Annotated in this window: 213 protein-coding genes, 1 tRNA gene, 1 pseudogene and 1 riboswitch (2 of these 216 cut by a window edge); of the genes and pseudogenes, 108 read left to right on the plus strand and 107 right to left on the minus strand. The window is 64.8% G+C overall.

The window, feature by feature from the left end:
• The 7 genes from ACE10W_RS01535 to ACE10W_RS01565 all read left to right on the plus strand — a co-directional run.
• A protein-coding gene (locus ACE10W_RS01535) for an acyl-CoA dehydrogenase family protein (RefSeq protein ID WP_304550291.1) crosses the window boundary here: on the plus strand, positions 1-110 show its end. The gene continues 1,057 nt to the left of window position 1, outside the view; only the last 110 of its 1,167 coding nucleotides appear in the window; its start codon lies off the left edge, out of view; the stop codon is at positions 108-110.
• Positions 107-763, plus strand: coding sequence for a glutathione S-transferase family protein (locus ACE10W_RS01540; RefSeq protein WP_011083803.1), 657 nt, complete (start codon positions 107-109; stop codon positions 761-763). Before ACE10W_RS01535 ends, ACE10W_RS01540 begins: the two co-directional genes overlap by 4 nt.
• A 298-nt stretch (positions 764-1,061) precedes the next feature.
• Positions 1,062-1,862 (plus strand): AraC family transcriptional regulator, encoded by an 801-nt coding sequence (locus tag ACE10W_RS01545; RefSeq protein WP_028172655.1) that lies wholly within the window; start codon positions 1,062-1,064, stop codon positions 1,860-1,862.
• 219 nt (positions 1,863-2,081) lie between these two features.
• Positions 2,082-2,948: a 3-keto-5-aminohexanoate cleavage protein gene (locus tag ACE10W_RS01550; RefSeq protein ID WP_161532951.1), complete on the plus strand. Its 867-nt coding sequence runs from the start codon at positions 2,082-2,084 to the stop codon at positions 2,946-2,948.
• A gap of 120 nt (positions 2,949-3,068) precedes the next feature.
• Positions 3,069-4,685, plus strand: coding sequence for an acyl-CoA carboxylase subunit beta (locus tag ACE10W_RS01555; RefSeq protein ID WP_028172657.1), 1,617 nt, complete (start codon positions 3,069-3,071; stop codon positions 4,683-4,685).
• Positions 4,682-6,658 (plus strand): acetyl-CoA carboxylase biotin carboxylase subunit, encoded by a 1,977-nt coding sequence (locus tag ACE10W_RS01560; protein ID WP_304550294.1) that lies wholly within the window; start codon positions 4,682-4,684, stop codon positions 6,656-6,658. The genes ACE10W_RS01555 and ACE10W_RS01560 overlap by 4 nt, the downstream gene beginning before the upstream one ends.
• A 262-nt stretch (positions 6,659-6,920) precedes the next feature.
• Positions 6,921-7,733, plus strand: coding sequence for a hypothetical protein (locus ACE10W_RS01565; protein ID WP_304550296.1), 813 nt, complete (start codon positions 6,921-6,923; stop codon positions 7,731-7,733).
• Here the strand turns inward: ACE10W_RS01565 and ACE10W_RS01570 are convergent.
• The 7 genes from ACE10W_RS01570 to ACE10W_RS01600 form a co-directional block, all read right to left on the minus strand.
• Positions 7,705-8,691, minus strand: a complete 987-nt coding sequence (locus ACE10W_RS01570; RefSeq protein WP_304550298.1) for an ABC transporter ATP-binding protein — start codon at positions 8,689-8,691, stop codon at positions 7,705-7,707. The two genes, ACE10W_RS01565 and ACE10W_RS01570, sit on opposite strands and share 29 nt — an antisense overlap.
• Positions 8,688-9,692 (minus strand): ABC transporter ATP-binding protein, encoded by a 1,005-nt coding sequence (locus ACE10W_RS01575; protein ID WP_304550301.1) that lies wholly within the window; start codon positions 9,690-9,692, stop codon positions 8,688-8,690. The genes ACE10W_RS01570 and ACE10W_RS01575 overlap by 4 nt, the downstream gene beginning before the upstream one ends.
• The gene (locus ACE10W_RS01580) at positions 9,692-10,585 is read right to left on the minus strand and encodes an ABC transporter permease (RefSeq protein WP_028172662.1); all 894 of its coding nucleotides are present in this window, start codon (positions 10,583-10,585) and stop codon (positions 9,692-9,694) included. The genes ACE10W_RS01575 and ACE10W_RS01580 overlap by 1 nt, the downstream gene beginning before the upstream one ends.
• A 197-nt stretch (positions 10,586-10,782) precedes the next feature.
• Complete coding sequence (locus ACE10W_RS01585) at positions 10,783-11,730, minus strand: ABC transporter permease (protein ID WP_011083812.1); 948 nt, start codon at positions 11,728-11,730, stop codon at positions 10,783-10,785.
• A gap of 30 nt (positions 11,731-11,760) precedes the next feature.
• A complete protein-coding gene (locus tag ACE10W_RS01590) occupies positions 11,761-13,359 on the minus strand; it encodes an ABC transporter substrate-binding protein (protein ID WP_028172663.1) in 1,599 nt (532 codons plus the stop codon).
• 318 nt (positions 13,360-13,677) lie between these two features.
• On the minus strand, positions 13,678-15,228 hold the full coding sequence (locus ACE10W_RS01595) for an AMP-binding protein (RefSeq protein WP_028172664.1): 1,551 nt from the start codon (positions 15,226-15,228) through the stop codon (positions 13,678-13,680).
• Between the two features lie 18 nt (positions 15,229-15,246).
• Complete coding sequence (locus ACE10W_RS01600) at positions 15,247-16,401, minus strand: iron-containing alcohol dehydrogenase (protein WP_304550306.1); 1,155 nt, start codon at positions 16,399-16,401, stop codon at positions 15,247-15,249.
• Positions 16,402-16,804: 403 nt separating this feature from the next.
• Here ACE10W_RS01600 and ACE10W_RS01605 point away from each other — a divergent pair, with 403 nt between their 5' ends.
• The 3 genes from ACE10W_RS01605 (at position 16,805) to ACE10W_RS01615 (ending at position 22,651) form a co-directional block, all read left to right on the plus strand.
• A complete protein-coding gene (locus ACE10W_RS01605; RefSeq protein WP_161532959.1) occupies positions 16,805-18,022 on the plus strand; it encodes an efflux RND transporter periplasmic adaptor subunit in 1,218 nt (405 codons plus the stop codon).
• A complete protein-coding gene (locus ACE10W_RS01610) occupies positions 18,019-21,183 on the plus strand; it encodes an efflux RND transporter permease subunit (RefSeq protein ID WP_304550310.1) in 3,165 nt (1,054 codons plus the stop codon). The genes ACE10W_RS01605 and ACE10W_RS01610 overlap by 4 nt, the downstream gene beginning before the upstream one ends.
• Positions 21,184-21,457: 274 nt before the next feature.
• The gene (locus tag ACE10W_RS01615) at positions 21,458-22,651 is read left to right on the plus strand and encodes an ABC transporter substrate-binding protein (protein ID WP_304550312.1); all 1,194 of its coding nucleotides are present in this window, start codon (positions 21,458-21,460) and stop codon (positions 22,649-22,651) included.
• Positions 22,652-22,757: 106 nt separating this feature from the next.
• Here ACE10W_RS01615 and ACE10W_RS01620 read toward each other — a convergent pair whose 3' ends face one another.
• From ACE10W_RS01620 to ACE10W_RS01635, 4 genes are read right to left on the minus strand one after another with little or no spacing between them, the layout of a single operon-like run.
• The gene (locus tag ACE10W_RS01620; protein ID WP_304550314.1) at positions 22,758-23,144 is read right to left on the minus strand and encodes an MAPEG family protein; all 387 of its coding nucleotides are present in this window, start codon (positions 23,142-23,144) and stop codon (positions 22,758-22,760) included.
• A gap of 27 nt (positions 23,145-23,171) precedes the next feature.
• Positions 23,172-24,254: a lipocalin-like domain-containing protein gene (locus ACE10W_RS01625; RefSeq protein ID WP_304550315.1), complete on the minus strand. Its 1,083-nt coding sequence runs from the start codon at positions 24,252-24,254 to the stop codon at positions 23,172-23,174.
• Positions 24,244-26,706 carry an FtsX-like permease family protein gene (locus ACE10W_RS01630; RefSeq protein WP_304550316.1) on the minus strand — a complete coding sequence of 821 codons (2,463 nt, stop codon included), beginning with the start codon at positions 26,704-26,706 and terminating at the stop codon, positions 24,244-24,246. Before ACE10W_RS01630 ends, ACE10W_RS01625 begins: the two co-directional genes overlap by 11 nt.
• Positions 26,703-27,356, minus strand: a complete 654-nt coding sequence (locus ACE10W_RS01635) for an ABC transporter ATP-binding protein (protein ID WP_011083822.1) — start codon at positions 27,354-27,356, stop codon at positions 26,703-26,705. The genes ACE10W_RS01630 and ACE10W_RS01635 overlap by 4 nt, the downstream gene beginning before the upstream one ends.
• Positions 27,357-27,501: 145 nt before the next feature.
• On the opposite strand from ACE10W_RS01635, the gene ACE10W_RS01640 reads away from it, so the two are divergent.
• A complete protein-coding gene (locus ACE10W_RS01640) occupies positions 27,502-28,836 on the plus strand; it encodes an MFS transporter (RefSeq protein ID WP_011083823.1) in 1,335 nt (444 codons plus the stop codon).
• A 206-nt stretch (positions 28,837-29,042) separates the two neighbouring features.
• Here ACE10W_RS01640 and ACE10W_RS01645 read toward each other — a convergent pair whose 3' ends face one another.
• The 11 genes from ACE10W_RS01645 to soxX form a co-directional block, all read right to left on the minus strand.
• Complete coding sequence (locus ACE10W_RS01645) at positions 29,043-30,761, minus strand: amidohydrolase family protein (protein WP_304550319.1); 1,719 nt, start codon at positions 30,759-30,761, stop codon at positions 29,043-29,045.
• A 195-nt stretch (positions 30,762-30,956) separates the two neighbouring features.
• Positions 30,957-32,165: an MFS transporter gene (locus ACE10W_RS01650; protein ID WP_304550320.1), complete on the minus strand. Its 1,209-nt coding sequence runs from the start codon at positions 32,163-32,165 to the stop codon at positions 30,957-30,959.
• A gap of 317 nt (positions 32,166-32,482) precedes the next feature.
• Positions 32,483-32,665, minus strand: a complete 183-nt coding sequence (locus ACE10W_RS01655) for a hypothetical protein (RefSeq protein WP_038965223.1) — start codon at positions 32,663-32,665, stop codon at positions 32,483-32,485.
• Between the two features lie 89 nt (positions 32,666-32,754).
• Positions 32,755-33,792 (minus strand): MBL fold metallo-hydrolase, encoded by a 1,038-nt coding sequence (locus ACE10W_RS01660; protein WP_011083827.1) that lies wholly within the window; start codon positions 33,790-33,792, stop codon positions 32,755-32,757.
• Positions 33,793-34,078: 286 nt separating this feature from the next.
• Positions 34,079-34,537 (minus strand): hypothetical protein, encoded by a 459-nt coding sequence (locus ACE10W_RS01665; protein ID WP_304550323.1) that lies wholly within the window; start codon positions 34,535-34,537, stop codon positions 34,079-34,081.
• Complete coding sequence (gene soxB / locus ACE10W_RS01670) at positions 34,534-36,285, minus strand: thiosulfohydrolase SoxB (protein WP_028172675.1); 1,752 nt, start codon at positions 36,283-36,285, stop codon at positions 34,534-34,536. Before soxB ends, ACE10W_RS01665 begins: the two co-directional genes overlap by 4 nt.
• A 44-nt stretch (positions 36,286-36,329) precedes the next feature.
• Positions 36,330-36,635 carry a hypothetical protein gene (locus ACE10W_RS01675; protein WP_011083830.1) on the minus strand — a complete coding sequence of 102 codons (306 nt, stop codon included), beginning with the start codon at positions 36,633-36,635 and terminating at the stop codon, positions 36,330-36,332.
• Positions 36,632-37,495, minus strand: coding sequence for a sulfur oxidation c-type cytochrome SoxA (gene soxA / locus ACE10W_RS01680; protein ID WP_028172676.1), 864 nt, complete (start codon positions 37,493-37,495; stop codon positions 36,632-36,634). Before soxA ends, ACE10W_RS01675 begins: the two co-directional genes overlap by 4 nt.
• Positions 37,495-37,806, minus strand: coding sequence for a thiosulfate oxidation carrier complex protein SoxZ (soxZ, locus tag ACE10W_RS01685; protein ID WP_011083832.1), 312 nt, complete (start codon positions 37,804-37,806; stop codon positions 37,495-37,497). The genes soxA and soxZ overlap by 1 nt, the downstream gene beginning before the upstream one ends.
• A gap of 10 nt (positions 37,807-37,816) precedes the next feature.
• A complete protein-coding gene (soxY, locus tag ACE10W_RS01690; protein ID WP_011083833.1) occupies positions 37,817-38,308 on the minus strand; it encodes a thiosulfate oxidation carrier protein SoxY in 492 nt (163 codons plus the stop codon).
• Between the two features lie 25 nt (positions 38,309-38,333).
• Positions 38,334-38,687, minus strand: a complete 354-nt coding sequence (soxX, locus tag ACE10W_RS01695; protein WP_028172677.1) for a sulfur oxidation c-type cytochrome SoxX — start codon at positions 38,685-38,687, stop codon at positions 38,334-38,336.
• A 261-nt stretch (positions 38,688-38,948) separates the two neighbouring features.
• Here soxX and ACE10W_RS01700 point away from each other — a divergent pair, with 261 nt between their 5' ends.
• Positions 38,949-39,620 carry a DUF938 domain-containing protein gene (locus ACE10W_RS01700; RefSeq protein WP_304550327.1) on the plus strand — a complete coding sequence of 224 codons (672 nt, stop codon included), beginning with the start codon at positions 38,949-38,951 and terminating at the stop codon, positions 39,618-39,620.
• 252 nt (positions 39,621-39,872) lie between these two features.
• On the opposite strand, the gene ACE10W_RS01705 is transcribed toward ACE10W_RS01700, so the two are convergent.
• Positions 39,873-41,942 (minus strand): prolyl oligopeptidase family protein, encoded by a 2,070-nt coding sequence (locus ACE10W_RS01705; RefSeq protein WP_304550329.1) that lies wholly within the window; start codon positions 41,940-41,942, stop codon positions 39,873-39,875.
• A gap of 197 nt (positions 41,943-42,139) precedes the next feature.
• Between ACE10W_RS01705 and ACE10W_RS01710 the strand changes: the two genes are divergently transcribed.
• Together ACE10W_RS01710 and ACE10W_RS01715 are read left to right on the plus strand one after the other, a co-directional pair.
• Positions 42,140-43,387 (plus strand): MFS transporter, encoded by a 1,248-nt coding sequence (locus tag ACE10W_RS01710; protein ID WP_271557089.1) that lies wholly within the window; start codon positions 42,140-42,142, stop codon positions 43,385-43,387.
• Between the two features lie 220 nt (positions 43,388-43,607).
• Positions 43,608-44,852, plus strand: coding sequence for an MFS transporter (locus ACE10W_RS01715; protein ID WP_304550330.1), 1,245 nt, complete (start codon positions 43,608-43,610; stop codon positions 44,850-44,852).
• 74 nt (positions 44,853-44,926) lie between these two features.
• Here the strand turns inward: ACE10W_RS01715 and ACE10W_RS01720 are convergent, their stop codons facing one another.
• Together ACE10W_RS01720 and ACE10W_RS01725 are read right to left on the minus strand one after the other, a co-directional pair.
• A complete protein-coding gene (locus ACE10W_RS01720) occupies positions 44,927-45,421 on the minus strand; it encodes a VOC family protein (RefSeq protein WP_304550331.1) in 495 nt (164 codons plus the stop codon).
• Positions 45,422-45,511: 90 nt separating this feature from the next.
• Positions 45,512-46,057 carry a carboxymuconolactone decarboxylase family protein gene (locus ACE10W_RS01725; protein WP_038965232.1) on the minus strand — a complete coding sequence of 182 codons (546 nt, stop codon included), beginning with the start codon at positions 46,055-46,057 and terminating at the stop codon, positions 45,512-45,514.
• Between the two features lie 137 nt (positions 46,058-46,194).
• On the opposite strand from ACE10W_RS01725, the gene ACE10W_RS01730 reads away from it, so the two are divergent.
• Both ACE10W_RS01730 and ACE10W_RS01735 read left to right on the plus strand, forming a co-directional pair.
• The gene (locus ACE10W_RS01730; RefSeq protein ID WP_304550334.1) at positions 46,195-47,409 is read left to right on the plus strand and encodes an acyl-CoA dehydrogenase family protein; all 1,215 of its coding nucleotides are present in this window, start codon (positions 46,195-46,197) and stop codon (positions 47,407-47,409) included.
• A 119-nt stretch (positions 47,410-47,528) separates the two neighbouring features.
• On the plus strand, positions 47,529-48,668 hold the full coding sequence (locus ACE10W_RS01735) for an acyl-CoA dehydrogenase family protein (RefSeq protein WP_060909439.1): 1,140 nt from the start codon (positions 47,529-47,531) through the stop codon (positions 48,666-48,668).
• A gap of 276 nt (positions 48,669-48,944) precedes the next feature.
• Here ACE10W_RS01735 and ACE10W_RS01740 read toward each other — a convergent pair whose 3' ends face one another.
• From ACE10W_RS01740 to ACE10W_RS01785, 10 genes are all read right to left on the minus strand, one after another.
• Entirely contained in the window at positions 48,945-49,982 is a 1,038-nt protein-coding gene (locus ACE10W_RS01740; protein WP_304550337.1) for an amino acid ABC transporter substrate-binding protein, read from the minus strand.
• 57 nt (positions 49,983-50,039) lie between these two features.
• The gene (locus ACE10W_RS01745) at positions 50,040-50,633 is read right to left on the minus strand and encodes a L,D-transpeptidase (protein WP_011083844.1); all 594 of its coding nucleotides are present in this window, start codon (positions 50,631-50,633) and stop codon (positions 50,040-50,042) included.
• Positions 50,634-50,999: 366 nt separating this feature from the next.
• Positions 51,000-51,974 carry a hypothetical protein gene (locus ACE10W_RS01750; RefSeq protein ID WP_038965233.1) on the minus strand — a complete coding sequence of 325 codons (975 nt, stop codon included), beginning with the start codon at positions 51,972-51,974 and terminating at the stop codon, positions 51,000-51,002.
• A gap of 103 nt (positions 51,975-52,077) precedes the next feature.
• Entirely contained in the window at positions 52,078-52,641 is a 564-nt protein-coding gene (locus tag ACE10W_RS01755; RefSeq protein WP_161532976.1) for a thioredoxin family protein, read from the minus strand.
• A 30-nt stretch (positions 52,642-52,671) separates the two neighbouring features.
• Positions 52,672-53,370, minus strand: coding sequence for a cytochrome c biogenesis CcdA family protein (locus ACE10W_RS01760; RefSeq protein ID WP_011083847.1), 699 nt, complete (start codon positions 53,368-53,370; stop codon positions 52,672-52,674).
• A 484-nt stretch (positions 53,371-53,854) separates the two neighbouring features.
• Positions 53,855-54,466: a sigma-70 family RNA polymerase sigma factor gene (locus ACE10W_RS01765; RefSeq protein WP_011083848.1), complete on the minus strand. Its 612-nt coding sequence runs from the start codon at positions 54,464-54,466 to the stop codon at positions 53,855-53,857.
• A gap of 447 nt (positions 54,467-54,913) precedes the next feature.
• Positions 54,914-55,651, minus strand: a complete 738-nt coding sequence (locus ACE10W_RS01770) for a response regulator (RefSeq protein ID WP_011083849.1) — start codon at positions 55,649-55,651, stop codon at positions 54,914-54,916.
• 10 nt (positions 55,652-55,661) lie between these two features.
• Entirely contained in the window at positions 55,662-57,407 is a 1,746-nt protein-coding gene (locus tag ACE10W_RS01775; RefSeq protein ID WP_011083850.1) for a DUF3369 domain-containing protein, read from the minus strand.
• Positions 57,377-59,455, minus strand: a complete 2,079-nt coding sequence (locus ACE10W_RS01780; RefSeq protein ID WP_271557074.1) for a HAMP domain-containing sensor histidine kinase — start codon at positions 59,453-59,455, stop codon at positions 57,377-57,379. The genes ACE10W_RS01775 and ACE10W_RS01780 overlap by 31 nt, the downstream gene beginning before the upstream one ends.
• Before the next feature lie 6 nt (positions 59,456-59,461).
• On the minus strand, positions 59,462-60,457 hold the full coding sequence (locus ACE10W_RS01785) for a TRAP transporter substrate-binding protein (RefSeq protein ID WP_161532980.1): 996 nt from the start codon (positions 60,455-60,457) through the stop codon (positions 59,462-59,464).
• Between the two features lie 187 nt (positions 60,458-60,644).
• Here ACE10W_RS01785 and ugpB point away from each other — a divergent pair, with 187 nt between their 5' ends.
• The 12 genes from ugpB to ACE10W_RS01845 all read left to right on the plus strand — a co-directional run bounded on the left by ugpB (position 60,645) and on the right by ACE10W_RS01845 (position 73,406).
• Complete coding sequence (gene ugpB, locus ACE10W_RS01790; RefSeq protein ID WP_028172691.1) at positions 60,645-61,985, plus strand: sn-glycerol-3-phosphate ABC transporter substrate-binding protein UgpB; 1,341 nt, start codon at positions 60,645-60,647, stop codon at positions 61,983-61,985.
• A gap of 205 nt (positions 61,986-62,190) precedes the next feature.
• Entirely contained in the window at positions 62,191-63,222 is a 1,032-nt protein-coding gene (locus tag ACE10W_RS01795; protein ID WP_304550343.1) for a M4 family metallopeptidase, read from the plus strand.
• A 35-nt stretch (positions 63,223-63,257) separates the two neighbouring features.
• Positions 63,258-63,524, plus strand: coding sequence for a protealysin inhibitor emfourin (locus ACE10W_RS01800; RefSeq protein ID WP_028172692.1), 267 nt, complete (start codon positions 63,258-63,260; stop codon positions 63,522-63,524).
• A 66-nt stretch (positions 63,525-63,590) separates the two neighbouring features.
• Positions 63,591-64,526 carry a phosphotransferase gene (locus ACE10W_RS01805; protein WP_161532982.1) on the plus strand — a complete coding sequence of 312 codons (936 nt, stop codon included), beginning with the start codon at positions 63,591-63,593 and terminating at the stop codon, positions 64,524-64,526.
• Positions 64,527-64,933: 407 nt separating this feature from the next.
• Complete coding sequence (locus tag ACE10W_RS01810; RefSeq protein WP_304550346.1) at positions 64,934-66,556, plus strand: ABC transporter substrate-binding protein; 1,623 nt, start codon at positions 64,934-64,936, stop codon at positions 66,554-66,556.
• Between the two features lie 269 nt (positions 66,557-66,825).
• On the plus strand, positions 66,826-67,839 hold the full coding sequence (locus ACE10W_RS01815; RefSeq protein ID WP_011083857.1) for an ABC transporter permease: 1,014 nt from the start codon (positions 66,826-66,828) through the stop codon (positions 67,837-67,839).
• Between the two features lie 3 nt (positions 67,840-67,842).
• On the plus strand, positions 67,843-68,742 hold the full coding sequence (locus tag ACE10W_RS01820) for an ABC transporter permease (protein ID WP_161532984.1): 900 nt from the start codon (positions 67,843-67,845) through the stop codon (positions 68,740-68,742).
• 110 nt (positions 68,743-68,852) lie between these two features.
• Positions 68,853-70,688, plus strand: a complete 1,836-nt coding sequence (locus ACE10W_RS01825; protein ID WP_304550351.1) for an ABC transporter ATP-binding protein — start codon at positions 68,853-68,855, stop codon at positions 70,686-70,688.
• 15 nt (positions 70,689-70,703) lie between these two features.
• Positions 70,704-70,883: a DUF4089 domain-containing protein gene (locus ACE10W_RS01830; protein ID WP_028172697.1), complete on the plus strand. Its 180-nt coding sequence runs from the start codon at positions 70,704-70,706 to the stop codon at positions 70,881-70,883.
• Positions 70,884-70,890: 7 nt separating this feature from the next.
• Positions 70,891-72,285, plus strand: coding sequence for an AtzE family amidohydrolase (locus ACE10W_RS01835; protein ID WP_304550353.1), 1,395 nt, complete (start codon positions 70,891-70,893; stop codon positions 72,283-72,285).
• Position 72,286: 1 nt separating this feature from the next.
• A complete protein-coding gene (hpxZ, locus tag ACE10W_RS01840) occupies positions 72,287-72,679 on the plus strand; it encodes an oxalurate catabolism protein HpxZ (RefSeq protein ID WP_011083862.1) in 393 nt (130 codons plus the stop codon).
• A gap of 4 nt (positions 72,680-72,683) precedes the next feature.
• The gene (locus ACE10W_RS01845) at positions 72,684-73,406 is read left to right on the plus strand and encodes a GntR family transcriptional regulator (protein ID WP_028172700.1); all 723 of its coding nucleotides are present in this window, start codon (positions 72,684-72,686) and stop codon (positions 73,404-73,406) included.
• 112 nt (positions 73,407-73,518) lie between these two features.
• Here the strand turns inward: ACE10W_RS01845 and atzF are convergent, their stop codons facing one another.
• Positions 73,519-75,327, minus strand: a complete 1,809-nt coding sequence (gene atzF, locus ACE10W_RS01850; protein ID WP_304550354.1) for an allophanate hydrolase — start codon at positions 75,325-75,327, stop codon at positions 73,519-73,521.
• Positions 75,328-75,544: 217 nt separating this feature from the next.
• On the minus strand, positions 75,545-76,060 hold the full coding sequence (locus ACE10W_RS01855; protein WP_011083865.1) for a MarR family winged helix-turn-helix transcriptional regulator: 516 nt from the start codon (positions 76,058-76,060) through the stop codon (positions 75,545-75,547).
• A 147-nt stretch (positions 76,061-76,207) separates the two neighbouring features.
• Between ACE10W_RS01855 and ACE10W_RS01860 the strand changes: the two are divergent.
• Positions 76,208-78,063: pseudogene (locus ACE10W_RS01860) on the plus strand (feruloyl-CoA synthase).
• A 409-nt stretch (positions 78,064-78,472) separates the two neighbouring features.
• Here the strand turns inward: ACE10W_RS01860 and ACE10W_RS01865 are convergent.
• Positions 78,473-78,979 (minus strand): MarR family winged helix-turn-helix transcriptional regulator, encoded by a 507-nt coding sequence (locus tag ACE10W_RS01865; RefSeq protein ID WP_304550355.1) that lies wholly within the window; start codon positions 78,977-78,979, stop codon positions 78,473-78,475.
• A gap of 83 nt (positions 78,980-79,062) precedes the next feature.
• Here ACE10W_RS01865 and ACE10W_RS01870 point away from each other — a divergent pair, with 83 nt between their 5' ends.
• The 3 genes from ACE10W_RS01870 to ACE10W_RS01880 are packed head-to-tail and all read left to right on the plus strand — an operon-like array spanning position 79,063 to position 81,871.
• Positions 79,063-80,271: a cytochrome P450 gene (locus tag ACE10W_RS01870; protein WP_304550357.1), complete on the plus strand. Its 1,209-nt coding sequence runs from the start codon at positions 79,063-79,065 to the stop codon at positions 80,269-80,271.
• Positions 80,272-80,283: 12 nt separating this feature from the next.
• Entirely contained in the window at positions 80,284-80,607 is a 324-nt protein-coding gene (locus tag ACE10W_RS01875; protein WP_011083869.1) for a 2Fe-2S iron-sulfur cluster-binding protein, read from the plus strand.
• Positions 80,608-80,659: 52 nt separating this feature from the next.
• Positions 80,660-81,871: an ABC transporter substrate-binding protein gene (locus tag ACE10W_RS01880; RefSeq protein ID WP_028172707.1), complete on the plus strand. Its 1,212-nt coding sequence runs from the start codon at positions 80,660-80,662 to the stop codon at positions 81,869-81,871.
• 291 nt (positions 81,872-82,162) lie between these two features.
• Here the strand turns inward: ACE10W_RS01880 and ACE10W_RS01885 are convergent, their stop codons facing one another.
• Positions 82,163-83,428: an NAD(P)/FAD-dependent oxidoreductase gene (locus ACE10W_RS01885; protein WP_028172708.1), complete on the minus strand. Its 1,266-nt coding sequence runs from the start codon at positions 83,426-83,428 to the stop codon at positions 82,163-82,165.
• A gap of 299 nt (positions 83,429-83,727) precedes the next feature.
• On the opposite strand from ACE10W_RS01885, the gene ACE10W_RS01890 reads away from it, so the two are divergent.
• Positions 83,728-84,900, plus strand: coding sequence for an ABC transporter substrate-binding protein (locus tag ACE10W_RS01890; RefSeq protein WP_028172709.1), 1,173 nt, complete (start codon positions 83,728-83,730; stop codon positions 84,898-84,900).
• Between the two features lie 301 nt (positions 84,901-85,201).
• Here the strand turns inward: ACE10W_RS01890 and ACE10W_RS01895 are convergent, their stop codons facing one another.
• The 9 genes from ACE10W_RS01895 to ACE10W_RS01935 form a co-directional block, all read right to left on the minus strand.
• Positions 85,202-87,073, minus strand: coding sequence for a bifunctional sugar phosphate isomerase/epimerase/4-hydroxyphenylpyruvate dioxygenase family protein (locus ACE10W_RS01895; protein WP_304550359.1), 1,872 nt, complete (start codon positions 87,071-87,073; stop codon positions 85,202-85,204).
• Positions 87,070-87,807, minus strand: coding sequence for an ABC transporter ATP-binding protein (locus tag ACE10W_RS01900; protein ID WP_304550361.1), 738 nt, complete (start codon positions 87,805-87,807; stop codon positions 87,070-87,072). The genes ACE10W_RS01895 and ACE10W_RS01900 overlap by 4 nt, the downstream gene beginning before the upstream one ends.
• Before the next feature lie 11 nt (positions 87,808-87,818).
• On the minus strand, positions 87,819-88,562 hold the full coding sequence (locus tag ACE10W_RS01905; RefSeq protein ID WP_304550363.1) for an ABC transporter ATP-binding protein: 744 nt from the start codon (positions 88,560-88,562) through the stop codon (positions 87,819-87,821).
• A complete protein-coding gene (locus ACE10W_RS01910; RefSeq protein ID WP_304550364.1) occupies positions 88,559-89,557 on the minus strand; it encodes a branched-chain amino acid ABC transporter permease in 999 nt (332 codons plus the stop codon). The genes ACE10W_RS01905 and ACE10W_RS01910 overlap by 4 nt, the downstream gene beginning before the upstream one ends.
• Entirely contained in the window at positions 89,554-90,429 is an 876-nt protein-coding gene (locus ACE10W_RS01915) for a branched-chain amino acid ABC transporter permease (protein ID WP_161532997.1), read from the minus strand. The genes ACE10W_RS01910 and ACE10W_RS01915 overlap by 4 nt, the downstream gene beginning before the upstream one ends.
• 160 nt (positions 90,430-90,589) lie before the next feature.
• Positions 90,590-91,720, minus strand: coding sequence for an ABC transporter substrate-binding protein (locus ACE10W_RS01920; protein WP_011083878.1), 1,131 nt, complete (start codon positions 91,718-91,720; stop codon positions 90,590-90,592).
• Positions 91,721-91,780: 60 nt separating this feature from the next.
• Positions 91,781-92,659 carry a shikimate dehydrogenase gene (locus ACE10W_RS01925; RefSeq protein WP_011083879.1) on the minus strand — a complete coding sequence of 293 codons (879 nt, stop codon included), beginning with the start codon at positions 92,657-92,659 and terminating at the stop codon, positions 91,781-91,783.
• A 144-nt stretch (positions 92,660-92,803) separates the two neighbouring features.
• On the minus strand, positions 92,804-93,742 hold the full coding sequence (locus tag ACE10W_RS01930) for a LysR family transcriptional regulator (protein WP_304550368.1): 939 nt from the start codon (positions 93,740-93,742) through the stop codon (positions 92,804-92,806).
• A 249-nt stretch (positions 93,743-93,991) separates the two neighbouring features.
• On the minus strand, positions 93,992-94,168 hold the full coding sequence (locus tag ACE10W_RS01935; protein WP_053815098.1) for a hypothetical protein: 177 nt from the start codon (positions 94,166-94,168) through the stop codon (positions 93,992-93,994).
• 166 nt (positions 94,169-94,334) lie between these two features.
• Here ACE10W_RS01935 and ACE10W_RS01940 point away from each other — a divergent pair, with 166 nt between their 5' ends.
• The 7 genes from ACE10W_RS01940 to ACE10W_RS01970 all read left to right on the plus strand — a co-directional run bounded on the left by ACE10W_RS01940 (position 94,335) and on the right by ACE10W_RS01970 (position 99,663).
• On the plus strand, positions 94,335-95,063 hold the full coding sequence (locus ACE10W_RS01940; protein ID WP_028172714.1) for a LuxR family transcriptional regulator: 729 nt from the start codon (positions 94,335-94,337) through the stop codon (positions 95,061-95,063).
• Positions 95,064-95,146: 83 nt separating this feature from the next.
• A complete protein-coding gene (locus tag ACE10W_RS01945; RefSeq protein ID WP_271557041.1) occupies positions 95,147-95,806 on the plus strand; it encodes an acyl-homoserine-lactone synthase in 660 nt (219 codons plus the stop codon).
• Position 95,807: 1 nt separating this feature from the next.
• Positions 95,808-96,026: a hypothetical protein gene (locus tag ACE10W_RS01950; RefSeq protein ID WP_060909418.1), complete on the plus strand. Its 219-nt coding sequence runs from the start codon at positions 95,808-95,810 to the stop codon at positions 96,024-96,026.
• Between the two features lie 312 nt (positions 96,027-96,338).
• Positions 96,339-97,256 carry a branched-chain amino acid ABC transporter permease gene (locus ACE10W_RS01955; protein ID WP_161533000.1) on the plus strand — a complete coding sequence of 306 codons (918 nt, stop codon included), beginning with the start codon at positions 96,339-96,341 and terminating at the stop codon, positions 97,254-97,256.
• On the plus strand, positions 97,253-98,197 hold the full coding sequence (locus ACE10W_RS01960) for a branched-chain amino acid ABC transporter permease (RefSeq protein WP_011083885.1): 945 nt from the start codon (positions 97,253-97,255) through the stop codon (positions 98,195-98,197). The genes ACE10W_RS01955 and ACE10W_RS01960 overlap by 4 nt, the downstream gene beginning before the upstream one ends.
• Positions 98,190-98,957 carry an ABC transporter ATP-binding protein gene (locus tag ACE10W_RS01965; protein ID WP_161533001.1) on the plus strand — a complete coding sequence of 256 codons (768 nt, stop codon included), beginning with the start codon at positions 98,190-98,192 and terminating at the stop codon, positions 98,955-98,957. Before ACE10W_RS01960 ends, ACE10W_RS01965 begins: the two co-directional genes overlap by 8 nt.
• The gene (locus ACE10W_RS01970) at positions 98,950-99,663 is read left to right on the plus strand and encodes an ABC transporter ATP-binding protein (RefSeq protein ID WP_161533002.1); all 714 of its coding nucleotides are present in this window, start codon (positions 98,950-98,952) and stop codon (positions 99,661-99,663) included. Before ACE10W_RS01965 ends, ACE10W_RS01970 begins: the two co-directional genes overlap by 8 nt.
• A 195-nt stretch (positions 99,664-99,858) precedes the next feature.
• On the opposite strand, the gene ACE10W_RS01975 is transcribed toward ACE10W_RS01970, so the two are convergent.
• The 3 genes from ACE10W_RS01975 to ACE10W_RS01985 all read right to left on the minus strand — a co-directional run bounded on the left by ACE10W_RS01975 (position 99,859) and on the right by ACE10W_RS01985 (position 103,536).
• The gene (locus tag ACE10W_RS01975) at positions 99,859-100,272 is read right to left on the minus strand and encodes a hypothetical protein (RefSeq protein ID WP_304550373.1); all 414 of its coding nucleotides are present in this window, start codon (positions 100,270-100,272) and stop codon (positions 99,859-99,861) included.
• Between the two features lie 332 nt (positions 100,273-100,604).
• Positions 100,605-102,041: a glutamine synthetase family protein gene (locus tag ACE10W_RS01980; RefSeq protein ID WP_211433539.1), complete on the minus strand. Its 1,437-nt coding sequence runs from the start codon at positions 102,039-102,041 to the stop codon at positions 100,605-100,607.
• A 136-nt stretch (positions 102,042-102,177) separates the two neighbouring features.
• The gene (locus ACE10W_RS01985) at positions 102,178-103,536 is read right to left on the minus strand and encodes an aromatic ring-hydroxylating dioxygenase subunit alpha (RefSeq protein ID WP_304550377.1); all 1,359 of its coding nucleotides are present in this window, start codon (positions 103,534-103,536) and stop codon (positions 102,178-102,180) included.
• A gap of 115 nt (positions 103,537-103,651) precedes the next feature.
• Between ACE10W_RS01985 and ACE10W_RS01990 the strand changes: the two genes are divergently transcribed.
• The 3 genes from ACE10W_RS01990 to ACE10W_RS02000 all read left to right on the plus strand — a co-directional run bounded on the left by ACE10W_RS01990 (position 103,652) and on the right by ACE10W_RS02000 (position 105,275).
• On the plus strand, positions 103,652-104,437 hold the full coding sequence (locus tag ACE10W_RS01990) for an IclR family transcriptional regulator C-terminal domain-containing protein (RefSeq protein WP_304550378.1): 786 nt from the start codon (positions 103,652-103,654) through the stop codon (positions 104,435-104,437).
• Positions 104,438-104,445: 8 nt separating this feature from the next.
• Positions 104,446-104,775: a hypothetical protein gene (locus ACE10W_RS01995; RefSeq protein ID WP_304550379.1), complete on the plus strand. Its 330-nt coding sequence runs from the start codon at positions 104,446-104,448 to the stop codon at positions 104,773-104,775.
• 167 nt (positions 104,776-104,942) lie between these two features.
• A complete protein-coding gene (locus ACE10W_RS02000) occupies positions 104,943-105,275 on the plus strand; it encodes a PRC-barrel domain-containing protein (RefSeq protein ID WP_304550381.1) in 333 nt (110 codons plus the stop codon).
• A gap of 90 nt (positions 105,276-105,365) precedes the next feature.
• On the opposite strand, the gene ACE10W_RS02005 is transcribed toward ACE10W_RS02000, so the two are convergent.
• The 4 genes from ACE10W_RS02005 to ACE10W_RS02020 all read right to left on the minus strand — a co-directional run bounded on the left by ACE10W_RS02005 (position 105,366) and on the right by ACE10W_RS02020 (position 108,359).
• A complete protein-coding gene (locus ACE10W_RS02005) occupies positions 105,366-105,800 on the minus strand; it encodes a VOC family protein (protein ID WP_304550382.1) in 435 nt (144 codons plus the stop codon).
• Between the two features lie 89 nt (positions 105,801-105,889).
• Positions 105,890-106,735 carry an AraC family transcriptional regulator gene (locus ACE10W_RS02010; protein ID WP_304550384.1) on the minus strand — a complete coding sequence of 282 codons (846 nt, stop codon included), beginning with the start codon at positions 106,733-106,735 and terminating at the stop codon, positions 105,890-105,892.
• Between the two features lie 58 nt (positions 106,736-106,793).
• Entirely contained in the window at positions 106,794-107,186 is a 393-nt protein-coding gene (locus ACE10W_RS02015; protein ID WP_038965250.1) for a group II truncated hemoglobin, read from the minus strand.
• A gap of 264 nt (positions 107,187-107,450) precedes the next feature.
• A complete protein-coding gene (locus tag ACE10W_RS02020; protein ID WP_304550385.1) occupies positions 107,451-108,359 on the minus strand; it encodes a helix-turn-helix transcriptional regulator in 909 nt (302 codons plus the stop codon).
• Positions 108,360-108,480: 121 nt separating this feature from the next.
• Between ACE10W_RS02020 and ACE10W_RS02025 the strand changes: the two genes are divergently transcribed.
• The 5 genes from ACE10W_RS02025 (at position 108,481) to boxB (ending at position 114,776) form a co-directional block, all read left to right on the plus strand.
• Positions 108,481-110,022, plus strand: coding sequence for a benzoate-CoA ligase family protein (locus tag ACE10W_RS02025; protein WP_011083897.1), 1,542 nt, complete (start codon positions 108,481-108,483; stop codon positions 110,020-110,022).
• Between the two features lie 129 nt (positions 110,023-110,151).
• Positions 110,152-110,970, plus strand: coding sequence for an alpha/beta fold hydrolase (locus tag ACE10W_RS02030; protein ID WP_304550387.1), 819 nt, complete (start codon positions 110,152-110,154; stop codon positions 110,968-110,970).
• Positions 110,971-110,991: 21 nt separating this feature from the next.
• Complete coding sequence (locus tag ACE10W_RS02035) at positions 110,992-111,510, plus strand: DUF309 domain-containing protein (RefSeq protein WP_304550389.1); 519 nt, start codon at positions 110,992-110,994, stop codon at positions 111,508-111,510.
• A 111-nt stretch (positions 111,511-111,621) separates the two neighbouring features.
• Positions 111,622-113,310 (plus strand): 2,3-epoxybenzoyl-CoA dihydrolase, encoded by a 1,689-nt coding sequence (gene boxC, locus ACE10W_RS02040; RefSeq protein WP_304550391.1) that lies wholly within the window; start codon positions 111,622-111,624, stop codon positions 113,308-113,310.
• Positions 113,311-113,324: 14 nt separating this feature from the next.
• Positions 113,325-114,776, plus strand: a complete 1,452-nt coding sequence (gene boxB, locus ACE10W_RS02045) for a benzoyl-CoA 2,3-epoxidase subunit BoxB (protein ID WP_011083901.1) — start codon at positions 113,325-113,327, stop codon at positions 114,774-114,776.
• Positions 114,777-114,889: 113 nt separating this feature from the next.
• Here boxB and ACE10W_RS02050 read toward each other — a convergent pair whose 3' ends face one another.
• Together ACE10W_RS02050 and ACE10W_RS02055 are read right to left on the minus strand one after the other, a co-directional pair.
• Positions 114,890-115,690: an SDR family NAD(P)-dependent oxidoreductase gene (locus ACE10W_RS02050; RefSeq protein WP_304550393.1), complete on the minus strand. Its 801-nt coding sequence runs from the start codon at positions 115,688-115,690 to the stop codon at positions 114,890-114,892.
• Between the two features lie 122 nt (positions 115,691-115,812).
• Positions 115,813-116,871, minus strand: coding sequence for a polysaccharide deacetylase family protein (locus ACE10W_RS02055; protein WP_161533010.1), 1,059 nt, complete (start codon positions 116,869-116,871; stop codon positions 115,813-115,815).
• 165 nt (positions 116,872-117,036) lie between these two features.
• On the opposite strand from ACE10W_RS02055, the gene ACE10W_RS02060 reads away from it, so the two are divergent.
• The 14 genes from ACE10W_RS02060 to phoB all read left to right on the plus strand — a co-directional run bounded on the left by ACE10W_RS02060 (position 117,037) and on the right by phoB (position 129,392).
• Positions 117,037-118,431, plus strand: a complete 1,395-nt coding sequence (locus tag ACE10W_RS02060) for an OmpA family protein (RefSeq protein WP_304550396.1) — start codon at positions 117,037-117,039, stop codon at positions 118,429-118,431.
• A 2-nt stretch (positions 118,432-118,433) separates the two neighbouring features.
• Positions 118,434-118,730 (plus strand): hypothetical protein, encoded by a 297-nt coding sequence (locus tag ACE10W_RS02065; protein ID WP_028172731.1) that lies wholly within the window; start codon positions 118,434-118,436, stop codon positions 118,728-118,730.
• 202 nt (positions 118,731-118,932) lie between these two features.
• The gene (locus tag ACE10W_RS02070) at positions 118,933-119,523 is read left to right on the plus strand and encodes a TetR/AcrR family transcriptional regulator (protein WP_028172732.1); all 591 of its coding nucleotides are present in this window, start codon (positions 118,933-118,935) and stop codon (positions 119,521-119,523) included.
• Complete coding sequence (locus ACE10W_RS02075; protein WP_304550400.1) at positions 119,520-120,452, plus strand: haloalkane dehalogenase; 933 nt, start codon at positions 119,520-119,522, stop codon at positions 120,450-120,452. Before ACE10W_RS02070 ends, ACE10W_RS02075 begins: the two co-directional genes overlap by 4 nt.
• A gap of 10 nt (positions 120,453-120,462) precedes the next feature.
• Positions 120,463-120,690, plus strand: a complete 228-nt coding sequence (locus ACE10W_RS02080) for a SelT/SelW/SelH family protein (RefSeq protein ID WP_304550402.1) — start codon at positions 120,463-120,465, stop codon at positions 120,688-120,690.
• A 17-nt stretch (positions 120,691-120,707) separates the two neighbouring features.
• Positions 120,708-121,139, plus strand: a complete 432-nt coding sequence (locus tag ACE10W_RS02085) for a GNAT family N-acetyltransferase (RefSeq protein ID WP_304550404.1) — start codon at positions 120,708-120,710, stop codon at positions 121,137-121,139.
• 422 nt (positions 121,140-121,561) lie between these two features.
• On the plus strand, positions 121,562-122,617 hold the full coding sequence (locus tag ACE10W_RS02090; RefSeq protein ID WP_011083909.1) for a lysylphosphatidylglycerol synthase domain-containing protein: 1,056 nt from the start codon (positions 121,562-121,564) through the stop codon (positions 122,615-122,617).
• Between the two features lie 73 nt (positions 122,618-122,690).
• The gene (locus ACE10W_RS02095; protein WP_011083910.1) at positions 122,691-123,989 is read left to right on the plus strand and encodes an ATP-binding protein; all 1,299 of its coding nucleotides are present in this window, start codon (positions 122,691-122,693) and stop codon (positions 123,987-123,989) included.
• A 144-nt stretch (positions 123,990-124,133) separates the two neighbouring features.
• Entirely contained in the window at positions 124,134-125,147 is a 1,014-nt protein-coding gene (pstS, locus tag ACE10W_RS02100) for a phosphate ABC transporter substrate-binding protein PstS (RefSeq protein WP_028172737.1), read from the plus strand.
• Positions 125,148-125,276: 129 nt separating this feature from the next.
• Positions 125,277-126,266, plus strand: a complete 990-nt coding sequence (pstC, locus tag ACE10W_RS02105) for a phosphate ABC transporter permease subunit PstC (RefSeq protein WP_028172738.1) — start codon at positions 125,277-125,279, stop codon at positions 126,264-126,266.
• A gap of 4 nt (positions 126,267-126,270) precedes the next feature.
• Positions 126,271-127,116: a phosphate ABC transporter permease PstA gene (gene pstA / locus ACE10W_RS02110; protein ID WP_011083913.1), complete on the plus strand. Its 846-nt coding sequence runs from the start codon at positions 126,271-126,273 to the stop codon at positions 127,114-127,116.
• Positions 127,113-127,934 (plus strand): phosphate ABC transporter ATP-binding protein PstB, encoded by an 822-nt coding sequence (gene pstB, locus ACE10W_RS02115; RefSeq protein ID WP_011083914.1) that lies wholly within the window; start codon positions 127,113-127,115, stop codon positions 127,932-127,934. Before pstA ends, pstB begins: the two co-directional genes overlap by 4 nt.
• An 11-nt stretch (positions 127,935-127,945) precedes the next feature.
• The gene (gene phoU, locus ACE10W_RS02120) at positions 127,946-128,662 is read left to right on the plus strand and encodes a phosphate signaling complex protein PhoU (protein WP_011083915.1); all 717 of its coding nucleotides are present in this window, start codon (positions 127,946-127,948) and stop codon (positions 128,660-128,662) included.
• A 22-nt stretch (positions 128,663-128,684) separates the two neighbouring features.
• Positions 128,685-129,392, plus strand: a complete 708-nt coding sequence (gene phoB, locus ACE10W_RS02125) for a phosphate regulon transcriptional regulator PhoB (RefSeq protein ID WP_008143479.1) — start codon at positions 128,685-128,687, stop codon at positions 129,390-129,392.
• 256 nt (positions 129,393-129,648) lie between these two features.
• Here phoB and ACE10W_RS02130 read toward each other — a convergent pair whose 3' ends face one another.
• Positions 129,649-130,158: a GcrA family cell cycle regulator gene (locus ACE10W_RS02130; RefSeq protein ID WP_011083916.1), complete on the minus strand. Its 510-nt coding sequence runs from the start codon at positions 130,156-130,158 to the stop codon at positions 129,649-129,651.
• A 454-nt stretch (positions 130,159-130,612) separates the two neighbouring features.
• On the opposite strand from ACE10W_RS02130, the gene ACE10W_RS02135 reads away from it, so the two are divergent.
• From ACE10W_RS02135 to ACE10W_RS02145, 3 genes are all read left to right on the plus strand, one after another.
• A complete protein-coding gene (locus tag ACE10W_RS02135) occupies positions 130,613-131,821 on the plus strand; it encodes an aspartate aminotransferase family protein (protein ID WP_304550422.1) in 1,209 nt (402 codons plus the stop codon).
• A complete protein-coding gene (gene argF / locus ACE10W_RS02140) occupies positions 131,821-132,744 on the plus strand; it encodes an ornithine carbamoyltransferase (RefSeq protein ID WP_011083918.1) in 924 nt (307 codons plus the stop codon). Before ACE10W_RS02135 ends, argF begins: the two co-directional genes overlap by 1 nt.
• 158 nt (positions 132,745-132,902) lie before the next feature.
• Positions 132,903-133,910 (plus strand): Hsp33 family molecular chaperone, encoded by a 1,008-nt coding sequence (locus ACE10W_RS02145; RefSeq protein WP_370205395.1) that lies wholly within the window; start codon positions 132,903-132,905, stop codon positions 133,908-133,910.
• Positions 133,911-134,128: 218 nt separating this feature from the next.
• On the opposite strand, the gene apaG is transcribed toward ACE10W_RS02145, so the two are convergent.
• Positions 134,129-134,521, minus strand: coding sequence for a Co2+/Mg2+ efflux protein ApaG (apaG, locus tag ACE10W_RS02150; protein ID WP_028172741.1), 393 nt, complete (start codon positions 134,519-134,521; stop codon positions 134,129-134,131).
• Positions 134,522-134,717: 196 nt separating this feature from the next.
• On the opposite strand from apaG, the gene ACE10W_RS02155 reads away from it, so the two are divergent.
• Genes ACE10W_RS02155 through ACE10W_RS02165 form a run of 3 tightly spaced genes read left to right on the plus strand, consistent with a single transcriptional unit; the run spans position 134,718 to position 137,749 of the window.
• On the plus strand, positions 134,718-135,965 hold the full coding sequence (locus ACE10W_RS02155) for an OpgC domain-containing protein (RefSeq protein WP_304550427.1): 1,248 nt from the start codon (positions 134,718-134,720) through the stop codon (positions 135,963-135,965).
• On the plus strand, positions 135,965-136,744 hold the full coding sequence (locus tag ACE10W_RS02160; RefSeq protein ID WP_028172742.1) for a lipolytic enzyme: 780 nt from the start codon (positions 135,965-135,967) through the stop codon (positions 136,742-136,744). The genes ACE10W_RS02155 and ACE10W_RS02160 overlap by 1 nt, the downstream gene beginning before the upstream one ends.
• 12 nt (positions 136,745-136,756) lie before the next feature.
• Complete coding sequence (locus ACE10W_RS02165; RefSeq protein ID WP_304550429.1) at positions 136,757-137,749, plus strand: SGNH/GDSL hydrolase family protein; 993 nt, start codon at positions 136,757-136,759, stop codon at positions 137,747-137,749.
• Positions 137,750-137,875: 126 nt separating this feature from the next.
• On the opposite strand, the gene ACE10W_RS02170 is transcribed toward ACE10W_RS02165, so the two are convergent.
• Entirely contained in the window at positions 137,876-139,063 is a 1,188-nt protein-coding gene (locus tag ACE10W_RS02170; RefSeq protein WP_028172744.1) for an O-succinylhomoserine sulfhydrylase, read from the minus strand.
• 74 nt (positions 139,064-139,137) lie between these two features.
• A riboswitch (SAM riboswitch) is annotated at positions 139,138-139,217 on the minus strand.
• Between the two features lie 80 nt (positions 139,218-139,297).
• Between ACE10W_RS02170 and ACE10W_RS02175 the strand changes: the two genes are divergently transcribed.
• The 3 genes from ACE10W_RS02175 to ACE10W_RS02185 all read left to right on the plus strand — a co-directional run bounded on the left by ACE10W_RS02175 (position 139,298) and on the right by ACE10W_RS02185 (position 143,292).
• A complete protein-coding gene (locus ACE10W_RS02175; protein ID WP_370205398.1) occupies positions 139,298-140,434 on the plus strand; it encodes a 2'-deoxycytidine 5'-triphosphate deaminase in 1,137 nt (378 codons plus the stop codon).
• Positions 140,435-140,626: 192 nt separating this feature from the next.
• The gene (locus tag ACE10W_RS02180) at positions 140,627-141,679 is read left to right on the plus strand and encodes a hypothetical protein (protein ID WP_304550432.1); all 1,053 of its coding nucleotides are present in this window, start codon (positions 140,627-140,629) and stop codon (positions 141,677-141,679) included.
• 167 nt (positions 141,680-141,846) lie between these two features.
• Complete coding sequence (locus ACE10W_RS02185) at positions 141,847-143,292, plus strand: MATE family efflux transporter (RefSeq protein WP_304550433.1); 1,446 nt, start codon at positions 141,847-141,849, stop codon at positions 143,290-143,292.
• On the opposite strand, the gene ACE10W_RS02190 is transcribed toward ACE10W_RS02185, so the two are convergent.
• The 6 genes from ACE10W_RS02190 to ACE10W_RS02215 form a co-directional block, all read right to left on the minus strand.
• On the minus strand, positions 143,289-143,780 hold the full coding sequence (locus ACE10W_RS02190; RefSeq protein ID WP_304550435.1) for a hypothetical protein: 492 nt from the start codon (positions 143,778-143,780) through the stop codon (positions 143,289-143,291). The genes ACE10W_RS02185 and ACE10W_RS02190 overlap by 4 nt on opposite strands.
• A 113-nt stretch (positions 143,781-143,893) precedes the next feature.
• On the minus strand, positions 143,894-144,295 hold the full coding sequence (locus tag ACE10W_RS02195; RefSeq protein WP_304550437.1) for an SRPBCC family protein: 402 nt from the start codon (positions 144,293-144,295) through the stop codon (positions 143,894-143,896).
• A 146-nt stretch (positions 144,296-144,441) separates the two neighbouring features.
• A complete protein-coding gene (locus tag ACE10W_RS02200) occupies positions 144,442-144,801 on the minus strand; it encodes a VOC family protein (protein ID WP_028172750.1) in 360 nt (119 codons plus the stop codon).
• Positions 144,802-144,904: 103 nt separating this feature from the next.
• The gene (locus tag ACE10W_RS02205) at positions 144,905-145,264 is read right to left on the minus strand and encodes a hypothetical protein (RefSeq protein ID WP_304550438.1); all 360 of its coding nucleotides are present in this window, start codon (positions 145,262-145,264) and stop codon (positions 144,905-144,907) included.
• Positions 145,265-145,394: 130 nt separating this feature from the next.
• The gene (locus ACE10W_RS02210; RefSeq protein WP_304550440.1) at positions 145,395-146,234 is read right to left on the minus strand and encodes a helix-turn-helix transcriptional regulator; all 840 of its coding nucleotides are present in this window, start codon (positions 146,232-146,234) and stop codon (positions 145,395-145,397) included.
• 10 nt (positions 146,235-146,244) lie between these two features.
• Positions 146,245-146,823: a methylated-DNA--[protein]-cysteine S-methyltransferase gene (locus tag ACE10W_RS02215; protein ID WP_028172752.1), complete on the minus strand. Its 579-nt coding sequence runs from the start codon at positions 146,821-146,823 to the stop codon at positions 146,245-146,247.
• Positions 146,824-147,169: 346 nt separating this feature from the next.
• Here ACE10W_RS02215 and ACE10W_RS02220 point away from each other — a divergent pair, with 346 nt between their 5' ends.
• Positions 147,170-148,585, plus strand: coding sequence for an integrase arm-type DNA-binding domain-containing protein (locus ACE10W_RS02220; protein ID WP_171463735.1), 1,416 nt, complete (start codon positions 147,170-147,172; stop codon positions 148,583-148,585).
• 15 nt (positions 148,586-148,600) lie between these two features.
• Here ACE10W_RS02220 and ACE10W_RS02225 read toward each other — a convergent pair whose 3' ends face one another.
• From ACE10W_RS02225 to ACE10W_RS02305, 17 genes are all read right to left on the minus strand, one after another.
• Complete coding sequence (locus ACE10W_RS02225) at positions 148,601-150,124, minus strand: phage/plasmid primase, P4 family (RefSeq protein ID WP_110115874.1); 1,524 nt, start codon at positions 150,122-150,124, stop codon at positions 148,601-148,603.
• Positions 150,121-150,354 carry a hypothetical protein gene (locus ACE10W_RS02230; protein WP_110115875.1) on the minus strand — a complete coding sequence of 78 codons (234 nt, stop codon included), beginning with the start codon at positions 150,352-150,354 and terminating at the stop codon, positions 150,121-150,123. Before ACE10W_RS02230 ends, ACE10W_RS02225 begins: the two co-directional genes overlap by 4 nt.
• Complete coding sequence (locus ACE10W_RS02235) at positions 150,351-150,830, minus strand: hypothetical protein (RefSeq protein WP_110115876.1); 480 nt, start codon at positions 150,828-150,830, stop codon at positions 150,351-150,353. The genes ACE10W_RS02230 and ACE10W_RS02235 overlap by 4 nt, the downstream gene beginning before the upstream one ends.
• Positions 150,831-151,426: 596 nt before the next feature.
• The gene (locus tag ACE10W_RS02240; RefSeq protein ID WP_110115877.1) at positions 151,427-151,894 is read right to left on the minus strand and encodes a hypothetical protein; all 468 of its coding nucleotides are present in this window, start codon (positions 151,892-151,894) and stop codon (positions 151,427-151,429) included.
• 4 nt (positions 151,895-151,898) lie between these two features.
• Entirely contained in the window at positions 151,899-152,795 is an 897-nt protein-coding gene (locus ACE10W_RS02245; protein WP_110115878.1) for a hypothetical protein, read from the minus strand.
• A complete protein-coding gene (locus ACE10W_RS02250) occupies positions 152,792-153,289 on the minus strand; it encodes a hypothetical protein (RefSeq protein ID WP_110115879.1) in 498 nt (165 codons plus the stop codon). Before ACE10W_RS02250 ends, ACE10W_RS02245 begins: the two co-directional genes overlap by 4 nt.
• A 115-nt stretch (positions 153,290-153,404) precedes the next feature.
• Positions 153,405-153,677, minus strand: coding sequence for a hypothetical protein (locus ACE10W_RS02255; protein WP_110115880.1), 273 nt, complete (start codon positions 153,675-153,677; stop codon positions 153,405-153,407).
• A 105-nt stretch (positions 153,678-153,782) separates the two neighbouring features.
• A complete protein-coding gene (locus ACE10W_RS02260) occupies positions 153,783-154,037 on the minus strand; it encodes a hypothetical protein (RefSeq protein ID WP_110115881.1) in 255 nt (84 codons plus the stop codon).
• A 13-nt stretch (positions 154,038-154,050) separates the two neighbouring features.
• Complete coding sequence (locus ACE10W_RS02265) at positions 154,051-154,239, minus strand: hypothetical protein (protein WP_110115882.1); 189 nt, start codon at positions 154,237-154,239, stop codon at positions 154,051-154,053.
• A gap of 230 nt (positions 154,240-154,469) precedes the next feature.
• Positions 154,470-154,742, minus strand: coding sequence for a cold-shock protein (locus tag ACE10W_RS02270; RefSeq protein WP_110115883.1), 273 nt, complete (start codon positions 154,740-154,742; stop codon positions 154,470-154,472).
• Positions 154,736-155,050 carry a hypothetical protein gene (locus ACE10W_RS02275; protein ID WP_162603474.1) on the minus strand — a complete coding sequence of 105 codons (315 nt, stop codon included), beginning with the start codon at positions 155,048-155,050 and terminating at the stop codon, positions 154,736-154,738. The genes ACE10W_RS02270 and ACE10W_RS02275 overlap by 7 nt, the downstream gene beginning before the upstream one ends.
• An 11-nt stretch (positions 155,051-155,061) precedes the next feature.
• A complete protein-coding gene (locus ACE10W_RS02280; protein ID WP_110115885.1) occupies positions 155,062-155,655 on the minus strand; it encodes a hypothetical protein in 594 nt (197 codons plus the stop codon).
• Positions 155,645-155,875, minus strand: coding sequence for a helix-turn-helix domain-containing protein (locus ACE10W_RS02285; protein ID WP_369525358.1), 231 nt, complete (start codon positions 155,873-155,875; stop codon positions 155,645-155,647). Before ACE10W_RS02285 ends, ACE10W_RS02280 begins: the two co-directional genes overlap by 11 nt.
• A 429-nt stretch (positions 155,876-156,304) precedes the next feature.
• The gene (locus tag ACE10W_RS02290) at positions 156,305-156,829 is read right to left on the minus strand and encodes a hypothetical protein (protein WP_342714258.1); all 525 of its coding nucleotides are present in this window, start codon (positions 156,827-156,829) and stop codon (positions 156,305-156,307) included.
• A 510-nt stretch (positions 156,830-157,339) separates the two neighbouring features.
• Positions 157,340-158,317 carry an ABC transporter substrate-binding protein gene (locus ACE10W_RS02295; RefSeq protein WP_110115888.1) on the minus strand — a complete coding sequence of 326 codons (978 nt, stop codon included), beginning with the start codon at positions 158,315-158,317 and terminating at the stop codon, positions 157,340-157,342.
• A gap of 233 nt (positions 158,318-158,550) precedes the next feature.
• Complete coding sequence (locus ACE10W_RS02300; protein WP_110115889.1) at positions 158,551-159,114, minus strand: hypothetical protein; 564 nt, start codon at positions 159,112-159,114, stop codon at positions 158,551-158,553.
• A 1,065-nt stretch (positions 159,115-160,179) separates the two neighbouring features.
• Positions 160,180-160,962 (minus strand): hypothetical protein, encoded by a 783-nt coding sequence (locus tag ACE10W_RS02305; RefSeq protein ID WP_110115890.1) that lies wholly within the window; start codon positions 160,960-160,962, stop codon positions 160,180-160,182.
• A 55-nt stretch (positions 160,963-161,017) separates the two neighbouring features.
• Here ACE10W_RS02305 and ACE10W_RS02310 point away from each other — a divergent pair, with 55 nt between their 5' ends.
• Together ACE10W_RS02310 and ACE10W_RS02315 are read left to right on the plus strand one after the other, a co-directional pair.
• Positions 161,018-161,872: a hypothetical protein gene (locus ACE10W_RS02310; protein ID WP_162603475.1), complete on the plus strand. Its 855-nt coding sequence runs from the start codon at positions 161,018-161,020 to the stop codon at positions 161,870-161,872.
• Entirely contained in the window at positions 161,869-162,672 is an 804-nt protein-coding gene (locus ACE10W_RS02315; protein WP_110115892.1) for a hypothetical protein, read from the plus strand. The genes ACE10W_RS02310 and ACE10W_RS02315 overlap by 4 nt, the downstream gene beginning before the upstream one ends.
• A gap of 2 nt (positions 162,673-162,674) precedes the next feature.
• Here ACE10W_RS02315 and ACE10W_RS02320 read toward each other — a convergent pair whose 3' ends face one another.
• The 3 genes from ACE10W_RS02320 to ACE10W_RS02330 form a co-directional block, all read right to left on the minus strand.
• Positions 162,675-163,433: a hypothetical protein gene (locus ACE10W_RS02320; protein ID WP_110115893.1), complete on the minus strand. Its 759-nt coding sequence runs from the start codon at positions 163,431-163,433 to the stop codon at positions 162,675-162,677.
• Positions 163,434-163,478: 45 nt separating this feature from the next.
• The gene (locus ACE10W_RS02325; protein ID WP_110115894.1) at positions 163,479-163,703 is read right to left on the minus strand and encodes a hypothetical protein; all 225 of its coding nucleotides are present in this window, start codon (positions 163,701-163,703) and stop codon (positions 163,479-163,481) included.
• Positions 163,704-163,799: 96 nt separating this feature from the next.
• Complete coding sequence (locus ACE10W_RS02330) at positions 163,800-164,804, minus strand: hypothetical protein (protein ID WP_110115895.1); 1,005 nt, start codon at positions 164,802-164,804, stop codon at positions 163,800-163,802.
• Positions 164,805-165,292: 488 nt separating this feature from the next.
• Here ACE10W_RS02330 and ACE10W_RS02335 point away from each other — a divergent pair.
• Positions 165,293-165,366: transfer RNA gene (locus ACE10W_RS02335), tRNA-Gly, on the plus strand.
• Between the two features lie 89 nt (positions 165,367-165,455).
• On the opposite strand, the gene ACE10W_RS02340 is transcribed toward ACE10W_RS02335, so the two are convergent.
• Positions 165,456-166,448: an alpha/beta fold hydrolase gene (locus ACE10W_RS02340; protein ID WP_161533057.1), complete on the minus strand. Its 993-nt coding sequence runs from the start codon at positions 166,446-166,448 to the stop codon at positions 165,456-165,458.
• Between the two features lie 175 nt (positions 166,449-166,623).
• Between ACE10W_RS02340 and ACE10W_RS02345 the strand changes: the two genes are divergently transcribed.
• From ACE10W_RS02345 to ACE10W_RS02395, 11 genes are all read left to right on the plus strand, one after another.
• Positions 166,624-167,205: a helix-turn-helix domain-containing protein gene (locus ACE10W_RS02345; protein ID WP_063921603.1), complete on the plus strand. Its 582-nt coding sequence runs from the start codon at positions 166,624-166,626 to the stop codon at positions 167,203-167,205.
• Positions 167,205-167,717, plus strand: coding sequence for a GNAT family N-acetyltransferase (locus ACE10W_RS02350; RefSeq protein ID WP_304550611.1), 513 nt, complete (start codon positions 167,205-167,207; stop codon positions 167,715-167,717). The genes ACE10W_RS02345 and ACE10W_RS02350 overlap by 1 nt, the downstream gene beginning before the upstream one ends.
• A gap of 2 nt (positions 167,718-167,719) precedes the next feature.
• Complete coding sequence (locus ACE10W_RS02355; RefSeq protein WP_028172791.1) at positions 167,720-168,184, plus strand: GNAT family N-acetyltransferase; 465 nt, start codon at positions 167,720-167,722, stop codon at positions 168,182-168,184.
• Between the two features lie 101 nt (positions 168,185-168,285).
• Complete coding sequence (locus ACE10W_RS02360) at positions 168,286-169,329, plus strand: LacI family DNA-binding transcriptional regulator (RefSeq protein WP_304550613.1); 1,044 nt, start codon at positions 168,286-168,288, stop codon at positions 169,327-169,329.
• A gap of 77 nt (positions 169,330-169,406) precedes the next feature.
• Entirely contained in the window at positions 169,407-170,861 is a 1,455-nt protein-coding gene (xylB, locus tag ACE10W_RS02365) for a xylulokinase (RefSeq protein WP_028172793.1), read from the plus strand.
• Positions 170,862-172,184: a xylose isomerase gene (gene xylA / locus ACE10W_RS02370; protein WP_028172794.1), complete on the plus strand. Its 1,323-nt coding sequence runs from the start codon at positions 170,862-170,864 to the stop codon at positions 172,182-172,184.
• A 12-nt stretch (positions 172,185-172,196) separates the two neighbouring features.
• Complete coding sequence (locus ACE10W_RS02375) at positions 172,197-172,955, plus strand: ATP-binding cassette domain-containing protein (protein WP_011083940.1); 759 nt, start codon at positions 172,197-172,199, stop codon at positions 172,953-172,955.
• Positions 172,955-174,037, plus strand: a complete 1,083-nt coding sequence (locus tag ACE10W_RS02380) for an ABC transporter permease (protein WP_304550617.1) — start codon at positions 172,955-172,957, stop codon at positions 174,035-174,037. Before ACE10W_RS02375 ends, ACE10W_RS02380 begins: the two co-directional genes overlap by 1 nt.
• Before the next feature lie 94 nt (positions 174,038-174,131).
• On the plus strand, positions 174,132-175,064 hold the full coding sequence (locus ACE10W_RS02385; protein ID WP_028172796.1) for a sugar-binding protein: 933 nt from the start codon (positions 174,132-174,134) through the stop codon (positions 175,062-175,064).
• Between the two features lie 99 nt (positions 175,065-175,163).
• Positions 175,164-176,141 (plus strand): aldo/keto reductase, encoded by a 978-nt coding sequence (locus tag ACE10W_RS02390; protein WP_304550620.1) that lies wholly within the window; start codon positions 175,164-175,166, stop codon positions 176,139-176,141.
• 3 nt (positions 176,142-176,144) lie between these two features.
• The gene (locus tag ACE10W_RS02395) at positions 176,145-176,993 is read left to right on the plus strand and encodes an amidohydrolase (RefSeq protein WP_304550622.1); all 849 of its coding nucleotides are present in this window, start codon (positions 176,145-176,147) and stop codon (positions 176,991-176,993) included.
• Between the two features lie 76 nt (positions 176,994-177,069).
• Here the strand turns inward: ACE10W_RS02395 and ACE10W_RS02400 are convergent, their stop codons facing one another.
• The 4 genes from ACE10W_RS02400 to ACE10W_RS02415 all read right to left on the minus strand — a co-directional run bounded on the left by ACE10W_RS02400 (position 177,070) and on the right by ACE10W_RS02415 (position 180,655).
• A complete protein-coding gene (locus ACE10W_RS02400; RefSeq protein WP_304550624.1) occupies positions 177,070-177,435 on the minus strand; it encodes a nuclear transport factor 2 family protein in 366 nt (121 codons plus the stop codon).
• 157 nt (positions 177,436-177,592) lie between these two features.
• On the minus strand, positions 177,593-177,943 hold the full coding sequence (locus tag ACE10W_RS02405; protein ID WP_011083946.1) for a RidA family protein: 351 nt from the start codon (positions 177,941-177,943) through the stop codon (positions 177,593-177,595).
• Positions 177,944-178,075: 132 nt separating this feature from the next.
• Positions 178,076-178,993 (minus strand): PHB depolymerase family esterase, encoded by a 918-nt coding sequence (locus ACE10W_RS02410; RefSeq protein WP_304550627.1) that lies wholly within the window; start codon positions 178,991-178,993, stop codon positions 178,076-178,078.
• A gap of 3 nt (positions 178,994-178,996) precedes the next feature.
• On the minus strand, positions 178,997-180,655 hold the full coding sequence (locus ACE10W_RS02415; RefSeq protein WP_304550630.1) for an FAD-binding dehydrogenase: 1,659 nt from the start codon (positions 180,653-180,655) through the stop codon (positions 178,997-178,999).
• Positions 180,656-180,920: 265 nt separating this feature from the next.
• Between ACE10W_RS02415 and ACE10W_RS02420 the strand changes: the two genes are divergently transcribed.
• The 5 genes from ACE10W_RS02420 (at position 180,921) to ACE10W_RS02440 (ending at position 185,392) form a co-directional block, all read left to right on the plus strand.
• A complete protein-coding gene (locus ACE10W_RS02420) occupies positions 180,921-181,442 on the plus strand; it encodes a hypothetical protein (protein ID WP_028172800.1) in 522 nt (173 codons plus the stop codon).
• A 110-nt stretch (positions 181,443-181,552) separates the two neighbouring features.
• Positions 181,553-181,747 (plus strand): hypothetical protein, encoded by a 195-nt coding sequence (locus tag ACE10W_RS02425; RefSeq protein WP_304550632.1) that lies wholly within the window; start codon positions 181,553-181,555, stop codon positions 181,745-181,747.
• 24 nt (positions 181,748-181,771) lie between these two features.
• On the plus strand, positions 181,772-182,362 hold the full coding sequence (locus tag ACE10W_RS02430) for an SCO family protein (RefSeq protein WP_011083950.1): 591 nt from the start codon (positions 181,772-181,774) through the stop codon (positions 182,360-182,362).
• A 301-nt stretch (positions 182,363-182,663) separates the two neighbouring features.
• A complete protein-coding gene (locus ACE10W_RS02435) occupies positions 182,664-183,599 on the plus strand; it encodes a transporter substrate-binding domain-containing protein (protein ID WP_011083951.1) in 936 nt (311 codons plus the stop codon).
• A gap of 149 nt (positions 183,600-183,748) precedes the next feature.
• Positions 183,749-185,392 (plus strand): lysine--tRNA ligase, encoded by a 1,644-nt coding sequence (locus ACE10W_RS02440; protein ID WP_304550635.1) that lies wholly within the window; start codon positions 183,749-183,751, stop codon positions 185,390-185,392.
• Between the two features lie 21 nt (positions 185,393-185,413).
• Here the strand turns inward: ACE10W_RS02440 and ACE10W_RS02445 are convergent, their stop codons facing one another.
• Positions 185,414-185,899: a cupin domain-containing protein gene (locus ACE10W_RS02445; protein ID WP_304550638.1), complete on the minus strand. Its 486-nt coding sequence runs from the start codon at positions 185,897-185,899 to the stop codon at positions 185,414-185,416.
• A 109-nt stretch (positions 185,900-186,008) separates the two neighbouring features.
• On the minus strand, positions 186,009-186,839 hold the full coding sequence (locus ACE10W_RS02450) for an AraC family transcriptional regulator (protein ID WP_304550640.1): 831 nt from the start codon (positions 186,837-186,839) through the stop codon (positions 186,009-186,011).
• 155 nt (positions 186,840-186,994) lie between these two features.
• Between ACE10W_RS02450 and ACE10W_RS02455 the strand changes: the two genes are divergently transcribed.
• On the plus strand, positions 186,995-187,351 hold the full coding sequence (locus ACE10W_RS02455; protein WP_304550641.1) for an antibiotic biosynthesis monooxygenase: 357 nt from the start codon (positions 186,995-186,997) through the stop codon (positions 187,349-187,351).
• Here ACE10W_RS02455 and ACE10W_RS02460 read toward each other — a convergent pair.
• Together ACE10W_RS02460 and ACE10W_RS02465 are read right to left on the minus strand one after the other, a co-directional pair.
• Positions 187,330-188,082: a carbonic anhydrase gene (locus ACE10W_RS02460; protein WP_271556956.1), complete on the minus strand. Its 753-nt coding sequence runs from the start codon at positions 188,080-188,082 to the stop codon at positions 187,330-187,332. The genes ACE10W_RS02455 and ACE10W_RS02460 overlap by 22 nt on opposite strands.
• 89 nt (positions 188,083-188,171) lie before the next feature.
• The gene (locus ACE10W_RS02465) at positions 188,172-188,825 is read right to left on the minus strand and encodes a helix-turn-helix transcriptional regulator (protein WP_011083957.1); all 654 of its coding nucleotides are present in this window, start codon (positions 188,823-188,825) and stop codon (positions 188,172-188,174) included.
• A 303-nt stretch (positions 188,826-189,128) separates the two neighbouring features.
• Here ACE10W_RS02465 and ACE10W_RS02470 point away from each other — a divergent pair, with 303 nt between their 5' ends.
• Complete coding sequence (locus tag ACE10W_RS02470) at positions 189,129-189,476, plus strand: DUF952 domain-containing protein (RefSeq protein WP_011083958.1); 348 nt, start codon at positions 189,129-189,131, stop codon at positions 189,474-189,476.
• Positions 189,473-190,570 carry a quinone-dependent dihydroorotate dehydrogenase gene (locus ACE10W_RS02475; RefSeq protein ID WP_304550645.1) on the plus strand — a complete coding sequence of 366 codons (1,098 nt, stop codon included), beginning with the start codon at positions 189,473-189,475 and terminating at the stop codon, positions 190,568-190,570. The genes ACE10W_RS02470 and ACE10W_RS02475 overlap by 4 nt, the downstream gene beginning before the upstream one ends.
• Positions 190,571-190,645: 75 nt before the next feature.
• Here the strand turns inward: ACE10W_RS02475 and ACE10W_RS02480 are convergent, their stop codons facing one another.
• The 5 genes from ACE10W_RS02480 to ACE10W_RS02500 all read right to left on the minus strand — a co-directional run bounded on the left by ACE10W_RS02480 (position 190,646) and on the right by ACE10W_RS02500 (position 196,284).
• Positions 190,646-191,971, minus strand: coding sequence for an MATE family efflux transporter (locus tag ACE10W_RS02480; RefSeq protein ID WP_060909374.1), 1,326 nt, complete (start codon positions 191,969-191,971; stop codon positions 190,646-190,648).
• Between the two features lies 1 nt (position 191,972).
• On the minus strand, positions 191,973-192,707 hold the full coding sequence (locus ACE10W_RS02485; RefSeq protein ID WP_304550647.1) for an MBL fold metallo-hydrolase: 735 nt from the start codon (positions 192,705-192,707) through the stop codon (positions 191,973-191,975).
• Between the two features lie 31 nt (positions 192,708-192,738).
• Positions 192,739-193,041: a DUF6460 domain-containing protein gene (locus ACE10W_RS02490; protein WP_028172810.1), complete on the minus strand. Its 303-nt coding sequence runs from the start codon at positions 193,039-193,041 to the stop codon at positions 192,739-192,741.
• Between the two features lie 331 nt (positions 193,042-193,372).
• Positions 193,373-195,250 carry an ATP-dependent DNA ligase gene (locus ACE10W_RS02495; RefSeq protein WP_304550649.1) on the minus strand — a complete coding sequence of 626 codons (1,878 nt, stop codon included), beginning with the start codon at positions 195,248-195,250 and terminating at the stop codon, positions 193,373-193,375.
• Positions 195,247-196,284 (minus strand): ligase-associated DNA damage response exonuclease, encoded by a 1,038-nt coding sequence (locus tag ACE10W_RS02500; RefSeq protein ID WP_370205448.1) that lies wholly within the window; start codon positions 196,282-196,284, stop codon positions 195,247-195,249. Before ACE10W_RS02500 ends, ACE10W_RS02495 begins: the two co-directional genes overlap by 4 nt.
• 64 nt (positions 196,285-196,348) lie before the next feature.
• On the opposite strand from ACE10W_RS02500, the gene ACE10W_RS02505 reads away from it, so the two are divergent.
• The 4 genes from ACE10W_RS02505 (at position 196,349) to pdeM (ending at position 202,086) form a co-directional block, all read left to right on the plus strand.
• Positions 196,349-197,275, plus strand: a complete 927-nt coding sequence (locus ACE10W_RS02505; protein WP_304550652.1) for a class I SAM-dependent methyltransferase — start codon at positions 196,349-196,351, stop codon at positions 197,273-197,275.
• Positions 197,276-197,391: 116 nt separating this feature from the next.
• Complete coding sequence (locus ACE10W_RS02510; RefSeq protein WP_028172814.1) at positions 197,392-198,621, plus strand: ABC transporter substrate-binding protein; 1,230 nt, start codon at positions 197,392-197,394, stop codon at positions 198,619-198,621.
• A gap of 163 nt (positions 198,622-198,784) precedes the next feature.
• Complete coding sequence (locus tag ACE10W_RS02515; protein ID WP_304550654.1) at positions 198,785-201,361, plus strand: ligase-associated DNA damage response DEXH box helicase; 2,577 nt, start codon at positions 198,785-198,787, stop codon at positions 201,359-201,361.
• A gap of 53 nt (positions 201,362-201,414) precedes the next feature.
• On the plus strand, positions 201,415-202,086 hold the full coding sequence (gene pdeM, locus ACE10W_RS02520) for a ligase-associated DNA damage response endonuclease PdeM (RefSeq protein WP_304550656.1): 672 nt from the start codon (positions 201,415-201,417) through the stop codon (positions 202,084-202,086).
• A 284-nt stretch (positions 202,087-202,370) separates the two neighbouring features.
• On the opposite strand, the gene ACE10W_RS02525 is transcribed toward pdeM, so the two are convergent.
• Positions 202,371-203,234 carry a LysR family transcriptional regulator gene (locus ACE10W_RS02525; protein WP_028172817.1) on the minus strand — a complete coding sequence of 288 codons (864 nt, stop codon included), beginning with the start codon at positions 203,232-203,234 and terminating at the stop codon, positions 202,371-202,373.
• A gap of 109 nt (positions 203,235-203,343) precedes the next feature.
• Here ACE10W_RS02525 and ACE10W_RS02530 point away from each other — a divergent pair, with 109 nt between their 5' ends.
• Positions 203,344-204,285, plus strand: coding sequence for a DMT family transporter (locus tag ACE10W_RS02530; protein ID WP_028172818.1), 942 nt, complete (start codon positions 203,344-203,346; stop codon positions 204,283-204,285).
• Between the two features lie 12 nt (positions 204,286-204,297).
• Positions 204,298-205,071, plus strand: a complete 774-nt coding sequence (locus ACE10W_RS02535) for an MBL fold metallo-hydrolase (protein ID WP_304550658.1) — start codon at positions 204,298-204,300, stop codon at positions 205,069-205,071.
• Between the two features lie 114 nt (positions 205,072-205,185).
• Here the strand turns inward: ACE10W_RS02535 and ACE10W_RS02540 are convergent, their stop codons facing one another.
• From ACE10W_RS02540 to ACE10W_RS02555, 4 genes are all read right to left on the minus strand, one after another.
• Positions 205,186-205,956: a TIGR02186 family protein gene (locus tag ACE10W_RS02540; protein ID WP_161533076.1), complete on the minus strand. Its 771-nt coding sequence runs from the start codon at positions 205,954-205,956 to the stop codon at positions 205,186-205,188.
• Positions 205,953-206,870 (minus strand): sulfite exporter TauE/SafE family protein, encoded by a 918-nt coding sequence (locus tag ACE10W_RS02545; protein ID WP_028172821.1) that lies wholly within the window; start codon positions 206,868-206,870, stop codon positions 205,953-205,955. The genes ACE10W_RS02540 and ACE10W_RS02545 overlap by 4 nt, the downstream gene beginning before the upstream one ends.
• Before the next feature lie 315 nt (positions 206,871-207,185).
• The gene (locus ACE10W_RS02550; protein ID WP_304550661.1) at positions 207,186-210,614 is read right to left on the minus strand and encodes a tetratricopeptide repeat protein; all 3,429 of its coding nucleotides are present in this window, start codon (positions 210,612-210,614) and stop codon (positions 207,186-207,188) included.
• A 372-nt stretch (positions 210,615-210,986) separates the two neighbouring features.
• A complete protein-coding gene (locus tag ACE10W_RS02555) occupies positions 210,987-211,577 on the minus strand; it encodes a PadR family transcriptional regulator (RefSeq protein WP_304550663.1) in 591 nt (196 codons plus the stop codon).
• Between the two features lie 200 nt (positions 211,578-211,777).
• On the opposite strand from ACE10W_RS02555, the gene ACE10W_RS02560 reads away from it, so the two are divergent.
• From ACE10W_RS02560 to ltrA, 5 genes are all read left to right on the plus strand, one after another.
• Entirely contained in the window at positions 211,778-212,161 is a 384-nt protein-coding gene (locus ACE10W_RS02560) for a nuclear transport factor 2 family protein (RefSeq protein ID WP_304550665.1), read from the plus strand.
• A gap of 118 nt (positions 212,162-212,279) precedes the next feature.
• Positions 212,280-214,070, plus strand: a complete 1,791-nt coding sequence (locus ACE10W_RS02565) for an acyl-CoA dehydrogenase C-terminal domain-containing protein (RefSeq protein WP_271556931.1) — start codon at positions 212,280-212,282, stop codon at positions 214,068-214,070.
• A gap of 70 nt (positions 214,071-214,140) precedes the next feature.
• A complete protein-coding gene (locus ACE10W_RS02570; protein ID WP_011083978.1) occupies positions 214,141-215,349 on the plus strand; it encodes an acetyl-CoA C-acetyltransferase in 1,209 nt (402 codons plus the stop codon).
• 20 nt (positions 215,350-215,369) lie between these two features.
• Complete coding sequence (locus tag ACE10W_RS02575) at positions 215,370-217,583, plus strand: FAD-dependent oxidoreductase (protein WP_304550670.1); 2,214 nt, start codon at positions 215,370-215,372, stop codon at positions 217,581-217,583.
• Between the two features lie 608 nt (positions 217,584-218,191).
• Positions 218,192-219,433 carry a group II intron reverse transcriptase/maturase gene (gene ltrA, locus ACE10W_RS02580; RefSeq protein WP_232208763.1) on the plus strand — a complete coding sequence of 414 codons (1,242 nt, stop codon included), beginning with the start codon at positions 218,192-218,194 and terminating at the stop codon, positions 219,431-219,433.
• 474 nt (positions 219,434-219,907) lie between these two features.
• Here the strand turns inward: ltrA and ACE10W_RS02585 are convergent, their stop codons facing one another.
• Complete coding sequence (locus tag ACE10W_RS02585) at positions 219,908-220,216, minus strand: hypothetical protein (protein WP_038965291.1); 309 nt, start codon at positions 220,214-220,216, stop codon at positions 219,908-219,910.
• Positions 220,217-220,444: 228 nt separating this feature from the next.
• Positions 220,445-221,059, minus strand: coding sequence for a glutathione transferase GstA (gstA, locus tag ACE10W_RS02590; RefSeq protein WP_011083981.1), 615 nt, complete (start codon positions 221,057-221,059; stop codon positions 220,445-220,447).
• 126 nt (positions 221,060-221,185) lie between these two features.
• On the opposite strand from gstA, the gene ACE10W_RS02595 reads away from it, so the two are divergent.
• The 3 genes from ACE10W_RS02595 to ACE10W_RS02605 form a co-directional block, all read left to right on the plus strand.
• Positions 221,186-221,683 carry a MarR family winged helix-turn-helix transcriptional regulator gene (locus ACE10W_RS02595; RefSeq protein WP_011083982.1) on the plus strand — a complete coding sequence of 166 codons (498 nt, stop codon included), beginning with the start codon at positions 221,186-221,188 and terminating at the stop codon, positions 221,681-221,683.
• Positions 221,684-221,779: 96 nt separating this feature from the next.
• On the plus strand, positions 221,780-223,150 hold the full coding sequence (locus ACE10W_RS02600) for a glutamate--cysteine ligase (RefSeq protein ID WP_304550672.1): 1,371 nt from the start codon (positions 221,780-221,782) through the stop codon (positions 223,148-223,150).
• Positions 223,151-223,263: 113 nt separating this feature from the next.
• Positions 223,264-223,480, plus strand: partial view of a PAN domain-containing protein gene (locus ACE10W_RS02605; RefSeq protein ID WP_304550673.1) — the beginning only. The gene runs 356 nt beyond the window's last position; 217 of the gene's 573 nt are visible here — the first part of the coding sequence; the start codon lies at positions 223,264-223,266; the stop codon falls past the right edge of the window.

Genomic DNA, 223,480 nt, shown 5'->3' on the forward strand with positions numbered 1-223,480 from the left:
ATCGCGACAGCCGTCTGACCTCGATCGGCGGCGGCGCCGACGAGGTCATGCTGATGGTCCTGTGCAAGATGATGGGCACGCTGCCCGGCAGCAAAGGGAATGCATCATGATCACGCTCTATCACTGCGACGCCGCACGCTCGTTCCGTCCGCTCTGGATGCTGGAGGAGATGGGGCTGCCGTACGAGTTGAAGATGCTGCCGTTCCCGCCGCGGGTGTTCGCCAAGGAGTATCTCGCGCTCAACCCGCTCGGCACGATTCCCTTCATGATCGACGGTGAGACGAAGATGACGGAGTCCTCGGGCATCTGCCACTACCTCGGCACCAGATACGCCCCGACGCCGCTGATGGTGGACGTCGAGGATCCCGCCTATGGCGCGTTCCTGAACTGGATGTATTTCAGCGATGCCACGTTAACCTTCCCGCAGACGCTGGTGCTCCGCTACACCCAGCTCGAGCCGGAGGAGCGCCGCAATCCGCAGGTCGCCGGCGACTATGCCAAATGGTTCCTGGGCCGGCTGCGCGCCGTTGAGGCAGCGACCGCGAATGCCGAAACCTTGTGCGCCGGCCGCTTCACCGCCGCCGACATTGTGATCGGCTACGCGCTTCGCCTCGCCGACAACATCGGGCTCGCCAAGGATTTCGGGCCAAACGTCGCAGCCTATTGGGCGCGATTGCAGCAGCGCGAGGGCTTCAAGCGCGCCGTTGCTGCGGAGCAGAAGGCTGGAGTCGAGCAGAATGTCGCGCCGCGGGTAAGGGCGTAGTTGTCGTCCTGGCGAAAGCCAGGACCCATTACCCCGGTAATCGTTTGGAGTGGGAGGTGTAACCGTCGACCTTCGCCAAATTCCTTACTGTGGGAATGGGTCCTGGATCCGCGCTCCGCTTCGCTGCGCTTGTCCAGGACGACGATGCTGGAGAGAGTTCCGGGTTCGCCCAACGGCCTACCGGAACCGCTGCCCTTTTGCGCGCCCTGACAGCGCTATCCCTTCGTGACAGCGCTCAAATTTGCGCTAAGGTGATCTTCGTCCGCAGCGGCCAGAGAGCCGCGCGAGGAGGACCCCAATGGAAGATAACGGTCGCGAATCCGACCATCTGATGCTGATCACGCCGGAACGGGTGTTTTATGCCGGCCTGCTCGGCCGCCCACGCAAGCGGACCCCCGGCTGCTGCCATGTCTATGTGGCGGTCAAGGGCAACCTGCACCTGACGATCGACGATGTCCTCGCCACCGGCGAGCTGTTCGTCACCCTGCCGAACCAGCGGCATTCCATTGCCGGCGACTACCGCACTGCAATCAGCGTGACGCTCGAGCCCGAAAGCATGCCGGATGGCGTGATCGAGGCTTTGGCCGAGCGGCTGACCGGACCGGACCGGGCTGTCTATGCCCGCAAGATCCTCGCCGCCTACGCGCTGCTGCGCCAGCGCCGCTACGGCGACATCACCACCGCCGAATTCGACGAGATGTGCTTTGGTGAGGCGCTGCCGCGCCGCGTGCTCGATCCGCGGGTGATGCGCGCGGTCGCGCGCATCGGGCGCTTCTCCGGCGAGCCGGTGACGGCGGATACTTGCGCGGCCGAAGCAGGTCTTTCCGCCTCGCGCTTCCTGCATCTGTTCAAGGAGGAGACCGGCATCTCGTTCCGCTCCTTCCGCGCCTGGAAGCGCGCGCGGCACTTGCTGCATTTCGCCAACCAGGACCTCAACCTCGCCCATCTCGCGCAGGACATCGGCTATCCCGATAGCACGCATTTCAGCCACTCGATCCGCCGCTTCTACGGCTTGAAGCCGCGCGCGATCTTCGTCGGCTCGCGCGATCTTGCGATCTATCGCAGCACCGAGACGGTGAGGCTCGCGGAAGCGAGCTAGGCTCGCTCTCGTAGGGTGGGCAAAGCGAAAGCGTGCCCACCATTTTCACCGAATACCAAGACGTGGTGGGCACGGCGCAAGAGCGCCTCTGCCCACCCTACGCACCTACAACTCGCTATTTTCCAGCTTCTCCGCGCAAGAAGCCGCATGCCGCGCGTCACATGATCGCAAGCGTTGAATTCTCAACGTGCGAGACATCCAAGTCATGAGCGTCAAGGCATGAGCGACAAGGCCGTCATCACCTGCGCGCTGAACGGCGTGCTCACCGACCCCAAGCAGCACAACGTGCCGGTGACGCCGGAGCAGATGGCGCGCGAGGCCAAGGCTGCGTTCGATGCCGGCGCCAGCATCATGCACATCCATCTGCGTCAGCAGGCGCCGAACAAGGGGCACCTGCCGTCCTGGGAGGTCAGTGTCAGCAAGGAGATCCAGCAGGCGATCCGCGAAGCCTGCCCGGGCGTGATCATCAACCACACCTCGGGCGTGTCGGGGCCGAACTACTCAGGCGCGCTCGACTGCATCCGCGAGACCAGGCCGGAGATCGCCGCCTGCAACGCCGGCTCGCTGAACTATTTGAAAGTGAAGGCCGACAACACCTGGGCCTGGCCGCCGATGATGTTCGACAACGCCGTCGAGAAGGTGAAGGACTATCTCGACGTCATGAACGCGGTCGGCACCATCCCCGAGTTCGAATGCTTCGATGTCGGCATCGTCCGCTGCGTCGGCATGTACACCCAGGTTGGCATGTACAAGGGCCCGCTCGAATATAACTTCGTGATGGGCGTCGCCTCCGGCATGCCGTCGGATCCCGACCTGTTGCCGATCCTGATCAAGCTGAAGCGTCCGGAGGCGCATTGGCAGGTCACGGCGATCGGCCGCGAGGAGATCTGGCCGCTGCACCAGCGCTGCGCCGAGCTCGGCGGTCACCTGCGCACCGGCCTCGAAGACACCTTCTATCTCGCCGACGGCACGAAGGTGACGTCGAACGGCCAGCTCATCGAAGCCGTCGCCGCCTGTGCCCGCCGCGCCGGCCGCGAGATCGCAAGCCCCGCCGAGGCGCGGAAGATCTTTGGGACGAATCGGTAAGCCACACTCCGTCATTCCGGGATGGCCCGAAGGGCCAGGCCTGGAATCCATAACCACGATCGGGAATATGGATTCCGGGCTCGCGCTACGCGCGCCCCGGAATGACGGGAAGGAGCATTAATGTCCATTCTCGAAAATACCATTTCCCCCGGCAGCGCGGCCTACCACGCCAACCGCGACGGCATGCTGGGTCTGATCGACCGCATGCGCGCGCTGGAAGAGCGCACGCGTGCCGCATCGGCCGCAGCAAAGGACCGCTTTCACAAGCGCGGTCAGCTGCTGCCGCGCGAGCGCGTCGCGCTGGTGCTCGATCCCGGCGCGCCCTTCATCGAGCTGTCGACGCTCGCCGGCTACATGTTCGACGTGCCCGATCCGAACAAGAGCGTGCCGGGCGGCGGCGTCATCGCCGGCATCGGCTTCGTCTCGGGCATCCGCTGCATGGTCAGCGCCAGCGATTCCGGCATCGACGCCGGCGCGCTGCAGCCGTTCGGCCTCGACAAGACGCTGCGGGTGCAGGAGCTCGCGCTGGAGAACAAGCTGCCCTACGTGCAGCTGGTCGAAAGCGCCGGCGCCAATCTCTTGCGCTACCGCGTCGAGGATTTTGTTCGCGGCGGCAACATCTTTCGCAACCTGGCGCGGCTCTCGGCGGCGGGCCTGCCGGTCGTGACCGTAACGCACGGCTCATCGACCGCGGGCGGCGCTTATCAAACGGGCCTGTCCGACTACATCGTCATGGTGCGCGGCCGCACCCGCGCCTTCCTCGCAGGTCCGCCACTGCTGAAAGCCGCAACCGGCGAGATCGCGACCGAGGAAGAGCTTGGCGGCGCCGAGATGCACACCCAGGTCTCCGGCCTCGGCGACTATCTCGCTGAGGACGATCGCGACGCGCTGCGCATCGCGCGCGAGATCATGGCGGCGCTGGAATGGGAGCGGCCAGACGGAGCTGCTCCGCAATTCAAGCCGCCGCGCTACGACCAGGACGAGCTGCTCGGTATCATGCCGATGGACCACAAGCGCCCCGTGGACATGAAGCAAGTGATTGCCCGCATCATCGATGATTCCGACTTCACCGAGATGGCGCCGAATTACGGCCCGGCCACCGTCTGCGGCCATGCCCGCATCGAGGGCCAGGCCATCGGCATCATCACCAACAACGGCCCGCTCGATCCTGCCGGCGCCAACAAGGCAACGCATTTCATCCAGGCTTGCTGTCAGACCCGCACGCCGCTGCTCTATCTCAACAACACCACCGGCTACATGGTCGGCAAGGCCTATGAGGAAGCCGGCATGATCAAGCACGGCTCCAAGATGATCCAGGCGGTGACGTCGGCGACGGTGCCGCAGATCACCATCTATTGCGGCGCCTCGTTCGGCGCCGGCAATTACGGCATGTGCGGGCGCGGCTTCCATCCGCGCTTCTGCTTCTCCTGGCCGAACGCCAAGACGGCGGTGATGGGCGGCGAGCAGGCCGCCGAGACCATGGCCATCGTGACGGAAGCCGCCGCCGCGCGGCGCGGCAAGCCGATCGAGAAGGACAAGCTCGATGCGATGAAGGCGCAGATCGTCGGCGTGTTCGATGGTCAGATGGACGTGTTCTCGACCAGCGCGCGCGTGCTCGACGACGGCGTGATCGATCCGCGCGACACCCGGGCGGTCCTCTCCGAAGTGCTCGCGATCTGCCGCGAAGGCGACGCACGCAGGCCCCAGCGCATGCAGTTTTCGGTGGCCCGGCCATGAGGAACGGATCAGTGCAGCACCGGCCGTTCTTCAAGGTCCTGATCGCCAACCGCGGCGAGATCGCGTTGCGGGTGATGCGCAGCGCGCGCAAGCTTGGCCTCGGCGTCGTCGCGGTCTATTCCGACGCGGATCGCGATGCGCTCCATGTGCGGCAGGCCGATCAGGCCGTGCGCATCGGCGAGGCGCTGCCGGCGCAATCCTATCTCAACATCCCCGCGATCATTGCCGCGGCGAAAGCCAGCGGCGCGGATGCCGTCCATCCCGGCTACGGTTTCCTCGCCGAGAACGAGGACTTTGCGCAGGCCTGCAAGGACGCCGGTCTCGTCTTCATCGGCCCGTCGCCCCAGGCGATCGAGGCGATGGGCAACAAGGCCGGTGCCAAGGAGATCATGCGGAAGGCCGGTGTGCCCTGCGTGCCCGGCTATCAGGGCCTTGAGCAAGGCGACGAGGTCATGCTCGCGGAGGCCAAGAAGATCGGCTTTCCCGTGATGATCAAGGCGGTGGCCGGCGGTGGTGGCCGCGGCATGCGGCTCGTGACCGATGCTGCATCCTTCCCCGACGCGCTGCGCAGCGCGCGGTCGGAGGCGAAGGCTGCGTTCGGTGATGCCACGGTCATCCTCGAACGCGCGATCCAGAATCCACGCCATATCGAAATCCAGGTGTTCGGCGACAACCACGGCAACGCCATTCATCTCGGCGAGCGTGACTGCTCCGTGCAGCGGCGGCACCAGAAGCTGATCGAGGAAGCGCCGTCGCCGGCCGTCACGCCGGAGCTGCGTGCGAGAATGGGCGAGGTCGCCGTCGCCGCGGTGAAGGCGCTGCGTTACGAGGGCGCCGGCACGCTGGAATTCCTGCTCGATGCGAGCGGGGAGTTCTACTTCATGGAGATGAACACCCGTCTCCAGGTCGAGCATCCCGTGACCGAGGCGATCACGGGGCTAGATCTCGTCGAGCTGCAGCTGCGCGTCGCGCGCGGCGAGCAATTGCCGGTGAGGCAGCAGGACATCCGCTTCGCAGGTCACGCCATCGAGGTGCGGCTCTGCTCGGAAGATGCCGCGCAGGATTTCATGCCGCAGTCCGGCAGCATGGCGCGCTGGCAGGTGCCGGATGGCATCCGCGTCGAGCACGCGCTGCAATCAGGCTCGGAGATCCCGCCGTTCTACGATTCCATGATCGCCAAGGTGATTAGCCACGGCGCGACACGCGAGGAGGCGAGGGGGCGGCTGATCGTCGGCCTGGAGCAGCTCACCGCCTTCGGCGTGACCACCAACCAGGCCTTCCTGATGTCCTGCCTGCGTCATCCCGGCTTTGCCAGGGGCGAGGCGACGACGGCGTTCATCGGCGCGCATCGCGACGAGCTGCTGGCTCCCCCGGCGGACGCGGCGTTCGGCACGGCGCTGGCAGGCCTGCTGCTCTACGTCACAAATCCGCGCGCGCCGTCATGGCGGGGCGGCCGGAGCCTGTCGGCAACGTTTCCGCTTCCTGCGAATATCGAGATCGCCGGCCAGGCGCGCGAACTCGAAGTTACGCGAGAGCGGGATGGTGGGTACACCGTCGCCACCGACGGCCGGCAGGACAAGTTCGAAATTGATCAGCTCGATCCTGACGGGATCCGCTTCCGTCACGACGGTATGATGGACAGCGCCAAATTCCTGCGCGATGGCGATCGGCTCTATCTCCAGCATCGCGGCTTTCCGCTCGCGGTGACCGACTTCACTCTCGCTGCGCCAAAGGCGGCGGCAACCAACGGCGGCGACGGAAAAGTCCGCGCCGCCATGAACGGCCGCGTCGTCGCCGTCCTGGTCAAGCCGGGCGACCGCGTCGCCGCCGGCCAGCCGGTGCTGACGCTGGAAGCGATGAAAATGGAGCACGTCCACAAGGCCGGCATCGACGGCGTGGTCGCCGCGATCGACGTCACCGAGGGTGAGCAGGTGACCACGGGCAGGATCGTCGCGGAGATCGGAGCGGGGTAGCGCGGCAAATTCGATTGCGAGCGCAGCGAAGCAATCCAGAATCTTTCCGCGGCGGCAGTCTGGATTGCTTCGCTGCGCTCGCAATGACGACGGAGATGCTGCCCCGAACTCAACTCGCTGCGGGTTGCGGGCCTCCGTCTCGTATGGAATCGTAAATAATTTCAAATAGATGTTAGAAATTTGCATCGATAGCGCGATTCATATTGAACAATGTTCACTAGTGGATTACCAATACTGAACATTGTTCAAATACGGAGCTCCCATGTTGTGCGCACATGACCACGCTCAAAAGCCCAATGTCACGTTCCCCTCAACGCCCCGTCGGTTCGCCGAACCTACAGTTTGCGAAAAATGCCTGATCGGCGCGCTCTTCGTTCTGGCACTGGCGGCGCTGCTGGCGCCGACACTGCCCGCCGCCGCGTGGCACATCCCGCATTTCGTCGACGCCCGCTCCTGGCTCGGCGTGCCCAATGCCGGCGACGTACTGAGCAATCTCGCCTTCCTCGCGATGGGCGTCTGGGGCTCGGAGCGGCTGCGCGCCCGTCATGATGCACCCGTGGGAGCAAGCTGGTTTTTTGTGGGACTGATCCTCACTTGCTTAGGCTCGGGCTTCTATCATCTGGACCCCGACATGCCGCAACGGCTCGTGGCTGATCGTCTCGGCATGGCGGTGGCGTTCGCAGGATTCCTGGGCATCGCGGCCAGCGAGCGCATCAGCGTGCGCGCGGGCGAGGCGGTGCTGGTGCTGATGATGGTTGCGGGCCTGCTCGCGGCCTGGGTGGCACGCGAGAACCTCACGCCATGGGTGGTCGTGCAGTTCGGCGGCATGGCGTTGGCCGTGGGACTGGCCCTGACACGGCCCCGGCCTGGTGCGCTTGGCGTGCCGCTCGGCGGCGTGATTTTCTTTTATGTGCTGGCCAAGCTTTTCGAGCTCGGCGACGAGGCCGTTTTCGAAGCGACAGGGCATATCGTCTCGGGCCACACACTCAAGCACCTGGCTGCTGCGCTGGCGGCTTGGCCGGTGATCCGGGCGTTGGCGCCTGCTGCTATTGGCCCCGCCCAGTCCCGTCATTGAGCAAACACGCCACCTGGTGCCCGTCGCCCGCATCTAACAGCGCCGGCCGCTCCGTCCTGCACCGGTCCATCGCGAACCGGCAGCGCGTGTGAAACGCGCAGCCGGATGGCGGATTGACCGGGCTCGGCACGTCGCCGTCGACCAGCGGCGCGAGCTTCTTCGCGAGCGGGTTGGCGATCGGCACCGAGGCGAGCAGGGCCTGCGTGTAGGGATGGCGCGGGTTCCTGAACAGCTCGTCCTTGGCGGCGATCTCGACGATGCGGCCGAGATACATCACCGCGACGCGGTGGCTGATATGGGCGACCACGGCGAGGTCGTGCGCGATGAAGAGATAGGAGAAGCCGTGCTGGCGTTGCAGGTCGATCAGCAGATTGATCACCTGCGCCTGGATCGAGACGTCGAGCGCGGAGACCGGCTCGTCGCAGACGATCAGGCGCGGCCCCAGCGCGAGCGCCCGTGCGATGCAGATGCGCTGGCGCTGGCCGCCGGAGAATTGATGCGGAAAGTTGCGCATCTGGTCGGGCCGCAGGCCGACCTGCTCGAACAGCTTTGCAGTCCGCGCTTCCAGCTCCTTGCCGCTCGCGAGCCCGTGCACGGCCAGCGGCTCTCCGACAATGTCGCCCGCGGTCATGCGCGGATTGAGCGAGGCAAAGGGGTCCTGGAACACGATCTGCATCGAGCGACGGTGCGGGCGCAGCGCCGCCTTGGAAAGATGCGTGATGTCCTCGCCCTCGAGACGGATCTGGCCCGAGGTCGGTTCGACCAGCCGCAGCACGCTGCGCGCCACCGTCGACTTGCCGCAGCCGGACTCGCCGACCAGCCCCAATGTTTCGCCGACACCAACCGTGAACGAGACGCCGTCCACCGCGTGCACGGTGCCGACCTGCCGGCGCAACACGCCGGCGCGCACCGGGTAGTGCTTCCTAAGGTCGGTGACCTCGAGCAGCGCTTCGGTCATGCGACCTCCGCGACGTCAGCCGCGCGCCAGCAGGCGGCGAGATGGCCGCCGCCCCAATCCTGCAATGGCGGGTACTCCTCGCAGCGCTTGATCGCGAGCTTGCAGCGCGGCGCGAAGGCGCAGCCCTGTGGCAGCCGCACCAGCGACGGCACGGTGCCGGGAATTTCGTTGAGCCGCGCCTGCGTCGCGGCGCCGGACGCCGGCACCGACGGAATCGAGGCCATCAGCCCGCGCGTATAGGGGTGTCTGGGATCGGCGAACAACGCCTCGACGCTGGCTTCCTCGACCTTCCTGCCCGCATACATCACGATCACGCGCTGCGCGGTCTGCGCGACGACGCCGAGATCATGCGTGATGAGCACGAGCCCGGTGCCGAGCTCCTTCTGGAGGTCGAGGATCAGCGCCAGGATCTGCGCCTGGATGGTGACATCCAGCGCGGTGGTCGGCTCGTCCGCGATCAGCAGCGCCGGCCGGCAGGCCAGCGCCATCGCGATCATCGCGCGCTGACGCATGCCGCCCGACAACTGGTGCGGATATTCGCGCGCGCGCCGTGCCGGCTCTGGAATCCGTACCAGCCGCAGCATCTCGACTGCGATGTTCCGGGCTTCTTTGGCCGACATCACCCGGTGCAGCCGCACGGCCTCGACGATCTGGTCGCCGATCCGCATGACGGGATTGAGCGACGTCATCGGCTCCTGGAAGATCATGGAGATGCGGTTGCCCCTGACGGCGCGCATCTCCGCTTCGTCCAGCGTCAACAAATCGGTGCCTTCGAGCGAGACCGACCCGCCGACGATGCGGCCGGGCGGATCGGGCACCAGCCGCATCAGCGACAGCGCGGTGACGCTCTTGCCGCAGCCGGACTCGCCGACGATCGCCAGCGTCTCGCCGCGCCTGACGGTGAAGGAAACATCATCGACGGCCTTGAAGAGACCGGAGTTCGTGAAGAACACCGTCTTCAGGTTCTTCACTTCGAGCACGAGATCGGATTTATCAGCCATCAGCCGCGCTGCCGGGGATCGAGGATGTCACGCAGGGCGTCGCCGAACAGGTTGGCGCCGAACACGGCGAGGCTGATCGCGATCCCCGGGAAGATCACCAGCCACGGCGCGGTGCGGGCATATTCGGCAGCGGATTCCGACAGCATGCGGCCCCAGGACGGATAAGGCTCGGGAATGCCGAGGCCGAGGAAGGAGAGCGAGGCTTCGGTCAGGATCGTCGAGCCGAGCTGGGCGGTCGCCAGCACGATCAGCGGCGCCAGCGTGTTCGGCAGCACGTGGCGGAGCGCGATGCGCACCTCGCTCATGCCGATCGACTTGGCAGCTTCGATAAAGGGTAGCTCACGCAGCGCCAGCGTGTTGGCGCGGACAACACGCGACACGGTCGGGATCAGCGGAATGGCAATGGCGATGATGACGTTCGGCAAGGACGGACCGAGTGCGGCGGTCATGATCAACGCCAGGACCAGCAATGGAAGCGCCTGGAGGACGTCGGAGACACGCTGGAACACCAGATCGACCCAGCCGGAGAGATAACCGGACGTCAGCCCGACGATCACGCCGATCGTGCCGCCGAGCGCGGTCGAGCCGATGCCGACGGCAAGCGAGATGCGCGAGCCATGAATGATGCGGCTGAAGACGTCGCGGCCGAAGGAATCCGTCCCCATCCAGTGCGCCAGGCTTGGGCGGGCCAGCGCACGGGCGGCGTCGATCGTCAGGGGGTCATAGCGTGCAATGAAATCGGCAAAGATTGCGGTCAGCACGAACGCCGTCATGATGACGAGCCCCGCAGCGCCGAGCACATGCCGCTGCGCCAGAAACAGCACACGCCGCCAGCCCCCGGTCGCATGCATGCCGGCGCGCCTGAGTTCGAGATCATAGTCGATCGTAGCCATGTGAGCTCTATCTTCCCCCTCTCCCCGCTTGCGGGGGGAGGGTCGGGGTGAGGGGGGCTCTCCAAGGGGGAGGTGAGAATTGGACCCGCGGAGACTCCCCCTCACCCGAATTTGCGCTTTGCGCAAATTCGACCTCTCCCCGCAAGCGGGGAGAGGTGAAGGGGAGCGCGCTCGCGGCGTGAGCAATAGTCATCAGATCAATCCGTGTACCGGATACGCGGGTCGAACACCGCATACAGCATGTCGACGATGAAATTCGCGCTGACCACCACCACGGCGATCAGCATCACGAGGTTCTGCACGATCGGATAATCGCGCCAGCGGATCGCCTCGACCAGGAAGCGTGCGACACCGGGGATGTTGAACACGGTCTCGGTGACGATCAGGCCGCCGATCAGGAACGCGGCCTCGATCCCGATCACGGTGATGACGGGCAGGATCGCGTTCTTCAGCGCATGCTGGTAGTTCACCGCGGCGTCGGACGCGCCCTTGGCGCGCGCGGTGCGGATGTAATCCTGCCGCAGCACCTCCAGCATCGAGGAGCGGGTGATGCGCATGGTCAGTGCCGAACTGCGGAATCCGACCACCATCGCCGGGATGCAATAGGTTGCAACCGCCTCCCCAAAACTCTGGGGGTTGGGATTGAACAGCGGCATCTGGCCGAACATCGCCACCGACGCCGTGAGGACCAGCAGCCCCAGCCAGAATGACGGCAGCGACAGGCCGGAAAGACTGACGACGCGCAGCGCGTAGTCGAGCCGCGTTCCCTGCTTCACCGCGCTGATGACGCCCAAGGGAATCCCGATCGACGCCGAAAACAGCAGTGCCAGGCCGGCAAGCCGCGCCGTGATCGGGATCCGCGGCAGGATCTCCTGAAGCGCCGGCTTCTCCGAGACATAGGAGTAGCCGAAATCGCCGCGCAGGAAGCCGCTGATCCAGTGCCAATATTGCACCACCAGCGGCTGGTCGATGCCGAGCTCCTTCTCCAGATTGGCCTTGTCGGCGGGATCGACATAGCCGGCCGCGGCGAACAGGATGTCGACGATGTTGCCGGGCACGATGCGCAGCAGGAAGAAGATGACGACCGAGATCCCGAACAGGGTCACGAGCATCAGGAACAGGCGCCGCACCAGATAGGCAAACATCCCGCGCCCTCCCGTCGAACCGTTAGCGCGCTACTTGTCCATCCAAACGTCTTCGTACCGGTATCCATTATAGGAGCTGTTCGACATGACGGTCACGCCCTTGACATAGGGCTGCCAGCAGCTGCCGGTGCGCGCGTGGAAGATGATCGGGCGCGCGACGTCCTCCTGCAACTTCTTGTCGATGTCCCACACGAGCTTCTTGCGTTTGGCGATATCGGTCTCCTGCGACTGCACGTCGAACAGCTTTTCGATCTCCTTGTTGCAGTAGTTGGTGTAGTTGCGTTCGGAACCGCAGGAATAGTTCTCGTAGAACGACTGGTCGGGATCGTCGACTGCGTTGCCGGTCAGGTTGAGCCCGAGCATGTAGTCCTTGCGCGCGATCTTCGGAAACCAGTTCGCGGTCTCGACCACGTCGAGCTCGCCGTCGATATAGATGCTCTTGAGCTGGTCGATCAGGATCACCGCGGGATCGCGGTAGACCGGAATGTTGCGGGTGGAGATCTTGACGGCGAGGTGCTTGTCCGGGCCGTAGCCGGCCTTCTGCATCAGCTTCTTGGCTTCCTCGCGGTTGGCGTTCACATCGGGGCCATAGCCCGGAATGGTCTCGAGCATCTCCTTCGGCATGCCCCACAGCCCGTTCGGCTGCGGCAGCATGGTGCCGCCGACATCGCCCTGGCCCTCGAACATGATCGAGATGAAGGCCTTGCGGTCGAGCGCCAGCGCCATGGCGCGGCGGATGTCGATGTTGTCGAACGGCGGCGAGGAGGAGTTGACGATGATGTTTGTCGCGACATTGTTGGGCTCGACCACGCAGACCGCGTTCGGCGCCTGGGATTTCACGTCCTTGAGCAGCGGAATGCTCACCTCCGTCGGGAAGGTCATGTCGAACTTGCCGGCGACGAAGGCGAGGATGGCGGTCGAGCGGTTCGGAATGATGGTGAGCTCGATGCCGTCGAGATAGGGCCGGCCCTCGCGCCAATAGTCGGGATTGCGGGTCAGCTTGATCGATTCATTGGCCTTGAACTCGACGAACTTGAACGGCCCGGTGCCGATCGGGTGCGTACGCATGTCGCCGGGCGAGACATGGCAGGGATAGACCGGCGTATAGCCCGAGGCGAGCAGCGCCAGCAGCGAAGGCTGCGGCCGCTTCAGGTTGAAGGAGACCTCGAGATCGCCGTTGGTCGAGATGTCGTTGACCTGGTCGTACCAGGTCTTGCGCGGGTTCTGCCGGAACTTCTGCTGCGATTTGCCCATCAGCATGTCGAAGGTGCATTTGACGTCCGCAGAGGTGAACGGCTTGCCGTCGTGCCATTTGACGCCCGGGCGCAGCTTGAAGGTCAGTGTCTTGTTGTCGTTCACCCAGGCCCAGCTCTCCGCGAGCTCGGGGACGATGGTGTCCATGCTGTTCTGCGCCACGTCCTGCTTGTAGATGACGAGGTTGTTGAACACAGGCATGAAGGGAACGTTGAGCGAGTAGGTCGCGCCTTCATGGATCGAGGCATTGCCGGGGCTGTCGCGGTGATACATCCGCAGGATTCCGCCCTGCTTGGGCCCGCCGGCCAATGCGATGGTCGAAAACGCCAGCAAAGATAGCGCCGCCGTCGCGGCAAGCGCCCGCACGCTCCGCATCCTCGTCCTCCCTGGACAACAGCCTTTTGCGGCCTGTTGAAGCGACGATAGCGACGCGCGCGCAGCGAGGCAACCGGCAAGGGTGGCGGCGCTCTCGACAATTCGGATGACGGAAGGCCGCAGGTCTCACTCTTTCACAATGAAAGAGTTCCCCCGGCGTCGTCCTGGCGAAAGCCAGGACCCATTACCCCAGGGAGGTGTTTGGCGAAGATCGTCGTCCGGTATTGCGACCTACAACAATCGCGAGATCACGCGGTATGGGTCCTGGCCTTCGCCAGGACGACACTGAATGTGTGGCGCAGGATTGCCCAAAACCGCTCACACAATCCGCGACGACTTGTTCCCCCAGTAACGGTCGCGCAGCAGCCGCTTGTACAGCTTCCCCGTCGGCAGCCGCGGCAATTCCTTCTCGAAATCGACCGAGCGCGGCACCTTCTGCCGCGACAGCGATTGGCCGCAGAAGGCGATCAGCTCCTCGGCAAGCGCCTCGCCCGGCACCACGCCCGGCATCGGCTGCACCACCGCCTTCACCTCTTCGCCGAGATCGGGATTGGGCACGCCGAACACGGCGGCGTCCGCAACCTTCGGGTGCGTGATCAGCAGATTTTCGCATTCCTGCGGATAGATGTTCACGCCGCCCGAGATGATCATGAAGGTCGCGCGGTCGGTGAGGTAGAGGAAGCGGTCGGCATCGACATAGCCGACGTCGCCGACCGTGCTCATGCTGCCGTCGGCCGAGCGCGCCTCTTTCGTCTTCTCCGGATCGTTGAAATATTCGAACGGCGATGCGGTCTTGAACCACACCTGGCCCGGCGTGCCGGTCGGGCATTCCCGCATGTTCTCATCGAGAATGTGGAGGTCGCCCAGCAGCACCTTGCCGACGGTGCCGCGATGGCTAAGCCACTCCTCGCTGTTGCAGGCGGTGAAGCCGAGGCCTTCGGTCGCGCCGTAATATTCGTGGATGATCGGCCCCCACCATTTGATGATGTCGTCCTTGACGAGGGCCGGGCAGGGCGCCGCAGCATGGATCGCGATCTCGAGCGAAGACAGGTCGTAGCGCTTTCGCACCTCTTCCGGCAGCTTCAGCATGCGCGAGAACATCGTCGGCACCAGCTGGGTGTGTGTGATGCCCCATCGCTCGACGAGCTGGAGATAGCGTTCCGGATCGAAGCTCTCCATGATGATAACGGTGCCGCCCATGCGGATCGTGAGGTTCACGGCGGCTTGCGGCGCGGAGTGATAGAGCGGCGCCGGCGACAGATAGACCATGCCCTCGCGGTAGTGCCAGAGCTTCGTCAGGAAATCGAACAGCGGCAGATTGTGTTTCGGCGGCTCCTCCGGCAGCGGCCGCAGGATGCCCTTCGGCCGCCCTGTCGTGCCGGATGAATAGAGCATCGCGGTGCCGAGCCACTCATCCGCAATCGGGGTCTTCGGCAGACCGGCGGTCACTTCGGCAAGTCCGACGATGCGGTCACTCTCGCCGGGACCGTCGGCGACGACACAGAGCCTGATGTCGGGGCAGGCCTGGATCGCCTCGCGCGCGATGTCGAGCTTCGCCACGGAGGTGATCAGGATTTTGGACTGGCTGTTGACCAGGAGATAGGCGAGCTCGCCGGGCGTGAGGAAGGAGTTGATGCAGGTGTAGTACAGCCCGGACCGCTCACCGGCGCCGCAGGCCTCGAGATAGCGCGAATTGTTCTCCATGAAGATCGAATAGTGATCGAGCCGCTTCAAACCGTGCTTGCGGAACAGGTGCGCCAGGCGGTTGCTGCGCGCCTCGAGCTCACGATAGGTGACGGTCTCGCCGGTCGCCGCCATGATGAAGGCGGGCTGGAGCGGGCGCAGGCGGGCATGGAGACCAGTGTACATCGATCCTCCGGCTTGAGATTATGCGGCGAGAAGCAGGATTTCGCGCAACTGCGCGGGGCCGTCGATCCTGCGCGGGTTGCGCGGTACCCAGGGCGTGCGCATCGCCTGCTCGGCGATGGCGTCGAAATGCTCGGGCGACACGTGCACCTCCGCGAGGCTGCGCGGCATGCCGAGCGAGCGGATGAAGGCGTCCAGCACGTCGGCGGCGTTGTGGCCGGGAAAGCCCATGGCGGCGGCCACGATCATCTGGCGCTCGGCATTGTCGCGCGCATTCCAGCGCATTACCGCCGGCAGCATGATGCAGGAGGTGTAGCCATGCGGCACGTCGAAGGCCGCACCCAGCACGTAGCCGATGCCATGGCTCGCGCCCATCGGCACGCCGGCCGCAAGCGCGCCCATCGACAGCCAGGTGCCGATCTGCGCATCCATCCGCGCGTCGAGGTCGGCAGGATCGGCCTTCACCCGCGGCAGCGCGTCGGCGAGCATGGCGAGGCCCTTGACCGATTGCGCGTCGGCATAAGGGTGCGTCTCGCGCGAGCAGATCGCCTCGACGCAATGGTCCACGGCGCGGATGCCGGTGGACAGGAACAGCCATTCCGGCGTGTGCACGGTGATGGCGGGATCGAGGATGGTCGCGCGCGGCACCGTGAGCGGATGCCGCAGCATCTGTTTCACATGCGTGCTGCGGTCGGTCACGCCCGCGATCGCGCTGAACTCGCCGCCGGCAATGGTCGTCGGCACGCTGATCTGTCGTACGGTCGGTGCGTTCATCTCCGGCGCGACGCCCTTGTGCACGCGGATGCGCTCGATGCCGTCGACATCGTCGATGCCGTTGGCAAGGCAGAGCTGCACCGCCTTGGCGCCGTCGGTGATCGAGCCGCCGCCGACCGTGACGATCAGGTCGGCGCCCACCTCGCGGGCCGCATTGGCGGCGGCGATCACCGCCTCGCGCGGCGTGTGCGCCGGCATGGCGTCGAACACGCCCGCACAGCGTGCGCCGAGCGCCTGTCTGATCTTCTCGATTTCGTCGGTCTGCCGGTTCAGCGTGCCGGAGACCATCAGGAAGGCACGGCGCGTCCCCAGCCGGTCCATCTGCGCGACGATGGCGCCTGCCGCAGGATGGCCGAAGACGACCTCCTCGATCGCGCCGTAAACGACACGTCCCTGGTGCACGTCTGTCCTCCCGGACAATTCGTCTTGTTCTTGTAGAGGTAATCTAGCCGAGCCTGCCCCGCCCGTCATGCGCGAAGACGCTGGCTACTCTTCTCCCTCTCCCCGCCTGCGGGGAGAGGGTTGGGGTGAGGGGGGCTCTCCGCAAGGGAGGTGACAGTTGGACTCGCGGAGACTCCCCCTCACCCGGATCGCAACTTGCGATGCGATTCGGCCTCTCCCCGCAAGCTGGGAGAGGCGAAGGAGCGCCATCTCCCTCCCTGTCAACCCATCATCAGGCTAGGTCCTCTCGCCGAGCGTTGCGCGAGCCATCGTCTTGAAGATTTCATTATGGCAGCCCATCTTGTGTCCCCCGCGGGTAGGCGAGTACCCTGCGTTTTCTGCGGCTTTTATGCGAGGACCTTGGATGAGCGGACCGGATGGAAGCGAGCAACTTGTCAAAACGCACGATTTCGTTCGGCCGCGGCCTTACGCCATCGCCGGCCTTCTCGCCGCAGCGTTTGCGCTCACCGGTTGCGGACAGCCGACCTCGCAGGCCGCGGCCCCGCCACCTCCGCCGGTGACGGTCGCCCAGCCGGTCAAGCGCACCGTCACCGATTGGGACGAATTCACCGGCCGCTTTGAGGCCGTGGAGGAGGTGCAGGTGCGCCCCCGTGTCGGCGGCTTCGTCAATTCCGTCGAGTTCCAGGACGGCGCCATCGTGCACCAGGGCGATCTGCTCTACGTCATCGACCCGCGCCCGTTCGAGGCGGTGGCGGAGCAGGCGGACGGTCAGCTCTCCGATGCGCGCGCCAAGGTGGAGCTTGCCAAGCGCGAGCTCGATCGCGGCCTCAACCTGGTGCAGACCAGCGCCGTCTCCGAGCAGGTCGTCGATCAGCGCCGCCAGGCCTTGCAGGCCGCGCACGCGGCGGAAGTGCAGGCCGAAGGCGCGCTCAAGGCCGCCAAGCTCAACATCGAATTCACCCATGTGACCGCGCCCCTCACGGGCCGCGTCAGCCGCCATCTCGTCAGCCCCGGCAATCTCGTGCAGGGCAGCGATACCGGCACTTCGACGCTGCTCACCTCGATCGTCGCGCTGGATCCGATCTACGTCTATTTCGACATGGATGAGACGACGTTCATCAAATACAGCAAGCTCTGGTTCGAAGGTAAGCGCCCGAGCTCGCGCGATACGGCGAACCCGGTGCAGGTGACGCTGGCCGGCGAGACCAAGCCCTCGCATGAGGGCACCATCAACTTCCTCGACAACCGCCTCGATGTCTCCACCGGGACCCTGCGCAGCCGCGCCGTGATCAAGAACACCAATCTGTCGATCCTGCCCGGCCAGTTCGGCCGCGTCCGCCTGATCGGCAGCGCGCCCTACGAGGCGCTGCTGATCCCGGATGTCGCCGTTGCGACCGACCAGTCCCGCAAGATCGTGTTCGTGGTCAAGCCTGATGACACCGTCGAAGCGCGTCCCGTGGTGCTTGGGCCGATCGACGAAGGCCTGCGCGTGATCCGCGAAGGGTTGAAGGCTGACGACCGCGTCATCGTCAACGGGATCCAGCGCGCCCGCGTCGGCGCCAAGGTCGCTCCGTCTCCCGCGCCCGCGCCGGCCGGCGGCAAGCCCGGTGACAAGTCATGAACCTTGGCCGCCTCTCCATCAACCAGCCCATCCTGGCGATGGTGCTGTCGATCGTGCTGCTGATCGTCGGCGCGCTCGCCTATACGACGCTGCCGGTCTCCGAATATCCGCAGGTGGTGCCGCCGACCGTCGTCGTCACCACGCAATATCCCGGCGCCTCCGCGCAGACCGTGTCCGACACGGTCGCCGCTCCGATCGAGCAGCAGATCAACGGCGTCGAGGACATGCTGTATCTCTACAGCCAGGCGACCTCGAACGGGCAATTGACGATCACCGTCACCTTCAAGCTCGGCACCGACCTCGACAAGGCACAGGTGCTGGTGCAGAACCGCGTCGCGATCGCGCAGCCGCAACTGCCGGACGAGGTGCAGCGCAACGGCGTCGTCACCCGCAAGAACTCGCCCGACATCCTGATGGTCGTGTTCATGCTGTCGCCCGACGACAGCTTCGACCAGCTCTACATCTCCAACTACGCGCTGCTGCAGGTCCGCGACCAGCTGCTTCGCATCGACGGCGTCGGCGACATCCAGATCTTCGGCGCGCGCGATTATTCGATGCGGCTGTGGCTCGATCCCGACCGGATCGCCAATCTCGGCCTGACCTCGACCGAGGTGCTGGCGGCGATCCGTGCCCAGAACGTGCAGATCGCGGGCGGACAGATCGCCGAGCCGCCGATCGCCGATCGCGCCTTCCAGCCGAACCTCACCTTCACCGGACGCCTGAAGGACCAGAAGCAGTTCGAGGACATCCTGATCAAGGCCGGCTCCGACGGCCGCACGGTGCGGCTGCGCGACGTCGCCCGGATCGAGCTCGGGGCGCTGGCGTATTCCACCAACAGCTTCCTGTTGCGCAAGTCGGCGGTCGCGATGCTGGTGACGCAGCGACCGGGATCGAACGCGCTCGCGACGGCCAAACACATCTCCGACACCATGACGAAGCTCAAGGAGAGTTTTCCGAAAGGCCTCGACTACAATATCGGCTACAACCCGACCGAGTTCATCGCGCAGTCGGTCCACGAGCTGATCAAGACCATTTACGAGGCGATGCTGCTCGTGGTCATCGTGGTGCTGGTGTTCCTCCAGGGATGGCGGCCCGCGATCATTCCGATCATCGCGATCCCGGTGTCGCTGGTCGGTACCTTCGCAGTGATGGCGGCGCTCGGCTTTTCCATCAACAATCTCACTCTGTTTGGCCTCGTGCTCGCGGTCGGCATCGTCGTCGACGATGCCATCGTGGTGGTCGAGAATGTCGAACGCCATCTCGAGCACGGGCTGAGCCGGCGCGATGCCGCGCTCAAGACCATGGAGGAGGTCGGCGGTGCGCTGGTCTCGATCGCACTGGTACTGTGCGCCGTGTTCGTGCCGACTGCGTTCCTTGGCGGCATCTCCGGGCAGTTCTTCCAGCAGTTCGCCGTCACCATTGCGGTTGCGACCGCGATCTCCTGCTTCTGTTCGCTGACGCTGTCGCCGGCGCTGGCCTCGCAGATCCTGACGCCGCACGAGGAGAAGCGACCGCCGGCGAGCTGGAACGTCGTCGCGCGCGGCTGGAATGCCTTCACCGGCGTCTTCAACCGCACGTTCGACCGTCTCGCGCATGGCTATGCCGGCCTTGCCAATTTCGTGATCCGGCACTCGGTGGTGATGCTGCTAATCTATGTCGTGCTAATCGGCAGCGCAGGCTGGCTGATCGGGACGACGTCGCAGGGCTTCATCCCGGCGCAGGACCGCGGCTACGTCATTATCTCAGTGCAGTTGCCGGGTGCGGCATCGCTGGCGCGGACCACCGAGATTGTCCGAGAGATCGAGCGGATCTCGCTGGACACGCCAGGCATTATCCGCGTGGCCGCCTTCGCCGGCTTCTCGGGCGCGACACGAACGCAGGCCGGCAATGCGGCGGCGCTCTTCCCTGTGTTCGATGAGCCCGAGGTGCGGCTGAAGAAGGGCCTGACCGCGAATGCCATCACGGCCGAGCTGCGCAAGCGCCTCGCCGCGATCCCGGGCGCCTTCATCATCGTGATTCCGCCACCCGCCGTGCCCGGCATCGGCACGGGCGGCGGCTTCACCATCCGCATCCAGGACCGCCAGGGCCGAGGGCCCGAGCTGCTGGCATCCGCGACCGACGAGCTCGTCGCCGCCGCCCGCAAATCGCCCTCGCTGCTCGCTCCGACGGTGTTCTCGCCGTTCTCAGCCAACACGCCGCAGCTCTTCGTCGACATCGACCGCACCAAGGCGCAGAAGCTCGGTGTACCCATCGCCAACATCAACGACACGATCCAGACCTATTTCGGATCGACCTATGTCAACGACTTCAACCTGTTCGGCCGCACCTACCACGTCACCGCGCAGGCCGATTTCCCGTTCCGCAAAGAGCCGAGCGATCTCGCGCGGCTGCGCACGCGCAACGCCTCCGGCGACATGGTGATGCTCGGCAGCGTGGTCGACTTCAAGGATGTCTCGGGGCCCGACCGCGTCGCGCGCTACAATCTTTACGCGGCGTCCGAGCTCCAGGGCGAGCCGGCGCCTGGGACGAGCTCGACCACCGCGCTCAACGCCATCAAGAAGCTCGCCGACGACACCCTGCCGAGCGGCTTCACCTTCGAGTGGACGGATCTCTCTTACCAGCAGGTCACCGGCGGCAACGCGGGCCTGCTGGTATTCCCGATCTGCGTGCTGTTCGTCTATCTCGTGCTCGCCGCGCAATATGGCAGCTGGACCCTGCCGTTCGCGGTGATCCTGATCGTGCCGATGTGCCTGCTAGCGGCCACCATCGGCGTCCGCATCATGGGGCAGGACGTCAACATCCTCACCCAGATCGGCTTCGTCGTGCTGGTGGGACTGGCGGCGAAGAACGCGATCCTGATCGTCGAGTTCGCGCGCGACATCGAGAACGAAGGCAAGCCGCGGTTGGAGGCCGTGATCGACGCCTGCCGCCTGCGTCTGCGGCCGATCCTGATGACCTCCTTCGCCTTCATTCTCGGCGTGCTGCCGCTGGTGGTCTCGACGGGCTCCGGTTCGGAAATGCGCCAGGCCGTCGGTGTCGCCGTCTTCTTCGGCATGCTCGGCGTCACCCTGTTCGGGCTTCTGTTCACGCCGATCTTCTATGTGGTGGTGCGCAACCTGGCTGAGGGGAAGAACGACGGGAAGCCGAAGGTCGCGATGTGATGTTTCTCCAGCGTCGTCCCGGCGAAAGCCAGGACCCATTACCCCAGGGAGAAGTTGCGGCGCGAGCAGGTTGCGACCACCGGTCTTCGCCAAATTGCTCCCTGGGGTATTGGGTCCTGGATCTACGCTCCGCTTCGCTGCGCTTGTCCAGGACGACGGTTTTTTGTGGTGCCGCCCTTCATACTAACGACCAACACGCAATGGATGGGCATTCCCGGGGTTCTTCACTAGTATCCGCGCGATTTCAAAACAGAACACTGCTGGGAGCCAACACATGAAATCAGCCCTTTTGGCCGCCGTCGCAACCTCGGCCCTGCTGCTGGCAGCACCGGCCTCCGCGCAAGGCGTCAAGATCGGCATCCTCAACGACCAGTCCGGCGTCTATGCAGACTACGGCGGCAAATGGTCGGTCGAAGCGGCCAGGATGGCGATCGAAGATTTTGGCGGCGAGGTGCTCGGCCAGAAGATCGAGCTCGTCACCGCCGACCATCAGAACAAGCCGGATCTGGCGAGCTCGATCGCGCGGCGCTGGTACGACGTCGAGAACGTCGACATGATCACGGAGCTGACGACCTCTTCGGTCGCGCTCGCGATCCATGAGCTCTCCAAGGAAAAGAAGAAGATCGACATCGTCGTGGGCGCCGCAACCTCGCGCCTCACCGGGGATGCCTGCCAGCCGTACGGCTTCCATTGGGCCTATGACACCCGCGCGCTCGGCGTCGGCACCGGTGGTGCGCTGACCAAGGCCGGCGGCGACACCTGGTTCTTCCTCACCGCGGACTACGCCTTCGGCTACGCGCTGGAGAAGGACACCAGCGAGATCGTCACCGCCAACGGCGGCAAGGTGGTCGGCTCGGTGCGCGTGCCGCTCAATTCGTCGGACTTCTCCTCCTTCCTGCTCCAGGCGCAAAGCTCGAAGGCGAAGATCGTCGGGCTTGCCAATGCCGGCCTCGACACCACCAATTCGATCAAGCAGGCGTCCGAGTTCGGCATCGTCGCCAGTGGTCAGAAGCTCGCGGGCCTCCTGATGACGCTGGCCGAAGTGAACGGCCTCGGCTTGCAGGCCGCGCAAGGCCTGGTGCTGACAGAAGGCTATTACTGGGATCTCAACGACCGCACCCGCAATCTCGGCGAACGTTTCCTCAAGCGCACCGGGCGGATGCCGAGCATGATCCATGCCGGCACCTATTCGGCGACGCTGAGCTATCTCAAGGCGGTCAAGGCCGCCGGCACCAAGGATCCGGAAGCCGTCGCCAAGAAGCTGAAGGAGCTGCCGGTCGACGACGACTTCGCGCAAGGCGGCAAGGTTCTCGAGAACGGCCGCATGGTCCACGACATGTATCTGTTCGAGGTCAAGAAGCCCTCGGAGTCGAAGAAGCCCTGGGACTACTACAAGCTGCTCGCCACCGTCCCCGGCGACAAGGCATTCTTCACCGCCAAGGACAGCGGCTGCCCGCTGACGAAGTGAGGCGTAGCGTCATTCCGGGGCGATGCGAAGCATCGAACCCGGAATCTCGAGATTCCGGGTTCGATGCTGGCGCGCCGCCCCGGAATGACGGCTTGCAATTCATCCCTCATACCAGCCGCGACACCACCGCCCCGATCGCCCCTACCCATAGCGCAATGGCTGCGATGGCCTGGATCGCAAAGCCCGGGCCGCGCTTTGCGGCGGCCTGCGAATAACCGATGAAATAGACGATGCGGCCGACGATCCAGAGCGCGCCGATCCCGGCTGCGACGGCGTCGCTGATGTAGATCGCGAACAGCCAGAGCGACGGCAGGAAGATAGGCATCCATTCCAGCGTGTTGACCTGGATGCGGAAGGCGCGCTCGAAGTCCGGGTGTCCTGAGGTCGCCGGCACCTTGATGCCCGTCCTCGCTCGCGCGCGCGAGACGTTGATGGTGGCGAAGAAATAAAACGCAATCGCCAGCAGCGTGACGAGGGCGGTGAGGTGATACATCGCTCGCTTCCTTGAAGAGGTCGCGCTTCAATACCCGGTCAGCTCGAGATAGCCAACACCGTCATGCGTGCCGGCAAAGCTGATCGGCCCTTCCCAATAGGAGAAGCCGGTCCCCATCCAGGCCTTTGGATTGAGCGGCTTGCATTGGATTGAGAACGAGCGCGAGGGGATGGCGATTTGCCACTCCACCGGCAGCTTGCGCCCCGCGACCTCGGCGGTCGCCTTCGGCGTCATCTGGATGTCGCTGCCCGAGATCATCTGCGTGCTGCCGGTGGCGGTGATCCAGTTGCCGAACGGATAGTCCTTGCCGTCCTTCTGCCGCAGCCGGTACAGCATCAGCTTGTCGCCGGATGCAAGATGCAGCGACAGCCAGTCCCAGCCGGTCTGGTCGGCGTCGAGCGGCTGGCTGCTCCACTCGCGGTCCATCCAGGCCTGCCCCGACACATCGACCGGCTTGTCATCGATGGTGAGCGTGCCGCGCGCGCGGTAGAACGGCTGGCTGTAATAGTAGGAGGCCTGGCCGCGCTCCGACTTGCGGCTGAAGCCGCCGTCACCCTGCAACACCACCGCACGATCGGCCTCCAACGTGAGCGCATAGCTGAAGTCCGTGCCGGAGGCCTTCAGCGTCAGGGGCGCCAAAGCGCGATCGTCGGTGCGCTCAAGACTCTTCATCTCCCAATCGTCGATCCACGCCGTGAAGGGCTTCGCTTCGACGTCGGCCTGCCCGATCCCGCCGCGCGAAAACAGCTCGCTGAAGCGATGGGTGTCGGCACGCGTCACCGCGGCATGCGCCATCCAGATTTGCTGATTGGCCCAGCCTTCGCCTTGCGGTCCCGGCTGCGCCGCCTGACGGAACAGCGTCCATTGCAGGCCGCAAGCCGCGCCGCTGCTGTCGACGAGGTTCGCGGTGAGATACCACCACTCGATGCGAAATTCCGGATGCGGCCCGTGATCGGCGGGGAAGGCGAACGCCTTTCCCGGCGTCACCTTCGCAAAACCGTCGGCCGTCTCGCCGAGTCCGGCATAGCCTTGCGCGCCGGCGTGGCGCGCAAGGGCGAGCGTGGCAATGCCGCCGGCAAACGCGCGCCGCGAGATTTTGTCAGCGCTCATTGGCAAACACCTTGACGAGGTTCGCCGGCTGCATCCGCGCCAGCCGTGCGACCGGCAGCAGCGCGGCGAGCAGCGAGGCGACCAGCGCGACCGCGACCAGCTCGACGAGTTGCAGCGGAAACACATGGAACGGCAGCCGCCAGCCGAACGCTTTCACGTTGACGATCGCAATCAGGCACCACGCCACCAGCAGCCCGAGCGGCACGGCCAGCAGCGAGGTGAACAGCGCCACCGACAGCGTCTTGGTCAATTCGATCGCGGCGAGGCGCGGCCGCGTGATGCCGATCGCCCACAGCGGTGCGAGCTGCGGCAGGCGGGAGTTGGCCAGCGTCAAAAGGCTGGTCAGCAGCGCGATGCCGGCGACACCGAGCGTGAAAGCGTTCAGCGCCGATGTCACCGCAAAGGTGCGGTTGAAGATGCGGATCGATTCCGCCTTCACCGTCGCCTGGTCGGCGACGCTGCGGTCGTCGAGTGCAAACCGCTTCTGCAAGGCCGCGATCAAGTCCGGAATCTTGTCCCGCGCGACGATGAGGCCGATCCGCGTCTGTGGCGTCTGCGGAAAGTGACGGATCAGCGCCGCGACATTCACGGCCAGCTGTCCCTTGGGATTGCCGTAATCGGCATAGATGCCGACGATGTCGAGCTCCCAGGTCCCGCCCGGCGCCGGCACCTCGACGACGTCGCCGACGCGGACGTTCAGGCGGCGGCTCAATTGCTCGCTGATGAAGGCGGCATTGCCCGGCACCAGCTGGGTCCAGGCGCGTGGCGCAGTCTCCAGCAGCGGCCAGCGCTCGCGATAGAGTGCGTGATCGGGCAGGCCGAACAGCTCCACCGGCTGGCCCTGGACTTGCGTCTCGACGCGGCCGCCCGACAGGATCGCCTGGACTTCGCTGCGCTCCTTCAGCCAGTTCCGGATCGCGACGCCTTGCGCATTGTCGGAAGCGCTGATGTAGACGTCGGCCGCGAGCCGCCCGTTGAGCCAGCCGACGAAAGTGCGGCTGAAGGTTTCCACCATGGTGGAGACGCCGACATTGACGGCGAGCGCGAGCAGCAGCGCCATCAGTGCCAGCGACAGCCCGGAGAGCTGCTGCCGGCTGTCCGCCCAGAACCACAGCGCGAGCGGTCCTCGCGCTGCGCGCTGGCCTATGAGCAGAATGATGTCGAGGAAGGCCGGCAGGATCAGTGCCGCGCCCAGCATCAGCGCCGCCAGCACGCCGAAGCCTGCGATCAGCGATTCGCCATAGTGAAGCAGCAGCAGCGCGACCGCGAACACCATGCACGCCGCAATGCTTTGCAGGATCAGCCAGCGGCGCTGCCTCTGCTGCCAGGCGTACGGCTGCGCGGTCGCCAGCACCGGCATCCTGATCGCCTTGATCAGGCTGGTCGCCGCCGCAACGAGCGCGCCGGCAACGCTGATGCCGATGCCGGTGAGCCACCATTCGGGCTGCAAGCTGAGTTGCCCCGGGATCTGCGCGCCATAGAGCCCGCGCAGCGACGCCGCGACGTCGGGCAACAGCGCTGCCGCGATGAAATAGCCGCAGACGAGCCCGATCAGTCCGGCGACCAGCGCCAGCGCCACCAGCTCGACCACCAGCACCGTGTTGACGAGGCGTGCCGAGGCGCCGCAGGCCCGCAACGTGCGCAGCATCGGCAGGCGCTGCTCGAAGGCAAGACCCACGGCCGAATTGACGATGAACAGGCCGACGAAGAACGACAACAGGCCGAAGGCGGTGAGGTTGAGATGGAAACTGTCGGTGAGACGCTCCAGCTCCGTCTCCGCATTCGGCTCGACCCGTTGCAGCCGGTCGCCGACGACGCTCGCCAGCGGCGCCGGCCTGCCCTTCGGCTTGCCGATCAGCAATCGCGAGACTTGGTCCGGCTTGTTCAGGAGCTTCTGCGCCACGCCGATATCGACCACCAGCACGTCGGGCACGAGCTGCGGCTGCACGTGCAGCGGCGGCAGTGTTGCGCCGCTGCTGATCGGCGGCGCCGCGCCCTCCTGCTCCTGCAAGTCGTTCAGCGTCTCTTTCGCCACCAGCGTCCGGCCGGGCGGCGCGACGAAGCTCGTCAGGTCCGCGGCACCAAGGCGTGGCGCGTTGCCGACATCCACCGGCAGCGTCACCGGCTCGATGCCGAGCAGCCGCACCGAGCGCCCGTTGATCTGGACGCGGCCCTCCAGCACCGGCGAGACCGGCCAGCCTGCGCGGCGGAGCCTGACGAACAGGTCTTGCGGAAAGGTCGCCGCATTGGGTGTGACCAGCATCGGCGTCCGCACGCCGCCGAACGTCGCCGCGGCGCGGTCATAGGCATTGCGGGCCTGCTGGTTGATCGCCTGCACGCCGCTCCACAGCGCAGTCGCGGCGATCAGCCCGATCAGAAGTGTCGCGAACTGCATCCTGTGCCGCCGCCAATGGCTCAGGAGCACCGCGAGGACCCACAGCGCGCGCCTCATGCGATTCGCCCCGCATGCAAAGTGAGGTGGCGGTCGAGCGTGCCGGCCAGATGCAGGCTGTGCGTCACCATCAGGAATCCGCAGCCGGTGCGCGTGACGAGGTCGCGCGTCAGCGCCAGCACGTCCTCGGCGGTCGCTTCATCCAGATTTCCGGTCGGCTCGTCCGCGAGCAGCAGCGAGGGTCTTGTCGCCAGCGCCCGGCCGATCGCGACCCGCTGCTGCTGGCCGCCGGACAATTGCTCGGGATAGCGCTTCAGGAGGGCGCCGAGCCCGAGCCGTTCGACCAGTTCACTGGACCAGGCCGCGTCGTGCCGGCCGGCGATCCGCGCCTGGAAGGCCAGATTGTCGGCAACCGACAGGCTCGGGATCAGGTTGTACTGCTGGAACACGAGGCCGATCCGGTCGCGCCGCAGGCTGGCGCGCCCCGCGTCGGACAGCTTGGTGACCTCGGTGTCTTCCAACCGGATCGAGCCGCCATCGGCGGCATCGAGCCCCGCGATCAGGTGCAGCAGCGTGCTCTTGCCGCTGCCGGATTCGCCGGTGAGCGCGACGCGTTCACCGGCCTTGAGGTCAAGGTCGACGCCGCGCAGCACGTGGACCGGTTCGGCGGCCGAGGAGAACGTCTTGGAGAGATTTCGGATGCTCAGCACGATGAATGGCGCCGGACGGAATTAACGGAAATGCTGCGTAGCACACCTGCCGCGGAAATGCCGGGGTTGCGTTGCCGTCGAAGCCGTTGTTAGCTCCAACAACGGCCAAATCAAAAAACTGCCAAAAAGACAGACGGGGAGAACGATGAGCGCTCAGGGAACGCCCATGGTGGCGGGCAAGACGACGACATCCAGGGAAACACCGAAGGGCGCCTGGACGGTCACCTTTCTGCTGTTTCTATTTATGCTGGTTAACTTCGCCGACAAGATCGTCGTCGGCCTCGCCGGCGTGCCGATCATGGCGGACCTGAAGCTCTCCCCGGAGCAGTTCGGCCTGCTCGGGTCTTCGTTCTTCTTCCTGTTCTCGATCTCGGCCATCGTGGTCGGCTTCATCGTCAACAAGGTGCCGACGCGCTGGGTGCTCCTGACGCTGGCGGTGGTCTGGGCGCTGGCGCAGTTTCCGATGGTCGGCACCGTCTCCTTCACCACGCTGCTGATCTGCCGCATCGTGCTGGGCGCCGGCGAAGGCCCGGCCTTCTCGGTCGCCGCGCACGCCATCTACAAATGGTTCCCCGACGAGAAGCGCACGCTGCCGACTGCGATCCTGTCGCAAGGCTCGGCTTTCGGCGTCATCCTGGCCGTGCCGGCGCTGAACTGGGTCATCGTCAATCACTCCTGGCACTACGCCTTCGGCGCGCTCGGCGTCGTCGGCCTGATCTGGGTCTGTGCCTGGCTCGCGCTCGGCAAGGAAGGCCCGCTGGAGGACACGCACACCCTTGCCGCCACCGAGACGAAAATTCCCTATCTCCAGCTTCTCACCTCGCGCACCTTCGTCGGCTGCGTCGCGGCAACCTTCGGGGCTTATTGGGCGCTGTCGCTGGGCCTGACCTGGTTCACGCCGTTCATCATCAAGGGCCTCGGTTTCTCGCAGAGCCAGGCCGGCTGGATTTCGACCCTGCCCTGGGTGTTCGGCGCGACCATCGTGATCCTGACGGGTTGGATCTCGCAACTGATGATGGCCCGCGGCTCGACCACGCGCGTCGCCCGCGGCGTGCTCGGCTCGGTCCCGTTGATGGTCGGCGGCCTGATCCTGGCTGCGATGCCGTATGTTCAGGGCGCCGGCCTTCAGCTCGCCTTGCTCGTGGTCGGAACGGGCCTGTGCGGCGCGATCTACGTCGTCTGTCCGCCCATGCTCGGCGAATTCACGCCGTCGTCGCAGCGCGGCGCGATCCTGGCGATCTACGGCGCGCTCTACACGCTCTCGGGCATCATCGCGCCCGCCGTGATGGGCACCGTGATCCAGCGCGCCGGCAGCATGCTCGACGGCTACATGACCGGCTTCACCATCAACGCCGTGATCATGGTCGGCTCCGGCCTGCTCGGCCTGGCCCTGCTCTGGCCGAACAGCGAAAAGGCTCGGCTGACGCGCGCTGCCGCCCCGCAGGCAGCGGCGCTGAAAGGCGCGGTGTCGCCGACGTAAGGGGTGGCAGGCGTTCAAGGCCCGCCACAAACACCGCTGTCGTCCCGGCGAAGGCCGGGACCCATAACCACAGGGAGTGGATTGAGGCGAAGCTGATAACTCCAAGTCTTCGCAAAACAATTGCCGGGGCGTATGGGTCCCGGCCTTCGCCGGGACGACACCGAATGTGAGGCGCGGCCTTCGCGTCTCACATGCATCCTACCGCGCTAGTTCACCACCCCCTGCGCGCCACGAATCAACTTCCCCGGCCGGCGCCCCGTGGCCGCGCCATGCCGCCGCGTCACCACGCCCGACACGATGGTCGCTTCATAGCCGTCGACGTCCTGCAACAGCCGCCGCCCGCCGACCGGCAGATCGTAATGCACCTTCGGCGGATGCAGATGCAGGCGGTCATAGTCGATCACGTTGATGTCGGCCTTGTAGCCGGGCGCAATCAGCCCGCGATCGGTGAGGCCGACCGAGAGCGCGGTCTTGCGTGACTGTGCCGCGACCACGAACGGGATCGACAGCTTCTCGCCGCGCGTGCGGTCGCGTGTCCAGTGCGTCAGCAGATAGGTCGGGAAGCTCGCATCGCAGATGATGCCGCAATGCGCGCCGCCATCGGACAGGCCCGGCACCGATTGCGGATCGATCAGCATCTCGCGCGTCGCATCGAGATTGCCGTCGGCATAGTTGAGGAACGGCACGTAGAGCATGCCGCGGCCTTCGTCCGACAGCATCGCGTCATAGGCGAGCTCCTCGGGCTTCCGGCCCTGCTTGCGCGCCTGCGGCCCCAGCGCGTTCTCCGGCGGCTGCTCGTAATCGGGAGGATCGCCGAGCAGGAACATCTTGTCGTAGTTGGGCCGGAAGAACAGCGGATCGTCGGTCGCGGTCGCCGTCTCGCTGAGGATCGCCTGGCGGACCTCCGGTTGATGCAGCCGCGCCAGCCGCTCCTTCAGCGGCAGATGCGCGATCGCCCTGTAGCTCGGATGGGTCTGGAACGGGTTGCGCGACAGCTCGAGCCCGAGCAGCAGGCCGACCGGGCGCGCCGCGATCTGCGCGGTGATGGAGAGGCCGCGCTGTGCGGCGGCATTGATCTCGTCCAGCGTCTGGCGCCAGCGCTGCGGCGCCTTGTCGTTCTGCGTGATCGAGAACGAGATCGGGCATTTCGTCGTGTCGGCGACCCGCAGCATCATCGGCAGGTCTTCGTCGATGGTGGAGAGATCGAGCACGAATTGCAGCACGCTGCGGCCCTCGCGATGCATCGCACCCGCGATCGCGGTGAGCTCGTCCTCGCCGGCCTTCAAGGTCGGCGTGAAGTCGCCGGTCGAGGTGCGGTGGTTGAGCGTGCGCGAGGTCGAGAAGCCGAGCGCGCCGGAGCGGACCGCTTCGCCCGCGAGCTTTGCCATCGCCGCATTGTCTTCCGCCGTGGACGGATCGCGGCGCGCGCCGCGCTCGCCCATGACATAGACCCGCAACGCCGCATGCGGCAGTTGCGCGCCGACGTCGATGTCGAAATCGCGCTTCGACAGCCAGCCCATGTAGTCCGGAAAGCTCTCCCAGGCCCAGGGAATGCCGGCGCTCAGCACCGGCTCGGGAATGTCCTCGACGCCTTCCATCAGCTGGATCAGGCGGGTGTGGTCGGCGGGCTTGCACGGCGCAAAGCCGACGCCGCAATTGCCCATGATCGCGGTGGTGACGCCGTTCTGCGAGGACGGCGTGATGTCCTGGCTCCAGGTGACCTGCCCGTCATAGTGGGTGTGGACGTCGACGAAGCCCGGCGTCACCAGTTTTCCGCGCGCGTCGATTTCTTCTTTGCCCTTGCCGGAGATCTTCCCGACCTCGCTGATTCTGCCGCCGGTGATGGCGACGTCGGCCTCGAACAGCTCGCCGCCGTTTCCATCCGCGACCGTGCCGCCGCGGATCACGAGATCAGGATTGGTCATGGTGTTTCTTCCCGCTTTGTTTTTGTTACACGCAGTTCTCTCTACTCGTCTTCCCGGACAAGCGTCAGCGCAGATCCGGGACCCATATCCACAGGGAGTAGTTTGGCGAAGACTCGGAGTGACCAGCTTCGCGCGACAACAACTCCCTGGCGTAATGGGTCCTGGCTTTCGCCAGGACGACAGTTGAACTTGTCGCTACGCCGCAGCCTGCCGCTTCCGCTCGGTGAACGGCGACAGCACCACGGTCGCCAGCATGAAGATCACGGAGGCGCCGAACACCCAGTGCGGCGCGCTCTGGTCCATGATCCAGCCGAACAAAAGCGGGCTGACGATGCCGCCGAGATTGAAGCCGGTGGAGACGATGCCGAAGGCGCGCCCCGCAGCGCCGGCGGGAGCGGCATTGCGCACCAGCATGTCGCGCGAGGGCGCGATCACGCCGGAGAGGAAGCCCGCCGCCGTCATCGTCGCGGTCAAAGCCCAGCCGGGCAATGTCACCAGTGCGATCAGGAGCACGATCGCCGCATTCGCGGCAAAGCAGGCGGCGGCGACATAGCCGTGACGCTCGGTGTGATCGGCGAGGAAGCCGCCTGCGAGCACGCCCGCGGCGCTGGCGCCGAGGAATGCGGTCAGGGCGATGTTGGCGATCGAATAAGAGGCGCCGTAGCCGCTCATCAGCGCAACCACGCCGAAATTGTTGATGCCGGCGACCGACAGGCTGAGCAGCATGAACAGCGCGGTCAGCGTGATCAGCGCCGGCGTGACGACGGCCTGCTTCGGCGCGCTCTCGTGACCGGGCTTTTTCTTGTGCGCGCCGGCCTCGGGGATGCCCATGGCCACCAGCAGCAACGCCACCAGAATGGCGATCGCGCCGGAGGCGATCAATGCGCCGACGCCACCCGATACGGTGACCAGCGCGGCGACGATCGCCGGCGTCACGGCGCCGCCGAGATAGCCGGCAAAGGTGTGGATCGAAAAGGCGCGGCCCATCCGCGCCTCGTCCATGTGCTCCGCCAGGATGGCGTAGTCGGCGGGATGATAGACGCTGTTGGCGAGCCCGAGCAGCACGGCGCAGGCGATCAGCGAGGCGTAGCTGAGGTGCAGGCCGAGCAGGATCAGCGCGCAGCCGCCGAGTGTCAGCCCGATCAGCAGGATCTTCCGCGCGCCGAAATGGTCGACGAGATAGCCGGTCGGCGCCTGCGTCAGGCCCGATACGACGGCAAGGGTCGTGAGCGCGAAGCCGAGCTCGACATAGCCGACGCCGAGCCTGTCCTTCAGGAACGGAAACAGCATCGGCAGAACCAGCAGATGGAAATGGCTGACCCAATGCGCGATCGAGATTCCCGTCAGCGTGCGCAGCGCGCTGTCCGCCTTGCCTTGCTGCGGTGCGGCGAGAACATCGACCATTGCAGTTCCGATTCACTCCCTGAAGGGAGCGCAAACTATCGGGGACAGCGGTTATTTGTCCATGAACGCAGGCGCATGGCAGGTAGCGCGGGTGGCGCCGCTGTCTCAATCATTACCCGACGATGCGATCGGGCACACTGCGCTCCCTCCCCCCTTGCGGGGGAGGGCTGGGGAGAGTGGTAGCCCAGCAAAAGGTCTATCCGTGGTCGATGCAAAGATCGTCGCGCTCTCGAAAGAGTGTGCCGTGTGGCACCCCTCTCCCTAACCCTCCCCCGCAAGGGGGGAGGGAACGCACCATTCGTGGGGCAGGCTTCAATTCACAACGGCTCGTCATCGGGACCGTACCGGTCGCGCTTCGGCGTTGCGATGTCGCCGTCTTCGTAATCGTCGTCGTCGGTGTCGCGCGGCAGCGGCTTCTTCGCCTTGTCGTCCGCCAGCTTCTCGCTGGCGGTTTTGGGCGGCGCGCTCGGCTTGGCGGTCTTGTTGACGGTCTTGGCCATGGCTGTTCCCGGATGGTGATGCTGCATCCGATCCTAGTCCCAATATGTGGGCGGTTCCTGACTTATCTCAAGAACGGCGCGTCGGGGCGTCAGTGCACCACCGGTCCGCCCGCCTTCTTCCAGGCATCGATACCGCCGGCGATATGGGCGGTATTGGCGAGGCCCGCCTCCTTCGCCGCCGCGACGGCCATCGCCGAGCGTTCGCCGAAGGCGCAGAAGAACACGATGCGGCGGCCGGTGGCGGCCGCGACCTCGCGCAGCATGCCGCCGGGCTTCAGGCTCTCCTCGACGGACGGATAGGGCGTGTGCAGGGCGCCCTCGAGCATGCCGTGTTTCATTCGCTCGTTGGTCTCGCGCAGATCGACCAGCAGGATGTCAGGCCGGCCCAGGACGCGGATCGCCTCGCTGGCGGTCAGCGCGCGGCCCTCCTTTTCCAGCTCCTCCTGATGCAGGCCGACGCGCATGTTGGCGGGCACCGCCACGTCCATCATCTTCGGATTGGGCAGCTTCAGGTTCGCCATCAGCTCGATATATTCGTCGACCGAGCGCACCTGGAGCCGCGGATTGTAGCGCTTCTCCTCGCCGATGGTGGAGACGGTGTCGCCCTTGTAGTCATGCGCCGGGAACACCATCGTCTCGTCCGGCAGCTTGAGCAGGCGATTGAAGATCGAATCGTACTGCGCGCGCGAGGAGCCGTTCTGGAAATCGGTGCGGCCGGTACCGCGGATCAGCAGCGTGTCGCCGGTGAAGACGCGGTCGCCCATCAGGTAGGAATAGGAATCGTCGGTGTGGCCGGGCGTGTACATCACGTCGAGCGACAGCCCCTCGATCGTCACCTTGTCGCCGTCGGCGACACGCATCGCCACCACGTCGGCCTTGGTCTGGTCGCCCATCACGGTCATGCAATGGGTGCGGTCGCGCAGCTCGCCGAGGCCGGTGACGTGGTCGGCATGAAGGTGGGTATCGACCGCCTTGACCAGCTTGAGGTCGAGCTCGCGCAGCAATTGGCAATAGCGGTCGACCTTCTCCAGCACGGGATCGAGGATCAGCGCCTCGCCGCCGTGGCGGCTGGCAAGGACGTAGCTGTAGGTGCCCGAAACACTGTCGAAGAGCTGGCGGAAGATCATGGCAAGACCCGGCGTGGAACTGATTGGAAATTCTACTACGGTTCTGGTCGAAAAGAGAAGCAATCCACTGTGAAGATGGGAAAATTTAGAAGATCTTTATTGTGAGGTAATGGGCCCGCGCGCTCCTCGTCACATACTCACTGTCATCGCCCGCCTTGTGCGCAATTGCGCACTGGGGCGGGCGATCCAGTATTCCAGAGACAGCGAGAGGTACGGAGAAGCCGCGGCGTACTGGATTCCCCGCCTGCGCGGGGAATGACAGCGCCGGGTGAGGCGTCGGCGCCCCCTACGGCCGCACCACCGTGTACCCATTCTCCGCCAGGAACAGGATCTGCCCGACCCCGACCTGCACCGGCGTCGCGGCGGGGATGAACTCCGGCCGCTTGCCTGTCTCCCGCTCGACCGTGTCGACGGTGTTGAGGCAGATGTCGAAGCGCACGCCTTGCGCGATCAGGCGCTCGACCTGCTTGCGGCGCTCGCTGTTCGACAGCAGCAGGTCGATGCCGGGTCCGAATGCCACCACCTCGATCGCGACCTTGTCGGGGGCGTAGGCCTTCAGGAGATTGTTGGCGACGCTGAGCACCAGCGCCTGCTTCCTGGCGTCGCCGTCGGAGAGCTGCAGCACGATCTTGTGCTCGGCGAACGGCTTGTCCTGAAGCGGCACCTGCTGCGCAAAAGCCGGCGGCATCGCGGCCAAGGCGAGCAGCGCCAGCATCATCGCGCGAAACATTTGCGAGCGCGTCATCCCTGTCCCGCAATGCCCGGATTGTTCTCGACGCCCTTCAGCGTGACGCCGGAGCCGAGCCGCTCCGAAAGCATCCGGCCCGAGCGCAGATATTTGGCCACCACGTCCCACACCGGTGCGCCCTGCTGGCCGTTGACCGAGGCCCAGCCCGCGACCTTGTAGCGGTGGTTGGCGCTGATCGCCTTGCCGTTGTTGAGCTTCAGCTCAGAGATGCGGCCGCCGATCGCACCCGCCGGCGTGCAGGTGTAGCTGAGGCCGCCGGCGCGCACCATGTCGCCGCCCTGCTGGTAATAGGGATCGGCGTTGAAGAGATTGTCGCAGATGTCCTCCAGCACGTCCTTGATCTGGGCGCCGGTCATTTCCTGCACATAGGTCTCGGGATAGCTGATCGCGGTTTCCGCGAGCACGTCCTCCATGGTCAGCGCCTGGCCGGACAGCGCGGTGACGCCCCAGCGGAAGCCCGGCGACAGCGCGATCTCGGCGTCGAGCTCGCTGCGCAACGCGGTGCAGATCAGCTCGTCGACCGGGCCGGAGAAATTGCCGCGGCGATAGAGCAGGCGGTCGAGCGTTGCGATCTTCTCCGACCAGTCGGCCACGTGCGGCGCGCGAACCCGGCCGATCAGCTCGGCCATCGCCGGATCAGGCTTCAGCAGCTCGGAATAGACCGGCAGCAGGTGATATTTGACGCCACTGACCTTGCCCTTGTCGAGCGCGAGATCGAGCACGCCCAGAAATTTCCCGTTGGAGCCGGCATTGGTGACGAGTGTCGTGCCGCCGGCGTTCGTCACGGGAATCGGCTGCGGCACGGCGTCGTGGGTGTGGCCGCCGAGGATGACGTCGATGCCGGTGACGCGGCTCGCGAGCTTGAGGTCGACGTCCATGCCGTTGTGCGACAGCAGGATGACGGCATCGACCTTCTCGGCGGTGCGCAAGGCATCGACATGCTTCTGGAGCTCTTCCTCGCGGATGCCGAAGGTCCAGTCCGGCGTGAACCGCTTTGGATGCGCGATCGGCACGTAAGGGAAGGCTTGGCCGACGATCGCGATGCGATGACCGCCGAGCTCCTTGATCACGGAGGGCTTGAAGACGCGCCCCGTCGCCTTGTCGAAGGCGCGGGCGTCGTTGAACGCGGCTTCCTCGGTCAGGAACACGTTCTGCGCCAGGAACTCGCCCTTGAAGCGCTCGAGATTGTCGCGCAGCGCCTGCTCGCCATAGGTGAATTCCCAATGCCCGGTCATCGCCTCGATGCCGAGCAGATTGGCGACCTCGACCATGTCGCGGCCCTGCATGACGTTGGCAAGCCCCGTGCCCTGCCAGAGATCGCCGCCGTCGACGAGCAGCGAATCTCTTTCGCCGACATCGCCGCGCAAGCGATCGACCAGCGTCTTCAGATGGGCAAAGCCACCGAGCTTGCCGAAGCGCGCCGCAGACTTCTCGAACTCGAAGCAGGTGAAGGCATAGGCATCGGCGCTGTCGGGCCGGATTCCGAACCGCTCGAGAAAGGCGCGGCCGACCAGATGCGGCGGCCGTCCCGCCATCTCCCCGATTCCGATATTGACGCTGGGCTCGCGGAAATAGACCGGGTTGAGCTGCGCATGCGTGTCGGTGATGTGCAGGATCCGGGCATGGCCGAAACGTTCGAGGTCGTAAATGCTCGCCGCTTCAGTGCCGCGCGCAAGCCGCGGCAGGCCGAGCGATGCTGCGGCAACGCCTGCACTCTTCAGGAAATCACGGCGGCGGATCGCCATCCAGAATCCTCCGCGCCTCATCGGCAGTTCAACTGAGGTCCAGTCTAGCGGATTTCCATCGCCTTCCAGGCCTCTTTTTCGGACGTGGCCTGGAAGATCGACGCCTTCGCCAGCGCCTCGGCCTCCTTGGCTGCGGCCAGGGCGCGGTCGAAATCGCCGCCATCGGCTGCCTTCTTCGCCGCCGCCAGCGTCGAGACGGTCACGGTCCACTGATTGCGCATGCCGGCTGCCTCCTTGGAGGCGGCTTCGGCGGCGGCATAGGCCGCCTTGTAATCCGCCTCATTCGCCGCGCGCGCCGTTGGCGCGAGGCTAAGGGCGAGCAGCATGGCGAGAGGAAGTGACCGCTTCATGGCCGCGCTCCCGGTCCTGATATCGGCAGTCCGTTGGCGACGTAGGACAGGAAATATTCGACGTCGCGATATTCATCCGCCTGCGGCTCCAGCGGAACCGCCCGGGTCTGGCTGTTGCAGGTGACGAAGCGGCGGCTGGTCGTGCCCATGCCGCTCCATTCGGAGCGGTAGATCGGCATCGCGTTCAAAATGCCGAGCGCCGGCGCCAGGATCTCGGCGCGGATGCGCTCGCCCGGGCTCTGCACATGGCAGCTCGCGCAGGAGAAATTCATCTGGCCGCGCCGCGTGTAGAAATAGCGCTTGCCGTTCTCGAACGCGGCGAGCGCGCGGGGATCGTCGGGAATCTTGATGTCCATCAGCTTGCCGCGCGAGGTGAAGGCCATATAGGCGGTCAGCGAGGCCATCTCGTCCTTGACGTAGGAATAGGGCGCCTCGCCGTTGGCCTCGCGGCAGCGGTTGAGCGCGAGCTCCAGCGTGACGACCTTGCCCTCCTTCTCATCGAAGTAGGGATAGTTCTGGCGGATGCCGATGCCGCCATTCGGGAAGCAGTCGGCATAGGTCTTGCCGTTCTTGAACGGGGTGGCGAACATCTCCTTGCCGGCGTCGAGCGCGAACTCGTAGGGCGGGAATTCCTCCTTCTCCTGCCACTGCCGCTTCATGTCCTCGTTCATGGAATAAGGGCCGTTGACGAAATCCTCGTGCTTCACGGTCGGAAACTTCTGGAAGAAGAAGTTCTGGAACGCTTTTGCGTCGGCAACTGGATCGACCTTGTCGGCCGCGATCACGCGCGGCGAGGTGAGGGCGACCGCGACGAGCGCGGCGCTGAGCGAACCAAGCAGGAGGGCGGAGCGGGCCTTCATCACGCGATCTTCGCGGTGGTCGTATCCGACCCGCCCTTGTTGTCGGTCCAAGAGATCTTGATGTCGTCGCCCTTCTTGGCGCCCTTGAAGCTGAACTTCACATAGGGGTCCTTGGAGATGGCGGTGCCCCAATCGGCGACGAAGACGTCCTTGCCGTTACATTCGAACTTCAGTTGCTGGATGAAATGCGCGGGGATCACCTCGCCCTTGGCGTCCTTGACCAGGCCGGTGTCCATGGGGTGCTGGATCAGCGCCTGCACTTCGGTGATGTCGCCGTTTGCGGTCGCGCGCACGCGAATGCTGGATGCCATGTCGATCTCCTTAGCCGCCGCAGCCGCCGACGGTGACTTTGACTTCCTTGGTCGCGCTGTAGAGCTTGCCGTCGGCTTCCACGATCGCGGTCACGTTGGTGGTCTTCGCCATCTTCAGCCGGTTGGCGACAGCCGGGATCGTGCCGTCGGGAATCTTGTAGGACGCGGCGAGCGCGTTCGGGTTCTCGGCCACGAAGAACGAGATCGAGGTCACCTTCTCCAGCGTCGTCGTCACCGAGATCGGAACCACGCCGCCATTCTCGGCGATCTCCGGCGCATCCAGCTTGACCTTGTCGGAGGGCTCGGCGGTCTTGCCGTAGAGCGCCTTGATCGCGTCCGCTTCGTTCTTCAGCTTGAACGCTTCTTCCGGATATTTGTCGTTGGCCGCGGCGTACGCGGGCGCCACGCCGAACGGCAGATTGCCGAGGCCGAGCAGCGCGACGGAGGCTGCGCCCTGAAGGATCAGGCGCCGCGTCGCAAGGGGGCCGGTGGTCGTGGTCATCTGAGCTCTCCTGGCGTGCCTGAAGTCACAGGGTTTGCAGGAAATCAACGATTGCGCTGATCTCCTGGTCGGTCAAAATCCGGTTCCGGCCGAACGGCGGCATCATGGTCTGCGGATTGCGTTTGGTCTCGTCGAAGATGATCGCGGCCAGCTCGTTGCGATCAGGGTATTTCGCCTTGAGGTCCTTCAGCTCCGGGCCGATCGTTCCCGGCAGGTCGCCGCCCTTGATGACGTGACAGGTCAGGCAATTGCCCTTGCCACGGTCGAAGGCGAGCTTCTGGCCCTCGGCCACGGCGGATTGCGCCCGCGCCGGGCTGGCGAGGCCGGCGGCGAAGGCCAGCAAAAGGAGCAGGGCAGGCATCCGGGAAAAGGCGGTCAAGGCGTCATTCCGAGGCGTTATGGCGATGCACTCGATCGCGGAAATAGCAGCGTTCCAAAGCACAAAGGGCATCACCTGACAATCAGGACTATGCACGCGGCAAAATGGAGTTAATATCTTCCGCATTGCAACTAAAGAGATTATTTGTTCGGCCGATTTGGCCGCGAGAGTAAGGTCCGTGAGCGCGGGCCGGCTGTTTCGAGGGCGTTTGGGCGCTCCTGCTGTTTTCATCGTGTTCTCGTTTTTTCAAGGGGACGTCACTTGGCTGAATATGTCGTCGAATTTGGCAGGGACGGCGGACGGGTCGAGCCCGATGGGCGGCTCGATGCACCGGCATTCCATCGCAATCACGAGCCGCTCCGGGCGGCTCTGGAAAAGCACCTTGCCGGCTGTTCCGGAAACGTTGTCGAGGTCGGCAGCGGAACCGGCCAGCACGTGGTCCATTTCGCCCGCCATACGCCCGACCTGGTCTGGTGGCCGAGCGACCTCAACCAGCGGCACGTGAAGAGCATCGAGGCCTGGCGCGTCCATTCGGGCCTGCCAAACATCCGCTCGCCGTTGCGGATCGATCTCTCCGATCCCGGCTGGTGTCCGGAAATGCGAAGCGGGCGGGGGCCGACGAACCTCGCCGCCGTGTTCTGCGCCAACGTCATCCATATCGCGCCATGGACCGTGGCCGAAGGCCTGTTCGCCGGCGCCGGTCGCTATTTGAGGGCCGACGGCAAGCTGTTCCTCTACGGCCCGTTCAAGCGCGACGGCAAGCATACCGCGCTCAGCAACGCCGTGTTCGACACCTCATTGCGCGAAGGCAATCCCGACTGGGGCGTGCGCGACATCGGCGATGTCGAGACGCTCGCGCGAGGCGCCGGCCTTGGTCTCGTCGATACGATCGAGATGCCGGCGAACAATCTGACGCTGGTGTTTGCGCGCTAGGTTGGCGCTTCTGACTTGGGTCCGGGTGCACGCCACAGCGGCGGTGCGCTCCCTCCCCCCTTGTGGGGGAGGGCGGGGGAGAGGGGTGGCCCGGGAAAAGGTCTATCCGTCTGCGACTGTACGGCGCGCGCAAATCGAGAGAGTCCCCGTGTGATATCCCTCTCCCTGCCCCTCCCCCGCAAGGGGGGAGGGAATGAGAGAGCGGTGCCCGCCTCACGTCGTGAAGCTACACACGCGCAGAGGACGTATTGACTACGCCTCGCCGTCCCGCCAACCGATCTTGTCCCTGAGGAATCGAAAGCCCAGCACCTCAAAACCGGCGCGCTCCTTGTTGTCCTTGCCGTAGCCGTGACCGCCGGCTGCCGGCTCGTAGAGCCAGGCCTCATAGCCCATCGCCTGGAGTTTTGCCGCCATCTTGCGGGCATGGCCGGGATGGACGCGGTCGTCGCGCCGCGTGGTGGCGATCAGGATCGGCGGATAGGCCTGGCCGGGCTTTGCGTTGTGATAGGCGGAGTAGGTCTTCAGCCACTCCCATTCGTCGGGCTTGTCGGGGTCGCCATATTCCGCGATCCAACTCGCGCCTGCGAGCAGCTTGGTGTAGCGGCGCATGTCGATCAGCGGGATGGTGCAGAACAGCGCGCCGAAGCGTTCGGGGTAGCGCACCAGCATGTTGGTGATGAGGATGCCGCCGTTCGATCCGCCCTGCGCTGCGATGCGCTTCGCGCTCGTCACGCCGCGGCGGACGAGATCGGCGGCAACGGCCGCGAAATCGTCATGCGACAGCTTCTTGCCGGCGAGCCGGCCGGCATCGTGCCAGCGCGTGCCGAATTCGCCGCCGCCGCGCAGATTCGCCTGCACCGTTGTGCCGCCGCGCTCCAGCCACAGCTTGCCGAGCGATGGATTGTAATACGGCTTCACCGCGACGGCGAAGCCGCCATAGGCGCTCATATAGACCGGCGCATCGCCGGTCTCCTTGGCAGGACCGGTCTGCACATAGGGAATGCGCTCGCCGTCGATCGAGATCGCCTCGTGTTGCGTCACCACGAGGCCGTCGGCGGTGAACGTCTTCGGCGCCTGCTTCAGCACGGTCGGGCTTGCGACGCCGCGCTCCAACAGCAGCAGCGAGGGCGGCGTGAGCGGATCCTGCACGTTGGCGAGCAGGTCGCCATTGCTCTCGGAGGGATGACGGTCGAGCGGCCAGATATCGACGACGCCGATCTGCGGGAGGCCGGGAAGCGTGGCGCGGCTCCAGCCCGCGGCGGACGGCGTGCAGATCTCGAATTGCGGCTTGAGCTCGTCGAGGATCGACAGCACCAGCTTGCTGCCCGCCCAGAACAGGCCCTGCAATGCGCGCCGCGGGCCGGGCTCGAACAGGACCGCGAAATCGCGGCTGCCGGCGAGGAACGCCGAGAGCGAGATGCCGAGCACGGTGTCGGTGGCAAAGGTTCGGCCTCCGGCCGACCAGTCCTTGCGCAGCTTCATCGCGAACCAGTCGCCATGCGCCTGCATCCAGACGCCGGTCGGCAGGTCGAGCTTCGTCGTCGCACCGGTCGCATCGCGCAGCCAGATCGCGTGATTGAAGAAGTCGATCTGATCGACGATCCAGACCCGCGGCGCCGATCCGGTGTCGTCGGCCATGCCGGAGACCGCCATGTGATCGGCGGTGGTCTCGATGATCACCTGCGCCTGATCGGCAGGCTGGCCACGCCGCCACAGGCGAACGGTCCGCGCATATCCGGAGCTCGTCGCCATGCCCTCGCCATGCGCGCTCGACAGCAGCAGCGTGTCCTGATCGAGCCAGTCAACGCCGCCCTTGGCTTCCGGCAGCGTAAAGCCGTCCGCCACGAAGCTCTTCGTGTCCAGGTCGAATTCCCGCAAGGTGACGGCGTCGCTGCCGCCGCGCGACAGGCTCAGAATCGCCCGCGAGCTTGCCGGCATGGTGACGATCGAGCTCAGCAGCCAATCCTCGCCCTCCTTTGCCGCGAGCTGGTCGATGTCCAGCATGATCTCCCACGCCGGGCTCGCTTTGCGAAACTCCGCCAGATTGGTTCGCCGCCACAGGCCGCGCGGGTTGGTGGCGTCCTTCCAGAGGTTGTGCAGATCGCTGCCGCGCCGGCTGACATAGGGGATGTTGTCGGGACGATCGTAGATCGCCGCGAGGATATCGCGGTCGCGCGCGAAGGCCGCTCCGCCGAATGCGTCGAGCGTCAGGCTGTTCTGCCGCTCCACGAAATCGAGCGCGTGCTTGCCTTCGATCTCCTCCAGCCAGAGCCAGGGATCGTCGTCGGGAGCGCTGAGCGTAGGCCTGTCGTCGACCGTCATGAACGAAACTCCCAAAAGTCGCGGCGGATAGGATTTGATCGAGCGCAAGCCGTCAAGAGCGCAGCCCGCTATCATCTGGCCGATTGCGTCAGAGGCATGGCCTGCGCCCGTTTGCGCCGGTTGCCCGCCCTCCCGCGCCGCTCCATAGTGCCGGGAATCAACAAAGCCCTTGTGAGCCCGTTGGGGCGGAAATGCCGATGCTTGACGTGACTTCAGCCAATCAGATCGCCGCCGACGCCCGCGTGCGTGCCAATGTGGTGCGCCTTGCTGCCGCGCAGGCGCTGACCGGCGCCAACTCGGCTGTGATCTTCGCCACCGGCGCGATCGTCGGCGCTACGCTCGCGCCCGACATGTCGTTCGCGACCGTGCCGATCTCGATGTATGTGGTGGGCCTTGCCGCCGGCACGCTGCCGACCGGCGCGATCTCGCGCCGCTTCGGCCGCCGCGCCGCCTTCGTCATCGGTACCGGTCTGGGCGCGCTCACCGGCCTGCTCGGCTCGTTCGCCATCCTGCACGGCTCGTTCGCGCTGTTCTGCATCGCGACCTTTCTCGGTGGCCTCTATGGCTCGGTGGCGCAGTCCTATCGCTTCGCCGCCGCCGATGGCGCCAGCGCGGTCTACCGGCCCAAGGCGGTATCCTGGGTGATGGCGGGCGGCGTGTTCGCCGGCGTGCTCGGTCCGCAGCTCGTGCAGTGGACCATGGATGTCTGGCAGCCCTATCTGTTCGCCTTCAGCTTCCTGGTGCAGGCTGCGGTGGCGCTGGTCGCCATGGGCATCGTCGCCGGCGTCGACATGCCGAAGCCGGCGCCGGCCGATCTGCATGGCGGCCGGCCGCTGCTCACGATCGTGACCCAGCCGCGCTTCATCGCGGCGGCGCTATGCGGCGTCATCTCCTATCCCATGATGAATCTGGTGATGACCTCGGCGCCGCTCGCCATGAAGCTGTGCGGCCTCAGCGTTTCCGATTCCAATTTCGGCATTCAATGGCACATCGTCGCCATGTACGGGCCGAGCTTCTTCACCGGCGCGCTGATCGCGCGCTTCGGCGCACCGAAGATCGTCGCCGCCGGCCTGCTGCTCGAGGCCGGCGCCGCCACCATCGGTCTCTCCGGCCTCACGGCGATGCATTTCTGGGCCACGCTGATCGTGCTCGGCGTGGGGTGGAATTTCTCCTTCATCGGCGCCTCCGCCCTGGTCTTGGAGACGCACCGGCCGCAGGAGCGCAACAAGGTGCAGGCCTTCAACGATTTCCTGGTGTTCGGCATGATGGCGATCGGCTCGTTCTCGTCAGGGCAATTGCTCGCCAATTACGGCTGGTCCGCGGTGAACATGGTGGTGTTCCCGCCGGTCGTGCTGGGGCTTGCCGTGCTCTCGCTCGTCTCCTGGGCGCGCCGCCGCAAGGCGCGGCTGGACGCCGCCATGGGCGAGTTCCCGGACGCGGTCTGATGGCGGGAGGCTGTCAGCAACGTTGATACTTCGATCCAGGTCGAAGTGATTTTTGGGAGCCGCGTTGTTACATGATGCTCGTCATGAACAGGCTCGTCAGGCCAGCAACGTCCTTCATTTTCTGCCGTCATTCCGGGGCACCCGAAGGGTGAACCCGGAATCTCGAGATTCCGGGTTCGATGCTTTGCATCGCCCCGGAAAGACGGCGAGGAGCAAAGAAATGCTCGACAATCCCCGCCACGCAGCTCCGATCGACGAATCCTCCCTCCGCTATGAAGGCTGGCGCATCGTCGCGGTTTGCTTCCTGCTCGCGACCTTCGGCTGGGGGCTCGGCTTTTATGGCCAGAGCGTCTATGTCGCCGAGCTCCAGCGCGCGCGGGGCTGGCCGGCCTCGCTGATCTCCGCGGGGACGACGTTCTTCTATCTGTTCGGTGCGCTGCTCGTCGTCTTCGTCGGCGAGGCCGTCCGAAAATACGGCCCGCGCCTCTGCCTGATCGCGGGCACGCTGGCGATGGCCGCCGCGGCGGTCGCGATCGGCGCGGTGCGCGAGCCCTGGCAGCTTTATCTCGCCGACGCCGTGCTCGCCTTCGGCTGGGCCGGCACCAGTCTCGCCATGATCACCAACACGATCAGCCTATGGTTCGACCACAAGCGCGGCATGGCGATCAGCCTCGCGCTGAACGGCGCCAGCTTCGGCGGCATTGTCGGCGTGCCGCTGCTGGTGACCATGATCAGCCATGTTGGATTCGCGACGGCGATGTACGCCACCGCAGGCGCCATGCTGGTGCTGCTCGTGCCGGTGATCCTGCTCGCCGTCGGCCGGCCGCCCGAGCACCATGGCTGGCATGCGGCAGCGAAGGCAAAGCCGCAATCGTCGGCGCAAATCCGCGCGCACGCGCTGCGCGACGTCGACTTCCTCACGGTGACGATTGCCTTCGCGCTGGTGCTTTTCGCGCAAGTCGGCTTCATCGTGCACCTGATCTCGTTCCTCGACCCGGTGATCGGCCGCGAGCGCGCCGCCGTGGCGGTTGCGGTGCTGACGGCGATGGCGGTGGTCGGCCGCGTGCTGTTCTCGATGGTGATCGACCGGCTCAACCAGCGCCTCGCCTCGGCGCTGTCGTTCCTCAGCCAGGCCGCGGCGCTCCTCGTCGTCATCAACCTGCACAACGACTACGTGCTGATCGCGGCCTGTGCCGTGTTCGGCTTCTCGGTCGGCAACCTCATCACGCTGCCCTCGCTGATCGTGCAGCAGGAGTTCGATTCCGCCTCGTTCGGCGTGCTGATCAGCCTGAACACCGCGATCAACCAGGTGACCTACGCGTTCGGCCCCGGCGTGGTCGGCTTCCTGCGCGATTTCTCCGGCGGCTATGCGCTGCCGTTCTATCTGTGCATCGCGCTGGAGGTGGCGGCGGCGGCGCTGATCATGGTGCGGGGGAAGCCTCATAGGGTGGGCAAAGGCGCATAGCGCCGTGCCCACCATCTTCTCAACGAGTGCCGCGAGAATTGGTGGGCACGCTTCGCTTTGCCCACCCTACGACATCACGCCTCCCGCTGGCGCAGCAACGCCTCGACATCCAGCCGCTTCGTAATCATCGCAAGCTTGCCATCCGGCCCGAACGGCCATTGCTCCCTCGGCCGATCCCAGTACAGCTCGACGCCGTTCTGGTCGGGATCGCGCAGGTAAAGCGCCTCGCTGACGCCGTGGTCGCTCGCGCCGTCGAGCGCAATGCCGGCCGAAAGCAGCCGGTGCAGCGCATCCGCCAGCGCGGGGCGCGTCGGGTAGAGGATCGCGGTGTGAAAGAGCCCGGTCGTGCCCGGCGGCGGCGGCGAGCCGCCCTTGCTCTCCCAGGTGTTGAGCCCGATGTGGTGATGATAGCCGCCGGCCGAGATGAAGGCCGCGCCAGAGCCCATGCGCTGCATCAGCTCGAAGCCGAGCACGCCGCAATAGAAGTCGAGCGCGCGATCGAGATCGGCGACCTTGAGATGAACGTGGCCGATCCGGGTGCCGGCATGGACGGCTGGGTTCTGCGACATGACAATGCTCCGTTGATCAACCCCACATAGGCCGCGCCCCGGGACAGTGCCACTGGCCTATCCCGAAACCCAGCGTTTCCGGATGGGAAACTAAGAGAGCTCCGGCTCCTCGCCCTCGGGCAGCCCGAACTCGAACGTGTTCAGCGTCATCGACACCATTGTGTAGTAGCCGCACAGCCCGATCACCTCGACCACGCCGCGTTCGCCGAGCAACTTCACCGCCTCATCATAGAGGCCCTTCTCGACGCCGCGGCCCTCGTGCAGCGACTTCGCGACGTCGTAGATCATCCTGGCCTTGGGGTCGTCGAACTCAGGCGTGCGGCGGTCGCGGATCGCGTCGATGATTTTTGGATCCATGCCGCCTGCAAGCGCGAGGCGCTTGTGCGCGTACCATTCGTAATGCGCGGTCCAGTGCCGCGCCGTCACCAGGATCGCGATCTCCGAGAGCTTGGCAGGGAATATCGTGTCGAAGCGCAGGACTTCGCCGAGCCGCGTCGCGTGACGGGCCATCTCCGGGCTGTTGAGCCAGGCCATCATCGGTGCCGGCGGCTTGCCGCGCTTGCCGGCAATCGACTCGTCATAGGTCTGCCGCTGGCTCTCGTTCATTTCGCCAGGCGAAAGAAGTGTCAGGCGCATTCTCGTTTCCTCTTTGTTTTCAAGCACCGTCGTGGTCGCGACTATAGCCGAATGCGCCTGCGGAAGTGGTTGAATTCCACGGTGCGATGGCCCAGAGTCGCGCCCAACAAGTCGATTTTGATTGATGGAAACGACCAATGACTGACTCTAAAACCAGCGATTCTGAAACGGCCGATCTCGAAACATTCCGCAACGAGACGCGCGCCTGGCTTGAAGCCAACTGCCCGCCGGAAATGCGCAGGCCCGCAACGTCGGACGCCGACGTGTTCTGGGGCGGGCGCAATGCAAAATTCTCGTCCGAGCCGCAGCGCATCTGGTTCGAGCGCATGCGCGACAAGGGCTGGACCGTGCCGGATTGGCCGAAGGAATATGGCGGCGGCGGATTGAGCGCTGCCGAGCACAAGGTGCTGCGCGCGGAGATGGCCAAGATGGGCGCGCGGCCGCCGCTGTCGAGCTTCGGCATCTGGATGCTCGGGCCTGCGCTGCTGAAATACGGCAACGAGGCGCAAAAGAAGGAGCATCTGCCAAACATAGCGGCGGGCCTGATCCGCTGGTGCCAGGGCTATTCCGAGCCGAACGCCGGCTCCGATCTCGCTTCGCTCCAGACCCGCGCCGAGAGCGACGGCGATGATTTCGTCATCACCGGCTCGAAGATCTGGACCTCCTACGCCAACTATGCCGACTGGATCTTCTGCCTCATCCGCACCGATCCGGCCGCTAAGAAGCACGACGGCATCAGCTTCATCCTGTTCGACATGACCTCGAAGGGCGTGACGACCAAGCCGATCCTCCTGATCTCCGGCTACTCGCCGTTCTGCGAGACCTTCTTCGACGGCGTCCGCGTGCCGAAATCGCATGTGGTCGGCACCGTCAACCGCGGCTGGGACGTCGCGAAATATCTGCTCCAGCACGAGCGCGCGATGATCTCGGGCATGGGCGAGCGCGGCGTCGGTCGTCCGCTCGGCCAGATCGCAGCCGATTCCGTCGGCAGCGATGCGCAAGGTCGCCTCGACGATGCGATGCTGCGCGGCAAGATCGCGAGCTTCGATGTCGATGAAGCCGCGCTAGCCGCCTGCGCCGAGCGTGCCGTCGATCTCGCCAAGGCGGGGCAGGCGCATCCGGCGTTCTCCTCCGCGATGAAATATTACGGCACCGAGCTCAACAAGCGCCGCTACGAGATCCTGATGTCGGCCGGCGGCGTCGATGCGCTGGAATGGGAGAGCGAGCGCTCGAAGCAAGGCGCCCGTCCGCGCGCCTGGCTGCGCACCAAGGCCAACTCGATCGAAGGCGGCACGTCCGAAGTGATGCTCGGCATCGTCGCCAAGCGCATCCTCGATCTGCCGGGGGCCTAACCGTCGTTCCGGGGCGGTCCGCAGGACCGAACCCGGAACCTCGAGATTCCGGGTTCGCGTCTTCGACGCGCCCCGGAATGACACCAACAGATTTACAAAGACGCTAGAGACTGAAAACCATGGCCCTCGTCCTCACCGAAGAACAATCGATGCTCCGCGACTCTGCGCGCGGGCTGATCAGCGACAAGGCGCCGGTGTCGCACCTGCGCCACTTGCGCGACTCCAGGGATCCGACCGGCTTCTCCAAGGAGTTCTGGCATTCCTTCGCCGAGATGGGCTTTGCCGGCTTGCTGGTGCCGGAAGAGTTCGGCGGCTCCGGTCTCGGCTTCGTCGAGGCCGGCGTCGTGATGGAGGAGATCGGCCGCACCTTGATGCCGTCGCCCTTCCTCGCCACCAGCGTGGTCGCAGCCTCGGCGTTGAACCGCGGCGGCAATGCCGCGCAGAAGTCGGAATATTTGCCGAAGATTTCCAACGGCTCGCTGCTGGCGACGCTCGCGATCGACGAGGGCGCCAAGCATCGCCCGCTCCGGACCAGCCTCCAGGCCGTGCGTGCCGGCAACGGATTCAAGCTCTCCGGTGCCAAGGCCCTGGTCGTCGACGGTCACGTCGCCGATCTCCTCATCGTCGCCGCACGCACCGCGGGCTCCGCCGGTGAGCGCGACGGCCTGACGCTGTTCCTGGTCAACCCCAAAGCCAAGGGCGTCGCGATCGAGCGCACCATCATGGTCGATGCGCACAACGCGGCGCGGATCGAGCTTGCCAATGTCGAGGTCAATGCCGACAGCGTGCTCGGCGAGGTCGATCAGGCTGCCGGTCTGCTCGACGGCGTGCTCGATATCGGCCGCGGCGCGGTGGCCGCCGAAATGGTGGGCCTTAGCGACGAGGTGTTCAATCGCACCGTCGAGTACCTGAAGAGTCGCAAGCAGTTCGGCAAGCTGATCGGCGAATTCCAGGCGCTGCAGCATCGCGCCGCCGAGCTCTATGTCGACATCGAGATCACCCGCGCCGCGGTGATGAAGGCGCTCCAGGCGCTGGATGCTGACGTCGCCAAAGCCACGTCAGCCGTCGCGGTCGCAAAAGCCCGCGCCGGCACCACCGCCACGCGCGCGGTCCAGGAAGGCGTGCAGATGCATGGCGGCATGGGCATGACCGACCAGTTCGACATCGGCTTCTTCATGAAGCGCGCACGGGTGTGCGAGGAGCTATTCGGGGATGCGAATTACCACACCGAGCAGTTGGCAAGGGCGCGGGGATATTGAGGCGGGTGGACGTGAGGCGCAGGACGCCGCCTCACAATCAGTGTCGTCGCCCGGCTTGACCGGGCGACCCAGTACGCCGCGGCGTCTCGATCAACAACAACTGGCTCTGGAATACTGGATCGCCCGCCTTCGCGGGCGATGACGGTTGAGAGTGTGGAAAGCTCGTGCCTCATCTCGTCATTGCGAGCGCAGCGAAGCAATCCAGACTGTCACCGCAGAGGGATTCTGGATTGCTTCGTCGCTGCGCTCCTCGCAATGACGGCGGAGGAACCGCCGTTACCGCATCGGCGGCGCGTACTGCACGCCACCGGCGTTCCACAGCTGGTTCATGCCGCGCGGGATCTTCAGCTTCGACTTCTCGCCGATATTGCGCTCGTACATCTCGCCGTAATTGCCGACATTGCGGATGATGCGGACGACCCAGTCCTTGGTGAGGCCGAGCTGCTCGCCGTAATTGCCTTCCGTGCCGACGAGGCGCATCACTTCCGGCTTTTTCGACTTCAGCGCCTCGTCGATGTTCTCGGAGGAGACGCCGAGCTCTTCGGCGTTGATCATCGCGTAGAGCGTCCACTTCACGATCATCATCCAGTCGTCGTCGCGCTGGCGCACCACGGGGGCGAGCGGCTCCTTGGAGATCATGTCCGGCAGGATCATGTGATCGCCGGGCTTCGACAGGTTCAGCCGCAGCGCGTAGAGCTGCGAGACGTCGGCGGAGAGCGTATCGCACTTGCCGGTGTCGTAGGCCTTCACCACGTCGTCCAGCTTGTCGAACTTCACCTCTTCGTACTTCATGTTGTTGGCACGGAAGTAGTCGGAGACGTTGAGCGCCGTCGTGGTCCCGGTCTGCACGCAGACCTTGCTGCCGGTCAGGTCCAGCGACGTTTCCTTGTTGCGCGAACGCGGCAGCATGAAGCCTGCGCCGTCGTAATAGGCGACGGCGGGGAAATAGAGGTCGTAGTCGAGCTCACGCGCCATGCTCCAGGTCGAGTTGCGCGAGAGGATGTCCACCTTCCGGCTCTGCAATTCCTTGAAGCGCTCGCTGGCGTCGAGCGCGACGAACTTCGCCTTGGCCGGATCGTTGAAGATCGCCGCCGCCACCGCGCGGCAGAAATCGACGTCGAAGCCGGTCCAGTTGCCCTTGTCGTCGGGGATCGAGAAGCCCGGCAGGCCCTTGTTGATGCCGCACAGCACTTCGCCGCGGCGAACCGTACGCTTCAGGGTGCGGGTGTCGTAGAACTCGTAGATGACGGCGAGCACGCCGACCAGCACGGCGACCGCGAGCCCGATGAGCAGGCCGCCTCGAAAAGTGCGCATGATGTCTCTCTCTCGAAATAATCGGGAAGAAAAGGAAGTGTTGCGAAGGCGGGGAACTTAGAGTTCGGGCTTCTGCCGGATGACCACCTTGGTGCCGACAGGGACGCGATCGTAGAGATCGGCGACGTCGTTGTTGACGAGACGGAAGCAGCCCGAGGACACCTTGGTGCCGATCGTATCGGGACGGTTGGTGCCGTGAATGCGGTACACGGTGGTGCCGAGATACATGGCGCGGGCGCCGAGCGGATTGCCGGGGCCGCCGGCCATGAAGCGCGGCAGATAGGGCTGGCGCTGGATCATCTCGGGCGGCGGCGTCCAGTCCGGCCATTCCTTCTTGTTGGTGATGTTCACCAGCCCCTGCCACTGGAAGCCGTCGCGGCCGACGCCGATGCCGTAGCGGATCGCGCGCCCGCCCGGCTGCACCAGATAGAGGTGGCGCTCTGCGGTGGAGATGATGATGGTGCCCGGCGTCTCGGTGGTGCGAAAGTAGACCACCTGCTTCTGCCATTCCGGCTCGAGCTGGTAGGCGTCGTCAGCGACCAGACCCGGCTCGTCGCCGCGGTCGGGCTGCTGCGCGATGGCCTGTGGTGCGGACAGGATCAGGCCGATCGTGGCCACGAACATCCCGGTCAGGCGACGAAAATCCGTCATTTCAAGCTCTCCCCGCTGCCACAGCGCAAATCATTTAAAGCCATCAAATCTCAGGGGCATGTTCATGGCAAGTTGATGGCGCGCCCGGCTGGTATGTCACGAGAATGCTTTGCTTTTTTGACGGGCCCACGGCAATGCCACAAACAGGGGATGGCGCGAAAAGCCTAGATGGCGGCCGCCAGGCCGGTGCGCTCCCTCCCCCGCTTGCGGGGGAGGGTCGGGGAGAGGGTGCTTCTACAATCAAGGACCCCCAAGAGGCGAGAGCCCTCACCCGCCGCGCTCGGGACGATGCTTCGCATCGCCCGGGGCGCGTCGGCCTCTCCCGCAAGCGGGAGAGGCAAAGGGACCTCGCCAGGCGGCGACCCGTCAGATCTTGTTATTCTCCGCCGCGATCCCGAGCCGCCGCACGATTTCGGCTCCCACGGCGCGGGCCTCGAGCCGCGAGCCGATGCGGGGGCTGCGAAAGCGTCGGCCCGAGCGCAACCGGATCGTGACGATGCAGTGCTCGTCCTCGGACCGGCCGCGGCGGTCGACGGTGATCGTCTTCACCTCGTGCCCCTCGATATGGTCGGTGCGCGGCTGGCCGTCGCCCCACAGGCGTTCGACGCGGATGTCGCCCTCGCGGATGATCCAGAACGCGCCGGTCACGAGGTTGGCGTAGCGATACACGGCGAACGCCGCGATCGCGCCGAGCGGCAGCAGCAGGATATCGACATGGCTCGGCGGCCATCCGCGCCAGAGCTTGTAGGCGTAGGGCACGGCGGACAAGGCGACGGCGATCAGTGCGACGATCCTTATGTCCCGTGCGGAAAACGCCTCGAGCGGCTCGCCGAGATGCATCTCGGAATTGCTGGCATCGAGCGGATTGACCGGCTCCTCGACGTGGGGAACGTCGAATTGCGTGGCGATCCGTGCCACGGTGTCGCGCACATGCGTGACATCCGAGATCGGCGGCGACGTCAGGCGCTCGCCCGAGACAAGCGTGAAGACCAGCTGAAAGCGGGCCTTCACCCGCTTGCTGCCGGGAACTTGCAACCCCGTGATGTCGTCCTTCGGAACGATCCGCGTCTGGAGTTTTCCGAAGGGACGCTGATGCCCGATCAGGATCTCGTCGGGTGTGATGATCCACACCACCGCCGGCGCCATCATGATGCCGACGACAAATCCCGCTCCCACCAGCAGCGCGACCACCGAGATGATGATTTCCAGCGTGTCGTGCGTGAACAGGCCGGGCGTGAAGCAGAGCGCAACGGCCGCCGCAGAGCCGGCCACGACCAGCCGCTGCGCGATCGATGAGCCTTCACGAAGGCGGATGTCGTTGCTGGTGGTCGCGTCGTCCATTGCGGGCGGCTGATTTCGAGGCTCGCGAAACTCCACGGACCGGTCCGTGGAGTCAAGCAACAAGGCCGTCAGGCGAAACCAGCCGCGCGATGTCCGGGCCGCATCAGCTGCTGGCGTTCAGCAGCCTTGCCACCGTGCGGTCGATCTCGTCGTAGCGGCCTTCGCCGGCGTGCTGGAACACGATCTTGCCGGTCTGGTCGATGACGTACTGCGCCGGCCAATACTGGTTGCTGTAGGCGTTCCAGGTCTTCGAATCGTTATCCTGCGCCACCGGATAGGTGATGCCGTGACGCTTCAGGGCGGCCTGCACATTGGAGGCCGAGCGCTCGAACGGGAATTCCGGCGTGTGCACGCCGACCACGACCAGGCCCTTGTCCTTGTATTTTGCATAGAGGTCGGTGACGTGCGGCAGCGTGTTGACGCAGTTGACGCAGCCATAGGTCCAGAAATCGACCAGCACGACCTTGCCGCGGAGATCGGCGATGCTCAGCGGCTTCGAGTTGAACCAGGTGTTGATGCCGGTGAAGTCGGGCGCGGTCTGCTGGCTTGCGGCCGCGCTGACGACAGGCGCAGCGCGTGCGGCCTCGTCGCAGATGCCGGGGATCACGGCGCCGGTCACGGCCATGCCGATCAGGGCTGCGGATACGGCGAGCAGTTTCAAGGTCATGGAAGCGTCCTCCGTTGAGATGCGAAGCAATTACAGGCCGATCTGGCCGGTGGGATAGAAGCCGGTGAGCCACGCCACGATCAGCGTGTCGTATTGGAAGTAGGCGGCGACCGCGAAGCCGATCACGACGACGCCAAAGCCCTGCTGCAGGCGTGGCGAAATGCGCGCGAGGCTGCGCACGCGCGTCGTCGCGGCCTGTCCGCCATAGGCGATCGCGAGCATCGGGATCGCCGCGCCGATGGCGTAGGCGACCAGCAGCGTGCCGGCCCAGGTCGCATTCTTCGTCGTCGCCACCAGCGTCAGGATCGAGCCGAGCACGGGCCCTGCGCAGGGCGTCCAGACCAGGCCCAGCGTGGTGCCGAGGATGAGCCCGCCAAGCGCGCCCTCGCGCTGCGCGGCGCTCGCAGCACCAAGATCGAGCCAGCCATTGAGTCGGATCGACAGCCATTCGAACGGCGCCGGCCACAGCATCAACAGGCCGAAGCCGAGCAGCAGGATGGACGCCGCTTCGCGCAGCACGTTCGGATCGAAGTCGAACAGCCGGGTGATCGCGCCGAGCAGCAGCGCTGTCGCCGAGAACGAGATGACGAATCCGAGCGCGATCATCGCCGGCCGCAGATGCCCCGCGCGTCCGATCGAAGCGCCAAGCAGGATCGGCAGCATCGGCAGCGTGCACGGCGCAGCGATGGTGAGGACGCCGGCAAGGACGGCGAAGATCAGGTCGAGCATGGGCCACTCGCGAGGGAGGTCACGAGGGCAGTTCGGGATGGGAGGGGCAGTCGTTACGTGGCGTCACGGCTTCGTGACGGGGTGCCCATCAGGGTGACGGTGCGCTCCCTCCCCGCTCGCGGGGGAGGGTTGGGGAGAGGGTGTCTCCGCAACGGGATACTCCCCGAGAGGAGAGAGCCCTCACCCGCCGCGCGCGGGACGATGCTTCGCATCGCCCGGGCACGTCGGCCTCTCCCGCAAGCGGGAGAGGCGGGGCTCGCGGTGGCGACCTCAGGCCCAAACACAAAACGACCCGGAGGGGGGCATCCCGTCCGGGTCGTTGGAAGTCTTGGGAGGTTTAAGCAAAACCGTATGTGAGGTTTATAGGAGGGAAGTTTTTCCGCCTGATGTTGTGGTTTGTTTCAATTGTTTCGTCCGCGGTAACACTTCCGTGTCCGGGAATAGGGCCGCTGGTCCGATCCTATCCCTTTGAAATCATGAGCTTTCAGGCAGCGAAGCGGTCGACGCCGCAGCCCTTAAGCAAATCCGCCAATTGCTTGCGGGCATAGAACATCCGCGTCTTCACCGTGCTCTGGGGGATGCCGATGATCCGACCGACCTCCTCCACGGACTTCTCGTGGTAGTAGACGAGGGTGATGATCTCGCGATGCGCGGGCGACAGTTTCTGCACGCAGGCGCGCAGGATGGCGCTGGTGTCGCTGCGGTCGAGCGAGGTCTCGGGCGTGTCGGTGTCGTCAGGGATCTGGCGCACGTCTTCCTGGTCGATGTCCTCGAAGCGGCGCTGGCGCATCGCGGTCAGCGCCTTGAAGCGGGCGATCGACAGCAGCCAGGTCGAGACCTGCGAGCGGCCCTGGAACTGGCCGGCGGTCCGCCACACGTCGAGGAACACCTGGCTGACAAGGTCTTCCGCGGTGGTGGCATCACGCACGATACGCAGGATGAAGCGGTAAACCCGCACATTGTGCCGGCAATACAGGATGTGCATCGACGTCCGGTTGCCGTCGGCAATGCTTTCCAGAAGCATATCGTCCGAAGTCGCCTGAGCGGCGATGATGCTCTGGCTGGCCTGGGCGTTGATGGCGATGACGTTCGGCATAGACTTGGCTCCCCGTAGCGCCGCAACCGAGCGGCGTTTCCTTGGACCAAAGTGTTAATCAGCCACCGTTTCGGGACGTCTGCGCGAAAAGCGGAAAATGGTTTCGTGCGCCGCCAAATTGTTTCGTCGGACAGGGCGCGACGAAACATTCGGGGCAAAAAAGCGTGGAATTTCAATGTACGGAAAATACGGGGGTGGGGATTTGGCAGCGAGCGGAGGCGCCGGGAACGAATTTTCGGGGTTTGCGTTCAGTCGCGCCCCGCACTCCGCCGTCGTCCCGGACAAGCGCGCCAAAAGCGCGCGCCGATCCGGGACCCATAATCACAGGGAGGCGTTGTGGCGCGAAGCTGGTAACTCCGAGTCTTCGCCAAACCCAATTTCGTGGCTATGGGTCCCGGATCTGCGCTGGCGCTTGTCCGGGACGACAGCTGTATTTGCAGCGCGCCCCTACGTCTTCTCGCCAGCCGGCGAGAACAGATAGCCGCCGCCGCGGATGGTGCGGATCACGGCGGGTTTTGCCGGGTCGGGCTCGATCTTGCGGCGGATGCGCATGATGCGCAGGTCCACGGCGCGGTCGAACGCCTCGGCGTCGCGCGCATTGGCCAGTTCGAGCAGGCGCTCGCGCGACAGCACGCGCTTCGGATTGGCCGCGAACACCTTGAGCAGCCCGAACTCCGATGCGGTCAGCGGATGCTCGTTGCCCTCGTCGTCGCGCAGCGCCTGGGCTTCGAGATCGAGCCATTTGGTGCCGAAGCGGACCAGCTGATCCTTGTCCGATTTCGCCGCCGCAGCCTCCGGCGCCGCGGCCTTGGCCGGCCCGCTTCTGCGCAGCACCGAGCGGATGCGCGCCATCAGCTCGCGCAGCTCGCAGGGCTTTGCCACGTAGTCGTCGGCGCCGAGCTCGAGCCCGACGACGCGGTCGATCGGGCTCGCGGTCGCCGTGAGCATGATGACAGGCACGTTGATGCGGCTCTTGAGGTCGCGGATGATCGACAGCCCGTCTTCCTCGGGCATGTTGAGGTCGAGCACGACGAGATCGGGCATGCCGCCGTCGATCGCGGCGCGCAACGACTTGCCGCCGTCGCACAGCGTCACGGTGAAGCCGTGCATCTTGAGGTAATCGCCGACCATCTCCCGGGCCGGGGCCTCGTCGTCGACGATCATGATGTGCTGGCTTTGGGTCATGGTCTTGAGATCACGGCAGTTCGGTCGCGGGGAGGGTGATGGTGAAGGTCGAGCCCCTGCCGGGGCCGTCGCTGTCGGCGGTCACCTCGCCGCCATGCATGTCGATAATACGCTTGACGATGGAAAGCCCAAGCCCCGTCGAGCTCTCGCCGGCGGTCGGTTTTGCCGACAGCCGCTGGAACCGGCCGAACAGGCGGCCGAGATCCTCCGGCGACAGGCCGGCGCCCTCGTCGCTGACGCGGACGATGGTCTCGCTGCCCTCATGGGCGACGGCCACGCTGATCTTGCCGCCGATCGGTGAGTACTTGATGGCGTTGCTGATGAGGTTGTCGATCGCCTCCCGGATGCGGTCGGTGTCGCACATGGTGACGATGTTGGACGGCGCGGCGACGCTGATCGCCTGCTGCTTGTTGACGGCGAGCGGCTGGTTGGCGTCGGCGACCTCCTTGACCAGGGCGGCGACGTCGACCGGCTCGCGGCGGATGGTGATGTCGAAGGCATCGGCCATCGCGTCCGAGATCAGGTGATCGACCATCGTGGTCAGGCGCTTGGTGGCGTCGCGGATGTGATCGACCTGGGCGACCACGCCGCTGGACGAGGCGCCGGTCGAGATCAGCTCCTTCAGCATCTCGGTGCGGCCGAGGATGACGCCGAGCGGATTCTTCAGATCGTGCGCGACGGTACCCAGGATCTCGTTCTTGAAGCCGTTGGCGCGCTGCAGCCGCAGCCACTGCGCCGAGAGGCGGCGGTTGGCCTGCATCAGGGCGCGGGTGCGCTGGGCGACGCGGTCTTCCAGCTGCGTGTTGGCGTCCTGGAGCTGCTGATAGAGGATGACGTTGTCGAAGGCGATCGAGAGCCGGCTGGAGAAGATCTCGACCAGCGAGCGGTCGGTCTCGGACAGCTCGCGCTCGGCCTGCAGCAGCACGACCACCTCGCGGCCGCTTCCGGTGCGCAAGTAAATCACGCTGCGGTGGTCGGCGAATTCGTTCTTGCGGCGCTGGAAGGCGGCCTCGACCATCTCGCGCAGGTCGGGGTCGAGCGCCTTCGACGTCGTGGTGCCGATGAAGCGGCTGTAGCAGCCGCTGCCGGCGAGCACCGAGAGCTCGGGGTCGACGCCGCCATTGTCGCGCAGGACCAGTATTCCGGCGCAATCGACATTGAGCAGCGAGGCGAGCTGGGTCAGCACGCCCTCGGCGAGCCGCTGCATCGACTTGAAGTCGTACAGCGTCGAGGCCGCGTCGATGATGATCTCGAGGCCGCGCCGCGTCTGCACCATGCGCTCGAGCTGCTGATAGGAGCGCAGCGCCGCGGTCAGCGAGGTGAACAGCTTGTCGGCGGTGAGCTCGGTCTTGGCCTTGTAGTCGTTGATGTCGTACTGCACGATCACGCGCCGCTCGGGCGCTTGGCCGGGCTGGCCGGTGCGCAGGATGATGCGCACGGTCTCGTTGCGGATCTCGTTGCGGATGAACTCGACCAGCTCGAGGCCGGCGACGTCGGTCTCCATGATGACGTCGAGCAGCACCGCGGCGATGTCGTTGTGCGCGGCCATCAGCTTGCGGCCTTCGGCCGCGGAATAGGCGGAGAGGATCTCCAGGCCCTGGCCGTTGAGGCTGTAATCGGACAGCGCGAAACGGGTGCCGTCATGCACGGCCGGATCGTCGTCGATGACGGCGATCTTCCATTTCCGGGCGTCCGTATCCTCCGACGCGGTGCCAGTGTCGTCGATCAGGTGGAGGACATCGTCCTGTTCGGCCATTGAGAAGTCCCGTCAGTCTCTGTGCTTTGCGCGCCGCCCTTGGCGACCCGGGGCATGATAATGCGAAAAGTAGTGCCTTGTCCCAGCTTGGATTCCAGCATCATCCGCCCGCCGAGCTGCTGGGTGACGAGGTTATAGACGATATGGAGGCCAAGTCCCGTACCACCTTCATTGCGCCGGGTGGTAAAGAATGGGTCAAAGGCCTGGCGCTGCACGTCCGGGGTCATGCCGGCCCCGTCATCGGTGAAGATGATCTCGATGTCGTCGGCCCCGCGTGGCCGCGCCGAGATCGTGATCGTGCCGGCGCGCCCGTCGGCGAAGGCGTGGTTGGCGGCGTTGAGGAAGAGGTTGGTCAGGATCTGGCCGTAGGAGCCGGGGTAGCCGTCGAGCAGCAGGCCCTCGGGTACGTCGACCTGGAGCGTGATCGGCGAGCGCTTCAGCACCGGGCGCAGGCTGGCGATGATCTGGTCGGTGGCTTCGCTCAAGCTGAACTGCCGCCGCTCGGCATGGGAGCGGTCGACCGCGACCTGCTTGAACGACTGGATCAGCTCGCCGGCGCGCTGGAGGTTGGCGACCAGCTGCTGCGAGGCATCGCGCGAGGCCTGCACGAACTCCTCGAGCTGCGAGCGGCGCAGGCCGCCCTCGCCCTTGAGCTGCGCCTCGAAGATATCGCTGCGCCGGGCAAAGCTCGACGCAACGGTGAGGCTGATGCCGATCGGGTTGTTGACCTCGTGCGCGACGCCGGCGACGAGGCCGCCGAGGGCCGCGAGCCGCTCGGCGTCGATCAGGTTCTGCTGCGCGGTGTTGAGCTCGAGCAGCGCGCTCTCGGCCTTCTCCTTGGACGCGCGCAGCTCGTCCTCGGTCTCACGCTTGGCGATCGCGTTCTCGCGGAACACCTCCACCGCGCGGGCCATGGCGCCGACCTCGTCGCGTGCCTTGGTGCCCTGCACCTCGCGGTCGAGGTCGCCGAGCGTGATCGCGCGCATCGCCGCCATGATCTGCTGCAGCGGCAGGCGGATCGACAGCGCGATCAGCACGCCGGCGGTAAGGATGATGCCGAGGAAGATCACCGCGATCGACAGCACGCGCCGCGAAATATCCGCCAGCGTGCGGTCGAACGTCTCCTGCGCCTTCTGCTCGCGCTGGCGCATCTTAGTGGAGAGGTCGTCGATGGCGCCGATCGCCTCGGCCTGGCTGGCGTCGATGGTGTTGCGCAGCAGCTCGGTGCGGCTCATCAGCTGCTCGGAGAGTTTTGCAAAGCCCTCGCGCAGCGCCACGGTGCGGGTCGCGAGCCGTTGCAGCGCCATGCGCTGGAGGTCGTTGTCGGCGAGGTCGATCATCACGGGGATGGTCTTCTCGATCGTCTCGGTGTTGTGGCGCGCGTCGTCGGCCGCGCCTGATGACTGCGACAGATAGTAGGAGTTGGCCGCGACCAGCATCGCGGTGAAGGCCTCGCGCGACTTGCCGAGCGAGGGCCAGATGAGCGCGTCGCGATGGCCGGTGGCGCCTTCGATGATGGAATACAGGCCCGCCATGTCCCTGGCCGGGCCCTGCACCTGGTCCTCATAGGTCTTGGCGATGGTGGCCTGGACGCTGCGCAGCTCGCCGAAGCCGTTGAGGAAGCGGTCGGTGGTGCGCTCCAGCTCCTCGACCGAGCCCGACAGCATCGGGTCCTTGGCGGCGCGGTTGGCGAGGGTCCCCAGCACCGCCTCGCGCAGCAGCAGGATCTCGGCGAACAGGTCCGGGCTCGGCTGGTTGATGTAGCGGTGGATCAGATTGTGCAGCCGCCCGGTCTCGCTTTCGAGCAGCGCCAGGATCCGGTCGGACTCGCGCACCTGGCGCACGTCGTCCCAGGCCGAGCCCAGCACTTGCGAGCCGTTCCAGATCAGCGCCACCAGCACCACCACCACGGCGGAGTTCAGCGCCGCGATCGACAGGATGCGCCAGCGGATCGGCACCGCCCGAAGCGCGCCGACGAGGCGCGCGCGCAGCCGCCCGAGCGGCCCGGGCTGCCTGTCTGCGTGCTCGCTGTGTCCAGCTGCGGGCAACGAGGCTCACTCCACCTTGCGAATGCGTTCGATCAGTGCGGCCGCGGCGGGATCGCGCCCGGCCTTGGCGTAGATCGCCGCCATCGCGTCCTCGAACGGCTTGCGATCGATATCCCTGACGATGGTGACGCCGGCTTCCTCCGCCTTGCGCTGCGACTGCTCCTCGAGGTCGCGCCACTTCTCGCGCATGAAGCGGCTGGAGCGCTGCGCGGCCTCCCGGAAGATGGTCTGGTCGTCCGCCGACAGGCTGCTCCAGGCCTTGAGCGAGATCACCAGCACTTCGGGGCTCATCGTGTGCTCGGTGAGCGCGAGGTAGCCGGCATGTTTGTAATGGTCCGTCGTCACGAAAGATGGCCAGTTGTTCTCGGCGCCGTCGATCAGATGATTGGCAAGCCCGGCGAGCACCTGCCCATAGGGCATCTCGACCGGCTCGGCGCCGAGCGAGCGCATCATCTCGCTCATCAACTCCGATTGCTGCACCCGGATCCGCAGGCCCCGGAGGTCTGCGATGCTTCTGACGGGGCGGGCGCCGTTGTAGATCGAGCGCGCCCCGGAATCGTAGAAGGCGAGCCCGACGAAACCGTAGGGCTCGAAGCTGCCAAGGATCTCGCTGCCGATCGGCCCGTCCAGCACCTTCTGCATGTGCTCGATGGACCGGAACAGGAACGGCATGGCGAGCACGTTCATCGCCGGGACGAAATTGCCGATCAGCGCCACATTGGTCCGGTTGAGGTCGATCGCGCCGGCCCGGGTCTGCTCGATGGTCTCCTTCTCCTCGCCGAGCTGGCGGGAATGAAAAACCTTGATCTCGTGGCGGCCGCCGGTGCGCTCGGCGATCAGCGCGCCCATGTAGCGCAGCGCCTGGACGGTCGGGTAATCCTCGGTCTGGGTGTCGGCGGCGCGAAATTCACGCGCAACGGCGCTCGTCGCGCAAATGGCGAACAAAAGCGCGACGAAAACCACCCCGGTCCGTGAGAGTTCGGCACGGTTCAACACTGGCACACTCAACCCCTCAGTGGTGGAGTCTATGGCGAGACCAAAAGGTTCAATGCAATCTAGCAGATGGTTAAGGGAAGGCCATCCCGCCGCGGCCCGCGGGGTGATTGTGCGGCGCGGCCGGCCCTCATTCCCGGTTGAAACTGGAAATGCCGCGCCGTAAGCAGGACGGGGTCGCCTTTTGCCGCGCGACATGGAAAGAGCCATCGTGATTTCAGCATTGCGCTGTTTGCAGGTCGTTGCCACCGCCGCGGCCTTCACGTTCACCGCGCAGGCCAACGCCGCCACCGACATCGCGTGGTGGCACGCCATGTCGGGCGAGCTCGGCCGGCAACTGGAAAAGCTCGCCGCCGACTTCAACGCCTCGCAGTCCGATTACCGGATCGTGCCTGCTTACAAGGGCAACTATACCGAGACGGTGACGGCGGCGATCTTCGCCTTCCGCTCGCGCAGCCAGCCCGCGATCGTCCAGGTCAACGAGGTCGCCACCGCCACCATGACCGCGGCCAAGGGCGCGATCTATCCGGTGTTCAGCCTGATGCGGGACCAGGGCGAGCCGTTCTCGCTCAACGACTACCTTCCCGCCGTCTCCGGCTACTACACCGATGCGGCCGGCAATCTGTTGTCGTTCCCGTTCAATTCGTCGACGCCGATCCTCTACTACAACAAGACCATGTTCCGTGACGCCGGCCTCGATCCGGAGGCGCCGCCGAAGACATGGCCCGAGCTTGGCGCGATCGCAAAGCGTCTGCGCGACCGCGGCGCTCCTTGCGGCTTCACCACGTCCTGGCCGTCCTGGATCCACATCGAGAATCTCTCCGCCTTCCACAACCTGCCGCTCGCGACCCGCACCAACGGTTTTGCCGGGCTCGATGCCGAGCTGACCATCAACAATCCGGTCGTCGTCAAGCACGTCGCCCAGCTGGCTGAGTGGCAGAAGACCAGGCTGTTCGACTATGGCGGCCGCGGCCAGTCGGCCGAGCCGCGCTTCCAGAACGGCGAATGCGGCATCTTCATCGGCTCCTCGGCGACGCGCGCCGACATCAACGCGAACTCGAAATTCGAGATCGGCTACGGCATGATGCCGTACTGGCCCGAGGTGAAGGACGCGCCGCAGAACTCGATCATCGGCGGCGCCACGCTGTGGGTGCTGCGTGATCGGCCGCGCGCGGAATACAAGGGCGTTGCGCGGTTCTTCGCCTATCTGTCGCAGCCCGGCGTGCAGGCGGCCTGGCACCAGAACACCGGATATCTGCCGATCACCCGCGCCGCCTACGAGCTGACGCGCGCGCAAGGCTTCTACGAGCGCAATCCGGGCTCGGCGATCTCGTTCGAGGAGATCACGCTGCATCCGCCGACGTCGAACTCGAAGGGCATCCGGCTCGGCTCCTTCGTGCTGATCCGCGGCGCGATCGAGGACGAGCTGGAGCAGGCCTTTGCCGGCCAGAAGAGCGCGCAGGGAGCTCTGGATTCCGCCGTCGAGCGCGGCAACAAGCTGCTGCGCCAGTTCGAGCGCGCCAGCCCGGAGCGATAGGCGCTGCTCGGCCCGCTGCGCGCGCACGCGACTCCACATCACGAAATTTGAAGCGATGCACGGATCCGCGGGCGGGCCGCAAATCCACGCTCTCGAAACAATGACGCCCGTGTGAGCCACATCACTTGTGCCGCGGGCGCGCAGCGATAATCTTGAGGTTGTTTCAACTATCATTTTTCCGGAAAAGTTGTGATGGAGATCGCTTATGCCTTGCTCATGTTGCATCATCCCGAACGACGTTCTGACCAGACTTTCCCAGGACAAGAAGCTGTCCGCCGTGCTTCGCAAGCAGATGGTCGACACCGTCCAGGTCAGTCACGAACTGCGCGAATTGCGGACGCAGACGGCGAAATTGACCAGCGTCGTGGCGGCGCGCGCCGCAGGTCTGGTCACGCTGGCCGCGGCGCCGACGGTCACGGTCTACGACTGCAAGCACACGCAGACGCTGCCCGGCACGCCCGTGCCGAAGCCGAAGACGTCCTCGGACGGCTCCGTCAAGCGCACCTTCAACCAGACCACCAAGGTGGCCAGGTTCTACCAGCAGGTCTTCAACCGGAATTCGATCGACGATCACGGCATGACCATGATGTCGTCGGTTCATTTCGGTGAGAAGTACAACAACGCGATGTGGAACGGCTCGCAGATGGTCTATGGCGACGGCGACGGCAGCATCTTCGTCGACTTCACCCGCGGCAACGACGTCATCGGCCACGAACTGACCCATGGCGTGACCCAGCATAGCCTCCAGCTCGCCTATAGCGGCGATGCCGGCGGCCTGAACGAGAGCATCTCCGACTGCTTCGGCTCGATGTTCCGGCAGTGGGAGGCCAAGCACGACGTCAAGAAGGCTGACTGGCTGATCGGGCGCGACATCATGGGGCCGGCGGCCAAGAAGAAGGGGTTCGCCTGCCTGCGCGACATGGCCGATCCCGCCGCCAAGCACTGCCTGGCGCCGCAGCCGACCAAATATTCGCAAGTGACGCCCGGCATGGACCCGCATTACGCGAGCGGGCCGCCGAACCTCGCCTTCTACACCGCCTGCACGACGCTTGGCGGATACAGTTGGGCCAGGATCGGGCAGGTGTGGTATCATTCGCTCACTGGTTTCGGGCCGGCGCCGAACATGACGATGAAGGCATTCGCGGCGCGGACCCGGCAGGGTGCCCACACGTTGTATCCTGGCGATGCCGCAGTCCTCGCCGCCGTCGATACCGGATGGAAGAAGGTCGGGCTCTAAAGCGTGCGATACGGAAGGAAGGAAGCGTGGATCGCTTGAAGATCGAGCGCGTCGGAGGGTTCGCCGGCTTCGGCGGCCCTCACCTCAAGAGCCGCGGTGAAGTGGCATTGTCGGATCTGTCCGCCGCCGATCAGAAGACGGTGGAGCAGCTGTTTGCCGATCCGAAGAAGGTCGCGCCCGCGCATCCAGGTCAGGCCGACGCGTTCAGTTACCGGATCACGCGCGGTGCGCAGACCATCGAAGTCCCCGAGCATGCGGTCCCCTCGACCATCAAGAACAGCGTCAAGGATGTCCTGGAATAACACCGGACGGAGCCGGGCGCTGTGATGGAGGAGTCGCTGCCGCCGGATTCAGTCGGTGCTTGGGGCATGTCCGCGTCGACGAGCCTCGAGGCCTACCGTGCCTTGCGCGCCGACCAGTCCCGATGGCTGCCGATCGCGCTCGACATCGCGCGCAGCCACGGCCTCGACGTCGGCGCGCCGCAGGTGTTTGTAACAGGTACCAATCTCGTGGTCGGCCTCGGTGAGCGCCTGATCCTGAAGATCTTCCCGCCGCTGCTCCACGCGCAATTCGTCTCCGAGCGCGGTTCGCTGACGCAGCTTGCGGGACGTCTTTCCTTGCCAATTCCGCAGGTCGTCGCGGAAGGGATGCGCGACGGCTGGCCCTATCTCGTCATCACGCGTCTTGCCGGCACGCTCGGCTCGGAGGTCTGGCCGTCTCTGCCGGAACAGCAGAAGGAGCGCCTGCTGCGCCAGATCGGCGAGACCATCGCGGCCGTGCAGCGCGCGCCGCTTGGCCCTCTCGCAGCAATAGAGCCGCGCTGGGACGAGTTCATGCGCGCCCAGATGCAGGGGTGCCGCGCCAGGCACCAGCGTCTCGGCCTTGCGCCCAAATTCCTTGGAGGCCTCGACGATCTCCTGCGCGATGCGGCCCGCCTCGTTCCGATGGACGCGCCGCCGGTGCTCCTGACCGGCGAATACATTCCGGAGAACTTTCTGCTCGCCTGCCATGACGGGCAATGGTCGCTCGCCGGCCTGTTCGACTTCGGCGACGTGCGGGCGGGATGGCGCGACTACGACCTGCTCGGCCCCGGCGCCTTCATGGCGGCGGGCCGGCCGGGGAGGGTGCGCAGCCTGCTCGAAGGGTTTGGCTATGCGAAGCTGGACTATGCGCTCAAGCGGCGCCTGATGGCCCTGATGCTGCTGCACCACGCCAGCGATCTCAACAGCCACATCTGCATCGAGGGCTGGCAGGACAAGGCGAAGGATCTCGTCGAGCTGCAGGACCTGATCTGGGCGGAGTGAGTGCTCCGGCCCCACCGCTCTCCGTCATTCCGGGGCGCCGCGAAGCGGCGAGCCCGGAATCCATTTTCCCACGCATTCTGTGGCCCGATGGATTCCGGGCTCGATGCTGCGCATCGCCCCGGAATGACGGCCGGGCCTGGTGGCTTCAGCACGGGCGCCGCGCTATCTGCGCGATGAGTCCTGCCGTCGCCTCCCGAATGGGCTCTCACGCTTTATCGATGAAATTTTGAGCAATTCTCCGTCTTTGTATGCAAGCAGGAAGTGCGCCGCTCTCCGGAAAATCAGGCAAAAATCAAAAAAAATCAAGTGATATCAGTTGATTAGCGCGAGACTAACGTCTCGTTAAGCTCTGGCACGAACCTTGCGAATCCAGTTCCAACCAGAAACTTTTGCGTTGGAGCGATTTCATGAAGCGCCGCGATTTTCTCAAGTCCGTTTCCGGATTGGCCGCAGGCACGGCGCTTCCGGCCATGCCGTCGGTGATCTCCTCGGCCAAGGCCGACGCTCGCTCGGAGACGCTGCTGATCGTCTCGGAGGGCGGCCCCAACAATCTCGACATCCACGGCGTCGGCACCAACGTGCCCGGCTATGAGGTGTCCTGGAATTGCTATGACCGGCTGATCAGCCACGAGATGAAAAGCGGCCCCGGCGGCGTGCCCTATTACGACCGCGACAAGTTCAAGGGCGAGCTCGCCGAGGACATGAAGATCGACGACATGTCGGTCACCTTCAAGCTGAAGAAGAACGCCAAATTCCACGATGGCGCGCCGGTCACCGCCAAGGACGTGAAGTGGTCGCTCGACCGCGCCGTCAGCGTCGGCGGCTTCCCGACCTTCCAGATGAGCGCGGGCTCGCTGACGAAGCCCGAGCAGTTCGTCGTGATCGACGACTACACCGTGCGCGTCGATTTCCTCAAAAAGGACAAGCTGACGATTCCCGATCTCGCGGTGATCGTGCCCTGCATCGTCAACTCCGAGCTGGTGAAGAAGAACGCCAGCGAGAAGGATCCCTGGGGTCTCGAATTCACCAAGCAGCAGACCGCGGGCTCCGGCGCCTACAAGGTGACGAAGTGGACCGCCGGCACCGAAGTGATCATGGAGCGCAACGAGGATTGGGTCGGCGGGCCCTTGCCGAAGATCAAGCGCGTGATCTGGCGCATGGTGCCGCAGGCGGGCAATCGCCGTGCGCTGCTGGAGCGCGGCGACGCCGACATCTCCTACGAGCTGCCGTTCAAGGATTTCCAGGAGATGAAGGCGAGCGGCAAGCTCAACGTGGTGTCGCTGCCGTTCTCCAACGGCATCCAGTATATCGGCATGAACGTCACCAAGCCGCCGTTCGACAACGTCAAGGTGCGGCAGGCGATCGCCTATGCGCTGCCCTACCAGAAGATCATGGACGCGGTGCTGTTCGGGCTCGGCAATCCCATGTTCGGCGCCGCCAAGGACAAGGCCACCGAGGTCGCCTGGCCGCAGCAGCACAAATACAACACCGACATGGAGAAGGCGAAGGCGCTGCTGACGGAGGCCGGCTACGCCAACGGTTTCGAGACTACGATCTCGTTCGACCTCAATTTCGCCGGCGTCAACGAGCCGCTCTGCGTGCTGGTGCAGGAATCGCTCGCCCAGCTCGGCATCAAGACCACCATCAACAAGGTGCCCGGCGCCAACTGGCGCACCGAATTGAACAAGAAGGAGATGCCGCTCTTCACCAACGTGTTCTCGGGTTGGCTCGATTACCCCGAGTACTTCTTCTACTGGTGCTATCACGGCAACAATTCCGTCTTCAACACCATGAGCTACAAGTCGGCGGAGATGGACAAGCTGATCGACGGCGCGCGCGTCGCGGCCGCAAGCGGCGACACCGCGACCTACGACACCGACGTGAAGGGTTTCGTCGATCTCGCCTACAGCGACATCCCACGCATCCCGCTGTACCAGCCCTTCGTCAACGTCGCGATGCAGAAGAACATCAGCGGCTATCAATACTGGTTCCACCGCCGCCTGGACTACCGCGCGATGGCAAAGGGGTGAGGTGTCATGCTGATGGTCGGCGACGCATCGGCATGTGTTGGTCTCTTCCACTGGAGTGAGGTGGGCACTGTCATCTCATTCCCTCCCCCCTTGTGGGGTCCGAGGCGAGCGAAGCTCGCTCCCGAGGGCAGGGAGGGGGGTAGCCACGAACTCCGACCCCTCCCGGAGCCACCCCCCTCCCTAGCCCTCCCCCACAAGGGGGGAGGGAACGCAGCTGAGCAGGTCGTTCGAATTTGCTTCCAATGGCTAGGCAGAAGGAGAGCACTCCCATGCTGACCATGATCGGCAAGCGCCTGATGTTCGCGATACCCTCGCTGATCGGCGTCGTCATCGTCACCTTCCTGCTGACGCGCGCGCTGCCTGGTGATCCCGCCGCGTATTTCGCCGGTCCCGCCGCGACGAAAGAGGCCGTCGAGCAGATCCGGAAGAAGCTCGGCCTCGACCGGCCGCTGATCGAGCAGTTCTTCCGCTACACCAACGATCTCGCCCATGGCGATTTCGGCAACTCGCTCACCACAGGCCAGCCGGTCGCGGCCGAGATCCGCAACCGCCTGCCGGCCTCCGCTGAACTTACGTTGCTCGGCCTCATCGTCTCGATCGTCATCGCCATTCCGCTGGGCGTGCTGGCGGCGACGCGGCCGGGGTCATGGGTCGATCACCTCTGCCGGGTCACGACGACGGCGGGCGTCTCGCTGCCGGTGTTCTTCACCGGCCTCGTGCTGGTCTACGTTTTCTATTTCCGGCTCGGCTGGTCGCCCGCGCCGCTCGGTCGTCTCGATGTGTTCTACAGCGCACCGCCGACGGTGACCGGCTTCTATCTGATCGACACCCTGATCGCGCGCGACCTCGAGGCGTTCCGCTCGGCGCTGAGCCAGCTCATTTTGCCGGCGACGACGCTTGCGATCTTCTCGCTGGCGCCGATCGCGCGCATGACGCGCGCCTCGATGCTCGCCGTGCTCGCCTCAGAGTTCGTCCGCACGGCGCGCGCCAGCGGCCTGTCGCCGGCGACCGTCATCGTCACCTACGCCTTCCGCAACGCAATGCTGCCCGTGATCACGACGCTGAGCATGGTGTTCTCGTTCCTGCTCGGTGCGAACGTGCTGGTGGAAAAAGTGTTCGCCTGGCCCGGCATCGGATCCTATGCGGTGGAAGCGCTGATCTCGTCGGACTTCGCGCCGGTGCAGGGTTTCGTGCTGACCATGGCGGTCATGTACGTGCTGCTCAATCTGGTGATCGACATTCTCTATGGCGTGATCGATCCGCGCGTCAGGTTGGAGGGCTAAACCATGAGCTCCGTTGCGCCTGCTGTCGAACCCGTCGGTCCCGCCCGTACCTCGGGACTGGTCGCGATCCTCGAACAGACCCGCTACGTTCTCGGCGAAAACAAGGTCACGGGTTTTGCTTTCGCGCTGCTGATCGTGATCCTGATCGCGGCGATCTTCGGTCCCTATGTGGTGCCGTATGATCCGCTCGCCTCCGACACCGCCGCGGCGTTGAAAGCGCCATCGGCCGCGCACTGGTTCGGGACCGATCAGCTCGGCCGCGACATCTTCAGCCGCGTCGTCGTGGCGACGCGGCTCGATACGTTCATCGCGGTCGCCTCCGTCGTGCTGGTGTTCCTGATGGGCGGCCTCGCCGGTATCGCAGCGGGCTACTTTGGCGGCTGGACCGACCGCATCGTCGGCCGCATCGCCGACACCATCATGGCGTTTCCGCTATTCGTGCTGGCGATGGGCATCGTCGCGGCGCTCGGCAACACGGTGCAGAACATCATTCTTGCGACCGCGATCGTGAACTTCCCGCTCTATGCCCGCGTCGCGCGTGCCGAGGCCAATGTCCGCCGCAATGCCGGCTTCGTGCAGGCCGCGCGCCTGTCCGGCAACGGTGAATTCCGCATCCTGCTGGTGCACATCCTGCCCAACATCATGCCGATCATGATCGTGCAGATGTCGCTGACCATGGGCTACGCCATCCTCAATGCCGCCGGCCTGTCCTTCATCGGCCTCGGTGTCCGCCCGCCGACTGCCGAATGGGGCATCATGGTCGCGGAAGGCGCGGGCTTCATGGTCTCTGGCGAATGGTGGATCGCACTGTTCCCCGGCCTTGCTTTGATGATCGCCGTGTTCTGCTTCAACCTCCTCGGCGACGGCCTCCGCGACATCGTCGATCCGCAGCGGAGGACGTAGGTGATGGTTCCTTCACCTCCAAATTCCCCGTCGAAATTGTCCAATGAATCCAACGCCCTTCTACTGTGCATGGGGTTGTTTTCGACCTTTTTGAGTGACGGGAGCCATCCATGACCGCCCAGCCGCTCCTCGACGTCCAGGACCTCACGGTCGAATTCACCACCCGCCGCGGCATCGTGAAGGCGGTGCAGCACGTCAACATCTCCGTCGCCAAGGGCGAGACGCTGGCCATCGTCGGCGAGTCCGGCTCCGGCAAGTCGGTGACGTCCTATGCGGTGATGCGCATCCTCGACCGGGCGGGGCGGATCGCCGACGGCTCGGTGATGTTCTCCGGCATCGACGTGAAGGCTGCGACCGAAGACCAGATGCGCGACCTGCGCGGCCGCGAAGTCTCGATGATCTTCCAGAACCCGCGCGCTGCACTGAACCCGATCCGCAAGGTCGGCGACCAGATCGAGGACGTGCTGCGCACCCATGTGCAGCAGGCCCAGGTCGCCGATCACGGTGAGAAGGCGATCGAGGCGCTGGAGCAGGTCAAGATCGCCCGCCCGCGCGAGCGCTACCACGCCTATCCGTTCGAACTGTCCGGCGGCATGTGCCAGCGCGTCGTCATCGCGCTGGCGCTGGCCTGCAACCCGCAGCTCCTCATCGCGGACGAGCCGACCACGGGCCTCGACGTCACCACCCAGAAGGCGGTGATGGATTTGATCGTCGAGCTGACCAGGCGCCGCGCGATGTCGACCATCCTGATCACGCATGATCTGGGTTTGGCCGCCGCCTATTGCGACCGCGTCGTGGTGATGGAGAAGGGCCGCGTGGTCGAGACCGCCGCGGCCGCCGATATCTTCGCCAATCCGCAGCACCCCTACACCAAGAAGCTGATGCGCGCGACGCCGCGGCTCGGCGTGAGCTTGCGGGATCTGTTGCCGGAGGAGGAGGGGGCTTCCTTCGCCTCTCCCCGCGTGCGGGGAGAGGCCGACGCGCAAGGCGCGGCGGGTGAGGGGGACTCTCCGCGAGTCTCGCTCGCTGAAACAGCCCCTCACCCCAACCCTCTCAGCGCGAGCGAAGCTCGTCGCGACCCCGCAAGCGGGGAGAGGGGGAAGAGCGAACAGCCTCTCCTTCTCATCGAAAAGCTCGTGAAAGAGTATCCCCGTCAGGGCGCCACCGCCACGCTCGGCAGACTGTTCGGCCGCAAACCGCCCGTCGAGCCGGACGTGTTCCGCGCCGTCGACGGCATCAGCTTCTCGATCGGCCATGGCGAGAGCGTCGGCCTGGTCGGCGAATCCGGCTGCGGCAAATCGACCACCTCGATGATGGTGATGCGGCTCCTGGACCAGACCTCCGGCCTGATCCAGTTCGACGGCGAGGACATCGGCGGCATCGCGCCGGCCTCGTTTGCCCGGCTGCCTCAGCGCAGCCGCATCCAGATGGTGTTCCAGGACCCGACCGACAGCCTCAATCCGCGCTTCACCGCCGCGCGCGCCATCGCCGACCCGATCATGCAGCTCGGCGACGTCAGGGGCCGCGATGCGCTGCGCGCCCGCTGCGAGGAGCTGGCCACCATGGTCGGCCTGCCGCACAATCTGCTGGACCGCTTCCCGCACCAATTGTCCGGGGGCCAGAAGGCCCGTGTCGGCATCGCCCGGGCGATTGCCCTGCACCCGAAACTCGTCATCCTGGACGAGCCGACGGCGGCGCTCGACGTCTCGGTCCAGGCCGTGGTCCTCAATCTGCTCCAGGACCTCAAGGCGCGGCTAGGTATGAGCTATCTGTTCGTCTCGCATGATTTGAACGTAGTGCGCTTGCTGTGCGATCGTGTCATTGTGATGCGGACGGGTCGAATCGTCGAGGAAGGCTCTTCCGAGAGGGTTTTGAGCGATCCGCAGGACGACTACACCAAGGAGCTGCTGACGGCGATCCCGCATCCGCCGTTGCCGGTACACTGATTGTTTGGGAGCGTGATGGCCGAGCCGCTGGACGATTATATCGACGCCGTATCGAAAGCGCTGGCATTGCCGATCGAGGAGGCCTGGAGGCCGGCGGTTCGCGCCAATCTCGAAGTGTCGCTGCGGCTCGCCCGCCTCGTCGACGAATTCGCGCTGCCGGACGAGACCGAGCCGGCGCCGATCTTCTCCGTCTGACGCCGCCATGACCACCAAGCCAGAGATGAGTGCTGCCGACATCGCGAAAGCGGTGGCAGGCGGCAAGATGTCCGCCCTCGCTGCCACCGAAGCCGCGCTCGCGCGCATCAAGCAGCACGACACCATCCTCAATTCCTTCACCGACGTCACCGCCGAGCGCGCCCTTGCGAAAGCGCGTGCGATCGACGCCGACATTGCCGCCGGCAAGGAGGTCGGCCCGCTCGCCGGCGTGCCCTTCGCGGTGAAGAACCTGTTCGATGTCGCGGGCCTCTCGACCCGTGCCGGCTCGAAGATCAACCGCGACCTCGCACCCGCCAAGCGCGACGCCACCTTGATCGAGCGGCTGGAAGCGGCCGGCGCGGTTCTGGTCGGCGCGCTCAACATGGGCGAGTACGCCTACGACTTCACCGGCGAGAACATTCACGACGGTCCATCGCGCAATCCGCACGATACGACGCGCATGAGCGGCGGCTCCTCCGGCGGCTCCGGCAGCGCCGTCGGCGGCGCGCTGGTGCCGATCGCGCTGGGCTCGGACACCAACGGCTCGATTCGCGTGCCGTCCTCGTTCTGCGGCATTTTTGGCCTGAAGCCGACCTATGGCCGGCTGTCGCGGGCGCGGTCGTTTCCGTTCGTCGCGAGCTTCGATCATCTCGGCCCGTTCGCGCGCTCCGTCACCGATCTCGCGCTTGCCTACGATGCGATGCAGGGGCCGGATGCGGGCGATGCCGCCTGCACCACACGCGGTCTGGAGCCGACGGTGCCGCTGCTCGCCAATCCGGTCTCGGACCTGCGCATCGCGATCGCCGGCGGTTACTTCCAGAAGAACGTGTTTCCCGAGGCGGTCGAAGCCGTCAGCCGCGTCGCCAAGGCGCTCGGCGCGACGCAAATCGTGGATGTGCCCGAAGCCGCGCGTGCCCGCGCGGCGGCTTACGTCATCTCCACCACCGAAGGCGCTTCGCTGCATCTCGATCGCCTGCGCAAGCGTCCGAACGATTTCGATCCCGCCGTGCGCGACCGCCTGATCGCGGGCGCCATGGTGCCCGCGCCGCTGGTGGATCGCGCGCAAAAATTCCGCCGCTGGTATCGCGCGCAGTTTTCCGAAATCTTCAAATCGGTCGACGTGCTGCTGGCGCCGGCGACGCCGTGCACTGCGCCAAAGCTCGGGCAGGTGAATTTCAATCTCGACGGCGTCGAACTGCCGGTGCGCGCCAATATCGGCATCCACACCCAGCCGATCTCCTTCATCGGCCTGCCCGTGGTCGCGGTGCCGGTGCCGCTCGAGCCGCTGCCGATCGGCGTGCAGATCATCGCCGCGCCCTGGCGCGAGGATATCGCGTTGCGCGTCGCGCATACGTTGGAACGGATGGGCGTTGTTGCAGCGCCAGCCCCGAGAGGATTCTGAGATGGAGATCGATCTCCCAGAGGTGATCGCGGAAGTCAAAGCCGCATTCGATCGTTATGAGCAGGCCCTGGTCACCAACGACGTAACCGTGCTCGGCGAGCTGTTCCGCAACGATCCCCGCACGCTGCGCTACGGCATCGGCGAGAACCTCTATGGCTATGAGGCGATCTCCGGCTTCCGCGCCGGCCGCTCGCCGGTCGGCCTCAACCGTCGCACCGCGAAAACCGTCATCAGCAGCTATGGCCGCGACACGGCCGTCGCCTCCACCCTGTTCTATCGCGACACGGCGCCCGGCAAGGTCGGCCGGCAGATGCAGACCTGGATTCGCTTCCCGGAGGGCTGGCGCGTCGTCGCCGCCCATGTCAGCATCATCGACGAGTCGAAAGAGACCTGATCGAATGACGCTTGACGACCTTCCGCAGGGAACTCTGCCGGCCGAGCCGGTGGTGCCCCGCGTCGACCGGGCCCTGCCGTCGGTGCAGAAGGTCACGCGCGCCGAGGAGCTGCGCCTTCAGCTCGCCGACGAGATCGTGCGCGGAGCCCTGGCTCCCGGCTCGCCGCTGGACGAGACCGACATCGCGCGGCGTTTCAACGTCTCGCGCACGCCGGTGCGCGAGGCCCTGCGCCAGCTGGTGGCGAGCGGCCTCGTCGAGGCCCGGCCGCATCGCGGCGCGGTGGTGGCGCAGCCGTCGATCGAACGGCTGAAGAGCATGTTCGAGGCGATGGCGGAGCTGGAGGCGCTGTGCGCCGGCCTTGCAGCCGAGCGCATGTCCGCCGCCGAACGCCACGGTCTGGAGGCCATCCACGAAGAGCTGCGTGTCCTCAGCTACACCGGCAATCCCGATCGCTTCCACGAGGTCAACGAGCGCTTCCACAACGCGATCTATGCCGGCTCGCAGAACGGTTACATCGCCGAGATCACGCTGGCGACCCGCGTCCGCGTGCAGCCGTTCCGCCGTGCCCAGTTCCGCAACCTCGGCCGTCTCGCCAAATCGCAAGCCGAGCACGACCGCGTCGTCGTCGCCATCATGCGCGGCGACAAGCAGGGCGCCGCCGCCGCCATGCGCGCCCACATCGAGTTGGTGCGCGGGGAGTATGAAATCTACGCGGTGTCGGTGTAGGCGACGCGCACTCCGTGCCGTAGGGTGGGCAAAGGCGCAAAGCGCCGTGCCCACCACCCATCCTGGCTGGTGGTAATGGTGGGCACGCTTCGCTTTGCCCACCCTACGAGAGCTACGCCGTAGCCGCCTCCGCCATGTACGCGCGCCAACCGCCGTAGCTTGTGATGTCTCGCGCTTCGCCGAGCACTTCCGGCTCGACGAGAAAGCCCTTCACGCTGCGGCCGTCGGCGAGCCTGATGGTGCCGATCGCCATCGGCGCCGGAATCGCGTTGACGAACTTGCCGAACGCAGCCGCAGAAAGCGACCAGATCTCCAGCTCGATGGCCGCGCCTTTGCCGGCTGCGACGCGCAGCATGCCCGGCTTCGGTGGCGTCGTCGGAAGCGCATAGAGCTTGTAGTCCGGTGCGGTTTTGGTCGCCTCGATCAGCTTTCCGTTCAGCGCCTTCAACTCGCCGTTCAGCGCCATGCCGGACAGATGCGCGCCGACGACGGCGATCGGAATCTCGTCGATGCCGCCTGCGGCAAGCGGCGAGAGCGCGGGTTGCGCGACGCCCTTCGCGCCGACGCTCAGCCTGGTATCCGCATGGAACACGCGGCCGATGCTCGCAAGCAGCGCATCGCGGCCGGCCGGCGCCAGCAGCGTGATCCCGAACGGGATGCCGTCGGCGCGCATCGATGCCGGCACGGCGAGGCCGCAGAGGTCGAGCAGGTTGACGAAATTGGTGTAGGTGCCGAGCCGGCTGTTGAGCTCGATCGGGTTGGCCAGCACCTGCGCGGTCGTATACGCGGTCGGCGCCGTCGGCAGCACCAGCGCGTCGATATTGGCAAAGGTGCGCTCGGCGATCTTGCGCAGACCCTGCAGGCGATAGAGCGCGGAGAAGGTGTCCGCCGCCGTCAGCCGCGCACCGGCCGCGGTGATCTCGCGCGTCACCGGATGGATCATTTCGGGCGCGGACGCCAGCAGGTTCTTGATCACGAGATAGCGCTCGGCGACCCAGGGCCCTTCGTAGAGCAGTCGCGCCGTCTCGTAGAACGGCTCGAGGTCGAATTCGACCAGCGTCGCGCCGAGCGCAGTCCAGCGCTTCAGCGCATCGCCGTAAGCCGCTTCCGCCTTCTTGTCGCCGAAGAAGATCAGCTGCCCGTTGCGCGGCACGCCGAGGCGCAGGTTTGCGGGAAACGGCGTCAGCGCGCCGAGCGGCCGGTCGCGCGAGAATGGATCGGCCTGGTCAGGTCCCGCCATCACGGAGAGTGCGAGTGCAGCATCGTCCACCGTCAAGGCGAATACCGAGATGCAGTCGAGCGTGCGGCAGGCAGGCACGAGTCCCGCGGTCGAGATCATGCCGAGGCTTGGCTTCAGCCCGACGATGTTGTTGAGCATGGCCGGCACGCGGCCGCTGCCGGCGGTGTCGGTGCCGAGCGTCAGCGGCACCAGCCCGGCGCCGAGGGCGGTCGCCGAGCCCGAGCTGGAGCCACCGGGAATCAGATCCTCGCGAATCGAATTTTTGGGAATGCCGTAGGGCGAGCGTACGCCGACGAGGCCGGTTGCGAACTGGTCGAGATTGGTCTTGCCGATGATGATGGCGCCGGCTGCGCGCAGGCGCTCCACCGCGGTCGAGTCATGGGTCGGTGTGTAGGAGAAGGCGGGGCAGGCCGCCGTGGTCGGAAAGCCCAGCGCGTCGATGTTGTCCTTCACCGCGACCGGGACGCCATAGAGCGGCATGCTGGCGGCATCCGCGCGCGCGGCAAGCTTTTCAGCTTCCGCGATCGCGTCCTTCTCGTCGCGCAGGCTGATGAAGACGGCGGGATCGTTGTGGTCGCGGATGCGTTGATAGGTGCGCGCGATGGTCTGTGCCGGCGTGAGCGTGCCCGCGCGATGCGCGGCCACAATCGCGGCGATCGTTTCAGGCTGTTCAGCCCCCATTTTCAGCCCTCATGGCGACAAAACTCCGGCAACATGTCCTCACCCGGATTGAAGCAAGCGATGTGCCATTGTGTACAGAATCGTACAGAATCCGGGCAGCGCGGCTGCTCCGGATATTATCGGGAGATCAGTAGGTTGGGGGATATTTCGGCGGCCAGGCGGGGCATCGCGCCAACGCCTTGTTCCGGGCATTTGCGCAAATTTTGGGCAGTCTGGATCAGGTGAAGCCAGCGAGGATCTGGAGCAGCCGCTCCCGGTTCTCCTTGCCGATCTTCGCCTCGACATGGCGCTCGTGCTCGTCGGCGAGCCGCTTGAACTTCGCCAGCGCCGTCTCGCCCTGGGCGGTGAGGTGCAGGGCGTGGGAGCGCCGGTCCGCCTTCGACTTGACCCGTTTCACCAGCTTGCGGTGTTCGAGGCTGTCGAGCAGATGCACAAGCCGGGCGCGCTCGATGCCGAGGCGCTTGGCCACCGCCATCTGCGACAGGCCCGGATTGGCGCCGATTACCGTCAGCACCGAATATTGCGTCGGCCGGATGTCGACCCCGCCCAGCGTCTTGATGAAGTCCTGAAAGATCCAGATCTGGAAACGCCGCACCGCGTAGCCGGCGTGTCCGACCAGCGCGTCGAGCCCGATCTCGTCCGCGTCGTTCCGCCGCGCCGCGCCGTTGCCGGCGCGTTTGCGTGGGGAAGTTTGGGCTACGGTGGCTGTCACGTCGCGTCTCCTGCCATGCATCCCTTGTAGCGCCTCGGACGGCCGTACGGAAGATTGTTGTTGACGACAACAATTGGCGTGCCCAACATTATGGCCAAGGCAGAATGGCCAAGGCAGCCCGGAACGAGGCTGCGGCCGATCCGGACAGCCGGGCGGAGGAGGAAACACATGACAGCCGCCTTACGCGGTGACGCGTCGAGTCTGTTCGCAGCACCCAAGACGATCGCCGAGCATCGCACCGACGGCAGCATCGTGCTGCGCTCGCCGGAGCCGTTGCGCGACAGCGCGCGCTGCATCGGGGACTGGCTGGAGCAATGGGCGCGGCAGACGCCCGATGCGATCTTCCTCGCCGAGCGCGGCAATGCCGAAGCGCCATGGACCACCGTCACCTACGCGCACGCCTTGCGCCAGGTGCGTGGTGCGGCGTCGTGGATCCTGGCGCAAGGCCTCAGCGCCGAACGCCCGCTCGTGATCCTCTCCGATAACAGCATCGACCATGCGCTGCTTGCGCTTGCCGCGCAGCATGTCGGCGTGCCCTCCGCCGCGATCTCACCGGCCTATTCGCTGATGTCCAGGGATTTCGACAAGCTCAAGAGCATGATCGCGCTGCTCGAGCCGGGCGCGATCTACGTCTCCGCGACGAAGCCGTTTGCGGCGGCGCTGGCCGCGATCGGGCCGCTGCACAAGGCGCAGATCATCAGCGGCAACGGCGCTGACGCCGACGCACTCGCCTTCAGCGCCGTTGCGGCAACGCCCGAAATTGCCGACGTCGCAAAAGCCTTTGCCGCGGTGACGCCGGACACGATCGCAAAATTCCTGTTCACGTCAGGCTCGACCGGCACGCCGAAAGCCGTCATCAACACCCAGCGCATGCTGACCTCGAGCCAGCAGGCCAAGGCGCAGACCTGGACCTTCCTCGAACAGGCTGGCAGCGATCTCGTCATTCTCGACTGGCTGCCCTGGAGCCACACCTTCGGCGCCAACCACAATTTCAACCTGGTGCTGCGCAACGGCGGCTCGCTCTATATCGACGGCGGCAAGCCTGCGCCCGGTCTCTTTGCGACGTCGCTCGCGAACCTGAAAAGCGTGATGCCGACGGTCTATTTCAACGTGCCGCGCGGCTTCGACATGCTGATCGCGGCATTGCGCGGTGACGAAGCGTTGCGCCGCCGCTTCTTCAGCGAGGTGAAGTTCGCCTTCTACGCGGGCGCAGCGCTGCCGCAGAACCTGTGGGACGCGCTCGAACAATTGTCCGTCGAAACCGTCGGCCGCCCGCTGCCGATGGTCTCGGCCTGGGGCTCGACGGAAACCTCGCCGCTGGCGACCGACTGCCATTTCCTCGCCGAGCGATCCGGCAATATCGGCGTGCCGATACCCGGCACCGAGCTCAAGCTCGTCACCTCCGGCGACAAGCTGGAGGTGCGCGTGCGCGGCCCCAACGTCACGCCGGGTTACTGGAAGGCGCCCGAGCTGACCAGGCAGGCGTTTGACGACGAGGGCTTTTATCTCATCGGGGATGCGGTGAAGCTTGCTGATAGCGCGCGGCCGGAGCGCGGCCTGTTCTTCGACGGGCGTGTCGCGGAGGACTTCAAGCTCAATTCCGGCACCTGGGTCAGCGTCGGCACGCTGCGGCTCGCCGGCATCGCCGCGCTGGCGCCGCTCGCGCAGGACATCGTCGTCGCCGGTCATGGCGGCGACGAGGTGCGCTTCCTGGTGTTCCCGAACATCCCGGCGTGCCGTGGGCATCCGGTTTGCCGGAGACGGCCGATGTGAATGATGTGCTGGCACATGACAAGGTCAGGGGTGCGATCGCTCAGGGGCTTGCGAAGCTGAAGCAGCAGGGCGCCAATTCCTCCGGCCACGCCACGCGCGCGCTGCTGCTCGCCGAACCGCCATCGGTCGACGGCGGCGAGATCACCGACAAGGGCTACATCAACCAGCGCGCGGTGCTGACGCGACGCGCGGAGGCGGTGGCGCGGCTGAATGACGATGCGGCGGGGGAATGGATTGGGTGCGTCGGGTGAATTGACCCCGGAGGCGGCGCCTCATCGAGACGATGACGCAACCGCGTAATAGCGCAGTCCAGGTCGTCTCGCTGTCATTCCGGGGCGCGCCTCTTGGCGCGAACCCGGAATCCATCTCACCGCAGGGGCTGTTGCACGATGGATTCCAGGTTCGCGCTACGCGCGCCCCGGAATGACGAGCTGAGTGTGAGACAGACTGCCCATAGGCCAGCCAACCTGCCGCAATATCCTGCCAGATTCTTTTGTTGCCTAAGCAACTAATTTGTGCGAACCGTTCCGGACAAGGATGACGGTGGACGAACCGCCGCGCCTGATCTCGGAGGAAACGATGCTCGGCAGGAATGGTGCCGCGGGCAAATGCCGGCGCATGCCTGAAAGCGGCGATGCGGCGCGCTTCACGCGCGGTGCGTCAGGCGGTGCTGCTGCCCGTCACCGCGCCGAGATTCTCGTGCAGCCGGCGGAGCAGATCGATCAGCACCTCGCGCTCGTCCTTGCTCAGGCAGGACAGCAGGCGCCGTTCGCGCTCGAACGCTGCGACGATCACCTTGTCATGGGTGGCGCGTCCTCTCGCCGTCAGCGCGATCGAATGGGTGCGACCGTCATTCGGGTCGGTGCGGATCGACACCAGCCCGCGCTTCTCGAGGCCGGCAAGCGTCCGGCTCACCGGCCCCTTGTCGAAGCCGATGACGTGGCAGATGCGCGAGGCGGGAATGCCGGGCTCGATCGCCAGCAGCGACATGATCCGCCATTCCGTGACGTTGACGCCGAACTCGCGCTGGTAGAACGCGGTCGCGCTGTTCGAGAGCTTGTTGGCGATGAAGGTGATGAAGGCCGGGACGTAACGATCGAGATCAAGCGTCGGGCCGGTCTCGGCGGGCGCGGGCTTTTGGCGGGCTCTGGTCGAAGACGGCGGCATATCGGGCTTCTGACTCGCGTGGTGCCCGAAGACCTAAGGGCAAGCGCGGCCCTTTCACAAGATCAAAATGAGGGAGGACTTCCATGAGCGTACCCGGCTCCGCCGCATCAGGCGTCCCGCATCTCGACGTCGATCCCTTCGACATGAATTTTTTTGCCGACCCCTATCCCACGCACGAGCTGCTGCGGGAGGCGGGGCCGGTGGTCTATCTCGACAAGTGGAACGTCTATGGCGTGGCGCGCTATGCCGAGGTCCACGCCGTGCTGAACGATCCCGCGACGTTCTGCTCCAGCCGCGGCGTCGGCCTCTCCGATTTCAAGAAGGAGACGCCGTGGCGGCCGCCGAGCCTGATCCTCGAGGCCGATCCGCCCGCGCACACCCGGACCCGCGCCGTGCTGTCAAAGGTGCTGTCGCCGACGGTGATGAAGCAGGTGCGCGACCGCTTTGCCGCGGCGGCCGAGGGGCGGGTGGACGCGTTGATCGAAAAGCGCAGCTTCGATGCGATCGCCGACCTCGCCGAGGCCTATCCGCTCTCGATCTTCCCGGATGCGCTCGGGCTGAAATCCGAGGGGCGCGAGCATCTGATTCCCTACGCGAGCGTCGTGTTCAACGCGTTCGGGCCGCCCAACCAGTTGCGCCAGGAGGCGATCGCGCGCTCGACGCCTCATCAGGCCTATGTCGCCGAGCAATGCCAGCGCGAGAACCTCGCGCCCGGCGGCTTCGGCGCCTGCATTCATGCCCAGGTCGATGAGGGCGCCATCACGGCCAGCGAAGCGCCGCTGCTGGTGCGCTCGCTGCTCTCGGCCGGCCTCGACACCACCGTCAACGGCATCGGAGCGGCCGTCTATTGCCTCGCGCGCTTTCCGGAGCAATGGCAGCGCCTGCGCGGCGATCTCTCGCTCGCGCGCAGCGCCTTCGAGGAAGCGGTTCGTTTCGAAAGCCCGGTGCAGACCTTCTTCCGCACCACCACACGTGAGGTCGAACTGTCGGGCGCGACGATCGGCGAAGGTGAGAAGGTGCTGATGTTTCTCGCCGCCGCCAATCGCGATCCGCGCCGCTGGGACAAGCCCGACAGCTATGACGTCACCCGCCGCTCGTCCGGCCATGTCGGATTCGGCTCCGGCATCCACATGTGCGTCGGCCAGCTCGTCGCGCGCCTCGAAGGCGAAGTGATGCTGACGGCGCTGGCGCGGCGCATCGCGAAGATCGAGATCACGGGCGAGCCGAAACGCCGCTTCAACAACACGCTACGCGGGCTCGACAGCCTGCCTGTGACCATCACCCCGGCCTGACGAGGAGCCTCGATGCCCGCGATTACTTTCATCCATGCCGACGGCAAGTCCGACCGTGTCGAGACCTCGGGCGGCGAGAGCGCCATGCAGGCCGCGACCCGCCATGGCCTCGACGGTATCCTGGCCGAGTGCGGCGGCAATGCCATGTGCGCGACCTGCCACGTCTATGTCGATGAAGCCTGGCTCGCGCGCCTGCCCGCGATGGCAGATGACGAAGACGCGCTGCTCGACGGCACCGCCACCGAGCGACTGCCGAACAGCCGGCTGTCCTGCCAGATCATGATCACGCCCGCGCTCGACGGGCTCGTGCTGAGACTGCCGGAACGACAGGTCTGAATTCCAAACGTGCCGGCGACGACCGGCGCGACACACATAAGGGGAGGGAACGATGAAACACCTGAAATGGACGCTCGCGCTGGCCGCAAGCCTCGTGAGCGGCGCAGCAAGCGGCGAAATCTCCGACAACGTCGTGCGCATCGGCGTGCTCAACGACATCTCCGGCATCTTCCAGGACACCAACGGCATGGGCTCGGTCGAAGCCGCGCGCATGGCGGCCGAGGATTTCAACGGCGGGGGTAAGAACATCAAGGTCGAGATCGTCTATGCCGACCACCAGAACAAGGCCGATGTCGGCAATGCGATTGCGCGCAAATGGCTCGATGTCGAGGGCGTCGATGCCATCGTCGACGTGCCGAATTCTGCGGTCGGCCTCTCCATCAACACGCTGCTGCGCGACAGCCGCATGACTTTCCTGGCGTCGTCCACGGCGAGCTCGGATCTCACCGGCAAGGCCTGCTCGCCCAACACCATCCAGTGGGTCAACGACACCTGGGCGACCGGCAACACCACGGCGGCCGCGATGGTGTCGCGCGGCGGCAAGGACTGGTACTTCCTCACGGTCGATTTCGCGCTCGGCAAGGGTATCGAGGCCGAAGCGCAGAAATATATCGAGGCGCATGGCGGCAAAGTGATCGGCTCCTCCAAGCACCCGCTCGGCACGTCTGACTTTGCCTCCTTCCTGTTGCAGGCGCAGAGCTCGAAGGCGCAGGTGATTGGCCTTGCCAATGCCGGCGGCGACACCATCAATGTGGTGAAGCAGGCCGCCGAGTTCGGCATTCAGCAAAGCGGGCAGAAGCTCGTCGCCTTCCTGCTCTTCATCAACGACGTCCACGGCATGGGCATCAAGGTCGCGCAGGGGCTCCAGCTCATGGAAGCCTTCTACTGGGACATGAACGACGACACCCGCGCGTTTGCCAAGCGCTTCGGTGCGCGGCCGGGGATGAACGGCAAGATGCCGAGCGGCAACCAGGCCGGCGTCTATGCCTCCACGCTCGCTTATCTCAACGCGGTTGCCGCCACCGGCAGCGACAATGCGAAGGACGCCGTGCCCGAGATGAAGAAGTTCAGGGGCAAGGACAAACTATTCGGCGACACCGCCATCCGTCAGGACGGCCGCGTCGTGCATCCCATGTATCTGTTCGAGGTGAAGAGGCCGGAGGAGTCAAAATACCCTTACGACTATTACAAGCTGGTCTCGACGATTCCGGCGGAGCAGGCGTTCCGCCCGCTGGCGGAGGGCGGGTGCGAGCTGGTGAAGTAATTGCTCTTTGCCTCTCCCCCGCTTGCGGGGAGAGGCCGGATTGCATCGAAGATGCAAGCCGGGTGAGGGGGTGCTTCCGCGAGTCAGATGTCCGCGGGAGCGACGATCTTTCAACGCGTCATTGCGAGCGCAGCGAAGCAACCCAGAATTCCTCCGCGGGAAGACCCTGGATTGCTTCGCGGCGCTCGCAATGACGGTGGGGGAGCATCGAAGGATTCGACTCCTACTGTCCCCGCGGAGACTCCCCCTCACCCCGACCCTCTCCCCGCAAGCGGGGAGAGGGAGAAGCCGTCACCCCACCACCTTGCTCGATCCCTGCGTAATCAGCCTCGCCGCGCGCTGATCTCGCGCGTAGATCCAGAGCCAGCTCAGGGCGACGCTGAGGCGGTGGCGGAGGCCGATCAGGAAGTAGATGTGGGCGATGCCCCAGATCCACCACGCGATGGTGCCGCGCAGCTTGATGCGGCCGAAATCGATCACCGCGAGGCGCTTGCCGATCTGCGCAAGGCTGCCAGAGTGCTTGTAGCGGAACGCTCCCTTCGTCTCTCCGCGCAGGCGCGCCTTGACGGTCTCGGCGACGTGCCGCCCCTGCTGTTTGGCGGCGGGCGCGATTCCGGGCACCGGCTTGCCCTCCCAGGCACTGATCGTCACGGTGTCGCCGATGGCAAAGATCTCGGGATGGCCGGGGATCGTCAGGTCGGCCTCGACCTGCACACGGCCGGCGCGATCGGCCGGCACGCCCAGCCATTCGGCGGCGGGCGAGGCGCGCACGCCCGCGGCCCAGATCTTGGTCTTCGCGTCCAGGCGCGTGCCGCCATAGACCACGCCGTCGCGGTCGATCTCGGTGACGGGCTGGCCGAGCACGACCTCGACGCCGATCTTCTCCAGCGACGCCTGTGCATAGGCCGAGAGCTCGTCGGCGAAGCCTGCGAGCACGCGCGGCCCCGCCTCGATCAGCACCACGCGCGCCTTGGTCGTATCGATGTTGCGGAAATCTTCCGGCAGGGTGTGATGCGCCATTTCGGCGATGGTGCCGGCGAGCTCGACGCCGGTGGGGCCGGCGCCGACGATGACGAAGGTCAGCCGCGCCGCGCGCTTGGCCGGATCGGTCTCGCGCTCGGCGCGCTCGAACGCCACCAGGATATGCCGGCGCAGCGTGGTCGCGTCCTCCAGCGTCTTCAGGCCGGGCGCGAACTGCTCCCATTCGTCATGGCCGAAATAGGCGTGACGCGCACCGGTGGCGAGCACCAGCGTGTCGTAGGGCACCTCGCTGCCGTCGTCGATCAGCACGCAGCGCCTGTTAGCATCGACGCCGCTGACCGTCGCGAACAGCGTCGTCACCTCGCGCCGGTCGCGCATGAGATGGCGGACCGGCCAGGCGATCTCGCTGGTCGCAAGCGATGCGGTCGCGACCTGGTAGAGCAGCGGCTGGAACAGATGATGGTTGCGGCGGTCGATCAGCGTGATGTCGACCGGGGCGCCCGCCAGCCGGTAGGTCGCCTCCAGCCCGCCGAAGCCGGCGCCGACGATGACGACACGATGGGGTGTGGTGGTCATGATGCGCCCTCGACTCTTGCTGCTTCTCCGCTTCATTTAAGTGCGGAAAGTGACCCGCGGTCCAATAGCCGTCATCAATCGCGGAATAGGCTGGGCGCATCGTCATGCCGCGAAAAAGCGCCGCAGCCTCCACCGAAGTGAGTAGAATTATATTTCTTGCCATCGCCGATGGGGGCGAAATATGGTGCAGGGACGGGCGCTGAACCATTGGCGGCTCGACAGATTTTGCGTTCAATAGAGACAGGCCCGGGGCGGCGATCACCCCGTTTCCGGGATCAATAATAAGGAGGGGAGTGGTTATGAGGACGGCATTCTGGCTGGCGGGCGCAGCGGCGCTGGTGCTGGCAAATCCGGCATTCGCCGGCGACACCATCAAGATCGGTTTCGTCTCGACCTTCAGCGGCCCGACCGCCGTGATCGGCAACGACATGCGCAACTCGTTCGAGCTGGCGCTGGATCATCTCGGCCGCAAGATGGACGGCAAGCCGGTCGAGGTGATCTACGAGGACGACGGCCAGAAGCCCGACGTCGGCAAGCAGAAAACCGAGAAGCTGGTGCAGTCCGACAAGGTCGATTTCATCGTCGGCTATATCTGGTCGAACGTGCTGCTGGCGTCCTTGAAGACCGCGGTGGACTCGCAGACTTTCCTGATCTCGGCCAATGCCGGCCCGTCGCAGCTCGCCGGCGAGCTCTGCTCACCTTACGTGTTCTCGACCTCCTGGCAGAACGACCAGACGCCGCAGGCCATGGGCCTCTACATGAACCAGAAGGGCGTCAAGAGCGTCTTCCTGATCGGGCCGAACTACGCGGCCGGCAAGGACATGCTCGCGGGCCTCAAGAACACCTTCAAGGGTGAGATCAAGGGCGAGGAATACACGGTCTGGCCGAGCCAGCTCGACTTCTCCGCCGAGCTCTCCAAGGCCCGCGCTTCCGGCGCCGAGTCGATCTTCGTGTTCTACCCCGGTGCCGCCGGCGTGCAGTTCCTCAATCAATATACCCAGGCCGGCCTGAAGAGCACGATGCCGCTCTACACCGCCTTTACCGTCGACGAGCTGTCGTTGCCGCTCCAGAAGGAGAACGCGCTCGGGGTTCCCGGCGCGCAGCAGTGGGTGAACGACCTGCCCAACGAGCAGAACAAGCGCTTCGTTGCCGACTACCGCAAGAAGTACCCCAATCTGCGTCCGACCTATTACGGCGCCCAGACCTACGACGCCGCCCAGCTCATCAATAGCGCGGTGGTCGCGGTGAAGGGCGACACCAGCAAGAAGGACGCGATGAAGGCCGAGATGGAGAAGGCCAACTTCAAGTCGCTGCGCGGTGCGTTCAAGTACGGCAACAACCACATCCCGGTGCAGAGCTTCTATCTCCAGGACGTGGTCAAGGACGCCGATGGCCAGCTCGCGCTGAAGACGGTCGCCACCATCGTCGAGAACGACCAGGATCGCTTCCATCAGAAGTGCGCGATGAAGTGAGCTGGTTGGGCGAGCTCTCTCCTCTCCCTCTCCCCGTTCTTACGGGGAGAGGGGCGGAGTGAGGGGCTGTCTCCGCGAGGACGGAGCGAGTCGAATTCCTCGAAATTCCCCACATCGTCATTGCGAGCGCAGCCAGAGCCTTTCCGCGGAGGGATTCTGGATTGCTTCGCTGCGCTGGCAACGACGTATTGAGAGAGTGGTGCTCCCGATTGTCATGTCTCTCGCGGAGACTCCCCCTCACCCGGAATCCGCGCTACGCGCGAATTCCGGCCTCTCCCCGCGAGCGGGGAGAGGTGAAGAGCTACACCCGCGGCATGCTCGCGGGCCGCACTTCGCGTGATTGCGCCGCGAGCCTGATCCCGGCATTGGCCGCGCCGAAGCCCTGATAATTCCTTCGTTCGACGATCTCAAAGAAGAAGCGCTCGTCGAAGATGTGGGTGTAGACCTGGAAGAACTCGCCGTCGCCCTCGCGGTCATAGAGGATGTGGTTGGCGCGCAGCTGCGCCATCAGGTCGGGCGCGAGGTCGTATTTGGCTTCGATGTCGTCGTAGTAGTTGTCGGGAATATCCAGAAAGCCCGCGCCGCGGGCGCGCATCGCTGCGACCGCTGCAAAGATGTCTCGGCACGCAAACGCGACGTGCTGCACGCCTGAGCCGAAGAACTCCGAGATGAAGCGGGCCGGCAGGGTGCGGTTGGCGGAGGAGCCGTTGAGAACGAAACGCAGGCTCTGGTCGCCGTTGATGACGGCCTGGCTCTGCACGAGGCCCCTGGGATCGGCGATCTCCATCTGCGGCAGGCGCTTGAGGTCGAGGATGCCGGTGTAGAACAGCAGCCAGGACAGCATCTCGTCATAGGGCATCGACTGCGCGATATGGTCGACGGCGAGCAGCGCGTCCGCGCTCGCCTCGCTCGCAACCGGTTCGAAATCGGTGTCCCAGTTCTTGCCGGCCTGGTCGAGGAAATAAAGCAGGCTGCCGCCGACGCCGTGGATCGCGGGAATCTCCAGCTCGCCCGGCCCGACCGGCTGATAGAAGGTGCGCGCCTTCAATGCTTCGGCGCGCTGCATGGCAAGGCCCGCATTGTCGACGTCGAGCGCGATGGCGCAGACGCCGGGGCCGTGCGTGACGTAGTGCGAATGCGCAAAGCCGTCGGTCTCGCAATTGATGACGAGCTCGACCTTGCCCTGCGACCAGCGCTCCACCGCCTTGCTGCGATGCTCGCCGGTCTTGCGGAATCCGAGCTGCGACAACAGGCGGGCGAGTTCGCCGGCCTTGGTCTCGTTGACGGCAAACTCGATGAAGCCGGTGCCGTGACTTTTGGCCTTCGGCGCCAGTGGTTCGCTGACGAGCTTCGGCCAATCCGGTGCAAGCTGGTCCTCCAGCAGAATCAGCGAGCGCAGGCCGTCGATGGCGGTCTGGGCCGCCGAGCCGGCGCGGAACTGGTCGTTGAAAATCTCCAGCGACAGCGGTCCGGCATAGCCGGTCGCCGCGACCGCCGCCATGAATTCGCCGACCGGCAGATCGCCCTGGCCGGGGAACGAGCGGAAGTGCCGGCTCCAGGACAAGATGTCGAGCTCGAGCTTTGGTGCGTCGGCGAGCTGCACCAGAAAGATCTTGTCGCCGGGGATCGAGGCCATCGCGCGGACCGGAAAGCCCGGGGCGAGTGCATGAAAACTGTCGAGGATGACGCCGATCGCGGGATGATCGGCGCGCCGCACGATCTCCCAGGCATCGCGGTAGTCGTTGACGTGCCGTCCCCAGGCCAACGCCTCGTAGCCGACGCGCAAGCCCCGCTTGGCCGCGCGATCGCCGAGCTCGCGAAAATCGTCCGCGGCGCGGTCGATGCCGCCGAGCGAGCTGGGGGAGACGTTGGAGCAGATCAGCAGCAGGTCGGTGCCGAGCTCCTGCATCAAGTCGAACTTGCGCTCGGCGCGGGCAAAGTTGCGCGCGCGCTGCGGCTCCGGCATGCCCTCGAAATCGCGGAACGGCTGGAACGCGCAGATCTTGAGGTTGAGATCGCGGCAGAGCTTCGCGATGTCGCGCGGGCCTGCGCCGAACGACAGCAGGTCGTTCTCGAAGATCTCGACCTCGTCGAAGCCGGCGGCTGCGATGGCGCGCAGCTTTTCATCCAGCGCCCCTGAGAGAGAGACGGTCGCGATCGAGCGCTTGTTCATGCTGCTGTCTCCTCCATGGCTCCCCCGAGGAAGAGCTGGCCGATGCGGGGATCGTTCAGGATGCGCTTCGCGCCGTCGACCATGCGGGTCTGGCCGAGCTCGAGCACGATGCCGATATCGGAGATCTCCAGCGCCGAGCGCGCGTTCTGCTCGATCATCAGGATAGTGACGCCGCGGTCGCGCAGGCTCTTGAGGATGTCGAAGGTCTGCTGCACCATCAGCGGCGACAGGCCGATCGAGGGCTCGTCGATCAGCACGAGCTTCGGCTCGAGTAGCAGCGAGCGGGCGATCTCGAGCTGCTTCTGCTCGCCGCCCGAGAGCGTCGATGCCTGCTGTGCCGACTTGCGACGGAGCGCCGGAAACAGGTCAAGTGCCGCCTCGATCCGCTTGGGCAGGTCGAGACCCTTTCCGGCGGCGACGCCGCCGAGCTCGACATTGTGGCGCACCGACAGCTCGGGGAAGATGTTGCGGCCCTGCGGAACGTAGCAGATACCGGCATTGAGCAGCGCGCGCTGGCTTAAGTTCGTGACGTCGCGACCGGCAAAACTGACCTTGCCCTCGCGCAGCTTGAGCAGGCCGAAGATCGCCTTGAACACGGTCGACTTACCGGCGCCGTTGGGGCCGATGATGGTGGTGATGGTGGCCTGCGGAACGGAAAACGTCGTGCCGTTCAGGATCGTCATCTTGCCGTAGCCGCCGACGAGATTGTGAACCGAGAGGATCGGGTCGCTCATGGCTCGTGCCCTCAATGTCCCAGATAAGCTTCGATCACGGCCGGGTTCTTGCGGACCTCGTCCGGCCGTCCCATCGCCAGCACCTTGCCTTCCGCCATCACCATCACGCGTGAGCACAGCGACATCACGAACTCCATGTTGTGCTCGATCACGACGAAGGTCGCGTTCTTCTCGCGGTTGATCGCGACCAGCCGGTCCTTCAGGTCCGCCAGCATCGACGGGTTGACGCCGCCGGCGGGCTCGTCGAGCAGCACGAGGCGCGGTCCGCCCATGAAAGCCATGGCGGCATCGAGCAGCTTCTGCTGGCCGTAGGAGAGGCCGCCGGCAGGTTCAGCCGCGAGGTGATCGAGCTTGAAGAAGCCGATCATCTGGTTGGCGGCCTCCGTCAGCCCGGCATCGGAGCGGCCGACCAGGCGCGAGGCCATGTTGCCCTGGTGCTCCTGTCCCGCGAGGATCAAATTCTCGCGCACCGACAGTTTTGGAAACACCTGCAAGAGCTGGAAGGTGCGGCTGACACCGAGCTTGTTGAGCTCGGAGGGGCGCATCCCCGTGACCACCTTGCCGTCGAGCTTCACTTCGCCGCCGGTCGGCGTGAGCTGGCCGAGAATGCAGTTGAATAGCGTGGACTTGCCGCAGCCGTTCGGTCCGATCAGACCGAGGATCTCGCCCTCGCGCACGTCGAAGCTGACGTCGGCGACGGCGCTGATGCCGCCAAAATTCTTCTTGATGTTGGTGACTTCGAGGACCGCACTCATTGCACCGTCTCCAGCCGGGATTTTGCCACGGCGCGCAGCGCGGAGGCCGCCTTGGTGCGGCGCTCGGCGAGATAGCGGTCGAGGATTCCCAAAATGCCGGTCGGCGACCAGATCAGCAGCAGCATCACCGCGATCGCATAGAGCATCAGGTAATACCCTTCCGTGAAGCGCAGCCATTCCGGCAGCAGCACCGCGATCATCGCGCCCAGGAAGGGACCGAAATAGAAGCCGGCGCCGCCGACGATCACCATCATCAGGAGATCGAGCGAGAGCGACAGGTTGAACGGCACCGGATCGATATATTGCGTCAGCGGCGCGTAGAGCGCGCCGGCAACGCCGCCAAGCGCCGAGCCGATCGCAAACGCCATCAGCGTGTAGCGCCTTGTGTCGATGCCGAGCGATTGCGCGCGCAGCGGGTTTTCGCGCAGCGCCATGAAGGCGCGGCCCCAGGGCGAGCGGATCAGCCACCACACCGCGAGCGAGACGATCGCGAGCGAGCCGAGGCAGACATAGTAGAAGGGCAGCGGCTTGTTGGTCGCGATTCCGAAGAAATGCGGGCGCGGAATGTTGGAGATGCCGTAGATGCCGCCCGTCAGCCAGCTCTCGTTGCGGAACACGAGGAAGGCCAATGTCGAGAAGGCGAGCGTGACGAAAGCGAGGTAGTGGTGCTGCACGCGCAGCGCGGGATAGCCGAGCACCCAGCCGACGCCGAAGCTCAAGACGATCGCAACCAGGATCGCGGCTGGCAGCGGCCAGCCATGGGTGGTCATGATCGCCGCCGCATAGGCGCCGATGCCGACGAAGGCGCCCTGGGCGAGCGAGACCTGGCCGGCATAGCCGAGCGTGAGGTTGAGGCCCATCGCGGCGATGGTCATCACCGCCCACTGGCTCAGGATGAACAGGCCGTAGCGGTTGAAGTTCATGGGGACGATGATCAGGCCGGCGATGACGATGAGGCCGAGCGCGATCTTCAGGGGTTTGCCAAAGCTGCTCATACCGTGCGCTCCTCGGCGCGGCCGAGCAGTCCTTGCGGCCGGAACAGGATGACGACGATCAGGAAGATCAGCGGCACGGCCGCGCGGTATTGCGTCGAGACGTAGCTTGCCGCGAGATTGTCGAGCACGCCGATCAACAGGCCGCCCGCGATCGCGCCGCGCACCTGGTTGAAGCCGCCGACGATCGCGGCGATGAAGGCGGCCTGGCCCAGCACCTCGCCGGACGAGAATTTTGCCAGATAGATTGGCGTGATCAGCAGCGAGGCCAGCGCGACCAGGAAGGCGTTGATCAGGAAGGTCAACAGGATCATGCGCTCCACGGGCACGCCGATGATGCGCGCCACCGTCGGGTTCTGGGCGGCCGCCTGCATCTGGTGGCCGAGCGAGGTGCGGTTGAGGAGCGAGGTCAGGCCGAAGACTGCAAGAATGGCGACGACGAGGACGCCGATGCTTTGCAGCGAGACGGCGTGGCCGAGGATCGAGATATCGCCGGTCGGCACGATCGACGGGAATGGCGAGGCCTCCGCGCTGAAGAACTGCTTCACCGATTCCTTGATGCCGATCGCCAGCGCCATGGTCGCGATCGCCAGCGGCAGCACGCCATGGCGCATCATCGGATCGACCAGCAGCATCTTGAAGGCGAGGCCGAGCAGGATCATCGAGAGCAGGATGCCGAGGATGATCGCGAGCCAGAACGGCGCGCCGGCATGCATCGTCGCGAGCATCAGGAACGCCGGCAGCATCACGAACTCGCCCTGCGCGAAATTGATGGTCTGCGAGGTTTGCCACAGCAGCGTGAAGCCGACCGCGACCAGCGCGTAGATGGCGCCGGTGGCAAGTCCTGCGACCAGAAGATCGAACAGATTGGACATTTTCCCCTCTCTCCTCTCCCTCTCCCCGCTTGCGGGGAGAGGGTCGGGGTGAGGGGGAGTCTCCGCGAAGTCAGTGACAGTTGGACTCGCGGAAGCTCCCCCTCACCCGCCGCGCTTCGCGCGTCGGCCTCTCCCCGCGTGCGGGGAGAGGCAAAGAGCCTCACTTCACCTTCGGCAGCACCTGCTTCACCACCTGCTTGCCTTCGACCACTTCGACCAGAAAACTCTGGCGGTCGATGTCGCCGGTCTCGCTGAAGGTGACGTCCATCAGGATGCCCGGCTCGTCGGCGGCCTTGATGGTCAGGCCGTGCAGCGTGTCGGCGAACGCCTTGGAATCGACCTTGCCCATCTTTTCGGTGGTGGCCTTCACCATGTAGACGGCGAGGTAGCCCTTCAGGCCGTTGTGGTCCGGCACGTAATTGTACTTCTTGGAAAACTTCTCGCGGAACGCCTTGATCAGGTCGACCGGTGCGTCCGTGGTGAGGCCGACATGGCCGCGCGCGCCGTTGGCGGCATCGCCGGCAAGCTCGATCACCTTCTGGCCGATCAGCGTGGTCTCGCCCATCAGCGGCGCGGTGACGCCCTGGCGCTTCAGCTCCTTCAGGATGCGCGCGCTCTCTTCCTCGTTGAGATAGACGAAGACGGCGTCGGGATTGGCAGACTTGATTTTGCCGACGTCGGCGGCGAAGTCGGCCTGGCCTGCTTCGGTGGAGAGATCGGCGACGACCTTGGAGCCGAGCCGGTCGAGCTCCTTCACGACGACGTCGCGTCCGCCGCGGCCGAAGTCGTTGTTGACCCAGACCACCGCGACCGACTTCGCCTTCATCTCGTCGTGTATGTATTTCGCGACCTTCGGCATCGAGGATTGCTGGCCGAACGAGGTGCGGAACAGGAACTTGTTGCCGGCTTGCGTCAGCTCGGCGGCTTCGCCGCCCATGATCTGCGCGATGCCGGCTTCGGCCGCGAGCGGTGCGGTGACCTTCACCGAGCCGGAATAGCCGGGTCCGAGCAGCACATAGGGCTCGGCATCGAGTGCCTTCTGCACTTGCGCGCGGGCAACGCCCGGATTGGATTGCGAGTCGGCATGGGTGACCTCGAGCTTGCGGCCGAGCACGCCGCCCTTGGCGTTGATCTCCTCGATCGCGAGGTCGATGCCGTTCTTCCAGTTGGTGCCGACGGTGGCGCCGCCGCCCGACAGCTCGGCGACGTCGGCGAGCTTGATCGCCTGTGCGTGGACGCTGGTTGCAGTCGCGAAGGCAAGCAGGGCGCCTGCCAGAATAGTCGATTTCATCGTCTCTCCTCCCGTTCCCTCTGATGTTGTTGTCCGCGGCCTTGTGTCCGGCCGCTTCGGTTACGCTGCGTGATAGGCTGAGCTTCGTGCCGCCATCACCTCGTCAAAAGCCTCTCCCATGACTTCGGTCGATGGGGCAAGGCCGGTGAACAGTTCGAAAGCGTCGGCGGCCTGGTAGATCGCAAGCTCCCGCCCGGTCATGATCTTCGCGCCGCGCTCCTGCGCCGCGGCCAGCAGCGGCGTGATCAGCGGCGAATAGACGGCGTCGGCCACCCAGAGCTTCTCGTGCAGCAGCGCAGCCGGAACAGGCATGCCGCGGTTCGGCAGCATGCCGACCGGCGTGCCGTTGACGAGGCCGGTCGCGCCGTCGAGCGCGTCCTCGACGCTTTTCGCGACCCTGGCGCCGCCATGCTTGGCAAGCAGTGCGGCAAGTTTTTCGGCCCGCGCCGGTTCGGAGTCGAAGATGCGGAGGTCGGCGACCTCAAGGCTCGCCAGTGCGAAGGCGATCGCCTTGCCGACGCCGCCCGTGCCGATCACGGCAACCGCATTTCCAGACGGCGCCAGCAGCGGCGCCACCGCGCGCGCAAAGCCGGTGGTGTCGGTGTTGTGGCCGGTCAGGCGGCCGTCCCTGACAACGACGGTGTTGACCGCGCCCATCGCGGCGGCGCCCGGCGCCAGTGCGTCGAGCAGTGGGACCACCGCTTCCTTGTAAGGATAAGTCACGTTGACGCCGGCAAAGCCGAGCCGCCGCACGCCTTCGAGCATCAGCCTCAGTCCGGCCGCGTCGGCGCCTGCGACCTCGATCAGCTGGTAGTGACCGCGCAGGCCGAGCGCCTCGGCGGCGCGCTCATGCATGGCGGGGGAAGCGGAATGCGCGATCGGCGCGCCGATCAGGCCGGTGAGGAGTTTCTTGCTGGCGGCGTATCCGCGCTTCGACATGGTTCGCTATCGTCTCGTTGGGAGCGTTCGGTCCCGGCCATTAGCGGGGAAACCTGCGCAATTCCAAGGGGGCTTCCGCGTGCGACGATAGCCTTTCCCTCGCCTAACACAATTACCCTTATGCCCCGCAAACCTAACATCATGTTATTTCTTCCGTCCGCGTGCAGGCGCAGCCCTGCCGTTGCCGCGGGACGGCTCGACCGCGCGCATCTCGGCGCGCAGGGATTCGATGAAATACTCGACGTGAAGCGACAGCGGTGCGCCGCGCTTCACCGCGATATAGGTGTCGAACCGCGTCGGCTCGGTGATCTTGAGCAGCTCGATGCCGGGATAGCCGCCATGGGCCACCGTGAACTGGTCGATGACGGCGATGCCGAGCCCCGCTTTCACCAGCGCGCAGACCGTGGTGCCGAAGCGCGCGCGGATGGTGATGTTGTAATCGAGCCGGTTGCGCGCAAAGATCCCGGCCATGATCCGGCCGTAGGGGTCGTTCGGATCGATGCCGATCAGCGGGTAGCGGGTGATCTCGGCCGCCGACACCTGCTTGCGGCCGGCGAGCTCGTGGCCGGGCGGCACGATGCAATAGAGCTCGCCCGAGGCGAGCGGCAGGAAGTCGAGCCCGGAATGCTCGAGCCGGTAGCTCATCGCCACGCACTCGCCGCGGCCGAGCAGGAGATAGTCGATGGCCTCCTCGAGCTTGAGGATGTTGATGTCGATGCCGAGATCGGGATAGCGGCGCCGGACGCGCTCGATCGCGCGCGGCACCATCACCTGCGAGATGCTCGGCACCGAGCCGATGCGCAATTCCGACAGGCCGCCGCGGCCGATCTTGGAGATGATCTCGGAGAGGTCGTCGACCTTCTTGTAGACGCCGTTGATCTGCTCGAAGATGTTCTCGGCTTCCGGCGTCGGGAAGTAGCGGCCGTTCTGGCGCTGGAAGAAGCGGATGCCGAGCGAGCGCTCGGTGTATTTGACGAGGCGGCTGATCCCCGGCGCCGAGACGTTGAGCAGCTTCGCCGCACCGCCAATGGTGCCCGTCACCATAACGGCACGGATCACTTCAACCTGGCGCAGCGTCATCATGTCCCGGGCTTCCGAAGGAGGATCGTGCGGCGATCATCTCACGAGAGAAGCGAGGTCAGCCAGCGGCAAATGGCGAACCATGGCAGCGCAGCGAGCGATTCCCCTGCCCTCCAGGGGACGGTAAGGGCGCCGCTCATTCGCAGACGATGATGGCGGAGTAATTTCGCGGTTGGCGTGTTTCGACTAAAATCTGCGCGTTCAAATGGAAGGGCGGCGGCGTGGCGCGATCTGTTGCATCGGCGTCGTCTGCTAGCTCGCCGGCCCTTCGGGCGATACGCTGTTCGCGAACTCGGCGCGCTCGCTTTGTAGCACCTCGCGCGCGAACTCGATGATCTTCTGCTTGTTTGCCGTTTCACGGACGGCGAAAAACACGCGGTTCAATTCCAGGCCGAGCACGCTGTTGAGGGCGATGTTCTCGTCGTCCATCGTGGTTTTCCCGCTTTGTACGCCACAGGTGTAACTTGACGTCCCTTCTTCCACAAGTAGATTAAAGCTTCGGAGCAGGCGGATACCGGAGAACTACGGAAGCAGCGAATTGAGGCAGCCCCCAAATACGTGCTATAGCGGACGGCGAGGGTCAGGAAACGCACCGATGTCCGCCGTCGATTATGGCCGGGAAGCGCTCGACTTCATCGAAGGCCTGGGTGTCTATCGCAAGGTACCGGACGCCATGAGCGCGCTTGAAGCGGCCTTCGGCCGTTTCGGCTTCGAAACTATCATTGTGACGGGATTGCCGAATCCCGATCAGCGGTTTGCGCAGATGGTGCTCGCCAAGCGCTGGCCGGCGGGATGGTTCAATCTCTACACTCAGAACAACTATGACCGCTTCGATCCCGTGGTGCGGCTGTGCCGGCAATCGGTCAATCCGTTCGAGTGGTCGGAGGCACCCTATGATGCCGAGCTCGAGCCGAGCGCGGCCGAGGTAATGAACCGCGCCGGCGATTTTCGTATGTCGCGCGGCTTCATCGTGCCGATCCACGGGCTCACCGGCTATGAAGCCGCGGTGTCGCTCGGCGGCGTCCATCTCGACCTCAATCCCCGCAGCAAGCCGGCGCTGCACCTGATGGCGATGTATGGCTTCGACCACATTCGCCGTCTGCTCGAGCCGACGCCGTATCCGTCGACGCGTCTCACCCCGCGCGAGCGCGAGGTGATCTCCTGGGCCTCGCAGGGCAAGTCGGCCTGGGAGATCGGCGAGATCCTGCACATCACGCAGCGCACCGCCGAAGAGCATCTTGCAACTGCTGCGCGCAAGCTCGGTGCGGTCAACCGTACGCATGCGGTTGCGCTGGCGATTCGCCACAAGATCATCAATCCCTAAGCGACGTACTGGGAAATTTCCCAATATCGAACCTGCCTCTTTTCGCAGAGGCTGCCCCCCATTGAGGCTGAATGGGGGTTTCCATGATTCACGCAATTTCCGCGGTCAATCGCCACTTATACGAGGACGTAATCGAGCAGCATTTCCGGCTGCGTCATGACATCTTTGTCGAGGAGCGGCACTGGGAGACGCTGCGCAGGCCGGATGGCCGCGAGGTCGATTCCTATGACGACGAGGATACCGTCTATCTGCTTGCGCTGGAGGGACGACGCGTCGTCGGCGGCCACCGGCTCTACCCCACGACCAAGCCCTCGATGATGAGCGAGGTCTTCCCGCATCTGGCGGCGGTTCGCGGCTGCCCCTCGGATCCGCTGATCTGGGAATGGTCGCGCTACTTCGTCGTCCGCGATCGCCGCGACGGCGCGCTCAACCTGCAACTGATGGCGGCGGTGCAGGAGTTCTGCCTCGACCAGGGAATCGCGCAGGTCAGCGCGATCATGGAAACCTGGTGGTTGCCGCGCTTCCACGAGGCCGGTTTCGTCGTGACGCCGCTCGGCCTGCCGGCTCTGGTCGAGAACGCCTGGACCATGGCGGCTACCATCGACATTCGTCGCCAGACGCTCGATGTCCTGCATGATCGCATCGGCATGCCTTCCATCGTGCAACAGGACGGCCCGCGTCTGGACGCCGTCGCCCGTGCCAACCTTTGCGGCCTCGCTGCCGCGCAACGAAAGAGCGCCTGAAATGTCGAATATGATGCGGGACAGCCAGATCATGGCGCAAATCAAGGACGAGAATCTCGGCTACATGTCCGACATGGCGCTCGAGCTGGCGCAGATGGCGGACGACTCCGGACTGACGACGCTTGCCTATCTGTTCCGGATGGCCGCACTGGAGGCCTCGACGGCAAACAGCGTGCTCGCCGAGCCGGACGATCTTCCCCGGCAGATGACGTCGCACTAGACGCAACCTTCTTCACTTCTTTCATTCCGACGACGTCCTCACCCTCTCCCCGGCCTACCCGGGGGGAGGGTGATCGTTTGGGTGCGGCAGGTTGCCCCATGCTGCGCGGCAGCCTTCTTGCACCGCAGGACAGGTTTCGGCCGTGTGCGCCGGGATGCAACAAAGTGCATGTTTGGTGTCAAATCGCTCTTGCCTCTGAACGATACTGCCATTACCCATTTTTCGGCCTTGAAGAGGCAGGGGGAGCTCTTTCACTGATGGCGACCGTGTTCGAACATCGGCGCGACGCTGCGTGCGCCTGAAAGAGTCTTGATGCTGCTCGTCGTCGAACAGTTTCTGAACGGATTGCAGTTCGGCCTGCTGCTGTTCCTGCTCGCCGCCGGCCTGACGCTGGTGTTCGGGATCATGGATCTCGTCAACCTCGCGCACGGCTCGCTCTACATGATGGGCGCCTATTTCGCCGCGACCTTCGCGGCCTGGACCGGCAGCTTCCTGCTCGGTGCGCTGATGGCGCTCGGCGCAACGCTCGTGCTCGGCATCGTGCTCGAGATGACGGCGCTGCGGCATCTCTACGGCCGCGACCATCTCGACCACGTGCTCGCGACCTTCGGCCTGATCCTGTTCTTCAATGAAGCCGTGCGGCTGATCTGGGGCCCGGCAGGCCTGGCGCTGCCGCTGCCGGCCTGGCTCACCGTGCCGGTGCCGATCCTGCCCGGCATTCACTATCCCGCCTATCGCCTCGCCATCATCGTGGTGGCGCTGATGGTCGCGCTGCTGCTCTATCTCGGCGTGATGCGCACCCGCATCGGCATGCTGATCCGGGCCGGCGCCTCCAACCGCGAGATGATCGGCGCGCTCGGCATCAACATCAAGCTGCTCTACACGCTGGTGTTCGGTCTCGGTGCCGCGCTCGCCGGCCTTGCCGGCCTGATGCAGGCGCCGATCCTCACCGTGCAGATCGGCATGGGCGAGAACATCCTGATCCTGGCCTTCGTCATCATCGTGATCGGCGGCATCGGCTCGATCCGCGGCGCGTTCCTGGCCGCGATCTTCGTCGGCATGATCGACACGCTCGGCCGCGCCTTCCTGCCGAATCTGCTGCGGCAGGTGCTCAGCGGCGCCGCTGCCTCCACCGCCGCGCCCGCGCTGTCGTCCATGCTGATCTATCTTGTGATGGCGATCGTGCTGGTGGTGCGGCCGGAGGGGCTGTTTCCGGCCAACCGTCGATGAAGGCTTTCACGGTGAGCAAGGCCGTCACGGCCCTGATGCTGGCGGGCCTCGTGCTGCTGCCGCTGTATTCGCAAGCATCCGGCAACGTCTTCATCCTGACGCTGTTCACCCGCATCGTCATCCTGGCGCTGGCTGCCGCGAGCCTCAACCTCATCATGGGTTTTGGCGGCATGATGAGCTTTGGCCACGCCGCCTATCTCGGCATCGGCGGCTACGCCGTCGGCATGCTCGCGCAGGAAGGCGTAGGTTCCGGCTTCATCCAGTTTCCGGTCGCGCTGGCGGCCTCCGCGATCTACGCACTGGTGATCGGCGCGCTCTCTCTGCGCACCCGCGGTGTCTATTTCATCATGATCACGCTGGCCTTTGCGCAGATGGCCTATTACGTCGCCTCGGGGCTGGCGCGTTACGGCGGCGACGACGGCCTCACCGTCTACAAGCGCAGCGACTTCTCCGGGCTGATCAATCTCGGCAATCGCGTGCAGTTCTATTATCTCTGCCTCGCCTGTCTTCTCGGCGTCCTGTTCCTGATCTGGCGCATCGTCAATTCGCGCTTCGGTCTCGTCGTGCAGGGCCTGCGCTCCAACGAGCAGCGCATGCAGGCGATCGGCTTTCCCGCCAAGCGCTATCAGTTGGTCTGCTTCGTCATCTCCGGCATGATGTGCGGACTTGCCGGCGCGCTGCTCGCCAACAACACCGACTTCATCAGCCCGGCCGTGATGTACTGGACGCGTTCCGGCGACCTCATGGTGATGGTGATCCTCGGCGGCATGGGTACGCTGTTCGGCCCGGTGATGGGCGCGGTGGTGTTCCTGCTGCTGGAGGAGTTCCTGTCGCAGATCACCGAATATTGGGCGCTGATCATGGGGCCGCTACTGCTGCTGATCGTGCTGTTCGGGCGCGGCGGCATCATGGGCATGCTCGGGAGGGCTGGCCGTGGCTGAACCCTTGCTCCGCGTCGAGAAGCTGGTGCGCCGCTTCGGCGGCATCGTTGCAACGGACAACGTCTCGCTCGACGTCGCGGCCGGCGAGCTGCACGCCATCATTGGCCCGAACGGCGCCGGCAAGACCACGCTGATCAGCCAGCTCACCGGGCATCTCGAACCGCATTCCGGCAGCGTCTCGCTCGGCGGGCGCGACATCACCTACCTGCCGGCCTATCGCCGCTGCGCGCTGGGGCTGGCGCGGTCGTTCCAGATCACCTCGCTGCTGCTCGACTTCACCGCCGCCGACAACGTCGCGCTGGCGGCGCAGGCCCATGCCGGCACCTCGTTCCGCTTCTTCGCCAGCGCGCGCAAGGAAAAGGGCCTGCGCGACGCCGCCCATTCCGCGCTCGATCGCGTCGGCCTGTTGCATCGCGCCGACGTCGTGGTGTCGAGGCTCAGCCATGGCGAGCGCCGCGAGCTGGAGCTTGCGGTCGCGCTGGCCAGCAAGCCGAAATTACTCCTGCTCGACGAGCCCATGGCCGGCCTCGGCGTCACCGAATCCCAGCGCATGGTCAAGTTGCTCCAGGAGCTGCGCAGGGAGGTCTCGATCGTGCTGGTCGAGCACGACATGCCGGCGGTGTTCGCGCTGGCCGACCGCATCTCGGTGCTGGTCTATGGCCGCGTCATCGCCTCGGGCGATCCGGCGGCGATCCGCGCCAACGAGGACGTCAGGCGCGCCTATCTCGGCGACCAGCATGTGGTGACGCACCATGGCTGACCTGCTGCTCGACGTTGACGGCATCGAGACCTGCTACGGCCTCTCCCAGGTGTTGTTCGGCCTGTCGCTGTCGATCAAGCCGGGCGAGATGGTCTCGCTGATGGGCCGCAACGGTATGGGCAAGACTACGACCATCCGCTCCATCATGGGCCTGACACCGGCGCGCGCCGGGAGCATCCGTTTTGCGGGCTCCGAGGTGCGAACGCAGCCGTCCTACAGGATCGCAAAACTCGGCGTCGGCCTGGTGCCCGAGGGACGCCAGATCTTCCCGAACCTCACCGTGCGCGAAAACCTGGTCGCGGCGGCGGCCGACCGCTTCGGCAGCAGCAATCCCTGGACGCTCGCGGCCATCTACGTGATGTTCCCGCGCCTCGCCGAACGCGCGTCGAACATGGGCAACCAGCTCTCCGGCGGCGAGCAGCAGATGCTGGCGATCGGCCGCGCGCTGATGACCAATCCGAAGCTCCTCATTCTGGACGAAGCGACCGAGGGCCTTGCGCCATTGATCCGCGAAGAAATCTGGAACTGCCTGTCGCTGCTCAAGAGCCGGGGCCAGTCGATCCTGGTCGTCGACAAGAACGTCGATCACCTCGCCCGCATCTGCGATCGCCACTTCATCATCGAGCGCGGCAAGACGGTGTGGAGCGGCACGTCGGATCAGCTGATGGCCGAGCCGGATCTGCAGCACAAATATCTGGGGATCTAGCGAGCTCGGCGAGGTGAGGGGCAGAGCGCTCCCGCCCATCTCTCGGTGTCGTCCTGGCGAAGGCCAGGACCCATACCGCGAGGTCTATTCATGCGGTATCAGTTCCGAACCGGCAGTCTTCGCCAAACCCCTCCCTGGGGTAATGGGTCCTGGCTTTCGCCAGGACGATGCCGGGGAGAAAGCGTCGCACCTCGATCACCAATAAATCCCATGCCGGTGCAGCTCGCGGATCACCCGGGCCTCGGTGGACGGCTGGCGGCGCTTTGGCTTCGCCGTTTCGGTCGTGCTGGCCACCGGTGCGGCAGTGGACTGAGTGGGGGGCGTGGCAACCGGGGCGGTCGCGACCGGTGCGGCTGCTGTCGGCGGCGTCGTAGCAGTGGTTGCGGCTGGCGGTGTTGAGGTCGGGGCGGTCGTCGCCGTCTGCAGATTCGGCGCCTGCGTTGCCGCCGGAGCCTGCGTCGTCTGCGCCGGCACGGTTGCCGTCGCGGCCGGCGGCTCGGTGGCCTGCTGGTTCGAATTGGTTGCCGCAAGGCTTAGGCTCCGCGGACCACCGGCATAGGCCTCGGTTGCGACCAGCGACATCACGGCGATCAGGATCAGCTTGCGCATGAGAACCCCCGTTATCTGGCCAATATGTCTTACCCAATTCGCACGCGCCGGCGCCTAACGCGACAGGTGGTGCGTGCCGATTTCGATCAGGGTGGCCCGGCAGGACAAGCGATAGATCAGACTGAACAATCGACCCAACATGACCGAACTCCGTTGTTGATCATCGGCAGGAAGTCTAGACCCCGTGTCTTTCCGGCGGTTTTCGAGGGGGGAGGAAAATGGCTTCGTCGGATGGTGGGGAGATGTCGTCGGAACAGGCGGGACGAAGTCGCCTCACAGCGGCGTGAGCCGTGCGCTATGGTGCTCCCCAGGGCCGCCCGTCGAGAGGGGTGTCAGAACATCTCGAAATATTCGCGGTGCTCCCAGTCGGTGACCTCGGCGAGGAAGCGGTCGATCTCGGCGTTCTTGATGTGGGTGTAGTAGTCCACGAATTCCGCACCGAACTTCTCGCGGAAGAACGGATCGTCCTTCAGCGCCGCAACCGCATCGCGCAGTGACTTCGGCAGCAGCGGCGCCTTGGTCTCGTAGGGGGTGTCGGCCGACGGGCCGGGATCGAGCTTGCGATCGACGCCGTCGAGGCCGGAGAGGATTTGCGAGGCCATGTAGAGATAGGGATTGGCAGCCGGCTCGCCGATGCGGTTCTCAAGGCGCGTGGCGGCATCGCCGGCAGCCCCGAGCACGCGGATCATCACGCCGCGATTGTCGCGGCCCCAGATCGCGCGGTCGGGCGCCAGCGAATAGGAGCGGTAGCGCTTGTAGCCGTTGATGGTCGGGGTGGTGAACACGGCGGACGCGCGGGCGTGGTCGAGCAGGCCGGCAAGGTAGGCGCGGCCGAACGCGCTGAGCGGCTCGCCGCCTGCCTGCGCCATGAACTGGTTTTCGCCGCTGGTGCGCGAGACGATCGACTGGTGCAGATGCCAGCCGCTCGCGAACAGGTTCGGCAGTTTGGGGCGGCACATGAAAGTGGCGTGATAGCCGTGGCGCCGCGCGATCTGCTTCACGGCCGAGCGGAACAGCACCATGTTGTCGGCGGGCTCGAGGCCCTTCCTCGGCGCGAAGGTGAACTCGCACTGGCTTGGCCCGAACTCGACCTCGACCGAGCGCAAGGGCAGGCCGAGTGCGACGACGTCGCGGCGCAGGATCTCCAGCACCGGCTCCATCTGATCGAAGCGCTGCTCGGTGAGGTACTGGTAGCCGTGGCTGAGCAGGCTCACCGAGGGCGGCGTCCCGGGCTGGCCGGCGTCCTCCGCACGCATATGCGGATCGTCGAGCTTGAAGATGTGGAACTCGACCTCGAGCCCGGCGACGAAATCGTGGCCGCGGCCAGCAAGCTCATCGAGCACCTTGCGATAAAGCCCGCGCGTTGCGAACGGCACGGGGCGGCCGTCATTGAAATGGAGATCGCACAGCACCCAGCCCGTGGTCGGCGCCCATGGCAGCACGCGGAAGGTGGTGGGATCGGCAACCATCAGCACGTCGGCTGCGCCCTCCATCTCCTTCATGCCGAACCCGCCGCCCGATGTGAACACCGGGAACACCGTGCGGTGCGAGGTGTCCTTGGCGAGCATGGTGGTGGTGATGGAGCAGCCGCTCTCCAGCGAGGCGATCGCCTCCGCGGCGATGATGGTCTTGCCGCGCAGGATGCCGTGCTGGTCGGGGAAGGCGAGGCGGATGACCTCGAGGTTCTTCTCCTCGACGATGCGGCGCATGCGTTGCGCCGCGTCCTTCTGTTCATCCGACCACAGCGCATGACGCGCGACGAAAGTCACTGCTATTGCTCCCCGATAGCTGTCGTTCCGGGATGGTCCGAAGGACCAGACCCGGAACCTCGAGATTCTCAGGTGCGCAAGTGCGCACCATAGTTCGATGCTATCGCATCGCCCCGGAATGACGATGCCCCAAAAATCACTCCGCCGCCGTCAGCCGATGCACCTTGCCTTCGATCTCCTTCGGCACCGGCGCGGTCCACGGCGCGCCGCGGCGGCGCTTGACGTCGACTTCCATCCAGTAGGTCTCCCAGCCCCGCGTCGGCCCGATGCCGTCCATGGTCGCCGGTCCCTGGATGCTGCGCGCGTTGGCCTCGTCGAGGAACAGCATCGGCTTCTCGCCGCCGCCGACCTTCTCGATCTCCTGCCGCAGCAGGCGGCGGTATTGCACGATTGCCTTGTCGCTCTGGCCGAGGTGCTCCTTGGTGCGGTCCTGGATCGCGCCCATCGACTCCACCGCCCACTGGTCGTGGACGTTGATGTCGTTGCCCATGCCGGTATAGGTCGCGGTCTGCTGCTCGTGCGGATCGAAACCGTAATCGTTGCCGCTGTTCTTGCGCGATTTGTAGTCGGGCAGCTCATAGAGCTCGAGCCGCTGGTCGCGCATCTTCTTTTTGTCGACGGGGTTCGTGTAGCTGGTGAAGATCGCGTACCAGTAGCAGTTCTCGTCGTCGACCGGCACGTGCCACTGCGTGATCGTCATCTCCGTGCTCATGGGGATGACGAAGCCGTGCGGGAACAGCTGGTTGGTGACGCGCACATGGGTGCGCTCCTCGTCGATCTCGCGCAGCGCGATCAGCCGGAGGCCGTATTCGGTGTGCTCGACATTGATGATCGGACGGTCGTATTCGCGCAGGATCTTCGTCATCGGCAGGTCGCTGCCCGCGGAGGCGCCGCGGAACTGCTTGCCGTAGGCGGTGGAGGTATCCTCGTCCTCGAAGAAGCGGTGCAGATAGGAGGCGTGCGCGGGATCGATGCCGACCTCGAGCGCCTGGAGCCAGTTGCAGGCCATGTGGCCCTTGAACGCGAACGTGTGAGTATCAGGCGCGACAAAGCAGTCGATCTCGGGAAATGCAGGCGGCTCACCCTCGCCGAGATAAGTCCAGAGGATGCCGCTCTTCTCCACGACAGGATAGGAGCGCTGGCGGATGTTCTGGCAGAGCTTTGAATCCTTCGGCTCTGCCGGCGTCTCGATGCACTGGCCGGTGGCGTCGAACAGCCAGCCGTGGAAGGCGCAGCGCAGGCCGCCATGCTCGAGCCGCCCGAAGGCGAGGTCGGCGCCGCGATGCGCGCAGTGGCGATCGATCAGGCCGTAGCGCCCTCGCTCGTCGCGGAACAGCACGAGGTTTTCGCCGAGCAGTCGCACGGGGCGGATCGGCCGCGCGCCTTCCAGCTCGTCGACCAGCGCCGCCGGCTGCCAGTAGCTCCGCATCAGCTTTCCGCAGGGGTCCTTGGGCCCGGTGCGGGTGATCAGGTCGTTCTGCTCCTGGCTCATCATGGCGAGTGCATCCCATATCTCGGAGTGGCGTTTGTTCGCCTATTGAACGAATGGGCGAATTATGACATGCCTAGGATCGGCAGCAAGCACTATTTTGCAGGAAAGTCCCGACGCCATGCCCAAGCTGAAGCGAAGCGAGACCGATGAGCGTGCGACGGATTTCGTCGAAAGCCTCGATCGCGGCCTGCGCCTGCTTCAATGCTTCGGCACGACGGTCGGCCCGATGACCCTGAGCGACCTCGCCCGCGCCGCCGATCTTCCGCGCGCCACTGCCCGGCGGATGCTGTTCACGCTCCAGCGTGGCGGCTTCGTCGGTGGTGACGGCAAGCTGTTCACGTTGACGCCGCACGTGCTGACCCTTGCGGCCTCGTATCTGCGCTCCAACCAGCTCGTCGCGGTTCTGCAACCGGTGCTCGATCGCGTTGCGACCGCGGCAAATGAAATTTCATCGCTCGCGGTGCTCGATGGCGACGACGTCGTGTTCGTCGCGCGCAGCAGTCCGGCGCGGATGTTTTCAGGCGGGCTCGAGATCGGCTACCGCTTGCCGGCGTTCTGCACGTCGGTCGGCCGCGCCATGCTCGGCCAGCTCGATGATGCCGAGCTCGCCCCGCGCCTGAAGACAATGACGCGCGAAGCGCTGACGCCGCAGACGGTGACCGATCCCAAGGCGCTGCTCGCGCGCATTACGGCCGACCGTGCGCAGGGCTATTCGCTGGTCGATCGCGAGGCCGAGCCGCATTTCCGCTCGATCTCGGTTCCCGTGCGGCGCTACGATGGTGTGATCGTCGCCGCCGTCAACATGGGCGCCCATGTCGACCGCGTGCCGGCGCAGGAGCTGCTCGACCGCTTCCTGCCGCTGCTGCGCGAGGGCGCGGCGAATGTGAAGGACAGGTTGCTGTGACGTATGGAGTGACAAGCACACCGCTTCTGACGCTGACCCATATGGATACGGGTGTGACGTTCTATCATCTGAGCGATGAGAGAGCGTTCTTTGAATGGTTGACGCGAATTCCCTGCGTGCAGAATTGCGAAGGTGATGGCAACCGGGGTCTGGTTGTTCGATTGAAGCGGTGGCCAGGAAAGGATGATCTCCGGCAGCTTCTCGCACTCTGCCATCGCTACGGCGTCGACATGAAGCAGTTGGCAAAATTCGAGACGGCCAAAAATCGTGTCTGGTTCCGTGATCCACGGAAATACTGGTACCGCGCCGTGTTTGGAAAACCATCCGCGCGGCAGTAAGCGTAGGGTGGGTTAGCCATGCGGCTGCGCGAAGCGTAGTCGCTCGGCGTAACCCACCACTTCTCGCACCGCGGGACCCAAAGAGGTGGGTTACGCTGACGTTAACCCACCCTACATTCCCGCCGCCCGTGCTATAATGCGCTCCACCCAAGACGAGGGAGGATGCCATGCAACACACCATGGTTCCCAGTGATCGCGTGGAGCACGTCGCCGTCTACGGGCGCGACGGCACGAAGCTCGGCACGATCGAACGGCTGATGCTCGACAAGGTCAGCGGAATGGTCGCCTATGCCGTGATCAAGACCGGCGGGCTGCTCGGTGCTCATCACCATTATCCGGTGCAGTGGACCGCGCTGAAATACGATCGCGGCCGTCAGGCGTTCCAGGTCGAGATGACGATGGACGAGTTCAGCAGCGGCCCGTGCGAGTTCGATGGCGACGAGTTCGATTGGGGCGACCGCTCGCGGTCCTACCCGCATCCGAATTACTGGTCGGTCTGAAGAGCCGGACGGGTTCGCAGCCGCATCGCCCTTGCGGGCGCGATTGAGCTTGCCGCGCCCGCCGAGCGGCATTTGAAGCGACCGTCTGGCCTATCCCGCCAGCGGCTCTTCGCCGACCTTGGGCCAATAGGTTCCAAAGCTCCAGAGGCCGCCCTCGGGATCGCGCGCCGCGAAATCGCGGCTGCCATAATCGGTGTTGTACGGCTCCATTTCGATCGCCGCACCGGATGCCTTCACCTTCTCATAGAGTGCGTCGGGATCATCGACAGCCAGATAAATGGCATCCGTCCGGTGGCCGCCGATGTCGCCGATCCGCTTTGCGTACGCATCATCGCAATGCGCACCGAGCATGAGGATCGATGATCCAAATGCCAATTCGGCGTGAACGACCGTGCCCTCCTTGCGATAGACCACGCGTTCGGCGAAGCCGAGAACGTTTTTCAGCCAAGCGATCATCGCCTCCGGATCCTTGCAGCGCATGGTGTGGTACAGGCGCGGCGCTTCATAGCCGTTCTGCTGGTTCATGAAATTCTCCGGGAAATTATCCAGGTCTTTTGCAGCACCGACCCTAGTTCGGATCGCGCCAGCCGGGCTTGAACAAATGGGACCGGACGCTATCCGCCGCCGTCCCGCATCAGGCGTGGATCCGCAAGATCGAGCCGCGCGGCCCATCCGGTCGGCGTCTCGCCGCTGAGTAACCGGAAGTCGCGGGCAAGATGCGCCTGGTCGGCATAGCCGGCGTCTGCCGCGACGGCTGCCCAGCCGCCTGTCCCGTCCGTGCGGGCCAGTGAGCAGGCCCGATGAAAGCGCAGCATCTGGGCCATTGTCTTCGGCGGCACGCCGATCTCGTTGTGGAAGCGGCGCGTGAGATGCTTGCGGCTCCAGCCTATGTCGGTGGCAAGCTCGGTGATCCGGACCGCGCCTGCCCGTCGCCAGAGCGTATCGAGGGCGAAGGCGATCGCCGGCGAGGGCTCATGCACGGCGCGACGATGCACGAAGTCTTCCACGATCTCAAATCGTCGCTGCCATCCGACCGCCTCGGCAACCCTGGCGCGGAGGTTCTCGCCATTCCGTCCCAGAATGTCGTCCAGACCGACCATGCGCGCGGTCAGATCCGGCACTGCTCCTCCGAAGAAGCGATACGCTCCAAGCGGGGTGAAATCGACCTGAACGCATTCGGCGCGGCCATCGGATTCGATGAGGACCGGTCCGGGAAAGAGACCAGCCGCGAAACTCGGCTGAGCGTCGGCAACATCCGGCTCGCGCCCAAGCGCAATGCGGAAGGGTGTCCCCAAATTCACGAGAAGAGGCAGCGCAAGCGGCGCCGCGTGCCGGAAGCCGGCCAACCCGACGCCGCGCTCGCGATAGAACGAGATGCTGGAGACCAGCCGCGCAAGGCGTGGCGAGGCGGGCCGACGGATGACATCGGGGTTTGCGGCAGCGTCCATCGCGCGCAGCATAGCGCCGCAGCGGTGCCCCTCCAAGTGAACGGCGCGTCCCGCCTTGCCCGCGTGGTGGCTAGCGGTTGCGCATCCAGTCGGCGAGGCCGGACAGCGCCTTGTCGAGGTCTTGCCGCGCGGCAGCGTCCGCGACCGTCTCCTCCAGCGCGCCGCGCATGCAGGTGAGCCACGCATCGCGTTCGGCATCACCGATGGCAAAGCCGATGTGACGCTGGCGCAGCCGTGGGTGTCCCTTTTCGACGGAATAGAGTCTTGGGCCGCCGGTCCATTCGGTGAGGTAGCGCTTCAGCACGTCCCTGATCAGGCCGAGATCGGCTGCATGCATGGCGCGGATGACTTTCGCCTCCGGCAGCGTGTCCATCCGTTCGTAGAAGCGATCGACCAGAAGGTCGATCGTGGCACTGCCGCCGATCCGCTCGAACATGGAGATTGCGACGTCGCTATCGGTCATCATTTGTCTCGAGGCTTGCTTGCTGATCGTTGATACAGTGTTGCTGGAGGTCGCGCAAAATCCTTGCTGTCGTCCCGGACAAGCGCAGCGAAGCGGAGCGCTGATCCGGGACCCAGCCAAAGGGGGTAGTTTTGCGATGACTCGTGGTTACCAGCTCGCGCAACAACTTCTCCCTGGGGGTATGGGTCCCGGATCGGCGCGCGCTTGTGGCGCGCTTGTCCGGGACGACAGTGGAGTGTGTAGCTGTAGCGAGCTCGAAACGACCTACAGCGCCACGCTGCGCAGACCAAAGCTGCGCGCTTCGTTCTGGAGCACCGGGCGCACCGCGTCGATCAGGCGCGCGGCGGCGGCATCGACGGAGAGGCCCGCCGTATCCACCACCGCCGTCGCACGCGAGTACAGCGGCTCGCGGCTCAAGAGGATGTTGCGCAGCTCGGCCATCGCGGAGCGGTCGTCCGCCATCGGGCGCAGGTCGCCCTGGCGGCGGACGCGGGCCATGTGCTCCTCGGGCTCGGCCTTCAGCCAGATCGTGTAGAACGACGACAGGATCTGGTCGAAGGTCAAAGGCTCGGAGACGATGCCGCCGCCGGTCGCCAGCACCATCAGCTCGTTGCGCGCGAGCAGCTGTTGCAGCGCCGCCTGCTCCATGCGGCGAAAGCCTTCCTGGCCGTACAGCGCGATGATCTCGGCGACCGAGAGGCCGTTCTGCTGCTCGACCTCCTTGTTGAGCTCGACGAAGCTCCAGCCGACCTTCTTCGCCAGGATCTTGCCGAGCGTGGACTTGCCGGCGCCGCGCAGGCCGATCAGCGCGATGCCGCAGAACGGCGCGCGCCGCGGCGCCGATGCGCTGCCGCCGGCGAGCAAATCCTTGGCCTGCGCGATCTGAGACGGCGTCGCCTTGCGCAGGAGATCGCGAAACATCTGCCAGTCCGGCGTCGGATCGGCGCTGGGCAGCAGATCTTCGAGATGCGCGCCCATCGCGTCGGAGACGCGGCGGAGCAGCACGATCGAGACATTGCCCTTGCCGCTTTCGAGCTGCGCGATGTAGCGCTCCGAGATTCCTGATACCTTGGCGAGCACTTTGCGCGACATGCCGCGCAGTGCGCGCGTGGTGCGCACACGCTGGCCGAGCTGTTCGAGGAAGCGGGATTCGGCGTCGGGACTGTCGATCATGAGCCTTCTTTACAGATGTCCTGCGGCGCGTTTTAATGAAACATAATGCCTGCTGGCATTGACAGCAAGCCGCCGCGGTGTCTTTCTATGAATTATAATTCTAAATTCAGGGGAGAAGTCCGTGAGCGAGGGATCCTATAACGCGGTGACCTGGCTGCTCGACCGTAACGTCGAGGAGGGGCGCGGCAACAAGCTCGCCTTCGACGACACCGTCTCGCGGCTGACCTATGGCGAGCTCCAGCGCGAGAGCCGCCGCGCCGCCAACATGCTGCGCCGTCTCGGCGTCCGCCGCGAGGAGCGCGTGGCGATGATCATGCTCGATACGGTCGATTTCCCGATCGTGTTCCTGGGCGCGATCCGCGCCGGCATCGTGCCGGTGCCGCTCAACACGCTGCTGACCGCGGACCAGTACGCCTACATCCTCGCCGACTGCCGTGCCCGCGTGCTGTTCGTTTCCGAAGCGCTCTATCCCGTCATCAGGGACGTCGTCGGCCGCATGCCGGATCTCGAGCATGTCGTCGTCTCCGGCGCCAAGCAGAATGGCCACAAGCAGCTCGCCGAGGAGCTCGCTGATGAGAGCGACCAGTTCACCACCGCCGCGACTCATCCGGACGAGCCGGCATTCTGGCTGTATTCGTCCGGCTCGACCGGCATGCCCAAGGGCGTGCGCCATCTGCATTCGAACTTGCAGGCGACTGCGGACACCTACGCCAGGCAGGTGCTCGGCATTCGCGAGAGCGACGTCTGCCTCTCCGCCGCAAAGCTGTTTTTCGCCTATGGTCTCGGCAATGCGCTGACCTTCCCGATGTCGGTCGGCGCAACCGTCGTGCTGAACAGCGAGCGCCCGACTCCGGCGCGCATGTTCGACCTGATGAACCGCTATAACCCGTCGATCTTCTACGGCGTGCCGACCTTGTTCGCGGCGATGCTCAACGACGAGACGATGAAGAGCGAGCGTGGCGGAAAGAGCTTGCGCATCTGCACCTCGGCCGGTGAGGCATTGCCCGAGTCTGTGGGCAACAGCTGGAAGGCGCGCTTCGGCGTCGACATTCTCGACGGCGTCGGCTCGACCGAGCTCTTGCACATCTTCCTGTCGAATGCGCCCGGCGACATCAAATACGGCTCCTCCGGCAAGCCGGTGCCGGGCTATGCGGTGCGGCTCGTCAACGAGGCCGGCCAGGACGTCGCCGACGGCGAGGTCGGCGAGCTGCTGGTCGATGCGCCCTCCGCCGGCGAAGGCTATTGGAACCAGCGCCACAAGAGTCGCCGCACCTTCGAGGGCCCGTGGACCCGGACCGGCGACAAATATGTCCGCGACGCCGAGGGCCGCTACACCTTCTGCGGCCGTGCCGACGACATGTTCAAGGTCTCCGGCATCTGGGTCTCGCCGTTCGAGGTCGAGAGCGCGTTGATCACGCACCCGGCGGTGCTGGAAGCCGCCGTCGTGCCCGAGGCCGATCCGGAAGGCCTCTTGAAGCCGAAAGCCTTCGTCGTGCTGCGTCAGGGCGCGAAGACCGCGAACTTGCAGGAGATGCTGAAGGAGCACGTCAAGCAGAAGATCGGCCCGTGGAAATATCCGCGCTGGATCGACGTGGTGGACTCGCTGCCGAAAACGGCGACGGGGAAGATCCAGCGGTTCAAGCTGCGGGAAGGGGCGAATTGATTGGCTTCGTCATTCCGGGGCGCGCGAAGCGCGAACCCGGAATCTCGATCCGCAGACTGCAATCTCGGGATTCCGGATCAACTCGCTTTGCGAGTTGTCCGGAATGACGGAATGAATGGAACCGACAGCATGACCAACCTCACCCCCACGGGCTTCCTCAGCGTCAGTGGCGCCAGCCTCGAATATAAATGGCTCGCGCCGCAATCAGCGGAGGCACCGACCATCGTCATGCTGCACGAGGGTCTCGGCTCGGTCGGGCTCTGGGGCGACTTCCCGGAACAGCTTCGAGAGGCGACCGGTGCCGGCATCTTCGTCTATTCGCGTGCGGGCTACGGGCTGTCGAGCCCGGTCGCGCTGCCGCGGCCGCTGGATTACATGCACCGCGAGGCGCTGGAGGTGCTTCCGAAACTGCTCGATGCGATCGGCTTCAGGCGCGGCCTCCTGCTCGGCCATTCCGACGGTGCCTCGATCGCGACGATCTACGCCGGCGCGCACCAGGACCATCGCCTGAACGGCCTCGTGCTGATCGCGCCGCATTTCATCGTCGAGGACATCTCGGTGAAATCCATCGCCGCGATCAAGACCGCCTATGAGACCACCGATCTCAAGCCGAAGCTCGCGCGCTGGCACAAGGACGTCGACAACGCCTTCTACGGTTGGAACGGCGCCTGGCTCGATCCGAAATTTCGCGACTGGGACATCTCCGAATACCTCGCCTATATCCGCGTCCCTGTCATGGTCCTGCAAGGCGTGAACGACCAATATGGCACACTGCGCCAAGTCGAAATCGCGCAGGAAGAGTGTTATTGTCCGGTAGATTTGAAAATTATTTCAGACGCGGGCCATTCCCCGCATCGTGAAGCGCCGGGGGCGACGCTTGACGCAATTGAGCAATTTGCAAAGGCGGCCCTGCGCGACGATCAGGGACTTCAGGGACGCGCCGCATGATGTTGCGGAGGCGCGCCTCGCATGAGTGCGCCGCCGAATGCGAGCGGCCCGCTGCCGTGGCCGCAATGGGCCTATGTGCCGGGCGAGGCCGGGCTCGATGCCGACTACGAGACGCTCGCCATGGCCAAGGCGCTGGTGCCTTCGGCGTTTCGCGGCCATGTGCCGGCGCGCCATCCGGCGCTGCGCTACGGGCTCGCGCTCAACGACCGCGGCTATTTCTGGGAAGCGCAGGAGGTGCTGGAGGCGGTGTGGGCCGCAGCGCCCCAAGGCGGCCGCGAGCGCATTCTGCTGCGGGCCTGCATCCGCATCGCCAATGCGAATTTGCGGCTGCGCATGCAAAGGTCGCATTCGGCGGCACGGCTGTTTGGCGATGCGCTGGCGGAGCTGCGCGCGCTGAGCTCGCGCAAGGCGGCGGCCGGCGACGGCTTTGTCGAGAGCTTTCCCATTGCTGCGCTGACGGCCTTGCTCCAGGCCAAGCTCGGTCGTCCCCAGCTCTCCAAGGCCGACTGGATCGCATTCGGCGCCATCGTGCGGTCCTAGACACTGGCATGAAACAAAGTGCATGTATTGGCTGTTAAGGACTAGACGCGCTCTGAAATATGCACTATTGTGCATCTAACGGTAAAACCAAGACGAACTCAAGGGTGGCCCATGGCCGGGGAAGATCGGCGCCTCGCAGGCGGCGCGACATTCATCGATTTCCAGACCGAACCGTCCCGCTACAAGCACTGGAAGCTCGCGGTCGACGGCGACGTCGCGACCCTGACCATGGACGTCGACGAGAACGGCGGCCTGTTCGAGGGCTATCTGCTCAAGCTCAATTCCTACGACCTCGGCGTCGACATCGAGCTTGCCGATGCGATCCAGCGGCTGCGCTTCGAGCATCCGGAGGTGAAGGTCGTGGTGATGCGCTCGGCCAAGAACCGGGTGTTCTGCGCCGGCGCCAACATCCGCATGCTCGCGGGCTCGACCCACGCCCACAAGGTCAATTTCTGCAAGTTCACCAACGAGACCCGCAACGGCATGGAGGATTCGTCCGAGAATTCCGGCCAGCGCTTCATCACCGTGGTGAACGGCTCGGCCGCGGGCGGCGGCTATGAGCTTGCGCTCGCGACCGACCACATCATCCTCGCCGACGACGGTGCCTCTTCGGTGGCGCTGCCCGAAGTGCCGCTGCTCGCGGTGCTGCCGGGCACCGGCGGCCTCACCCGCGTCGTCGACAAGCGCAAGGTGCGCCGCGACCATGCCGACTTCTTCTGCACCATCGAGGAAGGCGTGAAAGGCAAGCGCGCCGTGCAGTGGCGTCTCGTCGACGAGATCGCGCCGAACTCGAAGCTGGAAGGCAAGATCGCCGAGCGCGTCAAGGAATTTTCCGCGGCCTCCAGGCGCAGCGGCAGCGGCAAGGGCATTGCGCTGACGCCGCTCAGGCGCATCATCGACGAGACCAGCCTGCGCTACGGCTTCGTCACCGTCGACGTCGATCGTGCCGCCCGCATCGCCACCATCTCGATTAAGGCGCCGGAGGCGGCGCCGCCGGCCGACATCGACGGCATGATGGCGCAGGGCGCTGCATTCTGGCCGCTCCAGGTCGCGCGCGAGCTCGACGATGCCATCCTGCATCTGCGCATCAACGAGCTCGAGATCGCCATGCTGGTGTTCAAGAGCCATGGCGACCGCGCCCATGTGCTCGCATCCGATGCCTTCCTTGAAGCCAACAAGGCGCACTGGCTGGTCAACGAGATCAGGCATTACTGGAAGCGCGTGCTCAAGCGTATCGACGTCACCTCGCGCACGCTGGTGACGCTGGTCGAGCCCGGCTCCTGCTTTGCCGGCACGCTCGCCGAGCTCGTCTTCGCCGCCGACCGTTCCTACATGCTGATCGGCACCCGCCAGGGCGACAACCGCCCGCCGCCCGCGATCGAGCTGTCGGCGATGAATTTTGGCCCGTATCCGATGAGCCATGGTTTGACGCGGCTTCAGTCTCGCTTCCAGGCCGACCCGGCCGATCTAGAACGCGCCGAAGCCACCATCGGCACGAGCCTGGACGCCGAAGAGGCCGAGGAGCTCGGCCTCGTCACCTTCGCGCTCGACGACATCGACTGGGACGACGAGGTCCGCGTGTTTCTGGAGGAGCGCGCCAGCTTCTCGCCCGACAGCCTCACCGGCATGGAAGCGAGCCTCCGCTTCGTCGGCCCGGAGACGATGGAATCAAAGATCTTCGCGCGCCTCACTGCCTGGCAGAACTGGATCTTCCAGCGCCCGAACGCGGTCGGCGAGGAGGGCGCGCTCCGCCGTTACGGCAGCGGCCAGAAGCCGAAATTCGATATGACAAGAGTTTAGGGAGAAGCACGGCCATGAACATGAACATCATGAACGTCGACTACTCGACCAAGATTCCGAACAACGTCAACCTCGCCGAAGACCGCCAGGTGCTGAAGGCACTCGAAGGCTGGCATCCCGGCTACATGGACTGGTGGAGCGACATGGGGCCGGAAGGCTTCCAGGAGTCGCTGGTTTATTTGCGCACCGCCTACTCCGTCGATCCGCGCGGCTGGGCCAAGTTCGACTATGTCCGCATGCCCGAATATCGCTGGGGCATCCTGCTTGCGCCGCAGGAAGAAAATCGCGTCGTTCCGTTCGGCGAGCATTTTGGCGAGCCGGCCTGGCAGGAAGTGCCGGGCGAGCATCGTGCCATGCTGCGCCGCCTGATCGTGATCCAGGGCGACACCGAGCCCGCCTCGGTCGAGCAGCAGCGCCATCTCGGCAAGACCGCGCCCTCGCTCTACGACATGCGCAACCTGTTCCAGGTCAACGTGGAAGAGGGCCGTCACCTCTGGGCGATGGTGTATCTGCTGCAGAAATATTTCGGCCGCGATGGCCGCGAGGAGGCCGACGATCTGCTCCGCCGCCGCTCCGGCGATGCGGACGCGCCGCGCATGCTCGGTGCCTTCAACGAGGCGACGCCGGACTGGCTGTCGTTCTTCATGTTCACCTACTTCACCGACCGCGACGGCAAGATGCAGCTGCACAGCCTCGCGCAGTCGGGCTTCGATCCCTTGTCGCGCACCTGCCGCTTCATGCTGACCGAAGAAGCGCACCACATGTTCGTCGGCGAGACCGGCATTACCCGCGTCGTGCAGCGCACCTGCGATGCGATGCGCGAAGCCGGCATCACCGATCCCACCGATATCGCAAAAGTCCGCGCGCTCGGCGTCATTGATCTTCCGACCATCCAGAAGAAGCTGAACCTGCACTACACGCTGTCGCTCGACCTGTTCGGCTCGGAGGTCTCGACCAACGCGGCCAACGCCTTCAATGCCGGCATCAAGGGCCGCTATCACGAGACCCAGATCGAGGACGATCACCAGCTCAAGAACGCCACCTATCCGGTGCTGAAGTTCATCAACGGCGAGATCAAGCTGGTCGACGAGCCGGCGCTGACCGCGCTCAACATGCGCCTGCGCGACGATTACAGCCAGGATTGCGTCAAGGGCATGCTGCGCTGGAACAAGGTGATCTCGACCGCGGGCTACGACTTCAAGCTGACCTTGCCCAACGTCGCCTTCCACCGCCACATCGGCGAGTTCAAGGACGTCCATGCGACGCCCGATGGCATTTTGATCGACGATGCGACCTGGGCGAAGCGCAAGGACGAGTGGCTGCCTTCGACAGCCGACGGCGACTTCATCACCTCGCTGATGCAGCCCGTCACCGAAACCGGCAAGTTCGCCTCCTGGATCTCGCCGCCGAAAGTCGGCATCGACAACAAGCCCGGCGATTTCGAGTACGTGAAGATCGAGTCGTAGGCGCGGCCTCATGCTCAACTGTCGTCCCGGATCTGCGCTCGCTTGTCCGGGACGACACCAAATATGAGGTGAGGGCGTCCTGCGCACTCGCTCTCTTAGTCCCCCTGGTTCAGCTACCCCGCGATCTCCAGCCCGGCATTGGCGTAGACCACGCCGCCGTCGACGGCGATGGTGTTGCCGACCACGTAATCGCCCGCACGCGAGGCGAGATAGATCGCGACCCCTGCCATGTCCTCGTCGGTTCCGATGCGCCGCGCCGGAATGCGCTTGGCGACGTCGTCCGCGTGGTCGCGCGCGGCCCGGTTCATGTCGGACTTGAACGCGCCCGGCGCGATCGCGGTGACGTTGATGTTGTCCTTGATGAGTTTCGTCGCCATGCGCCGGGTCAGATGGATCACGGCGGCCTTGCTGGCGGCGTAGGAATAGGTCTCGCTCGGATTGACGAAGATGCCGTCGACCGAGGCGATGTTGATGACCTTGGCCGGATGTTCCGCGCTTGCCGCCGCGCGCAGCGGCTTCGCCAGCGCCTTGGTCAGGAAGAACAGCGACTTGACGTTCAGGTCCATCACCTTGTCCCAGCCGCTTTCCGGGAATTCGTCGAACTCATCGCCCCAGGCGGCGCCGGCATTGTTGACGAGGATGTCGAGCTTCGGCTCCAGCTTGATGATTTCGCCGGCGAGCTTGTCGCAGCCTTCGACGGTCGAGATGTCGATCGGCAGCGCGATGCACTCGCCGTCATAGAGAGCCGAGAGCTCTTTCGCCGTCGCCTCGCACGGGCCGGCCTTGCGCGCGGTGATGTAGACCTTTGCCGCGCCTTGCGCGAGGAAGCCCGACGCGATCATCTTGCCGATGCCGCGCGAGCCGCCGGTCACGAGTGCGATGCGGCCTTTGAGCGAGAACAGATCGTTGAACATGGTACCTCCCTTTGGTGGCGCTCGTTTTGGGCGGGGAGGGGGAGGGAGTCAATCTTGTCGTCGTCCTGGCCTTCGCCAGGATGACGGCAGAGATTGGGGTGACAGCGGTGGACGACAGAAACTTAAGCCGCCGCAATCCGGCGAAAGCCGTTCCACATCGCGGTCGCGGCGCCCGAGGTCAGCACCGGCAGGATCCGCGTGTCCTGGTAGTTGCCGTTGAGCGAGATGCGCGGCAGCGCGGTCATGTGGCCGGCGTTCTCGGCGAACAGCATGCCGGGCCGCGTCGTCACCGCGGTCTTGAAGCCGGCCGATGCGGCCAGCGCAAATTCGCGCATCCCGGCCGCCTCGCGGTCGCCATAGGGATAGGCGAAGTGCAGCACGGGACGCTCCAGCACCCGCTCGATCCGCGTGCGGCTCACCGCCATCTCCTGCGCGGCGATCTCCTCGCTCTGCCTGGCGAGATTGCAATGGCTGATGGAGTGCGCGCCGATCGTGACCAGCGGGTCTGCGGCCAGCTGCTTCACCCCGTCCCAGGACAGGCAGAGGGTGTGGCACAGCGCTTCCATGTCGACGCCGTGCCTGGCGCAGAGCGCTGCGATCTCGCGCGCGAGATCGTGCTCGCCCGGCAGCGCGCGCAGCCAGTCATGCAGGCGGTCGAACGCCGCCTGTTTCGCGGCAGGCGTCGTCGCGTCGAGCCGCAGCGCGGAATTGCCGATCTGCACCTCGATCTGCTCGGCCCTGGCGATCACGGCTTCCAGCGCGGTCCACCACAGCCGCCCCGTGCCCTCGGCGAAATCGCTGGCGACGTAGACCGCCAAAGGCGCGTCAAATTCGCGCAGCACCGGCAGCGCATAGTCCAGATTATCGCGATAGCCGTCGTCGAGGGTGAAGGCGGCGAAGCGGCGGGTGAACCTGCCCTGCACCAGTCGCTCATGCAGATCGTCCATGCTGACGATGTCGATGTCGCGCGAGCGCAGATGGCTCAGCGTCGCGCGCAGGAAATCCGGAGTGACTTCGAGATGTCGGTTCGGCTGGAACGTGGCCTCGCGAGCCGGCCGCACGTGGTGAAGCATGAAAATGGCGCCGACGCCCGACAAAAGCGGGCGCAACAGGTGGTGCGCCCCGCTGAAATAGAGTGCTCCCAGCCCGGCGCGGATGACGTTGTTACGAAGTTGTTTCATGACCCGCTGGCGGACTCTGGCATTCCGTCCTCAACTTACGGAAGAACCCTTGAAGAAAAAGTTATTCCAATTGTCCACGCAAAGGCCTTGCGAGGGCCGCCATTTCCGGTTTGACAGCCTGCCAAGGGTTTGTTTTGTCTCCGGTTCCAGAGTTCGGGTCGTCGAATGCAGAAGCTTTTCAGGTGGGCCAGCAAATGGTGGCCAGGGCTGATCCCCCTGGCCGTCATGTGGGGATTTGCGGCCTGGAATAACACCTTACCGGTCGAGGCGGACCTGTCCGCCCGCAGCTCGGCGGCGCTCAAGGAGACCGTTCTGGACAAGACCCGGATCGCGGTGGACGGCCGCGATGTCAGCCTGGCCGCGGACGCCTTTTCCGAGGAAGGGCGCCGGGACGCGGTAATGGCGGTGGAGATTGTCCCGGGCGTGCGCCTGGTCGACGACCGTACCCGCCTCGTTGCCGAGGCAAAACCCTTCGTCTGGAACGCCGAGCGTGACGTGGTGCGGGTGACGCTGTCGGGCTCCGCGCCCTTGCCGTCGATCAAGGCCCGCCTGACGGAGGCGGCACGCAAGGAGGTCGGCGGCGTCGAGGTCGCCGATCAGATGGGGCTGGCACGTGGCGCGCCGCCGCGCTTCGAGGCCGCCGCGATGCTGCTGCTCGACCAGATCGGCAAGCTCAAGGACGGCAAGATCACGATCTCCGACACCAAGATCAACCTGTCGGGCATGGCGCGCGATCTCGGCGGACGCGAGGCGATCGCGGCTGCGCTGAAGAACTTGCCGGAAGGGTTCTCGATCGCCGCCAACGACATCAAGGCGCCGCCCTATATCTTCCAGGCCTACAAGGATCCGGTTGCCGCGACCGTGACGCTGACCGGCTATGTTCCCGACAACAATGTCCACGCGGCGATCGCAACCAGCGCCTCGCGAAAATTCTTCAACGAGAAGGTCGTCGACAATCTCAAGGCCAGCCTCGGTGCCCCCGGCGCCTTCAACCCCGCCGTGGTCGCAGCGCTCGGGGCGCTGTCGCGGCTGTCGACCGGCACGCTCGTGGTGTCCGATCGCGAGGTGAAGCTGTCGGGCGATGCGCTCTATGAAGGCGCCGGCAACGATATCCGCGCGGGCCTTGGCAAGGACTTCCCGAAAAACTGGCAGTACAAGCCGGAAATCACGGTGAAGCCCGCGGCGGGCCCGGTCGACGGCACCGTCTGCCAGCAATTGTTCTCCGAGCTCCTGAATAAGGGCAAGATCCGCTTCACCACCAAGCGCGCCGACATCGATCCCGACTCTGCGGGAATTCTCGACCATCTGATCGAGACGGCGCTGCGCTGCCCCACCACCAATATCGACGTCGCCGGGCACACCGATGCCGACGGTGAGGACGCGTTCAACCAGGCACTCTCGGAGAAGCGCGCGCAGGCGGTGATCGACTATCTGGTCAAGGCCGGCCTGCCCGCCAGCCGCTTCACCGCGATCGGCTACGGCAGCACGCAGCCCGTCGCCGGCAACGACACCGACGACGGCAAGGCGCAGAACCGCCGCATCGAATTTCTGGTGAGGTGACGATGCCCTATCTCGTTTCGTTCCATCTGGGCTGGCTGATCGGATCGCTGGTGCTGGGCTTTTGCATGGGCTGGATCTCGGTGGTCCAGCGCGGCAACGGCACCTCGAAGGTCACCGCGCGCTGGCTCGCCGCGCTCGCCGTAGCGCTGGTCGCGGCCTCGCTCGCGCATGTGGTCCCCGGCCGCTTCGGCTACTGGCTCGACCTCGGCCTCATCATGTTCGCCTGCTACCTGGTCGGCTGCACCATCGGCGCCTGGTTGCGCGACCGGGTGGTCTCGCGGAGCCAGCCGGCGGCTTGAGTCCTTGGTTCGCGTGAGGCCATCGCTCTCTCGTTCCCTTCCCCGTAAGGGGGGAGGGAACGTACCGCCATCGGCGCGGTAGGCGAGGCTCATCCCATCAGTTCCAGATCCAACATTGCGATAACAGCCTGATCGGAGTGTGAAATCGCCGAGCGATGAAGCTACGCTTGACACTAATACGTACGTACGTATTATTCTGCTCATGCCAAAGCCCTCGCTCAAAGACGCCATCCTCGACGCCGGCCTCAAGGTCATGTTCCGGACCGGCTATCACGGCACCAGCGTGCGCGACGTCACCGCTGCGGCGGGCGCGCCGCAGGGGTCCTTCACCAACCATTTCCGCTCCAAGGAAGCGTTCGCTTCGGAGGTGCTCGACCGCTACTTCGACGTCACCAGGGGGCTGGTCGCAGAAGCGCTTGAGGACACGACGCTGACGCCGCGCGCGCGCCTCAAGCGCTATCTCGACATCATCACCGGCCGGCTCGAGGCCGACGGTTATGGTCGTGGGTGTCTGATCGGCGATCTCAGCCTGGAGGCGACCGGCAGCAGCGAAATGCTGCGTACGCGCCTGACCGAGATTTTTGCCGAATGGCGCGTGCCGTTCGCGGCCTGCATCGCCGAGGCTCAGGCGCGCGGCGAGATCGCATCCGATTTCGAGCCCGGGGAGCTTGCCGACTTCCTGCTCGCGTCCTGGCAGGGCGCGATCCTGCGCATGAAGGTCGATCGCAATCCGAAAGCGCTCGAACGTTTCAAGACCATCGCATTTCAGACCGTGTTCAAGGAGCTGACATGAGCAAGCCAATCGAGATCGAGATTCGCAGAGCGCCCGTGCTGGGAAGCAGCATGGCTTACCGCGAGACGGGTGCGCAGGATGCGCCGGTCGTGCTGTTCCTGCACGGCAACCCGACCTCGTCGCACATCTGGCGCAACATCCTGCCGTTGGTGTCACCGGTCGCGCATTGCATTGCGCCCGATCTCATCGGCTTCAGCCAATCCGGTAAGCCTGACATCGCCTACCGCTTCTTCGACCATGTCCGCTATCTCGATGCGTTCATTGAACAGCGCGGCGTCACATCGGCCTATCTCGTCGCGCAGGACTGGGGCACGGCGCTCGCATTTCATCTCGCCGCGCGCCGGCCGGACTTCGTACGCGGATTAGCCTTCATGGAATTCATCCGCCCGATGCCGACCTGGCAGGATTTCCACCATACCGAGGTCGCGGAGGAGCAAGATCATGCCGAGGCGGCGAGGGCGGCCTTTCGCAAGTTCAGGACGCCGGGCGAGGGTGAGGCCATGATCCTCGAGGCGAATGCGTTCGTCGAGCGCGTTCTGCCCGGCGGAATCGTCCGCAAGCTCAGCGACGAAGAGATGGCGCCCTATCGCACGCCGTTCCCGACGCCTGAGAGTCGTCGCCCCGTTCTTGCGTTTCCCCGCGAGCTGCCGATCGCAGGCGAGCCTGCCGATGTCTATGAGGCGCTCCAATCCGCCCATGCGGCGCTGGCCGCATCTTCCTATCCGAAACTGCTGTTCACGGGCGAACCGGGCGCGCTCGTCTCGCCGGAATTTGCCGAGCGGTTTGCGGCCTCGCTGACGCGTTGCGCGTTGATCCGGCTCGACGCGGGATTGCACTATCTGCAGGAGGACCACGCTGACGCAATCGGCCGATCGGTGGCCGGCTGGATCGCCGGCATCGAAGCGGTGCGTCCGCAGCTCGCCGCGTGAGGAGGATGAGATGTCGGATGTGACGATCGTCTATTGCCGTCCCTGCGGCTACGAGAAGCGTGCGAAGGAAGCCGCCGCAGCGCTGCGCCGGCAACTGGCGCTGGAGGCGGATCTCGTGGCCGGCAAGGGCGGCATCTTTCAGGTCAAGCTCGGCGACAGGATTGTGGCCAGCCGCAGCAAGGGCCATTTTCCCGGCACCGACGAAATCGTCGCAGCCGTCACCGCGGCGCGGCATTGATCCGGGGAGGCACGCAGATGCCGGTCGTCTGGAACGAAGATCCGGCGGCAATCGACTGGAACGAGCTTTCCGCGCTCTACCGCACCGCACCGCTCGGCAACAAGACACCAGCCGATCTCGCGCTCGTGTTCGGCAACAGCATGTTCTGTGCCTTCGCTTACGACCAAGGCCGGCTGGTTGGTGCCGGCCGAGCGCTGGCGGACGGCCGCGACTGCGCCTACCTCTGTGATGTCGCGGTGCGCCCGGACTGTCAGGGGCAAGGCCTCGGCCGCGAGATCATCGAGCGGCTGCTGGCGCGATGCCGCGGACATCGCAAAATCATCCTCTATGCGGTGCCTGGCAAAGAGGGCTTTTATGAGCGTCTCGGCTTCCGCCGGATGACGACGGCCATGGCGATTTTCGACGACCAGGCCAGTGCCTATCGGCGCGGCTATCTGACCGCCCCTTAAGCTACTGTTGCGCCGCACCTGTTTGGTGCATCGGAAAATCCGTCCAGAACGACCCCGTCGCCCCTCTTTCAACAGCCGGGCGCGGCCCATAGATTGACGTCGGCTTAAAACGTGACGGAACATTGCGCGGCCGAAATCATCAAAACTTCATGGCGTCTGCGCAGGATTGCCATGGAGATTCGCGTCAGCCTTGCCGCCGAAAGCGCCAAACCGTGCATCCAGAGCCCGCAACCCTGCCTAAAATATTGAAGGCACGTGATTTTGTTCGAATTGGCGAATTCCACTCCGCCCCAAAACGCGCTAGTGGAGGGTTAGGGGGCATGCGCGATGCCGGAGCCGGCGGCGAGGGTTCGTTGAGTGCCTGTGCGTCGTTTGCCTGTTCGCCGGCCGTCCTGGCCGCTGAAGCGTTGTTCGAGGTCTAGATGCTGGAAGCCATACGCAGGGCGATGACGTTTCTGCGCCAGAAGCAAGTCCTGCATAAGCTTGGAGTTGTGATCAGCGTCGCGGTCATCGGCATCGCTTGCTATGTGCTCTACCACATGCTGCGCGGCATCGACTTCAACGAGGTGATCGAGGCGATCAAGAGCACCGAGCCGAGCCAGATTGCGATGGCGGCGCTGTTCGTGGCCGCGGGCTATTTCACCCTGACCTTCTACGACCTGTTCGCCGTGCGTGCGATCGGCCACGCCCATGTGCCTTACCGCATCAATGCGCTCGCCGCCTTCACCAGCTATTCGATCGGCCACAATGTCGGCGCCAGCGTCTTCACCGGCGGCGCGGTACGCTACCGCATCTATTCGGCCTATGGGCTGAACGCGATCGATGTCGCAAAGATTTGCTTCCTCGCCGGCCTGACCTTCTGGCTCGGCAATGCCGCCGTGCTGGGCCTCGGCATCTCCTACCATCCGGAGGCGGCGGCCTCGATCGACCAGCTTCCGCCCTGGCTGAACCGGACGCTGGCGCTGATGATCATCGTGGGACTGGTCGGCTATGTGGTCTGGGTTTGGACCCAGCCGCGGGTGGTCGGCCGCGGGCCCTGGACCGTGGTGCTGCCGGGCGGACCGCTGACGCTGCTCCAGATCGCGATCGGCATCATCGATCTCGGATTCTGCGCGCTCGCGATGTACGTGCTGGTCCCGGACGAGCCCAATCTCGGATTCGTCGTGGTTGCCGTGATCTTCGTCTCGGCCACCCTGCTCGGCTTTGCCAGCCACTCGCCCGGCGGCCTCGGCGTGTTCGACGCCGCCATGCTGGTCGGCCTCTGGCAGATGGACCGGGAGGAACTCCTGGGCGGCATGCTCCTGTTCCGCGTCCTCTATTATCTGTCCCCCTTCGTCATATCTGTAATCTTGCTGACGTTTCGCGAAGTTATAATCGGCGCCCGATCGAAGCGTTTGCAGCAGGCGGCGCTCAAGCTCGACCCCGGCCCGGCGCGTGAAGCCGCCTATGTGAGAGAGCGCAGCGACGGCACCGCCTGACGGCGCCAAGCCTTTAGGACAAAGCCTTTAGGACGAAGCCGTTAGGACAAGCCCCTAGGAGAAGCCCGCCCCGATGGCGATTGACGCCCCATCTTCTCCCACCGCGCAGCCCTGGTCCGACCGGCTGCGGCACTCGACGATCATCCTGATCGCCGCGGCGCTGGCGCTGTCGGTCGTGGTCTCGCTCGGCGAATTGTCGGTGTTGCACGCCGTTGCCGTGTTCCTCTGCATCGCCGCTGCGGCGCTGATCCCCTGGCGGCTGCACGACACCGCCGCCTCGCGCGACGATGTCAGGCGCATCAACCCGGTCGAGAGCGCCGCAGTGGCCGCGGTCGTCGCCGGCATGCCGGATCCGGCGGTGCTGCTCGACCGCGCCGGCCGCGTCATCCATCTCAATGCGGCTGCCGCCCAGCTTGCCCCGGCGCTGCGCAGGAACGAGCTCGCCCAGTTCGCGCTGCGCTCGCCGGAGATCATCACCGCGCTGCGCGAGTCGATCGCGACCACCGAGCCGCGGCGCGCGACCTATCTCGACCATGTCCCGGTCGATCGCTGGATGGAGCTGATCATCACGCCGGTGCCGGTGCCGACCACCTTCGGCGGCGCCGACAAATGCATGCTGATGACCTTCCACGACCAGACGCCGCTGCGCCGGGTCGAGGAGATGCGCGCCGACTTCGTCGCCAATGCCAGCCACGAGCTGCGCACGCCGCTCGCCGCGCTGTCGGGCTTCATCGACACGCTCCAGGGCCAGGCCAAGGACGACCCCAAGGCGCGCGAGCGCTTCCTCGGCATCATGCACAACCAGGCCACCCGCATGGCGCGCCTGATCGACGATCTGCTTTCGCTGTCGCGGGTCGAGCTGTCGGCCCATGTGCGCCCCGACACCCTGGTCGACCTGCTGCCGATCATCCGCCAGGTCGCCGACGGGCTCGAGCCGCTGGCGCGCGAGCGCCAGGTCGAGGTCGAGATCCATCTGCCGGAGCCGCCGGTGATGATCGCGGGCGACCGCGAGGAGCTGCTCCGCCTGTTCGAGAACCTGATCGAGAACGCGCTCAAATACGGCGCCTCGGGCGGACGCGTCATCGTGTCACTAACCTCAGGCGCCGCCACTGATGGAACTCAGGAAATCCGGGTCATGGTCCGGGATTTCGGCCCCGGCATCGCGCCCGAGCACCTGCCGCGGCTGACCGAGCGGTTCTACCGGGTCGATGTCGGCGACAGCCGCTTGCAGGGCGGGACCGGGCTCGGATTATCGCTGGTGAAACATATTCTTAACCGGCATCGCGGCCGGCTTTTGATCGAAAGCGTGCCCAAACAGGGCGCCACTTTCACCGCCTGTTTTCCCCAGATCAGGCCCCCGGTGACAGTCTGAAATTCAAGCGATTTCAATCGCTTGGGGCTGTCATCCGACTGTCACGAAACCTTCGTAAAAGCACAGCCGACCGCTCCTAAAGGGGCGGCACGGGGAGCGCGATCGGGCGCGGATGGCGCTTCGCTCCCCTGTATGGAGACCAGCATGAATTTCCTCAAAACGATCGTCGCTGCCGGCTTGGTCGCCGCATCGACGACGGCGGCCTTTGCTGCCGATATCACCGGCGCCGGCGCGACGTTCCCGTTCCCGATCTATTCCAAGTGGGCCGACGCCTACAAGAAAGAGACCGGCAACGGTCTGAACTACCAGTCGATCGGCTCCGGCGGCGGCATCAAGCAGATCCAGGCCAAGACCGTGACCTTCGGCGCCAGCGACGCGCCGCTCAAGGCCGAGCAGCTCGAGAAGGACGGCCTCGTCCAGTGGCCGATGGTGATGGGTGCCATCGTTCCGGTCGTCAACATCGAGGGCGTGAAGCCGGGCGAGATGGTGTTCGACGGCGAGACGCTCGCCAGCATCTATCTCGGCAAGATCACCAAGTGGGACGATGCCGCGATCAAGAAGCTCAATCCGAGCCTGAAGCTGCCCTCGGAGGCGATCACCGTCGTCCGCCGCTCCGACGGTTCGGGCACCACCTTCAACTTCACCAACTACCTCTCCAAGGCCAGCGCGGACTGGAAGAGCAAGGTCGGCGAGGGCACGGCCGTCGAGTGGCCGGTCGGCGTCGGCGCCAAGGGCAACGAGGGCGTGTCCGGCAACATCGGCCAGACCAAGAACTCGATCGGTTACGTCGAGTACGCCTATGCCAAGCAGAACAAGCTGACCTACACCGGTCTCGTCAACAAGGCCGGCAAGCCGGTGCAGCCGACCGTCGAGGCCTTCCAGGCGGCCGCCTCGAACGCCGACTGGGCCAAGGCGCCCGGCTACTACGTCATCCTGACCGACCAGCCCGGCGAGAAGTCCTGGCCGATCACGGCGGCGACCTTCATCCTCATGCACAAGGATGCCACCGACAAGGCGGCCTCGCAGGAAGCCATCAAGTTCTTCCGCTGGGCCTTCAAGAACGGCGGCAAGGCGGCTGAGGAGCTCGACTACATCCCGATGCCCGAGGGCGTCGTGACCCTGATCGAGAAGACCTGGGCTGCCGAGATCAAGAGCTAAGCGCGGCTGTCCCGGCCTGGGTGCCGGGATCTCAAAAGACCTCCGCTCCGGATCGGCCTCGTGCCGCATCCGGAGCGCAAGACCAACAACAAGCGTATATAACGGGTACAGGGGATCGGCGTGGCAGAGATGGCCGTTCAGAGCGATGTAATCGACGACGCCGGACCGTACGATCGCGCCAAGGCCTTGAGCGCGTTCAAGCTCGGCGACGTCACCTTCTACTGGATCACGCGGCTCTCCGCGATCTCGGTGCTGCTGATCCTTGGCGGCATCATCGTTTCGCTGATCGTCGGCGCTTTCCCGGCGATCAAGGAATACGGCTTCTCCTTCCTGTGGACGCAGCGCTGGGCGCCGTCGGCGGATCCGCCCGTGCTCGGCGCGCTCGGGCCGATGTACGGCACGCTCGTCACTTCCTTCATCGCGATGCTGATTGCCATTCCCGTTGGCCTCGGCATTGCGATCTTCCTCACCGAGCTCTGTCCGCAATGGCTGCGCCGCCCGATCGGCATGGCGATCGAGCTGCTCGCCGGCATTCCCTCGATCATCTACGGCATGTGGGGCTTCTTCGTGCTGGGCCCGTTCCTGGCCAACACCTTCCAGCCCTTCATGATCAAGATCTTCGACGGCGTCCCTGTCCTGGGCGCGATCTTCGCGGGGCCCCCGTCCTATCTCAGCCTGTTCAACGCCGCGCTGATCCTCGCCATCATGGTGCTGCCCTTCATCACCTCGATCTCGGTCGATGTGTTCAAGACGGTGCCGCCGGTGCTGAAGGAGGCCGCCTACGGCGTCGGCTGCACCACCTGGGAAGTCGTGCGCAGCGTGGTGATCCCCTACACCCGCGTCGGCGTCATTGGCGGCGTCATGCTGGCGCTGGGTCGCGCGCTCGGCGAGACCATGGCGGTGACGTTCATCATCGGCAACTCGTTCCGCATCTCCTCCTCGATCTTCGCGCCGGGCACCACGATCTCGGCGGCGATCGCATCCGAGTTCGCCGAGAGCGACGGCTTGCACCAGTCCGGCCTGATCCTGCTCGGCCTTCTGCTGTTCGTGCTGACGTTCTTCGTGCTCGCTGCGGCACGGCTGATGCTGATGCGGCTGGAAAAGAAGGCGGGGAACTAACGCCATGAACCCGATCTATTCACGCCGCCGCCGCAAGGACATCGTCGTTCGCGGACTCTGCATCGCCGCCGCCGCCTTCGGCGTCACCTGGCTTGCGCTGATCCTGATCACGCTGCTTTACAACGGCATCGCCGGTCTGAACCTCGAGATTTTCGTGGCAGACACGCCGCCGCCGGGCTCGACCGAAGGCGGCCTGCGCAACGCCATCGTCGGTTCGATCATCATGACCGTGCTCGGCGTCGGCATTGGCGCGCCGCTCGGCCTGTTCGCCGGCACCTATCTCGCGGAGTACGGCCGCAACGACCGCCTGACCTCGGTGATCCGCTTCATCAACGACATCCTGCTCTCGGCGCCCTCGATCATCATCGGTCTGTTCATCTACGGCGCGGTGGTGGTGCCGATGCGCGGCTTCTCGGCGATCGCAGGCAGCCTCGCGCTCGCCGTCATCGTCATCCCGGTGGTGCTGCGCACGACCGAGGACATGCTGCTGCTGGTGCCGAACGCGCTGCGCGAGGCGGCGTCCGCGCTCGGCCTGCCGCGCTCGCTGGTGATCAAGCGGATCGCCTATCGTGCCGCCCGCTCCGGCCTCATCACCGGCGTGTTGCTAGCCACCGCCCGCGTCGCCGGCGAGACCGCGCCGCTGCTCTTCACCGCGCTGTCGAACCAGTTCTTCAGCCTTGGCCTGAACAAGACGATGGCGAACCTGCCGGTCACCATCAACAACTTCGTCCAGAGCCCCTACGCCTATTGGAAGCAGCTCGCCTGGAGCGGCGCGCTGCTGATCACGATTACCGTGCTTGCCCTGAATATTGGCGCGCGCATCCTTGGCGCCGAGAGGACCGCAAAATGAGTGAGCTTTCCGTATCGATGAGCGCGGCCGGTGGGCTGCCCCAGGCGCCGCTGCTGCCGGAAGCGCCGGCCAAGGTGACGGTGCGCAACCTCAACTTCTATTACGGCGAGCACCACGCGCTGAAGAACATCAACCTGACGCTCGGCACCAACCGCGTCACCGCGTTCATCGGCCCGTCCGGCTGCGGCAAGTCGACCCTGCTGCGCATCTTCAACCGGATGTACGACCTCTATCCGGGGCAGCGCGCCACCGGCCAGCTCATGCTCGACCAGACCAACATCCTCGACGGCAAGCTCGACCTCAACCTGCTGCGCGCCCGCGTCGGCATGGTGTTCCAGAAGCCGACGCCGTTCCCGATGACGATCTACGAGAACATCGCCTTCGGCATCCGCCTCTACGAGAAGATCTCGAAGTCCGAGATGGACGACCGCGTCGAGAAGGCGCTGCGCGGCGGCGCGCTGTGGAACGAGGTCAAGGACAAGCTCAACGCCTCCGGCCTGTCGCTCTCCGGCGGCCAGCAGCAGCGCCTCTGCATCGCCCGCACCGTCGCGGTGCGGCCCGAGGTGATCCTGTTCGACGAGCCCTGCTCGGCGCTCGACCCGATCTCGACCGCCAAGGTCGAGGAGCTGATCCAGGAATTGTCCGAGAACTACACGATCGCGATCGTCACCCACAACATGCAGCAGGCGGCGCGCGTCTCCGACAAGACCGCGTTCATGTATCTCGGCGAGCTGATCGAGTTCGACGACACCAGCAAGATCTTCACGTCGCCGAGCGACCGGCGCACGCAGGATTACATCACCGGCCGGTTCGGCTGAGGAGACGGGACATGGGTTCTGAACATACCGCAAAGGCCTTCGACACCGACCTCCAGGAGCTCACCCGGCTCGTCGCCGAGATGGGCGGGATCGCCGAGCGCATGATCGTCGATTCCGTCGACGCGCTGATCCGCCGAGACGTCGCGCTCGGCCAGCGCGTCGTCGCCACCGACACCGAGCTCGACGCGCTGCAGAAGCGCATCGAGGAGCGCGCCGTGCTCACCATCGCCCGCCGCCAGCCGATGGCGGTCGATCTGCGCGAGATCGTCGGCGCCATGCGCGTTGCGACCGATCTCGAGCGCATCGGCGACCTCGCCAAGAACATGGGCAAGCGCGTCGCGGCGCTGGAGACGGATTTCCATCCGCTCAAGCTGTTCCGCGGCCTCGAGCACATGACCGACCTCGTGCAGCAGCAGGTCAAGTCGGTGCTGGACGCCTATGCCGCGCATGATCTGCCGGCGGCGATGGCGGTGTGGAAGGGCGACGAGGAAGTCGACGCCATCTGCACCTCGCTGTTCCGCGAGCTCCTCACCTACATGATGGAGGATCCGCGCAACATCTCGTTCTGCATCCATCTGATGTTCTGCGCCAAGAACATCGAGCGGATCGGCGACCACGCCACCAACATCGCCGAGACCGTGTTCTACATGATCGAGGGCCAGGCGATCACCGACAAGCGGCCGAAGGGCGACATGACGACCTTCGCCACGACGGTCCCGAATACCTGAAGACTTAAGGAGCGACGACACCATGGGCGCACGCATTATGGTGGTTGAGGACGAGGAAGCTCTCACCGAGCTTCTCCGCTACAACCTCGAAGGCGACGGCTATGATGTGGAGACGGTGATGCGCGGCGACGACGCCGACACCCGCCTCAAGGAACACATCCCCGATCTGATCGTACTCGACTGGATGCTGCCGGGACTGTCAGGCATCGAGCTGTGCCGCCGGCTGCGGACCCGGCCCGAGACCAAGCAGCTCCCGATCATCATGCTCACCGCGCGCGGCGAGGAGAGCGAGCGGGTGCGGGGTCTTGCGACCGGCGCTGACGACTACATCGTCAAGCCGTTCTCGGTGCCGGAGCTCCTGGCGCGCGTGAAGGGCCTCCTGCGGCGCGCAAGCCCGGAGCGGCTCGCCACGGTGCTGGCCTATGGCGACATCGAGCTCGATCGCGACAAGCGCCGCGTCGCGCGCTCGGGCCGGCCGATCGACCTCGGCCCGACCGAATATCGCCTCTTGGAGTTCTTCCTGGAGCATCCCGGCCGCGTGTTCTCGCGCGAGCAGCTGCTCGACAGCGTCTGGGGCCGCGACATCTACATCGACGAGCGCACCGTCGACGTCCACATCGGCCGCCTGCGCAAGCTGCTCAATCTCGGCCGCGAGCAGGATCCCATCCGCACCGTCCGCGGAGCCGGCTACGCGCTGGATGATCGCTTTGCGAAGGCGGAGCAGACGTAAGGTTTGCAGGCGTTGGTTTAGCGGGCTACAGCCACACTCTCAGTGTCGTCCCGGACAAGCGTAAGCGCAGATCCGGGACCCATAATCACAGGGCGTGGTTGTCGCGCGAAGAAGGTAACTCCGAGTCCCCGTAGCCACATCTTGCGGTCGTTATGGGTCCCGGATCTGCGCGCGCTTCAGGCGCGCTTGTCCGGGACGACATCGAGTTTGTTGGGCCGTCAACGCGTGACGGCCGTCGCTCGATTTCAGAACAAACTCACCGCGAGGGCTTCGCCGGTGCGCGCCGGCGATCCGCGGCGGGCTGATATGCCACGCGCGAGTGCTGCGCGCAGTAGGGCAGGCCCGACAGCGCCCTGCCGCCGCAGAAGAAGAAATCCGGGCTCGAGGGATCGCCGACCGGCCAGTGGCAGGTCGCCTCGTTCAGCTCCAGCAGCGACAGCCGCTGGCTCATCGGCACCACGTTGTCGTAGGTGACCGGTTCGGCCTCCACCTCGACCTCGAAGGCCTGCGCCAGCGCGGTGTTGCCGCGCGCAATGGGGCGGCTCACCCGCATCATGTGCTGCGCGGGGCGCGCCTTGCGCGGCCGCGGAGCCGCCGATGAGGGGCTCTTGGCGCGGCCGGATAGGCCGAGCCTGTGTACCTTGCCGATCACGGCATTGCGGGTCACGTTCCCGAGCTCGGCTGCGATCTGGCTGGCCGATAATCCGGCCTCCCAGAGCTTTTTCAACTGCTCGACGCGATCGTCGGACCAGGTCAAAACCGTCATTGCACCCTTTCCCTCGCCGTGCGGCTGCCATCCTGGCGCCTCGCGGCGAATGCCTAAGCCTCGAAAAACCCGTGCCGTCAGAATCCCTTAAGGCTCGCCGGGCGCGCCGATAACGCCCGAACGTCTACGCCGGTACATGAGGACTTAGAGGATCAGAAACACTGCACGAGATGTCGTATCTGACAAGCCAAACGCTACAATATGGCGTGACTCACGCGCAAGAGTCCGCCGACTCGCTTCCACATGTTCCGTGGCGAAAACCCCGCAATTTCGGCTCCGCAAGACTACGGATTCAGCGTTTCGCGAGGCTTTCGGGCGGCATTGACACCGGTTTCACCAGGCATAAGATAGTGTCACGTGCCGCCCTTAAAAGGCGGCACGTTTCGTTTTCCGGGCCGGTCAATGGTGCGCTGCGTGAGCGTGTTCAGGCCGTCCGCAACATCAAGTGATCGTCATGACTAACAGCGCAGCGCCGCATTTGCTTCCCGTTTTCGCCAGATCCGACCTCGGTTTCGAGCGCGGCGAAGGTTGCTGGCTGATTGCGACCAATGGCGATCGCTATCTCGATTTTACCTCCGGCGTCGCCGTGAACGCGCTCGGCCACGCCCATCCCGCGCTGGTCAAGGCGCTGCAGGAGCAGGCCACAAAACTCTGGCACATGTCGAACCTGTTCCAGAGTCCGGACGGCGAGAAGCTCGCGACGCGCCTGTGCAATGAAAGCTTCGCGGACTTCGTGTTCTTCTGCAATTCCGGCGCCGAGGCGCTGGAAGGTGTGATCAAGCTGGTCCGCCATCATCACTTCTCCAAGGGTCATCCGGAACGTTACCGCATCATCACCTTCGAAGGCGCCTTCCACGGCCGCACGCTGGCGACGCTGGCTGCGACGGGATCTGCAAAATATCTCGAAGGGTTTGGTCCGCCGATGGATGGCTTCGACCAGGTCCCGCATGGCGACATCGAGGCCGTGAAGAAGGCAATCGGTCCGCAGACCGCCGGCATCCTGATCGAGCCGATTCAGGGCGAGGGCGGCGTGCGTTCCGCAACGCCTGCGTTCCTCAAGGCATTGCGCCAGCTTTGCGACGAGAAGGGCCTGCTGCTCGCCTTCGACGAGGTGCAGACCGGCATGGGCCGCACCGGCGATCTGTTCGCGCATCGGCGTACCGGCGTCACACCTGACGTGATGTCGCTGGCCAAGGCGCTCGGCGGCGGCTTCCCGATCGGTGCGATCCTGGCCACCGCGGACGCGGCGGCCGGCATGGGTCCCGGCTCGCACGGCTCGACCTTCGGCGGCAATCCGCTCGCGGTCGCGGCGGCGAATGCCGTGCTCGACGTCATGCTGAAGCCCGGCTTCTTCGACCATGTGCAGAAGATGTCGCTGCTGCTCAAGCAGAAGCTCGCCTCCGTGATCGATCGTCATGGCGATGTCGTCAGCGAGGTGCGCGGCGAGGGCCTCCTGATCGGCATCAAGGCCGTGGTGCCATCAGGCGATCTCGTCGCGGCGCTGCGTAACGAGAAGCTGCTCACGGTCGGCGCCGGCGACAATGTCGTGCGTTTCCTGCCGCCCTTGATCGTCACCGAAGCCGAGATCGAGGACAGCGTCGGGCGGCTCGAACGCGCCTGCGCCGCGATCTCGTCCAGTCAGACCAAGCGGGCGGCAAGCTGATGAGCAAGTCGCCGAAGCACTTCCTCGATATCAACGAGCTCCCGCTGTCGGAGCTCAAGAGCATGCTCGATGCCTCCTCCGCCATGAAGGCGAAGCAGAAGGCGCATCAGCCGGTGAGGCCGCTCGAAGGCAAGACGCTGGCGATGATCTTCGAGCGCCCGTCGACCCGCACGCGGGTGTCGTTCGACGTCGCCATGCGCCAGCTCGGCGGCGAGCCCATCATGCTCACCGGCGCCGAGATGCAACTCGGCCGCGGCGAGACCATCGCCGACACCGCGCGCGTGCTGTCGCGCTATGTCGATGCCATCATGATCCGCATCCTCAACCACGACGCCCTGCTCGAGCTTGCGGCCAACGCGACCGTGCCCGTCATCAACGGCCTGACCCGGCGCTCGCATCCCTGCCAGGTGATGGCCGACCTTCTGACCTATCAGGAGCACCGCGGCCCGATCGAGGGCCGGACGGTGGCCTGGACCGGCGATGACAACAACGTGCTGGCGTCCTGGGCGCATGCCGCGGAGCGCTTCAAGTTTCAGCTCAATGTCGCAACGCCTCCGGAGCTTGCGCCGAAGAAGGCGATGCGCGACTGGATCAAGGCTTCAGGCGCGCCGATCATGCTCGGCACCGATCCGGAAGCCGCCGTGCGCGGCGCCGATTGCGTCGTCACCGACACATGGGTGTCGATGGGCGACAAGGAAGGCGAGCACCGCCACAACGTGCTCAAGCCATACCAGGTCAATGCCAAGCTGATGTCGCTGGCCAAGCCCGACGCGCTGTTCATGCACTGCCTGCCTGCCCATCGCGGCGAGGAGGTCACCGACGAGGTGATCGACGGCCCGCAATCGGTCGTGTTCGACGAGGCCGAAAACCGCCTGCACGCGCAGAAGGGCATTCTGGCCTGGTGTTTTGACGCGGTGAAGTAAGTTTGGCGTAGGCCCGGCGGCCGCCTCGCATGCAACTGTCGTCCTGGCTTTCGCCAGGACGACGCGGAGGTTGCTGTCCTTGCATACGTCCATTCTGCATTGCCGGATGCAGCCGGAACCCCTTCCATTTCCCACCCACCGACCCCAGATAGACCGCCATGGATTCCCAATCCCCTGACATGAAAACCAGGCCAGAAGGCCCGGTTCGCGCACCATCAGCGGTTCCGATCGACGACGCCGTGCTGCCCTACGAGGTCGACGCGCTCGACGTGCGCGGCCGGCTGGTGCGGCTCGGTCCGGCGCTCGACGACATCCTGACCAAGCACGATTATCCCGCGCCCGTCGGCAAGCTGCTCGGCGAGGCCATCGTGCTGACGACGCTGCTCGGCTCGGCGCTGAAATTCGAGGGTCGCTTCATCCTCCAGGCCCAGACCGACGGCCCGGTGTCGTTCCTGGTGGTGGACTACAAGGCGCCGGACCAGCTTCGCGCCTATGCCCGCTTTGACGCCTCGCGCCTGGGCACGGCGAAGGATTCCGGCGCGCTGCTCGGCCGCGGCCATCTCGCCATGACCATCGACCAGGGCCCCGACATGAGCCGCTACCAGGGTCTGGTCGCGCTCGACGGCGGCAGCCTCGAAGACGCCGCCCACGAATATTTCCTGCGCTCCGAGCAGATCCCGACGCGCGTGCGTCTTGCGGTCGGCGAGGAGTGGCGCTCGAACGACGGCGGCAGGCATCGCTGGCGCGCCGGCGGCATGTTGATGCAGTTTTTGCCGAAGGCGCCGGAGCGCGCGCGGCAGGCGGACTTGCATCCCGGCGATGCGCCCGAGGGCGCCGAAGTGCACGCCGTCGCCGAAGATGACGCCTGGGTCGAGGCGCGCTCGCTGGTCGAGACCGTCGAGGACGTCGAGCTGATCGATCCGGAACTGTCCGGCGAGCGGCTGCTCTACCGCCTCTTCCACGAGCGTGGCGTGCGCGTATTCAAGCCGCTGGTCCTGAAGGCGCAATGCTCCTGCTCGCGCGATGCGGTCGCCGCGATGCTGAAGAGCTTCTCGCCGGACGATCGCGCCGCGATGGTCAAGGACGACAAGGTCGTTGTCACCTGCGAGTTCTGCTCGTCGGTGTACGATTTCACGCCCGATGAGGCGGGCGTGGAGGACGAGTAACTCTATCCTCCGTCATTGCCAGCGCAGCGAAGCAATCCAGAGTCTTTCCGCAGTGGCAGTCTGGATTGCTTCGCTGCGCTCACAATGACGACGGGGAAACAGCCTGCCAAGTGCTCGGACATCGTAGGGTGGGCAAAGCGTAAGCGTGCCCACCATCTTTCTGCGTCACCACCGAAATGGTGGGCACGCTTCGCTTTGCCCACCCCACGGCCCCGCCCCTAGTTCAACACCCGCTTGTTGTCCGGGCTATCCAGCGAAAACGTCGGCACGTCGATCTCGAAGCGTTCGCCGCTTTCGCTGACCATCTGGTAGCGGCCGGTCATGAAGCCGGAGGCGGTCGAGAGCGGCACGCCGGAGGTGTATTCGAAGCGCTCGCCGGGGGCCAGGGTCGGCTGCTCGCCGACCACGCCCTCGCCCTTCACCTCCTGCTGGCGGCCGGTGGCGTCGGTGATGATCCAGTGCCGCGTCTTGAGCTGCACGGTCTCCTCGCCCGAATTGGTGATGACGATGGTGTAGGACCAGAAGTAGCGGGAGCGGTCGGCCGACGACTGTTCCGGAACAAAGTTCGGCTCGACGGTCACTTCGATCTGGCGGGTCACGGCGCGGTACATGGCTGCCATCATAACGAAAACCCGGCCGGGAACCAAACGCCGCAAGCGGCTTTCGCGACATCGTCCCGCCAGAATTCGCGGAGAAAGACACCCCAAAGAAAGACACCCTTATGTGATCCGGCCGCTTTGCGAGACGACGGCCGGACCGGTACAATCCCTATAACGTCGCGATTTGTGTGAGGGTTTCCAGGCCCCGATGACCATTGCGGACCAAGTGACGGGATCGACGATCGCGGGGGCCAAGCCTGCGGATGCAAAGCCGCGTGCGGCCGCGCCGGCCATCTCGCTGCCCGCCATCGGCGAGCGCGAGCTCCGGCTCGACCTGTTCCGCGGCCTCGCGCTGTGGCTGATCTTCATCGACCATCTGCCGTCGAGTCTTTTGACCTGGTTCACGATCCGCAATTACGGCTTCAGCGACGCCACCGAGATCTTCATCTTCATCTCCGGCTACACCGCCGCCTTCGTCTACGGCCGCGCGATGCTGGAGAGCGGCGTCGTCATCGCCACCGCGCGCATCATGCGCCGGGTCTGGCAGATCTATGTCGCCCACGTCTTCCTGTTCACGATCTTCCTCGCCGAGATCTCCTACGTCGCGACCAGCTTCGAGAACCCGCTCTACACTGAAGAGATGGGCATCATGGACTTTCTCAAGCAGCCCGACGTCACCATCGTGCAGGCGCTGCTGTTGCGCTTCCGTCCCGTCAACATGGACGTGCTGCCGCTCTACATCGTGCTGATGCTGGCGCTGCCTTTGATCCTGTGGTCGATGAAGTGGAAGCCCGATGTCACGCTCGGCCTCTCGGTCGTGCTCTACGCGGTCACCTGGGAATACGACCTCTACTTCTCCGCCTATCCGAACGGCTTCTGGGCGTTCAATCCGCTGGCCTGGCAATTGCTGTTCGTCTTCGGTGCATGGTGTGCGCTCGGAGGTGCGCGGCGCATGTCGCGTATTCTGGCTTCACGGGTGACGATGTGGATCGCGATCGCCTATATCGTCGCGGCGTTCTACGTGACGCTGACCTGGTATGTGCCGCAGCTCTCGCATCTGATGCCGAAGCGGCTCGAGCAGTGGATGTATCCGATCGACAAGACCGACCTCGACGTGCTGCGCTTCACGCATTTCCTGGCGCTGGCAGCGCTCACCGTGCGCTTCCTGCCGCGCGACTGGCCGGGCCTGAAATCGCCCTGGCTGCGGCCGCTGATCCTGTGCGGCTCGCATTCCCTGGAGATCTTCTGCCTCGGCGTCTTCCTGGCCTTCGCTGGTCATTTCATTCTGGCCGAGGTCTCCGGCGGCGCCGTCATGCATGCGGTGATTAGTCTCTCCGGAATCCTGATCATGTGGGGCGTGGCCTGGGTGATTTCGTGGTACAAGCGCGTAGCTGACAAGAGCGGTGCGAAAACCAAGAACGCCGTCGGCAACGCCGATCTGGCGGGAGGGGGCTGATGAAGGCGAAGGTTCTCCTGAGCCTGATCCTGCTATGCGGTGGCCTCGCCGCGCCGTCGGCGCGCGCGGAGGATGCTGCGCCGCCCGCTCCGGCCGCGCCCGCAGCCTGCGAATTGCCGTCCTATCTGCTCACCAGCGAAAGCCAGCTTCCCAAGGTCGCCGACGCCATCAAGGCCGGCAAACCGCTCGAAATCCTGGTCATCGGCAGCCGTTCGACCACGATTCCGGCCTCCGAGGACGCTTCCTATCCGGCACGCATGCAGGCCATTTTGAAGGACAAGCTGTCGCCATCGGAAGTTGTGCACGTCTCCGTAGAAATACAGAGCAAGAAGACGGCAGAGGAGGCGGCCGCCAGCTTCGTTAAGCTGATGGAAGCAAAAAGGCCTACTTTGGTGATCTGGCAGACCGGGACCGTGGATGCTATCCGAGCCATCGATCCCGACGATTTTCGCGGTGCGGTGACCGGAGGGGTTTCCGCATTGCAAAATGCAGGGGCTGACGTCGTGTTGATGAACTTGCAGTACAGCCCGCGTACCGAAACCATGATCTCGGTGCCGCCCTATCTCGACAATATGCGGGTGGTGGCACAGGAGCACGACATCCCGCTGTTCGACCGTTTCGCGATCATGCGGCAGTGGAATGATCAGGGTCAGTTCGACCTGTTCAGCCCGTCCCGCGGGCCTGAGCTCGCGAAACAGGTCCACGATTGCCTTGGCCGGGCGTTGGCACAGTTCGTGATCGACGCAGCCCATCTGGGGCCGGCCCAGCAGCAAAATTGAGGTCTAGTGTTAATGAGTTCTATCCGCCCTTTTTGCCTGACGTCATGGCTGGCTGCACCCGTGGCGGCGGCGCTGCTGTTGCTGACTCCTGTTTCGCAGTCGCGCGCGCAGGCGCAGGCCGCGCAGGCAACGCCCGCGCCCGCGCAGGCCGCTAATCCCGCTCCGGCATCGCCCTCCCAGACCACCGTCGCCGCGACGTCTCCCGAACAGCGCGGCATCACCGCGCGCGCCATCGACAAGGTGAAGCAGGTCGCGAAATCCGCCGGTGACGTCTTCAACCGCGTCCCCTGCCTGCCGCCGAAGGGCGGCGCGAAGGCGATGGGCTCGCTGCCGCATGTCGCGGGCAAGCTCGTCGCCGGCAAGCCTGTCGTGATCGTCGCGTTCGGCTCGTCGTCGACCGCCGGCTACGGCGCAAGCTCACCCGATTTCAACTATCCGAACCGTCTTGCGGCGCAGCTGCGCCGGCAATATCCGACCGCGGACATCACCGTCATCAATGCCGGCGTCGGCGGCGAGGACGCGCCCGAGATGATGAAGCGCCTCCAGAAGGAGGTGATCGACGTGCATCCGGACATGGTGATCTGGCAGGTCGGCACCAACGCCGTGCTGCGCAATCTCGATCCCGGCGACACCGCCAAGATGGTCGAGGACGGCATCGCCCGCATCCAGGCCGCCGGCGGCGCCGATATCGTGCTGGTCGATCCGCAATATTCGCCGGCCGTCAACCAGCGCAAGGAGAGTGCCGGCAAGATGGTGAAGCTGCTCGGCAAGGTCGCCGAGCTCCGTCACGTCGGCATCTTCCCGCGCTTCGAGGTGATGCGCGACTGGCACGAGAATCAATCGATCCCGGTCGAGAGCTTCGTGATCGCCGACGGCCTGCATATGAACGATTGGGGCTATGCCTGCTTCGCCCAGCTCCTCGGCGACGACATCATCCGCTCCGTCGGCCAGATCAAGCTCGGGGTCAACGTGCCCGGGGACGTGCGGGCGTACCGGCCGATGTAGTTCGGCTGCGTAGCCGTAGGGTGGGCAAAGGCGCGCTCTTCGCGCGCCGTGCCCACCATCTATCGCCAGCTCGGTGGTGAATGGTGGGCACGCTTCGCTTTGCCCACCCTACGGAGCTCGATCGCCTCACGCCCTCTCCAGCGCCGCCGTCAGATCCTCGATCAGATCGTCCGCATGCTCCAGCCCCGCGGAGAAGCGGATGAAGCCCTCGCTGATGCCGAGCGCGGCGCGGTCTTCCGGCTTCAGGCGCTGATGCGTCGTGGTCGCCGGATGGGTGACGAGGCTCTTGGCGTCGCCGAGATTGTTCGAGATCTTCGCAAGCTTGAGCTCGTTGAGCACGCGGAACGCGGCCGCCTTGCCGCCCTTGACCTCGAAGCCGACCAGCGTCGAGCCGCCGCGCATCTGCTTCTTCACGAGCGCTGCCTGCGGATGATCGGCGCGGCCGGGATAGATCAATCGCGAGATCTTCGGATGGCCGGCCAGCACTTCCGCAACGCGTGCCGCGGTGTCGGTCTGCGCGCGCACGCGCACGGCCAGCGTCTCCAGGCCCTTGAGCAAGACCCAGGCGTTGAACGGCGAGATCGACGGCCCGGTCTGGCGCATGAAATTGTGGAGGTGCTCGGCGACGAAGGCTTCCGACGACAGGATGATGCCGCCGAGGCAGCGGCCCTGGCCGTCGATGTGCTTGGTCGCGGAATAGACCACGACGTCGGCCCCTAGCGCGAGCGGGCTCTGCCAGATCGGCGTCGCAAACACGTTGTCGACGACGAGCCGCGCGCCGCCCTTGTGCGCGATCTCGGCGATGCCGGGGATGTCGAGCACGTCGAGCGTCGGGTTGGTCGGGCTCTCCAGGAAGAACGTCTTGGTGTTCGGCCGCAAGGCCCGCTGCCACTGGTCGAGATCGAGGCCGTCGACCAGCGTGGTTTCGATGCCGTAGCGCGGCAACAGATCCTGAATGACGTAGAGGCACGAGCCGAACAGCGCGCGGGAGGCGACCACGTGGTCGCCGGTCTTCAGCGGCGCCAGGATCGCGGTCGTCACCGCGGCCATGCCGGTCGCCGCCGAACGCGCCGCTTCGGCGCCTTCTAGCTCGATCATGCGGCGCTCGAACATCGAGATGGTCGGGTTCGAATAACGCGAATAGATGAAGCCGGGATCCTCGCCCTTGAACCGCGCCTCGCACTCCTCGGCGCTGTTGTAGACGTAGCCCTGGGTCAGGAACAGCGCCTCCGACGTCTCGCCGAATTGCGAGCGCAGGGTGCCGGAATGGACCAGGCGGGTTTCGGGACGGTAAGTGGCAGGCGACTTCGACATAGGTACCTCCGACATGACCGTCTCGTCGAAAACGGTCACAAAAAAACCGGCCTGGATATATCCACGGGCCGGGATCACAGAGGTCCCCGGCCTGTTTAGCGACTTATTTAACGTGGCTGCAAGCCGGCCGGCTCAAATCACCACGGGATAAGTGATGCTCATATTCCGCAATGGCCTTTCCGTCAAGGCGTCCATCGGATAGCCGTAAAAGGCTAGTATTTCCCGCACGTCCGGATGCGTTTGACCCCTGACGAGGACCCCCGGTTGAGCTTCACGATCGCCGCCGACGCCAATGGTATCCTGCCCGACCGCATGATCGCGGCGATGGCGGAGGCGGGCCTCATCCTGCCCGCATACGATTTCGTCGAAAGCCAGATCCAGCCGGCGAGCCTCGACCTCCGCCTCGGTGACATCGCCTATCGCGTCCGCGCCAGCTTCCTGCCTGGTCCCGGCGCCACGGTGGCCGAGCGCATCGACGAATTGAAGCTGCACGAGTTCAGCCTTGCCGACGGCGCGGTGCTGGAAACCAACTGCGTCTACATCGTGCCGCTGCTCGAGAGCCTGGCGCTGCCGCCGGAGATCGTCGCGGCTGCGAACCCCAAGAGCTCCACCGGCCGCCTCGACGTCTTCACCCGCGTGATCGCCGACGGCACCCGCCGCTTTGACATGATCGGCGCCGGCTATCACGGCCCGCTCTATGCCGAGATCAGCCCGAAGACATTTCCGGTGCTGGTGCGCGAGGGCTCGCGCCTGTCGCAGGTGCGCTTCCGCACCGGTGACGCCATCCTCAATGCCGACGAGCTCGATGCGCTGCATGCGTCCGAGCGCCTCGTCGACATCGACGATGCCGATCTGGCCGGCGGCGTCGCCGTCTCCGTCGATCTCTCCGGCGAGAAGGCCAACGGCTTCGTCGGCTACCGCGCCAAGCGCCACACCGGCGTCGTAGACGTCGATCGCCGCTCCGGTTATTCCGTCGAGGACTTCTGGGAGCCGATCTCGGCCCGGCCCGACGGCAGCCTGATCCTCGATCCCGGCGAGTTCTACATCCTCGCCTCGAAAGAGGCCGTGCAGGTGCCACCCGACTTTGCAGCCGAGATGGTGCCGTTCGATCCGCTGGTCGGCGAATTCCGCGTGCACTATGCCGGCTTCTTCGATCCCGGCTTCGGCTATGCCGGTGCCGGCGGGTTGGGATCGCGCGCCGTGCTGGAGGTGCGCTCGCGCGAGGTGCCGTTCATCCTCGAGCACGGCCAGATCGTCGGCCGCCTCGTCTACGAGAAGATGCTCGCCCGCCCCGACGCGATGTACGGCCAGCGCATCGGCTCGAACTACCAGGCGCAGGGCTTGAAGCTCTCGAAACATTTTCGGGTGTAGCGACATCTCCAACTGTCATGCCCCGGCTCGACCGGGGCATCCAGTACGCCGCGGCGTCTCGATTCAATCATAACTGTCTCTGGAATACTGGATCGCCCGGTCTTCGCCGGGCGATGACACCGAGTCTGTGGCTGGTTGCGCCGCCCCAGCCGCGATGACACACTCCCGTAAAACAACAAGCCGGGAGCGAACATGACCGCCGCAGCTGACTCCGCGCAGGAAGCCCAATGGAAGCGCTGGCGCGCGGTCGCCGATCTCTATCACGCCTATTTCACCGGCCTTATCCTCACCGTCGTCACGCGGCGCGGCACCGCGGATGCCGCGGAGTTCGTCTTCCGCGTGTTCCGCCGCCAGCAGCAGGAGCGCTTCCTGCCGGGGCTTGAGAAGCTCGGCCTCAGCCGTCTGCCGCCGGCGGTCGCTGCTGCGCAATATCACTACCTCTCCAACTGGATCGGCGGCGTGCATGTCGAATACATGTACGAGAGCGACACCAAGGCATGGATCCGCTATCCGCCGCCGCGCTGGATCTGGAAGGGCACCGCGATCTGCGGCGTGCCGGGCGAGGTCTCGCGCGCGATGCTGCGCGGCTGGCACGCCAACAACGGGGTTGCGCTCGGAGATCTTCGCCTCGGCTTCGTCTGCACCAAGCAGAGCGTCGACGGCCAGGACGGGCTCGAAGGCTACTATCATCAATACGACCATCCGCTCGAACTCGACCAGCGCCTGGTGTTCGCGCGGCATCTGGAAGCGCCGCCGTTCGATGCGAAGACCGCGCCGGCGCTGCCGGTCGCGAGCTGGCCGAAGCCGCGGCTGGAAAAAGCCTATCGCAACTATGCGATGGAATATGTCCGCACCGCCGCGCCCGTGCTGGTGCAGCTGCTCGGCCCGGAAGACGCCGGCTATCTGCTGCATCTCACCGGAAAGCTGATCGGGATGCAGTATTTCGACGAGGTAGCGGCCGCACTCGCGACGAGCCGCGGCGGCGCGAGGGAATTCGCATCGTTCCTGAACGCGCTGTTCGCTGCCCAGGACGACAATGCTGAGATGACGCAGTCCGAAGGCACCTTCGAAATCCGCCAGCAGAGCTGGAAGCTGATGGACGACGTCGCTGATTGTCACCGCGCCTGCGCCAAGGTGCTGGAGGGATTGTTCGAGGGATTGGCTGCCGGCTGCGGCCGGCATATCGGCGTCCACATGCGCCCGGCCGCAGGCGGCCGTCCGCCGCTGGTCTGGACGATCGCGTAATTCCACCCACTGAAATGCGCTGCCGCAGGGCACGCCTGCATCAGGCGCAGAAGGAATCGGCAATTGCCGTGCTAACAAGCCTCTCGCCGCGCCTTCTGCGCGAAGAAATTCATTGGCACACCTAGTCATTGCCGCGCCGCAAATGGCGCTCGTGCCCGGGAGAGGACATGTCCGACATCGCCGAAATCCCGGTCGATGAACAAGAGCGCCCGCTGCCGCCGCCTCCGCGGCCGGTGAGGAGTGCGCTGATGGACGGACCGATCCTGCGCACGCTGCTCGGGCTTGCCTGGCCGAACGTGATCGCGCTCTCGGCCGGCACCTGCACGGTGATCGCGGAGACCTCCTATATCGGCCGGCTCGGCGTCGAGGCGCTGGCCGCGATGGCGCTGGTGTTTCCGACCGTGATTCTGACCATGACGATGTCGGGCGGCGCGATGGGCGGTGCGGTGGCTTCTGCCATCGCACGCGCGCTCGGCGCCGGCGATCGCGAGCGCGCCGGCACGCTCGCCGCGCATGCGCTGCTGATCGGCATCACGTTCGGCCTCGTCTTCATGCTGGGCATGCTGATCTTCGGGCCCAAGGTGCTCGAGATGCTCGGCGGCCGCGGCGATGTGCTGACGCACGCGATCGCCTACACGCAGGTGTTTTTCGGCGGCGCCGTGCTGCCCTGGCTGCTCAACACCATGGCGGGCGTGCTGCGCGGCACAGGCAATATGAGGCTGCCCTCGTTCCTGATCCTCAACTCCGCGGCCTGGCAGATCGTACTCGGCGGCACGCTGGGTCTCGGGCTCGGACCGGTGCCGCAGTTCGGCATGCGCGGCGTCGCGGCCGGCGCGCTGATCGCCTATTGCATGAACATCGGCGTCATGGGCTGGTACCTGTTCTCGGGCCGTGCGCGCGTCGTCCCGAAGCTGCGCGGCCTGCGCATCAAGTGGGCGATGTTCTTCGACATCCTGAAGGTCGGCGCCATCGCCTGCTTCTCGCCGTTGCAATCGGTGCTGACGATCTCGATCTTCACCCACATGCTGGCGAAGTTCGGCACCGCGATTCTCGCCGGCTACGGCATCGGTGCGCGGCTCGAATTCCTGCTGACCTCGATCGCGTTCTCGTTCGGCATCGCCTCGGTGCCGATGGTCGGCATGGCGGTCGGCGCGGGCCGCATCACGCGCGCCCGGCGCATTGCCTGGATCGCGGGTGCGAGCGCCTTCGTCGCCGTCGGTGCGCCGGCGTGCCTGGTCGCGCTCTTCCCCGATCTCTGGGTCAACATCTTCACCAACAGCGCGACCGTCCGCGCGGCCAGTCACCAATATCTGTCGACGGTGGCGCCGTTCTACGCCTTCATCGGGCTTGCCTCGACGATGTATTTCTCCTCGCAAGGCGCGGCCAAGGTGATCGGCCCGGTGCTGGCGCAGACCGCGCGGCTGATCTACATCTCGGCGACCGGCTGGTGGCTGTCGACACATGAGGCGACCGCGCAGAGCTTCTTCTGGCTGGCCGCGAGCTCGATGGTCGTGCTCGGCCTGCTGTCGTGCTCCAGCGTGGTGCTGACGCGCTGGGGACCGCGCAAGAACAAGCCCGCGATCAGGCCAGCTCTCTCAGGCGTCGCGGATTAGCGATGCCTGTGGCGGCGATGGCCGCCACCGCCGCCGACATTGGCGAGCCGCATCAGCTGCGGGATCATCGCCATCATGTCGCCGCCACTGGTGCCGCCGAGCATGCCCATGATGTCGCCGCCGCCCATGCCCATTGGCATATAGCCGCCTCCGCCCATCGGGGTGTAGCCGCCATAATTGGGCGCACCAAAGCCGCCGCCGAGATTGCTGCCGCCGAGGCCACCGCCGCCCATCATGCCGCCGAAGCCGCCACCACCATTCTCCATCATGCGGCTCATCATCGGGCCCATGATTTGCATCAGCATGGCGAAGCGGCGCTTGCCCATCTTCGCCTTCATCATCTCCAGCATCGGCGCCATCTGGGTCATCATGTCCTCGCCTCCGGCGCCACCGAAGCCTGCGAGCTGCGCCTTCGCCGGCGTGCTCGCGACCGAGAACAGCAGCAGCACGGCGGCTGCCTGGCAGATCACCTTGTCCGCACCTCTCATGGCATGCTCCTCGCGTGCGTGGCTTCGCCGGGAGAGCGGAGCCAACCGGACGCACGCGGCCATGGTTACGGCCGAGGAGGCGAGGGCTCTGTGAGAAAAGTCACAGAGGTCAGTCAGGTGGCCGCGGCTGGAAACGCCTTGTGCATGGCGGCGACGGCTTCCTTCGTCTGCCCCTGGACATACGGCGCAAGCTCGTTCGGCAGCATGTCGATGATCCAGACCAGGCGGCACCGCGCATCGCCCTCGGCGATCACCTGCACCGAGGCGCTGTAGTGCTTCAGCCGCTCGTTGTTGATGGCATAGACGAGGCGCTGCCGCGCATCATTGCAATCGACCAGCACCTCGCGCGCGACGGAGCCGTTGGCGAAGGTGACGATGCGTGCATCGCCATCGAGCGTGCAGGCCGTGACGAAGCCCGGCACTAGCCGCTGATGCAGCGCGCCGAAATCGCGCACCGCGTCCCAGACCTCGCGCGCAGGGGCGTTGAGGGGAATGTCGTTGTGGATGGAGGCCATGAAGGAGTCCTTGGTTGAAGGGGTCGTAGGGTGGGCAAAGGCGCGCTCTTCGCGCGCCGTGCCCACCATTCATCGGCACCGTCGCACGTGGTGGTGGGCACGCTACGCTTTGCCACCCTACGAATGCTCGTGCGTGGGGCGCTTGCTCACACGCAAACCGCCTCGACATTGTTGCCGTCCGGATCGATCAGAAACGCCGCATAATAGGTCGGGCTGTAGTCCTTGCGCGGGCCCGCGCCGCCATTGTCGCGTCCGCCGCTCTTGAGCCCCTCGCTGTGGAACGCCTTGACCGCGTCATGATTCCCGGCGCGAAACGCGATATGCGCGCCGTCGGCCTTCCGCCCCTTGTTCAGGTGCAGCCACAGCGCCGGCGCGCCCTTCGGCCCGAAGCCGGCATAGCCGTCGCCGCTCGAGCACAGGACGTAGCCGAGCGGCGCCAGCACCGCGGTGTAGAAGCGCGTGGCGGCATCGAGATCGGCTACGCGAAGTCCGATGTGGTCGTACATGTTCGTCTCCATTGCAAAGCGCGCCGCGCGTGGCGCACGCTGGAGACGAACCTAGTCAATTGAAGGCAAGCCGCTCTTGGAGAATCTTGCGCATCCCGCCCGGCTAGTTCGCCGGTGCCTCCGCCTGCCAGCGGACCACCCGTTTCAGGTGATAGACCTGCACCCACATATTCGTTCCAATCACGCTGATCGTCGCGACGATCAGGGCTGTGAGTTTCTGCGGTGCATGAAGGGCGAGGACGAGCAGGAACATGGAAAGGGCCGTCGTGACGCCGAAGCTGAACCAGAGCCCAACGAGGCGTGGTGCAAACCAGGCCGGCTGACCGTCGGTGTCCCACTGCATCGGAATCCTGCGCGAGCTGATCTGGCGGCCGTAATAGACGGCACAGCCCGCGATGAAGGCGAGGCCGACGACAAGCGCGATCAGCGTGGCCGCAATCACGTCAATCGAGGTACTGTCCATTTGCCGGCTCGCCGCCTTGGAGGAGCGCCAAATCGCCCTTCGGTTGTAATAACGCGCGGGGTACCGCAAGTGCCAGTGCATCGCACCCGTCTGGTCAACAGACTGTTACTGGCGAAGCGGCCCGTGTGTCTCAGTTGAGGACGAGTCGTTCCCCGAAGATCCTGCGCTCGCCCTTCGACGCCTGCCGGAACTTCGTCGGCGACACGCCGGCGGCGCGATGGAAGGTGCGGACGAAATTGGAGAGATCGCCGAAGCCGACGTCATAGGCGACGTCGGTGACCGCGATGTCGTCATCGGTGAGCAGGCGCGCGGCGTGCCGCAGCCGCGAGCGTACCAGATATTGATGCGGGGTGACGCCGAGCACGGCCGAGAACAGCCGCAGGAAATGGAATGGGCTCAGTCCCGCGTGCCGCGCGGCCTGTTCAAGGTCGACCTCGGCATGCGAGTTGGCGTCGATCCACAGCGCGGCTTCGACTGCGCGGCGGCGGTCGCGTGCGGTGGGCGTGGCTGGCTTGCGCGCCTTGCCCGAGACGACGTCGACGAAACGGCCGGCGAGGATCTGGCCGATCTCGTCGAGGCCCAGGTCGCTGTTGCCATCTGCCGCCGTCTGGGCGAGCTCGCCCAGCACCATCAGCTCGGGCAACGGCGGTGTCGCGCCGACCTTCCAGATCTCGTGCCGTCCCCCGAGGGCATCGACCAGGTCCTCGCTGAAGAAGAAGCCCAGGCAGACGTCGCCGCTGACATGCTCATGCGTGCAGGTGTATTCCTCGCCGGGGGCGCCGACCAGAATCGAGCCTGCCACCAGTTCGAAGAAGCCGGCGCGGCAATGGCAGCCGAAACTGCCGGAGCGGACATAGGCGATGGAATGCCCGGTGCGGCACTCCGCGAACGGCGTGTCGTCCGGCCCCGCATCGCAGCGGAATTCGGAGACCGTGATCGAGCGTGTCGTCAGCAGCGTGGTCGCATCCATGCGACCTTATCTAGGTGGGCGCCCGAGGCGGGGCAACGGGCAGCAACACCTCGAACAGCGTCTTGCTGGCGACGGGATGGGCACCCTCGAGCGCCAGCAGCCGCCGCTTGGAGATCACCCCGCCATAGGGCGAGAGACGGTCTGTGTAGTTGCCGGCCTCCAGCACCCGGTGGCAGGGCACGATCAGCATGTAGGGATTCTTCGCGACCGCCTGCGCCACCGAATGCGCCGCGCCGGAGGCCCCCAGCGCCTTGGCGATCTCGTGATAGGTGCGCGTCTCCCCGCGCGGGATAGTGCAGGTGTACTCGTAGACCCGCCGGTTGAAGCCGGGCACGCCGCCGGCATCCAGGCTGACGTCGGAAAAATCAGGATCGCTGCCCTGCAGCAGGCCCACGATGCCCTCGATCGCAAGCTCGGTATTCAGCGGAGGCTGCTGCTCGCGCGCCTCGGGATGGACCGCGAAGATCCGGCGGCGGGTGTCGATCTCCCGCGCCTCCGGCAATTGCACGGCCACCACGCCGGTGCTGCTCCAGATGATGCCGCAGCGCCCTATGGCCGTATCGAATATCGTATAGCCACGCCCCACCATGCACACGCCCCACTCAGTGCACGTATCCCCCAGACGCGAGATCATAACACCGCCACAATCCGGCGCACCCAAAATCTTGCCAGGACGTTAACAACCGTCCGGCTGGGTGCGCCAAACCGCTTGGCGAGACGCGCCGTCTCGGCTAATCAGGACGGGCGTGAGCAGCGCATCCGCGGGCGTAGTTCAATGGTAGAACGGCAGCTTCCCAAGCATAAAATCGCCGTTTACCTCATCCCGCCAAACTCACCGAAAATACGTCAAACACCCTTATTTTAAAGGGGTTTCGTGCTAACCATCGTGCTGTTGCAAAGCGCGGGAGCCGGTCCAAAAGCCGGAAACTGTCCACATGATGGCCACACGAAAATTGGCGGTTCGGAAGCCTCGCAAGGCTCCTGAAAGGGCGCCGCGGAAGCTGACGGACGACCACATCGAAGCGCTTCGGGAATTCGCTGACAGCGATGTGGCGGATCGCAGGAACCTCGGTAGCGAGGCTGAGCGATCGGAAGGTGTCGAGTACCCGGACAGCATCGTAAAGGGCCTCTTCGTCTTCGTCGGTGCCAATCGGACTGTCTGGCGCTTCAGGCGCCGCCGTCGCGAGAAGGGCGTTCGGACGACCATCTTCCGGACGCTCGGCGAATGGCCGATGATGAACACTGAGGATGCACGTAAGGCTGCCGAGATCGCGGTCGGCAACGTACATAGCGGCGAGGCAGCTCCGAACAAGCGCAGCTCAATTCGGTTCGAGATCGCGTTTGCGGCCTATCTCGAATATCTGAAGAGTAAGGCCGAGAAGCGCGGAAAGCCGCCGCGTTGGTACTACAACGTCAAAAAGCTAGGTGACGGGATTATTCTTCCGAAGTTCGCGAAGTGGACGCTGGCGGAAATGGCTATGAGCCCCGGTGCGGTTTCCTCGTGGCATGCGGAGGTGACGAAGAAAAACGGGCCGGTGTCAGCAAACCATTGCGCTCGCGTGATCCGTGCGACCTACAAACGGGCTTCTCGGCTTGACGTGTCGCTGCCGCAGCGTCTGCCGACATCAGCTGTGGAATTCAACGAAGAAACCGCGAAGCAAAATGCGCTGCCGTTCAAAAGCTTTCCGGCGTGGCTGAAGGCGTGGCGAAAAATCGATAACGCGATCCGCCAAGCTTACCACCTGACCGGGCTGCTAGTTGGGCCGCGGCCCGGCGAATTGGCCCGGCTGCGCTGGGAAGCATATGCCGACAATGAGCGGACGCTTGTGATTGCCAAAGCGAAGGCGGGCAAAGATATCGTGATTCCGGTCAGTGACGAGATTGTTGCGGCCCTAAAGATGGCTCGCGAGGCCGCAGAGGCGTGGGGCTACTCGGTGACGCCGGACGCACTCATGTTCCCCGGCTGCGCGCAGGCAGGACACCGAGACGACTTGCCTGCACGGGGCAACATGCTTCGGCACACCTATTCTACGGTTGCGGCTGATCTCGGCATCGACGAACTGATCCGACACTTCCTGATGGGGCATGCCCCCGAGGGTATTTCGCAGAAATACATCGCCACGCTGATCCTCGCCAACGGTCCGAAGATGCGTGAGGAGCAGAACCGCATGAGCAGGCGGATGGTCGAACTACTCGGGCTCAGCGCGCGTACATTCAAAGCCGAGATCGATGCAGGCCTTGTACAATCGGCCAAAGCAGCGAAAGGCCGGGCGGAGGATGCGACAAAGGCGCTTGCTCGTGCTCAGCGTGCTTCGGTCCGAAGCCGACGTGAGCGGGCTCGAACGCGCTAAGCTGGCAGCGCATCCCTACGGGAAATCAGAGCCACCTTCAGCGCGAGCTATGGGCCAGCCCCTCTTGTCGAGCTTCAATGAATGGCAGGGTCCAAGGCCCAGCTCGATAAGGTCACGGTCGATTATGAAGTAATCCGGCAGAAGTTCGTCGCTCAACCGAATGCCCGTGAAGACTGGTTCTTGACCGTCATCAGTGTTGCGCCGACGATCATCGAGGTTGAAGAGATCGTAGAGGTCTTGGCAGAATTTTGGTTTCGTCTTCGTGACGTTGAATCCGCTTTGACGGCAGAACGTTTTGAATGCGTCGTACAAGACATCCTTATCTGTTTCTGCTCCTGCTTCCACCGTGCAGCATTCGGCGACGAAGCCGTGCACGGGGTTAGATTGGAGCAGGAGATTGCGCTTCGAAACTTTGCTGTCTTCCGGCTCGACGAAGCGCCCGCGGCGCTTGAGTGTGTCCAACCCGTCAAGCGCCCAATTCAAAATGCCGGAAAGCTCAGCGTGAAGCTTGCTGTCTAGGTCGAAGTCCTCGCGGCCTTCGAATGAGACGTCAAACGGGATGATCAGCAGCCTCGCGGCCAACGCATCAGTGTTTGTTCCGAAGTTAGGCATGCGGTTGCTGATCAGGAGAAAGCGCGCCCCCAGCCTGCCGATCCAATCGGTATGGAACTTTCGCGGAATCGTTTGCGTATCTTCGCCGGAGATGCCGTTGATCACGCTGCCGGCTTCGCTCAGCGCATTGGCGCTGTCGCAGTTCATGTCGCTGATGGCGGCGAGTGGCTTCCCAATCAGGCTTTGCATCCCAAACTGACTAGGCAGATTGCGAATGGTTGGAGTGGCGATGTTTTTCTTGCCGATCAGCTCCTCCAACGTGCGGAGGATCGTGCCCTTACCGGCGCGGCGCTTGCCTCGGAAGAAGAAGACCTTTTGCAGTGAGGTGTCACCGCTAACGAGGTAGCCGGTCATCTCTTGCAACAGGTTGATTAGTGTCTGACGTTCGGCAGTAACTTCGGCGAGAAAGCGAAGGAAGCGATCCGGCCGCGAAGCATCCGGGTTGAACTGGATGTCGAGGCTTGTTCGTGTGAAGAATTGCGGCGTCGCCGGGTACAGCTCGCGCGTTGAGATATCGACGAGGCCGTTTCTGCACGAGATCAGATTGCGCGGATCGAGGCCGGCATATTGCTGGTCCGTACCATCAAGCCAGCAGGGCGGCTCCATCGTTGCGGGCGGGACGTGGAAATTATCCTTGAGTGCTCTATAGACCTCGTCGACATCGTTCCGCTTTGGATGAAAAGGCGCAAGCTTCTCCACCATCTCACCACGCACTTCTTGGATGCCCTTTACATAACAAGCTTCGAGAAAGGTCCGGACCTCGGACCTGATCGTATCGTCGACGACCGACGCATAAGCCGCGCCGTTCCAAATCAACCACTCGTCCTGATGGTTGATCAGAGTGCGCCGACGCATCTCCCGGAACAGCTTCGCCGTGCTTCCGGGATCGTAGGGCTGGATAATAATTCGCTCGGGGGGCACGGTCATGCGGCAACTCTGGCTGTTTCTAGCTTGCGGTACTCTCGCCAAAGCTGGCGGGCGAGCGTGATGGTTTCATCGGAAGCGCGGCGGCGATTGAGAAACCGATACAACTCCGCCCACTGTTGCACCGGCGGAAAGGCTCCAGCATTGATCAGGGTCTTCATCTCGGCGAGGAAGGCGCCGCGCGCCGAGTTAGTGATGTTGCGGGTTTGCATGAAGTCAGTGAATGTGCTCATCGCACGACCCTCACGATAGGGATTCGAACGCCGTCGTCATTCTTATATCGACCTGTGTGGACACAGCCGTCTGACACGAGGCGCTGCCTGCCGCGGTGGCCTTTGCTGTCCTGAAGCCATGCGCGCTTGTCGATGAGCGCCTGAAGGATCATACCCGCGCGCTCTTCGGCTGCGGTAGCTTCGCAGCGCTCACGCGCCGAGCATACGCCGAGATCATGGAGTTCTTCGATCGTCGCGAGATGGTCTCTTGCCTTGGCGGCGAGACGATGCGCGGCGCCGTAGCGCCCTACACTATAAGGACCGTCCTCGACGCGTCTTAGGTCTTTGAAGCTTCGGTCTCGGAGCGCCCCGAAATATTCTTTGCTCGCACGATGACGCATCAGGCTCGTAACCGACTTCGTATCGCCTGCATCGATTCTATCTTCGAGATCGTCAAGCTCGGCGGCGAGCCCTGCGAGAAGTTTTGGACTTGCCATAATGGTCCCCTTTGATGCTGTGCCGCGGGGGTCGGCGAGGTTGAGATGCGCGCACGCGAAAGCGCACCGCGAAGATTTTTCGAACTTCGCAGTGTTCGTCGTTGACGCTGATTCTGAGGTTTTGTAGTTGGAAGACATGGATGCGGTCACTTCGCGTCTGTCGCGCCCGAGACCCGGCAAGGTCGTCGTGCACTTTTTCAAAGGTCGTCGGGATGTCGAGCCCCGGCGGCCTTTTCGATTTCAGGGATGTCATTGAGAGACTGATCTGTCCCTAGTCGCGGAAAAGCGGCGCGCACGGACCCATGTCCGGCTTCAGCGATCAGTGATCTAATAATAGCACAACGGCCCCTAAGGTTCGTTCGGATTATTTTTCAACCGTGCAGGAACTCTTTTTAAAGTTATTCCCGAGGTTAATCTCCCGAGACGACCTCTCAGAGCCGTTTTCAGACTCGTGGAGAAGCCTTACGGCGGCCCGGTGTCAGACAGCGGGCGAGGGCCGCGGACGAATCCAGGGAGCCCGCGTGTGGGCCGCCACTGTGCTCCAGCGGGCACGATACCGGTAGATTGAGCAGATTTGACCGTCTCGTATGCGCCGCTCATTTCCGGCCTCTGCCTTCCCGGCCGGTACTGTGCGGCATGCGGGCGCGCGGCTGCACTGCATCGGCGCCGGGGGCCCGTCGCGTTGGTCCAGTGCTCTCCAAAGCGGCAAAGTAAGCTTCCTCCAGCTCGACGCGGTGCGCATCAAAGACGGCGCCGATGCGTCCGCGACACCATGCCAACGCGGCGTCAACGCTGACGGGCGTAAGCGAATCCATCGCAAGTCGAAACTCTGGCTCGTTTTCGAAGACGACCTCGCCTATGTCCGGGTCAACGGCCTCGAAGATCACTTGGGGGATGCCGGCGGTGCGCTGATAAACCATCTCTTCGACGTGCATGCAGTGCCCGGTTGGCGCCTTCTCCGGGACCATGAGCACACAAACGGATGGCAATGCCGCGGACACGGCATTGCCGAGTGGGCCTTCGTCCGCGCTTCCGCTAATCAGGTCGTCGAAAATATCGGACATCGGCCTAGATCATCTTGATTGCGTTAGCAGGCGGGGCAGACCCTGGGCCTGTGCGTCTAGGATCGAGATCATCAGCCTCCGGCCTTCCAACGTTCGGCATCGCAACGGCGGGCGCACGATCAGTGCCCGGACGTCGCGCTAGCCGATCCAGCAAATCGCGCTGAAGATCGGACAGAGGCTTCGCAGGTTCGGCCGGCGAAGGTGTTGCAGCCGCAGGCTCAACAGGCGGCGGCGGTGTGATGGGCTCTGCGGACATCGGCGCCTCGCCGAGTAGGTCGGCAAGGTCCTCCGGCTCGACATCAATGACAGGCGCCTCGATCGCGGCAACGGGCGCGATCTCTTGCACGGGAGATGGCTTCGGCGCGAACTGATGCTTGACGACCTGCACGCCCGACGACCGACTGTTGACCTCAATCGTCTGTTTATTGCCCCACCGGCTCGGAAATTCCGAAGACAAAAAGGCGAGCACGCCCTGCACGCTGGGCTCGTGATGGATCATCTCCGGAATGAACTCGCCATTGGCGTCGCGGAGATAGCGCGTCGTGATGCCGAGGTCTTCCAAATCCTGATCGGACAGATGATCTAGAGCGGGATCGCGTTTATAGACCGTTCGCCCTTGGAATCTGGCAATCTCGTCCGTGCCCCTGAGAAGTCGAAGACGAAAATTCTCCAGTATGTCAAATGACACTTGTCGCTGAGCCATCTTGACGGCTTCGTGGAAGAGCATCGGCTCCTCGCCGATCTCGACTGTGAATTGTTCTCCGCCGTCCGTCGCGGATTGCTTGCACCAATTGAAGAATGCGCCGTTGCTCACGTCGTGCATACGACAGGCACTGTTAATCGTTCCCGTCTCGGCGATTGTATCGACAAGCTGTTGCAGCAGTGCCTTATCGCGTTTCATAGAAGGCTCCGAATCCGCCGCGCATTACTATCGCGAGCGCCACGGCGCGGGGCGCCGGACATCACAGCGTCAAGCTTCGATCGGAAGACCGGTTCGACAGGCGCAGCAACGTTGCCGCCCGCAGCGTGCTCAGCGGTCCGACGAAGGTGCTCGCGGATGACATCCTCAACTGAGGGCGGTGGTGTAACGCGCATCAGCTCGGCATGCACTGCTGCGAACGCGGCGTTCCTTTCTTTCACCTTCGCCTTAAGCTTGGCGATCTTCTGGATTTGCTGTTGCACAGCGAGTGCGGCCTCCGCGATGAGGAGCGCGTGGTTCACGACGGGCCTTGCAGCCGGAGCCCTATTCCGCATGCGACCGGTGGCTCGCACCTCTTCCCGCGTGACCGTGCGGCCCGGGTTTAAGGCTTTCACCGCTGCGAGCGAGGGCTCGCCCGAGTCAACCCAGTGCGAGGGATTCTTATCATTGAGCTTGGAGAGATCGAGATCAGACATGAGAATTGCTCCGAGAGTGAGTGAGGCGGCCGGATGCGAGACCCAAACTCAACCCGACCGCCTCACGTTTTGCACCGGCTGCTTGAAGACCGGCGCAATTGGGGGACCACCGAACCTATTGGTTTGCGGCGATCACCGCTTTCAGCGCGTCGATGCGATCCTGCACCGGGTCCGATTGGGAGGCTGTAATCGCGGCATCTTCTAAAGCTTGAAGTCGACGAAGCTTACGTTCGGCTTCGTGCAACTCGTCGGTCGCTTCCTCAGCGTCGAGAGCCGCCGCGATGTAACGAGGGGCGACTTCCTTCTCGGCTTCCTGAAGCGAATTCAATTCGTCGGCGGTGATATCGCGGCGGACTCGTGAGCCGCTGGCATCGAAGATGGAAAACATGGGGCATTCCTTCTGAGAGGGGCCGGGCGGCCGCCGTGGAGCAGAGGTCCATCGACGGGCGCCCGATCGACGATCACCATGGGGTAATGATCGCCGAAGCTGAAATTATCGCGAGGTCTTTGGCGGAATCTTCACCGCGTCGGCGCGGCGGTCACGCATGCCGTAGCCAGCAGCGACTTCCGGTCTCGGATCAATCTTGCGCACCTGCGGATTCGATGCGACCCCGTTGGCGACAACGCTCTCGTGCGCATCGCTGAGCGGCGGAGCATAGGGACTCTTCTCGACGTCTTCGCCGTGCGTGAGCGAAGACGGTAAGGCGGCTTGATTGTGCCCGTACCCGTTAAGCGTGAGCTTAGCCATTGGCGTGACTCCTCTATTTGTTGCGCGCTGAGTACATTGCTGCTTCAAGCGCGGCGCGTTGGCGTTTGCCGCGCGCCATGTCCGGGTTGAAGAAGCCCGGCGCCGCGGTCTCCGAGCCAACGCTAGGCGCTTCATGTTTGCGAACCACCGCCCGGCCGATGCTGCGGCGATCCTGCCGCGGTGGATTTTGCTTGTGGCTCATAACGAGCGCTCCCTATTTCGAGGCCGGACAGCTCGGACCGGCCTGAACCTCGCCCCCGACGCCGTACGCGGGACCGAAGACCCGATTGTTCGCAGTTCGAACAATCGGTTTTCAATTCTCACCGGACCAGCTTGCAGGCCTTGCCGCCAGCCCGGTGGGGCGGCCGGCCAGAAAGTTGGCAGGGGCAACTTCTGATCAGCCAATGATCCACGCCGCAGTTCGGCAGCAGATCAATTCTTCAAACGTTTCGCCTTCGTCGGTCGCGACCGCGGTTCTAAGATCGCCGCGTCACCTAAGATCGTGACGCGAGCCGCTCTCGGCTTCATCCCGCGCTTCGCGGCAGGAGCGAGATCAAGCGATATGCGCTGACCGACGTGAAGGCGATCGTGATCGGCCGCATCGAGCAGTGAACTCCTGTGTAGGAACACGTCAAAGGTCAATGTGTCCGGCTTTGCGAAGCCAAACGAGTGATCGTCAAACCATGTGACGACCGTTGCTAACATCGCCGTGACCTCACCGCGCCCGGTGCGGCGCGGTTGACCATGGCGGCCGGCATGACGATGCCGGCCGAGGAATCGTTACGGCGCGAGCGCGTCCCGGGATTGACGCCGACCTGATCGAGAGCCTTCCCGCGCGATGGTTGATGCACCTGATCGCCGCGGAGTATATTACCGACCTGCGTTGGTGAAGCTCCGCGCACGGTGACGTTCTGGCCGGCGACGACAGCCTGATGCGTCATGCCGGGGTGCGGGCCATTGGTGTGAGGGCGTTTTGGAGCACCGTTGAGCAGGGTTGTTTTGCGAACCGCCATCGGATGAACTCCTAGTGCGCCGTGGCAGGCTTCGTTGCGCCGATATAGGAGCCCGCAGCCTTGGCGATGCCTTGGGCCTTCGCGAGGCCGAGCGCCTTCACAATTTCACCTTGACGCGTGATGTTCCAGTTGGAAGCGCTCCACGGATTGTTCTGTGTTGCTTTGCTTTCGGGTGAGCGAGGTTTCTCGTCTTTCTTCGGCTCTGGACCGGGCCGCACTCCGTTGGTGGTATGGCTGGCGCCCCAGCGTCGCATGAGATCGTCGTACAGCGCCTGTCCGACCTCGCGGACCAACTGGCCGCGCGCCGCGAGGTTGGGTTTGTTCTTCGGGCCGCCGAACGCAGCCTCTTCGAGCGACTGAATTTCGTCAGCGAAGAACCAGTGTGGCTTGATCTCTTTAAGATGTGTCGTCGCGCACCATTCCTCAATCGTCATCCCTGCGAACTGAGACTGCGAGCCGCGGTAGAGCAATTCGCCGTCCATGTTTTTGAACTGCGGCCCGTATAGCTCGATGGCTTCGCGAACGGCGGAGGGCTGGCAACCAGCCTTAACGGCCAGCTCTTCGATGGTGAGCGACGGATCGCGATATTCGAATTCAACGGGCATCGGAAATTTCCTTTCGTGCTCGGCGCTTCGGCTGAGGCCAGCTTTCGACCCATCGCTCCAGCTCTCGCAACGTGATGCGCACGGCCTGCCCGCGCTGATGTGCCGGCAGCTCGCCTGATCTCACAGCGTTGGCTACGTGACGCGCATCAACGCTGAGGAGTTTTGCGGCCTGCACCGAACTCACAGCGACGATCGGCAAGTTTTGAGGATCGATTTTCATGCCTAATAGGATAAGGCTGCGAGACTCGCCCGACAACTAGCGTTTTCCGTTCGGCGAGAACGCATGTTCTGCACGCAATCTGCATTTCGCTATCGCCTATGATTTACGAGGAATCCAAACAAAAACGGCGGGCATTTCTGCCGACCGCTGGTCGCCGCGTCCTGGTGAGCCATTAAGCTCGCCCGTTCCCCGTAGGCGGCGTTCGATCGCGAACGAATGAGTAGGCGCGAGGCTTTCGGCGTCTCGATCCGTCACCAATGCACATGGGAGTATCGCCGCCGCCACGTGCTGATCCCGCTCGCTTTCATGTGGGTCTTAAGTCCGTTCCGCATCAAAGCCGACATGGAGAAACGGTTCGGTTATGGCCGCTAAGGGCCACAAGCCGTCATTGGAGGCTAACACGTCAGTCCGTTCACGGCGGAAATCCCGCTACCTTGATCTGACGAGTTCGGTGCTAGCTGCGGGTTGACGGGATCGGGCGAAAATGAAACGAGATGTCACGGGTATGTCCGCTTCCGCTCGACCGTCCTGACCGATTAGGATCAATCCGGCGCCGCCGTTTGCCACATTCAGAATAATCGGCTCGCCACTCCACGTCTTGATCGGCTCCATTCCGATGATGAGAAATTCGCCCATGGGCTGGTCGAAATATTGGACACGCAATTGAGGGCCCACTTCGGCCGCAGCAAGTTTAAGGCCGCGCTGTTGGGCGCGTGCGTAAACGTCAGCCAAGGTCACGCTATCGGACGTGAACCCAAGCTCGGCTGGCGATACATTGGCAAGCTCCACATCTGTCTTCTGAGAGCCAACGGTGAACGTCGGTCGAGCAAGGATTTCAGCAGCCTGACCTCCGACATTGCAGCCCTTACTATCCAGCTCGTTGCGTAGCGTAAGAGGGTTGGCGAAGGTGCCTATTGTAATCGTCTTCCATGTCGCAACATCGCGAGCGGACACGATAAGATGTTGGGACGCTGGGGCTGAGCGCGTCTTAAGCTTTAGCTGGTTCTGCAAGACGTCGCGGGCTGCGCATTGAGCCGACGCGGGATTCGCGCAATGATGGACGAAAGCTGCACATAGCACGGGTATAATGAAATAATGACCCGTTCGTCCTACAATTGGAGGATCGCTGCCTGCCTTGCGAGCGGCTCGGCTTGTCTGAATAGACATGACAAAAATCGCTTTTCAGTAACGCTTGACAGAAAAAGGCCCGCCTCCGAGTCATGGGGAAGAACGGAGGGGAACGACGTCCATGAACATTCCCCGGCCGCCCTTGAAATGGGTCCGGAGGCGGGGCCTATGGCTCAAGTATTTCAATTTCCAAAATGGCAGGCGGCAGTCCGTAAACCTGTGATCGCCTGCCCCATCAGACCTAAGAGGAATGATGCCATTAAAAGATAGCACTCAGAGCAAATCCGCTCAACACCGAAAGTCAAGCGGACTAGTGCGCCGGGACGACTAATACGTTTATTCAATCACCTGATCCGCGCGGGCGAGCAACGTTGGCGGTACCCCGATGTTCAAGGCATTGGCCGTCTTGACATTAATCACCAACTCGAACTTTGCCGGCTGTTGAATCGGAAGCTCGGCAGGTTTGACGCCTTTGATGATCTTGTCGACGTATGCTGCGCCTCTCCTGAAGAGATCAACGAGATCAGGGCCGTAGCTCATCAGTGCTCCCATTTCGGCCGCATCGCGATAACCAAAAATCGTCGCTAGTTGTGCCTCCCGCGCAGCATCAACGATATTACGCCGATACGTCCATAGGAGCCCCTCTGGAAAAACAATGAGCCCCTCGACGTTTCCGCGAAGTGAACGGAACACAGTGTCGATGTCCTCGGCTCGCCGCACATCGTAAGCGTTGAGAGTAAGCTTTTGCGATTGTGCTGCCTGCTTCACCGCATCGAGGTAGAAACGGCTGCCGGGATTCGCAGAATTCCAAAGTGCGCCAATTCGAGTGAATTTAGGGGCTGCTTCGTGCAGAAGCTCGAGCATTTTGGCGTTTGTTTCCGGCGTGACCTCCAAAGAAAATCCAGTCAAGTTGCCACCGGGATGAGAGATGCTGGCAGCGAGGCCACCTCCTACGGGATTAACGACGGCAAGCGCGACGATTGGTATCTGTGCTGTAGCCTTCTTGATAGCAACAGCTGGCGGATGGCCAGCCGTGACAATCACGTCCGGCTCACTCTGGACCAACTCCCGCGCCACATCGTCATATTGGCTCTCATGACCAGCCATCCAACGGTACTGGATCGAGATGTCGCGCCCCTCACTATAACCTAACTCCTTCAATCCTCGCCTGAAGGAATCAGCAAGAGGGTTCGGACCCGCCGCAACCGAAAAGAAAACCACTCGCCATACTTTTCCTGGTCTCTGCGCCTTAACCGATCGCGGCGCGAGCACAGTGATAATCCCGCTTGCAACGAGGCCTCGTCTATCGATCATGCGACGCTCCTCTTAAAAGTGCGTTGCGCCTGTGCAACGGCACGATACACGCTTGTCCCCACCCGTGACCCGTGAAACAAGGTCGCAGCGAGAGAGGTGGTCAACCGTGAGGGCCCGCTCTGGGTCAAAAGCGTTGGTTTGACGCTGGGCTGCAAACTTCCGGTCTGCCCCAACGAGCCGACATGTAGCTGCACCGCGTCAACAGAAGAGATGGGCCAGATAAGTAGGCGCACTCACTTCATGAGTCGTGGCTTACCTGTGTACGTGCCCCAGTAGTCCAGTATTTCTTCAGGCACAGGGGCAATGCCGACCCTAGCCATATCGGCCCGATCCGAGGTCATCGTGCCCTTCGGCATGCAGTCGGCCGCGACAGATTCGAACCGATGACCACCGAACCACCCGGTCGGGTTGCCGCGTTCATCTATGTCCCAATAGAAACTTCGGCAATCGGTGTATGTGGAGGGTGGCGGCCCACACTGCTTGGGAGGCCCCGGATCGCAAAGAGATATCTGCCGATAGAAATGAAGCGGAACGCCTTCACAGGCGACGCTCCATTGTTGATTTGGATTTCTTCCGATCGAGCAAATCTCGGGGTGAAGCCTAAACGCGATATCAAGCTCCGGGACGCGCAACGTCGCGAGGGAGAGCTGGAGTAGCTGGTTAGGCGTCTCGGCGCGGATCGGCTCTAAGCCTATCACTACAACAACAGCTGCCATAATAACTGGGATAGACGCAGGCACCTTCATTCCCATCTCCAATCGGATGGCGTCTTGCGCCATAAAGATCAAGGCGAGCACTCGACCTCCAGCATGGCGGTCACCGCCGGAGAGGAGTGGGGCTGGTCGCTTCTGGGCCATGGAGGCGGCCAGCCTATCCGGCCGGTGACAGCGCGCAAGCTATTGAGTTTTGATTAAATGCCGGAGGGAGGGTGAGAAAGGCAAGTAGGGCATTTGAGCCCATGTAGACATGTATTTCACACGCGTACGCGTAGCTTAGTCTAGATGCCCTACTTACCTCACTCGATAAGGGTTTTTCCCATTTAATCAAAACGCCTTCGTCTCGCGAGCGCGGTGAATTGGCTTGGGGGTGGACGATATGGAGTCGCCGGTTTTGATTTAATGCTCCAGTTCGCTGCCGATCGGGACCAAAATCGGGGGCGTTAACCGTTTTTATTAACCTTTATCGCATCTGACACAATATCTGGTGTGATGTTCCGAAATTGCGTCAATTGGTAGTGGTTTCTGCCGTTCACGGTGATTCTCAGGGTCAACGGCCGAGCTTGGTCTTCGGACAATTTTAATCAAAAGCGGCGCTTCGGATGATCCGAACGACTGCTCGCGCTTCGGGATTGTCGAAGTGAGCCGAGATCGTTCGTGTACATACAACCGCAACCCGCGCGAGCGTTAACGATTCCCTAATGTGCTGAGCGCATGACTCGGGCGGTTTCGGCGGAGCCATGCATTTGCCCAGCAAACAGGCTGGCACGCGGCTTGCGCGACCCCGAAAAGATTCCATAACGGGTGCTATGCGAAACCGCTTAACCACGATCGGCCCCGTTGCTCTCGGCTTGGGCAAGATCATGGTGAAGGAAGCGTTGACGCGAACGAACAGCGACCTCGCTCCGCGTGCCGGCCGAGGTGGCCAGCCTCCGGGGCGAATTCGGAATGGCGGAAGTGGGTGGATCGAGCTACCGGGTGGGACCCAATTGAAAGGGCTCTCCGGAAACCGCTATGGGCCTTCGGACACAATCGCTATTCCGCTTGAAAGTCCGTTTCTGAAAAATAGGAGACGATTTCAAAATCGAGAATCGGATTCCGGATTCCGAAGAAAAGGCGGAGGTCGCAAAGACTGAGGATGCAAGGCTAGAGACCAAGCAGGTTCTTCATCACGATGCCAAAGAGAGTGATCAGCGCACCCGACACCGTAACGGCGGCTGTTGAGATCACGTTGTCTTTAACCTTCGTAGCGAATTGAACCAGTATGGGTTTGAGGACTGCGGCCAATGCCTCCAACCGTACCTGGGCAGCCTTCATCAGCCTGCCAGCCGCTGAAACTTCTGCCTCCCGCTGGTCTTTTTCATCGGGATCATCGAACGTGTTTGCCGCACTGACAGCTTGTTCAAGCCGGGTTATAGCCTCGATCGCTTCGGCGTAGCTCTTGCTGTTGTGATCGAGTCGCACCACACGGTCGGATGCTGGCACCTCATCGGCACGTGCGAACTCGGCTTCGAGGTGGCGACGCAGCTCGCGCGCCATTGGTTGAAAAATTTGCTCGATCACGCCGTGTGTCAGCTCGTTAAGATCGCTAGACGAATAGACGAATGCGTGTGCGAACTGCCAAGCAGCCTCCTTGCCGGCTGCGAAGTGCCGAAAAAGCAACAGCTTCATGCCGAGTTGCTGCTTTCGGTCTGCTGGATATCGCAGTGTGCCGCTGCCGGCCCCGGTTTGGCGCGTCTTTTGTTCGGCGTACCAATTGTCGAAATCGAGCCCGCTCTCCAAATGCGCGACGATCTCATTGACGCCGGGCGTCTCTTTCAGATGCCTGAACCAGCTCCGCAAGTGATCGGGAAGAAACTGGTGGCGGGACCGAGAAACCTCATCTGTGAGTTCATCGTATACGGCCCGGAAATTGGCGAAGTCGCTCATAGAAGCCCCGCGAGCTGTGATAAACTTCCGACTCAGATCAGCGTGATACCCGAATATGGCAGAACAGCCCCAAAGCGCCACTGCTGGCACTATCCAATTGACACTTCGCGCGGACGGTGTTGCGGCACCAGCTCATCGGGCGGCAGCGATCTGCCGCGAGGTCGTGGATCTCTATTTCGATGCCCTGTCCAAAACTGATCTTTCTCAACCACCTTCCGCACCGGGCGATGCGTTCTTCCGGTTCAATATCAGAGGACCTGAGCTGTCTACCGAAGAACGAAGAGGTGCGCATGAGCGCTGGGTCTTGATCAAGGCGTTCCAGGATCTAATGCGCGGCGTCAGGGGATCGCTAGAGGAAGCATATTTCTTCATCGCGCTGCTAAGAGAAGGAAGGATTAGGGCTCCGACAAGCGCAACGCTGGAGGATATACTCGCTCCCTATCGGGCCAAAGCACAAGCAATGAACTTTCCAAACCTGATGGAGCATGTAAATCGCGGCCTCGAAAAGCCGGTACCGTTTGCGGAGGCTTACGGCTCACTGCAATCCGCGCGAAATTGTTTGGAGCATCGCGATGGGATCATCGGGCGACGAGACGTCGATGCGGCCGGCATTCTCAAGATCAGCGTACCCAGAGCGAAAATCTTTGTCGAGCAAAGCGGAAGCGAGGTTGAGGTTTATAGGAATTTTTATGCAGAGGAGGACACGATAATCCAAATGCGGATGGAGACCCGCGATCTGATTTTTCGTTTGGGCGAACCCCTGAAAATTTCCGCAAGGGATTTTGATGATATCGCGTTCGCATGCGCGAACTTTGGCACAATGCTCGCTAATCAACTTCCTAAGGCACTTTTCCAGCCCAAGGTGCAAGGGAACGCTCGGACGGCCTCAGCGGTATCGGATTCTAAATGACTTGGATTATTGGCGCCTCCTCCCTGCTTGGCTACGGCGTTATGCTTTCCGACGTGCGGGTTACTTTCCCCAACGGGAGCACCGCGGACATGCTTAGAAAGGCGTTCCCGATCAGCCCGTACATTGCGGCGGGCTTCGCCGGGTCTGTTTACATCGGCTATCGGCTGCTGAGCAGTTTACACCAATTTCTCTTTATCCCACCTTCGGCGCCAGATCAGGTCGCGTGGCAGCCCGAATGGGTCGCAGAGCATTGGGCTCCGGAAGCCAGAAAAATCTTCTCATCTTGCCCCATCTCAGAGCAGAAATTGGGGGTTCGGTTTCTGATGGTCGGCGTCTCGCCTGATCAGGACATGGGCGCCCCGGAGATACCGCGGGTCTATCTCATTCGCTTCTCGGGTCCGCATTTCGTCCCGGGTTATATGCGCAAGGGATTGAATGTCGTCCATATCGGTAGCGGCTCGAACGTGAAACGCTACACGCGAGCGTTCCGCGAACACTTCCGTTTCGGCGCAAGTAGCTTGCGCGCCGAGATCGGGGGCCAGAATAGTTGGGCACAGATGCTTGGCACTACGGCCGACCTCATTACCGGTGAACATCCGGTGCAGGGCGTAAGCCCTCACATGCACGTCATTGTTTGTCGACTTGGCGACTTCGCGGAAGGCACAAACAACCGACGCACCTATATACCAAATGCATCGGAACCGGTTTCGTTCGAGATGCCCAAAGTGGCTTCTTCTTACGGCGAATTCCTGGAAATGTGTCGTGACCGTGTGGTCGGCGCTGAAGGCGCCGTAGGCTAATATCATCGCGCTACGGTGAATTTGCACCCGCTCCAAAGTGCGGCGGCGTTAGCGCGGTCAATCTCTCGTGAATTCGCGATCGAAAAACTTTTTCCAGCAACCCAGCAGTAGAGCCTTTCTATGATCGGAATCGAAGCATCCAAAATGTGCGTTTCGTCTCCGTACTTCATAGGCTGTACCGGACCACGTTTCTCACGGCGCGTTGTCGCGAGGGAGTGCGCAAGATGCTTGTCTCGGATGTTCATGACCGATGCCAGTCTCGTCGAACCAATTATTTCGCGGGCACTCGTTATCGATTCTTGCAACTCAGTCTTCGCTTTTGCGGCCTGTTCGTCGCCGAACTCTCGATTGGACCGCTTGACGGCTTCGTAAACAATTGCCGCTGTCTCAGGGTCGTCGGATGGATTCAGGATGCGACTTTCCATATCGCTCCAGTGTTTCCGCGTTTCATTTGCTAAGGCTTCTAAGATTTCATCATCGTCAATTAGTTCAACGACGGTTGGAATATTCTCCTTGTCGGGATCGGCGGAGTCCCAAAGCGCGCAGAGTCGTACGATCTCTATTTGATGCATGCTGCGTTGAAATACAGCAAAGGCGTTCGCCGCATAGGACTGCGGAATTTGCGATGCAAGGGTATTGGAGTAGACGACGAATGAGTTGTTTGAATGCAGCTCAAGAACATAGAGAAAGTGATCTAGAACCCGCGTGATCTTCGACTTCGCCAGGTCAATCCGCTTCTCTTTTGGCAATTGTTCGAACATACCTGTCCTCGGTGCGTAGCGCGCTGGGCGCGGCGAAACCCGGACTCACTCGGCGCGCTTGACCGGTGCCCAGTTTGAAAAGTGGCGCCGGGCGGTGCGGCGGGCTCTTCGCCACGCGTCAATCTCATCGACGAGCGCCCTTATAGTGCGCTCACCTTGGCGCGGCGATTGAGCGACCATGGCGCGAAGGTATTCCGCGGCGAAGGCGTCGCTGTCGCCGCCTTCTCGCTCGATGTCGATAGCAATCTGTTGAATGCGGCGCTCGCGCACCGCTCTATCCGTCTCCCCCATGAGCACCAGCGTAGAACACGGCGGCCCCGAGTCAAGCGATGTCAATTTGAGCTGCTGCACTCAGCATCGGTGGTGTTATTTTGGCTTGCGCACCTTGGCGGTGGCTGTTGGGATCTTGGCCATTGCGCTCTGGTTTAAGGTGATGGGATTTGCAGCGCATCGCTCCCAGATACGATTAAACTCCAGATGGAACAGGTGATAGAAGCCATCCGCATTCGGCGTAACGGACACGAGCCAGACCGGGGTCTGATCAACGTGAGGCCCACCTGGTAAGTAGTACTGAACCCAAACTGTCGAGTTTGTGATGATCAGCTTCCAGTTCGGCTGGCCCTCGTAGTAGCGGCCCTCGACCGAATAAGCTTGGTTGCGGAGCGTCCTCAGTCGCTTAACTGACTCTTTAATTGCTTTCTCATAGTCATTTGAATTGATGCCAACGGCAGCGGCTCGCCCCTTCATCTGCTTGCTGCCCGGTTTGCACAGAATTACTCGAATGTTACCGCGGAAGCTTTGAAGAGCGTCATGGAGGGGAGCACCCGGCTTTCCGAACGTATCAATTCCATTCGCCCCGAGGATGTAGACGAATTTGTTTTCAGGGCTAAGGATTTCCTCGCAGAGGGATTTCCACGGCGCGCCCTCTTCGCTCTGCTTGGCATGCGGGAAGCGACCTTCAATCCCGGCTTGCGTTACAAGCGCGTAGTTTGCATCTGCGCCACTGAGGATGGAGCTTTGCAGGTTCAAAATCGAATGAGCCCGCGATAGCAGGAACCCGAGTACGACTGTGACGACAACCAAGACGAGGATCACTGCCGACAGTAGAGGATGGTCGACGACAGCATCGTAGGGCCTTGATATCAGCCAATCTTGCACAAGGGCTGGCATTCCCTTGGCCGATTTCCAGAGGAGCGCTAACGCCTCATCGTGTGTTGGAACGTGGTCGAGATTGTAGAAATTTTGCAGGGCGGATAGGGCGTAAACGCCCGCCGCAGTGAGAAGAATGCTGCGCACATACTTCCAGCCTTCCGAGAAGGCATCGGTGGCCAAGTCTTTGGCGCCGGATTTGATCTTTGCAGGCAGGCTCACCGGTGGCCGCCATTAAGCGGCGCGTTGTTCTCCGGAAGCTCTGCCACGCCTAAATTGAGGCGCAAGAACCGGACGATCCAAATTAATTTTAGACTGTTCATAGTGAAGCTTTGCGTCCACGTAACGGGAACCAAGGAAAATTCCTCCGGCCACCGCGCCTAAGACGCCGCCAGCTATGCTCGCAACTGTAATGGCTTCAAACATGAAATTCCCCCGGATTCGATCTGGGTACCATCTCGGGTTGCAGTTCCCTAGAGTGTCGTGAATCGGTAAATAAAATATTGTGCTCAGTTGCACATTTGCAACACCTGGGCAACCGTTATTTTACGGATAGTTTGAACGTCTGTCACCGTCCAGCCGTTCCCGTTTCCGTCGCGGCCTTGATCCGGCCGATCGGGGATGTATGGTGAGGGCAGATTGGCGGCCACACGATGGCCACATGATCGAAAATCGCGAATCGATCTAAGCGATTGAAAATGAAGCGATTTGCGGGCGTAGTTCAATGGTAGAACGGCAGCTTCCCAAGCTGCATACGAGGGTTCGATTCCCTTCGCCCGCTCCATCCTGCTTCGCGCGAACGCGCTTCGCAGGATTTCCATTCTTCGGCAACGCGATGCAGGATGCCCTTCGAAGCTTTAGCGGAGAAGGGTGCTAACCTGGCAGGCTCCGCAAAAATTCGACGATCGCAGCATTCACCTCGGCCGGCCGTTCCTGCTGCGTCCAGTGTCCACAGCCCGGCAGGATCTTGATCTCGCGCAGCTGCGGCACGAATTGCTTCATGTTGGCGAGGTGCTCGGCGGCGCCGGGGAAGGCGATGACCATGTCGTGGTCGCCGGCGATGAAGAGCGAGGGCACCACCACCTTCACGCCCTCGAAGGCCCCCATCAGCTCCCAGTTGCGGTCGATGTTGCGGTAGTAGTTGAGCGGCCCGCGAAACCCGCTGCGGGCAAATTCGGCGCTGTAATAGTCGAGGTCGGTGGCGCTCAGCCACGACGGCAGCGGCACCTGCACCTTCGGCAACATGCCGTCCTTGCGGGAGACCATGCCGACGCCAACGGTTCTGCCGGCGCGCTCGGCGTTGGCGCGGATCGCCGCCGCCCCTTCGCCGGAACCGCCAAAGAGCATGGCGCCGAGCGTTGCGCGCGGATCCCGTTCGAACTCCGCTTCGGCGACCCCCGGCTCCTGGAAATACAGCTGGTAGAACTGCGCATCTGCCGTCTGCGGCATGACACTCGTCGGCCGCGCCTCGCTTCGCGGCCGATAGGGCACGCTGAGGATCGCGGCGGCGCGGAAGCGATCGGGCCGCAGGCGCGCCGTGTGCCAGGCGATCGTCGCGCCCCAGTCATGCCCGACGATGACGGCGTCCTTCACCTCGAGGGCGTCGAGTACGCCGACAAGATCGCCGACCATGTGGAGGATCGTGTACTGGTCGATCGCCTCGGGCCGGTCGCTCTTGCCGTAGCCGCGCATGTCGGGCGCGACCGCGTGGTAGCCGGCCGCCGCCAGCGCCTCGAGCTGATGCCGCCAGGAGTACCAGCCTTCCGGAAAGCCGTGGCAGAGCAGCACCATCGGCCCCTTGCCCTGCTCGGCGACGTTGAGGCTGATACCGTTGGCCTTGATCGTCCGTTGCGTTGGCTCGCCCATCTCGTCGCCTCCGGATCATTTGTGATTGGGGCGCATCCTAACCGACCCTACGAGCTCTGCGAAGATTCTAATATATTAGACTGCCGCTCACGGCGTTCGCCTCCGTCCGCGCTAAGCTCCCTCTCACCCTGATGGGTGGTGCGGTCTGTGGCCGGGCAATGTTCGGATGAAGACCATGGACCAGCAGAAACTCGACCGTGCGATCGGTCGTCGCTTGAAGACCCTGAGGACGCAGGCGGGCATGACGTTGAACGAACTTGCAGGCCGCTCCGGCGTCAGCCGGGCCATGATCGGGCGGGTGGAGCGGGCGCAGAGCAGTGCGACGGCGGCGCTGCTCAACAAGCTCTGCGCGGCGCTCGACGTCACGCTCAGCGACGTCGTCGCACTCGCGGAGAAGCCGCCGGAGCGGCTGATGCGGCTTGCCGACCAGCCGCATTGGCGTGATCCCGACAGCGGCTACCGCAGGCGCCATGCCTCGCCGCCGGATGCGGCAAGCGGCATCGAGATCATCGTCGTCGACCTGCCGGCCGGCGCGCGCGTCTCCTACAGCCCTTGGGGCCGCAACGCCTTCACCCAGCAGCTCCTGATGCTGGAGGGCGCGGTCTGCGTGCATATCGACGCCAAGACGGTTCGCTTGCGCGATGGCGACTGTCTCGACTTCGACGTGATGCGTGCGGTGACCTTCGAGAACGAAACCAGACAGGACGCGCGCTACGTCATCATCACGCGGCGCGGCACTTCTTACGGGAAAATGTGATGTCGCTGATCGTGCGGGACGCCACGCTGGAGGATGCCGAAGATATTTTGGCCATCTACAACCATGCCGCGATCAACACCACGGCGGTCTGGACCGACGGTCCGGTTGATCTCGAGTCGCGGCGCGCGTGGATCCGCGCGCGACGGGAAGCCGGCTATCCTGTTCTGGTCGCCATGAAGGGCAGGGATGTGGTTGGCTTCGCGTCCTTCGGCGATTTCCGTCCCTGGCCCGGCTATCGCCACACGGTCGAGAATTCCGTCTATGTCGACGAGCGGCATCATCGCGCGGGCATCGGCCGCGGCCTGATGGTAGCGCTGATCGAGCGCGCCACGGCGCTGAACAAGCACACGATGGTCGCCGCGATCGAGGCCTCGAATTCCGCCTCGATCGCGCTGCACGCCTCGTTCGGCTTTGCCGAGGTTGGTCGCATGCCGGAGGTCGGCTGCAAGTTCGGTCGCTGGCTCGATATGGTCCTCATGCAGATGCGGCTTGCAAGCGGAGTGAGGCCGTGACGATGCAGATCCGTCCCGGCGACACTTTCGATCCGCGCGTCGTCGCGCTGCTCGATCATCACGTCACGGCGGCGCGGGCGCAGACCGCGCCGGGCAGCGCCCATGCGCTCGATCTGGCGGGCCTTCGCGCGAGCGACGTCGCGTTCTGGACCGGCTGGGACGGCGAGACGCTGGTCGTCACCGGCGCGCTGAAGACGCTTTCGGCCACCCATGGCGAGGTCAAGTCGATGCACACGCTGCAGACCACGCGGCGGCGCGGCTTTGGTCGCGAGATGCTCCGCCACATCATCAGTGAAGCCCGCGCGCGGGGCTTGACGCGGCTCAGCCTCGAGACCGGCTCGTGGGACTATTTCAAGCCGGCCCACGCGCTGTACCAGGCGCATGGCTTCGTCCTCTGCGGCCCGTTCGAGGGCTATGTCGAGGACCGCAACAGCCTGTTTCTGACGCTGGATCTGAGCGGCCGCTGAGCTCTCCGGCCGACTGCCGCAGTGCAACCGGGGGCCGAAAATTCTTTCGCGCCCCTCAAAATGAGTTGCGTACCTCAAAAAACCTCTGCTAGCCTTCAGCCATGGCCGATACTCTCACCGCCGCCGCGCTGACGCTGAAGGACATCGCCCGCGAGGCGGGCGTCAGTCTCGCGACGGTGGATCGTGTGCTGCACAACCGCCCGGGCGTGCGGCCCGATACGGTCCGGCGCGTCAAGGCGGCGATCGAGCGCAACGCGTTCCAGCCGCACGTGGCCGCCGCAGAGCTCGCCCGCGGCCGCGCCCGCCGCTTTGCCTTCGTGATGCCGTTCGGGCCGAACCCGTTCATGCAGCAGATCGAGGCCTATCTCGGCGAGATGTCGGCCTGGCTCTCGGCCCGCCGCCTCGGTGTCGAGATGGTCGCAACCGACGTGTTCGATCCTTCCATGCTCGCAGCCTCGCTTGAGGCGCTGTCGGGCGATTTCGACGGCGTCGCCGTGGTGGCGCTGGATCATCCCGGCGTCCGCGCCGCGATCAACGATCTCGTCGATGCCGGCACCAAGGTGGTGACGCTGGTCTCGGACGTGCCGTCGTCGCGCCGCCACCATTATGTCGGCATCGACAACATCGCGGCGGGGCGCACCGCCGGCGCGCTGGTCGGGCGGCTGGTCGGCGGGCGCTCCGGCAAGGTCGCGATCGTCGCGGGCTCGCAGGGCCTGCGCGACCATGCCGAGCGCATCTTCGGCTTCAATCAGGTGATGGCGGCGGAATTCCCCGGTCTCAGCGTGCTGCCGGTGCTGGAAGGGCGCGACGAGGACGAACGTTCGGAACAGGTTCTGGCCCGGCTGCTCGGCAGGCATGCTGACATTGTCGGCCTTTATAATGTCGGCGCCGGCACACAAGGTGTCGCCAAGGCGTTGAGCGATGCCGGCCGCGATAAGCAGGTGGTGTTCGTCGGGCACGACGTCACGGCGCTGACGCGCCGGCTGCTGTTGCAGGGCGTGATGGATGCCGCGATCTCGCAGAATCCGGGACATGAGGCGCGCGCCGCCGTGCGCGTGCTGCTCGCGCTCGCCCGTGGCGAGCCCATCCTGCACGAACAGGAGAAGATCAGGATCGACATCGTGATGCGGGACAATCTGCCTTAGCGGCAGCGGATCGAACGGCCCGTTGCGGGCAAGGCGACGCAAGATCGCACACGGCGACAGGCGAAAGGGAGGACGGCGTGTATCTCGGATTGGACATCGGCACGTCCGGTGTGAAGGCGGTGCTCGTGAACGATGCCGGCGCGGTTGTCGCGACGGCGGCGCGCGAGCTTGCGCTGTCGCATCCGGCGCCGCTGTGGTCCGAGCAGGATCCCGACACCTGGGTCGATGCGGCGACCGGTGCGGTTGATGATCTCGCATCCCGCCATCCGCGCGAAGTCGCGCGGGTCGCTGGCATCGGACTGTCCGGCCAGATGCATGGCGCGACGCTGCTCGGCGAGGATGGGCGGCCGCTGCGCCCCGCCATCCTCTGGAACGACGGCCGCTCGCAGGCCGAATGCGTCGCACTGGAGCGGCGCTGTCCGTCGCTGCACACGATCGCCGGCAATCTCGCGATGCCCGGCTTCACCGCGCCGAAGCTGCTCTGGGTCGCGCGGCATGAGCCAAAGATCTTCGCGCGTGTCGCAAAGGTGCTGCTGCCGAAGGCTTATGTCCGCTATCGGCTGACCGGCGAGATGGTCGAGGACATGTCGGACGCGGCCGGCACGCTGTGGCTCGATGTCGGCCAGCGCCGCTGGTCGGCGCTGCTGCTGCATGCGACCGGCCTCGATCTCCACCACATGCCGCGCCTCGTCGAGGGCAGCGCGGTGAGCGCGGTGCTCGCGCCGGAATTCGCGCAGCGCTGGGGCATGGCAAAGGATGTCGTGGTCGCGGGCGGCGCCGGCGATAACGCCGCCAGCGCGATCGGGCTTGGCGCGATCGCGCCCGGCGATGCGTTTTTGTCACTGGGAACGTCAGGTGTGATGTTCCGTGTCACCGACCGCTTTGCGCCGGCGCCGGCTTCAGCCGTGCATGCGTTCTGCCACGCGCTACCCGGCCTGTGGCACCAGATGGGGGTGATGCTGTCGGCGGCGGCCTCGCTCGCCTGGCTCGCGAGCGTGATGGAGACGCCGGCCGCCGCGCTGCTGGCGCCGCTCGGCGAGCGCGTCGATGGGCCGAGCCCGATAAGATTCCTGCCATATCTCGACGGCGAGCGCACGCCGCACAACGACGCCGCCGCCAGCGGCGCCTTCGTCGGTCTGCGCGGCGCGACCGGGCGCGGCCAGATCGTGCAGGCCGTGCTCGAAGGCGTCGCCTTTGCCGCGCGCGACAATCTGGCGGCACTGAGCGCGGCGAGCGGGCCGATCGTGGAAGTCGATCTCGTCGGCGGTGGCTCGCGCTCGCCGCTCTGGGCCCAGATCTGCGCCGACGTGCTCGGCATTACCGTCCACCGCGTCGAGGAAGGCGAGGTGGGTGCCGCGCTCGGCGCCGCGCGGCTCGGACGCCTTGCCGCCACCGGTGAAGATCCTGCTGAAGTTTGCACGCGCCCGCGCCGGCTTGCGAGTTTCGCACCCCGCGCATCCGTGACCGCCGCCTATGACGAGGCCTATCGCCGCTGGCGCGCGCTTTATCCCGCGTTGAAGGAGTCCGCTTAAGTGAACGTGTCAGCCAAATTCTTCGAGGAAAGCACGCCTGTCGCCTTCGCCGGCCAAGATGCCGGACAAGCGCCCGCCTTCCGCTGGTACGACAAGGACCGCCTCGTCCACGGCCGCCGGCTCGAGGATCACCTGCGCTTTGCGGTCTGCTACTGGCACTCCTTCTGCTGGCCGGGCGGCGATCCCTTCGGCGGCGAGACGTTCCTGCGGCCCTGGCATCGCGGCACCGACGCGATGGCGCAGGCACGGGCCAAGGCTGATGTCGCCTTCGAGCTGTTCCGGCTGCTGGACGTGCCCTTCTTCACCTTCCACGACGTCGATGCGGCGCCGGAGGGTGCTTCGCTCGCGGAGTCGGTCGCCAACCTCAACGCGATCGCCGATCTGTTCGAAGCGAAGATGACCTCGGCCAAAGTCCGGCTGCTCTGGGGCACCGCCAATCTGTTCACGCATCGCCGCTACATGGCGGGCGCCGCGACCAATCCGGACCCTGACATCTTCACCTATGCCGCCGGCCAGGTCCGCGCCGCGCTGGAGGTGACGCACCGGCTCGGCGGCCAGAACTACGTGCTGTGGGGCGGCCGCGAGGGCTACGAGACGCTGCTCAACACCGATCTCAAGCGCGAGCTCGACCAGCTCGGCCGCTTCATCTCGCTCGTCGTCGAGCACAAGCACAAGATCGGCTTCAAGGGCCCGATCCTGATCGAGCCGAAGCCGAAGGAGCCGACCAAGCATCAATATGATTTCGACGTCGCCACCTGTTACGGCTTCCTCGCGCGCTACGACCTGCTCAAGGACGTCAAGCTCAACATCGAGCAGAACCACGCCATTCTCGCCGGCCATTCCTTCCATCACGAGGTCGCGCTCGCCGAGGCGCTCGGTGTCTTCGGCTCGCTCGACGTCAACCGCGGCGACGATCTGCTCGGCTGGGACACCGACCAGTTCGCGATGAACGTGCCGGAGCTGGCGCTGGTGTTCCACGAGATACTGAACCGCGGCGGCTTCACGTCCGGCGGGCTCAATTTCGACGCCAAGATCCGGCGCCAGTCGATCGACCCCGACGATCTGATCCACGCCCATGTCGGCTCGATGGATGCCTGCGCGCGCGCCTTCCTTGCCGCCGCCGACATGCTTGATGCCGGCGCCCTCACCGCACCGCTCGACAAGCGCTACGAGGGATGGGCCGGCTCCGAGGGCCGCGCCATTCTCGGCGGCCAGCGCTCGCTCGCCGATCTCGCCGATCGTGCGCTCGGCCCCGGTTTCGACCCGCAGCCACGCTCGGGACGGCAGGAATATCTGGAATCCCTCGTCAACCGCTATGTCTGAGGAAGGCCGCTGATGACAAGTGCTGAGGCAACACCGGTGCTCCAACTCTCCGGCATCGGCAAGGAGTTCGGCGCGATCCGCGCGCTGCATGACGTCGACATGCAGGTCTTCCCCGGCGAGGTGGTCGGCCTGATGGGCGACAACGGCGCGGGCAAGTCGACGCTGGTCAAGATCATCGCGGGCAATTTCCGCCCCAGCCATGGCGAGATCCGCTTTGCCGGCAGCGCGGTTCATTTCAACCGGCCCGTCGATGCCCGCACGGTCGGGATCGAGGTCGTCTATCAGGATCTTGCGCTGGCCGACAATCTGACCGCGGCCGCCAACGTCTTCCTCGGCCGCGAGCTGAAGCGAAAATTCGGCCCGTTCGCCTTGCTCGACCACAAGGCGATGGCGGCGCGCGCGCTGGAATTGTTCGGCGAGTTGCGCTCGGAGACGCGCCCCGACGACCTCGTCAAGCAGATGTCGGGCGGCCAGCGCCAGGCGGTCGCGATCGCGCGGACGCGGCTCTCCAATGCACGGCTGGTGATGATGGACGAGCCGACCGCCGCGATCTCGGTCCGCCAGGTCGAGCAGGTGCTGAGCCTGATCCACCGGCTCAAGGAGCAGGGCGTCGCCGTGATGCTGATCTCGCACCGCATGCCCGACGTGTTCGCCGTGTGCGACCGCGTGATCGTCATGCGCCGCGGCGAGAAGCGGGCCGACAAGGCGATTCAGGCGACGTCCCCCGAGGAAGTCACTGCCCTCATCACCGGCGCGAAGGAGGCGGCGTGATGGCCATGCCCCTGGAATCCCCGATCACCTTCTCCAATATCGGCAAGATCAAGTGGTGGCAGCGCGGCATCTTCGCCTCCCAGACCGGCTACGTGCTGCTCGCGCTGGCCGTGCTGCTGGTGATCATGCATTTCGCCAGCCCGTATTTCTTCACCCAGGGCAACATGCAGAACGTGGCGAAGAATTTTTCCTTCATCGCCATCGCCACCCTCGGCGTCACCTTCGTGATCATCACCGGCGGCATCGATCTCTCGGTCGGCTCGATGATGTGCTTCTCGGCCATGATCACCTCGATGGTCATGACCGAGCTGTCGACGCCGGGCGGGCTCGGCGCCTCGCTCTTCGTGCATATGGCGGCCGACGGCAAGACGGTGCTGGCCAATGTCCCCGGCCTGATCCTGCTGATCTCCGTCGTCGCGGGCCTTGGCGTCGCGCTGATCGCCGGTCTCGTCAACGGCTTCTGCATCGCGGTGCTGGGCCTGTCGCCGTTCGTGACCACGCTCGGCATGCTCTCGATCGTGCGCGGGCTCGGCTATGTCGTCTCCAACGGGCGCGGCAGCTTTCCTGGCGGGCCTGACGCTGATTACTTCTACGCGCTCACCTCGGGCGACGTGCTCGGCGTGCCCGTACCGTTCATTTATCTCGTGGTCCTTGCGCTGGCGATGGCGGTGGTGCTGCACCACACCTCGTTCGGCCGCCACGTCTTCGCGCTCGGCGGCAACGAGAAGGCGGCCGAACTGACCGGCATCCCGGTCGTGCGCGTGAAGATCGAGGTCTATGTGCTCTGCGCGCTCGCCGCAGGCCTCCAGGGCATCATCATCTCCGGCTGGCTCGGATCGGCACCCGCCAACATGGCGACCTCCTACGAGCTCAACGTGATCGCGGCGGCCGTCATCGGCGGCGCCAACCTTGCCGGCGGCATCGGCGGGCCGCTGGGGGCCATTGTCGGCTGCGTGCTGCTGGAAGTGATCCGCAACGGTCTCGTGCTGGCACAGGTCAGCTCCTACTGGCAGCAGACGCTGGTGGGCGTGATCATCATCCTGGCCGTGCTGGTCGATCGTGTGCGCTCGCGGATGATCTGAAAGTGACGTCGTTCGGGAGGACCACGAAAATGCCGCCTGTCCGCTTCCCGGACGAACTTGAGAGGACAGGCGCCAAAGAAGGGTGGAGGAGACGATGAGGAAACTTCTTCTTGCGGGCATCGCTGTCGCGCTGATGGCGACGCCGGCGTTCGCTGCGAACTATCGCTTCGTGATCGTGCCCAAGGCGATGAACAATCCGTTCTTCGATTTTGCGCGCGACGGCTGTCTGAAGCGCGCCAAGGAACTCGGCAATATCGAGTGCGTCTACAAAGGGCCGGTCGAGCACGAGCCGGCGACGCAGGCGCAGATCATCCAGGACTTCGTCACCCAGAAGGTCGACGGCCTCGCCATCTCGGTCGCCGACGTCGCGGCCATGACCAAGTCGATCGAGGCGGCGACCGCGGCGGGCATCCCCGTCATCACCTTCGATGCCGATGCACCGGGATCCAAGCGCATCGCCTATATCGGCACCAACAACAAGGAATTCGGCGTCGCGCTCGGCAAGCAACTCGTGAAGATGCGGCCTGACGGCGGAAAGTACGCGATGGTCTCGGGCGGCCCCGGTGCCAAGAACCTTGCCGAGCGCGTCGATGGCGTCCGCGAGGCGCTGAAGGGCTCGAAATGGACCGAGGTCGCGGGCTCGCCGACCTTCTGCAACGACGATCCGGCACTCGCGGTCCAGCAGATGACGGATATGCGCACCGCAACGCCCGATCTCGCCGCCATCGTTCCCATCGGCGGCTGGCCGATGTTTGCCCCCGAAGGCTTCAAGGCTTTCGCCAGCAGGAACAAGAAGGACATCGATTCCGGCAAGTTCACGCTGGTCGTTGCCGATACGCTGAAGATGCAGCTCGAATTGCTGCGCGACGGCTATGCCAATGCGCTGGTCGGCCAGCGACCGTTCGAGATGGGCGAGAAGGCGATGGACACGCTGCTCGCCATCAAGAAGGGCGAGAAGGTGCCGGAGATCGTCTATACCGGCCTCGATCTCGTCACCAAGGACAACGTTGCGCAGATGCTGAAGTAGGAGCGCCGCCAGCCCCGCACTCCTGCTCCTGCGTGCCTCTCCCGCTTGCGGTTTCCGCAAGCGGGAGAGATGATTTGGACTGCCGGAAGGAAATTTGGAATGAAACGGTCGCGGCTCGGCTCTCTCGACGTCACCTCAATCGGCCTCGGCTCCGCCCCGCTCGGCGGATTGTTCACCCCCGTCAGCGATGCCGATGCGCAAGCGACGCTCGAGCGGGGTTGGTCGGCCGGCATCCGCTTCTACGACACCGCGCCGCTCTACGGTTTTGGCCTGGCGGAACGGCGGCTCGGCGCATTCCTGCGGCAACAGCCGCGTGACTCCTACGTCATCTCGACCAAGGTCGGCCGCCTGCTGCGCTCGGGCGATGGCGCTGCCGCCGAGGACGAACATTACAAGAGCACGCCGCGCGAACGGCCGGTGTTCGATTTCAGTTACGACGGCGTGATGCGCTCGGTGGAGGAGAGTCTGGCTCGCCTCGGGCTCGACCGCGTCGATGTCCTGCTCGTGCATGATCCCGACGATCATTATGACGACGCCGTCGCCGGCGCCTTCCGCGCGCTCCAGCGCCTGCGCACGGAGGGCACGGTCAAGGCGATCGGCGCCGGCATGAACCAGTCGGAAATGCTGGTCCGTTTTGCCGAAACTGTGCGGGTGGACTGCTTCCTGCTCGCCGGCCGCTACACGCTGCTCGACCAGGGCGCGCTGGATGCGCTGTTTCCTGTCTGCCAGGCAAAGAACATCGGCATCCTGCTCGGCGGCATCTACAACAGCGGCATTCTGGCCAACCCGCACACCGGCGCGAAGTTCAACTATCAGGACGCCGACGCGGCGCTGATCGCGCGGGCGCTCGAGCTCGACGAGCTCTGCCGCAGGCACGGCACCGAGCTGAAGGCCGCCGCGCTTCAATTCTGCATGGCCCATCCGGCCGTGACGGTCGCCGTGCTGGGCGCGCGCAATGCCGGCGAGGTCGCCGACAACATCGCGATGTCGCAGGCGCCGGTGCCGCCGGCCTTCTGGCAGGAGCTGCGTGCGCAGAAGCTCGTCGACGCGCGGGCGCCGCTGCCGGGTGGAGTGTAGGGCATGGTGATCGACGCCCATCAGCATTTCTGGGATCCGGCGCGCGCCGACTATCCCTGGATGGACGCGCCCGAACTCGCGCCGATCCGCCGTGCCTTCGGCCCCGCCGATCTCGCGCCGCTGTTGAAGGCGAATGGCATCGACGCGAGCATCGTGGTGCAGTGCCGTTCCGCGCTGGAGGAGACCGAGGAATTCTTGCGCATCGCGCATGCGACGCCCTCTGTCGTCGGCGTCGTCGGCTGGGTCGATCTGACCGATGGCGCGCTTGGCGACACGCTCGACCGGCTGGGCGCCGCGCCGGGCGGCGACAAGCTGGTCGGCATCCGCCACCAGGTCCACGACGAGGCCGATCCAGATTGGCTTCTCCGCGAGGACGTCCGGCGCGGGCTTGCCGCATTGTTCGTCCGCGATCTCACTTACGACTTCCTCGTCCGCACCCGCGAATTGCCGGCGGCGATCGCAACCGCGCAGGCCTTTCCCAATGCGCGCTTCGTGCTCGACCATGCCGCCAAGCCGCCGATCGCCTCCGGCGGAAGCGCCGAATGGGCTGATCGCATCGAGGCGCTCGCCGCTTGCGGCAATGTCTGGTGCAAGATCTCCGGGCTCGCGACGGAAGCGAAGTGGAATGATTGGGATGCGGAGCGGCTGTTGCCGTTCGTCCAGCACGCCGCGACATGTTTCGGTGAGGATCGCCTGATCTTCGGCTCCGACTGGCCGGTGTGCCTGCTTGCGGGAAGCTATGCCGAGATCAAGGGCGCGCTGGAGGCGTGTTTGGCGAAGCTCGGGCCGGGCGCGCGGGACAAGGCGTTCGGGATGAATGCGAAGGCTGCGTATCGGCTAGCGATTGCTTAAGCCGAGCTCGCCCCAACCAAGGTGTCGTCCCGGCCTGCGCCGGGACGACGACGGAGCTTGAGGCTGCGCTCGCCCCTCACGCGCCCGCGGGCACCTGGTCCAGAAATCCCGTGATGCTTCTGATGCGCCCGTCCTTCAGCACGGCGAAATCGGTGCCCTTGATCGGGCTGTCGACGCCATCGGGGCCAAGGCCCCAGCTGAAGCGGAGATGATCGCCGTAGCCGTTGGGCTCGCCGAGCAGCTTGAACTTGAAATCGGGAAAGCGCTGTTGCACGCCTGATATAAGCGCGTCGATGCCGTCCTGGCCGTCGCCCTTCATCAGCGGATCGACATAGCTCGCATCCGCCGTCCAGTTCTGACTCAGCAGCTCGCGCCGGCGGTTTGTCGTGCGCTCGTTCCAGAGCTCGATGTAGCGGCGGGCAATGGTGACGTGGTCGGTCATGGGGTGCTCCTTCGATGACGCCGTGTTCGGCTGATCGCCACTATCGAAGGTTCGCGCACACCGATCGATTACCTCAGAGGTCATCGGCGTGCGCAAAAAAATGAAGCGCGATGATGTTCTCATCGCGCTTCGGTCGCAGGCGAATTGTTCGCGAAGGTTACTTCGCGGCCGTGACCATGATCTCGACGGTGTATTGCGGCGCTGCCAGCTTGGCCTCGACGGTGGCGCGGGCCGGGGTGTTGCCGGGGGAGACCCAGGCGTCCCACACCGCGTTCATCTCGCCAAACGTCTTCATGTCGGTGATGTAGATCGTGGCCGAGAGCAGCTTCGACTTGTCGGTGCCGGCCTTGGCGAGATGGCCGTCGATCGTCGCCAGGATGTCCTGGGTCTGCTTCGTCACGCTTTCGCCGGCGGCTTTGCTCGCGACGACACCGGCGAGATAGACGGTGTTGCCGTGCACGACGACCTGGCTCATGCGCGGGCCGGTTTCAAAACGCTGAATGCTCATTTGGGATCTCCTGGTGGAATGGCGGCCCTGTCTAGCCCAGCACCTCGCGCTCAGCCACCCCAGGCACGCATGCGTTGCCAGGCACGCATGCGTTGCCCGTGGCGCATGTGTCGTGGGCGTTGCACGCGTTCCCTACGGAAACTGACTGAAGAACGTCCAGATCGTCTCGGCGCCGTCGATGTCGCTGTTCTGAGGCCCGAGCAGGCTGGTTGCGACCTTGGGGAAGCGGGCATCCGGCGCGAAGCCGGGCATGCGATGGCCGCCATGGTTGACGCGATAGAGCACGACGTCGTGCCCCCTGGGGCAGCGCGAGGAGATCCGCGTGACCGTGGACTGGTCCGCGGGTGCCCTGTCGGGCATTTCAGTCACGTTGGCATCATCGGTCTCGCAGCCGTTGAGCTTGCGCCAGAAGGCAAACGTCTCTTCGGTCGACCAGAACCCTTCCGCGGCAAAATAGCTCGATCCGCGTCCGCCCTCGTAGGGCACCAGCGGGTCGGCCGTGCCGTTCATGATCAGCATCGGCAGCGGCCGCGACGGATGGCACGTGACCGCGGCTTCATCGGTGAGGTTCATGATCACGCTCGCGCCTGCCGTAAACAGATCGGCGCGGGCGCAAGCAAGCGTCATCGCCATGGCGCCGCCATTGGAGATGCCGGCGACATAGACGCGGCCAGGGTCGGCCGTGCCGTTCGTCACCAGTTTCTCGACGAGCTTGGCGATGAAGGCGACGTCGTCGGTGCCCTCGGGCGGGCCTCGGAGCGCGGGTCCCGCCTTCGTCCTCGCATCGGCCCAGGCATGGTTGAGCCCATCCGGAAAGACCACCGCGAAACCTTCGCGCTTTGCGACCTGCGGCCACGCCGTCCGCGCGACCATGTCGGCGCCGCGCTGGGTCTTGCCATGCAGCACGACCACCAGCGGGACAAGTCGCTTGGCCGGCAGTTGCACGGTGTAGGACCGCATCACGCCGTTGACGTCGATGGTGTCGGCGGACGCAGCCGGGGCGGTGGCGAAGCCCGCGAGAAGCGCCCCGATATGCATCCACCGCCGCACGATCTAGCCTACCGCCTTCGCCGCCGCACGGCCCGCATTGCGGCCCGAGAACAGGCAGCCACCGAGGAAAGTGCCTTCGAGGGAGCGATAGCCGTGCACGCCGCCGCCGCCGAAGCCCGCGGCTTCGCCGACCGCATAGAGGCCGGGAATGACACTGCCTTCGCCGCCGAACACGCGCGAGTCGAGATCGGTCTCGAAGCCGCCGAGCGTCTTGCGGGTGAGAATGTTGAGCTTGACCGCGATCAGCGGTCCGTGTGCGGGATCGAGGATGCGGTGCGGGGAGGCGGTGCGGATCAGCTTGTCGCCGATATAGCGGCGCGCATTGTGGATGTTCATCACCTGCGCGTCCTTGACGTAGGGATTGGCGATCTCGCGGTCGCGCGCCTCGATCTGCATCTTGATGTGCTCGAGCCTGAGGAGGTCGCTGCCGGCAAGCTTGTTCATCGCCGCAACGAGATCGTCGATCTTGTCGCGCACGATGAAGTCGACACCATGGCTTTTGAATGCTTCCACCGGCGCCGGCGCGCCCTTGTTGGTGGCGCGGCGCAGCGTCATGCGCCAGCTCTTGCCGGTGAGGTCAGGGTTCTGCTCCGAGCCCGACAGCGCGAACTCCTTCTTGATGATGCTCTGGGTCAGGATGAACCAGGAATAATCATGGCCCGTCGACATGATGTATTTGAGCTGGCCGAGCGTGTCGGAGCCGGGGAACAGCGGCGCCGGCAAACGCGTGCCGGTGGCGTCGAACCACATGGACGAGGGCCCCGGCAGGATGCGGATGCCGTGGCGCGGCCAGATCGGTGACCAGTTCTGGATGCCCTCGACATAGTGCCACATGCGATCGCGGTTGATCAGCCGCGCACCCGCCTGCTCCGTGATGCCGATCATGCGGCCGTCGACGTGTTCGGGCACGCCCGAGATCATGAATTTTGGCGGCTCGCCGAGCCGCTTGGGCCAGTTCTGCCGCACCAGCTCGTGATTGCCGCCGATGCCGCCGGAGGCGACGATCACGGCCTGCGCCTTCAGTGCAAACTCCCCGACGACATTGCGCGAGGAGCTCTTGCCGCGCTCGACATTGTCGGGCGCGAGAACGGCGCCGCTGACGCCGTCCACCGTGCCATTGGTGATGGACAACGCGTCGACGCGGTGGCGGAATTTGAAGATCAAGCGGCCGCTCTTCATCGCCTCGCGCGCGCGGCGCTCGAACGGCTCGACGATGCCGGGCCCGGTTCCCCAGGTGACGTGGAAGCGCGGCACCGAATTGCCGTGGCCCATCGCGTCATAGCCGCCGCGCTCGGCCCAGCCGACCACGGGGAAGATGCGATGTCCCATCGCGCGCAGCCAGTCGCGCTTCTCGCCGGCCGCGAAGGCCACATAGGCCTCGGCCCATTTGCGCGGCCAGTGATCCTCGTCGCGGTCGAAGCCGGCGGTTCCGAGCCAGTCCTGCATCGCGAGATCGAAGGAATCCTTGATACCGAGCCGGCGCTGCTCGGGCGAATTGACCAGGAATAGTCCGCCGAACGACCAGAACGCCTGGCCACCGACCGACTGCTCGCCTTCCTGGTCGACCACGATCACGCGCTTGCCCGCATCCGCGATCTCGGTTGCGGCCACGAGGCCCGATAGTCCGGCGCCGACAACGATGACGTCTGTCTCTTCAGCCATGCGCGTCCCCCTCCATAGGTTCCCCCCTGTAGTTGCCCGGATTGAAGCCAGCGGTTCTAACTGAGATCAAGGGTGTGGCGCGTAAGACATCATTAACTTGTTCCACTTTGGGATAGAGCCCGGCCAAGTGCAGCGCGGACGCAACACTGGATTTGAATTTGTTTTGAGTCAGCCGGCCTGCCTAGACAAAACCTTGGTTACGACGGACGCTAGCCGTGCATCACCACCTGACACGCAGATTCGAATTCGACTGGGGCGGGGGACAATGAAGTTTCTGACGGGGTTGCTGGCGGCGGTTGTGCTCATCGCTTGCATGGGGGCTTCTCACGCGGTGGTTCGCATCGCGGATGACCGCGGCGGCCGGATCGGAACCTACGTCGACAAATACCAGGACCTGCGGCAGTCCGGCGAAACCGTCATCATCGACGGCCTCTGCGCCTCCGCCTGCACCATCGTCCTCGGCGCCATCCCGCACGACCGCATCTGCGTGACCTCGAGCGCGACGCTCGGCTTCCATGCCGCCTGGGATTTCGGCGCCAATGGCCGCGCCGTCACCAATTCCGAAGCAACCCAGATGCTTTACGCAATGTATCCCTCGCAGGTGAGGCGCTGGATCAGCCAGCGCGGGGGCCTGACCCCGCACATGCTTTTCCTGAGGGGCAAGCAGCTTCAGGCCATGTACAAGCCCTGCTACATGGACGCGCAGGCCTCGGCGATCAAACCGACCCGCCGGTCTCTCCCGCAATCGGACCAGCTCGAGTCCGCCCGGGGCCAGCTCCTGCACTGACATCCTCGGCACGACGGGTTTGCTTTAGCCCGCCAGCGGCGCCTTGCCCGCAGGCGGGCTAAAGCTTATCTCAAAGCTAGGGAACCGGGGCTTTCGCCCCGATCGTTGTCATGGCTCAACCAGTGCGCCCGGCCCATCCGTTACAGGACAATTCGCCCACTGCCGGCCGGACGCCGTCTGTGCTGCTGTTGGCTGGCACAGGTGTCGGCGGCCCGGTCGTGATCGGCGCGCTGGCGCTGTGGTTCCACTATGGCACCCAGGTGTTCTTCGAAATGATCAGGACCGGCTTCATTGCCTGCTTCTGACCCCCGACCGGAAGTCTTCCGCCCATGAGCTCCGCCACCCGCCCGCTGGTGATCGCGACCGCCTTCGCCGCAAGCCTGATCGTCGGGCTGCTGATCATGTTCTGGGCCATGGGCGGGGTCGGCAAGGTGGCGCAACCGGCTGCGATCGGCGGCCCGTTCCAGCTCACCGACCAGAACGGCAAGGCCGTCACCGACAAGAGCCTGAAGGGCAAGCCGACCCTGATCTTCTTCGGCTACACCCATTGCCCCGACGTCTGCCCGACCTCGCTGTTCGAGATCTCGGAAGTGCTGCGCGCGATGGGCAAGGACGCCGACAAGGTCAACGCCATCTTCATCTCGGTCGACCCCGAGCGGGACACGCCGGCGACGATGAAGAACTATCTGTCGAGCTTCGATCCGCATCTCGAGGGCCTCAGCGGCGATCCCGCCGAGATCGCCAAGGTGATCACATCCTACCGGGTCTACGCCAAGAAGGTCCCGACCAAGGACGGCGACTACACCATGGACCACACTGCGCTGATCTATCTGATGGACCGCGACGGCCGCTTCGTCTCGCCGTTCAACCTGAAGCGGACGCCGGAAGAGGCCGCGGCGGACCTAAAGCGTTATCTGTAGTTTGGTGGATCGGTCGGGCCGCGTCCTCGGTGTAACCTCTCCCGCTTGCGGGAGAGGTATAGGCCGCTTTTGGCGGCCGTCCTCTAAGACGCCGAGGCAAAGCCTCGGCTATGGCAGAGCGCCGGGTGAGGGCTCTCTCCTCTCGGGGATTGTCCCTCCGCGGAGACACCCTCTCCCCGACCCTCTCCCGCAAGCGGGAGAGGGAGCGCACCTTCACCCTGACCGCAATCGGCGCTCGCGTTCCCGGGCGGATGGTCTATAAGGCCCTCCGATCCCAACGAAATTCGTTCATTTCCGGCCGATGGCTCCATCGCAACAGGCGAAATCGTCCAAATCTGCCCGTGGCTTGCTGACAGGGCTGGCCGTCGGCGCCTGCCTGTTCGCCGGCTTGCCCGGCGCGCAGGCGCAGGCCCCGGCCAAGCAGCCTCCGGCGGCGCCCCAGGTCACCCCGCAGGTCGCGCCCCAGGCGGCCCCGCAGGCCGTACCCGGCTTCTGGGACCCGCGGCGGCGGCCGGAGCGGCCGGACCTGTCGCGCCTGACCGTGATCCGCTTTTTGACCGAGACCGACTATCCGCCGTTCAACTACACCGGCGCCGACGGCAATCCGGCCGGCTTCAACGTCGATCTCGCCCGCGCGCTCTGCGAGGAGATCAAGGTCACCTGCACGGTGCAAATGCGCCGCTTCGAGACCCTGGTCGACGCGCTCACCTCGAACCGGGGCGATGCCATCATCGCCTCGATGGCGGTGAGCCCGCAGCTCCGGGCCCGCGTCGACTTCTCCGATCCCTATTACCGCGTGCCGGCGCGCTTTGCCTCGCGCAAGGATGCGGTGATGCCGGAAATCCGCCCGGAATATCTCGAGGGCAAGAAGGTGGGCGTGATCGGCGGCTCCGCGCATGAAGCCTATCTCAAGGCGATGTTCACCGACGCCGAGCTGCACCCCTATCCCAACGACGACGCGATGCGCGCCGCGCTCCGCAAGGGCGAGGTCGACTTCATTTTCGGCGACGCCATCTCGCTCGCCTTCTGGATCAACGGCACGGATTCGGGCGATTGCTGCGCCTTCTCCGGCGGTCCCTTCGTTGAGAGCCGCTTTTTCGGTGAAGGCATCGGCATCGCCGTGCGCAAGGGCAACGACGTGCTGCGCCAGGCCCTGAACTGGGCCCTGTTCCGCGTCTGGGAAAAAGGCCGCTACACCGACCTGTGGCTGCGGTATTTTTCGGTGAGCCCGTTCTAACCATCGATCGTCATTCCGGGGCGCGCGAAGCGCGAACCCGGAATCTCGAGATTCCGGGTTCGATGCTGCGCATCGCCCCGGAATGACGATCAAGACCATTTTTGCATTCTGCCCGGAAATCGCTATTTTCCGCGGCCCGGAGGCCCCTGATGTCCGTTATCGATCTTGCCGCGAATCCGAGCGACCTGCGTGCGCTCGCCGAACAATCCAACGCCTGGCCGTTCGAGCAGGCGAAGGCCATTGTCGCGCGGCTGAAGAAAAGCCCGAAGGACGAGGTGCTGTTCGAGACCGGCTACGGCCCCTCGGGCCTGCCGCATATCGGCACGTTCGGCGAGGTCGCGCGCACCTCGATGGTGCGCCATGCCTTTCGCGTGCTGACCGAGGACAAGATCAAGACGCGCCTGCTCGCCTTCTCCGACGACATGGACGGGTTTCGGAAAGTGCCCGACAACGTCCCCAACAAGGAAATGCTGGCTGCGCATCTCGGCAAGCCGCTGACGCGCGTGCCGGATCCGTTCTCCAACGAGTACCCGTCATTCGGGCACCACAACAACGCCCGCCTGCGCGCCTTCCTCGATCATTTCGGCTTCGGCTACGAGTTCGCGAGCTCGACCGACTATTATACGTCCGGCCGTTTCGACGCGACGCTGCTGAAGATGCTCGCCGCCTACGACAAGGTCATGGCGATCATCCTGCCGACGCTGGGGCCGGACCGCCGCGCGACTTATTCGCCGTTCCTGCCCATCAGCAAGACCACCGGAATCGTGCTCCAGGTGCCGATGATCCGCCGCGATGTCGCGGCCGGCACGGTGACCTATGTCGATCCGGATACCAACCAGGAAGTCGAGACGCCCGTCACCGGCGGCAACGTCAAGTGCCAGTGGAAGGCCGACTGGGCGATGCGCTGGGTTGCGCTCGGCGTCGACTACGAGATGGCCGGCAAGGACCTGATCGATTCCGTGAAGCTCTCGGGCGCGATCGCCCGGGCGCTCGGCGCCACGCCGCCCGAAGGCTTCAACTACGAGCTCTTCCTCGACGAGCAAGGCCAGAAGATCTCGAAGTCGAAGGGCAACGGCCTCACCATCGACGAATGGTTGCGCTACGCCTCGCCGGAATCGCTGTCGCTGTTCATGTATCGCGAGCCGAAGGCGGCCAAGCGGCTGTACTTCGACGTCATCCCGCGCAACGTGGACGACTACCAGCAGTTCATCGACGGCTTTGCGAAGCAGGATGGCAAGCAGCAGCTCGGCAATCCGGTCTGGCACATTCACAACGGCCATCCGCCGAAGGGCGACATGCCCGTCACCTTCCAGCTCCTCTTGACGCTGGTGTCGTCGTCGAATGCGGAGAATGCCGAGACGCTGTGGGGCTTCATCGGCCGCTATCGTCCCGGCGTGAGCCCCAAGACGCATCCCAAGCTCGATGCGATGGTCGGCTACGCCATCAACTATTACCGCGACTTCGTGGCGCCGACGAAGCAGTTCCGCGTACCGAGCGAGACCGAGCGCGCCGCGCTGCAGGATCTGCGCGATGCGCTGTCGCAGCTTCCGCTGGAATCCTCGGCCGAGGACATCCAGAACGTCGTCTACGAGATCGGCCGCCGCGAGCCGTTCCTCGACCAGGTCAAGAAGGGCAAGGACGGCCGTCCGGGCGTGACGCTCGACTGGTTCAACATGCTCTACCAGGTGCTGCTCGGCCAGGAGAAGGGCCCGCGCTTCGGCTCCTTCGTTGCGGTGTACGGTGTGCAGAACGCGGTCAACATGATCGACGGCGCGCTGGCGCGGAGCGCGTGAGGCAGGTAGCGAGGCGCGGCCCTAAAGCGGCTCGCCCGCCTTGGTCGTGAACTTGTAGACGCCATCCGGCCCGAGCACGGCCTGCATGTCGACGTCGGGATAGCTGATCACGTCGTCCGGCGTGCGATCGCCGATCACGAGCAGCCTGACGTCGCGCGTGGTGCGATTGACGAAGCGGTGCGCATCGCCGCTGCCGGCGGGGAAGCCGGCGCACATTCCCCTCGTCAGCACCTGCGCGCCGGCATCGGTCTCGAGCACCACTTCGCCCTCGATCACGAAGACGAACTCGTCCTGGCGCGAATGCGCGTGACGGAACGAGGATTGCCCGCCCGGAATGATCCGGGTCAGGTTGACGCCGAAATTCTTCAGCCCCGCATGCTCGCCGAGCCGGCGGTTGTAGCGCATCTGGTTGGCGGCCCGGTGCAACTGCGGATAGCCGGTGAAATTGCTCTCGCTGACGTCCTCCGGATCGAATGCGGGGAGTCTCGGTTTCGCTGGTGTGGTCATTTCGCTTTCTCGGTCAGGCCAGGAATCGGCACGGCGCCCGCCGCGCAGAACCTCCGCAGCATCGCAGTAGGGCGCGCGTTCCCCGGCAGTATTGGCTGAAATTGCCGCGTCAGCCCGCCCGCGCGGCCTGCGCAAACTGCAGGGGCGTGATGCCGTAGCAGCGCCTAAAATGCTTGTTGAGCGCGGCCTGGTCGCAGAATCCCGCCGCCAGCGCGCTGTCGGCCAGCGAATGGCCACGCTTTAGGAAACGGCAGGCCGCGTTGAGCCTGATGTGGACGAGATAGGCGTGCGGGGTGAGGCCAACCGTGCGCTTGAACAGCCCGATCAGCTGGAAACTGGTGAGGCCTGCGAGGCCGGCAAGCTGGTCCAGGCTCAGATTTTCGGCATGGCGCTCCCGCATCAGGGCGATCAACCGCGTCACGACGGCGTCGCGGCCGGCAGGGATCTTGCTGCGGCGTCCGTCACCATAGCGCTCGAACAGACGGCCGAAGGCATCGGCGACCAGCTCGTCGGCCAAGAGGTCGTCCTGTTCGGTTTCCAGCACCCGGTGCAACCGGTCGAAGCGCCCGATCAGATCGCCGTCGTCGAGCATGCTCTCCTGGAGGTGGGGCAGGGGGTCCGTGCCGAAGCGCCGCGCGAGGTCGCCGATTGCAGGCTGGGCGAGATAGAAGGCGCGATAGCGCCATCGTCCGCTATCGCCCATCCGGGCCGACTGCCGTTCGTCCGGATTGGAGACGAACAGCGTGGCGGCGCCGACCTTTCGCACGACATTGCGGTTGCGGATTTCGGCGCCGCCGGACTCCGTTACCGCGATCACATAGGCATCATGGGTGTGCGAACCGTAGTCGTGGTGGCGGAAATCGGCGCGCAGCAGGCTCATGCCGGGAATCCGCCGGTTGTGCCAATAGCTCGTGTGGTTGCCAGTGTGCCGGCGCGCCATCGTCGGTCCGTGTGCTCCGTCTCTCGCACATCATGACGCGACGGGCGGTCCTGGACGAGAGGCAAAATCGGGATGGGAGCGTTGCCGCAATTTCAGCCAATACGGCGCCGGGGGTGTTCCCGCAAGACTCGGCCTTGCAGGCTTCGGAGAGAAGGATGATCGCTCGCATCTGGCGTGCGGCGGCCACGCGCGACAAGGCCGCCCTCTATCAGCATCACTTTGTAACCCGGGTGGTGCCGCACCTTGAGGCCATCGACGGCTTTTCCGGCGCCTCGCTGTTGCGCCGCGAGGTGGAGGGGGGCACCGAAGTGCTGGCGCTGACGCTGTGGCAGGGCCTCGACAGCATCCGCGCCTTCACGGGGCCCGATCCCGACAAGGCCGTCGTCGATCCTGAGGCGCAGGCCATGCTGACGGCCTTCGATGCAACGGCCGCCAACTACGAGGTCGTCGTGGACATCAGACAGAACGTCCGAGGCGCCGAGGCTGCGCCTCAGGTCGAGCGTAGCACGTAACGCCGGTTGTCCTTCTGCACCGGCCGCGCGTTCATCGGATAGAGCTTTGCGAAGGCGGCGACGTCGGCGGCCGAGACCTGGATCGGGGTGGTCAGCAGCAGCCATTCGACCACTTCCGAGCAGGGCGGCGTCGTCAGCGAGCCGGGATAGCGGAAGTAGCTGAGCCTCGTTGGCAGCATAGAGAGGGGATCGATGCTCGCGTCGGCTTTCACCGCGGGGCCTTCCGCCGCCGGCATGGTCTTGACGATCTTGCCGAAGGCCGCGTTCGGCTTGCCCTCGGCCATCAGCACGCCGACCACGGCGAGCCCGCCGGCATCGTTGCGATGGACGAAATGCGCCTCCATCGGAAAATTCTTGCCGCCGATCATGTGCTCGCTCGGCCGGTGGAAGTGCACCTGGAGCAGCTTGTATTTGACGTCGCCGAGCGTGAGCGTGCTGCCTTCGGCGAAGTTGAGCTGGATCGTGTGCCCGTTGTTGACGATGGTGTCGGCTCTCTTGCCCCAATTCAGCTTCAACGTCGGCAATTGCGACTTGATCGTCGCCTCGATGTCGATCGGCGATTGTTGCAGGCCGACCGCGCAGGCCTTGTTGGCCGCGTCGAGATCGCCCCATTTGGCAGGGGCTCCGGCGCCTTCATAGCTCCAATGCACGCCTTCGGCGGCGAAGGCCGGCTTGCAGACCGGACAAAGCGCAAGACCCGCGAGGGCCTTCAATGCGTGACGGCGATTCATCATATTCCCCCAAGATGAATTAGATCGGCGATGCGCGCGCAACCTAGGCGAGAGGCGCGGTGAGTCGCAATGGCCGTCGCGCGTTGAATTTATTGGCTCGCCCACACGATCCTTGCGACCCACGCGAGCTCACCCGCCGCGATCGTGCGCTCGGCCTGCGAGGCATCGAGCGGCAGCAAGTCCAGCGCCTTGGCCGTGCGGCGCTTCAACGTTGCGACCGTCACCTCGCCCGCCTTGGTCGTCACCACGACACGATCCCCCTTGCGGATCGGCGTGCCGGGTGAGACCAGGATGACGTCGCCGTTGCGATAGGTCGGGGCAAGCGCATCGCCGGCAATCTCCAGCGCAAACGTCTGGCTGTCCTCGGCGGTGGGAAGCGCGAGCTCGGTCCAGCCCTTGCCGGACGGAAGGCCGGACTCGTCGAAAGCGCCGCTCGCGCCCGCCTGTGCGAGCCCGAGCAGCGGCACCGAGCGGCTGTTACCGGTCTCGTCGCTGATCAACCCGGCAAAGACATCGATTGAGGCGCCGGCCGCTGCCAGCGCTTTTGCGATCGATTCGGTCGAGGGCCAGCGCTCGCGGCCGTCCGAGGTGACGCGCTTGGACCGGTTGAAAGTGGTGGGGTCGAGCCCTGCCCGCTTGGCGAGGCCGGACGGAGACAGCCCGGCGCGCGCCGCCAGCCGATCCAGCGCGACCCAGATCTGGTCGTGAGTCAGTATCCTCTGCGCTTTGGCCTGTCTGACCATGGAAGGTCCAGCCCGTCGCAACTCAGGAAAACTGTCCTCAAATCAACCGGTTTTCCGATTTTCGCGCAAGAGGCGACGGCGGACGCGCTTTCAAGCGAAGCGGATACCGGTTCGCGTCAAGAATACGCGTCAAAACAAGAATTTAGAGCCCGTTCCGATTTCATCGGAATGGAATAGGCTCTAAGTCTTGAGTTCGGAAGGGGCCGCCTTTACGGTCGCGCCGGGTTTTGAGACCCGCAAGAGACGAAAAACCCCAAGAGACTCAACGAGCTGACTCAAAGAGCAAACAGGGCTCCACATCAGGTGGTCAACAAGATCTACAAAATCTGTCCGGCCTCGGCCTGGCGCGAGGCGGAACGGCAGGGCGTGTACCGCGGCAGCGCGGACGACGCGCGCGACGGCTTCATCCATTTCTCGACGGCCGCCCAGGTTCCCGAGACCTTGCGCAAGCATTATTTCGGGCAGCGCGCGCTGTTCCTGGTCGAGGTCGACGGCGATGCGCTCGGCAGCGAATTGCGCTGGGAGCGCTCGCGCAATGACGAGCTGTTTCCGCATCTCTATGGCGAGCTCGATTTCGGCGCGGTCATCTCGGTGGTGAACCTCAACATGCGCTCGGACGGCGGCCACGACATGCCGGAGCTTGCCCCGTGATTCGCGCCTTCGATGCTCTTTCGCTGCCGGTGCTGCGCTGGCTCGATCCGGAGGATGCGCATCGCCTGGCGATCCAGGGCCTGCGCTTCCTGCCGCCGGTCAAGCCGCGCGCTGACGATCCCAAGCTCGCGGTGCGCGCCTTCGGGCTCAACTTTCCCAACCCGATCGGCATGGCCGCGGGCTTCGACAAGAGCGCGGAGGTGCCGGATGCGCTGCTGCGCCTCGGCTTCGGCTTCGTCGAGATCGGCTCGGTGACGCCCAAGCCGCAAAGCGGCAATCCGCGGCCGCGGCTGTTCCGGCTCGAGCGCGACGAGGCCGTCATCAACCGCATGGGCTTCAACAATGACGGCGCGGATGTCGCGCTGCGCCGGCTCGCCGCGCGCGCGCAGCACGGCGGCATCGTCGGCGTCAATGTCGGCGCCAACAAGGATTCGCCGGACCGCGTTGGGGACTACGTCAAGCTGATCGAGGCCTTTGCGCCGGTCGCGAGCTATTTCACGATCAACGTCTCCTCGCCGAACACGCCGGACCTGCGCAACTTGCAGGAAGGCGCGCTGCTCGACGACCTCCTCGCAAGGGTGATCGACGCGCGCGAGCGGGTGCGCCAGAAGGCCGGCGACACGCCGGTGCTGCTGAAGATCGCGCCGGATTTGAGCCTTGCCCAGCTCGACGACGTCGTGCAGGTCGCGCGCTCGCGCCGGGTCGACGGCATGATCGTGTCGAACACGACGATCGCGCGGCCGAGCACGCTGCGCGAGGAGATGCGGGCGAAGGAGCAGGGCGGCCTGTCCGGCCGGCCGCTGTTCCGCCTGTCGACGCGCATGGTCGCGGAGACCTATGTGCGCGTCGAGGGCGCGTTCCCGCTGGTCGGCGTCGGCGGTGTCGATTCCGGTGGCGCCGCGCTGACGAAAATCCGCGCCGGCGCGAGCCTGATTCAGCTCTATTCGTCGCTGGTCTACAAGGGCCTCGGCCTCGTCGAGGAGATCAAGCGCGACCTCACCTCGACATTGCTGCGCACGGGCCGGGATTCGCTCTCCGACATCGTCGGCGCGGATGCTGCGACGCTGACGGCGGAAGACTGGCCAGGGATGTGAGGCGCCGTTCTTCGCCTCTCCCCGCTTGCGGGGCGAGGGAGAAGAGAAAGCCGCTCCATCCGGGCCACGATTGTTCTACGATTTCGGAAACGTCGCCCCGTACAGCGCCGGATAGCGCGCGCCCTGCAAGCCGCCGCGTGCGACATAGAAGGCGATCAGCGCGCACCATAGCCCGGCATTGCCGAGGGATTGCAGCGCCCACCAGGTGAAGAGGAAGATCGCCAGCGAGGCCAGCATGAGATTGCGCATCTCGCGGGCCCAGGTGGCGCCGATATAGATCCCGTCGAAGCCGAAGGCGAACACGCCGGGCACCGGCGCGAGCACGATGAAGGGCAGGAAGTCGCGCGCGGCCCGGCGAACGTCTTCGCTCGCGGTCATGACATTGATCAGCGCCGTCCCGAACAGCGCGAACAGCACCGCGACCACCAGCGCGAAGCCGAGCCCCCACGCGAGCACCAGCCGGGTCGAATCCGCAAAACCCCTTGCATCGCGTGCGCCAAAGGTCCTGCCGCAGAGCTGCTGGGCCGCGTTCGCAAGACCGTCGAGGAAGAAGGCGCTGACCAGCAGGAAATTGTTGAGCACGGAGTTCGCGGCCAGCGTGACATCGCCGGCGCGCGCGCCCTTGGCGGTGAAGAACAGGAACACGGCGATCAGCGCCGCGGTGCGGATCATGATGTCGGAGTTCACCGCGAGCATCCGCATCAGCTTGGCCCGGTCGAACAACGTGGCGCGAGGCACGCCAAAGCCGCCGTCCGCATGGCGGCGGCAGACGATCACGCCGAGGACGAAGCCGATGGCCTCCGAGAGCAGCGCGGCGATCGCCGCGCCCGCGATGCCGGTGTCGTAGACCAGCACCAGCAGGATCGTCGCCGCCATGTTGACGAGGTTGATGACGATCTGAAGCAGCAAGGCCGGATTGGCGCGGGCCTGCCCCACCAGCCAGCCGAGGATGACATAGTTGGCGAAGGCCAGCGGCGACGACCAGATCCGGATCATGAAATAGGTCTTGGCGGCGCGCGTGACGCCGTCGCTGCCGCCCATCAGGTCGAACAGAACGGCCGCCAGCGGCAGTTGCAGCGCGATCAACGCCGCCCCGATCAGGCTGGCGACGATGAAGCCGCGCATCAGGATCGCGGTCAGCTCGCGCGTCTCGCCGGCGCCGAGCGCCTGCGCGGTGAAGGCGAGCGTGCTCATGCGCAGGAAGCCGAACAGCCAGAACAGGCAGTCGAAGATGACGGAGGCCATCGCCACGCCGCCGAGCAGCGCGGCATCGTCGAGCCGCCCGATCGCCGTGGTCGAGACCACTCCGATCAGCGGCGTGGTGAGGTTCGCAACCATCGCCGGACCCGCGATGGCGAAGACCTGGCGGGAGCCGATCTTGAGGGGAACGGGCGCGTGCATGTCAGAACACGAGCACCATGCCGTCTTCGGCGGCGAGATGCTCGATATCGACGAGGCGCGACAGCATGTCGTCGCTCATATGGGTGAGGACGAGGCGTTTGGCGCCGATCGCGGGCAGATGCTGTTCCAAGGTCTTCAGGCTGAGATGGTTCTTGACCACCTTCTCGTACATATAGGCTTCCGCGATGAAAAGGTCCGCGCCATGCGCCAGCGGAATGAGCGTTTCCGTCCACTCGGTGTCGGCGCTGTAGGCGAGCGTGCGGCCCTCGGTCTCGACGCGGTAGTCGAGGAACGGGCCGCCGGATTCGCCGTGCACGACCGGGTAGGGCGTCACCGTCACCGCGCCGAAATTGCGCCTTTGCCCGGGCGCGAGCTCGACGACGGAGAGCTCGAAGCGCTGCTTGGTCTTCGAGGAATGCTCGAACAAAACCTCCATCACCTCGCGCAGCCGTGTCTCGATGCCTTGCGGGCCCGCGATCGTCAGCGGTCGCGTTCGCCGCGAGAACTGCGCGTCGAGCAGGACAAACGGCAGGCCTGCAAAATGGTCGCCGTGGAAATGCGTGATCAGGATCAGATCGATATCGTTGCGGTCGATCTCGAGTCGCTTCAGCGCAGGCAGGGCCGACGCGCCGCAGTCGATCAGGAAGTTGGCCTCGCGCCCCGCAACGTGGAAGCAGGTGTTGAGCCTGCCGCCCGAGCCGAAGGCGTCGCCGCAGCCGACAAAGCGTAATTGCATCGGCTGCGGGCTCCCTGAGCTCGATCCGGACTTAGCGGCGCGGCGCGCCGAAGACGCGCGACAGCAGCCAGATCGGAATCACGATGACCGCGCCGAGCAGGAAGTAGCGCCACAGCCAGTTCACGGCATCGAAGCCGAGATCCCACAGCCGCTGGAACAAGAGGCGAATGCTGTAGATGATATTCCAGGGATCGAAGCCGATCGCCGCCAGCACGACGCCCACCAGGATCGAGAGCAGGACGAGGCGAAACGCGACCGCCAGCGGCGAGCCGCCGAGAAAGCGGTTCAGGCCGTCACTGCGGCCGGCCGGCAAATCTCTGACGTCTTGGACCATCGCAAAAAACTCCTCGCGGGATTCGATCCGATTATAAGTCACGGCGGGGCACATGGGGAACCCGTAACCGGCCGTCAATCAGCTTACCGCATTTTAATTTCGGCAGCGCGCCAGCGATTTGGGTGCACGCCGGCGGCTGGGCTCACCTCTCCCGCTTGCGGGAGAGGTCGGCGCGTCCGGCGATGCGAAGCATCGTCCCGAGCGCCGGGTGAAGGCTCTGTCCTCTTGGGGAATCCCGATGAGGGGACACCCTCACCCCAACCCTCTCCCGCAAGCGGGAGAGGGGGCGCACCTTCGCCTTGGCGACAATCGAGCCTCGTCTCAGCACGCTTCAAGCCTCAACCTCCGCCGCCTCCGCCTTCAGCATCTTTTCCAGGGTTTCCAGCCGGTCGGCCTCCCGCGGCGGCTTGTCCCACCGCAGTCGGCTGATGCGGGGAAAGCGCATCGCGACGCCTGATTTGTGCCGCGGCGAGCGCTGCAGCCCTTCGAACGCGACCTCCAGCACTAGCCCCTTGTCGCCCTCGTGCACGACATGGCGCACCGGGCCGAACTTTTCCGTGGTGTTGCGGCGGACGAAGCGGTCGATCTGGAGTAGTTCCTCGTCGGTGAAGCCGAAATAGGCCTTTCCCACCGGTACCAGCTCGTCGCCGGTCTCACCTTCGGTCCAGACGCCAAACGTGTAGTCGGAATAATAGGACGAGCGCTTGCCGTGGCCGCGCTGCGCGTACATCAGCACGGCATCGATGATGTGCGGGTCGCGCTTCCACTTCCACCATTGGCCCTTCGGCCGGCCGGGCAGATAAGGCGCATCGCGCCGCTTGAGCATCACGCCCTCGACGGCGTCGGCATCCTCGCCGGCGCCGGCACTTGCGGGGTCGGCGCGCGCGGCGGTCAGCGCCTCCCAGCTCGCGAAGGGCACGATGGGCGACAGATCAATGCGGGGATCGCCGAGCTTAGTGACGAATGTTTCCAGCCGTTCGCGCCGCTCTGCGAATGGCAGCTCGCGCAGGTCGTTCTCATCGTCGCCGAGCAAATCGTAGGCGCGCAGATGGATCGGGAATTCCTTGATCAGCTTTGGCGAGACCACCTTGCGATTGAGCCGCTGCTGGAGAACGTTGAAGCTCTGCACGCGGCCCTCGCGCAGGATCAGAAGCTCGCCGTCGATCGCGCCCGGCAGGCGCAGCGATGGCACGAGATCCGGAAAGCTCCCCGTGATGTCCTCGCCGGTGCGCGAATAGAGCCGGGCAGTGACGTGGCCGCGGTCGTCGCGGCCCGCAACCGCCTGCACGCGGATGCCGTCCCATTTCCATTCGGCGATGTAGTCGGCGGGATCGAGCGCGACGAAATCGGTATCGTCGATCGCATGCGCGAGCATCACCGGGCGGAACGGCGCGGGATCGCGATTGACCGGCTTTTCGCCGCGGCCTTCCAGCCAGGCGAACAGGTCGAGATAGGGTGGCGCGAGCCCCGGCCAGATCAGCTCGACCTCATGCGGGTCCTTGTCGCCGAGCGCCGCCGCGGCGGTCTTTGCGAGGCGTGCGGAAATGCCGATGCGAAGCGCGCCGGTGACGAGCTTGAGCAGCGCCCAGCGGCCGGTCTCATCGAGCTCGTCGAGCCAGCGTTCGAGTTGCTTCGGCAGTTCGGTCTTGCCGAGGGTGCGGAGCGTGGTGACGACTTCGGTGAGGGTCGGCGGCGGCGGGTTGTTGTGGTTGCTTGGGTGGAGCGCATCGCTGGCATCTCGCCCGCGGTACCCCCCTCCCTGACCCTCCCCCACAAGGGGGGAGGGAACGGAGAGGCTCGTGCCTCCATCACTTTGGGAATCGCTATTAGTTGTTGTGCTCGCTGACAGCGCCGCGTTCCGCTGCGCTCCCTCCCCCCTTGTGGGGGAGGGCGGGGGAGAGGGGTGGCCCGGAAAAGACTGCCCGCCATCTCCCGCGCGCTTCGGCCACATCAGCGCCACCGTCTCCGAGAGATCGCCGACGTAGTCGTAGGACAACCCAAACAGCACCTCGTCCGTGCGCGACGCGATCAGGTCGCGGATCAGCGCCGGCTTGGCGTGCTTGAAGCTGAGCGCGCCGGTCAGTGCCGCCAGCGCGTAGCCGCGATCGGGATCGCCGACCTCGCGGAAATAGCCGGTGATCAGCCGCAGCTTGTTGTTGCGGCCGGGCTCGTAGGCGAGACGGTCCAGGAGTTCGGCGAAACGGTTCATCCTTCCGCCTCGTCTTGAAGCTGCGTCTCGCTCTCCTCCTCGTCGCCATAGCCGACCAGATCGAGCGGCTGCGCCCGCAGGCCCCGCGATTGGCACCAATGCACCAGCGCGTCTTCCTGGCCGTGCGTGACCCAGATCTCGCCGGCGCCGGTCGCCGCGATCGTGGCGGTGAGGCCGTCCCAGTCGGCGTGGTCGGAAATCACGAGCGGCAATTCGACGCCGCGCTGCCGCGCGCGGGCGCGCACGCGCATCCACCCTGAGGCGAAGGCGGTTACGGGATCGGGAAAACGGCGCGTCCAGATATCTGATGTCGCTGACGGCGGCGCCAGCGTGATGGTGCCGGCGAGCGCCGCCTTCTTCACGCCCATCACCGGCCTGAGATCGCCGAGTGCGATCCCGCGGCTCTGGTAGTAATGCGTGATCGTCTCCATGGCGTCATGCAGATAGATCGGCGCGTCATAGCCGGCCTGGCGCAGCAGCGCGATCACGCGCTGCGCCTTGCCGAGCGAATAGGCGCCGACGAGATGCGCGCGCTCGGGAAACAGCGCGACCGAGGCGAGCAGCTTCTTCACCTCATCGGCCGCATCGCCATGCCGGAACACCGGCAGGCCGAACGTTGCCTCGGTGATGAAGACGTCGCAGGGGACCAGCTCGAACGGCGTGCAGGTCGGATCTCGCGCGTCCTTGTAGTCGCCGGAGGCAACGATGCAGGTGTCTTTACATGTCACCGCGATCTGCGCCGAGCCCAGCACATGGCCGGCCGGGTGGAATTTCACGCTGACGTCGCCGAGCTGGATCTCTTCGCCATAGCGGATGGCCTGCGTCGAGCCGGCAAAATTCTCGCCATAGCGCAGCCGCATCATGTCGAGCGTTTCCTGCGTCGCCAGCACCGCGCCATGGCCGGCGCGGGCATGGTCGGAATGGCCGTGGGTGATCACGGCCCGCTCGACCGGGCGCACGGGATCGATGTGGAAGCCGCCGGGCTTGCAGCACAGGCCGGCAGCAGCTGGCAACAGGATGTCTTGCGGGCGCATGACTGATATATAGGCTGCTTCACCGCATCTTCGAGTCACCACCCGCTTCGCTTCCTGGTTCCCAATGCCGCTCCGCCTGTTTCTGACCTCCGGCGATCTCATGGCCGACCGCCGTTTCGAATTCGCGCGCGACCTCCAGCTCAAGGGCGATCTGCCTGCGGCCGCCGATCTCCTCGAGCAGGCGATCGAGCTCGCGCCGAATTTTGCGTCGGCCTGGTTCACGCTCGGCGAGATCCGGCAGCAACTCGGCGAGCGCGACAAGGCCATCGCGGCGTTTCGCAAATCGCGGGAGTCCGATCCTGGGGATCAGCACGGTGCCGGCCTGCATCTGATACGGCTCGGCGACGCGCAGATGACGGAGATGCCCAAGGCTTATGTGCAGGCCCTGTTCGACCAGTACGCGCCGCGTTTCGAAGACGTGCTGATCAACGATCTCGGCTATCGCGCCCCGGCGCTGATCTTCAAGGCGGTGCTGGCCGCGCGCGTTGCCGCGAAGAAGCCGGCTTTCTTCAAGCGCACCATCGATCTCGGTTGCGGCACCGGGCTTGCGGCCGCCGCCTTCGCCAAGCAGGTCGATCATTTCATCGGTATCGACCTGTCGCCCGGCATGATCAGGGTGGCGCGCGCGACCGAGCTCTATGCCGAGCTCGAGGTCGCCGACATGATCGAGGGCCTGCGCAGCAAGGGCGATGGATGCGCGAACCTCGTCGTGGCCGCGGATGCGTTCGTCTATCTCTCCGATCTCGCGCCGGTGTTGGCCGAAGCCGGGCGCGTGCTTGCAGCGGGCGGCGTGCTTGCCTTCACGCTGGAGACGCATGACGGCAGCGGCATCGTTCTCGGCGAAGGCCTGCGCTATGCCCATTCGGCGGAATATGTGCGGGGCGCGATTGCGCAAGCCGGACTGAAGCTCCTCACCCTGGAGCCGGGCTCTCCGCGCAACGAGAACAACGAGCCGGTGCGCGGCCTCGTCATCGTCGCCGAGAAAACTTGAGTCTAGGCGCTAAACGCCCCGCGATTTGAGCGTCATTGCGTCGCAAAGCGACGACTTCGGACTTGCGAGCCGTGCTGCGATGCCAGCACAATGCGCGCGCCAGGGAGAAACAAATAATGACCAAGAATCCATCGCGGCGCGATTTCAGCGCCGCCGCGCTCGCCACCATCGCCGCATCCACCTTGCCCGCGCCATATGTCTGGGCCGCGGAGAAGAAATACGATGCGGGCGCCAGCGACACCGAGATCAAGATCGGGCAGACCGTGCCGCATTCCGGCCCCGGCTCGCTCTACGGCGTGCTCGGGCGCGTCGGCGAGGCCTATTTCCAGATGCTGAACGAGAAGGGCGGCATCAACGGGCGCAAGATCAAGTTTCTCACCATGGACGACGCCTACAGCGCGCCGAAATGCGTCGAGGCGACGCGGCGCCTGGTCGAGCAGGAGGAGGTGTTGGCGCTCTACGGCTCGCTCGGCACCGCGCCGCAGACCGCCGTGCACAAATACCTGAACTCCAAGGGCGTGCCGCAGCTGCTGCTCAACACCGGCGCGTCGAAGTGGAACAATCCGAAAGAGTTCAAATGGACGATGGCGGGCCTGCCGCTCTATCCGACCGAGGCACGCATCCTGGCGCGGCATGTCGTCAGCGTGAAGCCGAACGCCAAGATCGGCATCCTCTACCAGAACGACGATTTTGGCCGCGACTTCCTCGGTCCCTTCAAGAAGGTGCTGACTGACGCCGGCGGCACCGCGCAGGTGATCATGGAGCAGACCTACGATCTCACCGAGCCGACCGTCGATTCCCAGCTCATCAATCTCTCGAAGTCGGGCGCCGACGTGTTCTACAACATCTCCACCGGCAAGGCGTCGTCGCAGTCGATCCGGAAAGTGGCCGAGCTCGGCTGGAAGCCGCTGCAACTGTTGTCCGCGGGCTCCACCGGCCGCTCGATTCTGAACGCCGCGGGCCTCGAGAACGCCGCCGGCATCGTCGCCATCCGCTACAACAAGGAGGTCGGCCTGCCCAAATGGGAGAAGGACCCCGACGTGATGGCGTTCGAGGAGCTGCGCAAGAAGTACACGCCGGCCATCGACCCCGACAACACCATCGCCTTCGCCGGCTACGGCCAGGCCGTCACCATGGGCGAGATCCTGCGCCGCTGCGGCGATGATCTCACGCGTGCCAACGTGCTGAAGCAGGCCTCGACTCTTGCCGGCTTCCACTCGCCCTATTTCCTCGAGGGCGTCACCTACAGCTACACGCCCGAGGACTACACGCCGATGAAGACGCTCTTCATCTCCACCTTCACCGGCAAGGATTGGGATATCTCCGACAAGCCGATGTCGGAGTAGGAAACGGGCAGGACGTCGTAGGGTGGGCAAAGGCGCATAGCGCCGTGCCCACCATCTCTCCAGGTATCCATACGCGAATGGTGGGCACGCTACGCTTTGCCCACCCTACGAGACCTCCCTCCACCCCTCGACGAACCCGCCCCCACGGCTTACCTGTGATGCCGTGCCGCCCCGCATCCACAAAATCCCGGCCGAGCCGGCCGCGCCGCTGCCCGACCGCTTCGAGGCGTGGTTCGCGGCGCGCGGCTGGTCGCCGCGCGCGCATCAACTGGCGCTGCTGGAGAAGGCGCGCGAGGACCGCTCCGCGCTGCTGATCGCGCCGACCGGCGCCGGCAAGACGCTGGCGGGATTTCTGCCGACGCTGGTGGAGCTTTCGACGCCGGCGGTCGAACGCGACGCCAGCGCCAGGCAAAGCCTCGTCTCCACCGGCCGCAGCGTGCAGCGTAGCGCTGGCCTCCACACGCTCTACATCTCGCCGCTCAAGGCGCTCGCCGTCGACATCGCGCGCAACCTGGAGCGACCGATCGCTGAGATGGCGCTGCCGATCAAGGTCGAGACCCGCACCGGCGACACGCCGGTGTCGCGGCGGCAGCGCCAGCGGCGCTATCCGCCTGATATCCTGCTGACGACGCCGGAGCAGCTCGCCCTTCTGCTCTCCTCCGACGACGCCCCGTTCCTGTTCTCCTCCTTGAAGCGCATCGTGCTGGACGAGCTGCACGCGCTGGTGACGTCCAAGCGCGGCGATCTGCTCTCGCTCGGGCTGGCGCGGTTGTGGCGGCTGGCGCCGCAGATCCGCGCGATCGGATTGTCGGCCACCGTGGCCGAGCCTGATCAGCTCGCGCGCTTCCTGGTGCCGCAGCCCGGCGACAAGGAAGTGGCCGCCGACATCGTGATCGCCGGCGGTGCCGCGCCGCCGCTGGTCGAGATGCTCGATACGCGCGAGCGGCTGCCCTGGGCCGGCCACGGGGCGCGCCACGCGCTCAGCGAGGTCTATGAGCTGATCAAGGCGAACAAGACCACGCTGGTCTTCGTCAACACCCGCAGCCAGGCCGAGATGCTGTTCCAGGATCTCTGGCGCATGAACGACGACGGGCTCGCGATCGCGCTGCATCACGGCTCGCTCGACGTAGCCCAGCGCCGCAAGGTCGAGGACGCGATGTCGGCAGGTAAGCTGCGCGCCGTGGTCTGCACCTCCTCGCTCGACCTCGGCGTCGACTGGGGCGACGTCGATCTCGTCGTCAATATCGGCGCGCCCAAGGGCTCGTCGCGCCTGATGCAACGCATCGGCCGCGCCAATCACCGCCTCGACGAGGCCTCGCGCGCGGTGCTGGTGCCGGCCAACCGTTTCGAGGTGCTGGAGTGCCGTGTCGCGATCGATGCCATCGCCGAGAATGCGCAGGACACGCCGCCGCTGCGCACCGGCGCGCTCGACGTGCTGGCCCAGCATGTGCTCGGCTGCGCCTGCGGCGAGCCGTTTCTCTCCGACGAGCTCTATGACGAGGTGCGCACTGCCGCGCCTTACGCCGGTCTGGCGCGGCAGGATTTTGACGATGTCGTCGATTTCGTCGCCTCCGGCGGTTACGCGCTGAAGACCTACGAGCGCTTCGCCCGCATCAGGCAGGATAAGCAGGGACGCTGGCGCGTCGCCAATCCAAAGGTGCGGCAGAGCTATCGTCTCAATGTCGGCACCATCGTCGAGGAGCCGATGCTGAAGGTGCGGTTGGTGCGTTCCCGCTCCACCGGCAGCGGTTCGACCGGCGCGATCGCGCGCGGCGGCCGCGTGCTCGGCGAGATCGAGGAATACTTTATCGAGGGGCTGACCGCCGGCGACACCTTTGTGTTCGGCGGCGAGGTCGTGCGCTACGAGGCGCTCGCCGAGGATCAGGTCTATGTTTCCCGCGCCAACGACAAGGATCCGAAGGTGCCGTCCTATATGGGCGGCAAGTTCCCGCTCTCGACCTATCTGGCGGAGCGTGTGCGCCGCCTGCTCGACGACAGGCGCGCATGGAACGGTCTGCCGGAGCAGGTGCGCGACTGGCTGTCGTTGCAGAAGGACGTCTCGCGCGTGCCGGGTGTCCGCGAGCTTCTGGTTGAGACCTTTCCACGCGGTAACAAGCATTATCTGATCTGCTATCCCTTCGAAGGGCGCCTCGCGCACCAGACGCTCGGCATGCTCTTGACGCGTCGTCTGGAGCGTGCCCGCGCCCGGCCGCTCGGCTTTGTCGCCAACGAATATGCGGTGGCGATCTGGGGGCTGGGCGACGCCTCCTTCATGATCCGCAACGGTGAGCTCAATCTCGACGCGCTGTTCAACCCCGACATGCTGGGGGACGATCTCGAAGCATGGCTGGCCGAATCCGCGCTGATGAAGCGCACCTTCCGCAACTGCGCGCTGATCTCCGGCCTGATCGAGCGCCGCTTCACCAATGAGGACAAGAGCCGCCGCCAGGTGCTGTTCTCGACCGATCTCGTCTACGACGTGCTGCGCAAGCACCAGGCCGATCACGTCTTGCTGCGCGCCGCCCGCGCCGATGCCGCCACCGGGCTGCTCGACCTGCGCCGTCTCGGCGGCATGCTGGCCCGCATCCAGGGCCGTATCACCCACCGGGAACTCGACCACGTCTCCCCGCTCGCCGTCCCCGTGATGCTGGAAATCGGCCGCGAGTCAGTCTATGGCGAAGCTGCAGACGAGCTCCTGGCCGAAGCCGCCGACGAGCTGGTCAAAGAGGCGATGGGATAAGAGCAGGTTTTGACGTGACGGCAGGCGCGCTGGTTTCAGGAGATGTCGAGGACATGCGCGTTTCCAGAGTCACCATCAGCGATGTGACGTTCGCCGCCGATCTCTCCGGCGCCCTGTTCTGGGAAGAGCAGCGCCTGCTCGTCGTCTCCGACCTGCATCTCGAAAAAGGCTCGAGCTTCGCCAGCCGCGGCGTGTTGCTGCCGCCTTACGATACGATCGCGACACTCGGCCGGCTCGCTGCTGTCATCTCCCGCCATGATCCGCGCACCGTCATCGCGCTTGGCGACAGTTTTCACGATCGCACCGCGCATGAGCGACTCTCCGCTGAGGATCGCGACGCCGTCGCCGGACTCCAATCCGGTCGCGACTGGATCTGGATCTCCGGCAACCACGATCCGATGCTGCCGCGCGATCTCGGCGGCACCGTCGCCGACGAGGTCGCGATCGGTCCGATCACGTTCCGCCACGAGCCGACCGGCGCGCATGGCGAGATCGCCGGCCATCTCCATCCCAAGGCCCGCGTCTCCGCGCGCGGCCGTTCGATGGAGCGCCGCTGCTTCGCCAGTGACGGGATGCGCGCCGTGATGCCCGCCTTCGGCGCCTATGCCGGCGGCCTCAGCATCCGCGACGCGGCGTTTGCAAAGATCTTCCCGAAGAACGGTTTTGTCGCCCATCTGCTCGGCGACCGCCGCGTCCACGCCATCGCCGCGTCGCGGTGTTATTGAGCTGAACACTCTTGCCACGCACACCGCTGCGCTCCCTCTCCCGCTTGCGGGGGAGGGCTGGGGTGGGGGTGTCTCCGCGTCGGGATTGCCAGGGATTGCGGAGAACGTCCCTGCGTGGCGAGAGCCCTCACTCGCCGCGCTCGGGACGATGCTTCGCATCGCCCGGGGCGCGTCGGCCTCTCCCGCAAGCGGGAGAGGCGGAGCAAACCCGCGGACAATCCTCGTGAAATTCACATGCGATAGCCCCCCGCAAGGGGGGAGGGAACAGACCGACCTCGTGGCGACTAGGCCGCCTTCGCCTGCACGTTATCGCAGAACTCCGCGAGTCGATCCGCGAGCCGCAGCGTTGCCGGGCTCGCATCCGGCGCAGCCATCAGCGCCACCTCGGTCTTGTTGATTGGCGCAAAGCCGTCCTTCGCGGTCAGCACGCGATGATCGGCCTGGATCGACATCTCGGACAGGATGCTCAGCCCCATGCCGGCGGCGACCGCGGCCTGGATGCCGGCGAGGCTCGATGACGTGTAGGCCATGTGCCAGGTGCGGCCCGCGCTCTCCAGCGCGTGGATGGCGCCGGCGCGATAGAGGCAGCCCAGCGGAAAGCCGATCAGCGGCACCGACGGCGCGCCCGCGTCGATCGGATGGCTCTTGCTGGTGACCCAGTGCACCCGCTCCGGCCACACCGCGATCGCGCCCTTTTCGCCGGCCTCGCGCTTGTAAAGCGCCAGATCAAGCTCGCCGCGTTCGAGATCGCGGGCGAGGTTCTTGCTCTGGTCGGCGCGGACGTCGAGCCGCAGGCCGGGATGCGAGCGCGAGAACGTCGCCAGCAATTTCGCCAGGCGATAGGCCGCAAAATCCTCGGGAATGCCGAGCCGGATCGCGCCTTCGCTGTCGGGCTGGCTCAGCACGTCGCGCGCCTCTTCCGCAAGCGAGAGCAGCCGCCGGGCGTAGGACAGCAACCGCTCGCCGGCTTCGGTGGGACGCACGTCCTTGCCGTCGCGGTGCAGGAGCACCTGGCCGACATCCTCCTCCAGCCGCTTGATCTGCTGGCTGACGGTCGATTGCGTGCGGTGGACGCGCTCGCCGGCGCGGGTGAAGCCACCGGCCTCGACGACCGAGACGAAGCTGCGCAGAAGCTCGAGATCGAGCATGGGCGCCTCCATTCGAAAATCCACTGATTGGAAGTTAATCATTTAATTTCCAAATGGCAAGCGGCCTCCCTAGATCGAGGGCCAGAAGAAAACATCCGAGAATGCCCTCATGTCGCTCGCCCCCTCGATTCCCGTTCCCCGCAGCCGCTTCAACACGCTGCCGCTCGCCATCGGCCTGTTCTGCCTGCTCTGGAGCTATGCCTTCGTCGCCGGCAAGATCGGCGTCACCCATTGCCCGCCGCTGATCCTGCTCGCCGCGCGCTTCTCGCTCGCCGGCATTTTGATCCTCGGTGCGACGCTGATCCGCGGCGACAGCTGGTCCTTGTCCTGGCGCGATGCCGCGATCTTCGCCGTGCTCGGCATCGCCAACAACGCGCTCTATCTCGGCCTCGGCTACACCGGCCTGCAATCGGTCTCCGCGGGGCTCGGCGGCCTGATCGTGTCGGCCAATCCGGTGTTCACCGCGGCGCTCGCTGCATTGTTGCTCGGCGAAGGCATGACCTGGCGCAAGGCGGGCGGTCTCCTGCTCGGCGTCATCGGCGTGACGGCAATCGTCTGGCACCGCCTGTCGGTCGGCACCGATTCATGGCACGGCATCGTCTTCACGCTTGCCTCGCTTGCCTCCATCGTCCTCGGCACGATCCTGTTCAAGCTGCTCGCGCCGAAGGGGAGCCTGTGGATCGGCAACGGCGTGCAGAATCTCGCAGCGGGCATCGTGCTGACGCCGGTCGCGCTCACCTTCGCCGACGTCCACGCGATCGATGTCACCCCAAGCCTGATCGGCGCCTTCGCCTTCCTCGTGCTCGGCGGCTCGATCCTGGCCTACTGGCTCTGGTTTCATCTCCTGAAAGTGTGTGGCGCCACCGCTGCCAGCGCCTATCATTTCCTGATGCCGCCGCTCGGCATGCTGTTCGCCTTCCTCGTGCTCGGCGAGCATGTCGAGGCCCGCGACCTGCTCGGCATCATCCCGGTCGCACTCGGCATCTATCTGGTGACCCGGCCGGCCAAGTCGCCTTCGTCAAAGCCGCTTCCGTCAAAGGCCGCATCGTAAGGAAGGTTCATCATGCCCATCTCCATCACCCTGATCGGCGGCCCGACCGCGCTGATCGAGATCGACGGCTTCCGTCTCCTCACCGACCCGACCTTCGATGCGCCAGGCGCGTACCAGCTGCCGCATGTGAAGCTGGAGAAGACGATCGGGCCCGCGTTGACAGCCGATATGATCGGTCCGGTCGATGCGGTCCTGCTCAGCCACGACCAGCATTCGGACAATCTCGACAATTCCGGTCGCGAGTTTCTCAAACATGCGAAGCGCGTGCTGACGACAGAGGCCGGCGCCAGGCGCCTCGGCGGCCATGCCGAAGGCCTTGCGCCCTGGGCGACCTCGCATGTGAAGGATCGTGACGGCAATTCACTGACCATCACCGCGACGCCGGCGCGTCACGGTCCTGCCGGCATCGAGCCGCTGTCGGGCGATGTCATCGGCTTCGTGGTGTCCTCAAACCGCAAGGACACAAGCGCGGTCTATATCAGTGGCGACACCACCTGGTTCGACGGCGTTGCCGAGGTCGCCCGCCGCTTCAAATGCCGCGTGGTGCTGCCCTTTGCCGGCGCTGCGCAGACGCGCGGGCCGTTCCATCTCACCATGGACACCAACGACACCATCGAGACCGCACGGGCCTTTCCCGATGCGATGATCGTGCCGCTGCATACCGAAGGCTGGGCGCATTTCCGCCAGAACAGCGAGGACCTGCGCAAGACCTTCGACGTGCTCGGTTTCGGGACGCGATTGCGATTGCTGGAGCCGGGCGTGCCGACGGTGATCGAGGCGCCGTGATGGAGGTCGTCGTTCCGGGGCGACGCGAAGCTCGAGCCCGGAATCCATCGCGCCGCCTACTCCGCCGATCGATGGATTCCGGGTTCGCGCTACGCGCGCCCCGGAATGTCAGTCTCAATCCTTCCGGAACACGATCGACGCCATCCACCCCGTCATCAGCGCCATGGCCGCGGTGGCGAGGCCGTAGATCAGGCCGTTCTGTCGCGCGGTCGTCGCGACGAACTGCTCGAAACCGACCTTGACGATCTCGAAGGCGGTTTCGGTTCTGCCGATGAATGCGCCGCCCGCGAACAGCTTGATCTCGACCTCATAGGTGCCGATCGGCACTTCCGCCGGCAGCGGAATGCCGGTGCGGAACAGCGTCGGTGTCAGGAACGTCACGGCGCTCGCATCCTCGCGATAGAGGCCGCGCTGGGTGCGCAGGCGGATGAAGGCGGAGCGGAATGCGTCGTTCGGCACCACGTCGGCATAATCGCCGCTGACGCGCTGGGTCAGCCGCACGTTGTTCAGCCCGATCTGCTGCCGCCGTGCGATGTCGGGCGAGGTGATGACGTCGAACGGACGGTTGGCGAACAGCGCCAGATAGCTCGGCACCTGCAGGAATTGCCGGTAGTCGGTGTTGATCCAGATGCCGAAGGTGCGTTCTTTCCGCCGTGTCACCATGTCGGCGTGCGGGCCCATCACGGTGACCACGAGGTCGTAAGCCGTGCGGTCCGCGGGCGTCGTGGCGTCCTTCTCGACCGAGCCGAACAGCACCAGCTCCTCGCCGGAATAATTCGGCGTCACCGTGACGCGGTGGTTGGAGACCGACACGATCAGCCGCTCGGCCCGCGCGGCGCTGCCGAGCAGCAGGACGAGAACGATTGCGAGCAGCGCGCGAATCATCCGCTCACTCCGAGCTCACGGATGGTGAAGAGATCCTCCGGCCGGATCACCAGCTCGATCGCAAAGCGGACGCCGACCGAGAGGATCAAGAGGCCCAGCAGCAAACGAAGCTGCTCGCCGCGGATCTTCTGGCCGGCACGTGCGCCGAACTGCGCGCCGGTGACGCCGCCGACCATCAGGATCAGCGCCAGGACGGCATCGACGAGGTGGTTGGTCACCGCATGCAGCATGGTTGCGAACAGCATGGTGACCAGGGTCAGGACCATCGACGTCCCGATCACCGTCGAGGTCGGCACTCGCAGCAGGTAGATCATGATCGGCACCAGGATGAAGCCGCCGCCGATGCCCATGATGGCGCCGATAAAGCCGATCATGGTGCCGACGATCAAGACGGGGATCACCGAGAGATAGATCTTCGAGCGCTTGAACCGCATCTTCAGCGGCAGGCCATGGATCCAGTTGTGCGTACGCCGCGGCGGCACCGTGCCGCGCCGCGTCCGCATCAGGGCGCGCAGGCCTTCGGAGAACATCAGGCTGCCGACGGTGGTGAGCAGCACGACGTAGGACAGCGCGATCATCAGATCGAGCTGGCCGAGCGCGCGGAGCTGCGTGAAGGTCCACACCCCCAATGCTGTGCCGGTCACGCCGCCGCAGAGCAGCACGCTCGCCAGCGCCGGATCGATCGCGCGCCGCCGCCAGTAGGAGATCGCGCCGGAAAAGGAGGACGCCGCGATGTGGCTAGCGACCGAGGCGACCGCGACCGCCGGCGTGATGCCGATGAAGATCAACAGCGGCGTCATCAGGAAGCCGCCGCCGATCCCGAACATGCCGGAGACGAAGCCGACCGCAGCGCCCATCGCCAGCACCAGGAAGACGTTGACCGGAAGATCGGCGATCGGAAGGTAGAGCTGCATTGAACCACGCACCGGCCAGACGGATCGATTGCCGCGTCCCTCAATAGCGGAATTCGCTGTCGAGCGGATCAGGAATTTTGGGCGTGGTGAATGGGTGTGAGGAGTGTGATGAGATTGGGCGTGATCGTTGCGACAATGGAGGTGCGCTCCCTCCCCCGCTTGCGGGGGAGGGCTGGGGAGAGGGTGTCTCCGCAGTGAGACTCCCCAAGAGGATAAAGCCCTCACCCGGCGCTCTTGCGAGCGCCGACCTCTCCCGCAAGCGGGAGAGGTGCACCGAGCCCGTGGCCCGCTTGGTTCAATCTAATGCTATGCGGCTCAGTGCGCCGCTGACGCCGACCGCTTCGTCGCGACCGGCTTCGGCGCGGGCTTGGCGTTCGCCTGCGGCGCGCTGTCCCAGCCGCCGTTCGGGGCGGGGACGTTGACGGCATCGTCGGGTTGCGGTTCGGCGCTGAAAGTCTGGATCGCGAGCTTGGCGGCGGCGAGCGATTGCGGATCGAGGCGCTTGGCGACGTCGTCGCGCTTGCCGGCGGCGTCCGCATCGCCCTGGGCGGCTGCCAGGCTGAACCATTTGTAGGACTCGGCGAGGTTCTGCTCGACGCCGATGCCGCGGGCATAGAGGATGCCGAGATTGAACTGGCTGTCGGCGACGCCGCGGTCGGCCGCTTTCCTGAACCACTGCGCCGCGCTCTTGTAATTGGCGCCGCGTCCGCCGCCGTCGGCATCGAGCACAGCGAGATTGTGCATCGCCTTGGCGTTGCCGCGCTCGGCGGCCTGCGTGTAGTAGCGGCGGGCGATGTCGGCGTCCTTCTTCACCCCGAGGCCCTTTTCGTAGAGCGTGCCGAGGCGGAAGGTTGCGGGCATCACGCCGGCCTGCGCCGCGCGGTCGTACCATTTCGCAGCTTCGTCGTAGTTCGCAGCGACGCCCTTGCCTTCGGCAAAGCGCACGGCGATCTCGTAGGCGGCGGTGGCATCGCCCTTCATCGCGGCGGTGCGCAAGCCTGGGCCGCCGATAGCGTCGGGCAGTTTCTCGCTCGGCGGCACCTGGACGAGGCCGAGTCGCGCGCGGCTGGCCCCCGACAGCGCGCCGGTGACGTCGCTGGCGGCAGGCGGTACGGCCGCCGGAGCGGGCGGGATTTCAACCGAGGCCGAGCCGCCGGAATTGGGCGTGGAAGCCGGCGCGGCATTGTTCTGGGATTGCCGTCCGATCGGCGTCGGCGAGGTCATCGAGGGCGTGACCTGCTCGGGTATGGCGGGCTTGGTCTCGACCGGAGGCGGCGAAGCCTGTGGCGCGGGCTCGCTCACCGAATTCTCCATCGCCTGCGGCGCCGGCGGCGTGCTGCCGCCATCGAGCAGGTTCATCGCCATCTTGAAGGTGCCGAGCACGATCACGACCACGCTCGCGCCGACCAGCAGCGAGCGGATCTTCGAGGTGATGGTCGAGGCGCCTTCCTGGCCCTTGTCCTTGGCGCGGGCGATTGCGGCCTTGGCGCCCCGGGCCGGCTTCTCGGGCGGCTGCGCGGCGGCGGCCTGGGCGGCGCGGCGCGCGGCCGCGATGAAGCTCGACGACGACACCGGCTCCTTTGGAGCAGTGGGAATTCCGCTGATCGCGCTCTCGGAGGCGGCAATGCGCTCCGACGGCGTGGCGACGCGTCCGCCCGGCCGCGTGCCAGGCTCGAGCGGATGATCCGGCGGCAATTCCGGCGCCAACGCGGCGCGGGCGGGCGCCGTATGCGGCTCCAGGATTTCACTGATCGCGCGCGGCGGCAAGGGTGGTGCGGCTTGCGGTGCCGTCGGCGCCATCGGGACCGGCGGCGGAGCGGCAGGTGCCGCGGCGGCGTGGAATTCGCGCGGCGCGGCCACGAAGGCAGAATGCGCCGGCTGCTGCATGGCGGCCGGATTCGGCAGCTCAGGCTTCGGATCGTATTTCGGCTGCTGTGCTTGCTGCCGAGGTTCGCGCGCCATCGGCGCGGGCTCCGCGGGCGCAGCCATCGGCATCGGCTGCGGCGCAGGGGCCGGCGGCGCGGTGCGCACCGCGCGCAGATCGCCCTCGATCATCGAGAGGCGGTCGACGACGTGGCCGAGCGCGCTGTGAACGGCTTCGAGCGAGTCCTGGGTGCTGCGGTTGGTTTCGGCCTGGCTGAAGCGAATGTCGGAGAGCTCGCGCTTGACGAGATCGACCATGCCGGAATCGGGGGACGGCGCCGAACTGCGGCTCTCGGCGAGCGCGGAATAGGTCGCCTGCTGCCGTTCGAGATGGCGCAGGATGTCGTGCAGCCCGTCCTCGACGCGGCTGAGATTGGTGTTGCGCGGATCGGAGGCAGCTTCGATCCGCTCCAGCAGATAGGAGACGCGCTGTTCGAGATGCGCAAAGGTCGAGGCCGAATCGCTGCCGACCTGCATACGGTCGAAACGATCCGACAGCGCACGGATTGCGGCCTCGAGGTGCTCGGTGCTCTCGGCGGGCTGAGGCCGCTCGCGCGTCTCCAGCGCGGCGGTGAGTGCCGCGATGCGCTGCTCGAGCACGGCAAAGCTGTCGCCGGGGCCGGACGAGCGGGTGATCTGGTCGACCTTGGACGACAACAGCTGCACGTCCTCGGACAGCCGTGCCAGCGCTTCGTTGGAGGCGACGTTGGAGACGATGCCGCGCAGCGCCGAGATCGCGCCTTCGAGCTGGCGCACCGTGGACGGATCGTCATTGGCGCGCAGGATCAGATCGAGCTTGGCGCCGAGATTGCGGATCGCCTCGTCATAGCCGGTGAGCTGCTCGGCCGGCGTCAGCGTGCGCAGCACCTGCTTGATGTCGGACAGCGCGTGCTCGATGCCTGACAGAACCTGGCCGTCGGTGCCGGACGAGCGGGTCTCGTCGATGCGACGGTGCAACGAACGGATTTCGTTTTCGATCGATTCGATCGCGCGGCGCGGCATCGCCTCGGTGATGGCGTGGCGGATCTCCGCGAGCTCGCTGCGGAAAGCGTTGATCGCCTGCTCGGTATTGTCGGGGCGCTGGAGCGACTCGATCTGGCTCGTGATCTTGAGCAGATGGCGCTCGAGCGACGAGAAATCCGGCCCCGGCTGCGGTGGCGGCGGAGCGTAGGCAGGCGCGGGTGGCGCCATCGGCGCGGCGAAAGGAGCTGCCGCGGGCGCAATCGACGGCGCGGCGCGCGGCGGCATCTGCCTGGGCGCAAAGCCGTCGAGCTCGCTCTGCCGTGCCGTGATCTCGGCGACGGCAACGTCGAACGAGGCGGGGCTCAGCGGCGGCGAACTGCGATAGACCTGCGCGGCCGCGCGCTCGACCGCATCGGCCTGGCGCTGGCGCGTCTCGACGGGCGCGGGCCGCGGAGACTGCGGTTGCAGCTGCTGCGGCTTTGAGATTTGCGACAGGCGCGCATCGAGCCGCGAGATCGCGTCGTTGAGCTGGCGTGCGACGCCCTGCTCGCGCGAGACCTCTTGTCGTGAAGAGTCCTGGCGAGGGGTGGGCTTCGAAATCCGTTCGATCTGCTGGGTGATCGCGTCGAGCCGCTGGTGGATATCGGCGACTTCGCGGCTTTCCGGACTCGGTACCTGGTTCGGCATGTGCTGCGGACGCTGCTCGTAAGGTCCGCGAAAGTTTGGCGGGGCAGTTTCGCCGAGCGTGGAATTCAGCCAATCGTTGAGTGACATGCCGGCTCTGCGCGCAGCAGCTTCGGCCCGCTCCCGGACGGAGGGATCGATGCCGTCAACACTCCACGATACGCGCGAATTCATGACTCTGTCCGGTTCCGACTTCGGCGCCCCACCCGGCGACTCCAGCCTTCCCACGCGTGCCGGTTGCAAAGACAATCGGATTTGGCGCGGGTCGTCTGCCTCGAAAACCGACTTTTGTCTGTTACGGTAAATAACGGGTTAAGGAACGCGGGCCCGGTGTCTTAAAGTTGGGCGGCGGGAACCCAATGAACTGAACCTCAGCTTTCGCCGCATAGTCGGAGCGCTCCCTCCCCCGCCTGCGGGGGAGGGCTGGGGAGAGGGTGCTTCCGCAATCGAGGATCCCCAAGAGGAGAAAGCCCTCACCCGCGCCTTCGGCGCGACCTCTCCCGCAAGCGGGAGAGGTGACGGGCACCGCCGAGGCCGATCTAGCCCTCAGCCCTTCCCCTCGCGCTTGCCGTCCTCCAGCGGCACCACCGTGCCCTTGCCGCTCATCGTCGACAGCGCCTCGAGTGTCTCTTCGCAAAAGTCGGCCACCATCTGCTCGTGGCGGGCGCCGAGGCGGAGCAGGAGCAGGTTGCCGAGATCGAGCCGGCCCTCCGCCGTGCCGTCCGGAAATCGCTTTTTCAGAATCCGCTCATAGTTCGCGTGGCGGTCGCGGTGGTGCTCCAGCCGGGCCATCAGATCGGTGCGAAGCGGTTCGATATCGATGCTGTCGAGCGCATGCAGCCGCACCAGCAGATCGTCCTTGGTCGAGGCTGGCGTGCTTGGCCGCGCGGCCCAGTGCCGCAGCGCTGTTCTCCCCTCGGGGGTGAGCGTATAAACCAGCTTGTTGGGCTTGCCTGTCTGCACGACCTCGCGGCCCTGGATGTAGCCGCGGTCGCGCAGCTTGGAGAGCTCGCGATAGATCTGCTGATGGTCGGCCTTCCAGAAGAAGCCGATCGAGGAATCGAACGTCTTGGCCAGCTCGTAGCCCGTCATCGGACGTTCCGTCAGGCATGCGAGGATTGCGTCGCCCAGTGCCATGACACCGGCCTCCCTTCTTCGACCTTGACCAACCAGCTTGACTTTATGCGCATCTGCGCATATGCGTCAATGTGCATATGAGGCAGCTTCGGAGCGGGCCAAAGACCCGCCCCGAAGATCAAGCAAAATCAACCTCTTCGCTACTGTGCATGGGGTTGTTTTCGCGTTTTTTGCCCAGGCCTTTAGGGAGGCGCCCGAGAATGACCGGCCTCGATTCCTGGTACGGCTATATGAAGTCCCATGACCGCAAGGCGCTCTGGGACCTGCTCCATCCCGATGCCGTGTTCGAAAGTCCTGTGGTGCATTCGCCCCAGCGCGGCCGCGACATCACCTTCAAATATCTGTCGAGCGCCGAGAAGGTCCTCGGCGGTCCCGGCTTCGCCTATGTCGGCGAGTGGACGAGCGCCAATGGCGCCGTCCTCGAGTTCAAGACCATGATCGACGGCATCGAGATCAACGGCGTCGACATCATCACTTTCGATTCCGAGGGACGCATCACGCATTTCAAGGTGATGGTGCGTCCGCTCAAGGCGATCAACATGCTGCACCGCCTGATGGCGGAGCAGCTTGCCGCCCCATCATGACCCTGCCCTGAGGTTGCAGAAGCAGCTAAGCTTGCTGGCAGAGGCTGCGCCGCAGGAATCACGCGAACATCGTCACTTCAAGCCCCAATGACTTCAAGGTACCTGCCGGGAGACCACCATGCCGATCTATAAAGCCCCCGTCGAAGACGTGAATTTCCTGCTCAACGACGTCTTCCAGATCGATCGTTACGACAATCTGCCCGGCTTCTCCGATGCGTCCAGCGACGTGCGCGAGGCGATCCTGGGCGAAGCCGCCAAGCTCGCCGAAGAGGTGCTTCAACCGCTCAACCGCGTCGGCGATCTCGAAGGCTGCAAGCGCGCCGATGACGGCAGTGTCACCACGCCGAAGGGCTTCAAGGACGCGTTCAAGCAGGTTGTCGAGGGCGGCTGGCTTGGCCTGTCGGCTCCGACCGAGTTCGGCGGGCAGGGCCTGCCGGTGACGCTCTCCCAGGCGGTCAACGAATTCCAGATCTCCGCCAACATGGCGTTCTCGATGTATGGCGGCCTCACCATGGGGGCGACCGCAGCCCTGATCGTGCACGGCAGCCCCGAGCAGAAGAAGACCTATGTGCCGAAGATGGTGGCGGGCGAATGGACCGGCACCATGAACCTGACCGAGCCGCATTGCGGCACCGATCTCGGCATGCTCCGCACCAAGGCGGTGCGCCAGCCCGACGGCAGCTTCAAGATCACGGGCACCAAGATCTTCATCTCCGCTGGTGAGCACGACCTTGCCGACAACATCATCCACCTCGTGCTCGCCCGCATTGAGGGCGCGCCTAGCGGCATCAAGGGCGTGTCGCTGTTCGTGGTGCCGAAATTCCTGGTGAATGCCGACGGTTCGGTCGGCGCCCGCAACGGCGTGGTCTGCGGCTCGATCGAGCACAAGATGGGCATCCACGGCAATTCCACCTGCGTGATGAACTACGACAGCGCCACCGGCTGGCTGATCGGCGAAGAGAACAAGGGCATGCAGGGCATGTTCGTGATGATGAACGAGGCCCGCCTCGGCGTCGCCGTGCAGGGTCTCGCGCAGTCCGAGGTCGCCTATCAGAACGCCGTCGCCTATGCCCGCGAGCGCATCCAGGGCCGTTCCCTGACCGGCACCAAGGCGCCGGACAAGCCGGCCGATCCGATCATCGTGCATCCCGACGTGCGCCGCACGCTGCTCTCGATCCGCGCCTTCAACGAGGCCGCGCGCGCCTTCGTGATGTGGACCGCGCTGAAGAGCGACGTCGCTCACCGGTCGGAGGATGCCAAGGACCGTCAGGCCGCCGACGACCATATGGGCCTGATGACGCCGGTGCTGAAGGGCTTCCTCACCGATTACGGCTTCGCCAACGCTGTCCAGGCGCAGCAGATGTATGGCGGCCACGGCTACATCGCCGAGCAGGGCATGGAGCAGTTTGTACGCGATGCGCGTATTGCGATGATCTATGAAGGCGCCAACGGCATCCAGGCGCTCGACCTCGTCGGCCGCAAGCTGCCGCGCGACGGCGGCCGCGCCATCATGGCCTTCTTCGGCGAGGTCATGGCCTTCGCCAAGGAGAACGGCGGCGACGAGGCGCTAAAACCCTTCATCACCCCGCTCTCGGCTTCGCTCGGCCATCTCCAGCAGGCCACCACCTGGCTGATGCAGAATGCGATGATGAAGCCGGACAATGCGGGTGCTGCCGCAACCGATTACCTGCATCTCTTCGGCTTCGTCGCGCTCGGCTACATGTGGGCGAAGATGGCCAAGGTGACCAATGCCAAGATTGCCGAGAGCGGGGCGACGCCCTATCTCTCGACCAAGCTCGTCACCGGCCGCTTCTTCATGGAGCGGATGTTGCCGGAGACCGCGGCCAATCTCGCGCGCATCCAGTCGGGCTGCGCCACCATCATGGAACTGCCGGCAGAAGCGTTCTGAGCATTTTCGCTTCACCAATAATGCCGATCGCGTCGCGGTCGTAACCAATAGCTGCAATCAGGAGGCTCCCATGGCAGATGCCTACATCTACGACCACGTCCGAACCCCGCGCGGCCGCGGCAAGGCGGACGGCGCGCTGCACGAAGTTACCGCGCTGGCGCTCGCCGCGGTGCCGTTGAAGGCGCTGAAGGACCGCAACAACCTGCCGGAAGATTGTGTCGACGACGTCGTGCTCGGCGTGGTCGATCCCGTCGGTGAAGCAGGCAGCGACATCGCGCGTTTCGCCGCGCTGAAGGCGGGCCTCGGCGAAGCCGTGCCAGGCGTGCAGATCAGCCGCTTCTGCGCCTCCGGTCTGGATGCCGTGAACTTTGCGGCCGCGCAGGTGATGAGCGGTCAGCATGAGCTCGTCATCGGCGGCGGCGCCGAATCGATGAGCCGCGTCGGCATCGGCGCCTCCGGCGGCGCCTGGCCGATGGATCCCTCGATGGCGGTGCCCGCCTATTTCATGCCGCAGGGCGTCTCGGCCGATCTGATCGCGACGAAGTACGGCTTCTCGCGTGACGACGTCGACGCTTACGCCGTGCAGAGCCAGCAGCGCGCCGGCAAGGCCTGGGACGAAGGCCGCTTCAATAAGTCGGTCGTGCCGGTGAAGGACATCAACGGCCTCACCATCCTCGCCAAGGACGAGCACATGCGTCCTTCGACGACGATGCAGTCGCTGGCGCAGCTTCAGCCGGCGTTCACGATGATGGCGCAGATGGGCGGCTTCGACGGCGTCGCGGTGCAGTCGCACCCCGAAATCGAGCGCGTCAATTACGTGCACCACGCCGGCAACTCGTCGGGCATCGTCGACGGCGCCGGCGCCGTGCTGCTCGGCAGCAAGGACGCGGGCAGCAAATACGGCCTGAAGCCGCGCGCAAAAATCCGCGCGTTTGCGAACATCGGCTCCGAGCCCGCGATGATGCTGACCGGTCCGGTCGACGTCACCGAGAAGCTGTTCGCGCGCTCCGGCATGAAGAAGTCGGACATCGACCTGTTCGAGCTCAACGAGGCCTTCGCCTCGGTCGTGCTGCGCTACATCCAGGCCTTCGATATCGACAACGCCAAGATCAACGTCAACGGCGGCGCGATCGCGCTCGGCCATCCGCTTGGCGCGACCGGTGCGATGATCCTCGGCACCGTGCTCGACGAGCTCGAGCGCACCAACAAGTCCACTGCGCTGGTGACGCTGTGCATCGGCGGCGGCATGGGCACCGCGACCATCATCGAGCGCGTCTAAGGCGAAGGGGAGCAACCAACATGGCTTACAAGAATTTCAAGGTTGAAACCGACGCCGACGGCATCGCGCTCGTCACCTGGGACATCCCGGGCCGTTCGATGAACGTGCTCGACGAAACCTCGACCAGCGAGCTCGATGCGATCGTCAAGGCGACCACCGCCGACGCCGCGGTGAAGGGCATCGTCATCACCTCGGCCAAGGAGGCGTTCTGCGCTGGCGCCGATCTGTCGATGCTCGAGGGCATGAACCAGGCCTACGCCAAGGTCTTCAGGGAGCAGGGCGAGACCGCCGCGAACCAGATGCTGTTCGAGCAGAGCCGGCGCTTCTCGCAGGTGCTGCGCTCGATCGAGACCTCCGGCAAGCCGTGGGCGGCCGCGATCAACGGCCTCGCGCTCGGCGGCGGTTTCGAGATCACGCTGTGCTGCCACTATCGTGTGGCGGCGGAAAATCCCAAGACGCGCCTCGGCCTGCCCGAGGTTAAGGTCGGCCTGTTCCCCGGCGCCGGAGGCACGCAGCGCGTGCCGCGCCTGGTGCCGCCGCAGGATGCGATGACCATTCTGCTCAAGGGCGATCCGGTCACGGTCGAGAAGGCCAAGGCACTCAATCTGATCCACGCCATCGTTCCGGCCGCTGACCTTATCAAGGCCGCGAAAGACTGGATCAAGGGCGGCGGCAAGGCCGTCGCGCCCTGGGACGAGAAGGGCTTCAAGCTGCCCGGCGGTCCGGTGTTCTCCAAGGCCGGCATGATGATGTTCCCGGCCGGCAACGCGATCTATCGCCGCGAGACCTACGACAACTATCCGGCCGCGCGCGCGATCATGAGCTGCGTCTATGAAGGCCTGCAGCTGCCGATCGACGCCGCGCTGCGGGTCGAGTCGCGCTACTTCACCTCGGTGCTGCGCTCCAAGGAGGCGGCCGCGATGATCCGCAGCCTGTTCCTGTCGATGCAGGAGCTCAACAAGGGCGCGCGTCGTCCGAAGGACGTGCCTGCAACCAAGGTGAAGAAGATCGCCGTGATCGGCGCCGGCTTCATGGGCGCGAGCGTCGGCTACGTCTCCGCGCGTGCCGGCCTCGACGTGGTCCTGATCGATCGCGACCAGGAAAGCGCCAACAAGGGCAAGGCGCATGCACAGAAGGTGATCGAGGAGCAGATCAAGAAGGGCCGCGCCAAGCCCAATGATGCCGAAGCGCTGCTCGCGCGCATCACGCCTACGGCCGACTATGCAGCTCTGAAGGACGTCGACCTCGTCATCGAGGCCGTGTTCGAGGACCGCAAGGTCAAGGCGGAGACGTTCGCCAAGGCGCAGGAATATCTGAAGCCGGACGTTATCTTCGCGTCGAACACCTCGACGCTGCCGATCACCTCGCTCGCGGAAGCCTTCAAGGACCAGGGCAAGTTCGTCGGCATCCATTTCTTCTCGCCGGTCGAGAAGATGATGCTGGTCGAGATCATCCTCGGCAAGAACACCGGCGATGTCGCGCTCGCGACCGCGCTCGACTATGTCCGGCAGATCGGCAAGACGCCGATCGTGGTCAACGACAGCCGTGGCTTCTTCGCCAACCGTTGCGTCGGCCGCTACGTCGCCGAAGGCAACGAGATGTTCCTGGAAGGCGTGCCACCGGCGATGATCGAGAACTGCGCCAAGATGGCCGGCATGCCGGTCGGCCCGCTCTCGCTGTCGGACGAAGTCGCGCTCGACCTCGGCCTCAAGATCATGAAGGCGACGGAAGCCGATCTCGGTCCGAACGCCATCAACCCCGATCAGAAGAAGCTGATGGTGGAGATGGTCGAGAAGCAGGGCCGACTCGGCCGCAAGAACAGCAAGGGCTTCTACGACTATCCCGAGAAGGGCAAGGGTCAGAAGAGCCTGTGGCCGGGCCTCTCGGCGCTCCAGCCGAAGCAGCTCGACCCCGACACGCTCGACGTCGAGGAGCTGAAGCAGCGCTTCCTGGTGGTGCAAGCGGTGGAAGCCGCGCGCACGGTGGAGGACCACGTCATCACCGATCCGCGCGAAGCGGATGTCGGCTCGATCCTCGGCTTCGGCTTCGCGCCGTTCACCGGCGGCACGCTGTCCTACATCGACTTCATGGGCACGAAGAAGTTCGTCGAGCTCTGCCACAAGCTGGAAGCGAAATACGGCTCGCGCTTCACGCCGCCGAAGCTCCTTGAGGAGATGGCGGCGAAGGGCGAAACCTTCTACGGCCGCTTCGCGCCGAAGAAGGCGGCGGCCTGATCACCCAAGGCCATTTGAGAACAAAGGCCGGATCGTCGATCCGGCCTTTTTGTTGTGTGCCGAGTATGAGCGACAGCTTGGAGGTGGAAGTCCTCTATCCAGCCTGATGGCGGCGAAGGATTAGCGAAGCGCAAGGGCGTCATCGTGAGGTGGGGTCTGAAGAAAGCGTGGAGCAAAGCCGCGGCCCGATGGACAAACACCGGATAACGAGGCCTACCCGGCCGGACGAGCGAGCAATTGATCGCGAAGTCCAAGGTCATCAAAGGTCGGGGTGGTAAATTCGGCGGGCGTGCGGTGAAGGCGGTCGGTCTTACCTCGGGAGGTCTGCGCTGTGTCTCGGCAACGAGACTGAGACCGTCGCAAGACGGCCTGACCGCAGCGCAGAAGTCAGCCGAGGGCGTAGTAGGCGGCAGCGCGCCGCTGAAGGCCTGAACGGTGGAAGTGGTCAGTAGAGCGGCGATCTCGTGCGAGCCATGCGGCAGAAGAATCAGGTCGAGCTGAACTTGAGCCCCGGAGCGGAGGGTGAAGCCCGAAGCGCCGGCGCCCGAGAGCCTGAAGCGCGTGCGGCGGAAGTCTGTCTCGAACGCCCGGCGGTCGCAGGACCGTCGATGGAAGACGTTGTCGAGAGTGAGAATCTGAAGGCAGCGTTGGCGCAAGTAAAGCGCAACAAGGGCGCGGCGGGCGTCGACGGGATGACCGTCGGCGAGCTGTCAGCCCACCTGAAGGAGCACTGGCCTGCGATCCGAGCCCAGTTGCTTGACGGCACCTACAAGCCACAGCCGGTGCGGCGGGTGGAGATACCGAAGGCGTCGGGCGGCCTGCGGCCGCTCGGCATTCCGACGGTGCTCGACCGCTTGATCCAGCAGGCGGTGATGCAGGTGCTGCAGGCGGATTGGGATAGGACGTTCGCCGAGACGAGCTTCGGCTTTCGGCCGGGGCGCTCGGCACATCGGGCGGTGGAACGGGCGCAGGCGTACATTGCGGCCGGCCACAGCATCGTGGTGGACATCGACCTGGAGAAGTTCTTTGACCGGGTCAACCACGACATCCTGATGGGACTGGTTGCCAAGCGGGTTGCTGACAAGCGCATCCTGAAGCTCATCCGCGCCTTCCTGAATGCGGGTGTGTTGGAAGGAGGGCTGGTCAGTCCGACGGAAGAGGGCACGCCGCAGGGCGGTCCGCTCTCGCCGCTGTTGTCGAACCTGATGCTGGATGTGCTGGACAAGGAACTGGAGAAGCGCGGCCACCGCTTCGTGCGTTACGCCGACGACTGCAACATCTACGTGCGCAGTCAGCGGGCGGGCGAACGGGTGCTGGCTGGCGTCGAGAGGTTCCTCGAAAAGCGCCTCAAGCTCAAGATCAACAAAGCGAAGAGCGCGGTTGCCAAACCGAGTGTTCGCAAGTTCCTGGGCTTCAGCTTCACCGGCGGGCAAGAACCGCGGCGGCGCATCGCGCCGCAGGCACTCGCCCGCTTCAAGGCGAAGGTTCGGGAGCTCACGCGACGCACGCGTGGTCGATGCCTCGTGCAGATCGCCAAAGAACTGTCGACCTACCTGATTGGGTGGCACGGCTACTTCGGCTTCTGTCAAACCCCGTCGGTGTTGCGCGTGCTTGACCAGTGGATCAGGCGACGGTTGCGCGCCGTTGCCTGGAAGCAATGGAAGTATGGACCCGCTCGCTTTGCCGAGTTGCGACGCCGCGGCGTCGGCCGGGATCTGGCGGCGCAAACCGCCGGCAGCCCACGTGGCCCTTGGCGGCTCGCGAACAGCCCCGCGCTCACCATTGCTCTGCCAAACGGCTTCTTTGCCTCACTCGGCTTGGCTTCCGTCGCGGCACGGCGACCCGCATAATCCGCTGAACCGCCGGATACGGACCCGTATGTCCGGTGGTGTGGGAGGGGCGGAGCCGCGAGGCTTCCCCCTATCCCGATTGGGGAGACGTCATCACGGTTGCGTCAGGAGGTTCCCGATCTGTGGAACCGGTCACAGAATTCGCGTAGGAACCGTGCCAGAGTCCCCGCTGCCGCGGTGTCGCGCAATTGTCATAGGCGCGCCAAAGCGGCGCCGTTCTTTTGCTCGGCCCTGGCACTAGTCTTGCTGCGGGTCAGGGTCACGAACCCGGTTGGGACGCTTGCCGATCCATCGGCGAGTTGAAGAGAAAATAAGAAAGTGTCCTTGATGAACTCCTTGGTGCTGCGGAAGACCGCGCTTGGTCGCGATCTCACCGCGAAATACACTGTTGCGCCCGCGAATGGCCGCCTGTCGCCGCAACAAAAGCCGGCGCGCCTGCGCCGCAAGGGCCCGGTGCTTTGGGCAGCCTTGGCGTTACTTGTGCTCGCGGTGGATTTTCTGCTCGCCTGTCTCGCCTGGCTCGCCGTCGATTTCGTCATGGGATGAGACGTGGCGCGCGTGCAGCACATAGGCTGCCGCGAAATAGGCGAGCTGGCAGACGGCAAGACAGATGGCAATGACGATCACGCCCGCCATCATCCCGAATTCGTAAGCGCGCAGAATTATCGCCGAGAACACTGCGATCAACGGTGAGATCACAACCAGCGCCCAGATCTTGAAAACGCAACCTGTCGCGATTCCCACCAACGCACTTGCGACGATCAGGACGAAGGCAATCGTCAAGTTCAACTCCGATGAGAGCCCAAAAAATCTTCAAACAATTCAGCCAAGCTCGCCCGCTTTGCGAGTGCTGACAAGACAGCACTACTTACGTTTGGCGAACAGTAGTTCATAAGTCAAACTAAGGTACGATGATCCGGCGCAATGGGGTCGCTCCCGCGCCGCCCGGCAGCATAAAAAGAAAGGCCGAATCGTCGGTCCGGCCTTTCGCTGCTTGCGTCTTGCGAGCGCTTACTTTGCCTGCGCGAGGCCTTCCTTCCTCAGCGCCTCCTGCACCTGTGGCCGTGCCGCGACGCGGGTCTTGTAGGCGGTGAGGTTGGGCATCGCCGAAAGATCAAACTTCATCCGGTCGGCCCAGGTCAGCATCGTGAAGAGATAGCCGTCGGCAACCGTGAACTGCTTGCCCATCAGGTAGTCGCGACCGGCGAGCTGGCTGTCGATGTATTTCAGCTTACCCATGACGCGGTCCTTGAAGAACGCCTTGGCCTCGTCGTTCAGCGCCGGTGCGAACATCGGGCCGAAGCTCTTGTGCACCTCCGAGGTGAGGAAGTTCAGCCATTCGAGCAGCTTGTAGCGCTCGGCGCTGCCGTGGGCCGGCGCCAGCGCCTTGGCAGAAGCCTGGTCGGCGATCATCTGGACAATCACCGGGCCTTCGGTCACGATCTCACCGCTGTCGAGCCCCAGCGCAGGGACCTGCCCCTTGGGGTTCAGCTTCAGATAATCCTCACCATTTTCGAGCTTCTTGGCCCGGATATCGACCTTGACCAGCTCGTAAGGCAGGCCGGCTTCGAGGAGTGCGATGTGGGGGGACAGGGAGCAGGCGCCGGGCGAGTAATAGAGTTTCATGGAATTTCCTCCTCTTGTTGCTTGGCTTGGGCGAATGAACGCCTACATGCAGCTGCATGCAATAGTCAAGATTGATGCAGGTGCATCGAGTAGGGTAAGAGACGGGCGACGAGTTTGAGCGGGACCATGAAACGCAAGCCATCGACCGAGGCAACCGCCGCCTGGATCCGCCTGATGCGGGTGCAGAGCCGCGTGCTCGACTGCGTCGAGCAGGACCTGAAGAAGGCGGGGTTCCCGCCGCTGGCCTGGTATGACGCGCTGCTCGAACTGTCCCGCGCGCCCTCCGGCGAGTTGCGGCCGGTGGAACTCGAACGGCAGATGCTGATCCCGCAATACTCCACCTCGCGCCTGATCGACCGCCTGGTCGATGAGGGCCTTGCCTCGCGGCGCGAATGCAAGATCGACAAGCGCGGACAGTTCGTCGAGATCACGGAAGCCGGCCGCGAGTTGCAGAAGCGGATGTGGAGTGCCTATTCCGCTGCGATCGAGAAATATGTCGGCTCGAAGCTGTCCGATGCCGATGCCGTCAAGCTCAGCGGCCTGCTCGACCGGCTGGGCTGCTCGTGCGGCGAGATGAAGCTTCCGCCCGTCGCCAACGTCAACGAAAGCACGCCGCCGCGATGATCGCGCGGCAAACCAGCACGTCCGCGCGCCCGTCGGTTCGCGGACCATCCCTGTCACCCGCGCATTCGGTCGAAGCGCTTTTGATTAGAGTTTGATATGGCGCGAGACCAGATCGATATGACGCCGTTGCAATCGCGCGACGAGCTCGTTACGTGGTTCGAGGAAGGCTGCAAGGACCCGTCCGAATTCCGCATGGGCACCGAGCACGAGAAGACGCCTTTCACGCTTGAGGGGCACCGCCCGGTGCCTTACGAAGGCGCACGCGGCATCGGCGCGCTGCTCGAGGGCATGAAGCTCCTGCTCGGCTGGGAGCCGATCATGGAGAAGGGCAACATCATCGGCCTCTACGACGTCACCGGCGGCGGCGCGATCTCGCTCGAGCCGGGCGGACAGTTCGAGCTTTCCGGTGCGCCGGTCGAAAACGTGCACCAGACCCAGAGCGAGCTGATGGCGCATCTGGCGCAGGTGCGCGAGATCGCAGCGCCGCTCGGCATCGGCTTCCTCGGGCTCGGCATGACGCCGTCCTGGTCGCGCACCGACATCCCGGTGATGCCCAAGGGCCGCTACAAGATCATGACCAACTACATGCCGAAGGTCGGCCAGTACGGCCTCGACATGATGTACCGGACCTGTACGGTGCAGACCAATCTCGACTTCTCCTCCGAAGCCGACATGGTCAAGAAGCTGCGTGTGTCGCTCGCGCTCCAGCCGGTCGCAACCGCGCTGTTCGCAAATTCGCCGTTCACCGAAGGCAAGCCGAACGGCTTCCTCTCCTTCCGCTCCGAGATCTGGCGCGACACGGACAATGCGCGCGCGGGCATGATGCCCTGGGCGTTCGAGGACGGCATGGGCTTCGAGCGCTATGTCGACTACGCGCTCGACGTGCCCATGTATTTCGTCAAGCGCGGCGAAGACTACATCGACGTCTCGGGCTCCTCGTTCCGCGCCTTCTTCGACGGCCGCAACAACAATCTTCCCGGCGAGCGGCCGACATTGTCGGACTGGGCCAACCATCTCTCGACGATCTTCCCGGAAGTGCGGCTGAAGCGCTATCTCGAGATGCGCGGCTCCGACGGCGGACCGTGGGGCCGTCTGCCGGCGCTGCCGGCGTTCTGGGTCGGGCTGCTCTATGACGATGTGTCGCTCGATGCCGCCTGGGACATGGTGAAGCACTGGAGCGCGCATGAGCGTCAGGCCCTGCGCGACGACGTGCCGCGCTTCGGCTTCAAGGCGCGGATCAAGGACCGCTATCTGTTCGAGATCGCCAAGGAATGCCTCGTTCTGGCACATGCCGGCCTGCGCCGGCGCGGCCGGATCGACCAGCTCGGCCGCGACGAAACGCGGCATTTGGAGCCGCTCGACCGCATTATCGATTCCGGCCGCACGCCGGCCGAGGAAATGCTCGAGAAGTTCAACGGCCCCTGGAAGGGCTCCGTGGAACCGGCCTACGCGGAGTACGCGTTCTAGACCAACAGGCCAACGACCGGGACTTAAGCCGTTCATCGCCCATACAGGTTTGCGGCGATCAAATGACCGGCTGAAAAAACCTGAGCGTCGTCAATAACTCGAAAGCTGTTCTGATGGGGAAGGGCCGCCTGTCCGTCATGGCAAGGGTCTTGGCAAGCGTCGTGGCATGCGCCGCGCTGCTCTCGCTCGTGCTTGCGAGCTGGCCTGCGCGCGCCCAGACGGCATTCGACCGGCCCGGCGGTGACTATTTCAGCACGCCGGTCACATCTGGCGACCCCGAGGATTGCGCGCTGCTGTGCGAGCGCGACCGCCGTTGCCGCTCGTGGAGCT

The sequence above is a fragment of the Bradyrhizobium sp. B025 genome (genome assembly GCF_042257955.1).
GTDB lineage: Bacteria > Pseudomonadota > Alphaproteobacteria > Rhizobiales > Xanthobacteraceae > Bradyrhizobium > Bradyrhizobium diazoefficiens.

What these genes read in the sequence shown, in the direction of transcription:
- ACE10W_RS01540 (WP_011083803.1), top strand. Translation starts at nt 107, where the DNA reads ATGATCACGCTCTATCACTGCGACGCCGCACGCTCGTTCCGTCCGCTC.
- ACE10W_RS01545 (WP_028172655.1), top strand. Translation starts at nt 1,062, where the DNA reads ATGGAAGATAACGGTCGCGAATCCGACCATCTGATGCTGATCACGCCG.
- ACE10W_RS01550 (WP_161532951.1), top strand. Translation starts at nt 2,082, where the DNA reads ATGAGCGACAAGGCCGTCATCACCTGCGCGCTGAACGGCGTGCTCACC.
- ACE10W_RS01555 (WP_028172657.1), top strand. Translation starts at nt 3,069, where the DNA reads ATGTCCATTCTCGAAAATACCATTTCCCCCGGCAGCGCGGCCTACCAC.
- ACE10W_RS01560 (WP_304550294.1), top strand. Translation starts at nt 4,682, where the DNA reads ATGAGGAACGGATCAGTGCAGCACCGGCCGTTCTTCAAGGTCCTGATC.
- ACE10W_RS01565 (WP_304550296.1), top strand. Translation starts at nt 6,921, where the DNA reads ATGTTGTGCGCACATGACCACGCTCAAAAGCCCAATGTCACGTTCCCC.
- ACE10W_RS01570 (WP_304550298.1), bottom strand. Translation starts at nt 8,691, where the DNA reads ATGACCGAAGCGCTGCTCGAGGTCACCGACCTTAGGAAGCACTACCCG.
- ACE10W_RS01575 (WP_304550301.1), bottom strand. Translation starts at nt 9,692, where the DNA reads ATGGCTGATAAATCCGATCTCGTGCTCGAAGTGAAGAACCTGAAGACG.
- ACE10W_RS01580 (WP_028172662.1), bottom strand. Translation starts at nt 10,585, where the DNA reads ATGGCTACGATCGACTATGATCTCGAACTCAGGCGCGCCGGCATGCAT.
- ACE10W_RS01585 (WP_011083812.1), bottom strand. Translation starts at nt 11,730, where the DNA reads ATGTTTGCCTATCTGGTGCGGCGCCTGTTCCTGATGCTCGTGACCCTG.
- ACE10W_RS01590 (WP_028172663.1), bottom strand. Translation starts at nt 13,359, where the DNA reads ATGCGGAGCGTGCGGGCGCTTGCCGCGACGGCGGCGCTATCTTTGCTG.
- ACE10W_RS01595 (WP_028172664.1), bottom strand. Translation starts at nt 15,228, where the DNA reads ATGTACACTGGTCTCCATGCCCGCCTGCGCCCGCTCCAGCCCGCCTTC.
- ACE10W_RS01605 (WP_161532959.1), top strand. Translation starts at nt 16,805, where the DNA reads ATGAGCGGACCGGATGGAAGCGAGCAACTTGTCAAAACGCACGATTTC.
- ACE10W_RS01610 (WP_304550310.1), top strand. Translation starts at nt 18,019, where the DNA reads ATGAACCTTGGCCGCCTCTCCATCAACCAGCCCATCCTGGCGATGGTG.
- ACE10W_RS01615 (WP_304550312.1), top strand. Translation starts at nt 21,458, where the DNA reads ATGAAATCAGCCCTTTTGGCCGCCGTCGCAACCTCGGCCCTGCTGCTG.
- ACE10W_RS01620 (WP_304550314.1), bottom strand. Translation starts at nt 23,144, where the DNA reads ATGTATCACCTCACCGCCCTCGTCACGCTGCTGGCGATTGCGTTTTAT.
- ACE10W_RS01625 (WP_304550315.1), bottom strand. Translation starts at nt 24,254, where the DNA reads ATGAGCGCTGACAAAATCTCGCGGCGCGCGTTTGCCGGCGGCATTGCC.
- ACE10W_RS01630 (WP_304550316.1), bottom strand. Translation starts at nt 26,706, where the DNA reads ATGAGGCGCGCGCTGTGGGTCCTCGCGGTGCTCCTGAGCCATTGGCGG.
- ACE10W_RS01640 (WP_011083823.1), top strand. Translation starts at nt 27,502, where the DNA reads ATGAGCGCTCAGGGAACGCCCATGGTGGCGGGCAAGACGACGACATCC.
- ACE10W_RS01645 (WP_304550319.1), bottom strand. Translation starts at nt 30,761, where the DNA reads ATGACCAATCCTGATCTCGTGATCCGCGGCGGCACGGTCGCGGATGGA.
- ACE10W_RS01650 (WP_304550320.1), bottom strand. Translation starts at nt 32,165, where the DNA reads ATGGTCGATGTTCTCGCCGCACCGCAGCAAGGCAAGGCGGACAGCGCG.
- ACE10W_RS01655 (WP_038965223.1), bottom strand. Translation starts at nt 32,665, where the DNA reads ATGGCCAAGACCGTCAACAAGACCGCCAAGCCGAGCGCGCCGCCCAAA.
- ACE10W_RS01660 (WP_011083827.1), bottom strand. Translation starts at nt 33,792, where the DNA reads ATGATCTTCCGCCAGCTCTTCGACAGTGTTTCGGGCACCTACAGCTAC.
- ACE10W_RS01665 (WP_304550323.1), bottom strand. Translation starts at nt 34,537, where the DNA reads ATGACGCGCTCGCAAATGTTTCGCGCGATGATGCTGGCGCTGCTCGCC.
- soxB (WP_028172675.1), bottom strand. Translation starts at nt 36,285, where the DNA reads ATGGCGATCCGCCGCCGTGATTTCCTGAAGAGTGCAGGCGTTGCCGCA.
- ACE10W_RS01675 (WP_011083830.1), bottom strand. Translation starts at nt 36,635, where the DNA reads ATGAAGCGGTCACTTCCTCTCGCCATGCTGCTCGCCCTTAGCCTCGCG.
- soxA (WP_028172676.1), bottom strand. Translation starts at nt 37,495, where the DNA reads ATGAAGGCCCGCTCCGCCCTCCTGCTTGGTTCGCTCAGCGCCGCGCTC.
- soxZ (WP_011083832.1), bottom strand. Translation starts at nt 37,806, where the DNA reads ATGGCATCCAGCATTCGCGTGCGCGCGACCGCAAACGGCGACATCACC.
- soxY (WP_011083833.1), bottom strand. Translation starts at nt 38,308, where the DNA reads ATGACCACGACCACCGGCCCCCTTGCGACGCGGCGCCTGATCCTTCAG.
- ACE10W_RS01705 (WP_304550329.1), bottom strand. Translation starts at nt 41,942, where the DNA reads ATGACGGTCGACGACAGGCCTACGCTCAGCGCTCCCGACGACGATCCC.
- ACE10W_RS01710 (WP_271557089.1), top strand. Translation starts at nt 42,140, where the DNA reads ATGCTTGACGTGACTTCAGCCAATCAGATCGCCGCCGACGCCCGCGTG.
- ACE10W_RS01715 (WP_304550330.1), top strand. Translation starts at nt 43,608, where the DNA reads ATGCTCGACAATCCCCGCCACGCAGCTCCGATCGACGAATCCTCCCTC.
- ACE10W_RS01720 (WP_304550331.1), bottom strand. Translation starts at nt 45,421, where the DNA reads ATGTCGCAGAACCCAGCCGTCCATGCCGGCACCCGGATCGGCCACGTT.
- ACE10W_RS01725 (WP_038965232.1), bottom strand. Translation starts at nt 46,057, where the DNA reads ATGCGCCTGACACTTCTTTCGCCTGGCGAAATGAACGAGAGCCAGCGG.
- ACE10W_RS01730 (WP_304550334.1), top strand. Translation starts at nt 46,195, where the DNA reads ATGACTGACTCTAAAACCAGCGATTCTGAAACGGCCGATCTCGAAACA.
- ACE10W_RS01735 (WP_060909439.1), top strand. Translation starts at nt 47,529, where the DNA reads ATGGCCCTCGTCCTCACCGAAGAACAATCGATGCTCCGCGACTCTGCG.
- ACE10W_RS01740 (WP_304550337.1), bottom strand. Translation starts at nt 49,982, where the DNA reads ATGCGCACTTTTCGAGGCGGCCTGCTCATCGGGCTCGCGGTCGCCGTG.
- ACE10W_RS01745 (WP_011083844.1), bottom strand. Translation starts at nt 50,633, where the DNA reads ATGACGGATTTTCGTCGCCTGACCGGGATGTTCGTGGCCACGATCGGC.
- ACE10W_RS01750 (WP_038965233.1), bottom strand. Translation starts at nt 51,974, where the DNA reads ATGGACGACGCGACCACCAGCAACGACATCCGCCTTCGTGAAGGCTCA.
- ACE10W_RS01755 (WP_161532976.1), bottom strand. Translation starts at nt 52,641, where the DNA reads ATGACCTTGAAACTGCTCGCCGTATCCGCAGCCCTGATCGGCATGGCC.
- ACE10W_RS01760 (WP_011083847.1), bottom strand. Translation starts at nt 53,370, where the DNA reads ATGCTCGACCTGATCTTCGCCGTCCTTGCCGGCGTCCTCACCATCGCT.
- ACE10W_RS01765 (WP_011083848.1), bottom strand. Translation starts at nt 54,466, where the DNA reads ATGCCGAACGTCATCGCCATCAACGCCCAGGCCAGCCAGAGCATCATC.
- ACE10W_RS01770 (WP_011083849.1), bottom strand. Translation starts at nt 55,651, where the DNA reads ATGACCCAAAGCCAGCACATCATGATCGTCGACGACGAGGCCCCGGCC.
- ACE10W_RS01775 (WP_011083850.1), bottom strand. Translation starts at nt 57,407, where the DNA reads ATGGCCGAACAGGACGATGTCCTCCACCTGATCGACGACACTGGCACC.
- ugpB (WP_028172691.1), top strand. Translation starts at nt 60,645, where the DNA reads ATGGAAAGAGCCATCGTGATTTCAGCATTGCGCTGTTTGCAGGTCGTT.
- ACE10W_RS01795 (WP_304550343.1), top strand. Translation starts at nt 62,191, where the DNA reads ATGCCTTGCTCATGTTGCATCATCCCGAACGACGTTCTGACCAGACTT.
- ACE10W_RS01805 (WP_161532982.1), top strand. Translation starts at nt 63,591, where the DNA reads ATGTCCGCGTCGACGAGCCTCGAGGCCTACCGTGCCTTGCGCGCCGAC.
- ACE10W_RS01810 (WP_304550346.1), top strand. Translation starts at nt 64,934, where the DNA reads ATGAAGCGCCGCGATTTTCTCAAGTCCGTTTCCGGATTGGCCGCAGGC.
- ACE10W_RS01815 (WP_011083857.1), top strand. Translation starts at nt 66,826, where the DNA reads ATGCTGACCATGATCGGCAAGCGCCTGATGTTCGCGATACCCTCGCTG.
- ACE10W_RS01820 (WP_161532984.1), top strand. Translation starts at nt 67,843, where the DNA reads ATGAGCTCCGTTGCGCCTGCTGTCGAACCCGTCGGTCCCGCCCGTACC.
- ACE10W_RS01825 (WP_304550351.1), top strand. Translation starts at nt 68,853, where the DNA reads ATGACCGCCCAGCCGCTCCTCGACGTCCAGGACCTCACGGTCGAATTC.
- ACE10W_RS01830 (WP_028172697.1), top strand. Translation starts at nt 70,704, where the DNA reads ATGGCCGAGCCGCTGGACGATTATATCGACGCCGTATCGAAAGCGCTG.
- ACE10W_RS01835 (WP_304550353.1), top strand. Translation starts at nt 70,891, where the DNA reads ATGACCACCAAGCCAGAGATGAGTGCTGCCGACATCGCGAAAGCGGTG.
- hpxZ (WP_011083862.1), top strand. Translation starts at nt 72,287, where the DNA reads ATGGAGATCGATCTCCCAGAGGTGATCGCGGAAGTCAAAGCCGCATTC.
- ACE10W_RS01845 (WP_028172700.1), top strand. Translation starts at nt 72,684, where the DNA reads ATGACGCTTGACGACCTTCCGCAGGGAACTCTGCCGGCCGAGCCGGTG.
- atzF (WP_304550354.1), bottom strand. Translation starts at nt 75,327, where the DNA reads ATGGGGGCTGAACAGCCTGAAACGATCGCCGCGATTGTGGCCGCGCAT.
- ACE10W_RS01855 (WP_011083865.1), bottom strand. Translation starts at nt 76,060, where the DNA reads ATGCATGGCAGGAGACGCGACGTGACAGCCACCGTAGCCCAAACTTCC.
- ACE10W_RS01865 (WP_304550355.1), bottom strand. Translation starts at nt 78,979, where the DNA reads ATGCCGCCGTCTTCGACCAGAGCCCGCCAAAAGCCCGCGCCCGCCGAG.
- ACE10W_RS01870 (WP_304550357.1), top strand. Translation starts at nt 79,063, where the DNA reads ATGAGCGTACCCGGCTCCGCCGCATCAGGCGTCCCGCATCTCGACGTC.
- ACE10W_RS01875 (WP_011083869.1), top strand. Translation starts at nt 80,284, where the DNA reads ATGCCCGCGATTACTTTCATCCATGCCGACGGCAAGTCCGACCGTGTC.
- ACE10W_RS01880 (WP_028172707.1), top strand. Translation starts at nt 80,660, where the DNA reads ATGAAACACCTGAAATGGACGCTCGCGCTGGCCGCAAGCCTCGTGAGC.
- ACE10W_RS01885 (WP_028172708.1), bottom strand. Translation starts at nt 83,428, where the DNA reads ATGACCACCACACCCCATCGTGTCGTCATCGTCGGCGCCGGCTTCGGC.
- ACE10W_RS01890 (WP_028172709.1), top strand. Translation starts at nt 83,728, where the DNA reads ATGAGGACGGCATTCTGGCTGGCGGGCGCAGCGGCGCTGGTGCTGGCA.
- ACE10W_RS01895 (WP_304550359.1), bottom strand. Translation starts at nt 87,073, where the DNA reads ATGAACAAGCGCTCGATCGCGACCGTCTCTCTCTCAGGGGCGCTGGAT.
- ACE10W_RS01900 (WP_304550361.1), bottom strand. Translation starts at nt 87,807, where the DNA reads ATGAGCGACCCGATCCTCTCGGTTCACAATCTCGTCGGCGGCTACGGC.
- ACE10W_RS01905 (WP_304550363.1), bottom strand. Translation starts at nt 88,562, where the DNA reads ATGAGTGCGGTCCTCGAAGTCACCAACATCAAGAAGAATTTTGGCGGC.
- ACE10W_RS01910 (WP_304550364.1), bottom strand. Translation starts at nt 89,557, where the DNA reads ATGAGCAGCTTTGGCAAACCCCTGAAGATCGCGCTCGGCCTCATCGTC.
- ACE10W_RS01915 (WP_161532997.1), bottom strand. Translation starts at nt 90,429, where the DNA reads ATGTCCAATCTGTTCGATCTTCTGGTCGCAGGACTTGCCACCGGCGCC.
- ACE10W_RS01920 (WP_011083878.1), bottom strand. Translation starts at nt 91,720, where the DNA reads ATGAAATCGACTATTCTGGCAGGCGCCCTGCTTGCCTTCGCGACTGCA.
- ACE10W_RS01925 (WP_011083879.1), bottom strand. Translation starts at nt 92,659, where the DNA reads ATGTCGAAGCGCGGATACGCCGCCAGCAAGAAACTCCTCACCGGCCTG.
- ACE10W_RS01930 (WP_304550368.1), bottom strand. Translation starts at nt 93,742, where the DNA reads ATGATGACGCTGCGCCAGGTTGAAGTGATCCGTGCCGTTATGGTGACG.
- ACE10W_RS01935 (WP_053815098.1), bottom strand. Translation starts at nt 94,168, where the DNA reads ATGGACGACGAGAACATCGCCCTCAACAGCGTGCTCGGCCTGGAATTG.
- ACE10W_RS01940 (WP_028172714.1), top strand. Translation starts at nt 94,335, where the DNA reads ATGTCCGCCGTCGATTATGGCCGGGAAGCGCTCGACTTCATCGAAGGC.
- ACE10W_RS01945 (WP_271557041.1), top strand. Translation starts at nt 95,147, where the DNA reads ATGATTCACGCAATTTCCGCGGTCAATCGCCACTTATACGAGGACGTA.
- ACE10W_RS01950 (WP_060909418.1), top strand. Translation starts at nt 95,808, where the DNA reads ATGTCGAATATGATGCGGGACAGCCAGATCATGGCGCAAATCAAGGAC.
- ACE10W_RS01955 (WP_161533000.1), top strand. Translation starts at nt 96,339, where the DNA reads ATGCTGCTCGTCGTCGAACAGTTTCTGAACGGATTGCAGTTCGGCCTG.
- ACE10W_RS01960 (WP_011083885.1), top strand. Translation starts at nt 97,253, where the DNA reads ATGAAGGCTTTCACGGTGAGCAAGGCCGTCACGGCCCTGATGCTGGCG.
- ACE10W_RS01970 (WP_161533002.1), top strand. Translation starts at nt 98,950, where the DNA reads ATGGCTGACCTGCTGCTCGACGTTGACGGCATCGAGACCTGCTACGGC.
- ACE10W_RS01975 (WP_304550373.1), bottom strand. Translation starts at nt 100,272, where the DNA reads ATGCGCAAGCTGATCCTGATCGCCGTGATGTCGCTGGTCGCAACCGAG.
- ACE10W_RS01985 (WP_304550377.1), bottom strand. Translation starts at nt 103,536, where the DNA reads ATGATGAGCCAGGAGCAGAACGACCTGATCACCCGCACCGGGCCCAAG.
- ACE10W_RS01990 (WP_304550378.1), top strand. Translation starts at nt 103,652, where the DNA reads ATGCCCAAGCTGAAGCGAAGCGAGACCGATGAGCGTGCGACGGATTTC.
- ACE10W_RS02000 (WP_304550381.1), top strand. Translation starts at nt 104,943, where the DNA reads ATGCAACACACCATGGTTCCCAGTGATCGCGTGGAGCACGTCGCCGTC.
- ACE10W_RS02005 (WP_304550382.1), bottom strand. Translation starts at nt 105,800, where the DNA reads ATGAACCAGCAGAACGGCTATGAAGCGCCGCGCCTGTACCACACCATG.
- ACE10W_RS02010 (WP_304550384.1), bottom strand. Translation starts at nt 106,735, where the DNA reads ATGCTGCGCGCGATGGACGCTGCCGCAAACCCCGATGTCATCCGTCGG.
- ACE10W_RS02015 (WP_038965250.1), bottom strand. Translation starts at nt 107,186, where the DNA reads ATGACCGATAGCGACGTCGCAATCTCCATGTTCGAGCGGATCGGCGGC.
- ACE10W_RS02020 (WP_304550385.1), bottom strand. Translation starts at nt 108,359, where the DNA reads ATGATCGACAGTCCCGACGCCGAATCCCGCTTCCTCGAACAGCTCGGC.
- ACE10W_RS02030 (WP_304550387.1), top strand. Translation starts at nt 110,152, where the DNA reads ATGACCAACCTCACCCCCACGGGCTTCCTCAGCGTCAGTGGCGCCAGC.
- ACE10W_RS02035 (WP_304550389.1), top strand. Translation starts at nt 110,992, where the DNA reads ATGAGTGCGCCGCCGAATGCGAGCGGCCCGCTGCCGTGGCCGCAATGG.
- boxC (WP_304550391.1), top strand. Translation starts at nt 111,622, where the DNA reads ATGGCCGGGGAAGATCGGCGCCTCGCAGGCGGCGCGACATTCATCGAT.
- boxB (WP_011083901.1), top strand. Translation starts at nt 113,325, where the DNA reads ATGAACATGAACATCATGAACGTCGACTACTCGACCAAGATTCCGAAC.
- ACE10W_RS02050 (WP_304550393.1), bottom strand. Translation starts at nt 115,690, where the DNA reads ATGTTCAACGATCTGTTCTCGCTCAAAGGCCGCATCGCACTCGTGACC.
- ACE10W_RS02055 (WP_161533010.1), bottom strand. Translation starts at nt 116,871, where the DNA reads ATGAAACAACTTCGTAACAACGTCATCCGCGCCGGGCTGGGAGCACTC.
- ACE10W_RS02060 (WP_304550396.1), top strand. Translation starts at nt 117,037, where the DNA reads ATGCAGAAGCTTTTCAGGTGGGCCAGCAAATGGTGGCCAGGGCTGATC.
- ACE10W_RS02065 (WP_028172731.1), top strand. Translation starts at nt 118,434, where the DNA reads ATGCCCTATCTCGTTTCGTTCCATCTGGGCTGGCTGATCGGATCGCTG.
- ACE10W_RS02070 (WP_028172732.1), top strand. Translation starts at nt 118,933, where the DNA reads ATGCCAAAGCCCTCGCTCAAAGACGCCATCCTCGACGCCGGCCTCAAG.
- ACE10W_RS02075 (WP_304550400.1), top strand. Translation starts at nt 119,520, where the DNA reads ATGAGCAAGCCAATCGAGATCGAGATTCGCAGAGCGCCCGTGCTGGGA.
- ACE10W_RS02080 (WP_304550402.1), top strand. Translation starts at nt 120,463, where the DNA reads ATGTCGGATGTGACGATCGTCTATTGCCGTCCCTGCGGCTACGAGAAG.
- ACE10W_RS02085 (WP_304550404.1), top strand. Translation starts at nt 120,708, where the DNA reads ATGCCGGTCGTCTGGAACGAAGATCCGGCGGCAATCGACTGGAACGAG.
- ACE10W_RS02090 (WP_011083909.1), top strand. Translation starts at nt 121,562, where the DNA reads ATGCTGGAAGCCATACGCAGGGCGATGACGTTTCTGCGCCAGAAGCAA.
- ACE10W_RS02095 (WP_011083910.1), top strand. Translation starts at nt 122,691, where the DNA reads ATGGCGATTGACGCCCCATCTTCTCCCACCGCGCAGCCCTGGTCCGAC.
- pstS (WP_028172737.1), top strand. Translation starts at nt 124,134, where the DNA reads ATGAATTTCCTCAAAACGATCGTCGCTGCCGGCTTGGTCGCCGCATCG.
- pstC (WP_028172738.1), top strand. Translation starts at nt 125,277, where the DNA reads ATGGCCGTTCAGAGCGATGTAATCGACGACGCCGGACCGTACGATCGC.
- pstA (WP_011083913.1), top strand. Translation starts at nt 126,271, where the DNA reads ATGAACCCGATCTATTCACGCCGCCGCCGCAAGGACATCGTCGTTCGC.
- pstB (WP_011083914.1), top strand. Translation starts at nt 127,113, where the DNA reads ATGAGTGAGCTTTCCGTATCGATGAGCGCGGCCGGTGGGCTGCCCCAG.
- phoU (WP_011083915.1), top strand. Translation starts at nt 127,946, where the DNA reads ATGGGTTCTGAACATACCGCAAAGGCCTTCGACACCGACCTCCAGGAG.
- phoB (WP_008143479.1), top strand. Translation starts at nt 128,685, where the DNA reads ATGGGCGCACGCATTATGGTGGTTGAGGACGAGGAAGCTCTCACCGAG.
- ACE10W_RS02130 (WP_011083916.1), bottom strand. Translation starts at nt 130,158, where the DNA reads ATGACGGTTTTGACCTGGTCCGACGATCGCGTCGAGCAGTTGAAAAAG.
- ACE10W_RS02135 (WP_304550422.1), top strand. Translation starts at nt 130,613, where the DNA reads ATGACTAACAGCGCAGCGCCGCATTTGCTTCCCGTTTTCGCCAGATCC.
- argF (WP_011083918.1), top strand. Translation starts at nt 131,821, where the DNA reads ATGAGCAAGTCGCCGAAGCACTTCCTCGATATCAACGAGCTCCCGCTG.
- ACE10W_RS02145 (WP_370205395.1), top strand. Translation starts at nt 132,903, where the DNA reads ATGGATTCCCAATCCCCTGACATGAAAACCAGGCCAGAAGGCCCGGTT.
- apaG (WP_028172741.1), bottom strand. Translation starts at nt 134,521, where the DNA reads ATGTACCGCGCCGTGACCCGCCAGATCGAAGTGACCGTCGAGCCGAAC.
- ACE10W_RS02155 (WP_304550427.1), top strand. Translation starts at nt 134,718, where the DNA reads ATGACCATTGCGGACCAAGTGACGGGATCGACGATCGCGGGGGCCAAG.
- ACE10W_RS02160 (WP_028172742.1), top strand. Translation starts at nt 135,965, where the DNA reads ATGAAGGCGAAGGTTCTCCTGAGCCTGATCCTGCTATGCGGTGGCCTC.
- ACE10W_RS02165 (WP_304550429.1), top strand. Translation starts at nt 136,757, where the DNA reads ATGAGTTCTATCCGCCCTTTTTGCCTGACGTCATGGCTGGCTGCACCC.
- ACE10W_RS02170 (WP_028172744.1), bottom strand. Translation starts at nt 139,063, where the DNA reads ATGTCGAAGTCGCCTGCCACTTACCGTCCCGAAACCCGCCTGGTCCAT.
- ACE10W_RS02175 (WP_370205398.1), top strand. Translation starts at nt 139,298, where the DNA reads ATGCGTTTGACCCCTGACGAGGACCCCCGGTTGAGCTTCACGATCGCC.
- ACE10W_RS02180 (WP_304550432.1), top strand. Translation starts at nt 140,627, where the DNA reads ATGACCGCCGCAGCTGACTCCGCGCAGGAAGCCCAATGGAAGCGCTGG.
- ACE10W_RS02185 (WP_304550433.1), top strand. Translation starts at nt 141,847, where the DNA reads ATGTCCGACATCGCCGAAATCCCGGTCGATGAACAAGAGCGCCCGCTG.
- ACE10W_RS02190 (WP_304550435.1), bottom strand. Translation starts at nt 143,780, where the DNA reads ATGAGAGGTGCGGACAAGGTGATCTGCCAGGCAGCCGCCGTGCTGCTG.
- ACE10W_RS02195 (WP_304550437.1), bottom strand. Translation starts at nt 144,295, where the DNA reads ATGGCCTCCATCCACAACGACATTCCCCTCAACGCCCCTGCGCGCGAG.
- ACE10W_RS02200 (WP_028172750.1), bottom strand. Translation starts at nt 144,801, where the DNA reads ATGTACGACCACATCGGACTTCGCGTAGCCGATCTCGATGCCGCCACG.
- ACE10W_RS02205 (WP_304550438.1), bottom strand. Translation starts at nt 145,264, where the DNA reads ATGGACAGTACCTCGATTGACGTGATTGCGGCCACGCTGATCGCGCTT.
- ACE10W_RS02210 (WP_304550440.1), bottom strand. Translation starts at nt 146,234, where the DNA reads ATGGATGCGACCACGCTGCTGACGACACGCTCGATCACGGTCTCCGAA.
- ACE10W_RS02215 (WP_028172752.1), bottom strand. Translation starts at nt 146,823, where the DNA reads ATGGTGGGGCGTGGCTATACGATATTCGATACGGCCATAGGGCGCTGC.
- ACE10W_RS02220 (WP_171463735.1), top strand. Translation starts at nt 147,170, where the DNA reads ATGATGGCCACACGAAAATTGGCGGTTCGGAAGCCTCGCAAGGCTCCT.
- ACE10W_RS02225 (WP_110115874.1), bottom strand. Translation starts at nt 150,124, where the DNA reads ATGACCGTGCCCCCCGAGCGAATTATTATCCAGCCCTACGATCCCGGA.
- ACE10W_RS02230 (WP_110115875.1), bottom strand. Translation starts at nt 150,354, where the DNA reads ATGAGCACATTCACTGACTTCATGCAAACCCGCAACATCACTAACTCG.
- ACE10W_RS02235 (WP_110115876.1), bottom strand. Translation starts at nt 150,830, where the DNA reads ATGGCAAGTCCAAAACTTCTCGCAGGGCTCGCCGCCGAGCTTGACGAT.
- ACE10W_RS02240 (WP_110115877.1), bottom strand. Translation starts at nt 151,894, where the DNA reads ATGTCCGATATTTTCGACGACCTGATTAGCGGAAGCGCGGACGAAGGC.
- ACE10W_RS02245 (WP_110115878.1), bottom strand. Translation starts at nt 152,795, where the DNA reads ATGAAACGCGATAAGGCACTGCTGCAACAGCTTGTCGATACAATCGCC.
- ACE10W_RS02250 (WP_110115879.1), bottom strand. Translation starts at nt 153,289, where the DNA reads ATGTCTGATCTCGATCTCTCCAAGCTCAATGATAAGAATCCCTCGCAC.
- ACE10W_RS02255 (WP_110115880.1), bottom strand. Translation starts at nt 153,677, where the DNA reads ATGTTTTCCATCTTCGATGCCAGCGGCTCACGAGTCCGCCGCGATATC.
- ACE10W_RS02260 (WP_110115881.1), bottom strand. Translation starts at nt 154,037, where the DNA reads ATGGCTAAGCTCACGCTTAACGGGTACGGGCACAATCAAGCCGCCTTA.
- ACE10W_RS02265 (WP_110115882.1), bottom strand. Translation starts at nt 154,239, where the DNA reads ATGAGCCACAAGCAAAATCCACCGCGGCAGGATCGCCGCAGCATCGGC.
- ACE10W_RS02270 (WP_110115883.1), bottom strand. Translation starts at nt 154,742, where the DNA reads ATGTTAGCAACGGTCGTCACATGGTTTGACGATCACTCGTTTGGCTTC.
- ACE10W_RS02275 (WP_162603474.1), bottom strand. Translation starts at nt 155,050, where the DNA reads ATGGCGGTTCGCAAAACAACCCTGCTCAACGGTGCTCCAAAACGCCCT.
- ACE10W_RS02280 (WP_110115885.1), bottom strand. Translation starts at nt 155,655, where the DNA reads ATGCCCGTTGAATTCGAATATCGCGATCCGTCGCTCACCATCGAAGAG.
- ACE10W_RS02285 (WP_369525358.1), bottom strand. Translation starts at nt 155,875, where the DNA reads ATGAAAATCGATCCTCAAAACTTGCCGATCGTCGCTGTGAGTTCGGTG.
- ACE10W_RS02295 (WP_110115888.1), bottom strand. Translation starts at nt 158,317, where the DNA reads ATGATCGATAGACGAGGCCTCGTTGCAAGCGGGATTATCACTGTGCTC.
- ACE10W_RS02305 (WP_110115890.1), bottom strand. Translation starts at nt 160,962, where the DNA reads ATGAGCGACTTCGCCAATTTCCGGGCCGTATACGATGAACTCACAGAT.
- ACE10W_RS02310 (WP_162603475.1), top strand. Translation starts at nt 161,018, where the DNA reads ATGGCAGAACAGCCCCAAAGCGCCACTGCTGGCACTATCCAATTGACA.
- ACE10W_RS02315 (WP_110115892.1), top strand. Translation starts at nt 161,869, where the DNA reads ATGACTTGGATTATTGGCGCCTCCTCCCTGCTTGGCTACGGCGTTATG.
- ACE10W_RS02320 (WP_110115893.1), bottom strand. Translation starts at nt 163,433, where the DNA reads ATGTTCGAACAATTGCCAAAAGAGAAGCGGATTGACCTGGCGAAGTCG.
- ACE10W_RS02340 (WP_161533057.1), bottom strand. Translation starts at nt 166,448, where the DNA reads ATGGGCGAGCCAACGCAACGGACGATCAAGGCCAACGGTATCAGCCTC.
- ACE10W_RS02345 (WP_063921603.1), top strand. Translation starts at nt 166,624, where the DNA reads ATGGACCAGCAGAAACTCGACCGTGCGATCGGTCGTCGCTTGAAGACC.
- ACE10W_RS02350 (WP_304550611.1), top strand. Translation starts at nt 167,205, where the DNA reads ATGTCGCTGATCGTGCGGGACGCCACGCTGGAGGATGCCGAAGATATT.
- ACE10W_RS02355 (WP_028172791.1), top strand. Translation starts at nt 167,720, where the DNA reads ATGCAGATCCGTCCCGGCGACACTTTCGATCCGCGCGTCGTCGCGCTG.
- ACE10W_RS02360 (WP_304550613.1), top strand. Translation starts at nt 168,286, where the DNA reads ATGGCCGATACTCTCACCGCCGCCGCGCTGACGCTGAAGGACATCGCC.
- ACE10W_RS02375 (WP_011083940.1), top strand. Translation starts at nt 172,197, where the DNA reads ATGACAAGTGCTGAGGCAACACCGGTGCTCCAACTCTCCGGCATCGGC.
- ACE10W_RS02380 (WP_304550617.1), top strand. Translation starts at nt 172,955, where the DNA reads ATGGCCATGCCCCTGGAATCCCCGATCACCTTCTCCAATATCGGCAAG.
- ACE10W_RS02385 (WP_028172796.1), top strand. Translation starts at nt 174,132, where the DNA reads ATGAGGAAACTTCTTCTTGCGGGCATCGCTGTCGCGCTGATGGCGACG.
- ACE10W_RS02390 (WP_304550620.1), top strand. Translation starts at nt 175,164, where the DNA reads ATGAAACGGTCGCGGCTCGGCTCTCTCGACGTCACCTCAATCGGCCTC.
- ACE10W_RS02395 (WP_304550622.1), top strand. Translation starts at nt 176,145, where the DNA reads ATGGTGATCGACGCCCATCAGCATTTCTGGGATCCGGCGCGCGCCGAC.
- ACE10W_RS02400 (WP_304550624.1), bottom strand. Translation starts at nt 177,435, where the DNA reads ATGACCGACCACGTCACCATTGCCCGCCGCTACATCGAGCTCTGGAAC.
- ACE10W_RS02405 (WP_011083946.1), bottom strand. Translation starts at nt 177,943, where the DNA reads ATGAGCATTCAGCGTTTTGAAACCGGCCCGCGCATGAGCCAGGTCGTC.
- ACE10W_RS02415 (WP_304550630.1), bottom strand. Translation starts at nt 180,655, where the DNA reads ATGGCTGAAGAGACAGACGTCATCGTTGTCGGCGCCGGACTATCGGGC.
- ACE10W_RS02420 (WP_028172800.1), top strand. Translation starts at nt 180,921, where the DNA reads ATGAAGTTTCTGACGGGGTTGCTGGCGGCGGTTGTGCTCATCGCTTGC.
- ACE10W_RS02425 (WP_304550632.1), top strand. Translation starts at nt 181,553, where the DNA reads ATGGCTCAACCAGTGCGCCCGGCCCATCCGTTACAGGACAATTCGCCC.
- ACE10W_RS02430 (WP_011083950.1), top strand. Translation starts at nt 181,772, where the DNA reads ATGAGCTCCGCCACCCGCCCGCTGGTGATCGCGACCGCCTTCGCCGCA.
- ACE10W_RS02435 (WP_011083951.1), top strand. Translation starts at nt 182,664, where the DNA reads ATGGCTCCATCGCAACAGGCGAAATCGTCCAAATCTGCCCGTGGCTTG.
- ACE10W_RS02440 (WP_304550635.1), top strand. Translation starts at nt 183,749, where the DNA reads ATGTCCGTTATCGATCTTGCCGCGAATCCGAGCGACCTGCGTGCGCTC.
- ACE10W_RS02445 (WP_304550638.1), bottom strand. Translation starts at nt 185,899, where the DNA reads ATGACCACACCAGCGAAACCGAGACTCCCCGCATTCGATCCGGAGGAC.
- ACE10W_RS02450 (WP_304550640.1), bottom strand. Translation starts at nt 186,839, where the DNA reads ATGGCGCGCCGGCACACTGGCAACCACACGAGCTATTGGCACAACCGG.
- ACE10W_RS02455 (WP_304550641.1), top strand. Translation starts at nt 186,995, where the DNA reads ATGATCGCTCGCATCTGGCGTGCGGCGGCCACGCGCGACAAGGCCGCC.
- ACE10W_RS02460 (WP_271556956.1), bottom strand. Translation starts at nt 188,082, where the DNA reads ATGAATCGCCGTCACGCATTGAAGGCCCTCGCGGGTCTTGCGCTTTGT.
- ACE10W_RS02465 (WP_011083957.1), bottom strand. Translation starts at nt 188,825, where the DNA reads ATGGTCAGACAGGCCAAAGCGCAGAGGATACTGACTCACGACCAGATC.
- ACE10W_RS02480 (WP_060909374.1), bottom strand. Translation starts at nt 191,971, where the DNA reads ATGCACGCGCCCGTTCCCCTCAAGATCGGCTCCCGCCAGGTCTTCGCC.
- ACE10W_RS02485 (WP_304550647.1), bottom strand. Translation starts at nt 192,707, where the DNA reads ATGCAATTACGCTTTGTCGGCTGCGGCGACGCCTTCGGCTCGGGCGGC.
- ACE10W_RS02490 (WP_028172810.1), bottom strand. Translation starts at nt 193,041, where the DNA reads ATGGTCCAAGACGTCAGAGATTTGCCGGCCGGCCGCAGTGACGGCCTG.
- ACE10W_RS02495 (WP_304550649.1), bottom strand. Translation starts at nt 195,250, where the DNA reads ATGAACCGTTTCGCCGAACTCCTGGACCGTCTCGCCTACGAGCCCGGC.
- ACE10W_RS02500 (WP_370205448.1), bottom strand. Translation starts at nt 196,284, where the DNA reads ATGCGCCCGCAAGACATCCTGTTGCCAGCTGCTGCCGGCCTGTGCTGC.
- ACE10W_RS02505 (WP_304550652.1), top strand. Translation starts at nt 196,349, where the DNA reads ATGCCGCTCCGCCTGTTTCTGACCTCCGGCGATCTCATGGCCGACCGC.
- ACE10W_RS02510 (WP_028172814.1), top strand. Translation starts at nt 197,392, where the DNA reads ATGACCAAGAATCCATCGCGGCGCGATTTCAGCGCCGCCGCGCTCGCC.
- pdeM (WP_304550656.1), top strand. Translation starts at nt 201,415, where the DNA reads ATGCGCGTTTCCAGAGTCACCATCAGCGATGTGACGTTCGCCGCCGAT.
- ACE10W_RS02525 (WP_028172817.1), bottom strand. Translation starts at nt 203,234, where the DNA reads ATGCTCGATCTCGAGCTTCTGCGCAGCTTCGTCTCGGTCGTCGAGGCC.
- ACE10W_RS02530 (WP_028172818.1), top strand. Translation starts at nt 203,344, where the DNA reads ATGTCGCTCGCCCCCTCGATTCCCGTTCCCCGCAGCCGCTTCAACACG.
- ACE10W_RS02535 (WP_304550658.1), top strand. Translation starts at nt 204,298, where the DNA reads ATGCCCATCTCCATCACCCTGATCGGCGGCCCGACCGCGCTGATCGAG.
- ACE10W_RS02540 (WP_161533076.1), bottom strand. Translation starts at nt 205,956, where the DNA reads ATGATTCGCGCGCTGCTCGCAATCGTTCTCGTCCTGCTGCTCGGCAGC.
- ACE10W_RS02545 (WP_028172821.1), bottom strand. Translation starts at nt 206,870, where the DNA reads ATGCAGCTCTACCTTCCGATCGCCGATCTTCCGGTCAACGTCTTCCTG.
- ACE10W_RS02550 (WP_304550661.1), bottom strand. Translation starts at nt 210,614, where the DNA reads ATGAATTCGCGCGTATCGTGGAGTGTTGACGGCATCGATCCCTCCGTC.
- ACE10W_RS02555 (WP_304550663.1), bottom strand. Translation starts at nt 211,577, where the DNA reads ATGGCACTGGGCGACGCAATCCTCGCATGCCTGACGGAACGTCCGATG.
- ACE10W_RS02560 (WP_304550665.1), top strand. Translation starts at nt 211,778, where the DNA reads ATGACCGGCCTCGATTCCTGGTACGGCTATATGAAGTCCCATGACCGC.
- ACE10W_RS02565 (WP_271556931.1), top strand. Translation starts at nt 212,280, where the DNA reads ATGCCGATCTATAAAGCCCCCGTCGAAGACGTGAATTTCCTGCTCAAC.
- ACE10W_RS02570 (WP_011083978.1), top strand. Translation starts at nt 214,141, where the DNA reads ATGGCAGATGCCTACATCTACGACCACGTCCGAACCCCGCGCGGCCGC.
- ACE10W_RS02575 (WP_304550670.1), top strand. Translation starts at nt 215,370, where the DNA reads ATGGCTTACAAGAATTTCAAGGTTGAAACCGACGCCGACGGCATCGCG.
- ltrA (WP_232208763.1), top strand. Translation starts at nt 218,192, where the DNA reads ATGGAAGACGTTGTCGAGAGTGAGAATCTGAAGGCAGCGTTGGCGCAA.
- gstA (WP_011083981.1), bottom strand. Translation starts at nt 221,059, where the DNA reads ATGAAACTCTATTACTCGCCCGGCGCCTGCTCCCTGTCCCCCCACATC.
- ACE10W_RS02595 (WP_011083982.1), top strand. Translation starts at nt 221,186, where the DNA reads ATGAAACGCAAGCCATCGACCGAGGCAACCGCCGCCTGGATCCGCCTG.
- ACE10W_RS02600 (WP_304550672.1), top strand. Translation starts at nt 221,780, where the DNA reads ATGGCGCGAGACCAGATCGATATGACGCCGTTGCAATCGCGCGACGAG.